Genomic DNA, 230686 nt, shown 5'->3' with positions numbered 1-230686 from the left:
AGATAGCGCGCGGTAAAGCTCAGGCCCGGCACACCAAGCACTGCAGCATCCAGGTCGTAGCGGGCACTCCAGATCTTCTCGTTGGGACTGTTGAAATCACTGCCCTGAGCGGCTGAGTCCAGTTCAATATCGAAACTGTTCCAGACATAGTCGAACGGCTGGTCGCCGTCGATCTGCGTGTAAGCAAGTTCGAACTTGTGTCCTCCCAGGGCGTAACCCACACGGGTGCTCCAGGCATCGTTGCGATTATCACCCAACAAGGCCGCGCCGGTATTGCGCGTGCGGTAGTAGTTGCCCCCGGTATTGATCACGCCGCCGACGTCCAAGGGCAGACGGTAGTCAATCGAGGCGAACTGCTGATTCCAGATATCATCCAGTTCGGAACCGAAGAGTTTGATCTTTACGTTGTTGATGCCGGTGTAGATGCCGCCGTAGTAACTGACAAACTCAGTGTTAGCCTGGCGCCCGCTGTAGGCGGTACCCAGATGCCCGCCATGATTGGGTTGCGCCCGGTCACTGCTGGAGACGAAACGACCGGCGTTCAGGGTCAGGCCATCGAACGAGCGGTCCGTGGCATTCCAGCCCCTTAGGGTTTGTGGCAAGAGACGAATGTCACCGTACTTGAGTACCGGTGAATCAGGGAACAGGTCACCGTAGGCCAGTTCTGTGTGGCCGACACGCATCTTAAGCGCGCCGCCGGCTTTGGAGTAGCCACTCTTCGGATCGCCCTGGTTGTCTCGTGAAACGATCCCGCCATTGCCGATGCCATCGCCGACTCGGCCATTACCGCCATCGAGTTTCAGCGCGCCCATGTAATGCAGGTTCAGTCCGAACCCAACCAATCCCTGTGTATAGCCTGAGTTGAACTTGGCCAGAACGCCTTGCGCCCACTCCTGCCGGTAGCTTTGCTGTTCGCCTTCGGGACTGCGGTAACTGCCGTTGCGGTTGTCGGCATTCCAGTAAAAGTTGCGCAGGCCCACCGAAGTTGTACTCTCTTCAATGAATCCTTTTGCCGACTCTGCCGCGCCCACAACAGCACTGCTCAGGCAGGCACCGGCGCCGGCCATGCCCAGGGTAATAAGTTTGAACCACATAGTGCGCTTCCTCTTTACCAACAGTCAGTACTGTCAGCGTGAAATTTTTATTGTTATCAAGCACGTTTGTCTGGAGCGGATTGCGATATTTGTAACGTGTGCTGCTGGGTAGTGGTGGAGGTCTGTAAGTTTGCAACTTGCGGGTGCATGCGGAGATGATTGACACCATCCCCCTATCGAATGGCTAATTGCGGGTGGCGTCAAGAATAACCAAAGATGCTAACGCAGTGTTGACTGTTTTTGAGGTCTGGCACTTTCCGGTCAGTCAGTGATTTATCACGCACATTCAAAGAATCAAGTTGTTAAATTCGCTTTTTAAAGTGCCCTAGACCGCTACACGCATTTTAGCCATGCCGGCATAGGGCATTGCATCGTAACTTACGTATTCGATGAGATCGCGTATGCTCACTATTCGCAGAGCGTGCTTTTTCGCGAAGTTCATAAGTTCCGGTAATCTGGACATACTTCCATCATCGTTGGCGATTTCACAAATAACGCCGCTGGGCGTCAAACCTGCAAGTCTTGCTAGTTCAACTGATGCTTCAGTATGTCCATTACGACCAAGGACACCTTGCGGATGAGCGATCAACGGGAAGACGTGGCCGGGTCTGCGAAAGTCTTGTGGCCTCGCAGACGTGACCAGCATTTGTCTGATCGTATTCGAGCGGTCGCTTGCCGAGATCCCCGTCGTCACATCTTTTACGCCGTCAATTGAAACGGTGAATGCTGTGGCAAAGCTTTCCGAGTTCTCGGACACCATCAGCGGCAGATTCAATTGGGTAGCCAGTTCCGGCTGAATGGACACACATATCAGCCCTCGTCCCAGACGCATCATGATAGTCTCGGGAGTGACCAGGTCGGAGGCGACGACAAGGTCGCCTTCGTTCTCCCGATCTTCGTCATCGACCATAATGACCATCTCACCTTGGCTGATTGCGTTAATCGCACTGGCGACGCTATCCAATTTCATAGCTATCAAGCCTCTTTTTAATAAAGTTGGGTTTTGTTTGACTGCAATGAGCGGGTCACTGCCATTACAGTATGTAGCCAGGGAGGAGGGCGCCCCGTGGAGGCGCGCCCGTTGACCATTAGTGTCTGAGGTCAATGCCCTTAGTCTCTCGCATGAAAAATACGACCACGAACATAATGACGTTGAGGGCCATCACGTAACCGGAAAACACCCAGGCTTCGCCAATCGAGTGCAACCAGGAATTAAGATAGGGTGCTGTTCCGCCGAAAAGACCAGCGGCCAACGATGTCATTACGCTGACGCCCATGCCCCTCATTCGTGCCGGTACCAATTCGGCCATCAAAGCCGGGTAGTGCCCTACACCGATAGCGTAGATAAACAGACCCAGGCTTTGCGCAATGAATAGGGACGACGGCTCGCTTGACAGAAGCGCCTGGATTGGAAGGCCGCATAGAACGACCAGCGCAGCGAATGTCATTGAATTGATGCGCCGACCAAGCTTGTCCGAAACCCATCCGAAAACAGGAAGGAATGCAATCATGCAAGCTTGTGCACCAAGGCTCGAGAGAAATGCGCTGTTTGGATCCATGCCATGCTGTGTAATAGCCATTGCTGGAGCAAAGGCGACCCACGTGTAATACCAGACGTTCATCGCCGCGTTAATCACCATCACTGTCATGATGATGCGACCGATGCTTACGGGCTTGACTGGTGCTTCGCTTGCCGACGGAACCTTCCCGGCATCAACCGCATTGAAGACCTCCGTTTCATGGGCACTCTTACGTAGATACATTACATACAGGCCGAGCACAGAACCTGCACCGAAGCCTATTCTCCAGCCCCATTCATTCATCACGTCGGCTGTAAAAATCGACGTCAGGCCCGCAGCAACGGCCGTGGCAATCATAATGCCCAGTATGACACTCACGTAGACCGAGCTTGTCCAGAGCCCCCGCCTATCCCTCGGCGCAATTTCCGCCACATACACGTATGAAACCCCTGACTCACCGCCATGAGCGAATCCTTGAAGGATCCGCATTACGAGCAGGGCAAAGGAAGCAAATGCTCCAGCGGTCTCATAGGTGGGGAGAAGGGCGATACCCAAGCTTGCTAATGCAAGCAAGGTCATCGTAACGACTAGGGTAAATTTTCTTCCTCGACGATCGGCAATACGTCCGAAAAACCAACCGCCCAAAGGTCTTGCGACGAAGCCGCCGGCAAAGATGGCCAAGGTGGACAGCAAGGCAGAGGTGGGGTCAGTTTTTTCGAAGAAATTTGCCGCCAAGTAAATAGATAGAGTGCTGTAGATCGTCCAGTCATACCACTCCAGGACGTTCCCTGCCGCCGCCGTTTTCAGTGATTGTCTGCGCTGGGCCATCGTCAGGGAGCAGCCGTCAGACAGGGGGGATTCCTCAGCGTCAATCAGCCGAGCATTCGCTACTGTATCGCTCATTTTCATCCTCCCTTTACTTTCGTAAAGATGTAGAATTTTTATATTTGTTATATCGAAAGAGCGTTCTTATTGTTATAAGCGCGCAACATGATAGTCAGCGTTCTTTACGAACGCTGTAGGCGATGAGATCAATCTCTTATACAGCTCCAACCGTCCAGCGAGCGGGCGGCAGCGTACCATTGACGGCAAACTCCCCAACAATTCGCTGTTTATAGATATGTGGATTGTGCGATGCGATGGTGCGCGCATTTCTCCAATAGCGGTCAAGTCCCAGCCCCTGTTTGGTGCTGGAAGCACTCATTGCATCGAATGCCTGAGTGGCCGTGTTCAAAACGAGATCGATAACAACTGATTGGATCTGAGACGTCTCGATTTCGAGCAGCGGACACGCTCGATCATAAGCGTCTTTATCACCGTCTCTCAGTATATTGACGACATTCTCCATACTGTCCGCAAGGCGCATCACGAGCGCTCCCGCAGAGTAAGCCATCCCTCGTACCGCACCGACTACTTGCAAAAGCTGCGGGTCGTGGGAGGATTTACTTGCGGCGCCATGTGAGTACACGCGGGTTCTTTTCGCCACAAACTCAGCAGTATCATTGGCAATGCCACGCGCAATGCCCGCCAATGTAGCGAGGTGGTACAGTTGAAAGTACGGAAGCGAATGCCCAAACCGTGTTGAGTGCTTGCGCAGATCCCTCTCCGCCACTAGCACATTGCTGAAATGTGCGGTGCCACTGGCAGTGAGCTTTTGTCCAAATCCATCCCAGTCGTCGATGATCTCCACGCCCTCTGCATGCCTGTTAATCATTGCCAGCACTGCATCGTCGGTAGCGTCGGCCGCGTTGACTTCAATCCAGTCGGCGTACATCGCCCCCGTTGAATAATATTTTGATCCCGTGACGAAAAAAATCCCGTCTTGCTCAATCAGTTTCGTCAGCAACGATTTCTGCATCGCCCCCGGACCAATTTCCGCCATGGCGTTAGAAGCTGTTTCATTACGTCCAGCAATGGTCAACCAGCGATCCGCGAAGGGCGTTGCCCCGAAACTCATCAAGTCTTCCACGAAGGCAAAGTGGCCGCGCAATGCTTGTGCGATATTCGAGTCAGCTTCACCCAGTTCGATAATCATCGCGAAGAATTCCGGGAGGGTGACCGCAGAGCCGCCGTAGTCGACAGGTACTCGGATAGCGCCGAAACCTAGCGCTTTGAGTTCATTGATTTGTGGGCCAGGTAAAATTCGATTGGAATCTCGCTCGGCCGCACCCTTCTTGATGTCGGCCAAAACAGGTCTGATCTTTTCAACAAGTGAGGCGTACCGAGGTGAAGGCGGGCAGCCCCAAGTACGGGTATCAAGTTTGTCTGTCGAAAGTTCGCTCGTAGTGCTCAACACATCTATCACCTATTATTATTGGAGCATTGTTCGGCAGTGAAGTGACACGTCCTGTCCAGAAGGTTGGAGGTCCAGTCGTTATGCAGCTCCGACGTGTCGGATTGTTCATGTGCTTCGATACAACATGCGCTGCTGCGCTACGTCATGACTTGAGACTGCGGGCGCAGACTTCAGGCATATCAAGTCATCATTTCGGGCTGGTTGATGTCCATGAATGGGATTTGCAAATCTCTTTCAGTCGCTTGTCACGCCTATCTCCTCCCCGACATTTCCAGGCTGATAATTTGCCAAGTGCGATTGAAATTCAAACGAAAAAACTTTGTCGGGGTGAATCGATAATTTCGATAGGGAGATGTGACGGTGAGGCAACGCGGGGCTGCGGAGCGCATCTCACGTACGCTGGCAGTCAGAGCTCGGGGCCCCACGTCCCCAATCGGATGATATTCTCCTGCCCGGAAACGTTTCCTTCGCAGCGCTCCGGTGAGGGTTGCACACGAGGTGTGTCCTGCTTGACTGGACCGGCATGATGGCGTGTGATGATCCCGACGAATTGCCACATTCGAGATCGATTACAGGGTGGCCAAAAAGCGGTCGCCAGCACTTAGTGTTAAACACTTCAAGTGCAGATTAATCATTGAAGAGAATAAAAATATGAATTTCCGCCAACTCGAGACATTTTTGGTAATCGCCGAACTTGGAAGTTTTTCCGCGGCGGCAGATCGCCTGTGTGTCACACAGTCTACGATTTCGGCTCGCATCATTGAGCTCGAACAAGACCTGGGCGTCGAACTATTTGATCGATCGCAACGTCATGTGCAACTGACGTTCAAAGGGAGAGAGCTTGTTGTCTATGCTCAACAGATGGAGACGTTGTCCGAGCAAATAAAACACACAGTGGGCTCGAAGAGCTCACTCACCGGCATTATTCGAATTGGAGTTGCAGAACTGGTCGCCATGACATGGTTGCCCAAGTTTGCGGCCCTTATCAGAGCCCGTTATTCTGGCCTTCAAGTTGAATATGAGGTTGGATTGAACCCCTTTCTTTCAGAGGGCATCCGGAGTGGTAACCTGGACCTGGCCGTTGTGGCAGGTCTCTCTCCAGAGCCTGGCCTGATTGCACGTGAACTTGGAACGGTTTCGTTTGCCTGGATGGCCAGTAACTCTCTTATCCCCTGCAACGAAATAATGCCTGCGGAGGAACTACGCAAGTGGCCGATTTTGTATCAGGGCACGGAGTCCTACACTAACAACTTGATCGATGATCTTTTGAACCTGCCCATAGGCCGTAAGCAGCGAGCGGCAACTTGTAATTCTCTAGGTGCAATCATTTCGCTCGCCCGTGGCGGGCTGGGCATCAGCTTGCTGCCAATCTCATCCTGTGCCAGTTACATCAAGAGCGGCGAACTCAAGATTTTGAAAACAGACCCCGAATGTTATGAGATGCCCTTTACTGCGGTGTATGACAGACACCCCAACGCTAATTTGTTAGCCGCTATCGCAGACATCAGCTACGAAGCCAGCAGTTTTCATCGGCAGTGATAGAACATTCTGGCACACGTCATTCAAACCCTTTATCGGCATCCCGCACAGCCCTGGAATCATTTTTTATTGACCGATCGGTACAGAGCCGTTATAAATTTGCGAGGAACTCAAACCGTGCACGGTCATGCATCGTCGTCGGCAACATCTGAAAGCCACACGGGCATTGGAGCCAGCAAGAATAATGAACAATCACCTCACGCAGACCGCTATATCACCCGTGTCCGCGAGGCTGATAGGGCTGACCTGTTTTGCCATGGTCGCATTCGCCGCCAACTCGTTGCTGTGTCGCCTGGCGCTGAAACACACCGGCATTGATGCAGCGAGCTTCAGCGTTGTCCGACTGGTGAGTGGCGCTTTGGTGTTGTGGCTGATTTGCGCCCTCAAACGGCCATCAACGCCGGTCAAGGGAAGCTGGTTGGGCGCCGCAGCGCTGTTCATTTATGTGTTCGCTTTTTCCTTTGCTTACCTTCACCTGGAAACGGGAACAGGGGCATTGCTGCTGTTCGGTGCTGTGCAACTGACCATGGTTCTATATGGCGTTTGCAAGGGCGAGCGGATGCGACTACCCGCGATAATCGGACTGTTGTCAGCGCTTGGTGGCCTGATCAGTTTACTGCTCCCCGGCGCCACGGCTCCAGATCCATACAGTGCGCTCATAATGCTGGTATCGGGGCTCGCATGGGGTGGGTACTCGTTGCTAGGCAAAGGCGTATCGGACCCTCTGGCGACCACAGCAGGCAACTTCATTCGCTCGATTCCGCTGGTGCTTATTGCAAGCCTGGGGTTTTTAGCAGGGCTGCGCTGGGATCCGCTGGGGCTACTCTATGCGGTGTTTTCCGGAGCGCTGGCCTCGGGCGTCGGGTACGCGGTCTGGTACAGCGCAGTTCGCCACATGGCATCGTTCCAGGCGGCCACCGTACAATTGAGTGTGCCCATCCTGGCGGCGCTGGCGGGCATTATCTTTCTCGGTGAAAGCCTTTCCCTGCGGCTGGTCGTGGCGTCTGTGGCGGTCCTCGGCGGTGTGGCGTTGGTCCTGGGCAGCAAACAAAAACGCTGATAGCCGCAAGGACAGGATTTGATCCAGTGATCAAGGACCTGTGGATCGGCCCGTCCAGCACCTCGTTACAACAGGCATTCTTGCCATGGCCAAGGACAGCCATGATGGCGAATGCCTACACCGTTACTCGAGCACCTCTGCGCCTACGGCCTGGTCACAGAGTCGGGGTTGAGCTCAACGCCTGCGTCAAATCGACGATCAAGTCTTCGATGGCTTCGATACCCACCGACAGGCGAATCATCTCCGGCTTCACACCGGCCTTGGCTTGCTCCTGCTCATTCATCTGCCGGTGGGTGGTAGAGGCTGGATGGCAGGCCAGGGACTTGGCATCGCCGATGTTTACCAGGCGTTTGAAAATCTGCAGGGCGTCATAGAAGCGCACGCCTGCCTCATAGCCACCCTTCAAGCCAAACGACAGGATCGCCGATGGTTTGCCTTGCATGTATTTCTGCGCCAATGCGTGGTGCGGATGATCCGGGAGCCCGGCGTAGCTGACCCATTCCACTTCAGCATGGCCTTGCAGGAATTGCGCAACCTTCATGGCGTTTTCAGTGTGGCGCTCCATGCGCAGGGCCAGGGTTTCCAAACCTTGCAGCAGCAGGAACGCGTTCATCGGCGCCAGCGCCGCGCCGGTGTTGCGCAGTGGCACAGTGCGGGCGCGCGCGATGAAGGCGGCGGGGCCGAACTTCTCGGTATAGACCACGCCGTGATACGCCGGCTCGGGCTGGTTGAGGCCGGGAAATTTTTCCGGGTATTGGGTCCAGGGGAATGTGCCGCCGTCGACGATCACACCGCCCAGGGAGTTGCCGTGGCCGCCGACATATTTGGTCACTGAGTGCACGACAATATCGGCGCCGAACTGGATCGGCTTGCACAGGATCGGCGTGGCTACGGTGTTGTCGACTATCAGCGGCACGCCACGGGCATGGGCGACCTTGGCCAGGGCTTCGATGTCGATGATATTGCCCGCCGGGTTGCCGATGCTTTCGCAGTACACCAGCTTGGTGTCGTCGTCGATCAGTTCGGCGATGGCCTCGGCGGAGTCGTCCCGGGCAAAACGCACATCCACACCAAAGCTCGGCAGCAGGTGGGCGAACAGGGTGTAGGTGCCGCCATAGAGTTGTGGCGTGGTGACGATGTTGTCACCAGCACGCGTGAGGGTCTGGATCGCATAGTGGATCGCCGCGCTGCCGGCCGAGACGGCCAGGGCTGCGACACCGCCTTCGAGGGCGGCCATGCGTTGCTCCAGCACATCGTTGGTGGGGTTCATGATCCGCGTGTAGATATTGCCTGGCACGTCCAGGTTGAACAGGTCAGCGCCGTGTTGGGCGTTATCGAATTCAAAGGCGACGTTCTGGTAAATCGGCACGGCGACGGCCTTGGTGGTCGGGTCCGATTTGAATCCGTGGTGCAGTGCAATGGTGGCGTCTTTCATGATGGTTATTGACCTCCTATTGTCAAACGTCAAGGAACCCGCCTCGCGGGAATTTCTCCGTGGTTGCCAGCTACAAATCGCTGCTGATGCATTCTAAAATGTTCATCATCGTATCTAGTGAAGTGAATGTCTTGATTCTGCGTGCCTTTTTTCTTGTTTCAGCGCGCCACTGATCTGCAGCTGCCAATGGTTCACTTGAAGCCGTTGGTGGGCAGCTTTCGTGTCTGATCGCAGGCGACAGGCACTGCCAAGACTCTGCCGCCTATAAAGCGGCAGTTTTTTTGCAGCCTTGACGGCGTTACAACGTTCGCTGGAGCATAGTTTCCAGACTTCGTCCATGCACTTAATGCCGATCCAACCACACCGTTTGCGCGTTGCAGAATTCGCGTACCCCGAAGTGCGAAAGCTCACGACCGAATCCGCTCTTTTTCACACCGCCGAAAGTGACACGCGCTCGAAATTTTCAAAGCGGTTGCCGAGCACGGCAGCATCAGCGTCGCCGCCCAGCACATCCATCGTGTGCCGTCGAACCTGACAACGCGGATCAAACAACTGGAACTGGAACTGGAACTGGAACTGGGCGTGGACCTGTTTATCCGCGAGAAAAGCCGCCTGCGGCTGTCGCCGGCCGGTTGGAGTTTTCTCGACTATGCCCGGCGCATTCTCGATCTGGTCCAGGAGGCACGCGCGACGGTTGCCGGGGAAGAGCCGCAAGGATCGTTTCCCCTGGGGTCGCTGGAGAGCACGGCGGCGGTGCGAATCCCTGAATTGTTGGCCGCCTATAACCAGAAGCACGCCAAGGTCGAACTGGCCCTGTCCACCGGTCCTTCTGGGACCATGATCGGCGGCGTGCTATCGGGTCGATTGGCCGCTGCGTTTGTCGACGGGCCGGTGCTGCACGCGGCACTGGAGGGCGTGGCAGCATTCGAGGAGGAGATGGTGCTTATCGCGCCACTCAACCATTCGCCGATCCACCGCGCGCAGGACGTGAACGGCGAAAACATCTACGCCTTTCGCTCCAATTGCTCTTACCGCCATCACTTTGAAAGTTGGTTTGCCAAGGATGCTGCGGTGCCCGGCAAGATTTTTGAAATGGAGTCCTATCACGGCATGCTGGCCTGTGTAAGCTCCGGTGCTGGCCTGGCGCTGATGCCGCGCAGCATGCTCGAAAGCATGCCGGGCTGCACCACGGTGAGTGTGTGGCCGTTGTCGGAATCCTTTCGCTATTTGCGAACCTGGCTGGTGTGGCGCCGGGGGACGGTGTCGCAAAGCCGGACCATGTTCGTGCGTTTGCTCGAAGAGCGATGCGCAGCGTCGGGCCGACTGACTTGAGCGAATCGCACCGCCATCGATTAGCAATACTGCCCGGTCAGGCAGGGTTCTATCAGAGAACTTTCAAGCAGTTAGTCATGCAGGCAACCGCTTTGCTGTCGGGTCTATCATCGACAAAAAAACCATCTCGATTCGGCATTTTTACCGCTGCTAATGTCGATGCATTGACGGTCGTATTGGCTTCAATCAGTTTGTTCATGTGCAGGATGTAGCCGGTGACTGCGTATACCTGTTCATTACTCAATGACTGTGGAGCTTGAAAGGGCATTGCTCTACGGATGTAGTCAAAAAGAGTCGTTGCGTAGGGCCAATAGCTGCCGATTGTTTTGACCGGCTTCTCAGTGGTCAGCGACCGGTCGCCTCCCACTAATGCTGGGCCGACGCCGCCTTCGAGTTTCAATCCATGACAGGCGACACAACTGTTCATGTAAACTTTTTCGCCGTCGGCGACCGTGGCGCTCCCCGGTGGCAATGCCTTCCCGTCGGGGGCCACATCGATGTTCCAACCAGCGATCTGTGTGTCGGAAGCATGCGTGCCCAAGCCATATTTGGGTTGTGCGGCGGCAAAGGTGAACGCGCACGCGCAGAGCAACCCGATGAGCAACGATCCACTTTTAGGCCCTTCCATTGGTCACCTCCCCATTGCTGGACACCCGCCAAGGTTGCACTGAGTTATTGTGATAGAACGACACCTTGCCACGCTCGCCGATCAATTGCTCCAGCATCGGCTGCACGTATCCGGTCTCGTCAATGGCACGGCTCATGATCATCAGTTCCTGGCCGTTCCATTCGAAAGCGGCTCTGAAGGCAGTAAGTGCCTTAGTCAGAACGGGCTCCTGCAGTCTGGCTTGGGTCCAGTTATTGCCACCGTCTACGGAGACGTCGACACGTGTGATTTTGCCGTGGCCACTCCATGCAATGCCACGCATTTCATGCAGCCCCTTACGTGTCAGTTTCTGGGTGCCGGAGGGGTAGGTAACCAGCGATTTGCATTCCATGACAAAGGAGAATTTCCGGGCTTTGCCGTTGGCCATCAAGTCAGTGTATTTAGCGGTTTCCTCCCGGCTGTAGGCAGGTGTGTCGGTGACGTGTAATCGTCGCAGCCATTTGATGTGAGTATTGCCTTCGTAGCCTGGAACAAACAGGCGCAGCGGGTATCCCTGTTCCGGTCTCAGACGCTCGCCATTCTGGCTGTAAACGACCATCACATCATCCAGGCACTTCTCGATGGGAATACTTCGCGTCATAGCGGCGCCATCAGCACCTTCGGCGATGATCCATTCGGCTTCTGGCTTCAGACCGGCTTCATCCAACATTGTTTTCAGGGAAACTCCTGTCCACTCCGCACAACTCACCAAACCACTGACTTCGGCTGCGGTTTTACCCCACGGAGGAAGGAGCGACGGATTTCCCGAGCACTCCATGAAGTGCACCCGCAACACAGCGGGGAACTGGCGAATTTCGTCCATAGTAAATATCAGCGCTGTTTCAGTGAGGCCGTGGATCATCAGCCGATGTTCCTCAGGATTGATCTCCGGTACCCCCGCGTGGTGGCGCTCATAAAACAAACCGTTGGGAGTAATGATGCCATCCAGTTCTTGAAGCGGTGAGGTGCTGTAGGCAGACATCGTGTCCTTCAGACCGGGATATAAATTTCTGATAGCTTTGGTTTCGAATTTTGAGGGTTTTCCGTAAGGGCTTGCCGTCGGGGCGCCAAGGCTGAGAGTCCATTGCGGGACTTCAAGGGGCAGGTTCGGGTCAAGGCTTGCCGTGCTGGTGGTCTCTGCCGTGGCGAGTTTACTGTCAGCCAGAAGAAGTGCCGCAGTGCCAACTAATGCTCCGCTTTTAATCAGAAAATCTCTGCGGGCTATCGGCGTTTCAGACATGCCTTGCTTCGCATGGACTATGGGTATTTTTATCATTGTTTTTCCTCGGGAGCTTAACCAGAGCAGGTAACTGATCAGTAGACCGATCGGTCAGTCTGTTTTTTAAGCGTAGATCGGAAAAGGTGGATGGTCTAGTGGCTACGAACGCCTACAGAGCGTCGATGTAGATATGGGTGTAAGGGGATAAGAGCGGAGACGGCGCATGTGATGCGCCGCTGATGGTCGTCAAGCCTGGGGTTGCGTAGCCTTGAGTCCTGGCAGAATGGTGTCGCAGAAAAACATTGCAATGGAGTCGGAGGAGCGCGGGCCTCCCGGTTTGATCCACAGATAACTGTAGTGGTGAATGCCAAGGATAGCCTTGACGGCCAAAGAGTCAGATGTACGGAAAGTACCCTCACTGACGCCTGTCTTGAGGATCTGTGACCAGAGCCTCTCATATTGGCGGTGCAGGTCGAGTAATTCGGTCTGGCGTGAGCCAATGACGGAATATACTTCACGGAAACAGACAGTCATCTCGGCTAGATGGGTGACGATCGTCCTCATGACGATGGTGGAGAACTGGCGAAATTTGTCCTCCGCAGGTAGATCGCTTTCGCACAGAGGGCTGCCTTCAGCGATCAACACCCGTAGATAGCGGCTGGTGATCTCGAATAGCAACTCTTCCTTGCTTCCAATGTGGTAATACAGCGCTCCCCGACCAAGGCCCGTGGCCTTTTCCAACTCGGCCATACCGGTCGCGTGAAACCCTCGCGTGGAAAACAACTCTGCAGCGATTTTCAGTATCCGCTCCTTGGTGCCATTTTCATTGGGTTCGACAGAGGCGATGTTTTTCTTTCCCATGAGTCAATTCCTGCTGGTTAGGGATGAATCATACCCATGCAGGCGTGTTGAAGGATATCAATGCCAAACGCCCCATCCTCAGTTCCTGTCTAGCGTAGGCAGGAGTGAAGTCGTGCACGCGATATCAGTTTATGCGCAGCTCGACAGTCTTCTTCACAGCGATGGCTCAGAATCGTGAAATTTATCCTGCTAAGAATCGATTCATAGCTTCATTTGGCTCGCAGGCCTCGGGTTCAATTATAAAAACTAATGACTTTGTTTTATTTTCTAATGACCACCGAAGCTCAGTCGGTCGCAGTCTGCGACAAGTTGTCGAGAATCTACGCCCCTATCTTTTGGGCTGGAAAACTGCTTTGGGTTGTCACAAACACCGAAAATCTGGCGAGAGCCTGATGAATGGCTACGACACCGACTGCGTGCGATCCATGCTCTCCATAAAAGGCATATCGAAGAGTGTCACGGTCGGGAACCTGGAGTCGGACCTTACTTGTTGTCACGGATGTTAAATTCCGGAAAGCGCAACAGCTCTATGAGGGAGGCCACGTCTCTGTAGTCGCGAACGCAGGAAAAAGACAGCGTCGACTCGGTTGGCGGATACTCGTAGGTCGAGGACAGCACGGCACTGAGCCTATCACCCAGCAGATTCCAAGCGCGTTTCTTCTCTTCGGCATAGTCATGATGCAGGTAGTGGCGTCTCGCCCGAGAGCCGGCCAGCACATGGTTTTGACACCGATCGATGATGTCTAGGCTGACGCCGAAAGCTTGCATCATGGTCGCGCCCGTGCGGCGTAGGTCATGCGGCGTTCAGTCACCGCTCTGGCCGTCGGCAAGGACCAAGGTGTCGTCATGACGCCGTCTGGAGAGAGCCTTACGGTTTTTGAATCGGGCCTGGCGGTCACCCACCTGCTTGCTCACCACTTTCACGTCAACATGCCCATCATTCTGCTTGTTCGGAAAGCACCCTTGGCTATGTCCAGTCAGAGTTTTCAGATCCTGAAAGAAGTGCAGGGCAAAGGGTGAGAGGAAAACATGATGGTCTTGTTTCTTGCGCCGGCTGCCTTTGACGTTCCCGCTCGGGATGAACCAAGTATGGTTATCCAGATCGACATTCTTCCATTCGGCCTGAAGCAGTTCACCGATCCGGCATAACGTTCCCAAACAGATCCAAAGCTCAAGTTGAGTCTCTAGTTTCAGGGGGCGAATTCCATCGTACTTCTCGCCGTCAGGTAGTGCTGCATAGTCGGCGGTCATTTTCTGAAAGCGTTGGTGTAATTCTTGAAGTTCGGTGGAGGAGAGGATCCGGGTACGTTCCTCCTGGTAGTCACTGGGTACAAGCTTATCGATTTCGACCAAGTCTGCTGGATTTCCGTCGACCAGCAGTGCTCGTCATGGCTGGCGTTTCTGGGCCCATCCAAACATCTGAACGATATCCGAAAAAAGACTGATGGCCTGACGAGTAGCGCCGCGAGCCATGACGGAACGCACCAGGGCTCGCAGGTCATGCTCACTGACTGTACTGATGACTTTTGAGCCAACGGCGGGGTAAAGATCTTTCGCGAATTTTCTCCGTAGCTCGGCATTACCATCCTTTCGTGCCACGCCATCGCGAAACCATTCTCCCGATAGGGTCTAGCAGCGTTAGCTCCATAGATTTTTGCTGATCGGCTTCTGCGAGTTATGCAGCCAGCTCCGCTTTTAGTCTGACCTTTTCTGCGCGCTTGTTCTCATTAGGATTGATCCCTTTGGCTACAAGGTCTCGTGCTTCGCTGCGCTCCTTGCGGATTTCGGTTAACGACTTGCTTGGCCAGGTACCGCACGAGAAGCGGGTGTAAATCCCTCCCCAGCGAAACTGGAAGTAAAAGGGGATGGCGATACCTTTTTTGCGGAGTGAGACCCTGCCCGCGAGGCTGCCTTCGTCGCGTATGATGATTCCGACATCCTGCTCGGTCAGTGCTTCCAATTCCTTGGCAGTGAGCTTGGCCATAATCAACCTCCTGATAGGTTTACTCCCACATTTACTCTCATTGATTCGTCAGCTAAGGGTAGATCAGGATAGAGGTCGCTGGCAGAGTGAATCGCTGAAGGTCCTTGTTTTGATGGGCTTGAGGATTCTATAGGGAATGGCGCGAGCCATGGATGACTAATGCTTAACTGCATTTCACGCAAGAAGGCCATTTCGCCAGTCATATCCGAAAAATGCGGACTGTCTACGCGGCGCGCAGGAGTCTGTTGCAGCAAAACCTGAAACATTACTTTGGTGATGATGTGCAGTTTTCTTCGGGGCAGGCTGGCATCCACCTGGCAGTCACCATCGGCGCCGCTGGTACAGTCCGAAAGATGATTCAGTTAGCCCCTGCCCATGGTTTGACGCTGCGGGGTGCCTATCACATCGATCCAGACAGGCTCGACGATAACCTGTTGGTGCTGGGATACGGCGGAGTGAAAGAAACTGATATCGAAGGTGCTGTGAAGCGCCTGAGAGGGCTGTATAACGTCGTTCGGATGCAAAACTCATGGTGGTCGGGAGCAGGCTGTCGATGGGCATGCCCAGCAACGGCGGCCCGTCGGCCAGTTCAAGGGCGACAAAAGCGGCACGGTTGGCGCCGATGACGCGTCCGCTTTCGTCGAGGGCGAGCAGCTGCTCGTTGGCCAGGTCGGCTATTTCATCGATGGGTTTAAGGGACAGGGTCAGCCGATCGCGGTAGCTCTGACGAAAGTGCGCGTTTTCGATCAGGCGTGCGTACATGATCACCAGTTGCAGCGTGAGGTACTGGCTTTCACGAGGGCCGTCGCTGTTCATGCAGGTCGCGTTCAGGCATCCGCGCAGCAGGCCCTGGGCGTCGAAGATCGGCGCTACCGAGCAGCTCAGGCGGAAATTGGACGCCAGGAAGTGCTCTTCACTGTGGATGATTAGCGGCTGCGCCGCCGCCAGGGTTGTGCCGATGCCGTTGGTGCCCACCACCGACTCGTCACTATAATCTGCAATATCACTACGAATCTAATTACATCAATTACAACATGAAAAATAACCCGTAAAAAACTTGTATTGTGTTTAGAAACTCGATTTCTAGTGGTATAAATTAGTCATCGCAAAACACAGAACAGCCGATAGGGGCGCATCCAATCGCGCCTCCAGAATGTGTGTTTGCATCATACTTTTATAACACCCAAGGTCAAAAACAATGCCCTATGCAATCGGCTACGCGCGTTTCTCCAGTATCAAACAAGGTTCAGGTAGCAGCCTAGAACGGCAGCAAGCCATGATAGCCAAATGGCTTGGTGAAAACCCGGAATACAAAGTTTATCCAAAAACCTTTGAAGATTTAGGACGATCCGCATCAAAAGGCGATCATTTGAAGCACGGGCTCGGAAAGCTGCTCGAAGCCATTGAGGTTAAAGAAATTGGCGACGGCGATATTATTCTAGTTGAAGCCATTGATCGGATTGGACGCCTGACCGCAACAAAGATGTTTTCATTAATAAATCAAATTCTAGAAGCCGGCGTACGGATTATAACATTGCAAGATAATACAATGTATGGTCCAGTTATTAAATCAGATCAGATTTGGCAATTGCTAGGCAAGATAGAGCAGGCTTTCACATACAGCGTTGATCTTGGCAAACGAATTAAACACAGCTATACAATTCGCGAACAAAATGCAAGAGAAGGAGTAATACCAAAAAGAAGAACACCAATCTGGTTGAATACAGACGGAACACTAAAGGAGGACATTGCAGCTGCAATGAAAACCGCCTTTGAAGATGCGTTATCTGGCCTCGGCGAACGTAGAATTCTAAAAAAATTAAAAACAAGTCATCCGACATTTGAAAAACGCCATCCAGCAAGCGTTAGGAAATGGCTAACAAACAAAGCTGCAATTGGATTTTGGCGTGAAATTTTGACCTACCCGCCAATAGTCAGTCCAGAATTATTCTATCAAGTCCAAAAGCGCTTTGAAGATGCCTACATACCAGCGTCAGCACCAACAAAACACTTCCTGTCCGGGCTTGTGAAGTGCGGAAATTGTGGCTCGTCTTTCCAAGTGAAGGTTAACAAGTCGAGTCCAAATAGCATGCACTGTTCGGCACGAGCCATACATGGTATTGACAGGTGTGAAAACGGAACATCTTTTCCCGTGCCTGTATTGCTCCGTATCTGCCACGATACTGCAACACTCGCGATGGAGACTGCTTTGCAAAACATTGAACTTTCAAAGGCTAAGAAAAAAAGCATAATTATCGATTGCAAATTAAATGACATCGGAAAAAAACTGAACAACCTGATAACTTCTTTACAGCAATATGGAACCATGCCGGAGATAGATAGCCAGATAAAACTACTTATTTCCGAAAGAAAAAAGCTGGAAGATGAAAAGCGTTACTTAGTCGAAGACGACGTAGCCAACACAACAAGTTATGAAGAGGCATGGGACTACCAATACGAATTGATCGAAGATGACCCTATGCGTCTAAACGCATTGCTTCAATCTGTAAAATATCAAATTAAATGCTTTGCCAATCGCAGCATATTAGCCAACACCACCGGTAACGAACTGAGCAAATCCGTTTACATGAATTACTGTAGAAAAATTCAAGCGTACCGTCTTCGCGCAAACGGCAACATTTACAATATAGCAAACAGAGAAGGTACTTTTACCCAAGAACGGCTCAGGACTTTCAAAGAAATGCTACAAGCACAAAGAGAGGGAACCACCGCCTTTAAAGAAATTGAAACATCACCAGCAGATTCGGAAATATTGGAATTCTTAGCAGCAATTGATGACTGATTTGCCACCTTCTGCGATCGATCGACTTACAAACCCCGCGACCCCGTTGAAACCGTTATCCATCATGGCCTTGATACCCATTCATAGGCCGGATATTTAATTCTCTGTTCTATCTCTACCCTGCCGAATGTCCGATTATTTGCGCACGAACGAAGGGAACAACATCATATAGACATCAAAACCAACATGAAGAATTTATCTAAAGCACATTACACCCAAGACCAATACATGGGTACATCAATCAATTGCAATCTAACACGCCCAACACTTGAAAACATCCTGGAAGCGCTGTTCGTCCTAATATACGGAGTGACGGAAACTTTAAAGTACCCGCGCGGCTATCATGTGAGAACACGCTTCACCGATCAAATGACTAGCTCAGAATATAGCGCCCACATCAACAATTTCTATAAGAGCAAATCGAAATACTCTCCGCAAAGAATGACGATTATCGAAAATGACGACACAGGCGTTCATCATCACCACGCCATCATTTTAAATGACAAGCTGGATAGAAAATCCAGCCTTCAATATTTACACGCAAAACTCAAAAAAATGGAAAACTGAATGACTATTCAATTATTTGCCCAAAACATGATAGCTACGGTCACAGCCTGACTTCAACGGAAGACCTCGACAGTTACTTCGAGTGGATGACGTATCTTGCCAAAACCAAGTCAAAGCCCGATAGACATCAGCTTTGGAGTGGAAGCCGCCTGCTTACATCAATGTTGAAAGATTGGCGTCGCAATGGCAAACCTGACTTACGTATGTTGCATACAAAGTACCACTCGGCAAACCCCGTAGCGTTCGATTTAAGCCTGTTCGCAGCATAACCCTTTGGGTCTCGAAAACTTCATTACAACCTTCCACGCGACGTACTGGAGGGCTACAGAAGCACCAGAAAGCTTTAACTTAAACCACTACCAGAAAAATCAACAGCAAACTTAAATTTGACCTTTCGACAAGTTTCCTTCCGCCCTATTGAATAATCATCCAATAGACTGAAAAACCCGCAGCACCAACACCCAGTGAAAAAAGATAAAAAGAATATTAAAGAATCATTTACGACTAATTATTCAAATAATATCAAACGGAACGACGCCCTATTTACGACCTAAAAACGCCAATAACCAACATGTAACCTAGGCATTCATTGGGCATTAAGCCACATAGAGCAGACAGAACATTTAATTGCACGATTATTTCTCAAGCCAACTATTCTTACTAAACTTATACTGCACCGTTACGAATAATATCCAGCCTTCACCATCCTACCAACTGGGCGGTATATTTTAAAAGCTATCGAAAACAAAACCACCTACAAAGGCCGGCAGGGTACTACTCCCTTACCACAGAGAGGTTAAAGGGGTATGGGACCCAACGGGAGGGACAATTCACATCAAAAAAAATCGAGCCTTTAAAATTTTTCCAAAAAAAATTTACTAATTTAAAAATTTACACTCCCAAAGAACAAACTCGTTACGCCACGCCTCAAGATTTAGCTTTGTGACATTATTGATGGATGCAGCCAATCTTTGATGCACTGAGGTTGACTGCCCACGTGCCAAAGAGCCAAAGAGCCAAAATGGAATATCGACTCTCGAACCATTTCCTCACCGTTTTCCATCGCATGGGCGTTTGGACTATCAATTGACTCTACTTTATTGGTAGCCCGATAGGATGCGCGTACGTTCTATCAAAAGACATTTGTAGATAGCCATATGATTGGTTTATCATAGATCTATCGAAATAAACTATAAAGGATAATAATCGGATGAAAGCTCATCTTTACCTTCGTGCCAGCACCAGAGATCAAGATGCACTCCGTGCGAAAACGAGCCTGGAATCATTCGCAAAAGACAAAGGCCTTATTGTTGCCAACATCTATGCGGAAAATATCAGTGGTACAAAATTGCACCGTCCTGAACTGATTCGTCTGTTGAATGCGGCTCAGTCTGGTGAATGCATCGTATGTGAAAGCGTTGACCGTCTGAGCCGTTTATCACAACCAGATTGGGAAACGCTGAAAGCAACAATCAAGGCGAAGGGGCTACGACTTGTCATTGCTGACCTGCCAACAAGTCACATGATGGTTGAAGACAAAGGAATCACAGGACAAATAATGGAAGTGATCAACAGCATGCTGTTGGACCTCATGGCGACAATGGCTCGGTTGGACCAAGAAAAACGGGTGGAGCGTATCAAACAGGGTTTGGCAAACAAACGCATTGCAGACCCAAGCTGGGCACCAAAGGGCAAGGGCAAGAATGTCGAAAAATGGGCAAAGGTACAGTCGTTAATTAACAAACATCCCTCAATGTCAGCAGACGACATAGCCAAGCTTGCTGATGTAGGGGTTGCAACGGTTTACCGGATCAAGCGGGGCGCTTAGGTTGTCTTTAATGGCATCGTGCTGATGCAAAAAGCACTTACACTGATAAACGCCGAGCCTACGGTGCTGAAAAACGAGTATTCTACTAGCCACTGACTGGGCTAGCGTGGCCTCATGACCCTGGCTTTCAACGCTTCAAAAGCACGCCTCTCGGCCCATCCTTTTTTGTGTAATTGGACGCCTGCGATCCTAGAACTAGGGGCTATTTTTGTTCAGGTTATTCTTATCAAAGGGAAATTGAATGTCCAACCTCAAGCTGTACCTAGCGTTATCAATCACCATGGTCATTCCGACTATAGTCAGTGCAGCAAATGAAAAAGCCGAAAAGAAGTACTTGCCTGACTGTGTAAGTGTCGAGCTTTCTGGAGCAGGCTTGAGCGAGGAGGATTCTGAGTTCCTCTTCTCCATTCAAAAAAACTTGATGACCTTAGAGATTTTGAGGTTTGCGACAGGTAATGATTCCGTCTTGGGAGACTATTATACCAAAGCGAAAGGAAAGGACTTCAATGTCGACGTCCTGACAATTAGGGAAATGGCCAGGCAACATGGAATTGCGAGCCTTATTCGCCATGACAGTGACATGACGGACGCGGCCTACAAGTCGCAGATCCTGAATCACAAATGGACTAAGGATTCATTGGAAGTTTCTTACTGTCGTGTCAGGAGCATTGGCGACACTACTACCAATGCCCAAAATACATATGCCACAAATTACCTGAAATACCTAAACGATAGACAAGCCAGCATGCATGGTCAAGTTGGCTTCTTCGACGTAACAGTCAATGACTGCACTGTGAGCAGAGCCATCATCACCGGCAACAAATTTGCTGATAGGAAGGAAGATCCTGACTTTCGCTACCTAGTGGTCAATGCTACATTTAAAAACAACGATAAGGAAGGTCGCTTACCGCTGGAAGGTAGTCTAATCATTACCAAGGATGGGCAAGAGTACAAGTATGACACCACCGAGCGCATCACACACGAAAGCTACGGTATCGGCCTTCAATCGCTTAACCCCCTTATAAAACTCAAAACAAAAATCGCCTACAAAGTGCCTAACGAACTGGATGGAGAGGTCTATTGGCAACCTGGCAGAAACGTCAATGACAAGAGACTTTGGTGTACCTATCTTCCTGCAACAAGCTAGCCAGCGAGTAAAATCGAAACTTTTGCGCATCCAGCGAGCGAATTGAGCGACTTGTTATGCATTTCGCAAAGTTCCAGTAGCTATTAAAGCTATTTCGGCTTGCTGCTCGAATTGTTTTGTATAGACATCAAGAATATCAAAAAAACTCATCTGCCTCTGCGGCGCTCGGCCTAACTCAGCAAGCGCGTATTGGATTTTTGAATAATAGAAAGCTGTTGAATTTATAGCGATCTCCATTGAGGGGATCATTGAAATATTTCTGGCCTCTATATGCGCCAGATCTTTATCTCTGTATACCTTAATCTGGCTCCAATATTCTTCCCATTTCTCCTCTGAAATTTCTATGGCAGAAAGCATGTGCGCCTTGAAGTTCTCTGTTCCAGATAACACCTTGCTCCAATGTAACGCATCTTTTCGTTGCCCGAATAAATGACACCACTCAAGGACTGCTAAATCCAGAGCATTCCGTGAAATCTCGAACCAGAAAGAATTTATGATACCTCTCGATTTTTGCCTAGTGGAAAATGAAAGAGCTAATTTTTTTGCTAGGTCTGAGCATGCTCTTTCTGCCCATATAAGTGACTTCTCTCTGCTCACGAATGATTCCTTGCGCATAACGATTAAGCCAAAGGGACAGGCTTCAGCCTGAACCGCTTAAGCATTTCTAATTTGATGCATCTGCTCATAAACTTTTTCCATTAGTGGAAAAGCCCCGTTCATATCAATTTTTGAAAAATTTGTTAGCGCTCTGCTTAGCATGGCAATAGCTTCTTGTCGCTCGTCGAATTCGATATTTTCGTCACTGTCACGGTCCGCATGTTTCAAAGCATTTCTGACCAAGTTGGCATGATTTCTTATCTCTTTTTCGACAAGCTTACTTCCTAATGATTTATGGCTTCGGACTAAAAATTTTACGGCGTTTTCTTTGCCTCCCACTGAGACGATTGTTCCAAATATTTCTTCCGCTGCGCCAGCTAGAGTGATTACTGAAATTAAATCTCCATCAGAGAGAAAAATGTCTACGGCTACGTCAAGTTGGCGACGCGCTATGTCAATTTTGTTTATTTTCATATCATTCCTCTCTGTTGGCAAAGTTACAGAAGGCGCTTAACGATTAAGCTAAAGGCAGGCGTCAGCGTATCCCTAGGAGTTGACATATGTCGGCAATGCTCGGATTACTGAGCCTCGCTCAATATCTACTGAAAGAAGTTTGACATTTAGAGCGTTCGCGATAGCCTCCGAGCGCTTATCTATAAACAATTCATAATTGTCAGCATCAACGCCATATTCCTCCCTATCAAATATTAAGTGACTTCCTAATGTCTGACCTAGCAATTCATTATCATCGGAGAACCCACTTATGTACACGCTCGGAGGCTTCTTGCTTATTTTGTGCTTATTAGAATAACCATCGATTAGTGTGATGTTGGCAATTAGATTCGGCTCGACTCCCGGAGCATTATCGACAAGATATTTAGTTGGAAAGAAGTGATGGTAATTTCGACTCGATGCAATTTTTAAATTACTATTGTCTAGTATAACAACTCCATTTGTATCGAAAGACTTGGGCTGATTAAAAGCCAACATACACAGTATTGACTTACAATATGAATTCCCAGATGAGAAATAAGTTGACGCAATATCTTCCTTGGATATAAGCATGTCTGTTTTTGGATAATCAGGCATATTTTCGGAAATGATTGCATCAATTTTATTAAAGTCCTCGCTTATCTTCGAGTCAGACGAAGAACCATATCGTTCAGTTAGCCCAACCCAGTAGAAAAACTGTTCGAGTAATCGAGACTGTAAAATGTTCGGTTTTTTATTTTTAGTGCGATGGAAATAATAAGTTAACGGAATAAGAAGTGCAGGATAAGGAAGCAACTGAGATACTGGCACTCTTAACTCAGACCGAATAAAGTCTATTGCAGTGAAAAGCGATGACGTCATCGGCTTCCAGCTCAAAATAAAGTCGTCTCTTTTTATGCTCAATATGTCGCGGCCTCGCACTGCTCTTTTACTGATAGCAGCGACGCACTGCATAATCAATGACTCCGGCAGCGTCTCAAATTTTGCAGCTCTAAGGCAGCTTTTCTCATCTTCTGATCCATCACGTAAAATTTCATAGCGCTCGGCCAAATCGAATTCTTTAGCCTCATCGTAGGTTTTTGCTACCATCACCTCGAATACTGTCAGCGCTTTTCCTCCGGTGTTAATTCTGGAGAAAATTTCACAAGCAACTTCGATCGGATAGTCCTTGATAGTTATAGTTGAGAAGTCATAATTGACGAGCCGATTTTTATAGTATTCTATCCGCTCAAGCTGAGGCGCAGAAAACTCTCTCATTATATCTGTAAACTTACACGTAAGTAACCTATGAACCGAGATAAAGGCTTCATCTTCGGCCAAACCCTTTTCAGTTTTTACAATTGAATCATCGCCATCCAGTGCACCGCTAAGATCAATATATATATCTTGATAATTTATCTCTTTCCCATCCTTACTTATTCTAATGCCTTTTCGGATAGCATACAGCGAAGTTATCCGCTGTTGACCATCAAGAATATACTGCACATAATCTCCCTTCGGCGTTTCGGGCAATTTGTGATTGCCTACTTCTTTATAGCTTCTGAGATCCTCTTTTGTCTTCCAGAAAATGAACGTACCAATTGGAAAACCTTTTAAAATCGAATCTATGAGCCTTGCCGATTGCTCCTTCTCCCAGACGAACTCCCGCTGAAACATTGGCAGTTTTATTTGACCGGTATCAATCTCAACGAAAAGCGACTCGTATTTTTTATTGTGGTTATCTGGCTGTAATAAAATCGTATTTACTAACGAGTCAGGCTGATCATTCGTCATACTTCAACTACTCCATGTATTATCTTCGACTATTGTGTTATCGACTAACTTTAAGATGAGATTGTAGCAGTCAGTTTCTAGAAATGACGATAGCATTTGGAGTTTAAGTGTGAAGTTATTTTTTGGACGAGCGAGTCCGGTCGCCACTGAAACGACCCGTATGCTCCCGAGGACATTCGTAATGGAGATGATCTTGGGACAAGAGGGGCACCCGACTACACGCTGTCAGAAAGGCCTAAAGGGGCTTATGGGTCCCCTTTTCATGGGCATGGTCCGATTTTAAAATTCGGAACCCACAATTTCCCAGACTCTGAAGTTTTTGCCGATACACCTTACGTGCAATGCAAGACCGAAAAAGCCCCGCAGAACTTGATCTACGGGGCTTTTGTATGTACGGCGGACTGATAACGGTTCAAAACAAACGTCACGTCAGCGTCGGGATACCGCTATGAAATCTGAATTCACTATCCTGGCTGTCAATCAAACCAGCCTCAACGGTCCTAACCTTCTCGATTACACGATCCACATCGGCTGCATCCCCGTACTGATACGCAAGCTTTAGATAGCCTTGGAAGTGCCGTGCTTCGCTTTTCAGCAAGCCGAAGTAGAATCGCCCCAACTCATCGTCCAAATGCGGCACCAGCGCTTCGAAGCGCTCACAACTACGAGCCTCGATAATGGCTCCCACCACTAACGTATCAACGAGCTTCACTGGCTCATGGCTTCGTACGACAGCTCTTAGCCCAGAGGCATACCGACTAGCCGACAGCGGTCGCCATTCGATTTTACGCTTCTTCATTAACCGCAAAACCTGTTCGTGATGCACAAGCTCTTCACGGGCCAGCCGAGACATCATGATCACGAGATCAGAGTGAGCACCATACTTGGCAATCATGCTCAGAGCAGTGCTAGCAGCCTTGAACTCACAATTCTTGTGATCAATCAGCATCACGTCTTGCTGGCTCAGAGCGGCTTCTACCCACGCATCGGGGGTCCGGCACCCTAAAAACTCATGGACTTCAGGCAGCATGGGCATTTCTCAAAATTCGTAGTTGCATTGCCGATTTCTTCTCCCAGCGCGCGCCCACTACCAGCCCCGATTGGGTGTAGGCATCGTGCTGGCTGGGTAGCCGGGAATCCAGGGTGATGCCGTGTTCGTCGCTCAACAGTACGGCAAAGCCGGCCGGCACCACCGTCGGGCCAGACCGCTGACACCCTGGCTGGCGATGGACAAGTATTGCTGATGCCGTTCCTGATGACGACGGATGTCCTCGACGCTGAGGATGTTCTTGCGGCTCGCCGCACCAGGATCGAGACGGTGCTTCACGATGCTGCGGTACCAGGACTGCGCAATGACCCCGTCCGGCCTGACGCCGCGCCCGGAAAAATGGTCGTTGATGAACGCCGCGAGTTCGCTGGGGGTAGTCTGCGTGCTATGCAGGGTCATGAAATGCTCCCGTCAGGCGTGAAGCCCGCGAAGGGCTATCACGGCGATCTTGTTATTAGAGGCTGGCCGCAGCTGCAACCATCTACCATAGACGCTGACGCGTGAATTTTCAGCCTTGGAACAACAAGTATCTAAAATCAAGAGAGCCACTTTCACAAACCTGGAGGAGGGGCAGTCATGATGAGCTTCCTTTTTGATTAGCAAGGTTATCCGCCATATCATCTTTGCAGGAGATTGATCTGATCTGCCGGCACCAGCGTACGCAAGGTCTTGTAAAACGCGCGGGTTTCCAGCAGGTTCCACACCCGCAACATGGTTTCCAGCGCATTAAGGGGTTTGCTGATGAAGTCCTTGGCTCCCAGCGCCAGGGCGCGCAGACGCGTATCCCGGGTGACGTCGGCGGTGAGCACGAGGATCGGTAGGAATTCACCGCTGGGGATGCGCCGGTTGAGTTGTTCCAGTACCGCAAACCCGTCGAACTCCGGCATGTGCAAATCCCGAATGACCAGATCCGGCTCGATGCTGTTGAATAGATCCAGAGTGCGTAGGGGCTGCGTGCTGCTCAAGACGTTGATCAAACGTTCGCGTGCAAGTAACTGGTCCACCAGGTCCAGATTCGGGCGTTGATCGTCGATGATCAAAATGCGCAGGTCGATGCTCGGGCTCCGGAAAGTATTCGTCGAGGTGGGCGAGAAACGCGGGCACGTTGACTGGCTTAGTTAAGGCCGTCGCACCGGCTTCTTGCAACGCCAGGCGGGTAAGATCGCTGGCGTCGGCGGTAATCATCAGCACCGGTGTATTTTGAGTGATCGCAGATCGGCGCAAGCGCTGCAGAACGTTCAGCCCGTCGATGTCCGGTAGTGACAGATCCAGCAGGATCAGCTGTGGCGCGTGCTGTGCGGCGAGGTCCAGCCCCAGCTGCCCTTGCATGCTCGAGATCAGCTTTATCCTCGGCCGACATTGCAGCAAGGTTTCGATCAGCGCCAGGCTGGAGAGGTTGTCTTCGATGCACAATATGTTGGCCTGAATGTCAGGTGCAGCGAGGGCAGGGACCTGCGACCGGTTGTCGATTGCTGCTGCGGCGAGACTGGGATATTCCTGCAAGCGCACGAACGGCAGTTCCAGTGTGAATCTGGAGCCGAGGCCGGATTGGCTTTGCACCGTCAGGTTGCCCTTCATCATTTTCAGCAGACTTTTACTCAGCGCGAGGCCAAGGCTGCTGCCTTCGACGTTCGGAACGGCGCCCAGTCGCTCAAATGGCTTGAACAGTTGACCCAAGTGATCTGCCGAAATGCCGTTGTCGGTATCGCAGACCGACACGGCGATTCGCTGTTGCTCCACTTTGGCCTCGAGACGCACCTGGCCCTTTCCTGCACGGCATCTTCCAGGTCGACAATGACCCGGTCCACGCCGGTGGTGATGGCTTTGGGGATGAGCTCCGGGCGAGTAGCCGGCACAAGTAGGGCGGAGCGAACAATCGATGGACTCATGGTGTTTCTCCCTCGGTGAATTCGATTTCACCGATTTTGTGCGGTGCCGTCCTGATTGCCAGCGCAAATCTGCGCCTTGCCGCTGCTGGCGATGTGGCTTACGCAAGATTTGATGCTGGCTGCTTGATATCACTCCTCCGAGTGGCTATGGTCAGAACCCGGTAGCGTGCCTTTGGAGTGATTCCTTTTCTTCCTCTTGATACACCAAAAAAAACAAGTCCAGAATCAAGTTTATTCCTGCTTCAGGAATAAAAGGAACCGCTTAAATTTCAATGGGTCGGACGCCAGATGCGAGTCTCGTTTCCACTCCAATCTCCTAATTTTTTTCGCCGTATCGTCAATCTGAGGTCACGCGCGCAGCGTTTTGCCGCAACTGGTCTAAGTAGTTCGCCCATTGTTGCGCCGCCTCCCGGCGTTGCACTAGTAATTGCGCGCGGGCATACACAGCCCCCAGAGCACCTGGCATCCGGTGGGATAACGACAGTTCGAGCACTATTGGATCAATATCTAAGTGCTCATGGGCAATGGTCCGGTAGGTGGCGCGAAAGCCGTGAGCTGTGATGTCGTACTCCGGCCAGATACGCTGAAATGACTTGAGCATGGAGGTTGGATTGATGGGGCGGCCCGGATAGACCGGCGAGACGAACACCCAGCCCTTGCCTTCTGCATCCACCACGCGGGTTTTAAGTAGCTCGCGCAACAGGACCAGGGCTTGCTCGGGCAGCGGCACGATGTGTTTACTCTTGTCCAGATGCTTGGTCTTGCTCACCACATAACGCCAATCGGCGCCCACCAAGTCGACGTCTTCCCAGCGCATCTGCACCAATTCGCCGGGGCGGACTGGCAACAGGACCAGCAGGCGCATTGCGGCGGCAACGCTGCCGTTGTTGCAGTCATCCAGTCGCAGCAAAAACCTGCCCAGGTCCGCTGGCCTTTCGATCGCTGGGTTGCTGGTCACGACATGGCGGATCTTCAACTCCTCAATGTTGCTAAGCGCCACATTGCGTTCCACCCAGCCGCGCCCCTCGGCAAAGCCCAGGACGGCACGGATGATGGTACGCACGCGCCGGGCCATGGCCATGGTGCGCTGGCGGCGCAACTCGGTAATGATCGTGGTGATGTGCTCCAGCTTGATCTCGCTGACCGGTTTTTTACCAATCGCAGGCAAGATGTGGTTGTTCAGCGCTCCGTTAAACCCCGAGATGGATTTGGTCACCAGTTCGGCAGACTTGAATCCCAACCATTGCTTGGCCACGTACTCGAAGGTGCGCACCTCGTTGAGGAGTTGCGCCTCGATTTTGGCGGTCTTGGCCTTGAGCGGGGCGGTGTGGTTGGCCACGTCGCGGCGTGCGCCGCGGGCGATGTCGCGCGCCTCCTTCAGACTGATGTCGGGATAAGCGCCGATGGAAAAGCGGTTTTCCTTGCCATGCAGCCGATACTTCAAGCGCCAGAACTTGGAAGGGGGTTTTCCGACCTTGCTCGACGCCCTCACCTCCAAGTAGAGACCAGGGACTTCGCCGTCGGCGTGTTTACCGGGTTCGGTCAGCGAACGGATCAAGGCATCGCTGAGTTTTCGTTTGAAAACAACCGCATTATCTGGGGGCATCGGTGGGGGCATCCTTTTTAAGGAACCGAACTTTGCCCCCAATTATGCCCCCGCGAGCTCTGGAATCCAGCGGATTTAGACAGACGGAAGTGGACTGATTTAGCCTGTAACGCTATGTTATTAAGAAGTTTTTTGGAATTTTATAGAACTCGATTATAAGCTATCTGGGTCCCCAAAAAACATCTGAATCCGCGACCTCAACCACCGCTCACCCGGATCATTATCCTGCGACCCGCGCCAGGCCATGTGCAATTCAAAGCTGCGCACCGGCAACGGCGGATCTTCCGCCCGAACACCACCGGCGGCGGTCAACGCTTCGGCGGTGTAGTCCGGGACGGTGGCCACGATGTCGGTGCCGCTGATCAGTGTGCTCAGCCCGTTGAACTGCGGCACCGCCAACACCACGTGCCGTTTGCGCCCCAGCTTCTCCAGCTCTTCATCTATAAAGCCGCTCAGGTCGCCCGCGAACGACACCAGCGCGTGGGGGCGGGCGCAGAAGTCATCCAGGCTCAACGGCCCCGGCACGGTGTCGGCCCGCAACAGTTTCGGCATGCTGCGGCGCAATACCTTGCGCTTGGCATTGGCCGGCAGGTCGGCGGTGTAGCTGACGCCAATGGAAATTTCGCCCGAGGCCAACAGGTTCGGCATCAATATGTAGTTGGCCCGACGCACCACCAGCACGATGCCTGGTGCCTCGGCGCGCAGCCGCTTGAGCAGCATCGGCAGCAACGCGAATTCGACATCGTCCGACAGGCCGATGCGGAACACCGCGGTGCTGGTGGCCGGATCGAATTCCGCCGCGCGACTGACTGCGGTGGAAATCGAGTCCAGGGCCGGCGAGAGCAGGGCGAAGATTTCCACCGCTCGGGCGGAAGGTTCCATGCTGCGGCCGGTGCGCACGAACAACGGGTCATCGAACAGCCCGCGCAGGCGCGAGAGCGCCGCACTGATGGCCGGCTGGCCGAGGAACAATTTCTCCGCAGCGCGGGTCACACTGCGCTCGTGCATCAGTGTTTCGAAAACGATCAACAGGTTCAGGTCGACACGACGCAGGTCATTACGATTCATCTGGAGTCCTGGCAGATTCAGCAAACTTGACGTGAGCGACCATATGAGAACAATGGCCGGCGTGAATCTTACGGGGAAAGACTGGTACTCTGCACAGGGTAATTCAGTTTTCCCTGAAAGGCTGCTTCGGTTTTTACGGCATTGGATGATGTCGCCGTCGCTGCGGAATCAATGACAGGCATGTCGACTATTAATAGCCACTGATGGTCTCGGGTAGAAAGCCCAGATAGAGTTCAGGGCATTAGAGGTTACTTTGACGAGGTTTGCGATGTCCCGCACGATCCGTTTTCACAAGTTTGGTCCAGCCGAGGTGCTCAAATGCGAAGAGCATGCGGCCGCTCTGCCTGCACCGGGCGAAGTGCAGGTGCGTGTCGAGGCGATTGGCATCAGCTGGTACGACATTCTCTGGCGCCAGAACCTGGCTTCCTCCCATGCTCGCCTGCCTTCAGGCCTGGGTCATGAAATGGCCGGCGTGGTCACGGCGCTCGGCGAGGGTGTCGATGACCTGGCTGTCGGTGACAAGGTCGCCAGTTTCCCGGCCGAAAGCCCCAACGACTATCCGGTCTACGGCGAACAGATCGTTCTGCCGCGCACGGCGTTGACCCGCTACCCGGATGTGCTCAGTCCGGTCGAAGCCAGCGTGCATTACACGCCGCTACTGGTCGCCTACTTTGGCTACACCGATCTGGCGCGCGTCAAACCCGGGCAATTCGCTCTGGTGACCGACGCCAGTCACTGCGCCGGGCCGTCGTTCGTGCAACTGGGCAAAGCCCTCGGCGTGCGAGTGATCGCTGCGACCAAAACTGCGGATGAGCGTGAATACCTGCTGTCGCTGGGTGCCGAAAAAGTCATCGTCACCGAAGAAGAAGATCTGCTGATGCGGATCAACAAAATCACCGACAACCGCGGCGTCGACGTGGTGTTCGATGGCCTGGGTGGCCCGCAGATGTCACTGCTCGGCGATGTACTCGCGCCTCGCGGCAGCCTGGTGCTCTATGGCCTGCAAGGTGGTAACCAGACGCCATTTCCCGCCTGTGCGGCGTTCCAGAAGAACATTCAGTTCTTCGTGCACTGCATCGGCAACTTCACCGGCAAGCCGGAGCTGGGCATCCTCCAGGATCAGGCCGCACTGCAACGGGCCCTGCGCGACATCAACCAGTTGACAGCAGACCATGTGCTGCTGCCGCTCAAGACTCGGGTATTCCCGTTTTCCCAGTTTGTCGAAGCGCACCGCTACATGGACGAATGCCCATGCCGCGAACGGGTCGCCCTTGAGGTCGAACCTGCCTGAGCTTTTCGTACGAGCCTCTTTGTATAAGCCCCTCTGGAAAGGTCCGTGCAAACACGGACTTTTCCGCTGTCAAAACCTCCAAAATGAGACACCCATCGATCCTTCGGTGGGGCGGTTCAGCAACTGAACTGGTTTTTGCTCTCGATCTGTATCTTCTAATCATTATGTAAGCCCTGATAATTGAACGATTATTTCATCTCAAGGAAAGAGTCATGGCTGGGTATCAGGTTGAAACTTTTCAACGCGCATCGGCAATACATGCTCAACAAATAATTCGACGCCGCTCGGCGGCCATACATTTATTGGCAACTTCTTTCTTTATTTCTTGTATTACATGTCTGTGGGATGTTGTCGGAAATTTCCTAGGAAATCGCTCGGGGCCAAAAAGCACCCGTCCTGCCGGGCGTTGCGGCGGTCCAGTCCTGATTGAGGTTCCCGAGACATGCAACCATTTCAAATAATTACACAATGCTTAAGTGCTAGCATTTGATAACAAACCCGGCACCCCATTCATGACAGGCAATCCGTCGCGCAGTGCATGTAATTGTTTGCGTGGCGTTGAACTTATGAGTAACAGGTAAACAATGATGACCCATACCCATGAACAGGCAATGAATTATGTTTATCAACAAGTACTGCAGCGCTTGCTGAGCTTTTTCTCTCGCGCGGAGCGCACGGCATTGCAACTGATGATTCAGCGCCTGGTGGTGTCGGCTGGAGGTATGGAGCGTATCGGCGATTACAAGGTGTTGGCGATCCAGTCCGGGTCCCGTGACAGCTGCTACACACTGGCGCTGCTGCGCGCCGCGCAACTGAGTATCGCCAGTCGGGCACCGGCGACGTTTCAGTTGCGAGTGGCCACTTTGCGCTTGAATGGTACGGCTTCGACAGCACTGGAAAACATCCATCGCAGCAGCAGTGCATTGTTTCTCTACGACGATCCCCGGGTCGAAATGTTGATGGTCGATAATCGTGAGGTCCTGCCGTTCAATCACTTGGCGCCAATCTCCGAAGCCGGCCGTGAGTCGAATCGGCTTAACCTGCTGATGGTCGGGCACCGTCGCGCCTGGAACGGGCCGCTTGAGTTGTGGGACGACGGGTACCTGGCCACGGGTGAGTTTTATGGACAAATTGCCCGCTGGGACAACGGCGTCGATGTCATGATCAGCAGCGATTCCCCCCGTCGGCAGGCGCAGTTTATCGAGGGTTTGAACCGCGCTGCAGCCAAGGCTGGGCTTGCACCGACGAGCCGCCATGAAACGGGCTACGAGGGATTGTTCGCGCGGCTCGATGAACTGGGCAGCGACTGCTATCGCGAGTTTTATCCCGACTTTTCTCAGGCTGCGTGGCGTCCTGCCGAGCGCTTTGAGGCCTGCCGTCGCACGACCTTCATGGACATTCACGACATGCTGGTCAGCAATCTGGAAGAGCGCTGGCCGCTGCTCACTGACTTCCTCGGGTTTCAACCTGACGAACTGACGGCTCAGCTCAGTGATAACGACTATGTCAGCCTGTCGATATCCGCGCACCTTCGCGGCTTGCAAGCGCGCTTTGTACACGGTCGCACCTACGAAGAGAGTGTCAGCGAATACCTGCAGCAGGCGTTGGTGATGATGCGCCGTAAACAATTGCCCGAGCGTTTTTGCGAGCAGGCAATGGGGACCTTCGGCAATCTGCTGACCATGGCCGATCAGCGCGGATTGGCGACGGCCGAGGCACAAAGGAACCTCGGTTTGAGTGAAGCCCAACTGGTATGCCTGCTGTTCGCCCCGTTCGTCGATAACGGCGCGGCCCTGGAGCATTTTCTTCGTCAATGCCATCCCGGGATGTTGGTGGCGCTGCCGGAATTGCACCGGGCGATGCAGGGCGGTCCGGCACCCGAGCAGGTTCTGCAGTGGATGGTTGATGTCAGCGGGTTGTCGGTCAGCCTGATCGGTACGCTTTACCGCATGGGGCCGGTGGTTCGGGACGAGGGTAGGGTGCCAGGCACGGAAAGCGGCCACGCGGGCGTGCAAGTCGAAGGCATGGACCCTGAGAATGAAACAGCAGTGACTGGCGAATGGTCGATGGGCCAGTGAACGCTCCTGGTTTGGCGGACGCATCGAGAGTGCGTCATGACGTTCGTAGCGTGTTCGGTCATCACCCATGAAAGGATCACGAGATTCCGATTTCGCGTACCAGGCGGTGTACCGCTACCTGAACAATCTGATCAATGAGCCGGGCAGCGACGTGCGAGTGCGCCTGCCCTCATTGCGGCAGTTGGCGGATCGTTTGAGTGTGTCGATTTCGACCATTCAATACGCCTATTCGCTGCTGGAGAAGGAAGGACGCATCTATTCGGTTGCCAAGTCAGGTTATTACGCACTGCCGGTGCCCTCTATCGGCCTGCCCGGCAGCGGCAAAGACCTGCTCGAAACGGTCTATGTCAACGCCAGGCGCCCCGGCATGCTGGTGTTGAGCGCCGATGAACCGGCGTTGTTACAACCCCTGGACAGCCCGTTGTTGTTGCTGGAGAGAGAATTGCTGCGCCAGTATCCGCGCCAGCCGCAACCGTCTTCACAACCCTGCGGCGAGTTGGAACTGCGCACGGCCCTTGCCGCACGCTACACCACTTCACCGACGCGCTGCTGGCATGCCGATGATGTCTATATCGGCGCAGATATGCGCGGCGTACTTGAAATATTGATCGCCGTTCTTGAGCTCAAAGATTCGGTGGTGGTGGTCGAGTCGCCGTGCGATTGGGTGATTCTGCGCTTGTTCCAGGACGCAGACGTGCAGGTTGTCGAGCTGCCGCTGCAAGCCTGTGGTGGCCTGGATCTCGAACAGCTGAGAGAACTGCTCGAGACCGGGCGGGTGCGACTGATGATGCTTTCATCTGGACTGAACATGCCGCGCGGGAGCGTGGCGCCTGACGACAACCGGCAGTCCACTGCGCAACTGCTGGAACGGCATGGCTGTTGGGTGTTGGAAAACGATTGTTACGGCGAGCTCGAATTCGAACCGAGCGGCTTGCGGTTTCGCGACCTGGTGGACCCTGATCGGCTGATCGTGTTTTCCACTTTCGAGAAAATCATTGGCTCGGAGGCACCCTTTGGTTACCTGCTCTCGCGACAACTGCGTGCCGAACTGCAACGGCACTTTCTGCTGCGGGCATTCCGTTTGTCGCTGATTCGTCAGAAAGCCATCGCACGGCTGTACAGCAACGGACGTATCGATCAACACCTGCTGGTGTTGCGTCGACTGCTCAAGGAGCGCATGGTGCTGATGACCCAACTGCTCCAGGAGCGTCTGCCGGAATCGCTGCATTTCGTCGAGCCCCAGGGCGGGGCGACGGTGTGGATTCGCTCGTTGCGCCAGGTCAATGTACATCGAGTGTTCCAGAGACTGCTCAAGCAGCAAGTGGTCATCGCACCGGGGGAGTTGTTCAGTCTGCAGGGCCTGCACGCGCAACACTTGCGCCTGAGTCATACGTTCGGTGGCGACCACGAGCTCGTCGCTGCACTGGGGCTGCTTGGGGATGCCTTGCGTCTGGAGTCGATCGATTGAGCCGAGGCGCCAGAGCTCCTCGGAACCTGACATTCGATAACGTCGCGCGACAGCCAAACTGTCAGTAAACTGCGTTCCTATCCCGAACTACTCTCTCTCAGAGGTTTTGCATGACACTCAGTCCTTTTGCGGGCAAACCGGCACCGGCAGAACTGTTGGTCGACATCCCGCGACTGGTAACGGCCTATTACACCGGCCAGCCCGATGCAGCCATTTCTACCCAGCGCGTCGCCTTCGGCACGTCCGGACACCGAGGTAGCTCGTTCGACTTGAGTTTCAACGAATGGCACGTCCTGGCCATCAGCCAGGCGATCTGCCTGTACCGCGAAGCCCAGGGCATCGATGGCCCGCTGTTCGTCGGGATCGACACCCACGCGCTGTCCACGCCGGCCGGTGCCAGCGCCCTGGAAGTGCTGGCAGCGAACGGTGTGACGGTGATGATCGCCGAAGGCGACGAGTACACTCCGACGCCGGCCATTTCCCATGCGATTCTTTGCTACAACCGCGGGCGCACTTCAGGCCTGGCGGACGGCATCGTCATCACGCCGTCCCACAACCCGCCGCAAAGCGGTGGCTACAAGTACAACCCAACCAACGGCGGCCCGGCCGATACCCACATCACCAAGTGGATCGAAGCCAAGGCCAACGAGTTGCTGGCAGCCAAACTCGCCGGCGTCAAACGCATCAGCTACGAGCAGGCCCTGAAGGCCAGCACTACCCATCGTCATGATTACCTCAACACCTATGTCGCTGACCTGATCAACGTGATCGACTTCGACGCCATCCGCGATGCGAAGCTGCGTCTGGGTGTCGATCCGCTGGGCGGAGCAGGGGTGCGCTACTGGTCGGCAATTGCCGAGCACTACCGCCTGGACCTGGAAGTGGTAAATAAACAGGTTGATGCAACGTTCCGTTTCATGACCGTTGACTGGGACGGGCAGATCCGCATGGACCCATCTTCCAGTCACGCGATGCAAGGCCTGATCGGCCTGAAAGAGCGTTTCGACGTGGCGTTTGCCTGCGACCCGGATCACGACCGCCATGGCATCGTGACCCCGTCCGGTGGTTTGCTGGCGCCGAACAACTACCTCGCGGTGTCGATCGACTACCTGTTCCAGAACCGTCCACAGTGGCGCGCCGATGCGGCCGTGGGTAAAACCGTGGTCAGCAGCGGCTTGATCGATCGCGTCGCCAAACGTCTGGGCCGTCGTTTGTACGAAGTACCGGTCGGTTTCAAATGGTTTGCCGACGGTCTGTTCGACGGCTCCCTGGGTTTTGGCGGTGAAGAAAGTGCCGGTGCGTCGTTCCTGCGTAAGGACGGCGGAGTCTGGAGTACCGATAAGGACGGTTTGATTCCGGCGCTGCTGGCCGCTGAAATGACCGCTCGCACGGGCCGTGATCCAAGCCAGGCCTATCGCGCGTTGACCGATGAACTGGGTGAGCCGTTCTCGGTACGCGTTGACGCCAAGGCCAACCCTGAACAGAAAGCTCTGCTGAGCAAATTGTCGCCGGAGCAGGTCACCTCGACTCAACTGGCGGGCGAAGCGATCCAGAGCATCCTCAGCCATGCACCGGGCAACGACCAGGCCATCGGCGGCCTGAAAGTCATGACCGAGAACGGCTGGTTCGCGGCTCGGCCGTCGGGCACCGAGGACATCTACAAGATTTACGCAGAAAGCTTTGTCAGTGACGACCACCTGAAACAACTGGTGGCCGAGGCTCAGACATTGGTAGATGGCGCAATTTCTGCGAAGTGATTGAAAGTCCTGTGGTGAGGGAGCTTGCCTGTGGCGAGGGGGCTTGCCCCCGTTCGGCTGCGAAGCAGTCGTAAACCATTGCATGCGGTGTACCTGATGCGCCGCGCTTGCTGGTTTTGGGGCTGCTTCGCAACCCAACGGGGGCAAGCCCCCTCGCCACGGTAAATCCCCTCACCAAAATGGCTACACATAAAAAAGGGGCGACCATTAACGGTCGCCCCTTTTTTTGTCGCGCATTTACCTTATCAAGCCAAATCCACCAACACGATTTCACTGTCCTCAATCGCAGTCACCCGCAACACTTGCTCATCGGCTATCGCAACCCCGTCTCGAGCTTGTGCGCGCAAGCCATTGACTTCAATCGCTCCTGTCGCTGGCACCAGATAAGCGCGACGGCCACTGTCCAGACGATATTCAGCCGTTTCCCCGGCTTTCAGGTTGGCCGCCACCAGACGCGCATCGGCGCGAATCCGTAGGCTTTGATCGTCGCCGGCCTTGCCACTGGCCAGGGTCACGAAGCCTTCGCGCTGGCCTTTGGGGAAGGGCTTGGCGCCCCACGACGGTGCCAGACCGGTTTCGTTGGGGATGATCCAGATCTGAAAGATCCGGGTCTCGGTCGCTTCCAGGTTGTATTCACTGTGGGCGATCCCGGTGCCGGCGCTCATGACCTGCACATCACCGGCTTCGGTACGGCCCTTGTTGCCCAGGTTGTCCTGGTGGGTAATCGCGCCTTCACGAACGTAGGTGATGATTTCCATGTCCCGGTGCGGGTGTTGCGGGAACCCGGTGCCGGGGGCAATCACATCATCGTTCCACACCCGCAGGTTGCCCCAGTTCATGCGTTTGGGGTCGTAGTACTCGGCGAACGAAAAGTGGTGATGGGCATCCAGCCAGCCATGGTGCGCGCCGCCCAGGGAGTTGAAAGGTCTGAGTTCAAGCATGATCGTCTCCTGAAAAAGGTTCGTCATGGGGCAGAACGTCTGAGCCACAAACGAGAACCGGTGGTTGATGGTCAGTATCATCCATCAGGTACCCATCGATAAAAAGCGTAAAAAATGCCTCAATACAATCGAATTATTTGATATCGAATAATCTCGAATTTTTCTCATCCAGCCTTCACTTCATCGCATAAGCCAATGACCTGTAAGCATTTCACTAGAACTCAACGGCAAATGCAGACACCATAGCCCTCGACAGCCTCACACACTGGAGTCCGCCTGCGTGCCGCAACACACACCCGATCTTCCGCCCGAACTTCGTCCCTTGGCCGAGATGCCTTTGCTCAAACGTCTGGCCGCCCGGTTCTTTGGCCACGGCCTGACCCGCTTGCGCGCGCAACACCGTGCGTCCTGGCTGCACGGGCAAGCCGACGGTTTTCGCAGCGGTCACAGCGCTGGCGTGGAATACGGCTATAAGGAAGGCAAGCTCGAGGGTCTGGAAGAAGGCCGGCAAGTGCTGCTGATCCGCGACTCGCGCTCCACCGAGCATCGACCGCCCAACGTCGATGACAACCTGTTCGACGATTGGCGCCTGCCATTGAGCGCCGAGCTGAAGAAGCGCATGAAGGCCGACGTGGCGCGACTGCTGCCTGCGCATGCCCAGCCGAGCGCTGCCCAATGGAAAATGATCTTCAGTGACACACCGTCGACTTCGGTGATCGCCGGCGCGGGCGCGGGCAAGTCGACCACCCTGGTGTTGCGTATCCTGCTGCTCAGCCATTACCTGGGGTTTGAGCTGAGCTCGATGACCGTGGTGACCTTCACCCGCGAGTCGCGCAAGGACTTCATCAATAAGCTGATCGAACTGTTTGCCGTGTGGGGCCGGGCGCTCAGCTTCAAAGAAGCGCGGGACCTGGTGCGCACTTTTCATTCGCGGATCCTGCCAATGGTACGCAGCCTGCCGGGTTTCGAACGGCTACAAGCCTTCGAAAACCTCAGCTTTCGCGCGCAGGGCGCCGATGAGGAGGTCGACAGCAGCCCCTTCGACCTGCGAATCAACGACGCCCAGCGTCAGCAACTCAACGCCTGCTATCACAGCCTGCATACCCGCGATGAGCGTTTCCGCGAGTTGATCAAGCCGTTGTCTCGTCACGCCTTGCAGCTCAAGGAACTGGAACGTGATCACCCGGACGTGCAAAAGCGCATGGCGGTGACTGAACTGGCGGCCAAGCGCGATGAAGAGCTGTGCGACACCATCGAGGACCTGTGGTTTCGCGCCGGCGCCTGGCCGATCAAGGGCATCGAGCCGAATCGTCAGACCTTCGACATCAACGGTTCGACCTTTCATTGCCACGGTTACATTCCGGCGCTGGATGCCTGGGTGGTGCTGGGTTTCGATCCTCGGGAAAATCCCCAGGTCAGTCGCCCGAATGCCAAGCTGACCGTGCGTGCGGAATGGGCTGTAAAGCGCACCCTGTTTCAAGCTTTCTGTCGTAAGCCATTGATATGGCTCGATAGTTACGAATCTTCAAAACGTGTTTTGGCGTCGCTTGCCGGTGACGCCAGCGCCGGGCCGGGCTTCGATTACAAGGTCAAGGGCGAGCTGGCTTCCGCGCCGTTGCTGGACTGTTTTGTCGCGGCAGCCGGGTTTATCGAAAACCTCGGCCTGGATGTGCCCAATGCCGTGGGCCAGATGAGTTTCGCCAAAGATGACCCGGACCGATTCTTCTTCGAGGCCTTGAGCCTGTTCTGGCGAGCGCTGGAAGATCATCTGCTGGATCAATCGCCACCCGTGATGACCTACAACCGGATGTTTGCCCTGTTCAGCGAGCATTCACCGGAGAATCTCAAGTTGCTCGGCGATGAACTGCTCAGGCCAATGTCGCACTTGATGATCGATGAGTTCCAGGACGTGTCGCCGCAGATCGTTTCCTGGATTCGCGCCAGCCTGGCCGAGATCCGCAGTCGTGGCCCGGCCATGCACGTAGGGCGCGGGGCGCAACGTTCGTCATTGCTGTGTGTGGGGGACGACTGGCAATCGATCTACGGCTGGCGTGGCAGTTCGCCGAGCTACTTCATGGAGTTCAACAAGGAGTTCCCGTCGCCGAGCACGACCAAGGTGATGCTCAGTGACAATTACCGCAGCCATCAGCACATCATCGACGCGGCGGAGCACATCGTCCGCGCCGCACCGGCAATCGCCGGCAAGAAGGCCAAGGCCAGCGGCGAACCCAAGGCGTTGCTGCCGGTGAACGTCCTCGATCGGGATGACCAGGGCATGGCCCAGCGCCTGATCGAGCACTACAGGAAAGGCGATTCAATCTTGATGCTTTATCGAAAAAGTAGCGATAAGTCATTGATAGAAGAGCATATTCAGTCTGTAGTTAATGTGGATTCTAGCTTGCCGTACGACGCGCGACGGCTCAAGCAACTGACCTATCACAGCGCCAAGGGCCTGCAAGCTGATGCGGTATTCCTGCTGGGCGATTGCCAGCATCTGACCAGTTCGCCTTACAAGAACCAGGTCTATCGCATGGCCGGGCTCGGCAAGGCCGGCGACAGCGAGCCCTACGACAGCGCGCAGAAAGACGAGATCCTGCGTCTGGCCTACGTGGGCATCACTCGCGCGGTGAGTCATTGCTACTGGTATGTCGATGGCCAGGATACCCAGGCGGCGAACACGCCCAAGGCCTCCGACCGGATCGGCAAGGGCAAGGCGTTTTTTGCTGATCACCGTCAGGGAAAAGTGCCTGCATGAAACCGGGAACTCTCAGGTAGCGGCGTTCAGGCGACGACGTTACCGACTGGCTACGAAAAGTTGCGGGGCGCGCAATCCCGGCCTATGGTCCAAGCGAGGCTTTGCTGGCGACTGGCGCGCGATGCTCGCCGCGGGTCGCTGTCCATCCAGTGCGGATTCCGCTGCGAGGTGACGACATGCCGAACAACTCCCGTCCCGCCGTGCTCGAACTGATCGGCAATACGCCGCTGGTGCGTGTCAGCCGCTTCGATACCGGCCCATGCACGCTGTTTCTCAAACTCGAATCGCAGAACCCCGGTGGATCGATCAAGGATCGCATCGGCCTGGCGATGATCGACGCCGCCGAGCGCGATGGTCGCCTGCGCCCCGGCGGCACCATCGTCGAGGCCACGGCCGGCAACACCGGTCTGGGGCTGGCACTGGTTGGCCGCGCCAAGGGTTACCGGGTGGTGCTGGTGGTGCCGGACAAAATGTCCACCGAGAAGGTCCTGCACCTCAAGGCGATGGGCGCCGAAGTGCACATCACCCGTTCCGACGTCGGCAAGGGCCATCCCGATTATTACCAGGATGTCGCGGCGCGATTGACCAAGGATATTCCCGACGCGTTCTTCGCCGATCAATTCAACAACCCGGCCAACCCGCTGGCCCACGAGTGCAGCACCGCGCCGGAGATCTGGGCGCAGACTCAGCATGATGTGGATGCCATTGTCGTCGGCGTCGGTTCGGCCGGCACGCTGACCGGGCTGACTCGTTTCTTTCAGCGCGTACAACCGAATCTGGAAATGGTGCTGGCCGACCCGGTCGGCTCGGTGATGGCCGAGTACAGCCGCAGCGGGATCCTCGGTACGCCGGGCTCTTGGGCGGTGGAGGGCATCGGCGAGGACTTCATTCCGTCGATTGCCGACCTTTCCAGCGTGCGCAAGGCCTATTCGATCAGCGACGAGGAAAGCTTCGATCATGCCCGCCAACTGCTGCGCGCCGAAGGCATTCTCGGCGGCTCTTCGACTGGCACCTTGCTGGCGGCGGCATTGCGCTATTGCCGCGAGCAAACCGAGCCGAAGCGGGTGGTCAGTTTCGTTTGCGACACCGGCACCCGTTATCTGTCGAAGATCTATAACGACCAGTGGATGAACGATCAGGGCCTGCTTGCGCGCAAACGCTACGGCGATTTGCGTGACCTGATCGCCCGGCGTTTCGAGGATGGCCGGGTGGTCAGCGTGGGGCCGGACGATACCTTGCTCACCGCCTTCCAGCGCATGCGCCTGGCGGATGTGTCGCAACTGCCGGTGCTGGTGGATGGGCAGCGGCTGGTCGGGGTCATCGACGAGTCCGATATTCTGTTTGGCGTGCATGAAGACGCTACGCATTTTCGCATGACTGTGACCAGCGCGATGACCGACAAGCTCGAAACCCTGCCTCCCGGCGCCAGTCTTGCTGAGCTGGAGGCGGTGCTCGACCGTGGGCTGGTGGCGATCATTGCCGACACCTCGGGCTTCCATGGCCTGATTACCCGCGTCGACATGCTCAATCATTTGCGGAGGTCCCTGGCATGAGTCAGCACGATGAAAGCACCGCGCCACGGGGCTTTGCCACCCGTGTGATCCACGCGGGACAAACACCGGACCCGACCACCGGGGCGCTGATGCCGCCGATTTACGCCAACTCCACCTATGCGCAGCAGAGTCCCGGTGTGCACAAGGGCTTCGATTACGGGCGTTCGCACAACCCGACGCGCTTTGCGCTGGAGCGTTGCGTGGCGGACCTTGAGGGCGGCACCCAGGCGTTCGCCTTTGCTTCCGGACTGGCGGCGATCGGCACCGTACTCGAACTACTCGACGCAGGCGCGCACATCGTCTCCGGCAATGATCTGTATGGTGGGACTTTCCGCCTGTTCGAGCGGGTACGCCGGCGCAGCGCCGGGCATCGCTTCAGCTTCGTCGATATGACTGATCTGGCGACCTTCGAAGCCGCGCTGCAGGACGACACGCGGATGGTTTGGGTCGAGACGCCGAGCAATCCTTTGTTAAGCCTGACCGACCTCGCCGCCGTCGCGCGGATCTGTCGCGAGCGAGGCATCATCTGCGTGGCGGACAACACCTTCGCCAGTCCGTGGATCCAGCGTCCTCTGGAATTGGGCTTCGATATCGTGCTGCACTCGACGACCAAGTACCTCAATGGTCATTCCGACGTGATCGGCGGCATTGCAGTGGTCGGGCAGAATGCGGAACTGGCCGAGCGCCTGGGCTTTCTGCAGAACGCAGTGGGGGCGATCGCCGGGCCGTTCGACGCGTTCCTCACCTTGCGCGGGGTGAAGACCCTGGCGCTGCGCATGGAACGTCATTGCAGCAACGCGCTGGAGTTGGCGCAATGGCTGGAGCGTCAGCCGCAAGTGGCACGCGTGTATTATCCGGGCCTGCCATCGCACCCGCAGCACGAATTGGCGCGGCGGCAGATGCGCGGGTTCGGCGGGATGATTTCCGTCGAGCTGAACAGCGACCTGACGGGCGCCAGACGTTTTCTCGAGAGTGTGCGGATCTTTGCCTTGGCCGAGAGCCTGGGCGGGGTGGAAAGCCTGATCGAGCACCCGGCAATCATGACTCACGCCACCATTCCCGCAGAAACACGCGCACAGCTAGGCATCAGCGATGCGCTGGTGCGTTTGTCTGTGGGGGTGGAGGATGTCGAAGACCTACGCGCCGATCTGGCCCAGGCGCTGATGCAAGTTGCGGCGACGCATTCCTTGTAGCAGCTGTCGAGCAGCGCGAGGCAGCGTTCGGCGGCGAAGCCGTCGTGAATCCGGTTGACATAGTCTGCCTGATACACCGTGAGCTCTGATTTTACGACGGCTTCGCCGCCGAACGCAGCCTCGCAGGCTCGACAGCTGCTACAAGCCGATCGGGCTCGACAGCTGCTACAAAAAGCCCGCTAAATCGATAAGCGGGCTTTTTGTCGGGTGTTGGCTGTCAGGCATAACTCCTGAGCGTCTGCGGAGGAATGAACGCTTCCAGCTCATCCTCGACCGCTTCGATAATCCGCTCTACATCGGCGGCATTCATGACCGTTGCACAAGGAATGCCGGCAATGGCGATCATGGTTTCGCCGCTGGCTCGGTCGAATAGACGAGCAACCATGCTGCCCGGTGCATCCATGGTCGCTTCGAAACCCATGGGATGAAAATGCCAGCGCATCAGCTGGCAGGCATTTGGAAAAGTGACCTTGCTGAATGAACCTTGATTCATGTGTTGCCCACCTTCTTCATCGAGCGCTTCCTTTAGCTCATGTTAGGAGGGAAGAGCCTTCAATGGCTCAACCGGTGACTGTCTTTAAAAGTAGCACCCGGATGTGAAAATCATGTGGAATTTTTCAGACCGTTCAGCGATTGGTTCAGTTTTTTTTGATGCAGGTCATGAGATACCGGCATCTCGGCCAAGGGCCAGCATTACCGGGCATCCCATTGGTCATTGAAGCCCGGACCGAACTTCGGCAAGCTCGTTTTTTTCTCGTCGAGTCCTCTATGCACGCCGATGATGATGGTCCGTCGCAAACCCAGGCCACGGGCGACACGGTCATGCGTTACCACCTGCGCTGGAAGCACCGGGATCTGGATGGTGTGATGGCGCTTTATCACCCGGACATTCAGTACAACGACTTTTTCCAGAACCGAGTGATGGGGCTGGACGCGTTGCGCGACTACGTGCGTGACAGCATGCCCCGGGATCCGGATGAGGCGCTGGAGCACTCGGACCGTATTCGACTGGATGGCGACACGGCGTTCATTCAATACCGCATCACCCTTCGCGGCGGTGAAGGGCTGGTGTCGTTTCGGACCAGCGAGGCGATCACCGTGCGTGACGGGCTGATCTGGCGGATCAATGAATACGCCACCCTCGTACACGAACAAACGTCCGGCAAAGCCCCCCGCAACCTGCGCCCGGCGGTCAGTCGGCTCGGGCTGTCACCGCGACAGCTGAGCTTCATGGCCGAAGACTTGCAGCAGTATTTCCAGGGGCAGCAGCCGTACCTGGATCCCGAACTCGACCTGCAACGGGTGGCGAAGGAGTGCGGATACAGCCGCAATCAGATTTCCTACTTGTTGAACCAGGTGCTCGGCCAAAGCTTCTACCGTTACGTCAATCAGGCGCGGTTGCAGCATTTGCTCGCGGCACTGGACAGCGCCACTCCACCACTGCGTATCGATGAGCTGGCCTTTGCCGCAGGCTTCAATTCGCTGTCGGCGTTTTACAGCTGTTTCCGCCAGCACACCGGTCTGTCGCCCAAGGCTTACGCCAAACAAATTTCTTTGCGTGCACGCGCGCAAGACAGCCCCTGAACCCACGCACTAGGATCGACGCCATCGAAGTATTGAGTGGCGGAGTCTGGCATGGCAGCGTGGCGCACGATCAGTTTGTGGATGGATCAACTCGACGAGCCGTTACTGGCGCGCCCGGCGCTGGAAAAGGACCTGGACGTCGACGTGGCCATCATCGGCGCCGGGTACACCGGGCTCTGGACCGCGTACTACCTCAAACGCCTGGCGCCGGGACTGAACATCGCCATTGTCGAAGCCCAAACCGCGGGTTTTGGTGCGTCGGGCCGTAACGGCGGCTGGTTGATGGGCAACCTGCTGGGCGAGGATCGCTTGCTCGCCGGTTTACCGGTCGAACAACGTCGCGCCTCTTACGATCTGCTGCACGGCATCCCCGATGAAGTAGAAATCGTCCTCGAACGAGAAGGCATCGACTGTGATTATCGCAAGGGCGGGGCGCTTTACTGTGCGGCCCGTTACCCGGAACAGGAAGCCAGCCTGCGCGATTATCTGGACGCGCTCTACCGCCAAGGGCTGACCGAGGCCGACTACCGCTGGCTCAACCCCGAGCAATTGGCGCAACAGATCAGAATCGCCAAACCTTATGGCGGTATCTATGCACCGCACGTGGCGACCTTTCACCCGGCAAAGTTGGTGCGAGGTCTGGCACGGACGGTGGAGCGCATGGGGGTCAACATCTACGAGAACAGCCCGGTCACCCAATGGCAGTCGGGCAGTCTGCGTACAACCAACGCGCAGGTTCGCAGCCGCTGGATCGTGCCGGCGGTAGAAGGTTACGCGGTCACGTTGCCGCCGCTGGGCCGTTATCAATTGCCCGTGCAGAGTTTACTGGTGGCGACCGAACCGCTGTCCGCCGCGACCTGGGACGACATCGGCCTCAGCCATGGTCAGGCGTTCAGCGAAAGCAGCCGCCAGGTGACCTACGGCCAGCGCACGGCCGACAACCGTCTGGTGTTCGGCGCCCGTGGCGGCTATCAGTTTGCTGGCAAGTTGCGCCATGACTTCGAGCTGAGCGCCAGCGAAGTGCAGTTGCGACGCTACCTGTTCGGTGAACTCTTCCCGCAGCTCAAGAACGTGCGAATCACCCACGCCTGGGGCGGAAACCTGGGGATGTCCCGGCGCTTCAAGCCGCACATGCTCTGCGATCAGGCCAGCGGCATCGCCTTGTCGGGCGGTTATGGCGGGGAGGGCGTCGGTGCCAGCAACCTCGGCGGGCGGACGCTGGCCGATCTGATTCTTCAGCGCGATACCGAGTTGGTGCGCCAGCCGTGGGTGATTGCTCAGGGCGGTCTCGACGCGCTCAAGGCGTGGGAGCCGGAGCCCTGCCGCTGGCTGGGCTACAACGCAATCATCCGCAGCTTCGTTCACGAAGACCAGACCCTGGCCAACCCGTCCACCGCGCCCTGGCGTCGCAAACTGGCCGGCCGGGTTGCCGGGTTCATGGAAGGTTTCATGCACTGAATGGCGTTTTCTCAATCGACAGGTACTCCCCCATGCCAATCACTCACTTCAAGAACACCGCAACCCTGAAGCTGGAAGAGTCAACGCCCGTCGCCGTGCCGCTGGGGATGCCCGTGGCGGTGGCCTCGACCACCAGCGTCGAACGCGACGACGGTGTCGAAACCGGCGTCTGGGAATGCACTCCCGGCCGCTGGCGCCGGCAGATCGTTGCCCAGGAATTCTGTCACTTCATCCAGGGTCGCTGCACCTTCACTCCGGATGACGGTGAAACCCTCTACATAGAAGCCGGCGATGCACTGATGTTGCCAGCCAACAGCCTCGGCATCTGGGACATCCAGGAAACCGTGCGCAAGACCTACGTTTTGATTTTTTGATCTCTGATTGCCTGCCAGTTCTCCAATAAAAAGAAAACAACCCATACAGGAATCGACCCATGATCCGAAAGACACTGACGCTTGCTCCACTTGCGCTCGTCGCGACCCTCAGTCAGGCCGCCGAGACCGTGAAAATCTATAACTGGTCGGACTACATCGCCCCGGACACCACAAAAAACTTCCAGAAAGAAACCGGTATCGCCTTCAGTTACGACGTCTTCGACAGCAACGAAACCCTTGATGGCAAATTGATGACCGGCACATCCGGGTATGACGTGGTATTCCCGTCCAACCACTTCATGGCCCGACAGATTGAGGGCGGGGCCCTGAAGAAACTCGACAAGAGTCAGCTGCCGAACTGGAAAAACCTCAACCCGGTGTTGCTCAAAACGTTACAAGCCAACGACCCGGGCAACGAGCATGGCTTCCCGTATTTATGGGGCAGCACCGGCATCGGCTACAACGTGGCCAAGGTCAAGGCTGTGCTGGGCGACAACGCGCCAGTGGATTCCTGGGACCTGATCTTCAAGCCCGAGAACATGGCAAAACTGCAAAAGTGCGGCGTGGCGATCCTCGACAACGGGCCCGAACTGTTGCCGGCGGCGTTGAATTACCTGGGGCTGCCGCATCACAGCAAGAACCCCGAAGACTATAAAAAGGCCGAGGCGCTGCTGATGAAAGTCCGGCCCTATGTCAGTTATTTCCACTCGTCCAAATACACCAGCGACCTGGCCAACGGCGATATCTGCGTGGCCGTCGGCTTCTCCGGGGACATTCTCCAGGCGGAAAACCGCGCCAAGGAAGCCGGGAACGGTGTGGACATCGGCTATTCGATTCCCAAGGAAGGCGCGGCCATCTGGTTCGACATGGTCGCCATGCCCGCCGACGCCCCGGACGAGAAAGCCGGTTACGCGTTCATGAACTACCTGCTGCGTCCCGACGTCATGGCCGGCATCAGCAACTACGTGCACTACGCCAACGGCAACGAACAGGCCGACCGCCTGATCGATCCTGCGATCAAGAGCGACACCAAGGTGTATCCGAGTCCGGAAATGATGGGCAAATTGTTTGCCCTTGAGGCGATGCCGTTGAACATTGACCGGGTGCGGACGCGGGTGTGGAACAAGATCAGGACCGGTAGCTGATTGGTCATCTTTTGTGGCCAATGGCGACGGTTGGGTTGACTGCAATGGGTTAGATTCCATGCCTCTTTCAGTAAGTAGGAGGCAATGGAATGCCTGTCTGTTCGAAAGCTGGTCATCTACGCATTGGGCGGTACTCGGAGCCTGGGCGCATCTACTTGTTAACAGCTGTGGTTCACGATCGGCAGCCAATTTTTACCGATTGGCGCTTAGGTAGGCTGGTTGCCCAACAATTACATCAGGCTCAGGAGGAGCATTGGGCAGAGTTTTTGACGTGGGTGGTGATGCCAGATCATATGCACTGTTTGGTAGGACTTCGGGATAAAACACTGGCCGAGCTGATGTGCCGAATTAAATCCCGAAGCAGTCTGGCCGTTAATCAGGCGCTAGGGCGAAGCGGACGTTTGTGGCAGAAGGGCTATCACGATCGAGCGGTTCGGAAAGAGGAGGACGTGAAAGGTCTTGCCCGATATGTCGTTGCCAATCCTGTTCGGGCGGGACTGGTGATACGTGTTCATGATTATCCGCTGTGGGATGCGTGTTGGCTGTGATGATTTACGACTGCTGCGCAGCCGAACGCAGGCTGCGCCAGCTGCTACAAAAGCCGTGGCGTGCGCGGACCCGTAGCAGCTGCCGAAGGCTGCGTTCGGCTGCGCAGCAGTCGTGTCCTTCATAGGGTTGGTACCTTTTTTGGAAACGAACAGGTGTCCGGGGGCAACTGGGGCACCCAGAAGCGACCAGGTCAACATCGCTTGCTTCCAGGATCGCCTTACGTAGCGATGGCAAAAGGCGCGTGCGGTATTACCCGACGCGCCAGTCTGTCATTTGCTGGCGTCCAGCACGACGCGATAGCGCGCTTTGCCACTGCGCAGGTGATCGATGGCGTCGTTGATCCGGCTCATGGGAAAGTGCTCGACTTGCGGCAAGATCTGATGGCGGGCGCAGAACTCCAGCATGGTTGCTGTGTTACTGGGCGAGCCAACCGGCGAGGCGGACACGCTCTTTTGTTGGGGCAGCAGGTTGAATACGTGCACTGGAATAGCGCCAGGCACGACGCCGACAAAGTGCAGGCGACCCTTGCCGCGTAGCGTGCCGAGCATGGCCGGCCAGTCGAGGTCGGCGTTGGCGGTGACCAGGAGAAAATCCAGGGTGCCGGCAATGGATTTCAGCGCGTTACTGTCGGTAGAGGCGAGCACGTTGTGTGCCCCCAGGCGCCTGGCTTCGTCCTGCTTGTTCAGCGACGAGGTAAAGGCCGTGACTTCGCAACCCCATGCGTTGAGGAAGCGTAGTGCCAGATGACCGAGGCCGCCGATTCCCACGACACCGACCCGGTCGGTGGGCTTGACGTCGAATTCCACGAGCGGGTTGAACACCGTCGAGCCCGCGCAGAACAGCGGTCCGGCCATGGCCGGGTCAAGTCCGTCCGGTATCGCAAGCGCCCAGGCCCAGTGCGAACGCAGGCGATCGGCGAAGCCGCCGTTGCTGCCGACGATGGTGGGTTGGACTGTGCTGCATAGCTGGTGGGAGCCTTCGATACACGAGGAGCAATGCATGCAACTGCCCTTGTACCAACCGATGCCCACCCGTTGTCCCACTTCGAGACCGCGTACCTGTGCGCCCACTCGCACGATACTGCCGACCACTTCGTGGCCAGGGATAAACGGGTAGTGGCTCAGGCCCCATTCGTTATCGATCATCGACTGGTCGGAGTGGCAGACGCCGCAATACTCCACGGCGACTTCCACCTCCTCGGCGCCCAATGGACCGGGGTCGTAGCTATAGCGCTCCAGTGGAGCGCCTGCCGACGTTGCAGCCCAGCCGGTAAAAGTAGTGAGTTCGGTACTGTTGCTCATGGGATACCTCCAGATCAGGAGACAGGGACTTTGGCCGTTCGGATGCGGTGGCCTGGCAAGCCAGAGCGTAATCAGTCTAGCAGGCCGCAATCACGAGCATGGTCTGAGGGCGGTGCCGGGACTAACGGGTCGTCGGAGCTCTGTCGTCGTCCACTGCGGCAACTAACTGGACGTTTAATTTAGTTGATATCAATACACTGGCACTGATACTAGGAAGTCCAAAAAAAGAGAACCAATCAACAAAAAACAACTTACCAATATTTAATATTTAAATATGAAATTGTCGGACAATCCGGCTGAAACCCTGTACTAAAAACAATCTTTCGACAGCGCAAGCAATGTTTGCTGGAGTTCTGCGAAACAGTTCAATTTGACGTCAAAAAAAATGTAGACGTTTGATTTCGAATTGTGTCAGTTTTCATACGCCTTCATTGGGCGAGTGATAGGACGATCTCGCCAGAGATTGTCGTATCGGACAAAAACTGTTCCATTGCTAAACAAGGAAGTGTGTTTATGTCGAAAGTAAAAGACAACGCTATTGATCTTGCCGAACAGGCCTTTGCACCATTGGCTGCCGCCAGTTCTGCCTACAACCAGATCGATAGTTTCAGCCATCAGTATGATCGGGGTGGCAATCTCACGGTCAATGGCAAACCCTCCTTCTCCGTCGACCAGGCCGCTACCCAGCTGCTGCGTGACGGCGCTGCCTACCAGGACAAGGACGGCAGCGGCAAAATCGAACTTACCTACACGTTCCTGACCTCGGCCTCGTCGAGCACCATGAACAAGCACGGCATTACCGGGTTCAGCCAGTTCAATACGCAACAGAAAGCCCAGGCCGTGCTCGCCATGCAATCCTGGGCCGACGTGGCCAACGTCACCTTCACCGAGAAGTCCTCCGGCGGTGACGGTCACATGACCTTCGGCAACTACAGCGGTGGTCAGGATGGCGCAGCGGCATTCGCCTATCTGCCTGGCACGGGCGCCGGTTATGACGGTACTTCGTGGTACCTGACCAACAGCAGCTACACGCCGAACAAGACGCCGGACCTGAACAACTACGGCCGTCAGACCCTGACCCACGAAATCGGTCATACCCTGGGCCTGGCCCACCCTGGCGATTACAACGCCGGCGAGGGCGCACCGACCTACAATGACGCGACTTACGGGCAAGACACCCGCGGTTACAGCGTCATGAGTTACTGGAGCGAAAGCAATACCGATCAGAACTTCAGCAAGGGCGGCGTGGAAGCTTATTCTTCCGGCCCGCTGATGGACGATATCGCGGCCATCCAGAAACTCTACGGTGCCAACACCACCACCCGTACCGGTGACACCACCTACGGTTTCAACTCCAACGCCGGTCGCGACTTCTTGAGCGCGTCTTCGTCGTCGGACAAAGTCGTGTTCTCGGTGTGGGATGCGGGTGGCAAGGACACCCTGGATTTCTCCGGCTTTACCCAGAACCAGAAGATCAACCTCAATGAAGCCTCGTTCTCCGACGTTGGTGGCCTGGTGGGCAACGTGTCCATCGCCAAAGGCGTCACGATCGAGAACGCGATTGGCGGCTCGGGTAGCGACCTGTTGATCGGTAACAGTGTGTCCAACGAACTGAAGGGCGGTGCCGGCAACGACATCCTCTTCGGCGCGGGCGGTGCAGACAAACTGTGGGGCGGCTCGGGTTCGGACACCTTCGTGTTCGCGGCCAGCAGCGACTCCAAGCCAGGCGCGGTCGACCAGATCCTCGATTTTGTCAGCGGCCTGGACAAGATCGATCTGACCGGCATCACCAAAGGCGCCGGCCTGCATTTCGTGAACTCGTTCACCGGTGCGGCAGGCGATGCAGTGTTGACCACTTCGGGCGGCAACAGCCTGTTGTCGGTGGACTTCTCCGGGCACGGCGTGGCTGATTTCCTGGTCAGCACCGTTGGCCAGGCGGCGTTCTCGGACATCGTGGCCTGATTCAAGGCATAAGAGGGCGGCGCTTTACGCGTCGCTCTCTGCCCCGATCCAGAGTAAAACGCCCTATGACCCAGAACGCTTTTACCTGCAAAACAACCGCGTGGCTGTTAGCGACGCTGATGATGTTTCTTGGAGAAGTAGCCATGGCAAGCAGTCTGAAATTAGCCGACCCGTCGGAGCTCGCCGGCAAATGGCAAGCCATTTTGAATACCGCGCAAGACTCGCCCGAGTCCCAGGCGCTGCAGGACAAACCGTCGAATGTCTGCACGATAGAGCTTAAATCGGACCAGACCCTGGGTGAGGGAGCCGACTGCCTTGGTGCCTGGCTGAACCAGTCGGCGATCGGCTGGTTTCCGGAGCCGGACGGCATTGCCGTGACTGGTAAGGAAGGCTCAAGAATTGTGTTTTTCAGTCGGCAGCGGGAAGGACTTTACAAAAGTAACTTGAAGTCGGGGCTGATTATTACGCTCACGCGCGCAGCGCAATAAGCGAAAAGCGCCGGATCGGCGGCAGGTACTGAATATAAAGACCGTTATTGCAGTTATAAGCAGCAGATCAATAACCAGGACTCTTAAAATTCCACAAAGAGTTGTTATTAATCTGTCAGCGATAACCGGCAAAAGAATGTCTCGACCCGTGTGCGGACAGTTAATTGGAACCTTGCCAAGTGAGGCGAGGCTTAATACCTCAGGAAAAACCAATGAAGATGGCGAAGAGCCCGGCCACCGCACCGTTATTCAAGGCACTGGGCGACTATAAGAGCATCTTGATCAGCGTCGGCTGCTTTACCGCATTGATCAACGTTCTGATGTTGGTCCCGTCGATTTATATGCTCCAGGTTTATGACCGGGTGCTGTCGTCGCAAAACGAAACCACACTGGCGATGTTGTCGCTGATGGTGGTCGGGTTCTTCGCCTTCATCGGGTTGCTGGAGACCGTGCGCAGTTTCATCGTCATCCGTATCGGCAGCCAACTGGAGCGGCGTTTCAACCTGCGGGTGTATCAGGCTGCTTTCGAGCGCAACCTGTTCAAAGGTGAGGGCAACGCCGGGCAATCCCTTGGCGACCTGACCCATATTCGCCAGTTTGTCACCGGCCCAGCGTTGTTTGCCTTCTTCGATGCGCCATGGTTTCCGGTCTATCTGTTTGTGATTTTCCTGTTCAACGTCTGGCTCGGCGTATTGGCCACCGCAGGGGCGGTGCTGCTGATCGGGCTGGCCTGCCTCAACGAGGCCATGACCAAAAAACCTTTGGGCGAAGCCGCGGGGTTTTCCCAGAAGTCCAGCCAACTGGCCACCAGTCACCTGCATAACGCCGAGACCATTCAGGCCATGGGCATGCTCGGCGCCTTGCGCAAACGCTGGTTTGGGGTGCACTCGCGTTTTCTCGGCTTGCAGAATCAGGCCAGCGACACTGGCGCGGTCATCAGTTCCCTGAGTAAAACCCTGCGCCTGTGCCTGCAATCGCTGGTCCTGGGGTTGGGCGCCTTGCTGGTGATCAAGGGCGACATGACCGCCGGGATGATGATCGCCGGCTCCATTTTGATGGGCCGGGTGCTGAGCCCCATCGATCAGTTGATTGCCGTGTGGAAACAGTGGAGCGGCGCCAAACTCGCTTACCGCCGCCTCGACGCCTTGCTGCAAGCCTTTCCTCCGAGTGACGAGGCCATGGCGCTGCCGGCACCGAAAGGCCAGATCACGTTCGAGCAAGTCAGCGCCGGCCCGCCGGGGCAGCGGGCAGCGACCTTGCACATGGTCAATTTCCACCTGGGCGCCGGCGAAGTGTTGGGCGTGCTCGGGGCTTCCGGCTCCGGTAAGTCGACCCTGGCGCGGGTGCTGGTCGGCGTCTGGCCGACGCTGGGCGGCACGGTGCGCCTCGATGGCGCGGACATTCATCGCTGGAACCGCGACGACCTCGGCCCTTACATCGGCTATCTGCCCCAGGACATCGAATTGTTCAGTGGCAGCATCGCCGAAAACATCGCCCGATTCCGTGAGGCAGACCCGCAACAAGTCGTCGAGGCCGCGCAGCAGGCTGGCGTCCATGAATTGATCCTGCGCATGCCCCAAGGCTACGACACCGTGCTCGGCGAAGACGGCAGCGGTTTGTCCGGTGGCCAGAAGCAACGGGTGGCCCTGGCTCGTGCGTTGTACGGCCATCCGAGCCTGGTGGTACTGGATGAACCGAACTCCAACCTCGACACCGTCGGCGAAGCGGCACTGGCCGGCGCCATCGCGCATATGAAGGCCCGGGGCACCAGCGTGATTCTGGTCACCCATCGTTCTTCGGCCCTGGCTCAGGCCGACAAGTTGCTGGTGCTCAACGAAGGTCGCTTGCAAGCCTTCGGCCCAAGCCAGGAAGTGCTCAAGGCGCTTGCCGGCAACCAGTCAGGCGCTCAGGAGCCACAACGTGAAAAAGCCGCGCAGGCATCGGGCGGGCTCAGCATGAGCCGGCAGTATCAGCCCACGACCAGGAATTCGGGTGTATGAGCAGCACACGCATGAACAACGACAGCGAAGCGACGATGGAACACGACTACATTGCCGAACGCCCTGAGCGCGACGCCCGTTTCTTCGCCCGCATGGGCTGGATTCTGGCGATTGTCGGCGCCGGCAGTTTTTTCACCTGGGCGAGCCTCGCGCCGCTCGATCAAGGCATCCCGGTACAGGGCACCGTGGTGGTCTCGGGCAAGCGCAAAGCCGTGCAATCGATGAGCAACGGCGTGATCAGCCAGATTCTGGTGCGTGAAGGCCAAGTGGTGAAACAGGGCCAGCCGCTGTTCCGCCTCGACCAGACCCAGGTCGCGGCCGACGTGCAATCGCTGCAAGCGCAATACCGCATGGCGTGGGCCAGCCTGGCGCGCTGGCAGAGTGAACGGGACAACCTCAAGCAGGTGAATTTCCCCGCGCAACTGAGCAACGATCCTGACCCACGCCTGGCGCTGGTGCTTGAAGGCCAACGGCAATTGTTCAGCAGCCGCCGCGAAGCGTTTTCTCGTGAACAAGCCGCGTTGCGCGCGAACATCGAAGGCGTCGGCGCGCAACTGGCCGGCATGCGCCGCGCGCGCACCGACCTGACCGCCCAGGCCAACTCCCTGCAACAACAATTGAGCAATCTTCAGCCTTTGGCGGACAACGGCTACATCCCGCGCAACCGCTTGATGGAATACCAGCGTCAGCTGTCGCAAGTACAGCAACAACTGGCAGAGAACGCCGGCGAAAGCGGCCGGGTGGAGCAAGGCATCCTCGAATCCCGGCTGAAGCTGCAACAGCACAGCGAGGAATACCAGAAGGAAGTGCGCAGCCAACTGGCCGATGCGCAGCTCAAAAGCGTGACCCTGGAAGAGCAACTGACTTCCGCCGGCTTCGACCTGCAACACAGTGAAATCATTGCCACCGCCGACGGCATTGCGGTCAACCTTGGGGTTCATACCGAAGGCGCGGTGGTGCGCCAGGGCGAAAACCTGTTGGAGATTGTCCCGCAAGGCACCAGCCTGGAAGTGGAAGGACACTTGCCGATCAACCTGATCGACAAGGTCGGCACGCACTTGCCAGTGGACATTCTGTTCACCGCGTTCAACCAGAGCCGTACCCCGCGAGTACCGGGCGAAGTCAGCCTGATTTCCGCCGACCAAATGGTCGATGAGAAAACCGGTGCGCCGTATTACGTGCTGCGCAGCAGCGTCAGCGATCAGGCCATGGAGAAACTCAACGGCCTGGTGATCAAGCCCGGCATGCCGGCAGAAATGTTCGTGCGTACCGGTGAACGTTCACTCCTCAACTATCTGTTCAAACCGCTGCTCGACCGGGCAGGCTCCGCGTTGACCGAGGAATAAGGATGTTCGGTTGTATGAATAAGCTTTCCCTGCTCGCAGCGACCCTGGCGTTGCTGACGTGCAACAGCGCGATGGCCATGGGGCCGTTCGACATCTATGAGCAAGCGTTACGCAATGATCCGGTGTTCCTTGGCGCCATCAAGGAACGCGATGCCGGCCTTGAAAACCGCGCCATCGGCCGCGCCGGGTTATTGCCGAGGCTGGGCTACAACTACAACAAGGGGCGTAACTCCTCCGAGGTCAAATACCTCAACGATCGCGGTAACAGACAAACGGATGATCGCAACTACAGCAGCTACGGCTCGACCCTGACCTTGCAACAGCCATTGCTCGACTACGAGGCTTACGCGGCGTATCGCAAGGGCGTGGCGCAATCGCTGTTCGCTGATGAAAACTTCCGGGGCAAGAGCCAGGAACTGCTGGTTCGCGTGCTGGAGAACTACACCAAGGCGCTGTTCGCCCAGGACCAGATCGACATTGCGCGCGCGAAGAAAAAAGCCTTCGAGGAGCAGTTTCAGCAGAACGAGCAAATGTTCCGCCAAGGGGAAGGCACGCGCACCGACATCCTCGAAGCCGAGTCACGTTACGAACTGGCGACTGCCGAGGAAATCGAGGCGCGTGACGAACAGGATGCGGCTCTGCGCGAGCTCGGCGCATTGATTGGCGTGCAGGCCATCGATATCGGCGACCTGACGCCGCTGGATCAGAACTTCCAGACCTTCACCCTGCAACCGGCCAATTACGACACCTGGCATGAGATGGCAGTGGCCAACAACCCGAACCTGGCCTCCCAGCGCCAGGCGGTGGAAGTGGCGCGCTACGAGGTCGAACGCAACCGCGCCGGGCACCTGCCGAAAGTCAGCGCCTACGCCTCGATGCGCCAGAACGAATCGGAAAGTGGCAACACCTACAACCAGCGCTATGACACCAACACCATCGGTATTGAAGTCAATGTTCCGCTGTATGCAGGTGGCGGCGTCTCGGCCTCGACCCGGCAGGCCAGCCGCACCATGGAACAGGCCGAGTACGAACTGGACGGCAAGACCCGGGAAACCTTGATCCAGCTGCGCCGCCAGTTCAGCGCCTGCCTGTCGGGGGTCAACAAGCTGCGCGCTTATCAGAAGGCGCTGATCTCAGCCGAAGCGCTGGTGATCTCGACCAAACAAAGCATTCTGGGTGGTGAACGGGTCAACCTCGACGCATTGAATGCCGAACAACAACTATTTACCACCCGCCGGGATCTGGCGCAGGCACGCTACGACTACCTGATGGCCTGGACCAAGTTGCATTACTACGCCGGCACCTTGAACGAACAGGACTTGGCCAAGGTGGATGAGGCGTTCGGCCAGGGCCCGGCAATGAAAAAACCGTAACCCTGTGGCGAGGGGGCTTGCCCCCGTTGGACGGCGAAGTCGTCCCAAAACCGGAATGGGTGATTCAACAGATATGCCGCAGCTGTCGGACTCAAGACTGCTACGCAGCCGAACGGGGCGGTGCGGCGTTCCGACAAGCCCCCTCGCCACAGAGGACCTGAGTAAACGACGCAATATCACCCCCTGAACCGGGGCCTAGAACTCTAAAAACGCCAAGAAAGCGAGATTTCATGCACATGGACGTACAGATCAAGCCGATGTCGGTCGGCACGCTGCTGCTCTTGATTTCATCAGCGCCGGGTTCGGCCCAGGCGCAGTACCTGGAAACCGGCACCCTCGGTGACCCGGTCAGTTGGCGTTCGGCGGAGTTCCAGCGCGATTGGGGCCTGGGGCGGATGCAGGCCGATCAAGCCTATGCCGCCGGCATCACCGGCAAGGGCGTGAAAATCGGCGCGCTGGATTCCGGTTTCGATTCCAGCCATCCCGAATTCGCCGCCGACCGTTATCACGCGGTGACGGCCAGCGGTAGCTATGTCGATGGTTCAGCGTTCAACGTCGACGGCACGCTCAACGCTAACAACGATTCCCACGGCACCCACGTCACCGGCACCATGGGCGCGTCCCGCGATGGCAGCGGCATGCACGGCGTGGCGTACAACGCGCAAATCTACGTTGGCAACACCAACAAGAACGACAGCTTCCTGTTCGGTCCCAACCCCGACCCGCGCTACTTCAAAGCGGTCTATAACGCCCTGGCGGATGCCGGGGTACGCGCGATCAACAACAGCTGGGGCAGCCAGCCACCGGACGTCAGCTACCGGACCCTCGACGATCTGCACGCCGCTTACGCCCAGCACTGGAACCAAGGCACCTGGCTCGACGCCGCTGCCGACGTTTCGCACCGTGGTGTGATCAACGTGTTCAGCGCCGGCAACAGCGGTTACCCGAATGCCAGCGTCCGCTCGGCCCTGCCGTATTTTCAGCCAGACCTGGAAGGGCACTGGCTCGCCGTGTCGGGGCTGGATCAAGGCAACCAGCAGAAATACAACCAGTGCGGGATCGCCAAGTATTGGTGCATCACCACGCCGGGAGCGAAGATCGACAGCACCATTCCCGGTGGCGGTTACGCGATCAAATCCGGCACCTCCATGGCCGCGCCGCATGCCACCGGTGCGCTGGCGCTGGTGATGGAGCGCTATCCGTACATGAACAACCAGCAGGCGCTGGAGGTGTTGCTGACCACCGCGACCCAGCTCGACGGTTCGATCACAGATGCGCCAACCACGCGGGTCGGTTGGGGCGTGGCCAATCTCGACCGGGCGATGCGCGGGCCGGGGCAATTGCTCGGTACGTTCGACGCCAATCTGGGGGCAGGGCAGAGCGATGTCTGGAGCAATGACATTTCAGACAAGGCACTGATTCAGCGCCAGGCCGAAGACGCCGCCGAACACAGCGCCTGGCTACAGACGTTGCAGGACAAAGGCTGGGCAAACAGTATCCCGGCCGGCGCCAGTCAGCAGGATCAGACCGACTATGCGGTAGGTATGGCCAGAGATTCCGCCGCCGCCAGCCGAGTCTACGAAGGCAGCCTGATCAAGTCCGGTGCCGGACGCTTGATGCTCACTGGCGACAACACTTATCGCGGCCTGACTACGGTCAACGGCGGCTTACTGGCGGTGAACGGTTCACTGACATCGGCGGTGACGGTCAATGCCAGCGGCACCCTCGGCGGTAACGGACGGATCGCTGCCTTGACCGCCAATGCCGGCGGCACCGTGGCGCCCGGTAATTCCATCGGTACGTTGCAAGTCAGTGGCGATGTGACGTTTGCGCCGGGGTCGACCTATGCCGTCGAACTCTCGCCGAGCAGCAGCGACCAGATTATTGCCAACGGCGTGGCCACGGTCAGCGGCGCCACCGTCAGCCTGTCGCTGGAAAACAGCCCGACCTTGCTCAGCACCCAACAAGTGCAAAGCCTGCTGGGGCATCAGTACAACATCCTGCAAGCGGCGGGCGGAATTCAAGGCCAGTTCGGTGCGGTGCTGCCCAACTATGTGTTCATCGGCGGCAGTCTCGATTACGCAGCGACCGGCATTCAGCTGAGCCTTGAGCGTAATGCAACGACCTTCACCAGCGTCGGCCAGACCCAGAATCAGCGTTCCGTTGCGACTGCGGTGGAAGGGCTTGGCGCGGGCAATGTGGTATACGAAAGCCTGCTGCTGTCGCCGACCGCGAGCTCGGCGCAACAGGCGTTCCGGCAATTGTCGGGGGAAATCTACCCGGCGCTGGGCTCGGTGTTAATCAATGACAGTCGCTATCTGCGCGATGCGGTGGGTGAGCGTCTCAATGAAGCCAACGGTTCGCGCAGCAATGGCTGGATCAAAGCCTTGGGCGCCTGGGGCAAGACCGATGAACGCCACGACACCGTCGGCTACACCACGTCGATTGGTGGTTTGCTCGCCGGTGTCGATGGCGCTGTGGATGACGAAACCCGTGTCGGCCTGGTCGCCGGCTATAGCGACAGCTCCGTCAACTTGGGCTCCGGAACTCATTCGTCAGCGCAGGTCGACAGCTATCACCTGGGCGCCTATGCCGGCCACGAAATGGGCGCTTGGCGCTTGAGTGCCGGCGGTGCCTACAGCTGGCACCGGGCCGACATCAAACGTGACCTGCAATACGCTGACATCAGCGCCAAACAGAAAGCCAAGGTCGATGCCGGGACCACTCAGGTGTTCGGTGAAGCGGCCTATCGCCTGAACCTGCAACCCCTGGCTTTGGAACCGTTCGCCAACCTCGCTTACGTGCACCTCGACACCGAGGGTTTCACCGAGAAAGGCGACGCCGCCGCGCTCAAAAACAGTGGCGACCGACGTGACGCGGTGCTCGGCACGCTGGGCGTTCGCGCGCTGAAAACCCTGACGTTGTCCGGCCAACAACAGCTGGACCTGAGCGGCAGCCTCGGTTGGCAGCACAACCTGAGCAACACCGATTCCGAAGAACACCTGGCGTTTGCCAGCGGTGGCGCACCGTTCGCGGTGGAGAGCTCGCCGCTGGTTCGTGATGCGGCGCTGGTGGGCGCCCATGCCAGCCTGGTCTTGAGTCGGGACATTCGGTTGAACCTCGATTACACCGGCCAACTGGCCAGCCGCGAGAAGAGCCATGGAGTTGGGTTGAGTCTCAATTGGCAGTTTTAGTAGTGCGCCTGTAGCAGCTGCCGAACAGCGCGAGGCTGCGTTCGGCTGCGAAGCAGTCGTGAAGTCAGCTATCGCGGTGTGTCAGGAAAACCTTGCAGGCAGGGTTTGCGACGGCTGCGCCGCCGAACGCAGCCTCGCGCTGCTCGGCAGCTGCTACAGATCGGGTTGATGCGTGGTGTATCAGCAGGACAAGACACGCCTTTGAAGGCCACAAGGATTTTTGCAACACAACTAAGGACGGTAGCTTGATGGATAACAAGTACAACAAACTTGCCTTGCTCTGTGCACTGGCAACCCTGGGCACCGCACACGCGGCGCCCTACGTGGAAAACGGCAGGGTCGGTGACCCGAACAGTTGGCGCAGCGAGGAGTTCAACGCCGATTGGGGGCTGGGGGCGATCAACGCTCAGGAGGCCTATGCGGCCGGTTACACCGGCAAAGGGGTGAAACTGGGGATCTTCGACCAGCCGGTCTACGCCTTGCACCCGGAGTTTTCCGGAGCCAACAAGGTAATAACCCTGGTCACCAGCGGCATCCGCGAGTACACCGATCCGTACATTCCGGTCAAAGCCGGGGACGCCTTTCTCTATGACGGTTCGCCCTCTGTAGGTTCCAACGGCAAACTCGGCGCCCACGGCACACACGTTGGCGGGATCGCCGCGGGCAGTCGCGATGGCGGGCCGATGCATGGCGTCGCCTTTGGCGCGCAAATCATCAGCGCCGACAACGGCGACCCAGGCCCGGAAGACGGCATCATCCGTGGCAACGACGGCGCGGTGTACAAGGCCGGTTGGGACGCCCTGATCGCCAGCGGCGCGCGGATCATCAACAACAGCTGGGGCATCGGCATCACCGACCGCTTCGACCTCGGCGGCCGGGACCCGGCGTACCCGCACTTCACCGTGCAAGACGCGCAACTGCAATTCAACGAAATCCAGACCTTGCTCGGGACCAAACCCGGCGGTGCCTACGACGGCGCCATCGCGGCGGCCCGCAGCGGCATCGTCACGATCTTCGCCGCCGGCAACGACTACAACCTCAACAACCCGGACGCCATCGCCGGCCTCGGTTACTTCGTCCCCCAGATCGCGCCGAACTGGATGACCGTCGCCGCGTTGCAAAAGAACCCGGACATCAACAGTCCCGACCTCTACACCATCAGCACCTTCTCGTCGCGCTGCGGCTACACCGCGAGTTTCTGCGTGTCGGCACCGGGCAGCCGCATCTATAGCTCGATCATCAGCGGCACCAACGCCGCTGACCTGACCACCGGCTACGCCAACTACAACGGCACCTCGATGGCGGCGCCGCATGTTGCCGGCTCGGTGGCGGTGTTGATGGAACGCTTCCCGTACATGACCGGCGCGCAAGTCGCCAGCGTGCTGCGCACCACCGCCACCGACCTCGGCGCACCCGGCGTCGACGCACTGTACGGCTGGGGCATGATCAACCTGCGCAAAGGCATCGATGGCCCGGCGATGTTCGTCACCGAGCAGGACATTCCCGAAGAGTTCCGCATCGATGGCGCCTACGGCTCCAGTCAGTTTGTCGCGGACTTGCCGGGTATTGGCGCGATCATCGACGCTGGCAAACCCACCGAGCGTGTGTGCAATGACGTGCGTTGCGGGCTCGACTATTGGCGCAACGACATTTCCGGCCATGGCGGCCTGACCAAACAGGGCATCGGCACGCTGGTGCTGACCGGCGCCAACACCTACACCGGCCCGACCCTGGTCAATCAGGGCCGATTGGCGATCAACGGTTCGCTGCTGTCGGCCGTCACTGTCAATGACAGCGGCATCCTCGGCGGTAATGGCAGCATCGCGGCGCTGACCGCAAAAAGCGGCGGCACTGTGGCCCCCGGCAACTCCATCGGCACCTTGCAGGTGGCGGGCGACGTGACCTTCGAACCTGGTTCGACCTACGCCGTAGAACTGTCGCCCACCAGCAGCGACCAGATCATCGCCGGCGGCAAGGCGATCATTGAGGGCGCCACGGTCAGCCTGTCGCTGGAAAACAGCCCGACGCTGTTGACCACCGGCGAGGCGAAAACCCTGCTCGGCACTCAGTACAACATTCTGCAAGCGGCCGGTGGAATCGAAGGGCGCTTCGGTGCGGTAGTGCCGGACTACCTGTTCCTCGGCGGCACTCTCGATTATTCGGCGGGCGGCATTCAACTGGCCGTCGTTCGCAACGCAACCTCGTTCACCAGTGCCGGCCAAACCCCGAACCAACGCGCGGTGGCCGCTGCCGCCGAGCAACTGGGCGCAGGCAATCCGCTCTACGAAACCCTGCTGCTGTCGCCGACCGCCGCTGTCGCGCAACAAGCGTTCCAACAGCTGTCTGGCGAGATTCATCCGGCGATCGGCACGCTGCTGATTAACGACAGCCGCTACCTGCGCGATGCCGTCGGCGAACGTCTGCGCGAGCGTGATCTGTTCGACGCCGGGGCACCAACCGATGACCGCAGCAACGCCTGGCTCAAAGTGCTCGGCGCCTGGGGCAAGAGCGATGGCGGGCATGACAACGCCAGTTCCAACAGCTCCATCGGCGGGCTGCTGGCCGGTGTCGATGGCTTGATCACTGAAGATACGCGCTTGGGTTTCGTCACTGGTTACAGCGACAGCTCATTGAGCATGGGCGATGGCACGCATTCGCAAGCCGAGGTCGACAGCTATCACTTGGGTGCCTACCTGGGCCATGAAATCGACGCGCTGCGCCTGAGTGTCGGCGGTGCTTACAGCTGGCATCGCATCGACGTCAAACGCGACCTGCAATTCGGAGACGTCAGCGGCAAGCAGAAATCCAAGCGCGATGCGACCACCGCGCAACTGTTCACCGAAGCGGCCTATCGCCTGGACTTGCAACCGCTGGCGCTGGAGCCGTTCGTCAACCTGGCCTACGTGCACCTGAACAGCGACAGCTTCAGCGAAAAAGGTGACGCCGCCGCACTCAAGGGCGGTGAAAACAACCGCGATGCAGTGCTCTCGACCCTGGGCCTGCGGGCGAGCAAAGCCATTGCGCTGTCCGACCAGCATCAGTTGGAACTGTCCGGCACGCTCGGCTGGCAGCACAACCTGAGCAGCACCCGTTCCGAAGACCACCTGGCCTTCGTCAACGGCAACACCGCGTTCAGCGTGCAAAGCGTGTCGATGGACCGCGATGCCGCGGTGGTCGGCGCTCGTGCCGGACTGGCGCTGGGCCGCGATACCCGTTTGAACCTGGATTACAACGGGCTGCTCGGCTCCCGGGAAAAAGACCACGGTGTGGGCCTGACCCTGGACTGGCAGTTCTGATTTGACGCAAAGGAAGCCACAACATGGGACTGTTTGATTACAAAAATGCTGACGGCAAGACGTTGTACAGCGACGCGATCGCGCTGACGCTCTACGCGTACACGCCCACCGGCCAGCCGTTGCCGGCAACCGCTTGGGCGCCGATTGGCGCGGCAGCCTTGGGCTATCAGGGCAAGGTCGGGCCTCAAGGCACCTTCTATGGCGAGAAAGACGGCTTCACCAGCGCCGAAGCCGAAATCCTCGGTAAATACGACGGGGCAGGGCAGCTGATCGGTCTCGGCATTGCCTTCCGTGGCACCGGCGGCCTGGGCTACAGCGACACCTTCGGCGACATGAAAAACAATCTGCTGGCCGCCGTCGGACCGGTGGATTACGCGAGCAACTACGCGAAAAACGCCTTCGACACCTTGCTCAAAAATGTCGCTGCGTTTGCCATCGCCCACGGCCTGAGCGCCAAGGACGTACTGGTCAGCGGGCACAGCCTTGGCGGGCTGGGGGTCAACAGCCTGGCGGAGTTGAGCGGCAATAACTGGGGCGGTTTCTTCAAGGACGCCAACTACATCGCCTTCGCCTCGCCGACTCAAAGCGCCACTGGCAACAACGTGCTGAACATCGGTTACGAGAACGACCCGGTGTTTCGCGTGCTCGACGGCACCACTTTCAGCAGTGGCTCGCTGGGCAAGCACGACGGTCATCAGGATTCGGCGACCAACAACATCGTCAACTTCAATGACCAGTACGCGTCCACCGCGCAGAACCTGGTGCCGTTCAGCATCCTCAACCCGCTGAACTGGTCGGCCCATGGCTCGTTGGGCTATGCCGACGGCTTGAACCGGGTGATCGACTCGCGCTTCTACGACCTCACTGACAAGGATTCGACACTGATCGTGTCCAACCTGTCGGAGTCGTCCCGAGGCACTACCTGGGTCGAGGACCTGGGCCGCAGCGGCGAGCCCCACACCGGCAGCACCTTCATCATCGGCACCGACAGTAATGACTGGCTCAAGGGCGGCACCGGCAATGACTTCATCGAAGGTCGAGACGGTAACGACCGGTTCCGCGATGACGGCGGCTACAACCTGCTGCTGGGCGGCAAGGGCAGCAACACCTTCGAGCTGCAAAAGCCGTTGCAGAACTTCAGCTTTGCCAACGACGGCGACGGCACTCTGTATGTGCGCGACGCTTACGCCGGCATCAGCATGACCCGCGACATCGGCGCGCTGGTGAGCAAGGAATCGGGCTCGTGGTGGGGCAGCAAGGAGGTGACCTACAACGTCACCGCCAATGGCTTGCTCAATGGCACGGAACTGACCCACTACAACCACTCGCTCAACGGTGATGCCTACAGCAACACGCTGGTGGCCAGCGTCGACGGTGACTGGCTGTTCGGCAACGCCGGCAACGACCTGCTGCGCAGCGACAAAAGCCACGTGACCTTCGTCGGCGGCACGGGCAATGACGTGATGCATGCCTCGGGCGGCGGCAACACCTTTTTGTTCAGCGGCGCCTTCGGCTTTGACGCGATCAATGGCTATCAGGGCAGCGACAAACTGGTGTTCATCGGCGTCCAGGGCGCGGGGCAGGGCTATGACTACACCCAGCACGCTTCACAGGCCGGCAACGACACGGTGCTGAAGATTGGCGATTACGCCGTGACGCTGGTGGGGGTGGGACTGGATAACCTGTCGGCTTCGGGATTTGTATTTGCCTGAAAAAACCGAATGAAAGCATTGCACTAAAGACACTGGGGCGCCCCATAGCGGGGCGTCCCGGCTGTAGCTGTCTCTGATAAATCCAACAAAGAGAGGCAATACCAATGGGTGTGTATGACTACAAAAACTTCGGCGCAGCAGACTCCAAGGCGTTGTTCAGCGATGCCATGGCGATCACGCTGTATTCCTATCACAACCTCGACAACGGTTTCGCCACCGGGTACCAGCAAAACGGCTTCGGCCTGGGCTTGCCGGCAACCCTGGTGACCGCGCTGATCGGCGGCACCGATTCCCAGGGCGTCATCCCCGGTATTCCCTGGAACCCCGATTCGGAAAAGGCCGCACTCGAAGCCGTGCAAAAGGCCGGCTGGACACCAATCACCGCCGCGCAACTGGGCTATGACGGCAAGACCGACGCTCGCGGAACCTTCTTCGGCGAGAAGGCCGGTTACACCAGTGCGCAAGTGGAGATCCTCGGCAAGTACGACGCCCAGGGCCATCTCACGGAAATCGGCATCGCCTTTCGCGGCACCAGCGGTCCACGGGAAATCCAGATCGGCGATTCCATCGGTGATGTGATCAACGATTTGCTGGCGGCGATCGGCCCCAAGGATTACGCGAAAAACTATGCGGGCGAAGCCTTCGGCAATTTGCTCGGCAAAGTCGCGGCGTTTGCCCAGGCCAACGGGCTGTCAGGCAGCGATGTATTGGTCAGCGGTCACAGCCTCGGCGGGTTGGCGGTCAACAGCCTGGCGGACTTGAGCAGCGAAAAGTGGTCCGGGTTCTACCAGGATTCCAACTACATCGCCTACGCCTCGCCGACCCAAAGCAGCAGCGATAAAGTGCTGAACATCGGTTATGAAAACGACCCGGTGTTCCGCGCCCTCGATGGCTCGTCGGCCAACCTGGCCACGGTAGGCGTGCATGACGCTCCCAAGGATTCGGCGACCGATAACATCGTCAGCTTCAACGACCACTACGCTTCGACGGCGTGGAATGTGCTGCCGTATTCGATTCTCAACATTCCTACCTGGATCTCGCACTTACCCACCGGTTACGGCGACGGCATGACCCGGGTGCTGGAGTCCAAGTTCTACGACCTGACCAGCAAGGACTCGACGATCATCGTCGCCAACCTCTCGGACCCGGCGCGAGCCAACACCTGGGTCCAGGACTTGAACCGCAACGCCGAAACCCACAAAGGCAGCACCTTCATCATCGGCAGCGACGGCAATGACCTGATCCAGGGCGGCAAGGGCAATGATTATCTGGAAGGCCGCGACGGTAACGACACCTTCCGCGACGGCGGTGGCTACAACATTCTGTTGGGCGGCAAGGGCAGCAACGTGCTGGACCTGCAACAGTCGGTGAAGAATTTCGTCTTCGCCAATGACGGTGCCGGCAACCTGTACGTGCGCGACGCCAATGGCGGCATCAGCATCACCCGCGACATCGGCAGCATCGTTACCAAGGAGCCGGGGTTTCTCTGGGGCCTGTTCAAGGATGACGTGACCCACAGCGTCACTGCCAATGGTCTCACTGTTGGCAACAACGTTACGCAGTACGCCTCCAGCGTGAAGGGCACCACCGGCGCCGACACCCTCAAGGCGCACGCCACGGGCGACTGGTTGTTTGGCCTGGACGGCAACGACCACTTGATCGGCAGCGCCGGCAACGATGTGTTTGTCGGCGGGGCGGGTAATGACCTGATCGAGTCGGGCGGCGGGGTTGATACTTTCCTGTTCAGCGGCGCGTTTGGCCTGGACCGGGTGGTGGGTTATCAGGCCAACGACAAACTGGTGTTCCTCGGGGTTCAGGGCGTTGCGCCAAACGACGACTTCCGCGCCCATGCCACGGCGGTGGGGCAGGATACGCTGCTGACGTTTGGCAGTGATTCGGTGACCCTGGTGGGTGTCGGGCTGGACAGTTTGTCCAGTAGCGCGATTGTGATCGCCTGAGGGTAATGGGGCGCCGGTAAGGGCCTCTTCACGAGCAAGCTTCGCGCCTACAGGGGAAATACATTCCAATGCAGGAGCGAAGCTTGCCCGCGATGAACGATAACGCGGTAATCCTGCCTGTCCCCGTGACTCACTGGCCACTCCCGGACTCCAATACCTGCACCAACAGGAACTGGCACTAAAGCTTCAGCCCGTACACGCGTTATTCCTATGACGTCGGTGCTGCATGCCGCTATTGAGTACAGGAGATTTAGTAACGTGAGTAACAGCAAGAGGTATACCTTCGGTCTGGCGCTGGCCTTGTTATCGGCAGCCGCCGCCGCAGAACTGCCTCAGAGCTCGATTCTGACCCGTTACGGGGTCACTTCCGATCAGTTGCCGAAACCGGCAGCTACCGAAACCGCCAAGCCCGTCGAAGAAAAAAGCCGCTTCCAGCTCCAGCCGGAACAGCCCTGGGTGACCGTGCGCCTGGGTGACGGCAAACAACCGGAGAAGACCGGCAACATCAGCATCGACCGTTCGATGCAACAGGAACAGGAGCGCTGTCAGCGAATGCAGGAACAACTGCTCCGGCGTGGCGGGCAATACATTTCCTGTGATAACAGTATTCCAGGAACCCACTAAACCTATTAATGCCGGACAATTAAGCCGTAATGCGATCTGTAGCAGCTGTCGAGCTTGCGAGGCTGCGTTCGGCTGCAGAGCAGTCGTAAAACCAGACATTGCGGTGCATCAGGCAGACCGCGTTAGCCGGATTCACGACTGCTTCGCAGCCGAACGCAGCCTCGCAAGCTCGACAGCTGCTACGGCGAACGCACAAAGAGTGCGTTGCGGCTGAACTGACCGGCATTAGCCCCTGAGCGCCCGTTACTGCATCGGCGCTCAATAACCCTGCGCGCGATCGATCTCGCCGAGCATCGGCTCACCCCGTTGATGCCGACGGATGTTCTCCAGCAACACCCCGAACGCGCTTTCCGGCTGGGTCATCGCGGCGATGTGTGGCGTCAGCAGAATCTGCGGGTGGTGCCAGAACGGATGATCCGCCGGTGCCGGTTCCTGCAGCAGCACATCAAGTACCGCGCCGCTCAAATGCCCGCTGCCCAGCGCTTCCAACAGATCCTCTTCGATCAAATGTCCGCCACGGCCCATGTTGATCAGCGCCGCGCCCTTGGGCAGTTGCTCAAACAGGTTGCGATCAAGAATGCCCTGAGTCTGTTCGGTCAGCGGCAATACACACAACAGAATGTCGCACTGGCTGAGGAACGCCGGCAGTTGCGCGTTGCCGGCATAGCAATCGATCCCCGGAATGTGATGGGCACTGCGCGCCCAGCCAGACAAGGCAAAGCCCAGCGGTTGTAAGGTTGCCAGAATCTGCTGCGCCTGGGCGCCGAGCCCCATGACCCCGACCCGATGTTTGGCCGCCGGTTGCAGCAAGTGCGCCTGCCAGCAGCGGGCTATTTGTTGCTGGCGATAGCGCAGCATGTCGCGGTGCAGGCTGAGTACGGCAAAAGTCGCGTATTCGCACATGCCACGGGTGATGCCCGGATCCAGCAGGCGCACCACTGGCAAGCTCGCTGGCAGGCGTCCGAGGTCGAGTTGATCGACGCCGGCGGACAGGGCAAACAGCACTTGCAGATTCGGCAGCACAACGTCGAGATCGTCAGGTGCCTGCCATGCGGCCAGGTATTGAATGTCCTTCGGGTCGCCGATGTCCGGCCAGGCGCGCCATTCGATATCCGGGGCGTGTTCGGCAAACAGCGCTTTCCACTGTTCGCCGCGCACAGGGTCAGCTTTATACAGTAGGGCCATGGGCATTTCCTGAAAGGTGAAGGGGCTGTCCATCATCGCGCAATACCAGCGCAGGATCTGTCGAAAGCAGCGGCTTTAACGGGGTGTGTGATCTTGTATCGACCCGGCATCGGCAGATTCGGCGGGCTGAAGGAATCTGCCGTTTGGCGGGGTGAAAACAGTCGATCCGAATTTCTCAGGGGGCAAGTTCGGCGTAGATCGTTTCGCGCAAGCCTTAACCTGAACACCATCGCAACCACTTCCCGGTTGCCGGACTCACGATGGGAAATGCCATGAATAGCAAAGTCGACGAAACCCCTCATTTGCTCCGTCAGCGCGATCAATTCGTGCCACGTGGCCTGGTTACCGCGCATCCGTTGGTGATCGATCGGGCCCTGGGTTCAGAATTGTGGGACGTGGACGGCAAGCGCTACCTGGACTTTGTCGGCGGTATCGGTGTGCTTAACATCGGTCACAATCACCCGAAGGTGGTCGCGGCGGTGCAGGCGCAGTTGCAAAAAATCTCCCACGCGTGTTTTCAGGTGGTGGCTTACAAGCCTTATCTCGACCTGGCCCAGCGCCTGTGCGAAATGATCGGCGGCCAGGACGCTTATAAAGCAGCGTTCTTCACCTCCGGCGCCGAAGCGGTGGAAAACGCGGTGAAGATTGCCCGCGCCCACACCAACCGCTCGGCGGTGATCGCCTTTCGTGGCGGGTTCCATGGCCGGACCTTGCTCGGCACCACGCTGACCGGCATGAGCCAGCCGTATAAACAGAACTTCGGGCCGTTCGCACCGGAGGTCTTCCACACCCCGTATCCGAATGCCTATCGCGGTGTCACCAGCGACATGGCGCTTAAGGCACTGGACGAGTTGTTGGCGACCCAAGTGGCGCCTGAGCGGGTCGCGGCGATCATCATTGAACCGGTGCAGGGCGATGGCGGTTTCCTTGCGGCACCGGCGGAGTTTCTTCAGGCTCTGCGCGCGCTGACTGAAAAGCACGGCATCGTGCTGATCCTCGATGAGATCCAGACCGGTTTCGGGCGTACCGGCAAATGGTTCGGTTTCCAGCACGCCGGGATTCAGCCGGATCTGGTCACCGTGGCCAAGAGCCTGGCTGGCGGTTTGCCGCTGTCCGGTGTGGTCGGCAAAGCCGAGATCATGGACGCGCCGTTGCCCGGCGGCCTCGGCGGTACTTACGGCGGTAACGCGCTGTCGTGCGCGGCGGCGCTGGCGGTGATCGAAGCCTACGAGCAAGAGCAGTTGCTGGCCCGTGGCGAAGCGTTGGGCGAGCGTCTGCGTCAGGGACTGTTGCGCTTGCAGGCCCGTTACCCTCGGATCGGCGACGTGCGCGGCAGCGGCTTCATGCTGGCGATCGAGCTGATCAAGGATGACGAGGCACGGACCGCGGATGCCGACCTCAACCAACGACTGATCGACGAAGCCCGGGCCGGTGGCCTGTTGGTAATCAAGTGCGGCGTGCAACGCAACGTGTTGCGCTTCCTCGCACCGCTGGTGACCAGCGAAGCACAGATCGATGAAGCGTTGCAGATTCTCGACGCGGCACTGGCACGAGTCTTGAACTGAGCTCACGCCAGCTCACGGGCGCTGCCACACGGCATCGCCCGTGAGCATTTATGGAGCATGGATTGATGGAATGCATCATCGGAGGCTTTACACACCATGGGGCTGACTGATTATCGAGCGTTGCTGATCGATTGCGATGAAGTGCTGGTGGATCGTGATTCCGGAGTCTGGGCGGCGTTGCAGCCGTTGCTCGACAGTCGTGGCGGACATCCGGACAAGGCACAAGTGCTGGCTGAATTCAGCGCGGTAGTGCAGGCGCTGTACCCGCGTTTCGGCGAGTTGGGCTTCAGTGGTTTGCTGTGTTTCGCCCACCGTCAATTGGCCGAGCGCTGGGAGTTGAAAGCCAGTTGGGAGGAGGGCATGAGCTTCGCCCGGTCCGTCGTCGGCTGGTCGTTGTTCGAGGATGCACCCGGCGCCATGCTGTATTTGCGCAAGTTCTATCGCCTGCTGGTGCATGGCGACCGTGACGCCGAAGATCGCGGCCTGTTGTGTGAACGCCTGGGGATCATGCCTGACGATTTTATTTCCCTGGCAAGCGACCCATTGCAGGACCATGACTGGCTGGCGGCCAATGACCTTGATGCCAACGCCATCCTCCAGGTAACCCGGCCTGGTGCCCGACAACCGGGGGCGGGCGCAGTCTGCCTGATCTGTCGCGGCCGGGCCAGACACCCGTCGCCGTGCGCGGCGGATTACTGCATCAACAGCATGGCGGATCTGGTGGCTCAGCATCAGCTGTCTTTACGGCGCTGATTTTGCTAGAAGATTGTCTTACAAACGGCAGTCAAGAGGTACGCAATGGAAGGTTTAGTAAAACTGGACCGAATCGACATCAGCATCCTGGTTGAGCTGCAAAAGGACGGGCGTATGACCAACGTCAGCCTGGCGGATGCCGTGGGCCTGTCGGCCAGCCCCTGCCTGCAACGGGTCAAGCGGCTGGAGTCGGCCGGGTATATTTCCAGCTACAAGGCTCACCTGAACCTGGCCAAGATCACCGACTCGGTCACGGTGTTCACCGAAATCACCTTGAGCGACCACAAGCGCGAGGACTTCGCCAAGTTCGAGTCCAATATCCGTCTGGTCGACGAAGTGCTCGAATGCCACCTGATCAGCGGCGGCTACGATTACCTAGTGCGCTTCATGACCCGCAGCATTCAGCATTATCAGGAAGTGGTCGAAAGCCTGTTGGACAAGAACATCGGCATCTCCAAATACTTCAGCTACATCGTCATCAAGTCACCCGTGCTCAAGGACGGCGTGCCGCTGCGCAAATTATTGCGCCACTGAAGCTGACTCCGCGTACCCCATTCCCTTGCAGCCTGCCGCGCCTTCATAAGAGGCGCGCGACGGGCTGACACCGCTCCCACAGGTTTCTCATGCACCTGGATCGGACATTCGAGCCGCACAACCGCTTAATGCGCTTCATGCTGGCGCAGTCCGCATAAATCGCTGTTTAGGCGGCGAAAACAGTCTTCGTTTGCGTTACGGGCGATGAATTCGGAACAAAGCCTAAAATTGCCTGCGTTGTAATGCGTTCAGAGAGGGGGCAGGTCGTTGCAGGGCTGCAACGATCCGTGGAACAACACCAATCGGAGCGCAAAAAAATGCGAATGAGCCACGCAAAAAAAGCACTGTTGGGTTACGGCGTCTTCATGCTGGCAAGCAGCACCGAGGCGCATCAAATCTGGTACGAGCAGCCACCGGGGCAACCCCTGGCGTTGTACTACGGGGAATATGACAAGAACATGCTGGAAGTCACTCCGGGCGGGATGGACCGGTTCAGGCAACTCAAGGGCTGGTCGATCAGCGACAGGTCCCAGCCGTTGCGCCTGACCTTGCAGCGCCAGGCGTTTGCGGTGGCGCATCAAGCCAACGCGGATGATTCGCTGCTGGCCGAGGATGGGCACTACCCGATCTTCGACCTCCACGAAGGCGATAAAACCCTCAAGGCTTACTGGACGCCCGCCACCCGTTGGGTCGGCGATCTGCGCGCCCGCACCCCGGAATTGACCCTGGACATCGTGCCCACCGGCGTCGCCGATGCGGGCAAGGCGCAGTTCCAGGTGTTTTATGCGCACAAGCCCCTGGTCAATCAGGACGTGGTGCTGGAAACCGGCTCCGGGGAAGTGTTCACCCAGCGCACCGACGCGGCTGGCAAGGTCAGTTTCGAACTGCCCTGGCAGGGCACCTATGTGGTGGCCGTCGAATACAAGGATCACACCGCCGGGCAGCGCTCCAATCCTCAGGGTCAGGCTGAGCCCTATGACGTGAAGAGCTTCAGTTCAACACTGTCGTTCTATCGAAAGGAAGGTCAGGTACCCTTGCCGCGGGCGCCGTCGCAGCTGCCGGCATCGGAAGTTGCCAGGCTGAAGAAACAGGGCTGAGCCAGCGGTAGTCCACTGACCAAGACATGAGTGACTGATATGACCCTATCTACAAGCGTGGCAGGGCAGGCGGGAAGTGTTTCCCCTGCGCTGGCCACCAGCGTTGCCAAAACCAACACCCGGATGTTGGCCATCGATGCCTTGCGCGGCTTCGTCATGCTGTTGATGCTCATCGACCATGTGCGCGAAACCTTTCTGCTGCACCGTCAGGTCACCGACCCGATCGATGCGCTGAGCGTGACCCCGGACCTGTTCTTCACCCGCCTGCTGAGCACCCTTTGCGCCCCGGTGTTCATCTTCCTCACCGGGTTGTCGGCCTGGCTCTACAGCCAGAAACACACGGCCAGTGAAACCTCGGTGTTCCTGCTCAAACGCGGGCTGTTCCTGGTGTTTCTGGAGCTCACGTTCGTGTGCTTTGCCTGGAACGCCGAGTTCCCGCCCAAGACGCTGTGGCTGCAAGTGATCTGGTGCATCGGCATCTGCATGATCGTGCTTGCCGGGTTGCTGCACTTTAAACGCGGTTGGCTGATCGTGCTCGGAGTGGCGATCGTCGCCGGGCACAACCTGCTCGATGGCGTGACCGTGGGGCCGGAGTCGCCGTTCTTCGTGCCCTGGTCGATCCTGCATCAGCGGGTATTCATCGACATCACCGAGTTCACCCGGGCTCGCACCACGTACCCGGTGTTGCCGTGGATCGGCGTAATCCTGCTGGGTTGGGCCATCGGGCCGTGGTTCGGCAAGGACATGGAACCGGCCGCGCGGATTTCCCGCTTGCTCAAAGTCGGCGTCGGCCTGTTGGCGGCGTTCGTGTTCATCCGTTACCTGAACGTTTACGGAGAGAAACCCTGGGTGCAGACCGGCGATTCGCTGCGCACCTTCATGAGTTTCATGAGCGCGAAGAAGTACCCGCCGTCACTGATGTTCCTGATGCCGACCCTCGGCCTGGGGCTGATTCTTCTGGCGTTGTTCGAGAAGGCCCAGGATCGCTGGTCCACCGCGACCCTGGCGGTCTACGGTGGCGCGCCGATGTTCTTCTACTTGTTGCACCTGTATGTGCTCAAGGCCATGTACCTGGTGGCGGTTGCCATCTGGGGCGCCAATCAGGGCACCTATTACGGCTTCGATAACCTGCCCACGGTCTGGCTGTGGAGCGTGATTCTCGGGGTGCTGCTGTTCTTCCCGACACGCTGGTTCGCCAACCTCAAGCAGCGCCGTCGCGATATCGCGATTCTCAAATACCTCTGAGCCGCTCTTCGGTGTCCCCCCATCGGGCGGGACACCTTACGACCCGCTGCGCACGACCGATTTTCCAGGAGAAAACTGTGAAGACGTTAACCACGCACGCCCTGCTTTTGGCCTTGGGAGGGGAAACCCTGCTCGCCCAGGCATCGGAACAAGACAACGCCAACGGTTTTTTGCAGGACAGCCAGTGGAGCCTGCTCAATCGCAGCCTCTATGACCGCCGCGATTATCAACACGGCTCACTGAGTAACGGCGCCCGCAACGCCTATAAACCCAGGGCCCAGCGCAGCGATCTGGCGGAGGAGTGGGCTTACGGTCTGATGGCCGATGTGGCCTCGGGTTTCACCACCGGTACCGTGGGTTTCGGGCTGGACGCGCACCTGTATTCCGGCTGGCAACTGGACAGTGGCGGCGGACGCGCCGGCAAGGCGCGGGTGCTGGGCGTGGACAACGAAGGCCACCCCAAGGATGAATTCAGCCGAGGCGGCGCCGTGGCCAAGCTGCGTTTTTCCTCCACCGAATTGCGCTACGGCGAGCAACGGGTGAAAACCCCGGTATTCGGTTCATCCGACAGCCGCTTGCTGCCCGAGACCGCCACCGGCTGGCTGCTGACCAGCCGCGAACTGCCCGGCACCACGTTGTACGGCGGGCACTTCAACGAGAGCACCGACCGTAACGCCACCAGTCATGACCAAGGTTTTGTGGTCAATTACTCCAACGGCAAGCAGGGCAACAGCTTCGATTTGATCGGTGGGCGCAACACCTCGGTCAAGGGACTCAATGCCAGCCTGTTCAGCGCGCAGTATGACGATACCTGGCGTCAGCACTATCTGGGCGCGGTTTACACGCAGCCGTTGGCCGCTGGCCAGGAGCTGATCTTCGATCTCAATCTGTATCGCACCCAGGACACCGGCAAAGCTTTGTCCGGCCGGATCGACAACACCACCTGGAGTTTGCTGTCCACCTACAAGGTCGGCGCTCACAGCTTCGGCCTGGGTTATCAGAAGGTCGACGGTGACACGCCCTTCGACTACGTGACCCGAGGCGCGATCTACCTGAGCAACTCGGTGGCCCTGTCCGACTTCAACGCACCCGAAGAAGCTTCCTGGCAGGCCCGTTACGATCTGAATATGGCTGGCTACGGCGTCCCCGGCCTGACCTTAGGTGCGTTGTATGCGCGCGGCAGCGGCATCGACGGCAGTCACATGGACCCGAACGGCGGTTACAAGTGGCTGGGTTACGGGCAGGGTGGCAAGCATTGGGAACGTGATCTGCAGGCCAAATATGTGGTGCAGTCGGGCCCGGCGAAAAACCTCGGGTTTACCCTGCGCCATGCGGTCCATCGGGGCAATTCGGCACAGGCTGAGCTGGATGCCGATCAGATTCGTCTGGCGATTGAATATCCGTTGGGCGGGAAATTCTGAGGCTCACGCCTTGTAGCAGCTGCCGAGCGCGCGAGGCTGCGTTCGGCTGCGTAGCAGTCGCGAAATCAGGCGCTGCGATCCGTCAGGCACGCTGCGCATTCAGGGATTACGACTGCTGCGCAGCCGAACGCAGCCTCGCACAGCTCGGCAGCTGCTACGGGATTAGCGTAACCGGGGATTACGCTGATTCAAATCGGCCAGCGCTATTTGACGGCGTAAACCTTGCGCACATACCGCGCACTGTTCCAGGCACAAGGTGCCCCTTGTGGCACGAACACGGTGTCACCGGGATTGACCGTAACGCTGCTCCCGTCAGGTGCCTGCAAAGTCACGCTGCCTTCGAGCAGGTGCATCAGCTCGTTGAGTTTGTGCGCTCGGCCATGGCGGGTGTACGGCGTCGAATCCCACACACCGACGCGCAGATTAGTCGTGTCGTCTTCGAAGGCATTGCGCGAGCGGCACTGCGGCGTGGGCCCGATCAGTATCTGCGGTTCCGGTGCCGCCGAAGGGGACAGCATCGCCAGCGGGTCGAGCGCTGTCAGCCCCGGTTTCTGTTCGGCGCTGGGGCTGGTGACAGCACAGAAGGCCCAGCAAGTATCGGGTTGTGCCTGAAACCTGAGCGCCGTGCCGCGACCGATCACGGCGCTGGCACCGATGCCCAGTTCCAGCACCTGTTCCCCGGATTGCAGCACCACATGCCCGGCATGGACCACGATCACTTCGGTGTGCGGGAAGTGCTCGATATCGACGGTTTTGCTGGTGTGAACAAGGCCCGCCGAGACGCCGTCGGACCCAATGTAGGCGATCTGACGACCGTCCATGAACGGATCGATGGAACTCAAGGGCGCTGCCTTGAAAGACGTAGAAACGCGGCTGCCGTCGGCGCGGGCCAACAGCACAATGGTGGGTTGAGACATGCGGGTGACGCTCCCTGCAAATGGGGGGTAGAAAGTGATGGAAGGCGCTCGCTTCATCGCGCGCCGGGATCAGCCAATGGCTTGGGTGACGAGGGCAAATTGGCGGACGCCGTTGGCCGCTTGCGGCGGTGTGCCCCGTGCCATTTGCGCCACGGTGTCGACCTGTTTGAGACCGGCCAGCGCCAACCACTCGCTCAAACCACTGTCCGCTGGAATGTCGATTCGCACGAAAGCGTCCGGCACCTGGGCCAGCAACACCGCGATCAGGTGTCTGGCCTGTTCAAGGTTTTCGGCGATGACCGGGCCGAGGCAACGACCGCGACCGAACGGGCGCAGCAGGGCGAAGGCACGCAACTGACCGTCGCGCTCGATGCCCACGGAATGCTCGGCCACCGCAAACAGCTCCGTGAGCACCGCTTGCCGGTCCAGCCCGCTGCCGGCGTTGGCCAGTGCCAGTTGAGGAGCCCGATCCGCGGCCTGTAACGGGCGGCATTCTTCACCGTCTGCCAGCGGTTCAAGCGCGGGCGCCTGAGCCAGGCCTTGATGCTGTTGAATCCGCCCGAACTCGACAAACCCCTGGCTGGCGTAAAGCGGTGCGCCGGCGAGGGTTGCATTGAGCATCGGCGTGCGCGACTGGCAGGCTAGCAGCGCGTGTTCCATCAACCGACGGCCGATGCCCTTGCCCTGATAGTCGTCGCTGACAATCACCAGGCCGATGGTGGCGAAGTCGCCTTGCCGGCAGGCGAATGCGGTGCCGATCAGTCGGTCGCCATCGAGCACCACGAAACCTTCGCTGACCCGCTGCAGCATCGCCCAGTCTTCCAGGCGATGGGGCCACTTCAACTCAACAGACAAGGCATGGGCCGAAGGCAAGTCGGCGGCGGTCATCGGCCGATAGGTATAGGCGGAAGGGTGCGAGGCGGACATGGCGAGTCTCCGTTTACAGTGTGCGCGATCAACCGGTTTTCCGGCGCGAGGATGCCTGTATCCCATCTGCGTGAAGGCCTGACAAGGGGGGCGGAAGGATTCGGCAGATTCCTCACCTCAAAGGCCTGCAGACCACACTTACTACTTAATTGCCCCATAAGGTCGGCAGCAAATGCTTGGGCTTTTTTTCTACGATGGAGGCCTGAGTAAACGCCTCGCCGTCCCTTTTTGGAGTGCTCCATGGATAGCTTCGATCCTCGCCTCATCGCTGTGCGCAGCGCTCATTTTATTGCCGGAAAATACCGCGACGCCCAACCGGGGCTGGAGGTGGTTCGCCCTTCAGACGGTCAGGCCTATGCCCAGCTGCCGATCGCCGATGCCGACCTGGTGGATGAGGCGGTCAACGATGCCTGGCAGGCGTTTAACCGCAGCGATTGGGCCAGCCGTCCGCCCCGGGAACGGGCACGGGTCATGCGTCGCTGGGCCGATCTGATCGAAGCCGATGTCGCCGTGCTGGCGCCGCTGGAAGCGGTGGGCTCGACCCGTCCGCATAAAGATGTGATCGCCTGGGACATTCCTTATGTCGCCGAGGGCATTCGTTTCTTTGCCGAACTGGCGGACAAGCACGGCGGCCAAGTCGCGGCGACCCAGACCGATCGCCTGGGCATGCAGATCGCCGAACCGTACGGTGTGATCGCCGCCATCGCGCCGTGGAATTTCCCCTTGAGCATGGCTTCGTGGAAAGTCGCGCCGGCGCTGGCTGCCGGCAATGCCGTGGTGCTCAAACCGTCGGAGCTGACGCCGTTTTCCAGCCTGCGCTTTGCCGAACTGGCGGTGCAGGCGGGCATTCCTGCCGGGATTTTCAACGTGGTTCAGGGCGATGGGCGGATTACCGGCGATGCGTTGTGCCGTCATCCACGGGTGGGCAAGGTAACCTTTACCGGCTCCACGGCAACGGGTTCGAGCATCATGTCCACTTGTGCATTGGTGGGGCCGAAACCGGTGACCCTGGAGCTGGGCGGCAAGAGTCCGCAACTGGTGTTTGCCGACGTGCCGGACATCGCGAAAACCGCACGCACCGTGGCGCTGGCCATCACCGGCAATGCCGGGCAGGTGTGCGTGTCTGGTTCGCGGTTATTGATCGAGCGCTCGATCATGGAGCCGTTCGTTGCACACTTGCAGGCGTATTTCGAGGAATTGCGTCCAGGCCCGACCTGGTCATCCGAGAGCACGCTGTCGCCGATTATTTCCCGGTTGCAGGCCAGCCGTATCGACGGCATCGTCCAGCGTTCACGCCAGGCCGGGGCCGAAGTGCTGACTGGCGGTGGCTTGTTCGAAGGGCTGGGCGGTGCCTATTACCAGCCGACCTTGCTGGCCGGCCTGGACAATCAGAACCCGGCGATCTGTGAAGAAATCTTCGGCCCGGTGCTGACGGTGCAGGCGTTCGATGACGAAGAGCAGGCGTTGAACCTGGCCGCACACGCCACCTACGGCCTGGCGGCGGGCGTGCATACCGCCGACATCAACCGCGCCCTGCGCCTGGTCCGGCGGCTGGAGGCGGGCACGGTGTGGGTCAACCGCTATGGACGCAGCAACGACTACATCCTGCCGACCGGTGGCTACAAACGCTCCGGCATCGGCAAGGACCTGGGTCGCGAAGCCTTCGAAGCCAACTTGCGCTTCAAGAGCGTGCTGATCGATATCGTCCAATAACACGGCCCCCGTAGCAGCTGCCGAGCAGCGCGAGGCGGCGTTCGGCGGCGTTCGGCGGCGAAGCCGTCGTAAACCCGATTTGCAAGGTTTTCATGACACACCGCAATAGCTGATTTCACGACGGCTTCGCCGCCGAACGCAGCCTCGCAGGCTCGGCAGCTGCTACACCGGGTAGTCATCAAGAGAAGGTTCAAACCGCACCCAAACGGGCGCTTCCTCAGGGAAGCGCCCGTTTTCGTTCAGCCCGGCGCAGGTTCTGCCGTGAATGGGGGCGTTCGTCAGGCTCGCATAGTCATGAGGGTCCATAAGAGCGCATAAATACGGGGTTTGCCCAAGGCTGGAGCGAGCCGCAAAGTCTGCTGAGGGGGCAGGCTAAAACGGTGGTTTGTATCAAGCAGAGGTCGCTTTTAACGCCATCTGCTGATTTCACGGTGTTGTAATGACGGTGTGCTGCAGCGTTGCATCGCCGCTCCCGAAACGCAGCGAATACCTGTCGCGCCATGACCTCAACGAACTTCAGGACCGCACTCAATGAGCTTTCTACGCCCCAAATTCATTACGTTCGACTGCTACGGTACGCTGACCAATTTCCACATGGGCACGATGACTCGCGAACTGTTCGCCGACCGCGTGGTGCCCGAGCAGATGGATCAATTCGTCAAGGATTTTTCCGCCTATCGCCTGGATCAGGTCATGGGTGACTGGCGGCCTTATGATGAGATTCTCAAGACCGCACTGGCACGGGTCTGCAAGCGTTGGGGTGTCGAATACCGTGGCGAAGGCCAGCTGTATTACGACGCCGTGCCGACCTGGGGCCCGCACCCGGACGTGCCGGCCGGCCTGTCGAAAATCGCCGACAAGATTCCCCTGGTGATTTTCTCCAACGCCAGCAACAGCCAGATCATGTCCAACGTCGACAAGCTCGGCGCACCGTTTCACAAGGTCTTCACCGCCGAACAGGCCCAGGCCTACAAGCCGCGCCTGGCGGCGTTCGAGTACATGCTCGACAACCTCAACTGCGGCCCGGAAGACATCTTGCATGTGTCTTCCAGTTTCCGTTACGACCTGATGCCGGCCCACGACATGAAGATCAAGAACAAGGCCTTCGTCGCCCGTGGTCACGAGGTTCCGGGCAATGCGTTCTACGGCTACCAGCAGATCACCGACATCGGTGGACTGGCGGCGCTGGTCGGTCTCTGAGTTGAACGGTAACGGCGCTCTTCACGGAATAAGGGGTTAGACATGGGCAGTGAATCCTACTGGCTCGACACCGCACCGGCCTTTTCCGGTGCTCAGCTCGGCGCATTGCCCGGGCAGGTCGACGTGGCCATCGTCGGTGGCGGTTTCACCGGCCTGGCGGCGGCTCGCGCGCTGGCCTTGAAGGGCGCCAGTGTGGTGGTGCTGGAAGCCGGGAGAGTGATCGGCGAAGCCTCCGGGCGCAACGGCGGCCAGTGCAACACCGGCGTTGCCCAGGACTATGCCGGGCTGAGTGCCAGCCTCGGTGCCGACAAGGCGCGGGCCTATTACCAGGCCTATGAAAGCGCGGTACAGAGCGTTGTGTCCCTGGTGGAGCAGGAGCAGATCGCCTGCGACCTCAAGCGCAACGGCAAGCTCAAACTGGCGGCCAAACCGCTGCACTACGAAGGCCTGGCGCGCACTTGCGAATTGATTCGCAAGGAAGTCGATGCCGAGGTCGAGTTGCTGAACGCCGAACAGACCCGCGCCGAAGTGAGTTCGGCCCAGTTCCATGGCGGCTTGCTGCAGCGCAACGGCGTGCAGATGCACGTCGGGCGCTTCGGCGTCGGTCTGGCCGAGGCCGCTGCACGTCATGGCGCGCTGATCTATCAAGGTACACCGGTGACGGACTGGAAGGCCCAGGCCGGCGGTTATCGGGTCAACACCGCCAAGGGTTCTTTGCACGCCGGGCAAGTATTGCTGGCGACCGGCGCTTGTCAGCACGGTGGCCTGGGCTGGTATCGGCGGCGGATCGTGCCAGTCGGCAGTTTCGTGATCGCCACTGAGGTGCTGCCGCAGTTCCTCATCGATCAGTTGCTGCCCGGTCGGCGTGCCTATGTCACCAGTCGCATGATCGGTAACTACTTTCGCCTGACCCCGGACAACCGCTTGCTGTTCGGCGGCCGTGCGCGGTTTGCCATGTCCGACAGCGTGTCCGATGCCAAGAGCGGCAAGGTGCTGCAAGCGGCGATGGTGCAGATGTTCCCGCAGTTGGCCAAGGTGAAAATCGACTACTGCTGGGGCGGGCTGGTGGACATGACCTCCGACCGCTTGCCTCGCGCCGGTCAGCACGGCGGGGTTTATCACTCCATGGGCTACAGCGGCCATGGCGTGCAGATGTCGGTGCACATGGGCCAGGTGATGGCCGAGGTGATGGCCGGCAAAGTCGAGGCCAATCCCTGGCGCGAACTCGACTGGCCGGCGATTCCCGGGCATTTCGGCAAGCCGTGGTTCTTGCCGTTCGTAGGCGCTTACTACCGCCTCCAGGACTATTTGCATTGAGTTGATGTTGTGGCGTCACCGTCGTTTGCGTTTCCAGGACGCTCCGGACATCTGGGGCACTCGAATCTTCTGATTTTCGACAGGTACAACTGATATGACTGACAACAAGATCGACTCGAAACTGATTTCCGGCCAGGACAGCCTGCGGGTATTCGAAGGCCTCAACCGTGGCATGTCGCGCCGCCACGCCTTGCAAATGCTCGGCGTGGCGGGTGTTGCCGCAGCGGGTGCCGGCAGCCTGTTCGGCGCCGCCGGCAAACTGTTCGCCGAAGAAGCGGCAACCCCGGGCAAAGGCAAGCCGGGCGGGCGGATTCGCGTCGCCGGCATGTCCAGTTCCACCGCCGACACCCTGGACCCGGCCAAGGGCGCGCTGTCTACCGACTACGTGCGTCACTTCATGTTCTACAACGGCCTGACCCGTTTCGACAGCCACCTGGTGCCGCAACTGGAGCTGGCCGAGCGCATCGATAACACCGATGCGACGCTGTGGATCATCACCCTGCGCAAGGATGTGACCTTCCACAACGGCAAGACCCTGAGCGCCGCCGACGTGGTGTTCTCGCTGTCGCGCCACAAAGACCCGCTGACCGGTTCCAAGGTCATGCCGCTGATGGCGCAGTTCGAAGAGATCAAGGCCACCGGCACCCACGAAGTGCAGATCCGCCTCAGCGCGCCGAACGCCGAGCTGCCGTCGATCCTCGCCGTGTCGCACTTGTTGATCGTTCCCGAAGGCACCACCGACTTCAACCAGGGCATCGGCACCGGGCCGTTCACGGTCAAGGAATTCAAACCGGGCGTGCGCTCGATTGCCGCGCGCAACACCGGCTACTGGAAACCGGGCCTGCCGTACCTGGACGAGATCGAATTCATCGCGATTGCCGACGAACCGTCACGCGTCAACGCGCTGCTGTCGGGCGACGTGCACATGATCAACGAGGTCAACCCGCGCTCGACCACACGGATCAAGGCCAGCGCCAAACACCGGGTCGTCGATGCGCCGTCGGGCAACTACACCGACTTGATCATCCGTCAGGACCAGTTGCCGGGTAAAAGCGCCGAATTCACTCAGGCGATGAAGTATTTGCTGGACCGTGAACAAGTGAAATCCGCGGTGTTCCGTGGCTTTGCCGTCGTCGGTAACGACCATCCGATTTCCCCTGGCTCGCGCTACTACAACGCCGACCTGCCGCAGCGGGCCTACGACCCGGAAAAAGCCAAATTCCTGCTGAAGAAGGCCGGCATGGAAAGCATCAGCATGCCGCTGGTGGCATCGCCTGCCGCAACCGGTTCGGTGGACATCGCCGTGCTGTTGCAGCAATCGGCGAAACAGGCCGGGCTCAAGCTCGACGTCAACCGCCTGCCCAGCGACGGCTACTGGTCCAACCACTGGATGAAGCACCCGCTGAGCTTCGGCAACATCAACCCACGGCCGAACGCCGACGTGATGTTCTCGCAGTTCTTCCAGTCCAGCGCGCCATGGAACGAATCGGGCTGGAAGAACGATCAGTTCGACCAACTGCTGATGCTCGCCCGCGGTGAAACCGACGACGCCAAGCGCGGCAAGATGTACGGCGACATGCAGGCCCTGGTGCATGAACACAGTGGCATCGGCGTGCCGGTGTTCATCAGCAACATCGACGGTGTCGATCAGCGCATCAAGGGTTACGGCAGCAACCCCCTCGGCGGTTTCATGGGCTACATGTTCGCCGAACAGGTCTGGCTCGATGCCTGATCGGCCGCACACGGGCGTAAGCGGGGCTATTGCATGAGGGTAGGGCGATGAATAGCAACACACTGTGGTTGATCGGCCGGCGCCTGGGCGCGGCGATTGTGACTTTGTTGATCGTGTCTATGGTCGTGTTTGCGATCACGGCGGTATTGCCGGGGGACGCGGCGCAACAGGCACTCGGGCAATTCGCCACGCCGGAACAGGTGGCGGCCTTGCGCCTGAAACTGGGGCTGGATCAACCCGGTGTGGTGCGTTACCTGCATTGGTTGATCAATCTGCTGAGCGGCGACATGGGGCAATCGGTGTCCAATGCCTTGCCGGTCAGCGAGCTGATGGCCGGGCGGGTGCCCAACACACTGATGCTGGCGGCCGTCACGGCGCTGGTGTCGGTGCCGGTGGCGCTGATCATCGGCATCGGCTCGGCCATGGGCCGGGGCGGGCGCATGGACAGTGTCCTCAGCTTCATCACCCTGGCCCTGGTCGCCGTGCCGGAGTTTCTGGTGGCGACCCTGGCGGTGCTGATCTTTGCGGTGAACCTGGGCTGGCTGTCGGCGCTGTCCTATGCCAGCGACATCACCTCACCCTGGCAATTCATGCGCACCTACGCCTTGCCGGTGATGACCCTGTGCTGCGTGATTGTCGCGCAAATGGCGCGCATGACCCGGGCGGCGGTGATCGATCAGCTCGACAGCGCCTATGTGGAAATGGCCCGGCTCAAGGGCGTGAGCCCGGTGCGGATCGTGTTGCGCCATGCCTTGCCCAACGCCATCGGGCCGATTGCCAATGCCATCGCCCTGAGCCTGTCGTACCTGCTGGGCGGGGTGGTGATCGTCGAGACGATCTTCAACTACCCCGGCATCGCCAGCCTGATGGTCGATGCCGTGACCAACCGTGACATGGCGCTGGTTCAGGCCTGCACCATGCTGTTTTGTACGGCGTACCTGGGGTTGGTGCTGATTGCCGACCTGTGCGCGATTCTTTCCAATCCGAGGCTGAGAAACCAATGAACGATCTCATGGCGAAATCGGCGCCTGCAGGGCCCGAGCTGGCATTGGGCAAGGTCGCCCATGGACCGTCGTGGCTTGGCCTGGTCGGGGCGGCGATGTGTGTGATCTGGCTGCTGGTGGCGATCTTCGGTCCGTGGCTGGCGCCGCACCCGGTGGGTGAAGTGGTCTCCGATAACGTGTTCGACAGCCTCAGCGTGGCTTACCCGTTGGGCACCGATTACCTGGGCCGCGACATGCTCAGCCGCATTCTCGTCGGCGCGCGGTTCACCGTGGGCCTGGCGCTGATTTCAGCGGTGTTGGCCAGCACGCTGGGGACCGGATGTGCGCTGCTGTCGGTGGTGTCGCCGAAATGGCTGGACGAAGTGATCAGCCGTTTGATGGATGCCTTTATCTCCATCCCGAGCAAGATGCTGGCGTTGATCATGGTCTCGGCGTTCGGTTCTTCGGTGCTGTTGCTGATCTGCACCGCAGTCTTGAGTTTCACCCCTGGCGCGTTCCGCATCGCCCGCAGCATGGCGGTGAACATCGAAGCGCTGGAATACGTGCAAGTGGCCCGCACCCGTGGCGAGCGTCGGTTGTACATCGCCTGCGTGGAAATCCTGCCGAACATGCTCAACCCGGTGCTGACCGATCTGGGGCTGCGCTTCGGCTTCATCGTGCTGCTGCTCAGTGGCATGAGCTTCCTCGGCCTCGGCGTGCAACCGCCGGATGCCGACCTCGGTTCGCTGGTGCGCGAGAACATCGGCGGCCTCAATCAGGGCGCGCCGGCCATCGTGATTCCGGCGCTGGCCATCGGCACCCTGACCATCGGCGTGAATCTGTTCATCGACCGACTGTCGTCACGGCGTAGTCGACGTACGGGAGGTCATTGAAATGAGTGATTTGATTCGAGTCGAAGACCTGCGCGTGGTCGCTTGCGGCGAGCGTGGCGAGGTGGAAATCGTCAAGGGCGTGAGCTTCTCCCTGGCCAAAGGTGAAGTGCTGGCGTTGATCGGTGAGTCCGGCTCCGGCAAGACCACCATCGCCCTGGCGCTGCTCGGCTATGCCCGACGCGGTTGTCGATTGGCGTCCGGCGTGGTGCAAGTCGGCGAGCACGACATGCTGGCGTTGAGTGAAAGCGAACTGCAAGGCCTGCGCGGCAATCGGGTGTCGTACATTGCCCAGAGCGCCGCCGCTGCGTTCAACCCGGCGAAAAAACTGATCGATCAAGTGGTGGAGGGCGCATTGATTCACGGCCTGGGTAGCCGGGCCGTGCTGGAAGCCAAAGCCATCGAACTGTTCCGCGATCTGGCCTTGCCGGACCCCGATCACATTGGTCAGCGTTACCCGCACCAAGTATCCGGCGGGCAGTTGCAACGGGTAATGGCGGCCATGGCGCTGATCAGCGATCCGCTGCTGGTGGTGCTCGACGAGCCGACCACCGCCCTCGACGTGACGACGCAGATCGACGTGCTGCGCGCTTTCAAGCGGGTGGTGCGCGAGCGAGGCGCGACGGCGGTCTATGTATCCCATGATTTGGCGGTCGTAGCGCAAATGGCCGATCAGATTGTGGTGCTCAACGGTGGACAGATTTTCGAGCAGAGCGCCACCGCGCCGCTGCTCAAGGCCCCGGCCCACGAATACACCCGCAGCCTGCTGCTGGCGGCCCGCCCGGACACGACGATCCGCCCACCTTGTGGCATCGCTGAAGAAACACCGCTGCTGACCATCCAGGGGCTGACCGCCGGTTACGGCAACAAGAACCTGCAAGGCATGCCGTCGATTCGCGTGCTCGAAGACATCGACCTGACCGTACGCCGGGGCCAGGCCATCGGTGTGATCGGTGAGTCGGGCTCCGGCAAGTCGACCCTGGCGCGGGTGGTGGCCGGGTTGCTGACGCCGGCCTTGGGCGGCCTGACCTTCGATGGCCAGCCACTGGGCGGTAGCCTGTCCGAGCGCACCGATGAGCAGTTCCGCCGGATTCAGATGGTGTTCCAGAATGCCGACACTGCACTCAACCCGATGCACAGCGTCAGCACTATTCTGAGCCGTCCGCTGAAAATGTACTTCGGCCTCAAGGGCGCCGCGCTGCGCGAGCGTATCGGCGAACTGCTGGACCTGGTGCGCTTGCCGCGCGCCATGGCCGAACGCCGTCCGAATGAACTCTCCGGCGGGCAAAAGCAGCGGGTCAACCTGGCCCGAGCCCTGGCAGCCAAACCGGACCTGATCCTCTGCGACGAGGTGACCTCGGCGCTGGACACCGTGGTCGGCGCGGCGATTCTCGAACTGCTGCGCGACCTGCGTCAGCAACTGGGCGTGTCCTACCTGTTCATCAGCCATGACATTTCCACGGTGCGCGCGCTGTGCGACGACATTGTGGTGATGTACAGCGGCCACAAGGTTCAGGCCGGCAGCCGGCAGTCGTTTGCCCAGGCACCGTTCCATCCTTACACCGACCTGTTGATCCATTCGGTGCCGGAACTGCGTCAGGGCTGGCTGGAAAACTGCGGCACCACCTGCGGCACGCTGCCGCCGATTGGCGCCAAGGCCAATGTGCCAGAGCTGTGCACCTTTCTCAGTCGCTGCCCGGTGCGGGTCGACGGTCTGTGCAATCGCACCGCGCCGAACCGGCGGATCATCGACGGCGGTAGCGAAATTCTTTGTCATCACGACAGTGCCGAGTTGCTGAAAACACAGCAGGGTTTATCCACCATGAGCCTGGGAGCTTATGCATGAAAGGGCGTTTTGTGAGGCTGGCCGAGCAGGGCCGGCCGACCGTCAAGCTGACGGTGGACGGTTCGCCCATTGAGGCGTTGCAGGGCGACACATTAATGGTCGCGTTGCTGACCCAGGGCTCGGCGCTGCGCCAATCGGAATTCGACTCGGGCCGCCGCGCCGGTTTCTGCCTGATGGGCGCCTGCCAGGATTGTTGGGTCTGGACCCGCAGTGGCGAGCGTTTGCGCGCCTGTTCCAATGAAGTCCGCGAAGGGCTGGACATCGTCACCACACAACCGGAGGCAATATGGCCACTGCACGGCTGAGCGCTCAACGAGTGGTTATTGTCGGCGCCGGGCCGGCCGGCATTCGCTGTGCCGAAACGCTGCTGGCGGCTGGCTTGAAACCGATCCTGATCGATGAGAATCGCCGGGATGGCGGGCAGATCTACCGGCGCCAGCCCGAAGGTTTTACCCGGGACTACGCCACCTTGTATGGCACCGAAGCGGCCAAGGCCAAGAATCTGCACCAGAGTTTCGACCGATTGCGCGGGCAAATCGACTACCGCCCCGACACGCTGGTGTGGAACCTGACGCCGGGGCAATTGTGCTGCGTCAGCCAGGGCAAGCACTCGACGGTGGATTACGATGCGCTGATCCTCTGCACCGGCGCCACCGACCGCTTGATGCCGATCGAAGGCTGGCAGTTGGCAGGCACCTACAGCCTTGGCGGGGCGCAAATCGCGCTCAAGTCCCAGGCGGTTTCCATCGGCCACCGCGTGGTGTTCATGGGCAGCGGGCCGTTGCTGTATCTGGTCGCCAGCCAATACGTTAAAGCAGGCGCGAATGTGGCGGCGGTGCTCGACACTTCGCCGTTGATCAAACGCATGGGCGCCTTGCCGAAATTGCTGGCTCGGCCTGGCGTGCTGTTCACCGGATTGAAACTACTGGCGCAGTTGTACCGGGCAAAAATCCCGGTGCACTTGGGGATCAACCCTCTGCAAGTGCTGGGTGACGCCGCCAGTGGGGTCAGTGGTGTACGGATCAGCACGGCGAAAGGCGAAACCCTGACGGTCGATTGCGACGCCGTGGCCCTGGGTTATCACTTGCGCCCGGAAACCCAACTGGCCGATCTGGCCGGTTGTCGCATGCGCTTCGATGAGGCCTCCAGCCAGTGGTGGCTGGCCGTCGATGAAGAGGGCCGCACCTCGGTCAACGGTGTGTATGCCGCCGGGGACGGCTCAAAGATTCGCGGGGCCGATGCCGCCGAACATGCCGGGCGCTTGGTGGCGATGGCGTTGCTGGAGGATCTGCAGCAACCGGTGAACGCCGGTTTGCGCGACGAACAACGCCACGCGCTGGCGGTGATGGATGAGTTTCGCCTCGGCCTGGCCCAGGCGTTTCCCTGGCCGGCGGCGCAAGCCAAAGCCTTGCCGGACTCAGCCATCGTCTGTCGCTGCGAGATGATCAGCGCCGGCGAGTTGCGCCGTACCGTGAGCGAGAAGGGGGCCTGTGAAGTCAATCGGGCCAAGGCCTTCAGCCGGGTCGGCATGGGCCGCTGCCAGGGGCGTTATTGCTCCCAGGCCGGGGCCGAAGTGATCGCGGCGGCGGCAGGCGTCAGTGTGCAACAGGTCGGTCGGCAGCGTGGACAGGCGCCGGTCAAACCCCTTTCGATGCTCACCGAGGAGGTGTCGCCATGACACTACACAAAGCCGATGTAGTGATTGTCGGCGGCGGCCTGATGGGCTCGGCGGCGGCGTTTTTCCTGCGCCAGCGCGGGCAGTCGGTGATTCTGCTGGAGCGCGACCAGATTGGTCAGTACGCCAGCGGCGTCAATTTCGGCAACGTCCGGCGTCAGGGGCGCTTCCTCGGTCAACTGGAATTGGCCAACCGTTCCTGGGCGCTGTGGAAACGCTTGCCAGAGCTGATCGATGACGACCTCGAATTCATTGCCAGCGGGCACATGCGCGTGTGTTACCGCGAGGATGAGATCCCGGAGCTGGAAGCCTACGCGGCGGCGCCCGAGGCGGCGCAACTGGACTTGAAAATCTATCGTGGCGCCGAACTGCACCAGCGCTTTCCGTTCCTCGGGCCGGACGTGAAGGGCGGCTCTTACGCGCCCCACGACGGCCACGCCAACCCGCGTCTGGCAGCCCCGGCATTTGCCCGGGCGGCACGCCGCCTCGGGGCGCGGATCGAGGAACAGACTGAAGTCGCCGAGGTGCAGAAAACTGCCGGCGAGTTCACGGTGACCACCACCGACGGCCGCCAGTTCGGCGCCGAGCGCTTGCTGATCACCGCCGGCGCCTGGGGCCAGAAACTCTCGGCGCAGTTCGGCGAACCGGTGCCGCTGGATACCAACGGCCCACAAATGGCCGTGACCGAACCGGTGCCGTACGCCTTGCCAACGGTGATCGGCGTGTACACCAAGATCCCCGAAGAAGTGATCTACTTCCGCCAGATCCCGCGCGGCAACATCATCATCGGTGGCGGCTACCGCAGCAAACCGGACATGCTCAACCGCCGCGCCTATGTCGAGCCGCGCAGCATTCTCAATCAGATGGACCAGATGCGTCGCCTGCTGCCGGGCGTCGGCAACCTGAACATCATCCGCGTGTGGAGCGGCATTGAAGGCTACTTGCCCGATTCCCTGCCGGTGATGGGCCCCAGCGGCAACGTTGACGGTTTGTACTATGCGTTCGGCTTCTGCGGTCATGGCTTCCAGCTCGGCCCAGGCGTCGGCGACGTGATGGCCGAACTGATCAGCACCGGCAGCACCAGCACTTCGATTGAGCCGTTCTCGATCCGCCGGTTCACCCCTTCAGCCGAGCAACGGACAACTGAGCAAAGGAGCAGGGCCTCATGAAACCCCGTGTACTGGATATTCTCAAACGCCTGATGGCCTTCGACACCGTGTCTTCGGAGTCGAACATGGCCCTGATCGAGTACGTACGCGACTTGCTGCTGACCAAGGGCATCGAGTCACTGATCGTCAAGGACGAAACGGGTAAAAAGGCCAACCTGTTCGCCAGCACCGGCCCTAAAGAGTTACCGGGCATTCTGTTGTCCGGCCACACCGACGTAGTGCCGGCGGCAGGCCAGGCCTGGACCTTGCCGGCGTTTGAGGCGACGGTGCAGGACGGGCGGATTTACGGGCGCGGCAGTTGCGACATGAAGGGGTTTATCGCGTTGGCCATCGACGCCATGCTCGATGCCGCCGACCATTCGTTGAGCCGACCGCTGCAAATCGCCTTGTCCCATGACGAAGAAACCGGCTGCGTCGGTGTACGACGTTTACTCGACGTGCTGCACCTGGCGCCAGTGCGGCCGTTTTTGTGCCTGATCGGTGAGCCGACCAACATGCAGTTCGTGCTGGGGCACAAGGGCAAGGGGTCTTACCGCACTTACTGCCGTGGCCTGGAAGCGCATTCCTCGTTGGCGCCGCGTTCGGTCAATGCGATTCACGTGGCCTGCGATTTCATCGCGGCTCTGCGTCAGAGCCAGCAGCAACTGCAAGAGCAGGGCGCGCAGGATGCCGATTACGACGTGCCTTACAGCACCGTGCACGTCGGGCAGATTGTCGGCGGCAAGGCGCTGAACATCGTGCCGAACCTGTGCACCCTGGATTTCGAGGTACGTAACTTGCCGGCGGACGATCTGGATCAGTTCCTGGAGCAGATGCGCGAGCGTGCAGAAGCGATCGTGCGCGAGGCGAAAAAGCTGTCCAGCGTGGCAGACATCGAGATCGAAACCCTCAACGTCTATCCGGGCCTCGATACCCACCCGAGCGTTGAAGCGGTGCGCTTCCTGAAAAACTTCGCCGCGCCGGACACCGGCACCGCCAAAGTCTCGTTCGGCACCGAGGGCGGGTTGTTCAAGCAGCGTCTGGATGTACCGGTAGTAGTCTGCGGCCCGGGCTCGATCGAACAGGCGCACAAGCCGGACGAGTTCATCGAGATCAGCCAGATGCAGGCTGGGGAGCGGTTTCTGGAGGGATTGCTGGGCTCCCTGAAACTTTGAGATCGTCAAGATCTTTTGATTTCTGCTTTTCGGTAGAGCCTGCCGTCCCACCGCGAATTTCAGCATCCAACACTGCCCATCAAACGCTTTCAGCATCCTTATCCGTGGCACCTCCCTAGACTGGAAATGTCTCGGATCAGGACTCGACCATGCTCAAGAATCGTTTGAAAGACCCCAGCCTTCTGGCAGAACTCGCTTATGTGGACGGGCAGTGGATCGGCGCCGATAACGCCGCGACCCTGGACGTCATCGACCCGGCCACCGGCCAGTTGCTTGCCCGGGTGCCGGCCATGCAGGGCGCAGAAACCCGACGCGCCATCGAAGCCGCCGAGCGGGCCTGGCCGGCGTGGCGCGCACGGCCTGCGGCAGAACGGGCGGCGCTGTTGGAGCGCTGGTACCAGGCGATGATCGACAACCTCGACGACCTCGCCTTGATCATGACCTGCGAGCAGGGCAAACCGCTGAACGAAGCCAAGGGTGAAATCCGCTACGGTGCCGGGTTCGTCAAATGGTTCGCCGAAGAGGCCCGCCGGGTTTATGGCGAAACCATGCCGGCCCCCAGCGGCGACCGCCGCCTGTTGACCCTCAAGCAACCGGTCGGCGTGTGTGCCGCGATCACCCCCTGGAATTTCCCCAACGCGATGATCACCCGCAAGTGCGCGCCGGCCCTGGCCGCCGGGTGCCCGATCATCGTCAAACCCTCGGACCTGACCCCGCTGTCGGCCCTGGCCCTGGCGGTACTCGCCGAACGCGTCGGCATTCCGGCCGGGGTGTTCAACGTGCTGACCGGCATGCCCGCTGGCATCGGCGAAGAACTGACCGGCAACCCAACGGTGCGCAAGATCTCCTTCACCGGCTCCACTGCGGTCGGTCGACTGCTGATGCGCCAGAGTGCCGAACACATCAAGCGCTTGAGCCTGGAACTGGGCGGCAACGCGCCGTTCATTGTGTTCGACGATGCCGACCTGGAGCAGGCGGTAACCGGGATCATGCTCAGCAAATTCCGCAACGCCGGGCAGACCTGCGTCTGTGCCAACCGCATTCTGGTGCAGGATGGCATCTACGAACGCTTCGCCCAGCGACTGGTGGAGGAGGTGGGCAAACTCAAGGTCGGCAATGGTCTGGACGCCGACGTGACCATCGGCCCGCTGATCAACCCGGCGGCGGTGAGCAAGGTCGCGCGGCACATCGACGATGCCCTGAGCCAGGGTGCGCGTTTGCTCTGTGGCGGCATTCCCGAGGGCGACAACCAGTTCGTTCAGCCGACCGTCCTTGGCGACACCCACGCCGGCATGCTGCTGGCCAACGAAGAAACCTTCGGCCCGGTGGCGCCGTTGATGCGGTTTACCTCTGAGGCCGAAGCGCTGGCCTTGGCCAATGCCACGCCTTTTGGTCTGGGGGCCTACTATTTCACTCAGGATTTACGCCGTTCCTGGCGGTTCGGCGAGGCGCTGGAGTTCGGCATGGTCGGCCTCAACACCGGGCTCATTTCCATGGAAGTCGCGCCGTTCGGCGGCATCAAGCAGTCTGGGCTGGGTCGTGAAGGCAGCAAGTACGGGCTGGATGAATACCTTGAAGTCAAAGCTTTCCATATCGGTGGGCTGTAACCCGGCAACGATTGCACAGCCATTTTGCGAGGCATGATTGATGAGTAAACCATTCAGAATCGCCGCGATTGCCGGCGATGGCATCGGCAAGGAAGTCCTGCCGGAAGGGTTGCGGGTACTGGAGCAAGCCGCGAAGAAGTGGCAGTTGGAGCTGAGCATCGAAGTGCTCGACTGGGCTCACTGCGATTACTACCTGGAACACGGGCAAATGATGCCCGACGATTGGTTCGACCAGCTCAAGGGGTTCGATGCGATCTACTTTGGCGCCGTCGGCTGGCCGGACAAGGTGCCGGACCACATTTCTTTGTGGGGCTCACTGCTGAAGTTTCGTCGCGACTTCGACCAATACGTGAACATTCGCCCGGTACGTCTGTTTCCCGGCGTGCCGTGCCCGCTGGCCGGGCGCAAACCGGGGGACATCGATTTCGTAGTGATCCGCGAGAACACCGAGGGCGAGTATTCCTCGGTCGGCGGCAAGATGTTCGAAGGCACCGAACATGAGTTCGTGCTGCAAGAGTCGGTGTTCACCCGACGCGGCGTGGACCGGATTCTCAAGTTCGCCTTCGACCTGGCCCAGACCCGACCGCGCAAACGCCTGACGGCGGCAACCAAGTCCAACGGGATTTCCATCAGCATGCCGTACTGGGACGAACGCACGGCATTGATGGCCGCGCAGTACCCGGACATCACTTGGGACAAACAGCACATCGACATCCTGTGCGCGCGTTTTGTACTGCAACCGGACCGGTTCGATGTAGTGGTGGCGTCGAACCTGTTCGGCGACATTCTGTCCGACCTGGGACCTGCCTGCGCCGGCACCATCGGCATTGCGCCGTCGGCCAACCTCGATCCCGAGCGGCGTTTTCCATCGCTGTTCGAACCGGTGCACGGTTCGGCCCCGGACATCTACGGGCGCAACATCGCCAACCCGATCGCGATGATCTGGTCCGGCGCGTTAATGCTGGATTTTCTGGGCAACGGCGATGAGCGCTATCGCGCTGCGCACGACGGGATTCTGCAGGCGATCGAACGGGTGATTGCCGAGGGACCGATCACCCCGGACCTGGGCGGGAAGGGCTCGACTCAGGAGGTCGGCAAGGCGATCGCGCAAGCGCTTTAAAGCCTGCGACGCACTCCTTGTGTAGCAGCTGTCGAGCCTGCGAGACTGCGTTCGGCTGCGCAGCAGTCGTGAGATCAGGCACTGCGGTGTTTCAGCTAAACCGTGGGCAGGATTTACGACGACTTCGTCGCCGATCGCAGCCTCGCAGGCTCGACAGCTGCTACGGCCGAACGCAAGGGATCAGTCTTCCTTGCGAATCGTGGCCACGTCATCGGCGCGGACTTTCACTTTCGCCCCGGAAATATCTTCGAACTCGAAGAAGCCATCCTTGCCCTTGGTGTTCGGCATGTCCTTGGTCAAATACTGGGTGCCGTTCTGCAGGGTCACGACTGTTGGCGTCGAGCAACCGGTCAGGGCCAGAAAGGCCGCTACCGCCAGGGGCAAACCCAGAGTCTTGATATTCATACACACCTCCATCACTCAATAAAAACAATGCGAACGCCTCATTCGAGATCAATCCTCACTGTGCTTCTAACGCGGTTGGTGCGATGGAATGGCAGAAAGTTCGATGGTCACCCGAAAATTGCCCGATAGCGTCGCCACTTATCCTTTTCCGTTTGCACCGGGTGGGGCATAGCTGGTATCTGTACGCATAACCAGTATTCGCTTGCCATGGCCCGATTGCCCGTGATTGTAAATCCGCTCGATGACCCGTTCTATTACTTGAACAACTTCATGCAAGTGCTTGATTGGCTTGAGCATCGTTATGCCGATGTACTCAGCATCGAAGAGCAGGATTTCATCCGCGACTTCAATCGACTGCCCCGCGAGTCCCAGGCTTTGTTGGTCAGATTGGTGATGCGCAAGGGCGTGCATTTCAGGGTCGGCAAACTGAGTTACGTCGAAATCGGCGACATCGCCAGCGCCGCTAAGCCGCTACTGGCCCTGGGCTGGATCGACGAGCAGTTGCCGCTGCCTGTCGAGGAGGTGTTCGAGGTGCTGCTCAAGGCCGAGATTCTCCAGTGTTTTGGCGATGCCATCGATCAACCGAAAGGCAAAAAGAGCGATTGGCTGCCGGCCCTGAGCGAGCAGTTTCCTGAAGAGCAAAGTTTTGCCCAGTGGTGCCCGGCACTGGATGACCGGCTGTTCAGCCTGACCGTCATGGGCCTGTGCGATCGGTTGCGCCTGATGTTCTTCGGCAATCTTTACCAGGATTGGTCGGAATTCGTTCTGGCTGACCTGGGCATCTACACCTACGAAAAAGTCGAGTTTTGCGCCGAATCCCGAGGCTTGCGCAGTCGCGAAGACGTCGACGCCTGCCTGTTCCTGCACAGCTGTCAGCAGCATTTTGAGGCCGGTGAAGAGGTGGCGGTGGTTGTCGAGCAGATCAACGGGCTGGAACTCGCCAATCCCTGGCTGCAAAGGCGTCGGGCCAAGCTGTTGTTCCAGATCGCTCAACACTGCGAGCGCATGGCGGATTTTTCCACCGCCCTGGGCCTCTACCGCGATTGCGCCTATCCCGGCGCACGCCTGCGGCTGATTCGCGTGCTGGAGCGCTGTGGTGAATTTCAACTGGCCATGGATTTGGCGAGCCACGCCGAGCAAACCCCGGAAAGCGCCACCGAACATCAGCATTTATTGCGTGTGTTGCCCAGGCTGCGGCGCAAACTGGGCGGGCCGCCGATCAAGCGGCCAGCCCCGCGGGCCATGCAGCGTCTGGACCTGCAATTGCCCAGGCACGACCCGGCATTGTCGGTGGAGTATTACGTTCAGGCGCATCTGGCGGACGAGTCGGCACCGGTGCATTACGTCGAGAACAGCCTGATCAACTCGCTGTTCGGGTTGCTGTGCTGGCCGGCGATCTTCGCCCCGTTGCCGGGGGCATTTTTTCACCCATTCCAGCGCGGGCCGGTGGACCTGCACAACGAAGACTTTCATGCGCGGCGCGCGGAGCTGTTCCAGGCCTGCCTCGCCGAACTCGATGACGGGCGTTACGCCCAGACCATCCGCGAGCGTTACAGCGCCAAGTGGGGCGTGCAGTCGCCGTTCGTATTCTGGGGCGCGCTGAGCGAGGAACTGCTGGAGCAGGCGCTCGACTGTCTGCCCGCCGAACACCTCAAGCACTGGTTCAATCGACTGCTGCTCGACATCAAGGCCAACCGCGCCGGCATGCCGGACTTGATCCAGTTCTGGCCGCAACACAAGACCTACCGAATGATCGAAGTCAAAGGCCCCGGCGATCGCCTGCAAGACAACCAATTGCGGTGGCTGGAGTTCTGTCACGAGCACCAGATGCCGATTGCCGTTTGCTACGTGCAATGGGTGGAGCAGGGCGCTTGAGCTACAGCATCGCGGTGCGGGCGTTGTGTGAATTCACCGCCAAGGTCGGCGACCTCGACCTGCGCTTCACCCCGTCGCCAACCGCGCTGGAAGGCATTGTCGGCCATCGCACCGTGGCGTCACGACGCAGCGAGGGTTACCAGAACGAGGTCACACTTGAGGGCCAGTATCGAACCTTGAGCGTGAAAGGCCGGGCGGACGGCTACGATCCGGGGCAAAACTGCCTCGAAGAAATCAAAACCTACCGGGGCGACCTGAGCAAGCAACCGGCCAACCACCGGCAGTTACACTGGGCGCAGGCGAAAGTCTATGGCTGGTTGATGTGTCAGAAACTGGATTTGGCGCAGATCGACCTGGCTCTGGTGTACTTCGACATCGTCAGCGAGAAGGAAACCTGTCTGGTCGAGACCTTCAGCGCCGCCGACTTGCAGCTGTTCTTCGAGCACCACTGCGGGTTGTTCCTGCACTGGGCCGAGCAGGAAATGGCCCATCGCGAAGGGCGCAATCTGGCGGCTCAACAGCTGAGCTTTCCCCATGCCGATTTTCGCCCCGGCCAACGGCATCTGGCCGAATCGGTGTTCAAGGCGGTCAGCACCGGCCGCTGTCTGATGGCCCAGGCACCGACCGGTATCGGCAAGACGATTGGCACGCTGTTCCCGATGCTCAAGGCCCTGGCGCCGCAGCAACTGGACAAGGTGTTTTTCCTCACGGCGAAAACCCCGGGGCGCAAATTGGCGCTGGACGCCGCTCAGGTGATCCTCGACAGCGCCGATGCGCAGCCGTTGCGAGTCCTCGAGATGATCGCCCGGGACAAGGCTTGCGAGCACCCGGACAAGGCCTGTCATGGCGAATCCTGCCCGTTGGCGCAGGGTTTTTATGATCGTCTGCCGGACGCGCGTCAGGCCGCCAGTCAATTGAGCCTGTTGAACCAGAGTGCCTTGCGTGAGGTTGCCCTGCAGCACGAGGTTTGTCCTTATTACTTGAGCCAGGAAATGGCCCGCTGGGCGGACGTGGTGGTCGCCGACTACAACTACTACTTCGACTTCAGCGCGTTGCTGTTCGGGCTGGCCCAGGCCAATAACTGGAACGTCGCGGTGCTGGTGGACGAGGCCCACAACCTGGTGGAGCGCGGCCGGCAGATGTACAGCGCCAGTCTCGACCAGGCGACTTTGAACGGCGTACGAAAAACCGCGCCCGAGTCGTTAAAGAGATCCTTGCAGCGAGTCAATCGTGAATGGAATGCCTTGCACGATCAGCAACTCGGCCCCTATCAGGCCTACGACAAAGCCCCGGAAAAACTGCTTCAGGCCTTGTCCTTGTGTTGCGCGAGCATCGGCGACTACCTGAATGATCACCCTCAGGGCCTGGACAGCGGGTTGCAGAATTTTTACTTCGACATGCTGCAATTCGGCCGCGTGGCTGAACTGTTCGACGAGCATTTCCTGTTCGACATCAGCAAGCGTGACCTCGAGCGCAAGCGCAATCTGTCGCAGCTGTGCCTGCGCAATGTGGTACCCGCCGGTTTCATCCGCCCGCGCCTGACCGCAGCGCGCAGCACGGTGCTGTTTTCCGCGACCTTGAGCCCTCGGCATTACTACGCCGACCTGCTGGGCACCCCGGCGAACACGGTTTGGATCGATGTAGAATCGCCATTTCACGCCGATCAGCTGCAAGTGCACATCGTCAGCCAGATCTCCACGCGGTTCGTCCACCGTCAAGCGTCCCTTGCGCCCATCGTCGAGCTGATCGCCAAACAGTTCAGCCAACGCCCCGGCAACTACCTGGCGTTTTTCAGCAGTTTCGATTATTTGCAGCAAGTGGCGCAGTTGCTGGCCGAGCGGTATCCGCAGATCACGCTGTGGTCGCAGTCCCGGGGTATGGGGGAAGCGCAGCGTCAGGACTTTCTCGACCAGTTCACCGCCGACGGGCAGGGCATCGGGTTTGCAGTGCTGGGTGGCGCGTTCGGTGAAGGCATCGATTTGCCCGGCGCCCGATTGATTGGCGCCTTCATCGCCACCCTGGGGCTCGCGCAACTCAATCCGGTCAACGAGCAACTGAAACAGCGCATGGCGGCGATTTTCGGTGCCGGTTATGACTACACCTACCTGTTTCCAGGTGTGCAGAAAGTGGTGCAGGCGGCAGGAAGGGTGATCCGTACGCGGGAGGATCAAGGGGTGGTGATGCTGATCGACGACCGGTTTGGCGAGAGTAAGGTCAAGCAATTACTGCCGCGCTGGTGGGCGGTCGAGAAGGCACACAAACCCCCTTGTGGGAGCGAGCCCGAGTAGAGTCAGGCCTTGCGGTTACGCAAACTACGCTCCATCCGCGCAATCCCTTCTTCCAGCAACGCCCGTGGGCAGCCGAAGTTCAGGCGCACGAATTGCTGGGCGTGATCGCCGAAATCCAGCCCGGCGCTCAGCCCGACTTTGGCCTGTTCGAGGAAGAACTGCTGCGGGTTGTCCAGCCCCAGTGCTGTGCAATCAAGCCACGCCAGATAGGTGCCCTGAGGAACGCTCATGGTCACACCCGGCAGCCGCGTGCGAACTGCCTCCACCAGATAGTCCCGATTGCTTTGCAGGTAGGCCATGAGTTCGGTCAGCCAGGGGCGGCCTTCGCTGTAGGCGACGCGGGTGGCTTCCAGGCCCAGCGGGTTGACGCTGTCGACCATGCCGCAGCGGGCATGGTTGACTCGATGGAGCAGCGCTGCGTCTTGAATGATCATGAACGCAGTCTTCAGGCCAGCGATGTTGTAGGCCTTGCTGGCTGACATCAGAGTGATGGTGCGCTTAGCGATCTGCGGGCTGAGCGAGGCGGTCGGAATGTGCACGCGCCCGTCGAAGCACAGCTCGGAGTGGATCTCGTCGGAGATGATCCAGGCATCCTGTTCCAGGCAGATGTCGGCAACCGCTTGCAGTTCTTCCCGGGGGAAGACCTTGCCCAGCGGGTTATGTGGGTTGCTCAGCAACAGCGCGCCGCCTCCTTGCAGTGCCTGGCGCAAGGCATCGAGTGGCGTGGCGTACGTGCCATCGGCCAGCGCGTTGAAGTCCAGTTCGACCTTGTTCAGCTGCCAGTGGCCCGGCGCATGGCGCAACGGCGGGTAGTTGGGTGTTTGCACGACCACGTTTTGTTGCGGCTGAACCAGTGCATGCAGGGCCATGTTGAAGCCTGATTCGATACCCGGCAGGAACACCAGTTCCTGGGGCTGCACACGCCAAGCGTACTTGTCCCACAGGTCGGCGACGATGGCGTCACGCAAGTCATCCTGGGCCACGCTGTAACCGAGCATCGGGTGTTCCAGGCGTTTCTGCATGGCCTGAATGATCGCCGGCGGTGCGGCGAAGTCCATGTCGGCGACCCACATCGGCAATACATCGGCCGGGTAACGGCTCCATTTGGTACTGCCGGTGCCATGGCGGTCGAACACCTGATCAAAATCGAAAGTCATGCTCAGTCTCATAAAAGGCAGAGGGGGGTAATCCGGCGGCCATGATAAGCGCCAACCTTCACCGCTGGCGAGTTGTGCAACAGAGCATGACCGGCAAGCCGCCGACGGTCGGTTTTCAGACCGCGCAGCACAACATTGTCTAAAGTTCTAATTGGCGGTAGTTCCGTTGCCGTCACTGTGATCGTCCAGAAAAACCCGGCCAACGCACCGGGTTTCCACCTGATCAGGAGTGCACGATGGACCTCAACCGTCGTCAGTTCTTCAAGGTCGCTGGTCTCGGCCTTGCAGGATCCACCCTTGGCGCGCTGGGCATGGCCCCGACGCCAGCCTTCGCCGAACAAGTGCGTCATTTCAAGCTCGCCCATACCCATGAAACCCGCAACACCTGCCCGTACTGCTCGGTCGGCTGCGGCTTGATCATGTACAGCCAGGGCGACAATGCGAAGAATGTCGCCCAGAGCATCATTCACATCGAAGGCGATGCCGACCACCCGGTCAATCGCGGCACCCTCTGCCCCAAAGGCGCAGGCCTGCTCGACTTCATTCACAGCCCCAGCCGTCTGCAATACCCGCAGGTGCGCAAGCCCGGCACCAAGGAGTGGACGCGGATCTCCTGGGATGAAGCGCTGGACCGCATCGCCGACCTGATGAAGGCCGACCGTGACGCCAACTTCATCGAGAAGAACGCCCAGGGGCAAACGGTGAACCGCTGGCTGACCACCGGTTTCCTCGCGGCCTCGGCCTCGTCCAACGAAGCGGGTTACATCACCCACAAGGTCATTCGCAGTCTGGGCATGCTGGGGTTCGATAACCAGGCACGTGTCTGACATGGCCCGACGGTGGCAAGTCTTGCCCCGACGTATGGCCGTGGTGCCATGACCAACCACTGGACCGATATCGCCAACGCGAATCTGGTTCTGGTGATGGGCGGCAACGCAGCAGAAGCGCACCCTTGCGGTTTCAAATGGGTGACCGAAGCCAAAGCCCACAACAAGGCGCGGCTGATTGTGGTCGACCCGCGTTTCACCCGTACGGCCTCGGTGGCGGACTATTACGCACCGATCCGCACCGGCACCGACATCGCCTTCATGGGCGGGCTGATCAATTACCTGCTGACCGAAGACAAGATCCAGCACGAATACGTGCGGAGCTATACGGACGTGTCGTTCATCGTCAAGGCCGGCTACGGTTTCGAGGATGGCTTGTTCAGCGGTTACGACGCGAGCAAGCGCAGCTACACCGACAAGTCCGGCTGGGGGTATGAGATCGGCGAGGACGGCTTTGCCAAAGTCGACCCGACCTTGCAGGACCCACACTGCGTCTATCAATTGATGAAGCAGCATTACAGCCGCTACACCCTGGAGCTGGCCAGTCAGGTCTGTGGCATGCCCACCGACGCGATGAAGAAAATCTGGGAAGAGATTGCCACGTGTGCTCAACCGGGCAAGACCATGACGATTCTCTATGCCTTGGGCTGGACCCAGCACTCGATCGGCTCGCAGATGATCCGCAGCGCGGCGATGGTGCAACTGCTGCTGGGCAACATCGGCATGCCCGGCGGGGGCGTCAACGCTTTGCGTGGGCACTCCAACATCCAGGGCCTGACCGACCTCGGCTTGCTGTCTAACCTGTTGCCCGGTTACCTGACCCTGCCGTCCGAAGCCGAACAGGACTACAACGCCTACATCGCCAAGCGCGCACTCAAACCGCTGCGTCCCGGGCAGATGTCCTATTGGCAGAACTACGGCAAGTTCCATGTCAGCCTGATGAAAGCCTGGTACGGCGCCAATGCCACCGCCGAGAATAACTGGGGCTACGACTGGCTGCCGAAACTGGACATTCCCGGCTACGACATCCTGAAAATGTTCGACATGATGGGCAAGGGCCAGGTCAACGGCTACATGTGCCAGGGCTTCAACCCGATCGCCGCCTTGCCGGACAAGAACCGGGTAATGAAGGCGCTCGCCAAGCTCAAGTGGCTGGTGGTGATGGACCCGCTGGCCACCGAGACCTCGGAGTTCTGGCGCAACGTCGGGCCTTACAACGATGTGCAAACGGCCGACATCCAGACCGAAGTCATCCGCCTGCCCACCACCTGTTTTGCCGAAGAAAACGGCTCGCTGGTCAACAGCGGTCGCTGGCTGCAATGGCATTGGAAAGGGGCCGACGGCCCGGGCCAGGCGCGCACTGACGTGAAGATCATGAGCGAGCTGTTCATGCGTCTGCGCCAGCGTTACCAGGCCAACGGTGGTGCCTGGGCCGAGCCGATCCTCAAGCTCGACTGGCCGTACAAGATCCCCGATGACCCGACGCCGGAAGAACTGGCCCGGGAATTCAACGGCTACGCCATCGCCGATGTCACCGATGCTACGGGCGCGGTGGTCAAGGCTGGTCAGCAACTGTCCGGTTTCGCCCAACTCAAGGACGATGGCAGCACGGCATCCGGTTGCTGGATCTTCTGCGGCAGTTGGACCGAGCAGGGCAACAACATGGCCCGTCGTGACAACAGTGATCCTTACGGCATGAAGCAGAACCTCGGCTGGGCCTGGGCCTGGCCGGCGAACCGACGGATTCTCTACAACCGTGCCTCTTGCGACCCTCAAGGCAAACCGTGGGATGCGAAAAAGCGGCTGGTGTGGTGGAACGGCAAGGTCTGGACCGGCACCGACGTGCCCGACTACAAGGTCGATGTGCCGCCGGAAGCCGGGATGAACCCGTTCATCATGAACCCCGAAGGCGTGGCGCGGTTCTTCGCCCTCGACAAGATGAACGAAGGGCCATTCCCCGAACACTATGAACCGTTCGAGACGCCCATCGGCATCAACCCGATGCACCCCAACAACAAACAGGCGACCAGCAACCCGGCCGGACGGATCTTCGATTCGGTCTGGGACACCCTGGGCCAGGCCAAGGACTTTCCTTATGCAGCGACCAGCTACCGGCTGACTGAACACTTCCACTTCTGGACCAAGCATTGCCCGATCAACGCCATAACCCAGCCCGAGCAATTCGTCGAAATCGGCGAGGCGCTGGCCAAGGAGAAGGGGATTGCCGCCGGCGACCGGGTGCGGGTCAGTTCCAAGCGCGGGCATATCGAAGCAGTGGCGGTGGTGACCAAGCGGATTCGTCCGCTGCAGGTCAACAATCAGGTGGTGCACCAGATCGGTATCCCGTTGCACTGGGGTTTCACCGGCGCCACCCGTCACGGTTACCTGACCAACACCTTGGTGCCGTTCCTCGGCGATGGCAACACACAGACCCCGGAATCCAAGTCATTCCTGGTCAACGTGGAGAAAATCTAAATGGCCAGCCAAGACATCATCGCCCGTTCGGCCACCACCACCGTGCCGCCCTCGGTGCGTACCCAAGGGGAAGTGGCCAAGCTGATCGACACCACCAAGTGCATTGGCTGCAAGGCTTGCCAGGTCGCCTGCTCGGAATGGAACGAGCTACGTGACGACGTCGGTCACAACCTGGGCACCTACGACAACCCGCACGACCTCAGCGCAGACACCTGGACCCTGATGCGCTTCACCGAGCATGAAACCGACGCCGGCAACCTCGAATGGTTGATCCGCAAGGACGGCTGCATGCACTGCGCCGAGCCCGGCTGCCTGGCGGCATGCCCGAGCCCCGGCGCGATCATCAAGCACGCCAACGGCATCGTCGACTTCGATCAGGACCATTGCATCGGCTGCGGCTATTGCATCACCGGTTGCCCGTTCAACATTCCGCGCATCTCGCAAAAGGACCACAAGGCCTATAAATGCACGCTGTGTTCGGACCGGGTGGCGGTGGGGCTGGAACCGGCCTGCGTGAAAACCTGTCCGACCGGCGCCATCGTGTTCGGCAGCAAGGAAGACATGAAGGAACACGCCGCCGAACGCATCGTCGACCTCAAGAGCCGCGGCTTCGACAACGCCGGTTTGTATGACCCCGCGGGCGTCGGCGGCACCCACGTGATGTACGTGCTGCACCATGCCGACACGCCCAGGTTGTACGCCGGGTTGCCGGATCACCCGGCGATCAGTCCGCTGGTGGACCTGTGGAAAGGCCTGAGCAAACCCCTGGCGCTGTTGGCCATGGGCGCGGCGGTGCTGGCCGGGTTCTTCCACTACGTGCGCGTCGGGCCACAACTGGTCGAGGAGGACGAACATCCGACCACCGTCGACCCTGCCGTGCATGAGTTCGATCCGTCGGTGCACACCTTCGATCCAAGCAAACCCGGCGGGGAGGACAGGCCATGAACGACAAACCGATCGTGCGCTACACCGTCAACCAGCGCACCAACCACTGGCTAGTGGCGATTGTGTTCCTGATGGCTGCGCTGTCGGGGCTGGCCTTGTTCCATCCGGGCTTGTTCTGGCTCAGCAACCTGTTTGGCGGCGGTCCGTGGACGCGCATTCTGCATCCGTACCTGGGCCTGACGATGTTTGTGCTGTTCCTCGGCCTGGTGTGCAGTTTCTGGCGGGCGAACTACTTCATCACCAACGACCGGCTGTGGCTCAGGCGTGTCGGGCTGGTGATCCGTAACGAGGAGGAGGGCGTGCCGCCGATCGGCAAATACAACCCGGGGCAGAAGCTGCTGTTCTGGGTATTGCTGATCTGCATGCTGGTGCTGCTGTTCAGCGGATTGGTGATCTGGCGTGCCTGGTTCAGTGCGTACTTCGGCATCACCAGCATCCGCTGGGCGATGCTGCTGCATGCGTTGGCGGGATTCATCCTGGTGCTGAGCATCATCGTCCATGTCTACGCGGGTATCTGGATTCGCGGTTCGGTCGACGCCATGGTGCATGGCCGGGTCAGCCGCGCCTGGGCGAGAAAACACCATGGGCTCTGGTACCGGGAAGTGACCGGTGACGAGACGCCTGAGCGACCGATCAGCAAAAAAGGATGATCCCTTGGCCACAATCCTCGAGCCCGGGCAAATAGAAGCGGCGGCGAGTTCACCGCCGTTTCTGTACCTGCCGCCGAACAACCTGTTCACCCTGCGCGCGTTGCGCCTGGAACGTTTGGCCGACGGCCATCCCATGGCGGACTATCTGCGTTTGATCGCGGGGTTGTGTCATGTCCAGCAGCAGCTGATGGACGATCCGCCCGTGGCGACCATGCCCGACCCCGAACGCCTGCGATTGTGCGTAGAACATGGCTTGCCGCCGTTCGCTGCCGACAGCCTGGTGCGCGAAAACGTTTGGCTGCCATACCTCGAGGCCTTGTTGCAGCGCTATCAGCCATTGCCACACTCGGCGGTAGAAAACGCCGTGGCGACGTTGCGCAGCGCGAACCCTGGGTTGCTCAAGGCGTGGGCGATTGCCCTGGTCAGCGGCCAGTACTCGATGCTGCCGGCAGCGCTGGTGCCGTTTCTCGGCGCCGCGCTGCAAGTGGCCTGGAGTTATTGGCTGCTGAGCACGCCCAACCTTGAACTGACGCGCGGCGACAGCCTCAGCCAATGCCCATCCTGCGGTTCACCGGCGATGGCCGGGGTGATTCGTCATCGCGGCAAATACAACGGTTTGCGTTATCTGGTGTGCTCGCTGTGCGCCTGCGAATGGCATGTGGTGCGGGTCAAATGCGTGTATTGCGAACAGAGCAAGGGGCTTGAATACGTCAGCTTCGAGGATGATCGCCACGCCGCCAATCAGGCACCGTTGCGGGCGGAGGTCTGTCCCGGCTGCAACAGCTACCTGAAACTGATCTACCTGGAAAACGACGCCGAAGCCGAAGCCCTGTCGGCGGACCTGTCCAGCCTGATGCTGGACATGCGTCTGGAGCAGGAAGGTTACCAGCGGCCAGCGCCCAATCTGCTGCTGGTAACAGGCGAACAGTAGCTCCAACGCTGCGATGTGTAGCAGCTGGCGAAGCCTGCGTTCGGCGGTAGCAGCTGTCGAGCTTGCGAGGCTGCGTTCGGCTGCGCAGCAGTCGTAAAATCACCATTGTGGTGCGTCAGGTGCACCATGGCTGCCGGACTCACGACTGCTTCGCAGCCGAACGCAGCCTCGCAAGCTCGACAGCTGCTACAAGGAGTGCGTCGCGGCTGAAAGTGAACAGCACTCGAGCGGGGAGCCCAGCGGCTACACTCAGACGCGACGGTCACTCGCTTCCGGGAGCCTCTGATGCCCGCAACCCTCGCCGGCCAAACCTTGCGGCTGCCTTCCATCGACAGCCTGCTACGCCATCCCGCCTGCCAACCGCTGGCCGAGCGTTACGGACACGACGCACTGCTGGCCGGCCTGCGGCAATTGCTCGATGACTTGCGCGAGCCGGTGCACAACGGTGAACTCGCCGCCATTGAAATTGCTCCCGATGTATTGGCGGGCAGGGCGGGCGAGCGTCTGGCGATCCAGCATCGCAGCCAGGTCCGCCGGGTGTTCAACCTCACCGGGACGGTGCTGCACACCAACCTCGGCCGGGCGTTGTTGCCGGAACAAGCCATTGAAGCGGTGCAACTGGCCGCCCGTTATCCGCTCAATCTGGAATTCGACCTGCACAGCGGCAAGCGCGGCGACCGGGACGATTTGATCGAAGGCTTGATCCGCGAACTGACCGGCGCCGAAGCAGTCACCGTGGTCAACAACAATGCCGCCGCTGTGTTGCTGACGCTCAACAGCCTGGGCGCACGCAAGGAAGGGATCATTTCCCGAGGTGAGCTGATCGAAATCGGCGGCGCGTTTCGCATTCCCGACATCATGGCCCGCGCCGGAGTGCGGTTGCATGAAGTGGGCACCACCAACCGCACCCATGCTCGCGATTACGAGGCCGCTATCGGCCCGCGCAGTGGACTGCTGATGCGCGTACACGCGAGCAATTACAGCATCGAAGGCTTCACCGCGAGAGTGCCGACGGCGGAATTGGCGCAGCTGGCTCACCGCCACGGACTGCCCTTGCTCGAAGACCTCGGCAGCGGCAGCCTGCTGGACCTGACTCGCTGGGGCCTGCCCGCCGAACCGACGGTGCGCCAGGCGTTGCTCGACGGCGCGGACATCGTCACCTTCAGCGGCGACAAACTGCTCGGCGGGCCTCAAGCCGGATTGATCGTCGGCCGCAAAGACCTGATCGCCAGGATCAAGAAAAATCCGCTCAAGCGTGCCCTGCGGGTCGACAAACTGACCCTGGCGGCCCTCGAAGCCGTCTTGGCGCTGTACCGCGATCCCGATCGATTGGCCGAACGCCTGCCGAGTCTGCGTCTATTGACCCGGCCCCAAGCCGACATCCTCGCCCAGGCCGAACGCTTGCAACCGTCATTGACGCAGGTGCTGGGCGATGGCTGGAGCGTCAGCGCGGTGCCGGCACTGGGCATGATTGGCAGTGGCAGCCAACCGGTGGCGCGTCTGCCTAGCGCGGCGTTATGCCTGCGGCCCAACGTTTCCAAACGCCTGCGTGGGCGACGGTTGCTAGGGCTGGAGGCAGCGTTGCGGCAACTGCCCATTCCGGTGCTCGGGCGTATCGACGATGACGCCTTGTGGCTCGACGTGCGCCAACTCGATGACGAAGCGGCATGGTTGGCGCAGCTCAATCAGCTGGTGCAGGAGGAGGGCCGGGACGGGTGATTGTCGGCACGGCGGGGCATATCGATCACGGCAAGACTTCCTTGCTCCAGGCACTGACCGGGCAGGCCGGTGATCGTCGCCGCGAAGAACGCGAACGCGGCATGACCATCGACCTGGGCTATCTCTATGCGGCGCTGGAACCGGGCGCCGCCCTGACCGGTTTTATCGACGTGCCCGGCCATGAGCGCTTCACCCACAACATGTTGGCCGGCGCTCAAGGGATTGATCTGGTGTTGTTGGTGGTAGCGGCCGATGACGGCGTCATGCCCCAGACTCGCGAACATCTGGCGATTGTCGAGTTGCTGGGCATTCCTCGGGCACTGATTGCAATCAGCAAGTGCGACCGGGTTGACTCGGCTCGGGTGCAGGCTGTTCGTGAGCAGATCGAAGCATTGCTGGAGCCCGGACCGTATGCCGGCGCGCCGCAGATCGCGCTGTCGAGTGTGACCGGCGAGGGCATCGAGACATTGCGTCAGGCCTTACTGGATGCGCAGCATGAAGTTGTTCAACGCAGCGCCAGTGGCGGTTTTCGTTTGGCGATTGATCGGGCTTTCAGCGTAGCCGGTGCCGGTATCGTAGTGACTGGCACCGCGTTGTCCGGCCAGGTGGCAGTGGGCGATACGCTGATGCTGAGTCCACTGGGTAAACCCGTGCGAGTGCGTGGCCTGCATGCGCAGAACCAGGCCGCTGACAACGCAATGGCCGGGCAGCGCGTCGCGCTGAACCTGAGTGCCGAGCGTCTGGCCCTGGAGCAGATCCACCGTGGCCACTGGCTGGTGGCCGAATGGCTGCATGCGCCGACCCAGCGTCTGGATATCCGGATGAGCGTGTTGACCAGCGAAGCGCGAAGCTTCGAACACTTTCAACCGGTGCATGTGCATCTTGGAACTCAGGACGTGACGGGGCGGGTGGCCTTGCTGGAAGGCGCAAGCCTGGCACCAGGGGAGCAGATGTTCGCGCAACTGCTGGTCAATGCGCCGGTGTTGGCAGTGAAGGGCGACCGCTTGATCCTGCGCGACCAAAGCGCCCAACGCACCCTTGGCGGTGGCCAAGTGCTGGACCCGTTCGCCCCGGCCCGACATCGTCGCAGCCCTGAGCGATTGGCGCAGCTACAAGCGCTGTCCGCCACCAATAGCCTGGAAGCGGCACTGCCGGCGTTGCTGGCCAACAGCGACACCGGGCTCGATCCGCTGCGCCTGGAGCGTCAATTCAATCGTCCGCGCGAGACTTGGGAATTGCCCGATGACGTGCGTCTCATCGATACGCGGCAGGGGCCATTGTTGTTCAGCGCGGTGCGTTGGGAAGCCCAGAAAACGCCGCTGCTGGAACACCTCGCACGCTTTCATCAACTCGAACCGGACCAGATGGGACCGGACCGCGATCGCCTGCGTCGTTTCGCCGGCAGCGTGCTGGAACGGTCGACCTTTATCAGCCTGCTCGACGAATTACTGGCCAGTGGTGCAATGGCGGCCTGCGGCCCGTGGCTGCATTTACCCGATCACCAGGTGCGCTTGAGCGAGGACGACGAAACCCTCTGGCACCAATTGCAGCCATTGTTCGAACAGGCGGGTTTCGATCCGCCGTGGGTGCGTGATCTGGCCAAAGCCACTGGCCATGACGAGGCTGCCGTGCGCCTGCTGCTGCGCAAGATGGCCCGGTTGGGACTGCTGCATCAAATCGTTCGCGACCTGTTTTACACCGACACGCTGCTGCGCCGATTGGCGGCTATGCTGGTGCAACTGGCCAGCGATAACCCGGTGATCCAGGTCGTCGGGTTTCGCGATGCCGTGGGCCTGGGGCGCAAGCGCAGTATTCAGATTCTTGAATACTTCGACCGGCTCGGCCTGACCCGCCGCTTTGGCGATCGACGCCATATCCGGCTCGACAATGCACTGGCCCAACAAGCCGCAGTCTGACTTCAAGGAAGGCAATCGCGCCCGGTGGCGCGGCCGGGCTTCAAACCCGGTTGGGGACGGCATCCGTTCCCGGGCAGGTTCGACTCCGGCTGCCTTCCGCCATTTCCACGGTGACGTCGATCACAGGTGCCCGAAGGTCAGCGGGTACTGGATGACGACGTAAACCCTGTCGATGTCATCGCCCGCCTGAGCGGTGTTGGCCCGATGAGACACATGGGACAGTTGTAGTGACAACCCCTTGGCGGAGCCTGACTGCACGACGTAGCGCAGGTCGATGTCGCGCTCCCAATGCCGCCCGCCATCGCCCTGTTGAGGTACGTACTCGCCGATGGTCGGGTCGAACGGGTTGTAGGCCCCACCCTTGGGCGCACGGGTGCCGTCGATGTCGCTGCCCCGGACATAACGCGTCATGAAACTCAGGCCGGGGATGCCATAAGCGCCGAGGTCGAGGTCGTAGCGCGCCTGCCAGGAGCGTTCATGGGCGCCGTTGAAGTCGGCGTACTTGATCGAGTTGGCCAGGTAAATCGAGTCGCCACCGACGAAGTCGAACGGTGTGTCGCCATTGATGCGTTGCCAGGCCAGGGTAAAGGCATGGGCATCAAGGGTGTATTTGCCCGAGAGGCTGTAGGCGGTGTTGTCGATGGCACCGGCCAGTGCCTTGCCGGTGTCCTGCGTGCGGTACAGGTTGGCGTCGAGGAACACGGCGGACTGTTTCAGGTGCAGGTTGGCGTAATACTGGCGCCAGGTGTCGCTCAGCTCGGAGGCGTACAACGCGCCGCCGACAGGACTGTTTGTGAACAGGTCGGTGCCCAGAAACGTGATGCCACCGGCTTCGGTGTTGGCACCGTAGCCATAAAAGTTGCCCTTGCTTGTTGTGTTGTCCTGATTCTTGAACGCCGTGAAATGACCAGCCACCAGTTTCATGTTGTCGATTTCGTTGCTGTTCAACAGAAAGCCCGTGGCGTATTCCGGTTGCAGGCGTTTGTCGGAGGTGTCGAACACCGGGGTTTCCACGGTCATTTCACCGAAGGCCAGGGTGGTTCGGGAGGCCCTGATTTTCAGCGCGCCACCGGCACTGGAATAGTTGTCTTCGCTGCGACCGTCACTGTCCAGCGGCAGTAACCCGGTTCCCGAATGCCCTTTGCCGCCGTCGAGCTTCAGCCCCATAAAAGCGTGGCTGTCGACGCCGAAACCTAGCGTGCCGGGAGTGAATCCGGATTCAAATGAGCCGATAAAGCCTTGAGCCCACTCTTGTTTGTAGTTCTTGCCCGAAGGCTGGGGTGAGCGGTAGTCGCTGTTGAGGAAGAAATTTCGACTGAGCACTTCAAGCTTCCCGCCTTCGAGAAATCCTTGCGCGGAATCCGGTGCCTCATCCGCCAGGGCTGTTCCGGCAAAAAACACGCAGAGCCAGAAGGACGCCCTGGGTACGTCCTTCTGCCCGGAAATGCGCGGGAGGGTTTGTAAAGAAAACATGACTGATCTCCCGCCTGAAACAGCGACTCCGAAGAGTCGCTATTTATTCTCAATGGCCTTCAGAGGCATGGAACATGGTCTTGGCGTAGATCAGGCCCAGACCATAGGCACCACCGTTGGCGATGGAGGTTTTCACCGTCTCGTCGTAAGTCTCGGTGCGTGCCCAGTCGCGCTGCAGTTCAAGCAGGTATTGCAGCGAAGTCATTGGGCGGGCACCGAGCTGGATCATGCGCTGCACGGCCATTTCATGGGCTTCGATGGAGACATCGCCACAGGCATCGGCGATGAAGTAAACCTCGAAGCCTTGGTCCAGGGCCGACAGTGCCGGGCCAACGATGCACACGGAGGTCCACAGACCGGCCAGGACGATTTTTTGTTTGCCGATGGCGTTGACTTCAACGGCAATGCGCTCGTCTTCCCAGGTGTTCATGCTGGTACGGTCGATCACTTTGTGTTCCGGGAACACCGATTTGATTTCGTCGAAGATCGGGCCGGAGAAGCTTTTCTCGGCAACGGTGGTGAGGATGGTCGACACCTTGAAGCCCCGGGCTGCCTTGGCCACCAGTGCGGCGTTATTGCGCAGGGTGACGGCATCGATCGACTTGGTCGCAAAGGACATTTGCGACTGGTGATCGATCATGATCAGGGTGTGGTCGGTTGGGTTCAGCAGGGTTTTGCCAGGTGCTGCTTTTGCGATGGCCATGATGATGTCCTTGCAAGTGGATTGTGGGTGGTTCACAGGGCCTATGGTTGCGTAGATTTCGATGCGGATATTGAGTCGATGTGCTGTCTTTGATTAACGGCGCATCAGCACAAAGGCCGTCAACAAACACATCTATGACCTACGCTTGTTTCCAGACGCATGCTCACCGAACAGGGGCTCTCCCTGATCGAAAACAACAAGAACGGCTATCCGGAGACGTCTCATGTTTGCACTGGCCCGTCGATTCAGCAGCAACCTCGCCGCTTTCATTACCGCCGCCGCACTCGCATCACCCGTTTTTGCCCTGGACACCGTCAAGTTCATGGCCCCAGGTTCCGTGGGTGGCGGTTATGACCAGACCGCGCGAGTCCTGGGCAAAGCCATGGTCGAGGCCCAAACGGCCAAAGCCGCCACCTTCGAGAACAAGGGTGGCGCCGGCGGGACCCTGGGGTTGGCGCAATTTGCCAACGCCACCAAGGGCGACCCCGATGCGCTGATCGTGGTCGGCGCGATCATGGTCGCGTCCATCGAGCAGAACAAACCGCAAATCACCTTGAAGGACGTAACCCCGATCGCCCGGCTGTTTACCGAATACAACGTGATCGCCGTACGCGACGACTCGCCGTACAAAAACCTGGAGGACTTGCTCAAGGACTTCAAAGCCAACCCGTCCAGCATCAAATGGGGCGGTGGCTCCAAGGGGTCGATCGACCACATAGGCATCGCCGAACTGGCGAGCAAAATGGACATCCCCGTCAACAAGGTCAATTACGTTGCCTTCGCCGGTGGCGGCGAAGTCGTCGCCGCGGTGTTGGGAGGCCACATCACGGTGATCACCGGCGGCTACGCCGAACTGGCCAAATACGTGCAGTCCAAGCAGTTCCGCTTACTGGCCGTCGGCGCGCCCAACCGCGTTGAAGGCATCGACGCACCGACCCTCAAAGAGTCTGGCTACGACGTGACGATCGGCAACTGGCGGGGTGTTTACGGCGCGGCGGGCCTGACGCCTGAACAGCGCAAGGCACTGACGGAAGCCGTCCTGACCGCCACCAAAAGCGCCGTCTGGCAGGAAAACGTAAAAGCCAATGCGTGGTCGCCGAGCATTCTGACCGGGGATGATTTCGGCAAATTCGTCGATGAGGAGCACGGACGCCTGCGCGCGATGCTGGTCAAGGTCGGGCTGCTTTGAGATGGCCGGGCGCTGGAGCGTAAGGCCGGCTCAACTGGCGATTGGCGTCGGCATTGTCGTGATCAGTGCGGTATTGGCGGTCGGCGCCTCGCGGTTTCCCCCTGAGATGGGCTTCGTCATCATGCCGGCCTATGTCTACCCCTATGCCGTCGCGGCATTTCTGGGCGCCGTTGGTCTGTTGATGGGCTATCAGGCGCTCACCGGTGGTTTTCGCAACCTCGCCGATGATCATGAAGTTTCCGGGGCCGAGCCCGGCGGCAAGTCCGGGGCGACCTGGGTTACGGCAGGGCTGGTGGGCGTGGCGTTGCTCATTTCCTACATCGGCTTCGTATTGGCTGCTGCATTGCTGTTTGCCTGTTCGGCGCGGGGCTTTGGCAGTCGCAGCCCGGTGCGAGACCTGGCCATCGGCATTGCCCTGACGCTGCCGATCTACTGGCTTTTCACCGCCGGGCTAGGGGTTTCCCTTCCGCCCTTGATCAACGCCTGGATCTGATTCAGGCCGTAGGAGGTCGACAAGGTGGATATTCTCTCGAATCTGGCCGTCGGCTTCGCTGGCGCGCTGACGCCGATCAATCTGATGTGGGGTTTTATCGGTTGTCTGCTGGGCACTGCAATTGGCGTATTGCCGGGGATCGGCCCGGCGCTGACCGTCGCCTTGCTGCTGCCGATTACCGCCAAGGTCGATCCGACCGGGGCACTGATCATGTTCGCCGGCATCTATTACGGCGCTCAGTTTGGCGGCTCCACCACCTCGATCCTGCTCAACACGCCAGGGGAGTCATCCTCGATGGTCACGGCCCTGGAAGGCAACCTCATGGCCCGCAACGGACGGGCAGGCCCGGCGCTGGCAACGGCCGCCATCGGTTCATTCGTGGCTGGCACCATCGCAACGATCTTGCTGACGTTGTTCGCGCCCCTCGTAGCCACGCTGGCGCTGAAATTCGGGCCGGCGGAGTATTTCGCGATTCTGGTGCTGGCCTTCACCACCGTGTCGGCAGTGCTCGGCGCGTCGATGCTGCGCGGCTTTGCTTCATTGGGCATCGGGCTGACCATCGGTTTGATCGGCCTCGACTCGACGTCAGGCATTGCCCGCTACACCTTGGGAGTTCCCGAACTGGTCGATGGCATCGAAGTGGTGCTGGTCGCGGTGGGGTTGTTTGCCGTCGGTGAGGCCTTGTACGGTGTGCTTTATCAAAAGGAAGAAACGGCCGGCCGACACCGCTTGACCTCGTTATGGATGACTCGCGCCGACTGGAAACGCTCGGTCCCGGCGTGGTTACGGGGCACCTTGATCGGTTTTCCCTTCGGATCGATTCCGGCCGGTGGCGCGGAAATCCCGACGTTCCTGTCCTATTCCACTGAACGCAAACTCAGCAAGTACCCGAAAGAATTCGCCGCCAGCAAGGGCGTAGGCGCCATCGAAGGCGTCGCAGGTCCCGAGGCGGCGAACAACGCGAGCGCCACCGGCTCACTGGTGCCGCTGCTGACCCTGGGCATACCGACCTCCGCCACGGCGGCGATTCTGTTGGCGGCGTTCCAGAACTACAACCTGCAACCGGGGCCGCTGCTGTTCCAGACCTCGGGCGAGTTGGTCTGGACCCTGGTGGCCTCTTTGTATATCGGCAACGTCATCCTGCTGGTGCTGAACCTGCCGCTGGTGGGGCTGTGGGTCAAACTCTTGCAAATCCCTCGGCCGTACCTGAACGCCGGGATCCTGGTATTCGCCACCATTGGCGTGTACGGCATGCGCCACTCATCCTTCGACTTGTTTCTGATGCTGGGTATCGGCTGGGCCGGAGTGTTGATGCGCCGCTTCGACTTCCCCGTCGCCCCGGTGATTGTCGGCATGCTGCTGGGGCCGATGGCGGAAAAACAACTGCGTAACGCCTTATCCATCAGCCAGGGCGACTGGATGATATTTGTGACGCAACCGATTGCAGCGTCGGTGCTGGCGGTGACGTTGTTGGTGCTGTTGGTGCCGTATTTGCTGCATAAACGCGGGATCAAATTGCATGAGGATGATTGACGGCTGATTGCCTGGCTCCCAGCGCGATCTGTAGCAGCTGCCGAAGGCTGCGTTCGGCTGCGAAGCAGTCGTGTATCCGACTGACGCGGTCTGCCTGACATACCGCATTCGCTCCCGGGCAAAGCGTAGGAACGTGGCGCACAAATTTTCCGGAAATTTCTGACAGAGTCTCTCGTTGCTACGCTCCAGTACGCCCCTTATAGTTCCGGCTCGCGGCAAAATTCGCGACGATCTTGGCCGGTCGATAACCCAGGAGAACTCAATTAATCAGGAGCTACCTCAATGTCCGACCAAGTCATGCCGCGTTACCTCCCCATCGACACCTACGACGCCGAATCCCCGGTGCTCTTCATCAACACCCACAAAGAACTCAGCGACCTGGCCGCCTGCGCCATGCATCGCTTCACCGTGGTTCGCGATCTGATGGACACCTTGTCCAGTCTCAACCTCAAAGGTATTTCCGACTGCGACCTGACCCGCGTCACCCGGGCGGTGCATCTGCTGACGCGTGAAGGCTGTGCCTTGCTGGATGTGATTCAGGCTCGGGCGTTGCAGCGGGAGGAGGGGTTCAAGGCTGCTGTTTAGTGGTAGCGACGGACGCCATCGCGAGCAGGCTCCCACATGTGATCGCTGGCGTGCACAAATACTGTGCTCACAGAAAATCCAGTGTGGGAGCGGGCTTGCTCGCGAAGAGACCGGCACATCCAGCATTGCAACTGCCTGACACCCCTCGCCAGGTCAGAGCCGGAACGCTTGTCGTCCTACCAGTAACCATTTTCCTTGCTGCTTTTGCCAGATCTGAAAGTTCTCGATTTCCGTGGGAACAATCTCGGTGCCCTTGATGGCTTGCGCCGAAAAATGATGGCGGACCAACGCCACATCACCCGAGACGGTGATTTTCTGGTTCTGCATCTCCAGCGTTTTGAAAGCGCTTTTTCCGGTTTCGATGTCGGCGATGAATTCTTTCTTGTCCTGGATTTTCCCGCTGGAATGCCCATAGGTCAGGTTTTCAGCGGTGAGCGCATTCAGTTGTGGGACGTTTTTGGTCAGCATCGCTTGAGTCAGATGGTCTACCGCAGCGGCAACATCCGTCTCGCTCGATGCGGGGGAGGCCGCCACGTAGCCACTGAACAGGCATAAAAAACCGATAATCAGTTTCACTTTTTTCATGGGTAATTCCTTGTTGTTATAGATGCGAGGATGACAGATGAATTACGCTAACTCATCTGTCATCGTACAACATATCAGGTTTTTACCAAGTGATGCAGATATGGCATTAGCGAGTGCTAGGCCAGCCGTCCCTCATGAAACAGACGCGCGCCAATGCGCTGAATTTCAGCCTCGCCCTGCGCCAGTGCCGCTCGGCTGGTGTGTACTGAATAACGACCCATCACCAAATCATGTGGGTGCTTCACCGCCGAGCCCAGCACGAAAGACGTGTCGCCGTGCGCCACGAAATCGATGGGTTGGTCTGACTCCTCGAACACCGCCAACTCGCCAGTATTGACCGGGCCACCAACGTCCAGCCGACCGGCATTGACCGCCAGCCACGCCACGTTGTGGCCGGTGGGAGGTGTGTAGCGCCAGCGTTCCCCGTCTTTCAAGCGCACGACGAGGTAGTTCATGTCCGAAGGTGCCGCAATCGCGCTTTGCGCTGCGCCATAGCGTCCGAGCAGCACGCGCGCCGGGCCTGCTTGCGGGATCTGCGACGGCGCCAGGTAGAGACTTTCCGCCGGTGTGTTTTCGTGCGAAACGGGCAGGGCGACCCAGAGCTGGAAGCCCGATATTGAGCTGTCGCCGATTGGTATAGCGTCGTGCCACACGCCATTACCGGCACGCATCCACTCCACACCTTCGGTGGGCAACACGCCCGTCTTGCCCGTGGTGTCTTCGTACTCCACGCCGCCCTCAATCATGTAGGTCAGTGTTGCGATCCCTGAATGCGGGTGCATGCCGAAACCTTTCTGCCCGCCTTGGGGCTTGAAGCCGAAGAGATCAAGAAACACAAAAGGCTTCAACAACTGGCCCAGGTCGCCAGGGCTCATGAGTCGCGTGATCGGCCCGTGAGTGCTGCCGGATGTGCGGTGAACGATGGCGCGCGTTGGTGTGGCGACGATGTTGTTCATAGGTTTTCCTCAAGTCTTGAGCCGATCGCCTTGGGATGGATCAGCGCGCTGCACCGAGCAAGGCCGCGGGCTTCTGCCGCCAGGCCACGAAGGCAGACATCGCCAACAGCACCAGGGCAGGGGCGGGATTGCCGCCAATCACGAACAGATGCGTGACCACTGCGCCGGTCATGGTCGCCGTCAGCAGCAGCCCGGCGAAAAAGCTCGTGGCCGGGATGAGCAGCAACACAGCGCCAGCCACTTCAATGGCACCGGTGAGGTAGCGGAACCATTGCCCAAGGCCGACGGCATCGAACACCTGAACCATCTGCGGAGCGCTGGCCAGCTTGGCGATGCCGGCCGCAGCGAACGCCAAGGCCAGAAAGATGCGAACACCCCAAAGGATGCGGTTTTGAATAGGGGAGAGGGATGAAGTTTGAGTCATGGGGAACGATGTCCTTGCCTGTGGTTTACGCAGTTAGAGGGCTAACTGCCGCGATGCAAGAAGGATAAGCGTGCCCGGATTGGTTGATTAGATGGCACAATTGGATTGAGCTCGTCCATTTTTTGCTGGAATTATCGCCTTATGCTCGACTTGAATGACATTGCCTTGTTTGTCCAAGTGGTCCGCAGCGGCAGCTTTGCCGAAGCGGCGCGGCGACTGGGCATGCCGCCCAACACCGTCAGCCGGCGTGTCCAGCAGCTCGAGGCACAACTCGACACACGACTGCTGCAACGCTCCACGCGCAAGTTGACGCTGACCCATGCCGGGCAGGCTTTTCACGAGCGCTGCGTGGGCGCCGTGGACGGGCTGATCGAGGCGGGGCACGAGTTGATGACGGGCAGCCAGGAACCCAGCGGCTTGGTGCGCATTGCCGCGACGGCGGATTTCTTCGACTTCTTCCCCATGGAATGGGTGGCTGACTTTCTTGCCGCGCATCCGCGGGTGCGGCTTGACTTCGTGCTCAGTGACGCCCGTGCCGACTTGATTGCCGAGCGTATCGACATCGCGTTTCGCGGCGGTCCGCTGCAAGACTCAGGTTACGTCGGGCGCCAGCTCTTCAGTGCAGGCAGCGAGGGCTTGGTGGCGAGTCCGGCTTACATCGCTGCTCGCGGAATGCCCGGTACGCTGCAGGATCTGGTGAACCATGACTGCGTGAGTTTCGCCCATCCCAGCGGCTTCACCACCTGGCGTCTGACCGGACCAGAGGGCGTGGAGGAAGAGGTGCAAATCGCCAGCCGTTTTTCCGGTAACACGGCCCAGGCACTGCGCAAGGCTACGGTGGCCGGCCTGGGCATCGCACTGCTGCCGCCGACGCTCGCCATGCTCGATCTTCAGGCGGGTCGACTTGTACGTGTGTTGCCACACTTCCAGCGTGTGGGCTTTGGCCTGCACGTGCTTTACCCGAGCCGGCAGCATCTGCCGTTGGCGGTATCGGCCTTCATTGAACTGGTGATGGAGAAACTAAGAGTGGAAGCATTCCCGGCGCAGGGCTGACCTATCCATATGCATCAGCAATGCTGGCCAAAAGCCTTCTATAATGCACAGCCTTTAACGCCAGTGTACTCAACAGCCCGGTATTTCCTTGAAACGCGATCTTCGACTTGCCACTTTTCTGATCTTTCTGGTGTGTGTCTCCGTGGTGCTGCTGACGGCCTGGCAGACATGGACAGCCCGACAGAACACCTTGAGCGACATCAATACCGATACATTGAACCTGACTCACGCGCTCAACACTTACACCGAGGGCACCTTCAAGCAAAGTGAAGTGCTGTTGCTGGGCCTGACAGAAAGGATCGAGAAAGACGGCACCGGCCCGGAGCAACTCGAACGGCTGAGCAAGTTGGTTGCCCAGCAGATGGATGCGCTCCCGCAATTAAATAGTGTGGTGCTGTATGACGCCCAAGGGGACTGGCTATTCTCGGCCAACATGCCGATCTCATCCAATAGCAACAACGCAGATCGGGCGTTCTTCCAGTATCACCGCGCCACTCCGGATCGCGGCATCTATATCGGCCCGGCGATTCTCAGCCGGGCCACGTGCGCCTGGGTGATTTCGGTCAGCCGACGCATCGATCACCCTGATGGAAGTTTTGCCGGGGTAATCGCCGCGACTATCAGCCTCGAACACTTCCTCAAACTTTATCGAAGCATCCACGTGGGGCAATTCGGCGCGATCAGCCTGACCTCTGCCGAAGGGCGCCTGCTGGTGCGGTATCCCTTTCAAGTGGAAGACATCGGCCGTGATCTGTCGCGCGCACCGATATTCTCTGAATACTTGCGCAACAGCTCATCGGGCACCGTGGATTTTGCGTCGAATGTCGATGGCATCCATCGCCTCTACGCGTTCAAGAGAAACGATCAATATCCTGTCGTCACGACGGTTGCGGTGGGGCAGGCCGAGGCAATGCAAGCGTGGCTCAGTCAGACAAAGCAATCTGTCGCTGTGGTGCTGCTGTTGTTGGGGCTCCTGGTCGCACTGGGGCGCCGGCTGATTTCCCATATCAGTCGGCGTATTCGGGCGGAGGAAAAATTGCTCGCCACCCAAACCGCACTGATCGAGCTTAACCAGACGCTGGAAGTTCTCGCCAGCGAGGACAAACTCACCGGCCTCGCCAACCGCCGGCATTTCGATCAGTTTCTGGATGTCGAATTCAAACGCGCCAAGCGACTCGCAAGCCCGTTGTCACTGATTCTGATCGATGTGGACTTTTTCAAACGCTACAACGATCACTACGGCCATCTCGCTGGAGACGAATGTCTGCGGATCATAGGTCAGGCGATCAAGCACTGTGTCCGTCGCCCAGGTGACATGACAGCTCGCTATGGCGGGGAAGAAATCGCCGTGGTGATGCCCAATACGGACGAATCAGGAGCGCGAACGGTTGCCGAGGCGATCCTGTCGTGTATTGCGGCCGAGCAACTTGCGCATTTGTCGAGCCCGTTAGGTATCGTGACCGTCAGCCTGGGGTTGGCGACATATGTCGCCGACGGCAGCGACCCTGATGAAAAGGCACTGATCGGTCGTGCAGATCGCGCGCTTTACGCGGCGAAATCGCAGGGGAGAAATCAGCTGAGCGTCGCTTGACCGAAGAGGCACTTGAAGGAAAGCGCAAATAATCGGCACGCGGCGCAACTATCGGTTCAAGTGATAGTGACAATCAAGAAACGCAAGTTCTGCTGGGTCGGGTAAAGGCGGAAAATCGCCTCCATCGAAGACGCAGCTCAAGGAAATTGCGCGATGAAGACATTGACCCGACTGGCAATTGTCGCCCTGTTGATGGGCGGGGTTGCTACTGCTGCAACCGCCTACGCAGACGACGCCCAATCGTGCCATTTTCTGCCCATCGCCGGCGCCAGTACCGGGTTGCAGCATTCGCAAACCGTCGGTGTGCTGTACAGCGAAAACACCCTGGACAACCTGCAATACCTCGAGCGTTACCACGATGTGGCGGTGAACGGCGCGCGCGATGCGCTGGATGCGCGGATTCGCGACGCGTTCATCAACAGCTCCGACCCAGAGTTGGCAATCGACTGGCTGATGAGTTCGTTACAGCAGCAGTTCCTGTCGGTGACCGTCTACGACAACCTCGACGCGTTGTTGCAGGCCCATCCGGATGTGGTGGTGATGCTCGATACCCATAACCGTCTGCTGACCCAACGCAACAGTCAGGTCGAAGCGCGTTTCGCCGCACGGTTCTACGACGCCAACCTGCAATACATCGGCAAGGCCGAAGGCGCCGTCGAGAAACAAATGCCTTCGGTCTGGGCACACCGTAAAGCTGCAGCCGAGATTGCCGCCCAGATCGATCAGCAACGCGACCTGCAACTCAGCGCCTTGAAGCAGTTCGATGACTCGCTCAAAACCCTGGTGACTGCTGGCTGAACACCCGGACCATAACCGCAACGACAGTGACCCGTTGCGCAACGAAACAGATTTTTTACTTCAGGACTGCACCGATGCGCCCTTTATTTGTTCCTGCCATGGCTGTTGCCACCTTGCTGCTGGCCGGTTGTGCCTCTGCGCCGAACGACCCGACGCTGACCTTGCAGACGAAAAAAACGCCTGCCGAGTACGCCGATTGCGTGGTGCCAAAGTTGCAGGGCAACGCACTGAACCCGACGGTCTCGCAAACCCAGCGCAGCTACCGGATCGTGGTGCCGAGCAAAGTCGCCGCGGACAACGTTCTGGAAGCCTACAAAGCGCCAAACGGCGGCAAGGTGTTTTTGTATGAGCGCCACTTGCTGGCGTCGAACTTCATGCCTTCGAGTTTCGAACGTGCCGCGCAGGAATGCCTGTAACCCGTAACCGCTTTGAAAAATGCTCCTTTGGTTGGCCGCAACCAACCAATTTTTTGCCCCGTACCTTATGTGGTTTCGGGGCTTTTTTTTGCGTGCAGGTTTTGGGGTAGGGAGTAGGGCGCCGGACTTGCGCCAGAGACATCAACCGACCGGCTCGGCCTTGCAACTCATTGACCCTGAGCCTGGCTTCTGGAATAGCACCACGTCGCCGTCTTGCCAGAAACTGTAATTTCCCTGGGAGTCCTTGCCTGTGTATCGGGTTCCCGAATCACTCGGCTCCTGGTTCAGGACGATCGAGGTGTTCGCCCATTTCAGGTACACGACACCCGGCTGCGTGGTGAAGAAGGTGGCGGCAACCAGCGGGTTAAGCCCTGTACAACGAAAAGCCAGGGGGCCCTCGGTGAGTCTGTATGGGTCCTTGGTTCTCACAATGGCCGAGCCTTGGCGCAGCTGGTGCGCGCGCTCGGCATAACTGCGGACTGTGCACGTCTTGGGTACAGGTGTGGAGGCGCACTGATTACGGGCATCGATCCAGAACTGCTGGTCGATCATGATTTTGTCCGGACGCGGCACTGAATGTTCATCCGTGAGCGCCAGGCGATAAAGACGCATCAGTTCGATATCCATCTGCGCCAGCTGCGGATCACGACAGATCAGCTTTTCGACGGAGGCCTTTGCCTCGGCACAGTCGAAGCTGGTCTTGTAGGTTGGCGCAGCCATTACACAGGTGCTCGCCGCCGTGCATACGCTGGCAGCGAGCAGACAGCGGAAAAGGCTCGTGACCGTTTTCATATTGGCTTCACCCAGATCATTACGTGATGCCCGGATTGCCGTGGGATGTATCGATGCATTGAACAGTGATTCGTTCGCATTGGTGTATCGCAGTGTAAGTCAGTGCTCAGAACTTGCCATACCGCTCGGCGGTGGTTGGGTTGCAGGAGCGAGTTGGCCGCCACTGATATTTGACGGCCTTCGCCTACTGCTATTCGACCCGCAGGTGCCCCACAAATGCCGCATCACTCAAGGGCGTTGCCCCCAAAGGCTCCAGGTAAAATCAGTTGTACTGACTTATCGATCCAGCTGCGGGTTTGGGCCTCCAGGTGTGGGTCAGCTGATAGGCAATTGCCAACCATATAAACCACCCCGGCATGACCATTAAAGCAATACGGGTGTCAGGTCTTAATGCCAGCAAACAGAGAACAAAGCCCAGGAATGCCAAAGAGAACCAGGCCATCGGCACGCCGCCAGGCATCTTGTAGGTCGATTGCGCATGCAGGTCGGGTCGGCTTCTGCGATAGGCGATGTAAGACGCGAGGATGGTCGACCAAGTGAAAATCACCAGGATCGCCGACACGGTCGAGACGATGGTGAACGCTGTCATGACTTCCGGAACGATGAACAGCAACAGTACACCCACCAGCATCAATAGTGTGGTGAACGCGAGGCTCAGCAGAGGCACGCTATTGCCCGACAAACGCCGAAAAATCCCTGGTGCATTGTCGTGACTGGCCAGCCCAAACAGCATGCGGCTGGATGAAAATACGCCACTGTTGGCCGATGAGGCGGCAGACGTCAGCACCACAAAGTTCACGATACCGGCGGCTGCGGGAAACCCTGCAACCAGAAACAGTTCGACGAAAGGGCTCTTGTTGGGCGAAACCTGTTGCCAGGAAGTCACTGCAATAATGCAGGCCAGTGCCAGCACATAAAACAAGATGATTCTCAGCGGAATCGAGTTGATGGCTTTAGGCAGGGTCTTCTCGGGGGAGCGGGTTTCGGCGGCTGCAGTGCCGATCAGCTCGGTGCCGGCAAAGGAAAAGATGGCCATCTGAAAACCGGCAAAGAAACCGAACAGGCCATTGGGGAAGGCTGCCTGTTTATCCAGCAGGTGGTTCAGGGATGCGGTGACGCCATTGGGCGATACAAATGAACTGGCAATCAGCACCATGCTGACGCCAATCAAGGTGACGACGGCAATGATCTTGATGATCGCGAACCAGAACTCCACCTCACCGAAAAGCCTGACGGTCAGCACGTTCAAGGCGAACAGCGTCAGTAGCATGCCAATGGCCGGTATCCAGGCGGGTACATCAGGGAACCAGTATTGAAAGAAGCCGCCGACCACTACGGAATCGCCCACCACCGCGACGCTCCAACTCAGCCAGTACGACCAGCCGAGGAAGAATGCCGCACGCGGGCCAAGGTAGGCACCGGCAAAATCCGCGAAGCTTTTGAAGTTCAAGTTGGAGAGCAACAGTTCGCCCATGGCGCGCATGACGAAGTAGACGAACAGGCCGATGATCATATAGATGAGGATGATCGACGTGCCGGAAAGGGCGATGATCTTCCCGGAGCCCATGAACAGGCCTGTACCAATGGCGCCTCCCATGGCCATTAACTGAATGTGACGATTGCTGAGGGTGCGCTGCAGCGCGGGCTGTTCAGGCAGCCCGGACGGAGTCGTTTTCATTACAAAACCTCTTGATTTTATGTTTTTGAGTTTTGGCAGAAAGTGGGTGTCTAGCGTTCTTGTTAGAGATGCAACGGCTACTGACGGTGGTGGTTTGCGTGTGGCAGGGTTTCTCGTCCGGTCACACGGTGAGTATCCCCTTGGCACTTTGCTCAGGAGGCCTCACCTATGGCGATCAGCTGACTGTGCGCAGGCGCGAGGGAACTGCTGGCTGCTGATCAAGCAGTTGGTAGAGGTTTTTTATGTTGGCAGGCGTCGGCACCAGATGGATGCGCTCACCGATGGCATGCTTCCGCGCCAGATCGTGCACGTAGCGCAGTGACGAAAAGTCTTCGAGGGCGAAACCCACGGAATCGAAAACCGTGACCTGGGCGTCGTTCTCACGGCCCGCTACTTCACCTTGAACAATCCGGAAGAATTCGACGACGGGAAAGTCGGCCTCCAGTTGTTGAATATCGCCTTCAATCCGGGTTTGAGGTTCAAACTCAACGATGACCCGGGCATTGCGCAGGATGTCGGCGTGCAGTTCGGTTTTCCCCGGGCAGTCACCGCCGACGGCATTGATATGCATGCCGGGCTCGATCATTTCGGGCGTCAGAATCGTTGCATAGGCTTTGTCTGCAGTGACCGTGGTGACGATGTGTGCACCCTTGACCGCGTCCTGTACCGAGCTGGCCAGAATCACCTCAATATCCGGGAATGCGGCTAGGTTGTGCTTCAACTTAAGTGAAGCGTCGCGATCGATATCGAAAATGCGGATTTCCTTGATGGAGAGCATTTCGTAGAAGGCGATGGCTTGAAATTCGCTCTGGGCGCCATTGCCGATGATTGCCATGATGTTTGCATCAGGGCGCGCCAGGGACTTCGCGACCAGGGCGGAGGTCGCGGCGGTGCGCACGGCTGTAGTCAGCGTCAGTTCGCTGAGCAAGGTGGGATAGCCACTGTGGACATCGGCCAGGACACCGAAGGCCATGACCGTCAGCAAATTGCTTTGACCGTTGTCCGGGTGACCGTTCACGTATTTGAACGAGTACTGTTGGCCATCGTCGGTCGGCATCAACTCGATCACACCATCGGCCGAATGATTGGCGGTGCGCGGCGACTTATCAAACTGCGCCCAGCGTGAATAGTCAGCTTCGATGTAAGCCGCCATTTCGCGGATTGCCCGGCGGATTCCCACCTTGGCGAACAGGCGTGCGGCATGATCGACGTCTATAAAAAGAGTCATGTTTTTATTCTCCGATTCAATAGTTGAAACGCTGCGATTCAGGGGATGACTCAGGCGCGTTTGCTCTCGTAACCATGCAGCACGTTGACCGCATTGATCCCGATTTCATCGACCATGTAGCCGCCTTCCATCACGAACAGGGTGGGGCAGCCCACGCCCGCTATCAGCTCACCGATGCCGATGAAGTCTTCGCTTTCCAGCAGAAAATGGCTGATGGGATCGTCCTTGAACGTGTCGACGCCGAGTGAAATAACCAGCACTTCAGGGGCAAATTGCTGGAGTTTTTTGCAGGCGTGGAGCAGGGCGTTACGGTAACTTTCCCAGGTGGTGTTCTTCGGCAACGGGTAGTTGAGGTTGTACCCTTCGCCGTGGCCGGCGCCGACTTCGTGGCTGTAGCCTGAGTAGTACGGATAGGACACCGTCGGTTCGCCGTGCAGCGAGACAAACATGACGTCACTGCGCCCGTAGAAAATGTTCTGGGTGCCGTTGCCGTGATGAAAGTCGACGTCCAGTACCGCGACACGTTTGGCGCCTTGGGTAATGGCGTGCTGTGCGGCAATGGCGGCGTTATTGAGATAGCAATAGCCGCCCATGTATTCACGTGCTGCGTGATGGCCCGGCGGGCGGCACAGGGCAAAGGCACTGTCGTGGCCTTCATCGATCAACGCCAGTCCGGTCAGCGCGATATCGGCGCTGGTTTTTACCGCTTGCCATGTAGTGGCGGTGATGGGGGAGCCAGCGTCCATGGCGTAGAAACCCAACTTGCCGTCGATGTAAGTCGGTACTTGCTCGTTGGCCAGATCGCGCACTGGCCACACCAGCGGCAAGGCATCGTGGGTGCGTCCGGTTGCGCTCCATTCAGACCAGGCGGATTCCAGAAAGGTTACGTAGCGCTCGCTGTGCGCGTTGACATAGCACGACCGGTCAAAGGCTCGCGGTTCGATGATCTGACCAAGCCCGACCTGCTTGACTCGATGATGGACGGTATCGGCCCGACTGGGCTGTTCGAAGGACGGCTTGAGCACGCCGTCTTTCAATTCGGTGCCGTGGTGTAAACGGTGGGAATCACTGAAAACTGTAAACATTGTGCGCATCCGTTGATGTGAACCAGTGCAAATATTTTGTTCTGGTACGGATGCGATTTCTTTGCTTTGTTTTCGGTGTTTGGTAGATATTACGGGAGGTTTTACTCAGGAATGGCGTAATGCAGAAAAAAACATCCAAGCGCATCAGTCTCGACGACACCGACCTGGCGATTCTCGCATTGCTGCAGGAGGATGCGAGTATCTCCAACGCCGAGCTCAGTGAGCGTCTGTCGTTAAGCCTTACGCCTTGCTGGCGGCGGCGTAAGAGAATGGAGGAGGCGGGAGTGATCAAGGGCTATCAGGCTAACCTTGATCGACGAATGCTGGGGCTGGATATCATGGCGTTCGTGCATATCCGTTTTTCCACCCACGCCGATCACGCCCCCGACGACTTCGAGGCGGTGATTGCGCAATTGCCCGAAGTGTTGTCCTGCCACAAGATCACTGGGGATGCCGACTACGTGCTGCAAGTGTTGGCGGAGGATCTTGATAGCTACAGTGACTTTATCGAGCAGGTGCTCAGGCGTCAGGTGGGTATTGCCTCCATCCAGTCCAGCCTGGCATTACGCGAGGTCAAGACCAGTAGCCGTATTGCGATACCGAAATCGAGCAAGGACTGAAGGGCAGGGGTGGATCACCTTTCTAAAACCCACCTTGACCGAGTTTTTTTCTCGCTGGCGAAATTGACGCCTGCCCCCGTACCAGAATGCAAAATGCAGGAGCGGGCAAGCCCGCTCCTGCATTTTGACCTGTGGCTGTCCTCGATTTTTCGAGCACTGCAAATCCCTTTTGGGCGTAATTCAGGCTGTGAAGTCGCTGGCGTGCAACTCCGTGACGCCCACCAGTGTGATTTCGAACTCGGGGGCGGCGTCGGCATCGACACTGCCGTAGAGAATGCCATCGGCAAAGCGCAGTTCGCCGGTAGCGTCGGCAGGGTCGAAGGCGTTGGCACCGATGAAGGTGAAGGCGTCGACAGCGGTGGTCATCGGGTTAGCGTCCAGGCCGGTGAAGTCCAGATGATCACCCTCGGTGCTCTTGAAGCCGTTGATCACATCGCGTAAAGCGCCGGCGCCCATGTCCGACAGCGCATCAAACACGTAGGTATCCGCGCCAGTGCCTCCGGTGAGGTTGTCGGTGCCGGCACCGCCGATCAACCGGTCATCGCCCGAACCGCCCACCAACGTATCGTTGCCCGCGCCACCGTTCAGAACGTTCGCGCCGCTGTTACCCGACAGCGTGTCGGCGTAGGCGCTTCCCGTGAGGTTTTCGAAGAGCTTCACGGTGTCGAGCCCGGAACCCACGGTGTTTTGCTGCGCTGACGTCGAGAGGTTGACGGTAACGCCAGACGCGGCGCGTTCAAAAGACACGGTGTCATTGCCCTCGCGTCCGTCCAGCACGTTGTTGCCGGCTCCGGCGAATAGCGTGTTGTCCAACGCGTTGCCCGTGCCATTGGCGGCGCCAGTGCTATCGATATACAGATGCTCGACGTTGTTGCCGAGGGTATAGGCCGCCAGGCTGCTGTGCACGCTGTCGATCCCACCGGACAGCGCATTGCTGTTGATCTCGATCACGATGTCGTCGGCGTTGTCGACATAGTAAGTGTCGCTGCCATCGCCGCCGCTCATGCTGTCGCCCCCTGCGGCACCATCGAGCACATTATTGCCGGCATTGCCGGTGATGAAGTTGTGCTGCTCATTGCCGGTGCCGTTGATGCCCGACACGCCGGTGAGCACCAGGTTCTCGAGATTGGCGCCCAGGGTCCAACTGACCGAGGCCTGTACCGTATCGATCTGCGAGGTCGAGGTGTTGCTTTCCACCACGCGGTCGAGCACGTTATTGACCACATAGATGTCATTGCCATCGCCACCGGTCATGGTATCGGCGCCCAGTCCGCCATCCAGCGTGTCGTTGCCCGAGCTGCCCACCAGGGTATCCGCCTGGTCGGTGCCGGAAATCAGCTTCCGGTTGTTATCGAAAATGTCCTGCACGCTGTTGTTGTCGTTGGGGTTGCCCTGGAAGCCAAGGTCATTGGCGATGTAATCGGCCAGGCGCTGGCCGACGATTTCCGCCGATTCCTCGTGCAGGTGCCAGACGTCGTCGGGATACGTCAGCGCATCGACTTCGTGGCGCAAGGGGAGATCGGTGTAGTCCACCGCCAGCTTGACGTCGGCGCGCTCGGTGGCGATGGCTTCCTGGGCGGCGCGGACATAACCAACCCCCTCGACGACGGCGGCAATCTTGTCTTCCGAATAGCCACGGGCACGCGCCGCGTCCTGCTCGTAGTGACCAGTTTCCATCATGTACACGTCGAAGTTGCCGAGCTGGGCATGCAGGTAATCAAACACCTTAAGGGTCGCAGCCTTGTAGGCCGCCGCTGCCGCGGCCTTGTCCGTGGCTTGGGCGATCTCCTGAGCGGCTTCCTCACCCTGGCCCCAAATGATGCCCATGGTGACGTTATTGATCGATTGCAGTTCGCTGCGCTGGTCGCTCAGCAGCGTCACTGCGCGCAACAGAGCAGCCCCGGGTTGGTCGGTGTCGGTCAGCCACCAGCACAGCTTGAGTTCCTCGGCGCTGAGCGTCGATAGGCCGGTGACCGTGCTGCCGCCCACCGCGATGTCGATGCCGTTGCCATCGGCATCGGTGAACTGGCTGCGCACGTCATAGGGGGTGTAGCGGTCCAGGTCGTTGACCAGCATCGAGGTGCCGGACTGATTGTCGTCCTCCGTCATGCGCAGCAGGCGTGCATTGGATTGGCCGAGGGTGGGCAGGTAGAGGATGTCCTGCTGGGCGTGCTGGCCAAACACGAAGTCACTGGCGGTCAGGGTGTTGAGGTAGTTGCCGCTGAGGGCGATTTCAAAGCGATTGCCATTGGCATCCGCTTCGGCGGACTTGATGTAGGTCTTGTCGCCGGCCGTGTTGAGGGTGATGTACAACGTGCCATTGTGGCCATCGCCAAGGCCGACAAAGCCCAGGCCCGACACATCGATCTTGTCGACGCCCGCGGTGAAGTCATAGATCGTATCGGTGGCCGTGACACCACCCGTGTCGTAGTCGCGGTAGCTGTCGAGCAGGTTGGTATAGCGGAAGGTGTCGGCACCGTCGCCACCATACAGCGAGTCGCGTCCGGCACCGCCGTCGACGGTGTCGGCGCCAGCGCCGGCCTTGATCGTGTCGTTGCCACCGAGGCCGAGGATTAGGTCGGCACCCGCCGTGCCGTTGAGGGTTTCGGCATTGTTGGTGCCGGTGACGGTGTTGGCCACTACCAGATCGAAGCTATCGCTGGCCGATGCACCGGCCGGGTCCATGGCCTTTATCAGCACGTTGTAATTGCCGGATGCGGTGCTGGTCGGCGTGCCGCTGAAGGTCAGGTTGGTGGAATTGAAGCTCAGCCACGCGGGCAGGGCGCTGCCATCGGACAGGGTGGCGGTGTAGTTGAGGTTGTCATTATCCGCATCGGTGAAGCTGGTGGCTGGCACCACGTAGCTAAACGGGGCGTTTTCGGTTGCGTTCTGATCCAGCAGCGGCGTGGCCAGAACCGGCGCGTGGTTGGTCGGTGACGACGTGGCGAAGACGAAGTTGGCGCTGGTCAGCTTGTCGAGGTAGTTACCGCTCAGTGCCACTTCGAAGCGGTTGCCATCGGCGTCGGCAGTCAGGGACTTGATGTAAGTCTTGGTGCCGGCACTGTTGAGCACCACGTACACGGTGTTGTTCTTGCCATCCCCCAGGCCGGTGAAACCCATGGCCGAGAGGTCGATCTTGTCGGCGGTGATATCAAAATCGGTGATCAGGTCGGCAAGGTTGGCACCGCCGGTGTTGTAATTGCGGTAACTGTCCAGGCGATTGGAGAACACAAAGGTGTCCGCTCCGGCGCCACCGGTGAGGGTGTCCATACCGGCGCCGCCGTCGAGTTTGTCGTCGCCCGCGCCGCCATTGAGGCTATCGTTACCCGCCAGGCCGAGCAGGGTGTCGGCCGAATCACTGCCCAGCAGCGAGTCGTTGCCGTTGGTGCCGGTGAGCACACGATTGAAGATGAAATTGCTCGCGGTCAGAGTGCTGGCGAGGTTGCCCGAGAGTATCAATTCGAAGCGATTGCCACTGGCGTCGGCATCGTAGTCCTTGATGTAGGTGCGGTTAGTGCTGGCGCTGTAGCTGACTTGCAAGGTACTGCCATGGCCATTGCCCAGGCCGGTGAAACCGAGGCCGGCGAGGTCGATCTTGTCCTGGGTGACGTCGAAGTCGGTGATGGTGTCATCGAAGCTTGCGGTTGCGTTGCGATAACTGTCGGACTGAGTGGTGAAACGGAACGTATCGGCGCCGGTACCGCCGGTGAGTTTGTCGATGCCTGCACCACCCACCAGAATGTCGTCACCGGCCCCGCCATTGATGGTGTCGTTGCCGGCCACACCATAGAAAATCTCGCTGCCGGCGCTGCCCAGCAGGATGTCATTGCCAGCTGTGCCTTGCACGGTGATCATCGGCACCGTGTCGCTGACGTAGCTGCCGTCGCCATAGACCAGCGTCGCACCGTTGCTGGTGTGGCTGATGGTGTTGCCGATGATGGCGTTGCGATCGGTGCCGTCTTCATTGCGTTCCGCAACACCGTAGGTCGACAGGTTGCTGCCGGTGATGATGTTGCTCTGGATGGTGTTATCGCTGCCGTTGTAGTACTTGCCGGACACACCCAGGGTGTCGTTGTAGGACTGGATGATGATCTCCGGTACGGGGTTGCCCAGGGAATTGCTGTTGAGCGTGTTGTCGATAAGCTCGACGTGGTTGCTGCCGTAGATGCGGACCCCGGCGCTGATGTTGTCGTGAATGTCGACGCCGCTGACTGTCACCTCGCTGGACATTTTGATCAGCACCCCTTCGGCGCCGTTGCCATACACTTCGCCACCGGTGATGGTGATGTTGCTGGGGGAGGGGATGTTCTCGCTGCCGCGCTGCACCACGATGCCATTGCCGCCGTTGTTGTAGGCAACGTTATTGGTGAGCGTGAAGTCGTGGGTGCTGGTCACGATATTGAAACCGTGCCGGTCGTTGTCGTAGGCGACGTTGTTTTCGAAGGTGCTGTTGCTCAGGAAGTCAGCGACGAAACCGTCCAGGCCGTTGCCGTGGGACACGCTGTTCTTGATGACCATATTGACGGTCTGCTCATGGGGGTCGAAACCGTACCCGGAGCAATCCTTGATCTCGACGCTGTCGAGGGTGACGTTGGAGTCGTAGCCTGCTTGCCCGGGAATGTAGCCGTTGAACCAACCGTCGATCTTGCCCGTGGTGTTGTCACGGTTGCCGTCGATGGTGAGGTTGCTGACGCCAAAATCGTGGGTTTGCTCGCCATAGGCGGAGCGGATGACTCCGGTGATCTTGGTGTCGGAGCCGTCAGCCACCTTGACGGTGGTTGCCCCCATGCCGTCGCCGTACAGGTAGACGTTGCTCTTGAGCATCAGGCAACCGTCGGAAGGTTCCACTCCTCCCGAAACGATATAGGTCCCGGTCGGCACGTAAACCTGCCCCCCGCCTGCGGCGGCCGCCGCATCAATTGCACGTTGTATCGCCGCTGTGTCGTCAGTGATGCCATCTCCTTTGGCGCCAAAATTTTGTACATTGAAAATCATGAGCTTATCTCCGTATCAGGCAAGAACCTCGGAAGATGCCAATATTCCATCGACAGCCAACGGTTATGACCGAGCGGAGAGCAAAAGTGTGTGACCACATATCGGGGATGTGTCAAAAAACCGGACTAACTGATTAGCGGTTGAGAAGGTGTTTCAAAAAAGTAACAGATTGTTGACGCTCACTCCGGTAGCGAGCGATGGCTCTGTGGGAGCGGGTTTTCATCATTGAGGTGTATTACGAGATGCTATCGATAGCCCGCAGGTGCGCTTCAGCAATGTTGTATGCGCGATGCTTGAGCTGGAGGTGTATGAGAGCGGTATGGGTAATGAGGAGCGACCTCACTGGAACGTCGCTCCTCTGAATCCAAAAACGCTTACGTCGTCTTCAATGACTCCCGACGCGCAAGGCTTTCTCTAGAATCGCCAAGCCACCAGCGAGTATCAGCGGCGCGGTGGTGAAGTCCGCCCCGGCGTTACACAGGCTAGCTCCTGTCCTGCAACACGCGCCCATTCAGGTGCTTGCGTTAACCCGCGATCTTTATTGCAAGCTCAGCGACGTGTTTACCCTGGAAACGCGCAATATCCAGTTCATTCTGTGACGGTTGCCGTTTACCGTCAGCGCCTGCCAGGGTGGTCGCGCCATAGGGCGTACCGCCGGTGATCTCGCTCATGTTGGTCAGCCCTGCGCAGGTGTAAGGCACACCCACGATGACCATTCCTTGATGCAGGAGTGTGCTGTGAAACGACGTAATCGTGGTTTCCTGGCCACCGTGCTGGGTGCCGGTCGATGCAAAGACACTGCCGATTTTCCCGACCAGCGCGCCGCTCATCCACAGTCCGCCGGTCTGGTCGAGAAACGTGCGCATCTGTCCCGCCATATTGCCGAAGCGAGTCGGTGTACCAAAGATGATTGCATCGTAATTGCCCAGCTCGTCAGGTGTCGCCACCGGTGCCTTCTGGTCAAGTTTGACGCCGATGGCTGCTGCCTGTTCGGCCGGGATGGTTTCAGCGACACGCTTGAGCGTCACGTCTGCGCCGGGTACGGATCGTGCGCCTTCGGCCACTGCGCCAGCCATCGTTTCGAGGTGACCGTACATTGAGTAATAGAGAACCAGTACCTTCGCCATGATTTTTCTCCTGGATTAAGCGCCATTCGATGGGTTAGGAAGATCTTGGGTTACACCACTGCCAACGAACTGCAGCGGCAGGCGTAGCACTCGGTCACGAACAAAACGGCGGCTCACACCCACCCGACTGCAGGGACTTTGACGGCATGCGGATTAACACTAGCAGCTCCGTATGCTGCCTGCCCGGTACCCAGCCATTAAAAAAAGTACCCCTTACTCCCGGATATCATGATTTTTCACAAGCATGAGCTTTCCATATAGTCCTCCCAAGCCCACTTGGAACACGGTTGTGTTTCCCTTGATGCGAGACAACTTTATGGAAAATAAGAAACACGCCGTTCAAGCTTCAGAGGTTGGGATGGGGACTCGAGCCGTATGGGGAGGTGAGCAAGTTCAACATCCTTACAATGCGACCCAGACACCCATCGTGGTCAGTGCCGCCTATGGCTATGACGATATCGATAAGTGGTACGACGTGGCATTGGGAAAGGAGCCCGGCTTCATTTACAGCCGGATGAGCAATCCCACTGTCTGCGTCTTGGAAGATAAACTCTGTGAGCTAGAAAACGCAGAGTCGGCTGTAGCTTTCAGTACCGGAATGGCTGCAATTAGCGGTGTACTACACACCTTCCTGTCCTGTGGGCAGCGCGTGATATCTACGCGTGACAGCTACGGCGGTACGAACAAGATTTTCGAGGAGTTTCTTCCACGCATGGGTGTGGAGGTAACTCTTTGCGATACGCTCGACACTGTGGCACTTGAGCAGGAGATCGCTAAAGGCTGCAGCGTCCTGTATCTGGAAACACCCTCGAACCCAACGCTGAAAATCGTTGATATTCGGCGCCTTGTGGCAGCAGCGAAGCGAGTGGGCGCTTTGGTTGTTGCAGACAATACATTCGCGACACCTCTGAATCAGAATCCGCTCGCTTTAGGCGTTGATGTGGTTGTGCACAGCGCGACCAAATTCCTGTCCGGTCATGGTGATGTACTTGGCGGCGTGGTTTGCGGTGCCGAGCATTTGATGTCTCAAGTTCGCCACTACCGCGAAATCAATGGTGCCTCGCTGGATCCTTTTTCGGCGTATCTAATCATCCGAGGCATCAAGACACTGGCTCTGCGTCTTCGCCAGCAACAGGCGAGCGCGAAGCTTTTGGCCGAGTACCTCTGTACCGAACCGCTGGTTGAGTCGGTGAACTATCCGGGGTTGCCTCAACATCCAGGTCATGACATCGCTCGTTCGCAAATGAACGGATTCGGGGCCATCGTCAGCTTCGTACTGAAAGGAGGCATGGACACAGTGACTCGTTTGCTACCGCTGCTCAGATATGCGCATCGGGCGGGTAATTTGGGCGCTGTCGAGACCATCTATGGGCCGGCTCGGACGACCAGTCACGTGGAAAATACCTTGGAAGAACGTCAGGCACTTGGAATCTCCGAAGGTTTGGTTCGAATATCCATAGGTATTGAAGATTCAGCAGATTTATTGGCTGACCTAAAACAAGCTTTCGCTTTAGTGCGAGGTAAACATGGTGATACGAGCTTTAACACTGATAGTGCCCAACGTTTCATTGAAGTAGAAACCTGAATACGGGCAGGACGCTCGAGATTCATCTTAAGGCCTTCATGAAGAATGAAAATAATAAAATCCAGCGACGACAAATTTGTACTGCCCAACAGCCAGTTATAAGGCGTTTGTCCGAACATTTCATGAGAATAAAACTATGTCCACGCATATTGAAGATCATCAGTCCGACCCAAACTCGCGTTTCAAAAAGGAAATGCAAACACGCCACATCGTTATGTTGGCACTGGGCGGTGTGATCGGTACGGGGTTATTCCTTACCTCCGGTTACACGGTTAATCAGGCAGGGCCGCTCGGTGCAGTGATTGCTTACATCATCGGGGCAGTGATGGTGTATTTAGTCATGGTCTGTCTCGGTGAATTGGCTGTACAGATGCCAGAAACCGGATCTTTCAGTAGTTATGCAACGCGATACCTGGGACCAGGCACAGGCTATACGGTGGCTTGGCTTTACTGGCTCACTTGGGCAGTAGCTATCGGTTCAGAGTTCACAGCTGCGGGCATACTGATGGTTCGGTGGTTTCCTGATACACCGGTCTGGATTTGGAGCGCGCTGTTTGCCATCGCCGTTTTCTTAAGCAATGTTGTTTCTGTTCGGTGGTTTGCGGAGACTGAATTTTGGCTTTCGCTGATTAAGGTGCTGACCGTTATCACATTCATTGCGATTGGCGGAGCGGCAATTTTCGGTCTTATTCAAGTACAGAGTTTGCAGGGGGCGGGACTTTCCAACTTCACACGTGAGGGGCTTTTTCCTACTGGGTTTTTACCCATTGCAATGACCCTCCTGGCTGTTTCATTCGCATTTTCCGGAACTGAGCTGATCGGGATTGCGGCAGGCGAAGCGCAAGATCCACAAACTAGCGTGCCCAAGGCAATCCGCACGACAGTGGTACGTTTGGCGCTGTTCTTCGTGGGGACCATTTTCGTCCTTGCGACGTTACTGCCACGAGAGCAAGCGGGGCTCGTAGAAAGCCCGTTCGTGATGGTGTTTGAGCTGATTGGCATCCCATACTCTGCCGACATTATGAACTTCGTCATTCTCACGGCACTGATTTCCGCCGCTAACTCGGGGCTGTATGCAGCGTCCCGAATGCTGTGGACATTGAGCGATCAAGGACATATGCCTAAGCGCTACGCCAGGCTCTCCAGTCGGGGTGCACCGGTGAACGCCATCGTTCTTAGTATGGCGGGTGCAGTGGCTTCTCTGCTCAGCAGTGTGTTTGCCCCTGATACGGTCTACTTGGCCTTGGTGTCCATTTCCGGTCTGGCGGTCGTGGTCGTGTGGATGAGCATTGCTGCAAGCCAGATCGCATTCCGTCGTCAATATGTCGCTAATGGCGGACGAGTTGAAGACCTGCATTTCCGTGTACGCGGCTATCCATGGGTGCCTATCGGTGCACTGTTGTGTTGTCTGCTGGCCTGTGTGGGTATCGCTTTTGATCCTGAGCAGCGAGTGGCGCTTTACTTCGGCCTTCCCTTTATCGCGTGGTGTTACTTCGTTTACTGGATCACTCGAAACAAGAGAGCAGAGCGGTTGGCTTTAGCCGCAGCAGTTCATTCCTCTGGCACCGCGTGAGTTTTTCAGGCAATGATCGAGCATAGATAAAGCCCTGATGAGGTTGCGCCGATGAGTCAAAAGTCACTACCACCCTTGAACTGGTTGAGGGCATTCGAAGTATCGGCGCGTTGTTTAAACTTTACCCACGCGGCGCAAGAACTCCATTTGACTCAAGGGGCTGTGAGTCAGCAGATCCGTCAGTTAGAAAGTCACCTCGGTGTGGCGCTGTTCAAGCGCTTACCTCGAGGACTTGGCTTGACCGAGGAAGGGCAGTCGTACCTGCCTGTCGTACAAGACGCGATCAGTCGCCTTGCAGTCGGCACAAACGAGATTTTCGGCCAGCGCAATCGAAGACATTTGAAGGTGCGTGGCAGCCTTTCCTTTCTTCACTATTGGTTGGCCCCCCGACTCGCAGATTTTTGTCGGGAGTATCCCCAGATTGATATTCGATACATCAGCAATATTTGGGTGAAAGAACCGGACGGCGAAGATGACCTGGAGATTCGCTGGGGATGCGGTGAGTGGTCGGGCTTGCACGCTCAGCGATTGACTTGGGACATCCTTCAGCCTGTTTGCTCCCCAACGCTCATGGCCAGTTCACCCATACATGAGCCACGCGATTTGATGAACCATTCACTGCTTCACGTGTTGGGGTACGAAGAAGGTTGGGGTTACTGGTTGAAGCGAGTTGGTGCAGATGACGTCGACTACTCCCGTGGCCCTCAGTTTGACACGCTGATTTCCACGATCCGCATGGCCGAATTGGGGCAGGGCGTTGCGCTGGCACGGTCTTCCGTGGTCGAGGATTTGCTTAAGAGTGGGCAATTGGTTGCGCCATTCAATTACCGAATCGAGGCAAGCGAATCCTTTTATCTGGTGCACGAACAGAACGAAGTGCTATCGCCTGATGCCGCACATTTTTCTACCTGGCTGGTGGCGCAAGCCCATCGCCTTTTGTAAAACTGATTTGGAGTTGCCATGGATTATGTAAGCACTCGCGGCGGCGACATGCGTGCTGATTTTCGCAGTGTGGTTCTGTCGGGGCTCGCCGAAAATGGTGGTCTCTATGTCCCAGCCAGTTTGCCTGTCTTTACCGAGAAACAGATTGCCAGCTGGTCGTGGCTGCCGTTTGATGAGTTGGTTTGGCGAGTGATTTCGCCTTTTGTCGGCTCTTCCATAGACGAAAGCACCCTGCGTGCCTTGCTCAGTGACAGCTATCAACAATTCAAGCACCGCGCTATTACGCCGCTTGAGCAAATCGGGCACAACGAGTGGATACTCCAGCTGTTTCATGGCCCGACCGGTTCTTCCAAGGATTTCGCCGCGCAATTGCAGTCGCGCCTGGTCGACCATTTCCTGAAGGAGATCGGTAAAGAAGCGTTGGTGGTCGGTGCAACTAACGGTGATACCGGCGTCGCGGCGCTTGAAGCCTTTGCTAACTGCCCGGCCGCCCGCATGGCAATACTGTATCCGCGCGACGGGCTTGCGCCTGAGCAACTCAGTGCCTTGCAGGCAGCCGACCCGCAGCGGGTTCAGCTGTTTCCGGTTGACGGTAATTTCGATGATTGCCAGACGCTGGTCTCCCGACTCTTGCGCGAGTGGCCGTTGGACGGAGTATTGCCGGTCTGTTTCAACTCGACCAATTGGATCGGCGTCCTGGCCCAGATCGTTTTTTACTTCCACGCGGCCTTGCAACTGGGCGGTGGCTCGCGTCCCGTTGGCTTTAGCGTTCCAGCTGCCAGCTCGGCCGAAATCTACGCTGGTTACATTGCGCAGAAAATGGGATTACCCATCAATCAGGTGATCATTTCCACCAACAGCAATGATGCCCTGCACCAGTTTTTTCATTGCAATCGGTACTCCACCCGGATGACTAATCGAACAGTGTCGCCGGCGATGGACTTCTCGTTGTTTTCCAACCTGGAGCGGTTTATCTGGGAGATTTACGAGCACGATAGCTGCTCAACAAAGACACTGATGGAGCATTTTGAAAGTTGCGGAGAAATGAGCATCGGCAACCAGCAATGGCTACGTGCTCGAGTACTCTTCGATTCCTATGCCGTACACGAATCCCAAGTGCGCGATGAAGTAGTCGAACTGTTCCGAGAGACAGGCTCGGCCATCGATCCTCACACCGCTGTCGGTGTACTGGCCGGCAGGCTTCATCGACGCAGTCTTGGCGCGCCGATGGTCACCTTCGGGCAAATTGCGCCGGCCAAGTCAGCAGCGCTGTTGGCCGAACTGGGCGTCTGGCAAACAAGCGTTCCGAGCACTGTCGAGGTGCGCGCGCAACCACCGTACCTGGCCAAGGGCGATCTGGACGGTCTGTGCCAGGCTCTTCGTCTGGCGCAGCAGAGGTCTGCATGAAGCGCATTCTAGATCCGTTGGACGAACGCATACTGGCCGAACTTACCGCCAATGCGCGAATAGCCCATATCGAACTGGGTGCCAAGATCAACTTGTCACGCAATGCGGTGCGCCAGCGTATCGAGCGTCTTGAGCGCGACGGTGCGATCCAGGGCTATACGGTACTTCTCGGTGAGTCGCGGCGGCCTACGTCGCTTATCAGCGCGGTGATCTTTGTCTACCGCTACGACCGCATGCGTGGCGAAGAAGTACTGACTGCGCTGCGCTCCATTCCCGAAGTCGTGCAATGTGAAGTACTCAGTGGTGAGTTCGATTTAATGCTGCGTGTGAATGCCGCCACACCTGAACGAGTCCATCTCGTGTGGAAGGAAATCGCGGCCATGCCAGGGGTGGAAAACACCGTGACATCGTTCGTCCTTTCTGCGGTGTTTTGACAACTTCGTGCTTGGGCAAAACGCTCAACTAATACAGCACTCTGCCATATTCAACTGCCAAAGCCCGCCTCTTAGGATGTTCCTATCGAACAACATCAATATAGGAACAGCGGTTATGACTGAGTACAAAATTGCCTTGGTAGGGTTTGGTGGCGTGAACCGTGGCTTCGCCCAATTGGTCGCCGATCGTAATGCCGAGTGGAAAGAGACCCTGGGCTTCACCATTAAAATTGTCGGGGTCACCGATCTGTTCCTCGGCTCAATCGTTGCCAAAGACGGTCTGGATGCAAAGCAGTTGGTGGCACTGCCGGTTGAGAAGGGCGCATTCGCTCAACTGCCCGGCGGCAATGCCGAGGCCTTCAACGAAACCGTGATCAAGCATTCCGGTGCAGACATCATCGCTGAGGCCACTTTCACCAATCCGGTGGATGGCGAGCCCGCCACTACCTTTTGCCGCTGGGCCTTGGAAAGCGGCATTCATGTAGTGACCACCAATAAGGGACCTATTGCGCTGCACGGTGCCGAGCTCAAGGCGTTGGCCCGTCGCAACCAGGTCGCCTTCGAATACGAGGGGGCGGTGATGAGTGGCACCCCCGTGATTCGTCTGGCCAAACAGGCCCTGGCGGGTGCCAACGTGCAAGGCTTCGAAGGCATCCTGAACGGCACTTCCAACTACGTGCTCACCCGGATGAAAGACGGCCTGGCGTTCAACGATGCCGTCGTACAAGCGCAACAACTCGGCTACGCCGAGGCAGATCCTACCGCCGATGTGGAAGGGTTTGACGTACGCCTCAAGGTAGTGATCCTGGCCAACGAACTGCTCAACGCACGACTGAATGTCAGCGATGTAGCGTGCTCGGGTATCAGCAATATCAGCGCGCAAGATATTGCCCAGGCAAGTGCCAATGGCGCGAGCTGGAAACTGATCGGCTCAGCCGATCGTGCAGCAGATGGCTCGGTTCGAGCGAGTGTGGAAGCTCGGTTACTGTCGAACTCACATCCTCTTGCCGGAATCAGCGGTGCTACGAATGCAGTGTCATTCAAGACCGAACTGCTGGGAGCTGTCACGGTGTCCGGGCCTGGGGCAGGGCGCATCGAAACAGCCTTCGCATTGCTGTCGGACATCGTCGCCATCCACACCGCCCACGGCAAATAACAGGAGATAGTCATGAGCGTATCCAGCATGGCCAGTATCCAGCTTGTTGAAGCCAAACAGATTGATGTGTTCAGTCCATTCGATGGTCGCCTGGTGGGCAGTGTCCCTTGCCTCGATGCCGCCGCAGTTCCTGGCTTGCTGGAACGCGCGCGAATCGGCGTGCGCGAGAGTGCGGCAATGCCTCGTCACCTTCGTGCACGCATCCTTGAGGAGGCGGCCCGGCGTGTAGAGCTTGAGGCTGAAGCGTTTGCCAAACTCATTGTTGCAGAGGCGGGGAAGACGCTGCGACAAGCAGAGAAGGAGGTGAAGCGTTGTGTCAACACGCTGAAGCTATCGGCAGAAGAGGCTCGTCGTAACGCCGGGGAAGTGATTCCATTTGAGGCATATGAAGGCTCCGAATCGCGCCAAGGCTGGTTCACTCGAGAACCGTTGGGGCTTATCGTCGCGATCACTCCCTACAACGATCCGCTGAACCTGGTCGCCCATAAACTTGGCCCGGCCATCGCCGGTGGTAATGCTGTGATCCTGAAGCCCTCAGAGCTCGCACCGTTGTCTGCTCTCAAGCTGGTTGAGTGCCTGGTGGAAGCGGGTCTGCCTCCGTCTGTGGTAACCCCGGCGACCGGTGGCGTCGATCTGGGTAAAGCATTGGTGGAGGTTCGTGAAGTTCGGATGATTTCCTTTACGGGCGGTTTTGCCACGGGGGAGGCCATTGCTCGTAGTGCAGGGTTGAAGAAGCTAGCGATGGATCTGGGAGGAAATGCCCCGGTTCTCGTGCTTGAAGATTGCGATATCGAACCGACTGTTGAGTCCTGCGTGTCTGGCGCCTTTTGGGCAGCAGGGCAGAATTGCATCGGCACTCAACGCATCCTTGTACATAGTTCAATTTATGAGGACTTCCGTGAGCGTTTTGTCAGCCAAACGCGTGCCTTGGTAGTGGGTGATCCTGACCAGCGAGCAACGGATGTAGGCCCGATGATTACGGAACAAGCGGCCCGTCGTACCGAACAATTGGTAAATGAAGCACTGGCCGAGGGGGCCGTTCTTCTGTGTGGGCACCATCGCGAAGTGGGAAGCTATGCGCCGACCGTGCTGGAGCGTGTAAGCCATAACAGTCGGATCTGGCAGCAGGAAGTCTTCGCGCCGGTTGTCATCCTGGAGCCTTTTGACCAGTTGGATGATGCTGTTGCTCTGGCCAACGCTCCGGAGTACAGCTTGCATGCGGGACTCTTCACACGTGATCTTTCCAAGGCCTTGAAATTGGCGCGGCAGATTGAAGCGGGTGGCGTGATGATCAATGATTCTTCCGATTATCGTTTCGATGCCATGCCTTTCGGTGGCTTCAAGTACGGAAGTTTGGGGCGCGAAGGTGTTCGATTTGCCTATGAGGACATGACGCAGCCTAAAGTGGTCTGCATCAGCGAGTTGGATTAAACCTACGACGTAAATTCGTCTTCGCAGACAGTCATTTACGAGGTTAACGATGTCCAGACTCGCAGAATTCCGGCAACCTTGAGAAACACTCTGATGCCGTGGAGTCCTGGCTGACCAGTTGATCTTGGTTTGAGTACAAAAGGGGCATTTAGCAGCCCATATGAAAACACTCGAGCGATGGCTCCAACAAGCGCCCCAATATGTTCGGGGCGTTTGTTTTGTGCTGAAAAAAGCCTTACAGCCCATCCATCCGGTGCCCCCCAAATGCCACGTCGCTCAAGGGCGTTTCACTGCATCGGCACCCAAAGGCTCCAGGTAGTACGGACTTATCGATCCAGCTACGGGTTTGGGCCTCCAGGCATTCGCAAGACCGCTGTTAACCGTTAATAGTTCCATTTGTGGGACCTGCAAATGGGAAAAACATGCCTTTTAAGCAATTTGAGGCAAAAAGCACGATCCGTTTCTGGGACGATGTGGGTAATTTATAACTGCACTAAAATTACTCCATGCGGGAACGTTATGCTGCCACTTAATTATTTATGTTGGTTGCCGGATCGTATTTCATTAGAGCCCTTGAGCACGCTTGAGCAATCCCATGATTTAAAATCGGGTGCTTGCAAGGTATTACAGCGTTATTACTCTTTGCACACCATTGGGATGTCTTCCAGAACACACGCAGAGATGCTTGTGGATACGCTGTGCGCGCTGATTATTGCAAACCCTCATGTAAAAGAAGTCAAAGGGTGCCTGGTGTATGCCAAAACACAGACGCATAACACCTTCTTTGATAATCATTGGCTGGAGGATGTTGCCGAGGCGTGCGGGATAGGGCACTGGGAAGTACTCAGCGTCAGCTTGAACCATTGCTCGTCTGCCTTATCGGCGATTCACCTATTAAAAAACAGATTGATTAAGCGCAGAGAGCCAATGCTCCTTCTTACGGGGGAGAAGGCTTTTCATAGTGCTGTTAATCGACTGGATAATAGCGTGTTGGCCGAGATACCGGCGGCGATGCTGCTCAATGCGGGGCCTGCCCAATGGAATTTGAAGCATACAGCCGTAAGGCACCTGTCCTCTTTTTATGACAATCACCGGCATGAGTCTGCTGTGCGCCGGCGCGAGTTATATGCGTCGTTGGAGCGGGAGTATCATGATTTCTATCTGTACGCGCTGGATAGATTCAATGTTCCCGCTGAGAGCATCGACGCAATCGTTCCATGCAATCTGGATCTGCCGATGCTTAAAAGAGTCGCCGATAAATTAAATTTCAAAGGCATCATGTTTGCCGATCATATTGCCGAGTATGGGCACGCTTATTGTTCGGACGTTTTATTTAACTTGTCTGCCCTGTTGAAAAATTTCACAGGCAAAAGAATCCTCTGCCTCACCATGGGCATGGGCGTTACGCTTTCATGCGTATTAATTGAAAAAATAGAAAATAGCGAGGTTGTACATGTCAAGTCTTCTGTCGGCGGTTAATGAAGCGCTCAACGATATTATGTCTTCGGCCGTGTCGGTCAGTCTGGAAACAGATTTCAACGAAGACCTAGATTTGGATTCGGTGTTGTTTGTGCAGTTTTTATTGACACTCGAAGAAAAAGTCCCTGGGTTAATGTTTGAGCCTGATCAAATCGATCAGGATGCATTCACCACGGTCGGTAAGTTGATCAGTTGGATTGAGCAGCACCTGCAGTTGGAGAACTCATATGCCTGATGGCCCGTTTAACAGAATTTATCGGCTGTTTTCGGGCAATGAGCCCGCAGAAGCCGTGCGGCTATTGCGTCTTGAATTGCCCGATCATACCAGGCGGGTGTTCAGCCAAGGTTATCAACTCGTGCCGGACGAGCGAGAGGTCACGGCCGGTCAATCACCGCAGGCGGATCGGGTACTTGCCTCTCTTGGCCTGGATCTCCAATACCTGGGAGGGGAGCAGGCGATAGCCGCCGATGACACCCCACTCATTGTCTCTGTCGCCGCCCGTTTGGGGCTGTTGATGCGCATGTTGGGCATGAGCTGGACGCATTTGTCCGCACGCCGGAGCTTTGGTGTGAAAACTACCCGGCATCAGTTGATTAAAGCCGAGTTTGCGGATGTGACCAGTCAGTGCAGCCAACTGGTGTTGCAATGGGAAATGCGCATCGCGGCGCAGGATTTTCAGGACGCTGAAGAAGACCATTGGCAGATCACCCTGCTGACCAACAGAGCGGAAAAATTGATGGGAGGCCATGGCTATCTGCTTGGCGCGACGCACACGCTGTCTTATCTCTCGATGATGATTTATAGCCTGCATGGCAAAACGACGGGGCATTACGCCATGCCACAGCGCGATAGTGTGGGGGAGGTTGTGTGAACACATCACCGGGCTTGGCTCTGTCGCAACGCCAGGGGGCAGGCCGGGATATTGCGGACCTACTGAAGCTTGCCTGGCCAATGATTGTCGTTGCCGTCGCGGTGTCTTTTTCACAAAACACCCAGACCGCTATTTTGGGACATGGCGCTGAGACAACGTCGATTTACTGGTTGTCGATGATCCAGCCGTTCAGTTTTTTGTTCCTGGCGATTCTCGAATGCCTGGCTATCAGTAACCAGGTATTCAGCGCCAGGTCTTTGAACCTTTGGTCAAAGCAGAAAGTGCTGACGGCAACGACCATTTTATCTGTGCTGGGCGTGATGGTTGTGGCCTCGCTCAGTGGGACGATCGCACTCTCTTCGCCTTGGCTGGAGAAGCTGCTTCCCGTGTCTGGTGAGCGCTTTTATCAAGAGGCACTTCCGCTCTACTTCCTTTCGATGCTGCCGTTCATTCACCTGGAAATGTGTAACAGCGCCCTGCGAGGGCAGGGCAAGAGCGCGTTGAGCATGTTTCTTGTGATTGCCTATATCGTCCTGAACGCAGGTATTTGCTACACCAGCTACCACGTCTACGGTTTGGGCTTCTATTCCATTATCGTGGCAAATGCCTTGGCGTCCGGCCTGCTGATCCCGGTTGCGACATGGCTGGTATGGCGTGTCGGTCGCCAGCAGCAGGACGACCGTCCGCAAGCGTTCATTGCGCGATTAAAAGGCCTTCTCCAGCAGGTTGGCTTACCGATCTTTGCATCTTTTATCGTGGTGTTTTTCAGCTCGCTGCTGGTGTTTCCCTTGATTGGAACGCTGGGTGAACAATATGTCGCCGCGTTCCTGATCATTACCAAGATCAGGATGTTTATCGTTATTCCCGCCGTGGCCTGCGGCTCTGCACTGGCGATATTGATAAACCAACGTTTGACGATCAGTCGCGGTGAGGAATTGAAGCGGCTCCTGCATCGTGGGCTGATGTTTATTGGTGGGCTTTATCTTGCGCTCACCGTTGGGGTCTACTTTAGTGAAGAAGCGCTGATCGGCATTCTTTCAGGTGACGGGACGATCAGGGAAGCCAGTAGACAGATGATGCTGATTTTACTACCGACGTTCTTCCTCACGGCATTTGTAGCGTCTCTGCAAGCTTTACTTGAACAACTTGATCAGGCGCGCCGTGTATTGATTTTGACGGTGATCATCGAGTTGCTCATGGTGATCGTTTTATTGGTCGGCTGGGATCGGTTCTCTAGTGTGAACGCGATCATGAGTATCATCATTATGTTCAGTGCGATTAACTTCTTGGCCTTTGCCAACGAGTACTGGCGGCTCGCGAATAAAATTGGGAGTGAGCATGTTCTTTAGTGTTATCTATCCCCTGTTGCTGATCGTTTCGCTGATCCACCAAAATTACCTTCGCGTGCTGGTGGTGATGCGGCTCCGGCCTACATTGTTAATGAAGGCCAGAGTCAGGCCAACGACTCACTATGTCCGCGCGTGCCGTTTAATAAGGATGTTCGACCTCTATTCGCTGGACATGCTGTCCTCCTATCTTTCAGCGCTGTATGCATTGCACCTGTTTGAAAAAACCCGACCATTACCCTATAAGCCGGCTGAGATGATGCTACTCAGCCAATGCCTGCAGGAAAATTTCACCTGGCGGCACACCTTCGTGAAGATGTTTATTTACTCTCAATCAGCGCAGCAAACAGAGAAAGTATTGCTGCTGCATGGCTGGGATGGGCGAAGTATCATGCTCAGGCACCTTGCCCAGCGTTTGCAGGCAAAGGGCTACACCGTTTTTGCACCTGACCTGCCGGCACATGGTGTGTCCCCGGGTAAGGGCGTGTCTTTTTACGATCTTTCCAGGGCCGTCATCGATATCGAGCGACAATACGGTCCCTTCTCAGTGGTTATCGGGCACTCGTCCGGCGGGTTGGTAGGCTGTATGGCCGCATTACAAGGGCTGTTGTTCAAGAGAATGATCCTGATCAGCAGTCCTTGCAGCTTCGGCGAAGTACTGGATAATTATGTGCTCAGCAATAAACTACCCCGGCATATTGCAACGACGATGAAAAAGCTCTATCAGCTACGTTATGGCGTGCACCCTGATAAAATCGGACCTGAATTAATCTCAAAAATAAAACAGCCAGTACTGATATTGCATGACAAGGGAGACGTGAGTATCGATATGGAAGAGGCCATGGTACTTAACCATGTTCTGGGTAAAAGCAAACTGATTGTAACTGAAGGTAAGGGGCACAATGGTGCATTGCGCGATGCCACTGTGTTCAACCGTATTTCTACTTTTCTGGCCCCTACAGCGCAGGAAGATTATGTCGCTATTGTTGATCCCGCATTGCGCTGGCGCGCCACCATTAACATAGGTGTCAAGCGTTCAAAGTGTTAGTTTTATGTTCGCTGATCGCGAGTGTTAACTAAGATAACTGAGTGTCACCTTTGCACTTTCCTGCCTTCCCCTCAAGCGCTCGTCACTCTTTTTTAGCCGAGTTTGACTGTCGCTTCAACTGTTGTCCCTCTGCTTTTTCCCGGTAATAGGGAGCAGCCGTTGCACAGTGACGCTGATTCTTTCGTGCCTTATCGATTGTACGAGCGACCTGAGGTTCGTGCGTGTTCAGCTGGATTTTATTAATTATAATGAGTTGATGTTGTTGAGCAGCATGTTGCGTGAGAAACCATTTCTTTGCACGCCAAAGATAAAATCATACTCAGAAGATTCTTTCTTTGCTTTCTGCCTGGTCGACTTCATTACATATTGTTTGAGTTTTAGTGGTGTTTCATTATAGGTTTTACTGAAGCTTCGAGAGAAATGCGGCAGGGAGGAAAAACCGCAGGCGTAACTGATATCAGTTAATGACCATTCCGGTGCCAGATGAATAAATTCCTTTGCCAGCGCCAGTCGGACTCTCCACATCCACTTGATCGGTGTTACGTCGTAAAACAGGTTGAACATTCGACAAATATCAAACCGGGTTTTACCACAGATTTTTTCCAGGTCGTCCAAGGTAATCTCCTCTGAAATATTCTCTATGATGTAGTTTATCACTGTGGCAATGCACAGCGCTTTTTCTGTATGTGCATGTTTTCCATAGATCTCAAAATGACGTTTATACAGGTCGTCCATTATTTTTTGTGTAAAGAGGGTCTTTTCAGCATTCGAGATTTTAAGATCCCACATACAGACTCCGTTCTGCAGCGCTCAATGGCGAAGATTTTTTATTGTTGAGGTAGGCTTTTGACTCACTCATGAATAGGCAATTGCTATGCCAGATTTTTAGCGGCTTCAAGTGGCTGTTTGTTAAGTGTTTTTTTAGCGTTTCTCGATTTAGGGAAAATGAAATCCCATTTTCGAAAAGTTTTTTCGCAGACTGTTATCTTGCGTCCCATTATTGGGATTGCTAATTTCGTGCAGTTTGCCCATGGACATCAGCTAATAAGAAATGCACGTTTTCTGTCGTTCCGAAAATGAGATGCCCCGTCACTGACATCAAATAATTCACGTGTTGTCTTTATTTTTATTGCTTAAATATCATGCAGTTATATGTATGTTTTTTGTTTTGGCATGGAATGTGCCTTGGATTATTCAAATTGTTAGCGTTGGTACTATCATGGATATCTCGATCCCGCAGCCGGGAAATAAGCTCCTACTGAAAAAGCACAGTAAAGCGATTGCTGGCGGCGTCTTTCTGCTGGTGCTGTTGCTGATTATTTATAACTATCGGTTCTCGCCTTACCAGGTTGCCCGTAGCAGCGTGACGCTTGCGGAAGTCAAGTATGGTGACTTCGCCGTTGAGGTACGTGGCAATGGAGTGCTTTTACCGTGGAACATCAACTGGGTGGCGGCAAACGTTGACGCTCGGGTGGAGGAAGTCATTTATAAGGCCGGGATGAAAGTCAGCAAAGGAGAGTTGCTGGTTGTCATGAGTAATCCGACGCTCGAACAGCGGCTTCAGGAGAGCCAACTGGAACTTAATGCTCGCCGAGCAGAAACCGAGGCCAAAAATGCCGAACTGCAAAATAAAATTCTCAATCAAGAGGCGTTAATGATGGATGCGAAGAGTCGATTACTTGCATCTACACTGCGTCTTGCTGCTCAGAAAAAATACATTTTGGCCGTGCCAAGGCTGGAATATGAAACCACACGCATTCTGACTGAACAGTATACTCAGCAGGTCGGTTTTGAAGAGCGACGGTTAAGGACGCTTAAGCTCAGCGTCCAGGCGGATATAAAGGCGAACTTTATGCGCCTTAATAAATTGGAGTCTCTGGTTGCTTTGAATCAGCAGGAGGTTGATTCGCTCAAGGTTAAATCACCGATAGATGGCATTTTGCAGGATGTGAAGGTCCAGGTCGGACAGCGGGTAACAGTAGGCAGTGATATCGCGCGACTTGCCAAAGAGAAGGAGCTGTATGCCGAGCTCAAAGTGCCCGAATTGCAGTCACGCGATCTCGCGGTCGGGCAGGCCGTCACGATCAACACAGGGCGCAGCCGGTTTACCGGGGTGTTATCCAGGGTCGATCCCGCGGTGACGAACGGAACGGTCAAGGTGGATGTGACGTTCAATCAGCCTCTGCCACAGGAAGCACGTCCTGATCTGAGTGTCGATGGATTGATCGCGGTGACGAAAATCAATAATTCGTTGTATGTCGAGCGCCCGCCGTTCGCGCAGAATAACTTGCCCTCTATGCTCTACCGGCTGGATGACAAAGACCGTTCAGCGACCAAGATGAAAGTGGAGTTCGGGCAGGGTTCTGCTGACTACATTCAGATCACCCGCGGGCTCAAGGCTGGCGACAAAATAATTCTCAGTGACAGCACCGCTTGGCAGGGGGCCGATCAGATTGAAATTGCCAACTGATGCAGCTCGCGCCGGCTACCGGAACAATGCCCTGGAGACAGTAAAGATGGAACCTTTGGTAGAACTGACTGACGTAAACAAAATTTTTCTGACTGATGAAATCGAAACCCATGCGCTCAGCAAGATCACACTGACCATTTCCAAGGGCGAGTACGTGGCTATATCGGGGCCTTCAGGCTGTGGGAAATCGACTCTGCTCTCAGTTCTGGGGTTGCTGGATACGGCGTCGAGCGGCACTTATCAGTTGGCGGGTCGCAATGTCGACAATATTTCCAAGAAGCAGCGTGCGCAGGTGCGTAATCGGGACATCGGCTTCATCTTTCAGTCGTTCAACCTCATCAGTGATCTAACGATCGAAGAAAATGTCGCGCTGCCACTGACCTACCGCAGCGACATTTCCAAGTCTGAACGGCACAAGAGAGTCGCCGAGGCCTTGGCCAAGGTCAATATGTCCCACCGTAGCCGTCACTATCCTTCACAACTCTCCGGCGGGCAGCAGCAGCGCGTCGCGGTGGCTCGGGCCATCGTGGGTAATCCGTCCATCCTTCTGGCGGACGAACCCACCGGTAACCTGGATTCGCACAACGCAGAAGCGGTATTGAATATCCTCGATAAGTTGCATCAGGAAGGTGCCACGATCTGCATCGTGACCCACGATCCTCGTTCGGCTGAGCGTGCACAGCGCAGTATTGTCCTGTCTGACGGAAAGGTCGTCGGCGATGGGGAGCACGCGCGCCAACTGACCCTGGTGAAGGAAGCATAAGATGCTTTTTGATATTCGCTATGCCTTGCGTTTACTCCTGAAAAGCCCCGGCTTCACTTTTGTTACCGTGCTGATCATGTCCTGTGGACTAGCACTGACCCTGTATATGTTTTCGGTGATCAATACCATCATGTTCGCTCCGCTTCCTTATCCGGACGGAAAAAGCATGGTGCTGGTCAATCCGACCGTGAATGGTGTCAGCCTGAGTGATTCCGGGCTGAACTTCATGGACTACAGCGATATCAAGGCGCGCTCTACCCAGTTTGAGGATATGGGCTATTTCTACGCCGAGCGCGCGGATATCAGTGATGGCAACAAAGCTGTTTCCTATATGGCCATCAGAAACACCTCGGAGCTGTTCTCTTATGCAGCTGTTCAGCCATTTCGAGGGCGTGTGCTGAATCAAGAGGACGTTCAGTCGGGGGCTGAACCTGTCGCGGTGATCAGCTATGCAATGTGGCAAAACTACTTCGCTTCCGATGCGCAACTCATTGGCCGCGATATCAGGATCAACGGCATACATACCCGCATCGTCGGCATCATGCCGCAAAATTTTGCCTTCCCCTTCTTCCATGACCTGTGGCTGCCTTCTCAGCTTGAACCCTCGCAGTACCTGGAGCGTAAAGGCGCTCCGGAAGTGTCGGTGTATGCGCGTTTGAAGCCCGGTGTGACCCTTGCGGATGCCAACCGCGATCTCAATAGAGTGATGCAGTCACTGGCGCTGGAGTACCCGGAAAGTAATAAAGGGCTTTCCGCTCAGGTATTGACGTTCCAGGAAAACTTTATGGGTGAGGAGACCACGCCGATCTTTATCGTCATGCTGTTTGCCGTCAGTTTTGTGCTGCTACTGGCTTGCTGCAATGTCGGAAATTTATTGCTGGCAAGAACAACTGAGCGTTCCAAAGAGATCGCGATCCGGGTCGCGCTGGGATCTCCCGCAGGCCGCCTGGTACTGCAAATGATGCTGGAAAGCTTATTTATCTGTTTTCTGTCCGGTGTCGTGGCGATCCTGCTGGCTGCATGGGGGCTGGAGATAACCAATACGATACTGCCTGGTTTCGTACCCAATAAAATCCCTTTCTGGTGGCAGCTGTCACTCGATAATGTGTTGGTCCTCAACGCCCTTGTCCTGGTGATCATCACGGCTGTGCTCACCAGTGCATTGCCGGCCTGGAAAATCGTCCATGGCAATTTCAATGATGTGCTGCGTGATGGCACCCGTGGTGCGCAGAGCCGTGGTGCAAGTCGGGTTTCACGGATCCTGGTTATCTTTGAAGTGGGGCTCTCCTGCTCAATTCTGTGTATCAGTGCGCTGTTCGCATTATTGGTCTACCAGGCGACCCGCGCTGATTATGGTGTCGACACCAGTAACTACCTGACCGCGCAAATCCACCTCAACGCTAACAATTATCCTGATGATGCAAGCCGTATCCTGTTTTACCAGCGCCTGCAGGACGCTGCCGCTGCGATTCCCGGGGTTGAAAGCGCAGCGTTGACCACCAGTGCCGTGGGACAGTTCACCGTGCCGCACCAGGTGGATGTAGACTCGTCGGCCAACAACAGGAACGAGCGCTGGTCTTACCCGATGGTCAATGATGTGCAGGTCATGCCGGGCAGCCTGTCGGCAATGGGTATTACCCCCATGGCGGGCAGGGAGTTCGTCCACGGCGATACTCAGGACTCACAACAGGTGGTCGTCGTCAGCCAGTCCTTTGCTGAACAGTTCTGGCCGGGAGAGCGGGATGTGATTGGCAAGCGCCTGCGTTTTCGCGATACCGATGACCAACGCTGGTACAACGTAGTAGGCGTGGTGCCCAGCGTTATTCATGGACGGCCTTTCAGCGCATTCCGCCACCGCGCCACGGTGTACCGCTCTCTGGAGCAGCAACCCGCGCCCTCATTGATGCTGGTGCTGCGAGCCTCGCATCCTGAAACGGTCGGCCCCGCCCTGATCAACGCGGTCCGTCAGGTGGACAGCAATCTTTCCGTCAATCAGATCCAGACGTTGAATGAACGCTTGGCCCGTAACACGGCCGGCTTGCATTTTATTGCCAATCTTTTCATGTTGTTCGGCCTGGTGGCGATGATACTGGCTGCGACGGGTATTTATGCGGTGATGTGCAACTTGATTAATCAGCGTACCCAGGAAATTGGCTTACGAATGGCCATGGGAGCCACTGAAAGTAATTTGTTACGTATGCTTATGATCCAGGGCGGCAAGCAGTTATTGATCGGCCTTATCATCGGCTTGCCGCTGGCATTCTTTGTTGCTCCCAAACTGACGCGCGTTCTGGGTAACGGAAACACTCCTTTTGTGCTCCTGTTCTGGATGGTGGCGCTGATGATTACGCTGGTTGTGGCGCTGGCGGTCTGGCTTCCTTCCCGACGGGCAACCAATATGTCGCCCGCCGACGCGATTCGTTATGAATAAACGACCGCCGTGCTCCCCGGGCACGGCGCTCCAAGCTGGATGCTTGAAATGAACGATAAGAAACACATCCTTGTGATAGACGATGACACGGGAATCCTGACCAGCCTCGATATCTTATTGCGCATGCAAGGGTACGACGTGACCCTGGAAACCCAGGCCGATCGCCTGCTTGCACATTTGTCCGCCAAGCCTGTTGATCTGGTATTGATGGACATGAACTTTCAGAAAGACACCACGTCAGGCATGGAAGGGTTGCAGTTGCTGGCCGAGATGAAGAAGTTCGATGATTGCTTGCCGGCTGTCGCGATGACGGGGTGGGGAAGTGTCGACATCATTGTCAACGCCATGCGGGGTGGGGCGGCCGATTTTATTCAAAAGCCTTGGGATAACGAGCGTTTGCTGAGCATCGTTCAGCAGCAGATTGCCATGAGCCAGGCGCGTCGTTCAGGCAATTGCCTGCGCGAAGAAAACAAGCTGCTCAAACTGGCGCTCGAAGATGATATGGACAGCGAATGGGTTGTCCGCTCACCGGCGATGAAACGGCTGATCAGCCTGGTGGAAAAGGTAGCGGTGACCGATACCAGCGTTCTGATCCTGGGAGAAAATGGCACCGGTAAAAGCCTGCTCGCGCGTTATATCCACCAGATTTCCTCGCGCTCCGAACACAGTATCGTCGAAGTGAATATGGGGTGTATTAACGAGCAGTTATTTGAAAGCGAGATGTTTGGCCACGTAAAAGGCGCCTTTACCGATGCGCGGGAGAACCGTATCGGCCGCTTTGAATTGGCGGACAAGGGGACGCTGTTCCTCGATGAAATCGGTAACTTGCCCCTGACGCAGCAAGTGAAACTGTTACGGGTGCTGGAAGAGCGGCAGTTTGAGCGCGTCGGATCTTCGCGTACCCAGACCACTCAATGCAGGATCATCGCAGCCACCAATTCCGACTTGGACAAGGCCGTGGCAGAGGGGCGGTTCCGTCAGGACCTGCTGTACCGCATGAACCTGATTCAAATCCAGCTGCCGCCGCTTCGCGAACGGCTGGAAGATATCGAGCCGCTGACTGAGCGCTTCCTGAAACGTTTTGCGCGTAAATACAACAAACCCCGGCCGGTATTATTGCCGCAGGCACGCCAGGTACTGCTGGATTATTCATGGCCTGGGAATATCCGGGAGCTTAGCCACCTGTTGGAGCGCGCCGTGTTGCTGTGTCGCGCCAATGTGATTGATCCGGAAGACCTCTGCCTGCCGTTTTCGGTGTTATCCCAGAGCGAAGTGCGTCCGGTCAACGAATTGTCTTTAGGATTGACGGACGCGTGCACCCTGGCCGAAGCCGAAGAAACCTTACTGTTACAGCGCCTGCGTCAGTATGACGGCAATGCGGTCAAGGCCGCAGAATCGCTGGGGCTCAGCCGCAGCGCTTTTTATCGCCGGCTCGAAAAACTAAAAATCTGCCATGAGTAATTTTTTTCATTCATTTGAAATACGTCACTTGCTGCTGTGCAGTCTGGCGCCGATAGGCTCAATTATTGCGTACCTGCTGCTTTGGGTTTTTCCGCACCAGTCCATTTACCTTAAGTTTTTCACCCTGTTTGTTCTGTGTGTAGCGATGGTTTATTTCTGCTATCACTTTTTTCAGCAGTTGATTTATAAAATCAACGTCATATCCAATTTGCTGGAAGCGGTAGAGCAGGAAGATTTCAGTCTGCGTGGGGTGACCAACGGGGCGGGGGCTTTTGAGGGCGTCATTGAGCAAATCAATGACATTTCCAGCCAATTGTCGCGCCACCGCCAACAGCAGCGGGAGATGGATTTCCTGCTGCAAAAAGTGATCTCCAATATTACGGTTGCCATCTATGCCCTGGACGGCAGTCATCGGCTGATCTGGTGCAATAACGCAGCCTCGCGCATGTTGGGCACCTCATTGGATAAGTTGATTGGCGATACAGCCAGCGCCTGGCAACTGGATAAACTTTTGCACAATGCCAACACGGAGCACCCTGTGGTGTCCGATCATGAAGGGCGACCGGGCCGGTACAAAGTGACCAGTGACACCTACATGGTGGATGGTGTCCAGAATGTGCTGTTGTTCGTCAGTGATGTTGACGACATGTTGCGTCAGGAAGAGCAGAAAGCCTGGCAAGATTTGTTGCGTGTGATAAGCCACGAAATCAACAACTCCCTCAGCCCCATCGCCTCCATCAGTCAAATGCTGCAGCAACACTACCGGCATCATTCTGACAACCTGCCCCCCGGTTTTACCGAGGGCATCGATCTGATTAACCGGCGGGTACGTGAGCTGATCGCGTTTATCAGCAGCTACCAGCAGTTGAGCAAACTGGCGCCGGCGCTGAAGGAGCGCGTGGATTTGACTGCGCTGGTGGCTGAACTGCCGCTGCTGTTCTCTCACCGTGTGATTACCCTGAACGGGCCGCGTCCGTTGATGGCCAGCCTCGACCGGGTACAGATCCATCAGTTGTTGATCAACCTGATCAAGAATGCCGATGAGTCGATGGGCAGCAGCGCTGACAGTATCGATATCGAGTGGGCTGAAGAGAAGGGGCGCTTACTGATCACCATCCTTGATCGGGGAGTGGGGCTTACTAATCCGAAGAATCTGTTCGTGCCTTTCTATACCACCAAACCCAATGGCACCGGCATCGGCCTGATCCTGTGCCGGCAAATTGCTGAAAGCCACGGCGGTTACTTGTCTCTGGAGAATCGCCATGAGCAGACCGGTTGCAAAGTCACCATCAATTTACCGCTGCAATCCCCTGCCTGAGTTGATCGAAGGCAGGGGTGTCTGCCTGCTGCAGCACTTTAACGATGCGCTGCCGGAAATGACGGTTCGCCAACGTGCGCAACGTTGGTTGCATCAGGTGCTGGCGGCCTACCTGGCGATCCCGGTTGATCAAGTGCGTATCGCCAGAACCTCTACCGGTAAACCTTGGCTGCCGGAGTACACCTGGCTGCGCTTTAACTTGAGCCACAGCGCTCATTCGGCCGCCATCGCCCTGTGCCGGGAGTATGAAGTCGGGGTTGATCTGGAACAAATCAGCGGAAAGGTTGCGGTAAAAAAAGCCATCGCCCAACGCTTTTTCCACGCGGATGAGCAACGCTGGCTAGCGCTTGACGAAGCCAACTACCTCACTCGCTTTACGCAGCTCTGGAGTATGAAGGAAGCCTGGCTGAAAGCCCGGGGCACGGGGCTGACTCAACCGCTTCGCAGTTTTTGTGTCATCCCACAGGCAGGCGCGAGCGGGGTGGCGCAGGTCATGGTCGCGCCCCCCATCAGTATTGGGCAGATTCATTATTGCCAGGTGCAAGGGGAGGGGCGTTTTTGTCTGGCTTATGGTGCGATCCTTGGCGCGCAGCAACCGTCAGTTCAATGGCAGCTAGGCTACCATCAAACTGAGAGTCGCCTGTTCACCCCTGCCGTTTACGAACAATCAGAGGTTGAAATTTCGCTGGCGAAAGAGCCCGTGGCGCCGGTATCGACCTGAGCCGATGGGCTGACAGACATCCGTGCGCCGGCAGACAGGCTGCCGTTGATCCGGGGAATGTGGCACAGGGATGACTCCGCTCCCATGCTCATGCGCACATTCGCCACATCCGCAGTGAAGGGCAGCGGTTTTTTGTTAAAGGTGCCGCCCATTGACAGGTCAAGCGCCAGCTCACCTGTCTTGCCCTCGATCTGGATGTCTGTGCCCATGCTGCCGGCGACCGCCAGTCTGGATTGATCGACGGCACATGCAGGTGCCACGATTTTTACCCCTGCTTTTCCCGTCAGCCCCGTCAGTGGCGCGCTGGTATACAGCGTGATATCCAGCGAACGGGAGACGAAGCGATCATTTTCCGCTGCGTCATTCACGAGCAATAATGCCTTATTGTTTGTCGTCACCTGGAGCTTGCTCAGCGTATCGGCAGAGCCTGAGACCACCATTGATGACGTTGCAGCGCATTTGATCGACAGGTTGATGCCCTGTCGGACTTCAACGCTGCTGAAGGCGGTCAGCGGAAAGGTTTTTTCTGCGGCCAGTGCGGTGTAACTGGTCGTGCTGGCCAGCAGCGCAAGCATCAGCTTCATCGTGTTCATGTTGTTCATACAACCTCCTTTTTTTACAGTAATGTCGCGAGTGTACGTAGCGTTGTTTCAACACTGTCCTGCGGCATGCCAAAGTCCACCAGTCCCGCCACTTCGTCGATGCCCTCACGCTTGAGCTGTTTCAGCTGCTCCAGGCATTCTGCGGCGGAGCCAAACAAACCGTAGTGGTTGAGGTACTTTTCCACTCCCCATTTGAGTGCGTAGGCCTGCTTTTTGTCAGTGGCCTCCTGATCAAGCGCAGAAGGTTCATTGAGGTTGTCAGACAGCTGCATAAACGCGCGCAAATAGCCCGTGAGGGCCGGTCGCAGACGTGGCAACAGCGCTTCCCGATCCTCTCCGGCCTGGGTATGCATCATCAGCGTGACCTTGCCGGCCGCAGGGTCCAGCCCGGCGTCTTGGCGTGCAAGGCGATAGCTGGCGCAGTTTTCCTGCAGCTGTTCACGGGTTTGTGCAATCAGGTGCGTCAGCACATTCAGGCCGCGTTTTCCGGCCTCGCTGAATAACAAGGGATTGCTCCCCGTCGTGACCCAAACCGGAATGGCGGCTTGATAGGCGGGCGGCCAGGTTTGCAAGGTGACCGGTTCCGGATGTCCCGGCAGGGACAGTTCGTGGCGCGTCACGGATTCGCCGCGCCACAGCGACTGAATCTGCTCCAAAGAGGAGAAGAGGACCTCATGACGCTCACGGTAATTTTGCGCCTTGAGCACAAAATCATTACGTTGCCAGCCCGCAGAAAACGCTACGCCGACCCGGCCGCGAGAGAGGTTATCCACCAGCGCCCACTCTTCAGCAACGCGCAGCGGATCATGCAGGGGGAGCACCACGCTACCAGCGCGTATCGCGATACGCTGTGTACTGGCGGCCAGCGCGGCGCTGACGACGGAGGGATTAGGAAACATCCCTCCGAAAGTGTGGAAGTGTCGTTCAGGCGTCCAGATAGCATGGAAGTTGAGCTCATCCGCCAGCCTGGCGGTGCTCAGCAACTGCTCATACTTTTCCGCAAAGCTGTCCCGGGCCACGTCCGAAAAACAGAATACGCTGAGTTGCGGGATGGCATCTCCCGCCAGGTTAGGCGATGCATTCATGCTGAGTGACCCTGTCCACGGATTCGATGGTGAAACAGATAGCGCCTCTGGGCATCACATTCAGCCCATAAAACGGCGTGAGCGCGGCGGGCGGGGTCGATGGTGCCAGGGCGAAGTGGCAATGGCTGCAAAGTGTTTCAATGGCCGTGGTGAGTTGGTCCAGTGCGAGCGCCATGCCTACGCAGTTGCGTTTACCCACGCTGAAGGGCACAAAGTGCTCCCGCGCAATTTTCCGGCCTTCAAGAAAACGTTCTGGCCTGAAACTCAGGGGGTCGGACCAATAAGCCGCATTGCGATGGACCAGCCAGGGTGAAAACAGCACTTTGGTTCCGGCCGGCACGCTGACGCCGTCGATCTCCAGCGGGGCCAGGGTGCCGCGCTCGAAAAAAGCCGTAACCGGGGTCATGCGCAGCGATTCCTTGACGATGGCGCTGGCCATGTCGCGCGTCCCGTGGCGGGCCTCTTCACGCACCTGGTTCTGGTAATGCGGGTGTTGCGACAGGTGGGTCAGGCACCACAGCAGCGCGATACCGGTGTTATCCACGCTAGCGACCAAATTGCCCAGCAACATGCTGATCGCCCGTTCCCGTTCCTGCGGATTGGCCTTGATATCGAGCGCTTGGCAAAAGCGTTGCAGCATGTCGACGTTGCCGCCGCCGTCGCCAGTAATCAACGGCCCGATCATTGTCTCAAGTTCCTCGCGGAACGCGGTCAGGGCCGGGTGCTGGCATAACGCGGCATAATCCTCGGTCGGCTCATCGACAATCAGTTGCAGGTAGATCCTGCGAAAGTGATTGATCAGGCTATCGAGCTGCAGAGGACTGAGCGTGGAGCCGACGAACCCTTGCGCGACGCACATCAGCGCCCATTGCAGGCAGATCTCCTGCATGGAGTCTTTCTCAGGGTCCTGGAGAGTGTCCACCAGCCACTGAGCGGAGTGTTGGGTGCCTTGTTTGAGCAACGCTGATTTGGGATTGACCAGCGGAGCGGTCAGCTTTCTGGCCAGGTGCCATTCTTCACCTTCCCTTGCCGTGATCAGCGACTGGCCCAGCAGTACCCGCCTGACTGAATGGCCATTGCCGAGCTCCTTGTGAAAGCTGCTTTCGTTCTCAAGGAAAAAACGGATATGTCGAGCGCCCGCCAGCAGCAGCACTTCATCCTTTTCCTCACCGATCCAGACCTTGTCCCCGTGCTGGCGAACGGCACTTTCAGCAATTTTCAGAAAGCCCAGCTGCGCAAACTTGGCCGCGGACGGCTTGACGATCGCAATAGCATTGGAGTTATTGAGCATGGACTGCCTCCGGCAAGGCGTCTGAGGTAATGGCGGCGCAACCTACCCAGCCGCCCAGGCCCACCGACAGCAGCAGGGCGGGGCGGCCAGTATCCTGAGGGGCGTAGCGGTCGAGCAGTAACAGAGGGTCTGCGGTATAACAGTGCCCGCATTGGCTGAGCAGGTCGGTGGCGACCAATCGGTCGCGGTTTTCTGTATGGCGCAGCCAGGTTTGCCAACTGAGGCGGTTGATATTGTGTGGCAGCAGCCAGGCACGCTTGCGCACGTCTTCGGGGTAGGACGACAGGGCATGCTCCACCAGATGGTTGTGGGACTGATAGAAGCGTTTGGTGTCCTCGCGAGTACCGTCCAAGCCTTGCCAGAATCCGGGGTGATAAAAGCACTGGATGCCCGACACCCTGCGTTGACCGCCACCTGGTTTGAGCAAGGCGGCCACGAAGCCATCGGCAATCATTGTGCAGCCCGGGATATAGCGTTCAGCCAGGTCAAAGTCGGCGAGCGTGTCGCCTGCCAGTAGCGCCACGCCGCGGTGCTTGCCGCTTGCCAACAACCGTTCGGCCAGCCGCAACCCCCAGAACAAGGTGGCGCAGTTTTGCTGGTTGAGGGTCAGCAGCGGTGCATCCGCGGCGATAAAGTTTGACCGCCGCCGCAGGGATGGCAGGTTGACGCTTTGGCGCAAGGAGGGAGAGGGCAAGCCCTGGATCAGGATGACCGCATCAATCTTCTCACCTTCGTCCAGGCTGTCACCCAGTTGCTGCAGCAAGGCATGAAAACAGCCTTCGGCGCTTTCTTCATTCGCCAGGGTTGATGCCTCCCGCATGCCGAACAGTTGGCCAAATGTTCGGGCTTCTGACGGACTGCCGCCGCGATGCGCGACGACCTCGTCGAGGGACACGCGGGCAGATGGAATATATGTGGCCAGGGAAGCAATGTTCATCGTGGACCCTCTTCGGCTGCGAGCCCGCACAGGCTGATCCCGTTATCATTTTCGCTGATCAGCAGATAGTCACGTTGCGGCTCCCAGAAGGTGCGCAGCGCAACGAAAGGGGCCGCGCACAGCAACTTCGGGTTGACGGCAAACGAGCGAGCGCCGGCATGCGCAGCCTCCAGTAGCCGGGCAGGGCCGATCAGAGTCAGGCGTTCCTTGGTCAACCCCAACTGCTCAACAGCATGCGAAAGGTACCCGCTGGACCATTGCGCAAGGCGCGCGCGCCTGAACCCCCGGTAGCGCAATCCGCGTTGCTGCTTGTTGAACAGGCAAACGCAGGCATTGTTTTCCGGTTGCAAGGCCTCCATCAGCGGCGAGAAATACATCAGGTTTTTCTGCTCGGCAATCAGCAAAAGTCCATCTTCGTCCTTGCCAGCCAGGCAGTCATTGAGGCCGTCCAGCGCATACAGACCCGCGTCCGGTCCGCGATCGCTGATCGCCAACGCAAGGCAGGCGGAAAGTCCCAATTGATGGATGGCGGCATTCACCACCGAACTGCCCATGTGCAGGTCTGGTGTCCAATGCGCCATCAGCACGGTTTTCACCCGCGCAGGCTGGATGACGGTGGCCAGTTGGGGCAGCAGCACGGCGATCATATCGCTGAAGGAGGCGCGCTCCGTGCTGGTGACCCACGCCAGCGCCCGATCGTCCTGCGGGCTGAGCGTCTCACCGTTGGCCCGAAAGAAATGCTGCGTATAAGAACGCCAGTGCGGGATATGGGGGTCCGACTCGGGCATGGCCGGATCAGTATGGTGAAACGACTGGAACACGATATCGGCAGGATCGAGGCAGAGTGTCACAGGCTGGTCCCTTGGGTTGCGGGCGGACGGAAGCTATTGAGCAGGTGGATGTTGCTGGTGCCCTCCATGTACTCGAACGCAAAGCTGTCGCGATAGCGCTTGCGCAGCAAGCGATCTTCCAGCCAGTCGTCGTGGCTGAGCCAGTGGGGCAGGTGGCACGCGGCTTCCTCGACCAGGCGGGTGGCATTACGTTTGAGCTGACTGGTGAGGGCATGCTGATGCTGGCCGTTGCTATAGCCTTCTGCCACGGTCAGCATTTGTTGGTAGATCGCATGATATTTTCGCCACAGCCGCGCGACCGAGCGCCGTGCCATGGTTGGCAAGGGACGGGTGTCGAGGGCGGTAAGCAGGCCAAATGTGGTGCCCAGCGCCATGGCTGCCACCATTGGCCGATGACGCTCGAATACCAGGCTCAGGGAGTTGAGCCCCTGCAGGAGTTCGCGGCGCTCGTGCCCCAGGATGTCGTCTTCCTGGACGCGATAATCCTTGAACGTCAGGCGCGTTAAGCCGGCGCCCGCCAAACCGACGGCGCCCAGTGGCTCACGCAACAAGGCAGGCTCGGCTTCATCGGGGAAGACCATGACCAATCGCTGGCTATGTTGATAGCGCGCAAACACAAGGCCGGCGCTTGCCAGCATGGCGCCCCCGATCAGCTTTTTGGTGCCGTTGAGCCGCCAGCCCTGTTCACTATGCGTGAGCTCAGTGGCGATAGCCCCGGCATCTGAACCTATTTCGGGTTCCGTGACGGCAAAAAATGTCCAGGCCGGGCGTTCGGCAAAGCAGGCAAAAAAACGCGTCTGCTGCTGTTCATTGCCCAGGGTCAGGATGGCCCGGGTACTGAGTGACGCGCCCGGCAACAGCATCATGGCGCTGGCGTCCGTTCGGCTCAGGTACTCAATGATTTGCAAGTGCCGGGGATAGCTGACATTGGAAAATGCCGGCGTTTCCCAGGGATTGAACCGTGAAGGTATGCCGATACAGGCGAGGCTTCTGAGCTCCGGGTCATCCAGATAGGCGATCGCCAGTTGAAGGTTGTTTTCCTCGAGCTGTCCGACGGCAAGAAGTCGCTCTGACAGCGCGTAAAGTTGTGGATAGTGGCGGGTGATATCGCTCATAGATGGTTGCGTTCGCGTAGAGGAAGAACTAGGCAATAACTTAATTCGGCCTCATATCCGGGTATTGCTTGAGGTTGCAAAAGACAGGGATTTCATTGCCTGCTGGTAACTCAAGTAACAGCGAGGAAAAGGTGGCACCCATTCCGACGCTGACCAGCATCACTTTGGCGCCGGGAGCGAGCTGTTGCCCACGAACGAGTGCGGCCAGATTGAGGTAGGGGTCCGCACCGAAACAATGGCCATAGCGGGGAACATTCTGCAAAAAAACCTTTGTGCGGGGGATGGTGAGTGCGTCGGCGATTTTCTGCCAGGACGACAGGTTGACATTGTGCGGGGCTATCCAGTCCAGAGCGTCCAGGGCGCAGTCGAAATGCCGCGCTGCACGGCGCATGGCATTGCTGAGGAACGCGAAATAGGCATCGGCGAATTCCGGGTTGGTTCTTGGTTCATTTCCCTTGTGTTGACTGAACTGGCCGGCCTGCTCGCTGTGCCGGGCAATGACCCTGGCGCGGTCTCCCGACCGGCCGAGCAGCACGGCGCAGCCGGCTTCGCCCATGATGGTGGTGTCATCCAGCAACTCTACCTTCGGGTGGAAGGCTTTTTCGCCGATCAGCAGCAGGGCGTATTCCCCGTCATTGAGGCTGCTGCACAGATACTCCACGCCCGACAACGAGGTTGCACAGTGGCCCATCGTCAGGCTGCCGTATTCGGTGTCATGGGCAAACCCGCATGCGTCGAGCACGGCCCTGCCGGTCTTGTGAAACGGGCGCAGGGTCGGCACGGTGTGCGCATGCACCACATGCCGAACGCGCGCGACGACGTCAGGATGAGTGACGACGAATTGTTCCAGGAGCTGGCGTATCAGGTCATCCACCGTGCCGGGATGACGCGGGAAGCTGTCCAGGCCGTAGAAGCGTGAAAACATCCTGACATCCAGCGCGGTCAACCCAAGAGTGAGGCCAACCTCGGCCAGTGACTTGCGCTGCTCGGGAATGTGAATGGTGATGGATTCAATATGCCCCAACATGGGTGTTCCCTTTTTCATGGTCGGCGTTTTTTGCGCCGAGAAACCCGGCCAGCACCTGCTGGGTACGGTGATGCGAGAGAATCCCCAGGTGGCCTGTATTTTCGATGATATGCAGCTGGCTACCCGGCAATTGAGCATGGATTTGCCTGGCGTCGGCAGGGTTGATTCTTTGGTCTTGCGTGCCGTGCAAGATGAGTGCGCGCACCCCGCGAAAGGTGTATGGCTGTGCGGTCTGCAAGTCGGCGGATATGGGGTACCGGCTTTGGTAATAGCTACCGAGCAGTGGCAGGTAATGTTCGTCTGCCTTGAGCAACGCCAGGTAATGCTGCAACAGGCTGGACAGTGACGCCGGGGCTGAAAGCAGCGCCACGCGGTTGAGGGTAAAGCCCAGCCAGTGGGCCATCGCCGTGATGATCCCGCCGGCCGAATGGGCAACCACGGTATCGAACGGGCCGTATTTGGTCTGCATTGCCAACAGTAACGAGCACTGACCGGGCAAATCGCAGTTGGCCGGCGCGTGGGGGTCATGGCCCAGCAGGAAGGGTGTGTAGACCCTGTATCCCTGGGCCTGCAGCACTGCTTGCAGGTCAGACATCATCATCGGATGACCACCCCAGCCGTGCAGCAACAGCGCGCTTTTGGCCTGTGGGTCGTGGTTTTCCTCTATCAGCACCCGGCTGCGGTATTCGCCGCAGGTGACCACCTCGGTCTTCATGGTCGCCAGCTGTCGCGACTCAGCCGGACGCATCGGCAGCGGGGTGGGTTTGGCCAGGCGCTCGATCAGTGAGGCAAACTGGGTATCCATTGTTTCCCCCTATGCTTGTGCAGAAAAGATCAGATAGTGCAGCGTTGCCAGCTGGGGCGCGGAATCACCACTCAGGCGCTGCAGCGGGTCATACAGATACAGCAGGCGTTGCCCGGGTTGAAGCAGGGTGCTTGCCAGCGAACCGGCGTATTGCGGATCAAATTGCCCACTGCATATGCCCCAGATTTCGATGAAGCCCGGGCATTGGGAAATCAGGCTTTGCAGCAGGGGAGTCGCACCGCGCGCCGCCGGGTGAAGGCTGTCGTAAACCAACTGTGTCGGATACGGCTCACTGATGACGCTGCGGCACAGGTCCACAGCGGCCTTTGAGTGCAGGCGTTCGCCGCAATCGATGTGTGGCCAGTGTTGATACCAGCGCGCCCGGGTCGGTAGCTCCCGGGTGGCAATAAAGTGCCGGCTGTCCGGCGTGATGGCTTCACAGGTACTGACGATATTCAGTTGACCCTGCACGAGAGGGGCGATAGTCATCGGCACTCCTGGCTGGCTTGTCGGGGTGAAAAACTCTGGTTCAGTCGGTGGATCTGTCGTGTGCCTTCGGTGTACTCAAAGGCTTTTACATCACGAAATGCCTGCCACAGGGTTGCCGGTACAGGCTGAGTGTCTGCGGGGAAAGCATGGATCAGTTGGCTGACAATTTCATCGGCTAGGATCACACAGGCGGTTTTCACCATGCCGGGGCTTTTCCCCGGGCTTTGTTGTGCATCTGCTTGCTGACAGACCATCGACGCTTCACGGTAAGCGGCATACCAGCGACGCTTCATTTGCGACAGCCGTTGTGACTGTGCCGGGGTCGGCGTGACGCAGGCTTGCCACTCGTGCAATGCGCGTCGCGCCACACCCAGCGCCAGGGCACCGACACAGGGGCGTAGCGCATCGAACGTAGCCATCGCCGACTGCGCAAAACGCTGGGTCGGTTTCAAGTGCTGCCCGAGCAAATCCTCTGCCGGGATAAACAGATTGTCGAACTGCATCAACGCCAGGTTTGCACCGTCAAGCCCGGTCAACGCAAGGCGATGGCGGGTGATGGCCGGGTCTTGTGGCGAAAACAGAAAAGCATTGATCCCCAATTGCCCCGGTGCGGTACGCGCAAACAACACACCGGTTTCAGCGATGACTCCATTACCGATAAACATCTTGCGCCCGGAGATAAGGTACCCGCCGTCAACCGGTGTCGCCGTGGTCTGCATGGCCCCGGCATCGCTTCCCTGCGTGGGTTCGGTCATCGCAAAGCAGGACCAGCACAATGCCTGTTGGAACTGGCCGAAAAAGGCATCCTGCTGCTGTTCGTTGCCCAGCCCGGCAACGACATAGGCCGCCATGCTCGGCCCGGGCGCGCTGAATATCAGTGCTGGGGAGACGAAGCCGATCTGTTCGTAGAGTTCATAGCGTTCGGCCAGGCTGATCACCTGACGGCTTGGCGGTACCTGATACCGTTGAGGCAGGCCGAGAGAGTTCAGCGTCGGGGCGAACGACCACTGCCCCATGATCTGCCGTGTGTCGCCGAAGTTGCGCAGTTGGTCAGCAATCTGCTGGGCGTCTGCGCCCAACGGGCAGGATTGCCCGGCGAACGTGTCATCGTAGAGTCGACTCATAGCGGGCCTGACATGATTTCAATAACCCCGGCATCTGGGTGATAGAGGTGGCTGGAGCGGTGGTTGCTGTCAAAGGCGTTGAACGGGCGTGTCAGTACGATCCAGCCGGCGCTCTTCATGACTTTGAATTGCTCGTCAAAGTCATCGACCTCAAAGCAGATGTGGTAGGGCAGCGACGACTTGCCGGATTTGGCCAACAACTCGCGCAAGGGGAGATTGTTTTCCAGCGGTTCGACCAACTCTATCTGGCTGCGCCCTTCAACAGTTTCCAGCAGGGTGATGAGCACTTTTTGTGCGGCAACATATTCTTTGTATCGGACGATAACCGGGAAAAACGGTTTAACCGCGACAGCCGTTGCGTCGCTGTCGCCAACCACATAACCGATATGACTAAAACGCATCGCGACGCCCTTATCCTTGGGGAAAACGATTTACGCCGGCGCCTGTCCGGCGCCGGTGCATGGAGTGATGTGCATTTTCGCCGTGGTGGCGGGAAGTTTTTTATATGTGCTTGCAGGTGGCCATCAGCTTACGGCCAGCGGCTCTTTGTGCTGATCCACCAATTGTTGGCGGTCGATCTTTCCATGCAGTGTCACGGGGAAGGTCTGACAAAAGAACATGGATTTGGGGATCATGTAAGCCGGTAGCTGTTCTGCCAGGAACTGACGCAGTGCGGCGCGGTGGGTTGCACTGTCCTCGCGTAATTGAATAAAAACTTGCAGGTCGATGACCTTGCCTTCTTCCTTGATCGGCACTGCGCAACACTGGGTGACCCCCACATAGCGGCACACACTGCTTTCAATTTCGGCCAGCTCGATACGGTTGCCGTTCAGTTTAAGTTGGCCGTCATCCCGGCCGTGGATAAACAGGGATTGTTCTTGATCCACAAACCCCCGGTCACCGGTGGCGTAGTAACGTCCGAACTCGTCATGGCTGAATGCACTGTTACGCGGGTCATCCTCAGGCAGGTAGCCCAGTGCGACTTGCGGGCCGTACAAACGCACCTCGCCCATTTCGCCTGGGGGCAAACTTTGACCCTCGGCATCCACGATCCTGATCTCGGTCAACCCGCAGGCTGTGCCAAGGGATAGCAGGCCTGAGTTGTGCTCGGGCGGCTGGCCAAGCTCGAAGGTATGGGTCATGCCGGTGGTCTCGGTCGGGCCATAACCGTGCATCACCTCCAGGCCCGGGAAGCGCGCCTGCAACTGGGTCACCAACCCCAGCGAGGCGCGCTCGCCGGCCATAAAGAACCGCTTCAGATCCGGAAACTGCTCCCCGTTGAACAAGGGGTCCTTCAACATCAAATCGACAAAGCTCGGCGTGGAAAACCAACTGGTGACCGGGCTCTGCGGGTAGCGCGACATCAGGCGGATATTTTGCCGCGGCAACATGTTGTGGCGGTGATCCAGCATCAGCAAGGCTCTGCCCTCGCACAGCACCGGGAAAAGATCCAGCAAGCCCATGTCGAAGGAGAAGCAGGCATGGCTCACATGGCATCCGTGTGCGATACCGTCGCGGATCATCGGACTGTACCAAGTCGAGAATGCGGCGAAGTTCTCATAGCTGACGACGACGCCCTTCGGTTCACCGGTACTGCCCGAGGTGGGGAGAATATAAAGGGCTGGCTGGGTCAATTCAGGTTCGAGTGGCAGTGATCCCGGGTCGCCATTTTCCAGGGTCGATGTCACCCATTGTGGCCAGCGATCCAGACCCTCCAGCCTCTGTGGCGTCGCAGTGAGGATCAGCTCGGCTCGGGTCAGCCTGGCAATCTTTTCAATCCGCGGGACGGGGTTGGACTGGTCGGTAAAGCTAAAGCAGCAACCCTGGCTGATACACGCCAGCATGGCTGCCACGGCATCCAGTTGTTTATGGCCGTGAACCAGCACGTTACGGCCAGCCCACGGTGCGAGCACCTGGGCAATCGCGGCGGTGCGCACACCAAGTTCGGCAAAGCTGTAGGTGCCCTGCTCGTTGATCAAAGCGGTCGCGGTGCTCTGATCTTTCAGCCGCTCAAACAGCGGTTTGATTTGCGATGAAAACATATTTTTCTCCGTTTTCCAAAGCCAGTTGGCGGGCAGCTGAACGATCCAGTTTGCCGTTGTGATTGAGTACGGTGCGGGGGGTGCTGTACCAGTAACGCGGGATTGCCCACGGGGGGAAATGGGCTTGCATGGCGTGGCCAAGTTGTGACAGTTCGCAGGTTGCATTGAGGATCACGCAGGCCTGGATTGCCTCTGCGTTGCCCTTGCGCCAATGCGGCTCTACCACCACATCGGCGACCAGGTTGCGGTCGCGCAGGAAGCGTTCGATTTCATGCAGGTCAATACGGTGTCCCTGTATTTTGACCTCGCCATCTTTACGCCCCAGGAAGTAATACCAAGTGCCATCAAACAGGCCGATATCACCGGTGGCGTAAGTGGCTTGCCCATCCTGCCGGCTGAAACTGGCCTGACGCGCAGGTGCAGCATTGAGATAGCCTGGGCCGACACACTCGCCACTGATCAACAGTTGCCCCCGGCCCGAAGCGTCAAGAGGTTGGGTAAGGTGCAGCGCCGCGCCCGGTCTGGCGCGGCCGATCGGCAGGGGCAATGACGAAGCCACCATGTCCGGGGTAATCAACACTTGCGAAGCCGCCACGGTACATTCGGTGGGACCGTACGTATTGAACACCTCACAGCCTGGAAAACGCGCCCACAACTGGGTGACAATCTCTTTGGGCAACGTCTCGCCGCAGAAGATAAACCGGCGTAACTGCGCCAGTGTTTGCGTATTGAAGGTTGGGTCCAACAAGTACAGACGCGTCATCGACGGCGTCGATACCCAGCAGCTCAGCGCCATGTGTGCATGCTGGGCAATCATCTTGCGGGTGTTGATCAAGTCTCGATGGTCGAGCACGGACAGTGGTTGCAGAAACTGCCAGGCGAGCCAGATTTCAAACAGGGAGACATCGAAGCAATACCGCACATTTCCTGTGATAGCCCCATCAAGTGGAAAGTCGCTGCGTATCCAGGCCACGAAATCGACCAGATTGGACAGGCTGATCCGAATGCCCTTGGGTTCCCCGGTTGTCCCCGAGGAAAACATGATGTAGGCCAGCGGGGTGTCGGTCGCGCTGTCGAACTGCCTGCGGGTGTCGTCCAGTAAATGCAGCAGCGCTGCATGGTCATGGTGCTGCCAGGGCAAGGCGGCGAGGGCAATCACCTTGGCATTGGCGGCGCACAGGGGGAGGGCGTCGGTGTTCAGGATCAAGCTTGCCCCGACCGTACGGGCAATCCGTTCCAGTCGCTCGGGAGTGTTGTCTGACTCCACCGGCACAATCGGACAACCACACAGCAGGCAGGCCCACCAAGCCGCCAGAAAATCGAAGGACTTGTGGCCATAAACCAATACCGGCGCCAGAGGTGTCTCGCTTCGAGGCTGCTGGCGGACTATTTCAATGGCGATATCCTGCGCGCGCTGAGCAAGCGCCGCATAGCTGTACGTCAGTGAGTGGTGGCGCCAGGCAGTATGCGGTTGATCCTCAAAGCGCATAAACACCGTTATGAGCTCAGACCAGGCGTCCATTTATGCTGCCCGGCTGGCGAGTTGGAGTTCAATGAAGTTCGACAGGCTGCCCACGGTTTCGAAGTGCTGGAATTCCAGTGTGGCAGGGTCGAGCACCAAGTCCTCGATGCGCTCCTCAAGGTACATGATGAGTTCGATATATAAACCGCTCTCAAACCCCAAGTCGCGCTCCAGGTGAGTCCGGGCACTCAGCTCCGAGAGGTTTGACGTTTCCAGAACCAGCCCGATGGCTTCAATGATGGTTGGCGTATACATGTTGGCTCCCTGTTTGTTGTGTGCTCCCGACGTTCAGGTTGTTTTCCCGGCGCGGTAGAAGGGTGGATAGCTGGCCGCGGTCAACTTTCCCGTTGTTGTTTTTGGGCAAAGCTTCACTGAAGTAATAGCGGTGGGGCCGTTTATAGGCTTCGAGATGGGTCTGGCAAAAGGCTTTGAGCAGCGCAGTGTCCAGGGGAGCAACGCATTCGATACAGGCCACGATTTCATCGCCGTAAACAGGGTGGGCGACACCGATCACTGCGACCTGCAGCACCCCCGGCATGCGCTTGAGTACGCCCTCGACTTCCCTGGGGGCGACTTTTTCGCCATTGGTTTTCAGAATGTCATCGTTGCGCGACAGGAAATAAAGCAAACCATGCTCATCCAGCCGGCACACATCACCGGTATAAAGGACCGATTCGCCGGGCAAGGGGCCTGGCCGCAACTTCTTCGCGGTCTGCTCAGGGTTGCGCCAGTAGCCGCGCATCACGGTTGCCCCACGGATCACCAGTTCACCGGTGGCATTGCTGCGGTGTGCAACGCCTTCATCATCCACGACCCAGAGTTCAGTGTTCGGGATGGCATAGCCCACGCTGTCTTTGTGCTGGGACAACAAGGCAGGGGGAAGCCAAGTACAGCGATGGCACTCGGTCAGCCCGTACATGGAAAAAATCTCGGTTTGCGGGAAGAGCGAGGTCAGCAGATCGATATCACTGGGGTGCAGGGCCGCCGCGGTGTTGGTAATTTTGCGCAGGGAGGAGAAGTCATAGCGTTTGGCCAATGGTGCAATGATCGCCAGCAGCGTGGGAACAATCGGCAGGACGGTGGCTTTGTGCTTGACCAGCTGTTTAAGGGCAAAGAGCGGACGGCTGAAATCCTTTTCGACAATCAGCGTTGCGCCCACCTTGGCCGCCATAATCGCTTGATACAGCCCGTAGTCGAAGCTCATGGGGATCGTGCAGAATATCCGGTCGCTGGCCGCCAATTGCAGATAGCTAGCGACAGAGTCCGCCGCGCTCAGCATATTGCGCTGGGTCAACATCACCCCTTTGGGATCGCCCGTAGAACCCGAGGTGTAGATCAGGCAGGCCAGGTCAATATCCAGCGCACCTTGCACGGGCAACGGCATTGCCGGTGAGAGTTCCGCCATTTGTTGCAGGGACAGCAGTGACGAACCGCTCTCTTGCACGCCGGGCGCTTGATCAAACAGCACTTGCAGATCAGGGTTGCCGGGTGCCGATGCCAGCGCAGTAGCCTGCTCGGCCTGGGCGATCAATAGGTGTGACGCTGCGTTGTCGAGTAACCAGCGGACCCGTGCCAGCGGTGTATCCGGATTCACCGGAACAAACACGGCCTGCAAATATTGCACAGCCCAGAAGCAGACGACGAAATCCACCCCATTGGGCAGCCATACCAATACCCTGTCGCCGCGTTCAACCTGCTGCTGACGCAAGTAGGCGGCGGTATTGATCACGCGTTGATGGAGTGCGGCCCAGGTTACTGCATGCTCACCCTCGATCAGCGCCGTTTTCTCAGGGAACTGGTGTGCAGCCAGCACCAGCCATTGGGTCAAATGGGTTGTGCTCATGTCTCATCCTCATTATTCAATTCAAGAACCATGGCTGCAAAAGTGCCGGCGATGCCGGACGCCACGGCCAGAATGGGGTGAACGGCGATAGCGTTATCGCGGTGCGCCAGCAGGCTTTTCAGGTTGAGGAACGCATCACTGCAAAAGCAATGTCCCAGTTCGTAGAGATGACGACGGTAGATGATGCCCCGGGCAAAACCTGCGCCGTCGGCAATCCTGTCGAAGGTGGGCGGGCTGATGTGGTAAGGGATCAGCGTACGCAGCTCTTGAGGGCGCCGTCCTGCGTACTGCAGTGCGGTGTGTACAGTCTCAAGCATGGTGGGGATAAAGGCGTGATCGTAGGCGTTTTCACTTTCACGATCCGTCGAACGCGTACGTGTGCCGTAGGCAGCCAATTGCTGGACGTGCACGGCGCCCACGCGCAAGGTGCCGGGCGAGGGATTTACGCTGAGCAAGGTCGCGCAAAATGCTTCGCCGAAATAGCCATTTTGATCGACGTATTGCACGGTTTCGTGGAAGCATTTTTCCCCGGTGATCAATAAGCCACAGACGTCATCCTGCCTGGCATGAGCCGCAGTGAGTTTAGCGTTGAGAAATTTCAGCCCGACCAGCGCCGATGCACACGACGCCTGAGAAACAGAGAAAAACTCAAGCTCCGGGCGACCCAAGAATGTACGCAAGTCGCTGGCCAGGACGGGGACCAAGTCAAAAGGACTGGGACAATTCAGAGAGTGCGCCCAGGCCACATAGCCAATGCGCCCAAACAGTACCGGGTCACACTCGGCCTTGAACTGTTGCAACAGCCGCATGATCAGGTCAGACAACGCCTCCCGCTCAAACAGGCTGGCCGACTCCATCCGATGAAAGCGGCCAAAGATCTTGGTGTTGCGCTCACCCCAGGCATATTTCTCCGCCAGGGCGGGCAGGGCGGTGAGATTCGCAGCGACCAGGCTGGTTATCGTGTGGATGTACATATCAGGCCTCCGCCACGAAGCCCGCGCAGACTAGAGACTTACCCTCCGGCAGCACCCATAAAATACGGTAGTTGTCCGTCGCAAGTTCTTTTAACCGGACCCAGGGGGCTGAAGAGAGTAGCGTCTCATCCCAGCTCTCGATGCGGTTAGTTGCCAACTGTGCATGCTGGCGCAACTGTCCGGCAAAACACGGCGTGGTCAGGATCAGCAGGGGCAGAAGGTTTTCCCTGGACGTGAACATATCCAACGTGACGAGCAGGGCATCCAGTGCCTGGTGCGTGGCCGGAAAAGGGACTTTTCGATAGTGTTTAAACGCGATGCTTCCGGGTTGGTCGTCGGTCTGTTCGCCTGGCAGGCCGCTCAACATCACGACGCAGGCGCTGGCCACAGGATTGAAACGGGCCAGGCTTGAGCTGTCATACATGATGGCATCCTGGTCGGCGATCATCAGCAGAGCCTTTTTCCCATGGCCGCCACGGTCCATATCGTCGAGGTAATCCTCAATGACTTGCAACGCCAGAAACGTACTGCTCAGGCCATGATCGCTGATGGCAATGCCAAAGGCGTCGTGGGAACCCGTTTCATGAATAATGGCGTTGGTCACCGAGCATCCGACCTCAACGTCCGGCGTCCAGTGGGCCAGCACCACCAGATCCAGGTCATTGAGCAGGGCCTGGTTCTCCAGCTCCCCGACCAACTGCTTCAGCATCGTCCTGAACGTCAAGTTTTGTGCGGCGCACCAACGCAAGGCATGAAAGTCCTGGGCCTGACCCGTATGGCCATGTGAATGAAAAAAGCCATTGACGAAGCCCTTCACTATGTTCAATTGCCCGTCGTCTACGGGGGGCGCATCGTTTTGCCTTTCAAATTGGCGCCACAGGATATGAGAAGCCGCAAACTTCAGAGACATGGCGATTCCTTCAGGCGTTGGCCAAAGACAAGCGCTGGCACACCTGGGGGGCCAACATGGTGTCTACGCTATCCGCCGTGCGGATCAAAAAAGCCTGGTCATTTTCGACAAGCACTTCTGCCGGGTGACCGAAGCTTAAAAAGCCCACTGGCGATGCACTGGCACCATAGGCACCGGAATGCCCGATACCGATCAGATCCCCCGAACGAAGCTCGGCGAGCATGATGTTTTCGCCCAGCAAGTCAGTGGGCGTACATAGGGGGCCGGTCACTTGATAGCGATGCTGATCGCTGTGCCGGGATGGGCCAAGACGCGCCATCGGGAAATTTCGACGGATCAACGAGTTGATGCCAGCGGCACTGCCGTGGCAGTTGGCGCCGCCGTCACACACGGCAAACCACTCATCACGGGAAGGTTTGAGGTAGTTGACCCGCGTGACAAAGATGCCTGCGCGCGCAATCAGGAAACGGCCCAACTCAATAACGATCTTGCAGCGTGGAAAACACTGACGGTAGTTGTTCACCACAGGTAGAAGTGCCTCTCCCAGGGCGGGCAGGTCGAGTGCTTTTTCTTTGTCGAAATAGCGCACGCCAAAGCCACCACCGACATCCACAAAGTCGAGGTCTATTTCATAGGTCTGCTGAAGCGTTGCGGCCAGTGTCAGAATGTTTTGCGTGTTGTTGGCAAGGGCCTGCCAGTCAAGAATACGGGTGCCAAGATAAATATGGATCCCTGCCATACGCAGTTGCGCAAGCTGCCCGAGAGCAGCAAATGCCTGCGGCAGCAGTTGTTCATCGATACCAAATTGCCGGGGCTTGCCGCTCATCACCAACTTGGCTTTTTCGCCGGAGAAGTCGGGGTTGATACGCAGGGCAATGCTCTGGATTACCCCCAGGCCAGCGGCAATATCATTGAGTAGAACCATTTCTTCGATGGATTCGACCACCACGGCTTTAATGCCGGCAAGGCAACACTGCGTCAACTCATTAATATGCTTACCGGGCCCGACGAAAATAATATCGCCCGGCGCCACGCCTTGGCGTAAAGCAATTTCCAACTCCACCAGAGAACAGACTTCGCAGCCCGTCCCGGCCTGATGCAATAGCGCAACCAGCGTTTTATTCGGGTTGGCCTTAAGGGAGTAGAAATAATCTATGCCTTGGGGAAGGGTGCGTTTAAGTTCTGCAAAGTCTGTTTTTATCTGTGTGGCACTGTACGCATAAAAAGGCGTGGGTACTTTATCGGCCAGCAACTGATAGGGGATGTCTTCAATTCTGTCGGTGTTGATACATTGACTATCAGGAGCAAAAGCTGACATGGCTGAATTTTCCGTTTAATAACGATTCGATTCGTTTGATATCTTTAAAGTTATCGAACAAATCGTCGTCGAGAATATCGAAGAAACTCTCGGAATTACCTGCAGTGTCGTCGACCCGCTCACCAATTGCTGTGATAAGGCCGACCAGATGTATGGAGTCCAACAACCCCTGCGGGCCGTAGATTTCGGCACCGTGGTCGATGGCCTGTAACTTATCGTGGGCAACGCCCAAGTTCTCCAGCGATGAGAGAATGAATGTCCGTGCCGTTTTTGATGAAAAGCTCATGAATGTGACACCCCTTTAAACGTCGTAAGAGTGATCATATCCGTGGCGGACACTGAGATTTGCTTGAGATTGCAGCAGGAATTGCCGCAGAATTTATTGGTCCCCCCCATTTTTTCAATACTGATTAACGAGCGATGTGATTGAACTTGCTCAAATCTATTCGGCGTTTATTTGGAGCACGACCCAGCGCCACTGCTCCAGTCGCGAAATGACCGGAAATTAATAACTATATGATTTTATTAATTAAAAATGCTTTCTGTGAAAAATCACCGCACTTTTTCCGGGAATGTCCGGTGAAGAAAGCAAATGTTACGGGAATGTCCGCTCATTAATTTTCCTGTTTTCGGGAATGTCCGCTGATTAATTCAGAGAGTTCTACAGCCACGCTTAAAGTGGTATGAACAATAGAAACAGCGCAGCGCTCTAGGCATGGAAAATAGAGCGCTCGCTTTGGTAGCCGTCTTGATCAGGCCGCTGCTGCGGGTATAGATAGCTTTTTGTAGGTCTCGATTTTCTCGAACTCCAACTCCCTCAAGATGGTTTCTTTCGCGTCATTCTTATCCATCCCTTTGCCGATGTGCTCGAAATTGATCTTCTTGATCTTGAGTTCGATTTCGCTCTCGGTGTTCGACGCTGATGAATACTCCGGAAAACCAAATGAAATGATGCAGTCACCGTCTAAGCCCGAGGTGCTGAACCGAAACTTGGCATCAAGGCGATACAGATGCAGGCTCGGATGGTAGGTCGCATCCGAAAGGAATTCGGATCCTTCAAGGGCCACACCTCTTAGATCCAGATTACGGATACGCTCTTTCATCCAATCCAGGCTTGAAGGGAGCGTTTTTTCCTCGTCTGGTGCGAGTCCAAGGTCAACGATTTCCACGAACGAAAGGGTCGCAAGGCGGCTGTGCTGCGTCAGGCCTAGCAGATACGCGAATCTGTTCTCATTGGTGAAATCTGCGAAACGGATGGGCCGTATTTTTTCAGCCTCTTCGATCTGCTTCTTGGCCTTCAAATGCCCGATCAGATGCTTGGAGATCGCCGTATTCGTAAATTTGGTTTCTGGTGCGGTGTAGGTGCTGATGATGATCAGCTCATCCTTTCCCTTGTTTTTCTTGAATTCAATGGACGCCTTGAATTGACGGCGAGTGTCAGCCCAGCTCTTGGATCGGTCGAGACGTTCTATCGTGAAATCCATTCTCACCGTGTCAGGATCACGGTCCACTGGATAAAAATTGGGCGCGCCAATGACTTTAAAATTTTCGAAATCGAGATCCAGAATCCTGTTCACGTTTATGTCATCGGGGAAGCTTTCCAGCAGCGTGTCAGCACCCTTCCATTTGATGGTTTGGGTGGTGATCTTGGGGTTGTCTTCTTTGGTCGTATAGGCTTGTTGTAGCTCCGAAAACTCGCTTGGCCTGATCAGTGAGAGGGTCAGCGCCGGGATGCTCTGCTCTTTGTCCTGTGCGCAGGTAAAGACGCCCCGTTCACGCAAGACGTTTTTGATGTCGCCTTTTGAGATATGGGGCTGAATCAGGTAGGTGCGAAGCGCCTCACCTTGGGGGAGGACGGCTGCGAAATTCTCTGTCGTCATTGAGAAATACTCCGGAAATCCTGAGAGTAACGAGTGACCTCAACCGTCTGTGCGACCTCCTTGTTGCTGATCATTGCTTTGACCATTCCGACATCCTGTTCATGTTTGGCAAAGCTGTAATCCGCGAAGGAAATTTCGATTTTTCCTGGAAACTCCGACCCTATGGAAATGCTGAAGCCAACGAGACGGCTCAGGGCTTCTGAGCTGAAGTTGTCCTGGCAACAAATGGTGAGGCTTTTCACTCCGTTCTGTTGAACGACGAACGGGACGATGCCGCTGTTCAGGTACTCAGGTGGCAAAACCGTGCCTGAAGTCATGCGGGTGGAGGGGCTGATATTTCTTCCCGTTGAGGGGTAAAGAAACCTTACGTTCTCACTGCCGTACCGAGACCGCGTGTAGGTGATGCTCTCGTAGAGAAAGCTCGCCCGGTAATTGTCCACCACATAGATCGTGTTGTAATTGAGATCGTCGATACCTTTGCTAGCCGCAATTTTTCTTACTACATCCATGTCAGAGGGATCTTTGTCATTGATCCAGAACAGCACGCCGGCAATCTGCTCGGCGCTTATGCCCTGATAGCCTGAGTTGATCATCTTCTTCTGAGCGGAGCGTCGGTAGCACTCCAACGCCATTGCGAGGTCTAGAAAATAGTCTTTGAATTTATTCGCAGGCGAGGCCGGGTACGCATTGCTGCTGTACTTCGAGGACACGAGCAGGTGTTTCAGCACCTCGTCTTCCAAAGGTGATACACAGGGAAACAGGAAGTCCACGCCGTGAGATCGTCGAGGAGCGGTTCCTTGACTGTGTTCGTGCCCTCGGTAGCAATCAAGGTCGATGCCCGTCAGAGGTGCTTTCCAGCCAATCATGTTCATGAAAGCGGCAACGACGTCTTCACCGTGCTCACCGAGTTTTTTTGACCATTCGCCCATCACTGACTCCTATAAAAAATTTGAGCTTCCATGCAACAGATGGATACCTCGAATAGTTTTGCCAAGCTTAAAGATGGTCAGCGATCGTTGCGGCATGCCGCATGATTCGCGCTGACAAACTAAAAACGTCTCCCGCAGTGATTTTGTGCTGTTCTGCCAGATCGAAAACCTTTTCAGTGTCAGCTTCCCTTCCGGAGCCGGGATCAGGGTACCGACCGGCCCAGGTTACGAAATGGGTAAGTCCAATCAATATGGCGTTATCTTTTTTCGACAGATCAGGCACGAATGCCGCCAGGTCATGGAGTCGGTGGTGACGAGTTTTTTTCTCGATCGCAACATAGCCCTCAATACCTTCCCTCATGATGATCATCCCTTTGAGACAGATCTCCAGGCTGTAACCCACCAGCATGAGAGCGATGGCGCAATATTGGCTTTCTGAAGATGCGCGTATCGAAAATGGCATCGACTCAAACCCTTGCTCAGTCATGAGTACCGCATAAGCCGCTTCCGACATCGCGTTGGCCTGCGACAACCAGAGAATTGGATTCTTAAGGTGTTCGCTGGTCGCCGGCACTGCTGGATCTATCGAGTAACCGGCACGCTCACATGCGACAGCCCATTTGATGTGCGCCAATGAGCTGTAACCCAATGGATCTTTCGCAAAGTCTTCTCGCCCGGGTGGAAAGACGCGCTTGGATGTCTTCATATCTTTGAAAGAAGTCCTGGGAAGTCGGATGGCATTAGGCGTGGTTAATCCTGTAAAGACGCTTACCTAGGTTGCGAAACCTGTCTCACTATTGGCCTGTTGGCGAACAGACACATAGCGATCCATCGAAACTCATTGGTAGGCAATATTTCGTCAAACCGCTCTGCGCTTTAACGCAGCAAGCCTGCTAAACGCGCCCTGATATCGCGCCCACGGCAACCTTGACGGCCCCTGTTTGGCGATGACACATTGCCATCAATTTATCACGTGTTTGGTTTTCCGTCCGGGGTATACGAGACGCGTATGGCCAAAAAACGGATGTAGAAATCCATCAAAGGTGGGGCAGGTGGAGGGGCTTACTGTCCACTCGAGTTTGATGAAAGTCAGCTCAACGTGAGAGCTCTCTACGGATAGCTGAGGAGAAAAGGATGTTCTGGCTCGGGCATTTTGGGTACAAATCAAAGCAGGACTTGCTGGACAAGCTCAAGGCGTTTCTACAGGACGCCCCCAAGGACGCGTCAGCCATGAGGGAGCGGATCGCAAACTTCGCTTGCTCATTGCGATGCATCCAAATGCAGACAGAAAAATTGGTCTTGGTATCGATCATTTTAAAATTGTCCGCAATGCGCGCGGTGCAGGCCAAGGCATTCATATTGTTCGAACGGATGGAAGTGAGGAGCCGTTTTCTTACAAGCGGTGCATTTCGGGCGTCATGCAGTCTGCGCATGGAAAGGTCTGTGAGGCATTACGATTCGCTGTCCAGCCTCAGCTCAAGCAATACAGAGAGTCCATTACACTGCCTGTGGAGTGCAAGCTCAGTGGTCTGCGTGTTGAGCGCCGCCGAGACTTACATATCGATCACGCTCGTCCTTTCTGGCGCTTACTGAAAGACTTCTGTACGGAGCATGGGGTTGATCTATCGACGTTGGAAACCACCGGTAGCGGAGAGTCTCTGCAGTTGGTGGATGAAGACGTCGCACTGGCATTTGAGCGTTATCACCGCGAGCATGCAGTGCTGCAGCCGTCCCTCAAGAGTGCGAATGCAGCCAAGGGCGGTTGAAATTCAGTGCAACTTGATCCAGGCCCAGGTTCCTTTCTATCGTGCTGAGCTTGAAACTGCTACCCAGCTCGACTGCGATTGCAGCAGTAACCGTCCTTCGAGGCATTGAGAGGCTGATGTCCGCAGATTCATTGGGCTTCAGCAGCTCCTAATGTGTTTATCTGTCCCGCCGCAGGCACGCATAGCCCCACCCCAGGGGAGATCGTCTCTTCGGCGGCAACGCCGTCGCCTGCTCTGTGACTCCAAAGAATACTTTCAGCAGGTAAGTGGCCTCAGTTCGGTGGTACGCCAGGTAGCGTGCCTCCGAGGCGCGTGGTTCAATTCCGTTTGGTGTTGTACCAATATAACTATAATTCGATACTTCAGAATCACTGCAAACATCAATATATATATTATTCAAACATCTCGCCCGACAAGTCCGGTTTCAAAACGAAATTTCAAGTTTTTTTATCGAAAATATTGATTGTTTCAAGTCGAGTTTGAATGTGATGCTTCAATCAGGCAAATCGGAAGTTGTAATCGTAAGCGATTAAGCCAAAAATTGAAGCCTGAATAAAATTAGAAATAAAGTGCCTCCGAATTTCTAGAAGCCGCGATCTAGACTGTTTTCTGTTTAAAAATAATCTAACTCCAAATCAGATTTACTATTTATTTCTTCGGCTGTTAGTGCTTTTGGCCGGCCAGTTGCGAACTTGGATCGGATGAGATTTACTGATTTTGCTTCGATGCAATCGAAGCGAAGAACAACCGCTCTTTAACAGCCTAATGCAATAGATCAAAGTCCAGCATGACGGCGTCGTGCGGGAAACAAACGCGCCGCGCAGGAGGGACTTCATTCTTTACGGACAATCATCAATGAAAAACATCACTGAGGAACACATTTCGCGGGCCAAGGCGACATTGAGCTCAAAGAGTACCGTTAGCGAAGTAGGGCGGCACAAGTTGGCCGCAACACGGTATGCAATCTTAAAGGACTATAAATCTGGCCATCTGAATGCCAAGAAAGCAATGAGCATGCTTGGTGTACAGAAAACAGTGTTTTACCAGCTGCTTAGACGCATGGAAGGTTCTACCAGCTACCGGACAATCGTAACCGACAGCCCGGGACGTAAAGACGGCCTGATGGTGGCAAATTCAGAGGTGCTAAAACTCATCGAAGAGATGTTTTTAGAGCACTGGCCGGATTCGAAGAAGATCTCAGTTGTTTGGAAAGCTTGTCAGACGCAGGCGGACAACAGGAGGATGCTGCGACCCAGCTACCACACTGTCAAACGTTGGATTTATTCCAAAGGCGAGGCTTTGCTTTACGCCATGTCGCACTCCACTGACCAGACCAAGCAACGGTACGAGGCCAGGGCAGGGTACAAGGTCACTACCAGACCTCTGGAGTGGGTGCAGTTCGACCATACCGTTGTTGATCTACTCGTCGTGGATGAAAACGATCGTAGCGTCATCATCGGGCGACCATGGATCAGCCTCGCTGTGGATCTACACACCCGTGTGGTTCTGGGGTTTTATCTGTCGTTCCTGCCGCCAAGTGCCGTCTCGGTGGCCATGCTGATGGAAAGCTGCGTTTTGCCCAAGGATCAGTTTCTCGCGAAGCTGGGACTCCCTGCGCATTTGCTGCCGATGTACGGCTTACCCGAAGTCATTCATACCGACAACGCGAAGGAGTTTATCTCCGATGTCTTTGTTCTGAACGCCAAGGAGTTTGAAATCGACGTTCAGCACCGTGATATCCCCAAAAAGCATCAAGGGGGTCACATTGAAAGTCTGATTGGGAAGCTGATGCTGAATACGATTCACGGGCTGCCTGGCAGTACGGGATCGAACACTGTCCAGCGCAAACATCTTAGGAGCGCGAAGCGCGCAGGCATCACGCTGACAGGCCTGCGGGAGATCCTTTGTTATCAATTCCATGCCTATCACCACACCAAGCATTCGGCGTTAGGCAAAACCCCGGATGAAGCGTTTACCGGGTATTTCGCGAAACATGCTGGTCCCAGGTTGCTTGATGTGGCGCAGCACGAGGAGTTCAAGTACCGGTTTTATCCCGAGATCCATGACAAACAGATTGTTCCTGAAGGCATTGAGCTGTTTCGCAGGTTCTACTTCAGCTCAGCGATCAAGAGTCGAGTCCGTGAAAAGGTGCAGGTCAAGTACGATCCGTACGACATCAGCTTCATCTATGTAAAGCTGGATGGCATCTGGACGAAGATTCCGTGTTTGAGGAACAACTTTAATAAAAGCGCCGATTTTGAAACATACCGTTGGCAACGGCAGCAAAAAAGGGACCGAGACGGCACGATGACCAAGGCAGGAGCGCAGTCATTCGGTGAAACGCACAAGGTCAAAAAAGCAGAGGTGAAACTTACCACTCAGGAGAAACGCAAAAGGAAAGCGGAAAAGGGTAAGGAGGACTACAAAGAACAAGCGTCTACTCATAAAAAAGCTCCCATTCACAAAGACCTCAATACGTCCCTGAAACCAGGAGCGACCACAACGACAAAATCAAATCCGAAAGGCCAAAAAAAAGAGGCGTCCAACGTGTACAACATTAGCAAATTGTTTCCATCCGAAACCACTGTTGATTTCGATGATGCACCACTGGTTATCTATGACAGTAACACCCGTTAGTCGCACTATTCGCCCTTCATCCATCAAGCGATGGGGCGGCATCCTCTCATTCGATCTGTTGCATGAATCTAATTAGCATTAGATACACGCGGTGCATCACCCACGTGCATACACGTTTGCATAGATTGAAAGCCCTGTTCGTCTGAACAGATTCTTAACGTTAAAACATGAGGCATTTTTATGTCAAAGTACCCGCACGTCCACATTTCGGCATTACAGCACTTTGATAAGTCTGATGAAGATAGACTCTTGGCGTGTGCCAATGATTTCTGGGTTCATCATCCGAATGCACAAAAAATCCTCTTGAGGGTGCAGATGGCCATGAAAACAAGGAACAAGATTAATGCGCCCAGCATGTTGATCATTGCGCCTCCAGGCGGAGGGAAATCGGCTTTGATCGATAAAATGAAAATGGATAATCAAACTTCCGAAAACAAGATGATCTTCGTCACCATGCACCAAAGCCCGAATGGATACTCGCTTCGCGATCTTATTCTGAGTGAGATGGGGCTTGGAGTCGGGCGAAGGGCTCGACAAGGCGACAACATCACCCCTGAGATGCAGTACAAAATTCGTACGGAGAACATCAGAGGTATTGTGATCGACGAAGTCCATGATGCGTTGACACTGACTGAAGTCCAGCAACGAATCAACTTGTCGCTGCTGAAAAATCTTTCGGGCTCGACCTACGGCTTATCAGTTTTTGCCTTTGGGATTCCGGATGCTGCAAAGGTGCTTCGCCGCGATCCGCAATTGGAGCGGCGTTATCCGGTGGTGTCGCTGTCTGGCTGGGACAACGGCCCCGAGTTTCGCAGCTTTGTGGCGACTTATATCCTTCATTTGCCGTTGAAGAAACCGACGAATTTCAATGATCAAATGCTGTTTTTGAAGATCATGGAGAAGGGTGGTGGCCTTATGGACAATGTCGTCAAGATTATCCAGGCCTCCGCTATGGCCAGCATCCTGGATGGCTCAGAGCACATCAATCATCGCCATCTCGATAACATCGAAGAGATCATGGCCAACTTCAACTACGCGCTTTCGATCTCTGGTCCGGAAGACGCAGACGAGGCTGGCGCAGCGTGAATTCGGATGCACGTCGCGATATCGCTCGCAGCGTACTGGAAGGCCGTCATGGCTTCCAGTTTCGCTGGGACTCATGGAATCAAGCGCATGACGCGCTTGATTCCATATCCAAGTCAACAGCAGGCGCTGTCGTTATGGTGCGAGGTCCGACTGGAGCTGGCATCACCAGTTTATTGGACGCGTTTGTCGCCACTCACTCAACGACGGTGATTGTTGTTCGGCACGACATATTCTTAAGCCGTGTGAATCTGGTAGATCGGGTTCAACAGATGGTTTTTCCTACCAGCGAATATGGATGGCTTAAACAGGTTCCGAAGAGTCTGGTTGAATACGTAAAGCTGACCAACCGCAGGACAATTGTTATTGATGACGCAGAAATCATCATTAACGAAAGAGATTCACTGGGAAATCTAATTGACGACATGTGCAAATTCGCCATGAGTGCCGCTGGGATGCAGGTCATATTTTCAACGCGCCGGGTCCCTCTACAAAACCTGTTCTGCAAAATTAAAGCCGTTCAAACGGCTGATATTTCTCTAAGCGGCACGCTGACGACCCAAAACTGGGTCGACCTGAAAGATCAGTTTTGTCACTGGGCCGATTCTCGATACGGTCTGAACATCCGGGGACAGGGCGAGGATCTAATCACGACAGCAATTGCTCCACTTGAAATTGCACTAGCGATGTCAATGCTCGAATTGCTCTATTGCGCAGCGCTTCTTCGCGACCATTTGCCGACTAAGAGGCTTGGGGCGCTGGCCATGGAAGATTTGAAATGGGAGGTGCAACGTGTCGTGTACGGTTGAGTCAATGCAAAATGACAATGCAGCCATCCTGCTTCAAGGCGCGCGACGTCTGGAGCGGTTGGGAATCAGCAAACCCATTGCTGGAGAAAGCCTGTCGTCCTGGAGTTATCGGTTTAATCTGCAAATCAATGGGCCCATATTCGATCATCCAATGTATGTTTCGGATGCTCGCGGAATTGAACAGCGTGATGCCCCTGATTCATCCGGGATCAGATTTTTTGACCCCGACGAAGTGGCCCCCAACGATTGGGTAGACAACTGCACCCAAATCCTAGGCGTTCCTCGCCAATGGTTCGAAAACCAATTTCCTGCTTTTGAGCGCCCCTACACGCCTTTGCGGTATCGACGAGCCTTCTGTTACCAATGCCTTGCGCAGAGCGTGCAAGCGACAGGGTTGCCTGCATGGAAGTCAGACTGGCGGCATCTTGCGCAACCCATGTGTAGCGTGCATGCCGTTCCACTACTAGACGCGCCCGTTTCAATCGCGCTGGCGTTTGATCACCCAGTGCGCGCGTTTACCTGGTATTGGGATTCATCATATGCCAAGGATCGCCACTCACTCATTTGCAATGCCTGGCCGCTTCGTAATGCCTTCGCTTTTGACGTGCAACGACGCATTGATGCTCTTCGTGCAAGCGCACCTGATCGTACGGAGCGAGCTCTGATTGATGGATTCATGTTGTCTCTCATGCGAGCGGTCATGATGCCTTGCTTGCATTATGCCTTTCCTAAAATTGCGCTTTTAGATTGGGGCGGACCGAACGTCTATCACCGTGATGCTTTCTATCTGAATTTTTACCAAGAGATTTATCGCGCAACGTCTATTGCAAGAGTTTGCGCACTTTACCTCAGTGGGCTGCTGCTGGGATGGATTACAGAAGAAGAGGGGAGATCGACCAGTTCCGAAGGGTTTTTTACACCAGCTCGAGCGCGGGTGATCTGGGAGCTGATGGAGAGGCATTTCAACCTACTCACGTTGCTCGGCGACGAGCTTCGTCGTTATGAAAGTAGAAGCCTTAACATTTCAATGCTTGCTGATATTCCTCGCTGCTGGAGGCCAAAATAATGAAATATGTGTTTGCGTGGTACTGGCGCCCGACATTTCGTGTCCATTTGCCCGGCGAATATGCGAACTACGCCATGATCGTGTGTTTGCAAGTGAACGGAGTCACTGGTGAAATATTGTCCTACTCGATTACCTTTGGAGATCAGGTTACAAATGTCCATCGGATACCGTTCGTGAAACATGACAGTGGCGAGCTATTCGCCAAGACCAATGCTTTACGGATGGACTATAAAAAACATCTTTTCAAGCTTGACACTGACTCCCTCAGAAGTTCGTTATGCCCTGTTCGTTTCAGTAGGACGGATTTTAATGGCGATTTTGAAAGGAGGTGGTTGCGAACTTTCTATGATTGGCAGCGACATGAACTGGAGCAGGTGGCTGACCCCTACAACATCATGCTGGGTACGCTGAAGCAGATGTTGGAATGCGCTATCCGTCGAATGAATAGTGAGACGTTTGCCCAGGCCCTTTAGAGCTTTTCATCAATGCTAAATAGGCCTTGAACATTCCTGCAGCATGGTGACGAACAACCACCGTCGGACGTGTTTTGGCTCAATGGAGCCGATGGAATGTCGGGCGACTCTGGCGGCTCAATTTGCATCAGCGCCATCAACGACCGTGATCTAAGCACCGACTGCTTCAATGTCTTTAAAATTGGTTTCAAGGTTCCTGCACAACTGAACATCCCAGCAGGACCCAAGCGTGGAATCCGCTATTGGCCTCAAGCACTGTCGACGGCCAAAAAAAGCAGCCCCTTGAATCAGAGGGCTGCTAGAGATTGCTGATTGGCAGTTGAAGAAAGTCATCCATCAGGACCCTTAGCGTGCGCTAAAGGCTGCAAAACGTTTGTTGAAGCCCGCAATTCGCCCCTCGCTGGTCGCTTTGCGTTGCTGATGTGTGTACGCGGGATGCGAAGCTCGACACATCCGATGCGACATAAGGGTAAGTGTTGCCGTCGCTGTGCTTAGGCGTGCTGCTGATGTGTGGGGTAGAACCAATGAGAAAAATGCTTCCGCAGCGATGTCGTGAAACAGCACTGGACGATAGGTGTTTTCCACAAGCCGTCGTTACCTGGGGACGGACGCAGGATCAGTGCGCTGATGCGTCGCTAGGCTACTGCTGGAAGTCGGATATTTAAACGAGAGCGCCTACAGACATTCAACAAAGTTTTCTAGCCTGGGTGAGTGCTGAGTCCAACAGGGAGCAGGATCCATCACAAGGGGTTGAGCAAACCTGTGCGTTTTGTTTACACATGAATGCCCAACGGCAGCGATGCGTCACTCGATGCTTTTCGTTGATCACAGCAATTTTTTCTCAAGTTTTACCAGCCCGAAGCCCTGGCTACGCCGACTAATACAACCAGGGCTGAAGCTCTTCGAGGTTGGCCACGACCAGTTGCTGTGCACTCGGCTTGGCATGCACCTTGGTCGCATCGATCTGGTATCTCTGTAACACGTACTGCACCAAAGCACCGCGTGTTCGAATCTCGAGCTGGCCGTTCTGCATGCCGTAATCCGCGGCCAGAATTTCTCGCTGCTCAGGCTTGAGGCGAGAGTCAGGTTCAAGGATGACGGTCATTGACGTATTCCAACCTCCATCCAGCTCGCGGCTGTGTTCTGACGGCTCATTCATGAGTTCAGGGACACCCCGAAAGCGGCTGAGCACAAAATCACGATATTCGCGGTTTTTTTCGCAGTAAGCCCTCACATGCCAGCGCATCCCGGTGTAGATCAGCGTGTGAGGCGCGATCAGGCGTGTTTCGCCAGCTGGTGTCCTGAAAGACACGTAATCGACCTCAAATCTCAATCGCTCGCGACAAGCCTTGAGCAGTGGACGTAGCACTTCTGGCCTGATTGACCGATCCGGTACATCCAAGACTTCTATGTGCGCGTACGCAAGGCTCAATCCCTCGATATGCGGAGCACGTTCGTGGTTTTGGTTCAGCAGTTGCAGATAAGCATTAGCGCTGTCGGAAATGAACAGCGGGACGAAGCTGCGCGTAGGTACATAGCCTTTCAGGCGCTTATCGTATGACAGGTTTTTGGGCGCATGCTCGTTGATGTAGGTGTTGATGTCCTTGGACGCCTGTTGCCGACTAATACCGAAACTCTGCATGAGATGGTTCGTGGTCAAACGACCTTCCCACCATGCCACCGTTTCAATCAATCGGTAGCGCAGCGCTAAATCCCAACGTACAGATTCGATTGTTTGCCTACGCTTCATTGAAACCTCATCTGCATGAAAAGTTTACCTGTACAGGTAAACACTCTAGATATGTCGATTGACTTTACATACCGTTGATTTCAGGCGCAAGCATGCGAAAGGCGGTGTAAGGCCTCGACGTCTGCTGCGAGATCAAGCCTCTGATAACGAAACGTGTACTGAGTTAGGTGCGAACTTGGTGATTACCCATCGACGGTAGAGCGGATTCAGGTTCAGAAGTCATTTCAATTTTGGGGAAAACAATGTCTCAGCTCACAAGAATCATTTTGATTGACTCGCTTTGTGCAGGCGCCAAGGCTGAGCTCGCCATGAACGGTAATACCAGCGTCACTGGCACAAACGGTATCGGCAAATCTTCGTTCATGAAGCTGATTCCGGTGTTCTACGGCGCAGCACCGGGTCGATTGGTGAAAGCGAGCAGCAACCGGGAGAGCTTTGCCAACTGGTACCTACCCAATCTCTCCAGCTTCATCGTGTTTGAATACACCAATTACATGAACGCTGCTCGTTGCGCGATCATGCATCGCAGTGGGGAAGGTTACGCATACAGGCTGATCGACGCGGCCTGGCGTCCTGAGCTGCTTTATCGCGATTACGACGCCGGAGAGCTGGTGCTGCCTGGCGAGCTGAATCGTCATCTTGCCGCCCAAGGCGCGCAGTGCTCACCCGAACTGCAGCCGATTCATTACCGGCGGATCATTCAGTTCAACAGCGGGACTGCTCACCTAGAGGATGTGAAGGACCCCGCGCGGCGCAAGATGATCACCGCGCTTCGTCCACAGTACTCACTGGCGCCCCGACGCAAGGATTTCAATGGGATCGACAACGTGACGCTCGCACTTCTGGAGAGCGGCGGCACATTCGATACGATGAAGGCGACAATGGCGGAAATCCTTCAGCAAGAGAATGCTGATCCGAGCCGCACCTTGTTGATGCTCAATGCCCAGCCTTTCAAAAATGTCATCGACAACCGCGCGGGCTATCTGTTGATGGACGCTCTTAAGCCGACTATTCAACAAATGAATCAGGTTCGTCTGGAAATCAATGCAGCTGTCCGGCAGCTTTGTCTGCAAAAACGCAAAGCCATGCACTTGGAAGATCATTTAAAAAAACGCGAGATAGAGCGCGATGAAGCCTTGACGGCTATTAGTCTCGAGCAAACCGCACTGGAGGAGGTCAGTCGTGGAAAACGTTCCACGCTCGTTCATAAGCGGATCGATATAGAGGGTTCGCTGGAAACCGAACATAAGTGGATTTTGAAGGTTGAAACCCAGCGGGATGAATTTGCTGGTAAACGCATGGCCACCTTGTTGGAGCGTCTTGATCGCTTACCGGAAATGCAAAGTCAGCGCGATCTGAAGCAAAACCATCTCGATCAGCTCAGTCGCGACGGACTCGATATACGTCGAGTTTATGAGCAATCGGCCAAGCTGGCTGAAGAAGCTGCCCAAGCTCAGCGGGAGACGACGCGCTCACAAAGTGAGGCCTCCATTAACCTTCTTCAACTGCGCAAAGATGAGTTTGATGCGCGTCAATCTGATCTTTACGAAAAGGCACGAGATCAGCAGTCGTCCGAAATGGACAAACAGCAGCTCCAGCTGCAAGCCGCTCTCACGCAACGCGTGCAGGAGATGAGCACTCTGACCCATCTGCAGTCGATCTCGGTGTTGCCGGCAGATCAGGCGCTGCTGAACCAGGCAAGGCAGGAGATTGATGAGCAGCTCGCGATATTGAACGAACACCAGCGCGGAATCGGTTCGCTCGAAGATGCTGAGCAAGCGCTGCACGCAGAGCAAGAGAAACTGGCCACTGAATTTCAAGGCATTCAGAACCAGATCGGACTCTTGCAGGAAGACCGGGAGAAGTTCAAGACCCAGCTAAATGCCAGCGCCGAAACCCTCCTCGGGTTTCTACGCCGACATCATCCAGATTGGTCGAGCAATATTGCGCGCCTGGTACCGGCCGACATCTTGATGCGTACCGACCTCAATCCTGCGCTGCTCAACGTCGTACAAAACAGCCTGTATGGTGTTGAGCTGTCCCTTAATGTGCTTCCCGCTACGACCATCGCGAGCGTGAGCGAGATTGAAAATGAAATTGCATCGTTAAGTTCGCGGATCGACTCCTTAAATAATGAAATTGAAAGCGTACGCAGGCGGACACGCAATCTGGAAGAGCGCATCAGAGCCCAGTCAGCAACGCTGACATTGGCCCGAAACGATGAGCGACATGCTCATGCCGAACTGGTTTCTCGCCAGAGCGTTTATGAAGGACTGCAGTCGCGCGCACTGGAAAACCACTCACTTCAAGTCGAGTTGCAGACCCAACTGGTGCAAGAAGCCAGCGAACGATTCGGCGTCATTAATGAGCGGCTTGATGCACTCAAGAATGAGCACAAACGTTATCTGGAGGAATTGACATCAGCGTCTGAGCAGGCGAAGCACAATTTAAAACTGGAGATCAGCAGAGTGCAGGCTGCACGCGATGCATCGCTTGCCCGGATCTCCGAAACTTTGACAGTACAGTTGCGTGAGATCAACGATGAATTGGCCGCTCGATTGCAGGACGCCGGTATCGACGACCGTGTGAACCAGCGGCTGGCGGCAGAAATCGAGACGTTGAAATCGGAAATCAATGAAATAGCGGCCCAACGTTCGGTCATTGAAAGTTATCGACATTGGGCGTCAGAGATTTATCCGCAACTCACGCAACGCATCGAACAGAAAAATCTCCTGCAAGGTGATCTGGATCGCCAAAACCGGCTCATCAACGAACATGACCTGGAAATCAAAGAGGCGCAGGGCAAGCTCATTAGTCGCCGCAGCAAGCTGGTAAAGGAAGGTGGGGACGATACTGACCAACTGCGGACTTTGCGTAATATCCTTCATCTACTGATGTCCTATGAGCCTGCAGAAACGAGCGCATGGAACCCCAATCTCATTGCGGCGGACATCGAGGTCGAGGTCAATGGGCTAATACGTCGGCGTAACGATTTCCAGCGACAAGGGAGCAATCTTTATCGGGTTGTGCGTGCGCGATTCCGTGAAGATTCGTTGCTGCACACTCCACAAGGCGCCGCCATCGAACAGATCGTCGCCCAGGCGAGCAATTCGGCGCACGAACCTGAATTCGCCTGGCTGGACGCGGCGCCTCATTTGTATGAGTACATCGAGGTGTCGCACCCCGATCAGAAACTCAAGTTGATCATCCAGGCCAAGAATCTTTCCGACGAGCTCTGCGACAGTCGTGCCAAGCTTCAGCAACTGCACAAAAGCATTCAAAAGCTCGGGCGCGATGCGACCGAAAAAGCTGGTGAGGTTCTCGGTTCCTTCGAGCAAATCCGTCAGTTTGAATTCAAGGTCACCTCGCGAATTCACAGCCTGACATTCTGGGATGATCTGTCCAACTACGAAACGCAGTATCGCCGCTGGACAGGCGTGAACGACACACAGTTGCCTACAGATGCCTTCATGGACGCACTACGCAGCATCGCTCGACAGATCACGGAGGGCGCCTTCTCTTCGAACCTTTCAGATTGCTTTGACGTCAGCGTCTCTTGCAACGATCAAGGTCGGCTCAAGGTCGCGACCAACAACGCTGACCTCATCGGTCTGAGCAGCACCGGGCTGACAAAAATCATCGTAGCGATGATCTATGTCTCCTTGTTTGAGCTGTTGCGCCAGGATGCAGACTTTCACATGTCCATTCCCATCGATGAAGCATTGGAGCTGTCCGCTGAAAACTACGTCGCATTGGTCAATTACTTCAATGAACGTGGTCTTTCCATGCTGGCTTGCTTTCCGGGCGGCGCGCCGGAGCTGCTGCGTCAGTTTGCCAACCGATACACCCTGGAACGCCGTGCTGATACCGGCGCCATTATCGTCAAGGAGTACGCTGAGGAGGGGGATGACGAACTGGATGATCTGAACGAGGCGCTGGCGCCAGACGAAGAGGAGTTTGCATTGTGACGCCCATCAGAGAAGTTTTAGAGGTACTGCTTGGCGGCGGGTTCATATGCCAGTACGCCTATCCTGAATTGCATCGGCAAATGAGAGTGCCGGAGTTTTCGCAAGAAATAGCTGCCGCTCTTGCGCCTCTGGGGCGCGCATTAGGCACAATTGGCGAGGTCGAGACGCCTGACACCTATTTTGCCCGGTACGCCGATCTGAAAGAGCCCACAGACCGTAATGCCGCATCCTATCAGCTGGTAGTCATACGCGATCAACTGCGACCGTGCCTTGAGTTTATTCGACTGATCAGCCGGGCAGGGCGTAGCGATATTTGTCTTGCTCCTGGGGACGTCGTGTCTTTCGCAGACCTGCTGGACGCCATAGAAGGCCACATCACCTATCGGGATCAGTTGTGGGATCTCAGTGCACACGAATTTTTCAGCAAGTCGAAGAATGCAAAAACCATCAAGGATCGCCTGACGCTTGTTCTTCGCGCGTTGGAAGATACTGGGTATCTCGTGAAACGCAGCAGCGAATCTGCGAATTTCGTGGCTACCGGCAAAATGGGGTACATCTACATGTTGCTGACCTGGCTGATCGAGTTCAATCAAATTGATCTGGACATCAATGCGAATACGGACGTGGGTGTCGATCAACAAGGGGGCCTGAATCTGTGAAAGCAGCGGATTGGGAAGAGCTGGGTAAGCATCTGCAGGCGAACGCAGCGTTCCTCGAAGAGCTTGCATCCGCGGACGAGACAGGAGTGCCTACACCGGACCGGATGACCAAAGGCATCTCCTGGATGATGTCCAAGGGGTTGGTAGAAGAAGACGGTGAATTATTTCATCTGAGCAGCCTACTGCTGGATGTGGGCGCGCAGATTTCCATACAGGGATTCGAGCGGGTGTCGCCGGATCTGGAAGAAAGCCTCATCGTCATGGAACAGTTGTGCGAGGCATATCACGATGCTAAGTCCGCCAACCGCGTCAGCGAGACCGAGCAGCATCTGAAAAGGCTGATGCACACCTCCCGGCAAGTGATCAACCACCTGCGCAATGAGCACAGCCAAACCCGCGCGTTCATCGAAGGCGGGTATGGATATTCGCCACGACTGTCCGATCGGTTGAGAGAGATCAAAAACGCAATCAACCGCTTGAAGCGGCTGGACGACAAGCTGAGACTTTTCTCCCATGTCGGCTTGGGGAAGCTCACCCGTAGCGATCGTGTGCTGCGTCGCGTGCTCATCGAGGGCCTTCTCTCGGCGGTGTCGAGGAATCGGCTGGCGCTTGATGAAATGATCGGCCGACTGGATCGATTGAGTCTCGCGGTACGAAAACGCAACAAGATGCGCCAGGTGGCACATGCGATGGACACGTTCCTGCAGGCAGGCAATGCGATTGACCTGGAACCGTTGCTTGACAGACCTGACGGAGCCCAATGGGCCGGTGCGTCCTGTATGCCTCTCTATGGTCATGTCTATTGCGATCTTCAGGCTGGTGAAAGCCTCGAAGAGCTGGAACTGCTGATCGGTGCACTACCTGCGCCGAAAACAAGACTGCCCGCACCCCAGCCTTCCCCAGCGCGCGGTTCCCGAGCAGTCCCGCCCCAAGTCAGCGAAACGCTGGAAATGGAGAAGCCTTTTGCTCGCGATTATTTGAAAGCCATGTTGAAGATGCTGGGCGAGACAAAAGAACCTCAATCCGCTGTCGAGTTCTGGAAAACCCATGGCGATCCCCGGGTGAGCATGGGTATTTGGCTGTACGCATTGGATGGTTATGTGCAGCTACAGGTCGCCTTGAGCAAAACTCTGGGAAAGAAACTTTTCTTCCGACTCAACCCCATCTTTGAGCCCTTCTCGCGGACGTCGGCGAACCGACGAGTGCTTGATCTAATACTGGAGCAGGCTAAACGGCCTAATTGACGCATGTTGACCAACAAACGATCCATCGAGACTGTGACTGTTGCATTGAGGCGGCACAGCAGCAAAGTCCAGCTTAATGCTACGTGGAAGCAGCTGAACGCAGAACACGGCATTGGCACACTCATCGGCAGCAGTGCATTGCAACTGAGCGACGCCGATCATGTTGAATTAAGAGCGATGTTGAAAAGAGACATGACGTTCGACCCCTTGGATGAGGGTATGGACGCTTTTGAAGGTGACCGACTCAAGCGCGCTCAAAACACCAGAGATGAAAAAGTCGGTGGCGGAACGATTGCGGACCACGTTGTGATGGTGGCGAGCTTATCGGGCGAATTGGATCTTGCGTCAGGAACGTACCGGCACCCTGTAGGCGGCACACTGAGCGTGCCAGCCGCCGAGCTCCATGGGCTTAAACAAGTACTCCTGATCGAAAACCTCCATGTCATGTTTGCGCTACACCATTACCGCTGGCCACAAGAGGTCATGTGCCTACCCATGCTTTTTCGTGGCAGTCCCCAAATAACCCCGAAAGCGGTAAAGATTGCATTAAGCGGAATTGAGCAAATGATCAGTTTTCCGGACTACGACCCCCAAGGCTGGATGAACACCCTTACTGCAAAAGCTAAAGCAATCATCGTTCCTTCACCTGAAACGGTGAGTCGCATTGTGGGTGCAAAGCTCGACAAACCTAAAGATTTTGAGACACAAATTGATGCGCGTTTATGGCTTGGAAAATCTGAGATAGAGCACGTGAAGAGAATGTTGCGCGACGAGGTGGCGATTTCGCAGGAATCGATAGCGGGCATGCCGTTGGAAATCCTGCAACTGGTGCCCGGCGCTTGATACAGGGATATGCCGTTTTAGAGGATCTTGCAGGCGGTGATACAGCCGCTTTTTTCCACACACGAGCAGCCCCAATATCAGCATCGAAGTCATGCGAGAACAAGACCAGACTCACTACGCTAAACAATGCCTTTATGTTTAGTGGCTATTCGATGAGAAAACAAAGTAGGGCTACATAACGATTGAGGCCCAACGCTACCAGGGGCGGATGCGCCACCCCTGGACGTTTGCACCGCCCCCACCAAACCTTATGAAAACTGCATTGGTCTGCTGTACTGGCGCTGCTTTACCTGCCGGCAGCACCCGCTGCATTGGATTGGAGGTGCTCGTCTTGCGCGAGAACCTTGGGCTTATCCGGCATCAGGTAGGTAAAGCATGCCGAGATCAAGAAGAACGCCGCACAAACCATCAAGCCTGCAGCCAAACTGTAATAGGTCGCAATGCCACTCAGCAGCAGTGGGGCGAGCGCCGCGAGACCGCGTCCAGCGTTGAAGCAAAACCCTGCTCCCAGCGTACGAACGTGAGTTGGATACAGTTCGCTAAAGAACGCGCCGAACAGGCTGGCAAATGCAATGTTGAAGGCATAGAGGGCGCCCAGCCAAAGCAGTGAGTCTGCATTAGAGGCGTAGACGTATACCGGCAACATACTGGCGGTCAAAACGAGCGAAATGATGATGACCTTTCGCTTGCCAATAACGTCCGCCAGGTACCCAAAGAAATTCATGCCGATAAAATTACCAATGTTCAATATCGCCATGAAGGTCGCCATTGAACTCAAGCTCAATCCGCGCTCTTGAACAAGGTAGGTAGGAAGCCATGTGTTAGCCCCCCAGTAGCCAAGCAATGCAAAACTCGCCGCGGTGGTGCCCAAAAGGGTCGACTTGATTAACGTTGGAGAGAAAATTTCAGCAATCGAGCCGCTTTTCTTCAACGAGGTGTTTTGCGCTTTCGCTTCTTTCCACGCAGGTGTTTCGGGTACCAAGAAATAGATATATACCACCGGGATGAGCACCATGCCGCCAGCATACATAAACATAGTCCGCCACTCAGGTAGCATGTACTTGGCGACTAATGCTGCAACAATCGCGCCTATCGCAAATGCACTGATCACCATTGAAGTGGCCCTAGCCCTCTGATGAGGTGGCCAGCTTTCAACGATGTAGACAGAAACAATACCCCAGAGGCCTCCCAGCCCCAGCCCCGAAAGAAAACGTAGACCCAGGAACAGGTAGAAATTTTCTACGAAGGAAAGGACGGCAGTGAGCGAGCCGAAAACCAATAGGCAAGTGAGCATCGCCTTCCTCCGCCCAAAGGAGTCCGCATACCAACCAGCGATGACGCTACTGACGCCAATACCCAAAAGGGTCGCAGTCGCCAAAAGCCCACCCTGGTTGATGCTCAACCCCATGTCTTGCCGAATAACCGGCAGCGACAACGACAGCATAACGATTTCAATTGCATCAAAAAAATAAGCGATAAAGCATCCTACTAATACATGCCACTTCGATATTTTATTCATTGTTATATCCTATCTTATAAGTCGACTACGGGCCCTTTGGGCGTGACTTGGCATTGCTGTGAGCAAAATATGGCCGAAGCCCTTGTATGCTTGTTCTTGGCTTTGCACTTCCTTAATCCGGGTATTCACCGGAAATTGTTAAAACACACATTGATGTTCGCTGCAAAGCAGCCATAAGCCCATTCGGCAATGGCTGTTCTGGTCATCTAAATTATTAGCGGTGGCAGATTTTGCGCGTAGCCAAACGCTGGAATGGCCCACTGGTATCGGTGCTTACTGCGATTTATTAGAGGACGCACACTGCGTTATTGGGTGCCCGTTTCATGTCCAAAGTAACGGTAACCGAATACGCGAAAATTTACTGAGTGAGGAGGAGGGGGTGACTGGAAGACAGACGTGGCTTTTTTGAATTTCGATGGAGAGCGCAGCCATTGTTAACCTCATTTTGTAATTATTTTGGCAGGGGCAAATCTGCTTCGGGAACAAGCTAGAGGCTATGGGGGGTGGGTACAAATAGTGCGGTTTATGAATATGAATCAATTCAAGTAATACAGGTACGCTGACCTGTAAGTTTTGAAGCGTTGGGTGGCCGCCTTGGGCGTATGGGACGGCCTTTCTGGTGATTTGCATGGGCATTGATGAGCTAGTGGCTCTCGCAAAAGGCCTTTCAGTAATTGGGTAACAAAATGTTTTCTGCCGGTGAGGGCATGGCCTAGGCATATCGGTTAAGCGAGCTGTGCTGTGACGCCTCGTGCTCTGGACTGGCCGTGGTCTTGTTGGTGGCGCCCACTGAAACCAGGCTATTGGAAAAGGTCAACAACAGCGCAGCGGCTAAACGGCTGATTCCTACCATTCCCAAAGCGCCTACAGCAAGTGTGATCAGGGCACAAACAACGAATGCGACCAGAAGTTTGATCGAGAATTTTGACTGACTGAAAATGTTCATACGGCTAACTTAATGGATGAGAAGTAATGAGCTTAAGATTTTAGCGGTTCGTCCTTTTGTAGGTGAACTCGCATGATATCAAAGTAACATCACTTCATTCTTCTGAGTTATATTCTTGCTAATACAATGGTATTTATAATATTCATAGTAAGTTGGCACGTTCAGACTAATCTGAGCTTTAACCGATTTTTCTTATGATGCTTTAGGTTGTAGCGGCTCTGGCTGCTCAGCATCAAAAGCCAGATCATTTATTCCTTAGAAATAGGCCCCTCCAGAAACGAGGGGTTTTCGGCGTCCCACTAGCTTTTAAGGAAGTAAAAGCGGTGGTGACAAGGAAATAGTGGCGACGATGAACTCAGGAGGCGAGCAGGCGAGTGGTATAGGCGCGCAAGATTTTTTCGTGCAAACCCTGGAGCAGGTTATCGATGCGGTGATCGTGGTGGATGATCGCAATCTCGTTGTGTTTTTCAATGCGGCTGCCGAACAGTTTTTGGGCTGCCTGCGTAATGAGGCGATCGGCACGGATGCCCGTGCTCTGGTTCCTGAGGTCCTGGGCAAGCATTACGTCGATGGCGTTGGTGACAATGGGCAGGGTGGCGCTAAAAGGGTCGGGGAAATCCATCGGGATGTGCGGATTGTTCGCAAGGATGGCCAAGAGCGGTGGGCTGTCATGTCAGTCTCAAAAATTGATATTCAGGGTCGAACGCTGTATGCGGCTGTGCTGAAGGATGTGACCCAAACACGTGCGCAAGACATCGAGCACCGGTTTTTGTCGATGCTGATCAACACCGCCAGTTCTTCGATTTGTATCGTCGATTCCCATGCAATCCTTATCTATGTAAATGATGGGTTGGTCCGGTTGCTGGACTACCCTCGTGAGGAGGTTTTAGGGCGCTCTCCTTTGATGTTTTTTGTAAAGGACGGTGGCTCAGAGTCACTCACGGATTCGGCACTTCAAAGAGTGCTCAGTGGCGAGCCCTATGAGTCCAGCGCGCTTGTTAGCAAACGCAATGGTCAACGGCTTTGGGTGCATGTCTCGTCGACACCTTTGTTCGACGCTCAAGGCCACATCGAAAATATTGTGATCGTGCTGACCGACATTACCCAATCAAAGCTGCATGAGGTGCTACAAAGCAAAGTCATAAGCGCATTGCTCAAAGAGGAATCTCTGGAGGGTGTTCTGACCCTGTTGTGCCATGAGATTGAGCGCCTAGCCCCCGAAGTCATTGTTTCGGTTCTGAGTGTGGATCAGGACGGGATTCTGCATCCCCTGGCGAGCCCTGGTCTGCCCTCGGAGTACACCAGAGCCATTGAGGGGTTATCAATCGGCCCCGGGGCCGGTTCCTGTGGAACGGCAGCCTACCGAGGCGAGCCGGTTTTGGTGATGGACATCAACACTGACCCACTTTGGGCTGACTACCGACACCTGGCACAACAGTCGGGATTGCGTGCTTGTTGGTCATTGCCTGTTCGCAACGGCTCAGGTCGAATCGCTGCGACGTTTGCTCTCTATTTCCGCGAAAGCCGTGGGCCGGACCCTCTGCACATTCACTTGGTCACCGCGGGTATGCATCTTTGTATGCTGGCTCTTGAGCGCGAGGAAGCGCGCCAGTCCCTTCGAATAATGGCTTTTTACGATGCGTTGACCGGTTTGCCAAACCGCAGCTTTTTGCTTGCCCAAGCACAACGCAGCATCTTCGAAGTAGCTCGTGAGCAGGCCGAGCTCGCCGTCTTGTTCATCAATCTGGATCGCTTCAAGCAAATCAATGATGCGCTGGGGCATGCTTCGGGGGACGAATTACTCAGAATTACTGCGCTTCGACTGCGTAGCGCGCTTTCTGATTCTGATCTGGTGGGGCGGCTCTCCGGTGATGAGTTTGTGCTGGTACTGCCACGAATGAATGCCACGCAGGTGACGACGTATCTCAAGGGGCTGATGACGATGTTGAGTTGGCCGGTCACAATCGCGGGCACCTCTATCGTCGTCACTGCGAGCGTTGGTGTCAGCCTGTTTCCTGCTGATGGTGACGATATGGAGGCTCTGCTGCAATGTGCTGACATCGCTATGTGCCAGGCCAAGCGCAAGAGTGGTAGTTTCAGTTTTTTTGTTGAAGAGATGAATCGGGTCGCTCAAGACCGGTTGATGCTGGAAACAGCATTACGCAACGCGATAGTCAGCGATAGCCTTCAATTATTTTATCAACCGCAGATTGATCTCAATAGCGGGCGGCTGGTCGGTGTAGAAGCACTGGCACGTTGGACGCATTCTGTTCTAGGCGACATCTCACCAACGCAATTCGTCCCCGTCGCCGAAGAGTGCGGCCTCATCAATGAGCTGAGCCAGTGGGTTTTGCAGAAGGCCTGTGGGCAGCTAGCCAAATGGCGTGAACAAGGAATGGCAATCCCTTCTCTGTCAATTAACTTGTCGCCTATCGACTTTCGCAACCTCAACCTTGCAGAGCTGATTGCTAACCAGCTACAGCTCTACGGTTTGCAGCCCAGCGACCTATGCGTGGAAGTTACCGAAGGCGTGATGCTGTCTAATAGCTCGGGCACCGAAAAAGCGATCCGGGATCTACATGCCTTGGGCGTGCGCCTGGCCATTGATGATTTTGGCACGGGCTATTCCAGCTTGGGGTATTTGCGGCATCTGCCTATTAGTGAGTTGAAGCTGGACAAAAGTTTTGTCGATGACCTGGAGCGCGATACGTCCTGCCGGGCCTTGAGCGAATCGGTCATTGGAATTGGTAGGGGGCTTTCCTTGCAGGTGGTGGCTGAAGGCATCGAATACGCCATCCAGCGGGACATTCTCAAGGACCAGGGGTACGAGGTTGGCCAGGGCAATTTTTTCTCGCCTCCGCTAACGAGCGAAGCGTTCATGCAACTCTTTGATCGATGCGATGAACCGTAGCGAATCTCCGAAAATTCTTGTTAACGAGAAACCCTATTGATCGTTGCCATGACGAGGTTGCCGCCAATCATTGTGGCTTAACCTCAAACTGTCATGCCGGGTTAGACGCGCCACCACCGCTTGCCTTAGGGCATGCGGCTGGCGCAGGCGATTTCGATTGTCCGTCACGGTACCAAGGTTGGGTTAGGGCAATTTAGGCGACCGTAGGGTTGTGGGGTCAAGCGGCGACACCTTGTCCGCGATGGGTACAGCTGCGAAGAAAAAGCTGGCTGAGGATCGATTTGCAAACGCTACCCATGGACATTTCATTCGAATTCGAAAAGTGTGGCAGAGCTATGACTACAAGGCTCAGCTTCTTGAGCTGTATGAACTCCATAAGCAAGATCCTGCCGGCTTTCAAACACTCGCGAACGAGCTTCCAGGCCCCTTTTACGCAGTTGCCGATCTGCGTCAACGTGGGCTGTTCACACCGAGCCTTATAAGTCGCAGGTCAGGGGCATTTTGCGTGATTTCAGGATTGGGCGATTAGGCTGGTCCAAGTACGACTCATGATTTCTCGGCGAGATCTAGACGACGCGCAAGAATTCCAGCAGCTATCTCCAACTCCTCGGGTGCGCTTGATGCGCAAGCGGATCAGCGGATTTAGCTGTGGAAATGAATGAGGTATTCGACACCCAAAGAAGGGCTGTTGGAATTCACCCTCAGGGTGTTACATCGACAGTGCGGCGAGACAACGAATTACTCCCGAGTACGCCACCAGATTCTGTTAACCGTGGAGGTCGGAATACCGACAGTGTCCGAAGCCTCCTTTTGAGTCATTCCTTCGGCTCGGCATCGAAGCACCGCCTCTACCTTCTCCTTGGAAGTGCGCTTGCCTGGTTTGCGGGGGATCAGGACTCCGTCTTTAAACTGCGTAGGCAATTCTTCCACGATACCAAGGTCTTTGAGCTTCTTCGTTTCCTTGTTGAGGTACTTCAGAAAGTCTTCGGGTGATTGGTGATTTTCAAAGCTGGCGGCGACGACCAGGAGCGCCAACGGATCAACATCAAGGGTAGTGGCCAGCATTTCCAAGGTGTCGAGGGTTACGCTGGACCTGGAGTTTTCCAATTTGAAGACGTGCTTTGCGTCCAACTGACCTTGAAAGTCTTCTCGTGTGAGGCCGCGGGCTAACCTGACGAGGTGGATAACTGCTGCCAACGGATCTCTCAACGGCATGACGAATCCCCAAAGCTGAGGATAAAGCCATATTGATCAATCCCGTTCCATGGACTATAGTCCCTGTTGTGGGATTTATGTTGAGCCATACCGCTGTCGCAGATTCACGTTTGCCAGGTTGAGACTGATCTGTAGGTGCATGCCGTCCACGCTGCCCCCCCCTTTTTTCTTTCGATACACGGGGAACCAGAAGTCGGGGGTCGATGAGCTGGTTATCAATATAACGCCAAATCGAAGTTGTTAAGCCTGCCATGAAGCTCCAGATTTATTCGGATTTGCACACTGATTTTTCCTCCTTCGAGGCGCCCTCTACCGGTGCGGACATCGTCATTCTCGCGGGTGACATCAACAGTAAATCCAGAGGTGTGATTTGGGCTGGTAAACATTTCTTGTGCCCAGTGATTTACGTGCCAGGAAATCATGAATTCTATGGCGGTCATCTTGATCACACGCTTCGCAAGATGCGTGACGTAGCCAGTGCACACGTCCGTGTAATGGATAACCAGACTTGGGTTTGTGGGCGCACGCGGTTTCTGTGCGCGACGGCCTGGACTGATTTTTCGGCGAGCGGAAACGTCGTTGCTGCGGCGAAAACCGCAAGTGATTGGATGAACGATTTTCGTCTTATCCGCATTGGTGACAACTTCCGTCGGCTGCGTCCCTCCGATCTGATTAGCCGAAACCATGCCACGCACGACTGGCTTGCTCAGGAGTTGGATAAAGCCTTTGAAGGCAACACGGTTGTTGTAACGCATCACGCGCCTACGCCCGAGGTATCGGGAGACAAGCACGACGGTCATCTCAGTGCTGCGTACACAAATCGTTGGCATGCGCTTGTTGAAAAGGCAGATCTTTGGATTTTCGGTCACACGCACCGTGCGGTTGACGTAACTCTGGGCCGTTGCCGTGTGGTCTCAAATCCAAGGGGTTACCCCAATGAACAAACGGGTTTCGACCCAGCGCTAGTGCTAAGTCTTTCGTGAGTGCGTTTGCGGGAAGTCGCGGGGTGGTCGAAGGCCGTACTGAGCAGCAACGCACGTGGGGTGTGCACTGGCTTGGCACCTTTTGATTTTGATGAGTGTGGGGGCGCTGAATGAAGAGTGGAGTAGGGAAAAAACAACGTACGTCGGACACTAGAACTTATCTTTCAGGCGTATTACGGCATGAGTGAGCTTGAGCATCCACCAACCATTCCGACTGTTGTCGCAACCGCTATGGAGAAGGATTTCGGTGTACCCGTGACCGGTTATTTGCTGGCCGCTGTTGATAGTCCTCCAGTTCTGATGGGCACAATTTTTGGAGATGCTGCCGGTCGATTTCGAGACGGCATCAACATGCGAACGTCCAGAGTAAAACAGATGCTCTTTGTCGACGGCTACGCGTTGTTCCGGACGCGGACGGGAAGTGTGTACGTGGTGGTCACTTGGGCTCCGGGCGGAGGCAACATTTACATGAATCGCATCTATCACTGACTGACCAGGGAATGGTGGGTTTGCAGCCAAAGAAGCTCATTGGGCCTATCGTGCTGCCTTAGCAATGGACATCGTGAAAACAGCTCCTGCCTGGCAATCACAGGAGGAGCGCGGGTTAGAGTGGCAATGAAAAAAACGACCGTAACGGACACTCAGCTACTGGGTGATCTACTTTTTGGGCCAGCGCGCACCCTGGGAGGCTCGACTCTCGGTGACGACGAGTTGGTGAGGCTCGCTAGAGAAACATTCAAAGAGAATAATTTTTGCGTTGTCCGAAATTGGATGTTGTTGGATGTGATGGTTCCACCGTCTATAGAGCAAAAAATTCAGGCACAGGGTCTTGAGCCAACCCTCTTGTATGCCCAAGTGACCGTATTTGACAGTACGGGCTCATTCCACGCTGGCGCCAGCGTCGTTAGTGGTTATCAGCGTGACTTTGATGGCTGCATCTTCGAAAGCCAAAATACGATCTTCATCCTGGGCGGCCGAGGCTCGAGAAAGCATGCAGGTTGGCCGGCCGTTCAGGCACTGGCGGCGTATGAAAATGAGCAAAGAATCCTATGACTGAAAATCTATTCCCGATCTTGCGTGATCGTTACCCGGAGTTTTTTTCCAGTGCTTCTCTTCGCGAAATTAGGTGCTTGCCAGGCTGGCTGGATTTGATAGACGAGCTATGCCGCACGCTGAAAAATCATTTGGATACCCACCACGAACTGCCACCCATAGAGGTGCGACAGGTGAAGGAAAAATTTGGGGGGTTGCGCTTTTACTATTCGGGCGGCGATGCAGTTTGTCGAGACGCGGTAAACCTGGCGCAGGAACGATCGCTATCGACATGCGAAGTTTGTGGTCAGATCGGCACTTTAGGAGGGGAGGAATGGGCGCGCGTACGATGTGCTGATCACATCAATTGGTCACCCTCAGTCGATCGTTAATGATCTGCGTGGAGACAGGCCATTGAATCCATGAAAACGGACATTTGGGCCACATTGTATCTGCCGTCGCCAGGTTGCGACCTTCACGACTCCATTCGCAGCAAGATGCCTTATGGTGCATTCAGTTTTCTAGCAGACATGCTGTCTATGGATGGACAAATGCTAGGTAAATGCATGGGTATCTCTCCCAACACGTTGTCGATGAGGGCGAGAACAGGGCATTTCTCTTCACGTGAGAGCGAGCGCCTATACGCGTTGGTCCCCGTTTGGCAGGAATCCTGTGAGCTGTTTGAAGGCGACGTTCCGGCGGCAAGCAGATTCCTGAGTTCGCCGTTGCGGGGTTTGAACTCTCAGGCCCCTTTGGAGATACTCGGTATGGGTGGTGATTCCGGGGCGGTCCTTGAGCTGATCGGCCGACTTGACAATGGAATACCCCTCTGATGGTTCGCAACCCACAGGTTACATGGGGCAGCGCCAAACCATCCGAAGGGGATCTAGCGGTATCTCGGGTTCTGCATTTTTTGGCGATGGACATCCATCACCGTGCGGATCGATTGAGGGGCGTGGATTCCCTCCTTCTCGCCCGCATCAACTCGTTAGTCGACCAGCTGGAAGTTGATCTCAATCTAGCGCTTTCAGAAGATGACGAGTGAGAAGGGCAGCGGCGCAAAACTGTTATTGCGGCTGGCGCCTCGATAGATATCCAGAGGCCAAGCCCCGGAGCTTACAGATTTGTGTAGGTGAGCCTCTTACGCACAATGCCTTTCAAAGATTGGCGTTTAGTGATGCGTTAGCTGACTTGCCAGGGCAACTTAAGACTCATGAGGGTTTAGGAAAACGTAAAGGGATTGGATGCGACCTTTCTCGAAGTGAGCGATATCCAAACCTGTGATCGCGGCAGGGCCATGGGACGGGCCGGAGCGCCAATTCAAGCGTCCGACGTTATGGTGACCGTCAGCCGGACGAATCGAGCTAAAGCGAAAGTGCGGTGGCAAGCTGGAGTGCAGCTTGCTCACGGCATCGGAGATGCCAGCATGACCGCTGATCGCCGCGTGAGGCTCGTACAGCACAGGCGCTTCAGTATAAAGCTCGCGAATCGCCTCGATGCGCCGTTGTGGATCGCGCTCATTGAAAACCCGTGAGAGATTTGCTTGCATGAGGCGGTCATAGTTGATTGGCGTTTCTGTTGTCGAATCTGGGGGTAACTCGCTCATGGACACTTGCCCTTTGTAAGGATAGTTTCGTAACTTAAGGCAATATTTAATAGCTGTGTCTTCAGCGTCAAGAGGGCACATAAAAGTAACCAGGGAACATTAATGTGACTGCAGAAAATTCATATCACGACACCGTTGAGTGTCATCAAGATACAGCCGAGTGCCAGCGTGTCAGAGAAACTCTGGCGCGCGTTGGCGACAAATGGAGTGTTTTGATCATTATGCGATTGGCCGATGCACCCCATCGCTTCAATGAACTGAAGCGAGTGATCGGAGGTATATCGCAGCGTATTCTAACGCTTACCTTACGCGGGCTTGAGCGTGACGGCCTAATAACACGCACGGCCTACGACACCGTGCCGCCTAGCGTCGAATACAGGATCACCGAACTTGGGCTTTCTCTCAAGCAAGCAGTCATGCTGTTGGGCAAATGGGCCATTGATAATCAGGAGCCTGTTCACAAAGCAAGGGAGCTTTTTTATAAGCGCGATCCTGCTAACAAGGCCGAATGACATCAAATAGCATTTACGTTCATTGCTTTATGAGTGAACAGGTGCACAGGAGGAGGCTTTATTGGTATCCCAAGATTGCCATCAGCTTTTGACCATTCGGACTTGTCCAGTCAATTGCCAACTCCGAAATGATCTGGTCTACCGTTGTAATAATAGCGCCTGCGTTCTCCATTCGGCGCAGTGCGAGTTTATTGCCATATTTAGTGTAAGAAGACGATGCATCTGCCGATACTTGCACTTCATATCCTTCTTCCAGCATTTGTAGCACGGGAAAGGTTACGCAGATTTCAGTGGTGATCCCCGCCACGAATAACTTTTTGCGACCAGTCGCTTTGACCGCGTCGTTGAAGCCCTTGTGGTGCATAGCGTTAACAATTCCTGGTCGTTTGATGCGGGCAGCAAACGCCTCAGGCAATAGCTGTTCGAGTTCGGGTATCAGAGGCCCCTGCACATTTTCTTCCATGCTCGACGTCAGTACCGTAGGAAGGCCTAGGGCTTGAGCGATTCTTGCGAGTTTCAGGGCATTCTGTTTCACAAGGTTAATGTCGTGCGAATGCGTCCAAGCCATTGTCCCTGTTTGATGATCAATCAACAGCATGGCTGAGTTTTCGGGAGTAAAAGCGGCTGCGTGCATTATATATCTCCAGTAAGACTAAAAATCGAGCTCCAGCTTGTAACTGGCGCCGAATTTCTATGATGTGATTGTTTCCGGTCTTGAACGGCTCAGGTCTGATATGAACGACTCGATGCTCATTAGAAGATGTGGGAGGGTGGTGTGTAGTTAAAACAAAACTCGAGATGTGGCCGCTGGCGGGTTTGCTACCCGTCAACGCTCTGTCACTTCTATGCAGGGACGATAATGTTCTGAACTCCCATAGGTGTCGATGTCATTACTCACTGGCGAAAGTTTGGTGGGTGTCGTCCCATAATGATGGCGCTTGATATCACTAGGCTACTGCGCCATAGGCAATGCATGAGCGGTAACATATACAACTACCCAGGGTTGTCACAAGTAGGCACATTGATGTGACTTGGAAGAAGCAGTTCTGTCTTTGGTCGCTTTTGATTTGGTTTTGGTCGTTTGATAGATGCACTTTTCAAACTAACCTTGTCGCAAAAAAAACATCGAATGCTGCGTGGCTGGAGGCCACGGCTGCTGCGTTTGATGGCAAACAACGATCTCGGTTTAATCTACGCTTATACCAGATAGTTTCCGAGGGGGGCGTAGGGTAGTTGGGGGTTGAATACACCGCGGGCTCGTAACTCACGGGTGCCTCATTGAGTCGTCCCAGATTTTCTAGACACTCTACAAGCACCCACTGTGTACTCGATAATGCAAAAAACAAACTACACATTAAAGCCTCAATTTCCCGGAGAGCAAGACTCAAATCTGCCGCCCCTTGCTCCCACGAAACCCAGCAAATTCTGGCCTCAACCAGATTTACGTTTTTCATTTTTTCATACCTGACCTACGCTCTGGCCGTCGCTTGTGCAGCGTTTCGCTCCACGCTCATACTGATTAAAAGATCGGAAATGCGTGCGATCCGGGGGCTGTCGGTCGGGGTGCGCGAAGGTGGGGGATAGGTATGAACACGGTGGAGTTGAAGGCGCTGAATGAGTTACTGGAAAACGAATGCGGCTGGCGAGTCGAGATCGGCGTATCTCCTGCCGGCGGGGAGGAATTTTTTCGCATCTATGAGGGCCTGCCAGATGAAGCCAAACCGAACCCTGAGCGGTCACCGGGTACCTTCGTGGGCGTGATGCCTATATGCACAACGTTTGGGGCGTTCGTAAGTAGTGGCGCGCTGTGCCAGTACTATTACCAGAAGGGTCTTAACGCCCATGACGACGCGAAATCTGAATTGTCAGGTTCTGCCTGAGCAGGATCCGGCTGGCTCAAGCGATTTACTCCAGAGGAACCAAGCCCAAATGATCAGTCTTGGCCCTTCGGGCTACGGCTTGGGAGTGTTCCCGGTAGTATGCCGAACGAGCTGTAACTTCCCGCCCGGCCAAATACGCTTTTCAGCGTTTCAGCAACTCGATAGTCCGGTCAGACAGGGCGCCATGAAGGCTTTTCAACGCCGCCTCCAGCTTGCTGCCTTCCTTCGCGTCAAATCGCTCAATAGTTTCCATCGAACTTTTGAGGGCTGCGTTAGCATTCACAATCACTTCCTTACCCGCAATCGTAGTTAGCAGGTCGTCGCACAGCTTCCGCCCCTGAGGGGTGATCCCTCGATACAGAGTGATGCTGTGATCATTGGTCTGCACCCGGATGAAGCGCACATGGTCGTCGAATCGGTGAAACCTCGGATGGAACATTTCTGTGAATGCGCTCGGTGACGGATAGGCTTCCTGGTTGTGCTTGGTCGGGCTGGCCCAATCCTTATCGCTCTTCAGGCTGTTGCAGTCCACGCATGCGACGGACAAATTCCAGAAATGAAACGAGTACTGCTCGTAGCGTTCGCGAGGCAGGATGTGCTCAATCGGCTTCGAGTAGCCGCTGTTGCTCAACCATCGCCGGCAATAGCAGCAGCGGTTCTTTTGATCTTCCTCGATATATCTTCTGAACGCGCCTTTTATATCGCTGACGATAGGCTTTGCAGGACCCCGTTTGCGTTTGGTCTTCACCGCCGCTGACTCGCTATCTTGGGTTGCAGCCTCGTCCTCAGATTTTTTCTTGCCTTTGGGGTTTGAGAACTCACCCCACAGATTTCGCTTCTTGAGTTTTCCCCCCGCCTGTTTAGCCCTGAAACGCTTGAGCGCCAGCGCATGAAACCGCAGCAGGTTAAACATCACCACTTTGTGAAAGCGCTCTTCCGCGTGACACTGTGCCTTGTAATCATCGTACGTAGGCTTGAGTTCAGCGTCTTCCAGAACAAAATACTCAGTCATTTCTGACCTCGACTTCCTCGCTCGCAGTGTCGTCTGCCGCTTCCTCGTCAAGCAAAAGCAGCTGTACTGCCGAGTAGGCTTTCTTGATCAAATCGATGTCTTCTTGTTGGCCAGGCGCGGCGTAAGCGCCACTGGGAATCTTCATTTTCTCGAGTAACCCATCGAGCTCTGCCAGCGGAGAAAAGTGTTGGGCTCGATATGTGCCTTTAGATTCCATGGCCTTTGCCACAATACGCGCACAGGTTTCGTGTACCGCGCGGTTATGAGGGGTGTAAGTGCCGAACCCTCCCAGGATGATCGATTCGACTGAATAACGTTCACTTTCGCTCAGCTCCGGCAACCTTCCCAGATTCAGCATGAAGCTGTGGCTGCCTCTATCGTTGGCATTGGTGATGAGGGTGGGCGCGTGGGTGGCTACCACGAAAGAGCACCCAAACCGCCGAGAAAGTAGATGAAAAACCCTTGGTAGCGTTTGCTGCCATTTCAGGTGCAGGCTGATCTCCGGCTCGTCTACCAGAAATACTGTGCCTCGTTCAGCTGTGGTGATAATACTCAGCAGCAGCTGGTTGATGTTTTGTTCACCCGAGCTCAAGGACGAGTAGGAGACAATGCGCTCCTGCTGATCTTCAGTGGCCGGGCGCACAACACCGAACTCATAATTCGCGAGTTTGCTAGGAACCTGGTTATCTGCGGCGGTATCCGACATCTTCATGAGTCGAATCTCGTTTGGGTGGTTTTCGAGCGCCATTTCTGGTCGGAGCATGAAGTAGAAGCGCGTTGCAAATCCCAAGCACTGCTGACATTCCTTGAACGCTTCCAGCATGTGTTGGTCGACGAGCACCTGGGCCGCCAAGGCTGTGATGTTCTTCGTCAGCTTCGACGGCGATATCGAGTCCGCGCTTGTCCGGGCACCTCGGTACTCGAATTTGCTGTTCTGCTTGGTGCGCCCGAGCGGGAAGCGATCATGCACCCCTGTCGAGATCCCAACCGTTCTGCGATCCAATTCACCGACGTGTTGGATAAGCTCACACAGTAGCTGAGTCTTGCCTGCACCGTTGTTGCCGATGATGTAAATGCAGGCTGGTTCAGCGGGGTTGCTCAGTAGCTTAAGAATATCCTTCGGGTTTGCCGTTACGTTGAACGCACTTCCTTCGAGCTGATGGTTACGAATGAAGAGTTTGGGGGACGATATTTTCAAAGGGCCTCGAGGATCTCCAATTCTCTCAATGCACAGCGTCTTGACGTTCTGGTAGCCACTTGAAAACTGGGCATTCAAGATGGTGGCAACCTTCGAGGGGATAGTCCTGGACACGCTGTCGATATCACGTGCTTCGTGAATGTTGAAAATGTGTCCTGCCAAGATTGCACGTTCCTGGAGATCCAGTCGCTCCAGCGATTTATTGGAATTTGATACATCAATGTAGAGATGTGGCTTGCGCATCACATGAATGCGTTGGCTGAAAATCAGGAGTACTTGGTCGTTCGAGGCGCTTCTGTCTTCACTTGAGCTGAAGCAAATCGATGCATCTAACCGAAGGCCAGCATTCGCTGCGGGGGCAATATTTTTGAGGAGCTGGCTGTATTTGGCTTTGTTGGCAGGGAGTACCAGCATAAAGCGGGCAGCCTGCGGATACTCCAAGGCAAATTCAGCGAGGTTGGCCAACCCCGTCACGGCTGTAAAGCTGAATTGCGGGCCTGAATCAATAAGATAACTTGGTCCACTATCGTTGATGCGGTCGGGTATACGGCCGCCAAAGAAATCGGGATAGATCTGGTTGATAGTCAACTTGAGGGAGATGAGGTTTCTCAGGGTCTTGGAGGTCGGGTACACCATCGGGAAGGAGCTATCATCAATCCTGTTTTTGCCAATGGATAGTTCCGCAGTCGTTGGCGCGAGTTCGACAACTGGCGAGTAAAGGGTCGAATGGATGCTTCCGACTAACGCGGCCACAGCCAGCGGATGGCTATACGGGATGCTGTTCGTGTCCATGATGTAGAGATCAATGAGGTATGTGGCCGTTTTAACCCTGACCTCTCGATCCATTGGCCCGGGACCGAGGTCCTTTATTTGCTTCAGCTTTTGATTGAACGCCGCCCTGATGTCAGTATCGTCGAAATCTTTCAAGGCCAGTTCCGCCACTGCCGCACATGAATCTTCGAAGATATGGATGTACGGGCCCTGTAGAATCAGGCCTTTAGTCAGGTGTAACACTGCCAGGAGGCTGATTTTCTCCGGTGAAATATTGGGGAAGTTACTGCCGACGGTGAGCATTTCTTCTGCGATCAGTCGAGTGATTTCTCGGCCTTCATCGTATTCCATGTGACGTTCTCAATTCTGCGGGTTAGAGGCTGATGGCACGTCGGCATGTTCCGTTAGTGCCAAAGGGTAAGCAAGCTGTTCAAACGCCAGCAGAAAGGGGCGACCCGGAGTGGTTAGAACTCGCCATGCGAAGGTAGATAAGGATGGCCGGATCGTAAGAGGGCGCTGGACTTAGCCCAACGCCCAGCCCAGCTTTTGGGTTGCCAGCGCGGGCAATACGCGGCAATGGTATGACCAAGCTTGCTGGTCGAGCGGTTGCTCGGCGGGTTGAGGGATCTTCGTTGTCTGGCGACCCGCTATTGCAAGCTAGCAAAAATAGCTATGCCGCGATGGTCACATTGGCCTGCTGGCAGCGGTGACTACGAGACCACTGTTCGTATAGTGCCTAGGCGCAGATGCCATGCTCGCTTCGCATCGGAACCCAGCCGAACCGTTAGGACGCAGGGAATCCTGGCCTTTTGTGGGGAACAGACCAGAACTCATCCGGTAGAATTTGCCTGGCGGATCCCGTGTAATGGTCACCATTTACGTACTGAGTCACCGTTTTCCAAGAAGGAGCTTGTTTTGATTGATGTTGCGGTTGTTGAGCGCATTCTCTGTGTGGTGGACAGGTGCCTGAGAAGCCAGTTTCCTGATGACTACCACAAGCGGTGTATGTACGCGTCTTTCGGTATTCATAGACTCCTGCAAGCAATGGGGCACAACCCAGTTGTCGTGGGTGGGAAGTTTTTAGCCTTTGTTGTATCGCGACATGAACGTAAGGGCTCGATGCAGGGGTATGCATCTGACACTGGCGAGCACTCTCATTATTGGGTTGAGCTCAATGGCGTCATCATCGACCTGGGCACCTACTACTTGCCTGTTGAATCGAGCTTCCCTGCCTGTGAGGTGCCCGCGGTATTCTGGGATACGAGCTACGCATTACCTCGAGGGCTGAGGTACGACCCGGAGGCCCGCTATGAGTCGACGGAAGTCATGCATCTAGCGCCGCATATCATCGAAAAAATGGAGCCCTTCCTTGTCGCATGCCACGCACGAATGGCTAAGCCGCTGGTCAAGCCGAAGATTGGAAAGTGGCTAATTACTACACCTTCATCCATTGACCGGGCGGCCAGCAAAGGCGACTTGTGGGCACGTGGCATGGTTCGATTTGAGTCTTTGCCGGCTGGCTGAACGTCTTGGGCGCTCCGCTTTCGCTTACTTGCTCTAATCGTGTCAACAAAAAATATTTTTTCAGATGACCCCTAGAAAAAATTTTTTCGCGACGGATTTTTATATTTGAGGACAACAAAAAAGCAACGATCTCGAAGACCCTTGTTTCGGCGATCTGACTCGGGAAAATGATGTTGGTTTCCGCTTTTGCTGTGGCTGTTGCTGTTGGCTTTTTCTGCGATCTATCAGATTCAACGCTGGTTGAAGGCGGCCCGTAGGGCATAGCAAAATCGTTATCTCTGCGGCTGAAAGCCGCTGCTTACCCGTTTGATTTCAAAAAACTAGCCTTTTTTTTTGAAAAAAATACCTGTGTCGGACAACATCCAGCTGGAAGGGGCGAGTGGACGGGAAAGGAGTGTGAATGCACAGCGAACTCGAATCACAAGTGTGGCTAACGGTTCAGCAAGTCTGTGATGCCGTAACGTTTGAAGCGCTCCTCCTGCGGGCAGTGGACAGTTTCAAACGATCTCCTGGATATGACCCCGTTCAGCGGCTGCATGCATCGGACATCGGCCAGTCAGGCGTCCAGATCTTGCGTGATGTGCTTCACCGTCGGGGGATTCGTTTAGAACACGGCGCTGATCTTCCTGGTTACCTTGAAATAAGGTCTCGACTCAAACACCACATACGTTGCCAGTTGCAGCAGTATCTGATGAGCGGCGGACATTCAACAGAAGAGATTCTCCAAGATCAACTGGCTAGAGATTTAGGTCTATAAAACGGTATATTATGTTTATCTGCATTCCGCACTATCAAAACACTAAGGAAACTGCATATGTCTCGTCTCGCTGAGTTCCGCAAACTTGAACAACAATTGGCCGCCCAGCTGGCTGAGCTTGAGTCCATGAAGCATGATTCCGGCCTCAAAAAAGAAATGGAGTTTGAGGACAAGCTGCGCACTTTGCTTGGCGAGTATGGCTTTAGCCTGAAGGATGTCATCAATCTGCTTGATCCACAGGCCGGGCGTCGCGCTCCTGCTTCTGAGTCTAAAGCGGGCACCCGTAAGCCGCGGCAGGTGAAGATCTACAAGAACCCGCACAATGGCGAAATCGTCGAGACCAAAGGCGGCAACCACAAGACTTTGAAAGAGTGGAAGACGAAGTTTGGTTCGGACACTGTCGAGTCTTGGGTGACCAAGTAATTCCGTATTGATGCAAACGAAGGCCCTGTACAGCAAGCCGTTCGCTTAGGGTGTTGAAATTTTGGAGCGCATAGCCTTGTCTGAGGCTGTGCGCTTCATCATTTTGGGTATGCACCTTGCGGAAAATATCTTCTGATGGCCATGAAGCTTCCCCACTCAAGCAGGTGGCTAGCGCACCTAAATCGGCTTGCTTGGAGAAGGGAAGGGAGGCCGGGCAGGAGTAACTGTGGGAATGCCAAAGCTAGCCTTGCTTTTCTTGGCGGCTGCGGCGTTGAGATCTATAGGGTTAAGGTGAGCTAGGCTTATCTTAAGGCCGAATTTCTTGAATACAGCTTCTAGGGTCGCGAGAGTCGGATTGCCGCTATCGACCTCCAGTTGCGACAGGGCCCGCTTTGAGATTTTGCTGGCCATCGCAAACCGCTCTTGGCTCACGCCCAGAAGATTTTCACGAAGACGCTTAACTGCGCCACCGAGTGTCAGTTTCCCCTGCGCGACCTCATCGGCCACTGCTTGAATGTAAGCTTTGCGCTCTTTTAGGGTCATCTCTTTCACATCAATCCCCATTCCTTCATTCGAGTGCTCAGATGGTTGAGCGGAATGCTCTTCGCGTTGCGAACGCTATCCGGCGGGTTCACGAGTAGATCGGGCAAGGTCCGCAAGCACTGGACCTTGCAACGCTGGACATCGAAACTCACCTCACTGCTTGCCTTACCCACCAAGGAGTCGCATGCCCGCCTCCAGTCTGGCGCTCAAGCCTTCCCGTGCCCCACTTTATACCCTGGATAACCAGTAATGCAGGCTCCCTCACTAGGATTCAAGGGGCTCTCGAATCTTCGGCTGTCGGCATCTTGCCAGGCACCATCAGCGAACACTCAGACTGTGAGATCTATGGCCATAATGAAGCCGGTGATCAGCGCATTATAATACCTGTAAGTGTCGGTCAAGCAGGATGGTGGCGCACTTTAATGCGCTAATACATGGTGAATGATGGGGGACAGCGCATTGAAATGCGCTGATCGAATGCATCATCTTCTTAGTGCTTTTAAAAAATTGAGGAGCGCACGCGGACAAAGGGGGCCGATGAAGAAAATGACCGACAGCACGACGAGACCCATGCCGAGGCGAAAGGCCCATTGAACCACTGTGCCGAGCAGGTCGAGACTGGAACTCAAGGCCTCTATTTTGTGCTGTGCTATTTCACGGTCGGTTTTGTAAGTCGTTAAAGAAGGGGCTCCATCTCGGGTGGAGGGGCCATGTACCGAACTGCGCTTTCCGAAATTTTGGGCTGGAAATTAATAAAAAAATTGCGCAGTGTGCGATTATAACTATCAAACCCTGGCCAGTAGTTATCCCAGAGATCGTAGTCAAGGGTGATGGCTTCTTCGCGTTCAAGATCACTTAGCGTCTGCCACGCCGCTTCAAAGCGCCTTCTCCAGTCGCGAGCTGCCAAAAGGTTAGCTGCAGACTCAGGATCCATCTTTGCATAATCAATCAGGGCGTTTAATGCATAATCATCGTCGGAGACGTCGCTCGGGTCGACTTTCCTGTTGACTCTATCAACAATACTTAAAATCCAGCCGATAGTCTGGAATCGGCAACGACTGGCTGATCGCGATTCCGTGCTTAAGCCCTTTATTTCAACCCATGCTAGGGTTTGCTCTTCTCTGTGTTCTATATGGATGATGTAGCCGGACATGTAATTACACCGCTTTTGTGACTGATAATTTATCGTGGCATGCTGTTTTTTATACCAATAAACGGTTTTGACTTGACGCGTTTGGTAAAATTGGGTATATCGCGAATAAAGCGATTGTTAAATAAAATCAATAATGTTTAGCGAATAGTTATGTATCATTTTGGTGGGCTTGCGTTGGGGATTTAGTTATTGTTTGGGTGACTGTTGTGACAAACACATTTGTCGATTGACTTTATTAAGAAGTGTGACTCTGCTGGAATGGCTCTTTTATAGTGCGCGCTGACGCTGGCGCACTAAGTTGTAGCATGCGTTTTTTGTACCCCCAGTCTATGTCCACTAAGGCAAGCAAGACGAACCCAGGTTTTACCCAATTTCCGCGGTAAAACTGCATTGCTTAGCGTGCTTGTGAATTGGCCTGTTACTTGCTTTTGGTTCTTCAACTGAATGTCGCGGTTGGAGAGGTAAATGTCGCTATCCAGTAACTCTATGCGGTTGTCCACTGACGAAAAAAATTGGTTACCTTGGTTTGGCAAAACAGGAAAAATTGCGATGGGTTGGTCGTGCCGGCTCAATCGGCCCGCCTACCCAGTGATCGAACAAACTTTTGAGGCCATCGCACAGACACGTGTGGCCCTGTTGACCAGTTGGACGCGCGAACAATGGGAGCACCTGGCAGAGCTGGCGGAAAGTCTCGGTCGGGATTATCACCATATCGATAGCACTTCGCTGATAGGCAAGCTGAGTCAGGCCGAAGATTTTTCCGAGCTTTTTGTCATCGGTGCTGACGGTGTCGTCATCGCCTCCACTTGGAGCGGACGCAGCAAGCATCGGCCAGAGAGAACACCTGCTTTGGTCGAGGGATTGAAGGCACCGTTTCTTCATGGCCCATATTGTGATTCGTTGACGTTGCAAATCGGTCCATCGTCCTCACGCTTTCACGATGAAGTCACGTTGATGTTCTATCAGCCACTGAAGGTCGATGGAAAAGTCCTTGGCTGTCTCTGCGCTCGAGTACCCAACGACGTGTTGGGTGATCTCATTCAGCGCGAGGCTGGGCACATCTATGCCGAATCGGGCGACAATTACCTGTTTATGGCGCAATCGCGCTTTGACCCGGCGATTGCGCCGGGTACGGCATTGTCCCGTTCACGTTTCGAGGACGGTACGTTCAGCCACGGGGAAAATCTAAAAAGCGGTGTGCATACCCGCTGGAATACGGTGCAGATCAAGCGGCACACTGAACTGGAACTGCGCTTCACTGACCCAGCAACCCAAGAGTTGCACCCAGGTGTGCGAGAAACCATTCGCATGGGCTCCAACCTGTTCGTGACATATCCTGGCTATTCGGACTATCGACACATTCCGGTGGTTGGCAAGGGAGTTACCTTCCAGGTTCCTGGATCACCTGATCGCTGGGGAATGATGTGTGAAGCCGATTTGGAGGAGGTATACCGTCGACGCTCGCTCAGCTATGGCCTGATGAAACCCTATCTGACAACCATGGCAGGCCTATTTGCATGTAACTTCATGGTTCAGCATTTCAGCGGTCTCGCACAGGGACTGATTGATATCCTCGAAGTCTCTAGTATGGCCTGCGCCGCTGTGCTGTTCAGCGTACTCGGGCCTAGAAGGCTTGCGACAAGGTTGAGTGAGATGACGGGGGTGATCAGGACCATCGCCGAAGGTGAAGGCAACCTTCGCCAGCGTCTGGACACCACGCGAATGGCCAATGATGAGACCGGAGACATGGGGCGCTGGATCAACAGCTTCATCGATAATCTGGACTCGGTTGTCGGGCAAGTGGTGAAGGCCAGTCGCAATGTCGGCACGACCAATCAGATGATGCTTGGGTGCAGCCAGGAAGCCAGCCTGACGTCCACCGAGGTTGCTGAGGCGGTGCATCGCATGATGATCATCGTTGAAGATCAATTAGGTGAAATTCAGCAAGCTTCTGCCAGTGCCGAGCAAATGAAGCAGGCGATGGATGAAGTCGTCACTCGCGCTCGCGAGCAGTTTCTTGCGGTGCAAGAAGGGACTCAGTCCATTCGGGATGTGGTCGAACGCTCTTCTGCGAGCGTGCAGTTGCTCGACAGCAAGATGGCTCAGATCGGCAACATTACTGGTTTGATTAGCGACATCACCAATCAGACCAATCTGCTGGCACTCAATGCAGCTATCGAGGCCGCCCGGGCGGGTCAACACGGCCGAGGTTTTGCTGTGGTTGCCGATGAAGTTCGTAGCCTGGCCTCACGCACATCACGTGCTGCCGAGGATATTCGGCAAATGATTGAGGGGCTGCAGAACGAAACGCAAAAGGCCGTCAGCTTCATGGAGGAGGGGGTTACGGACGTCGATAACAGCCTGCGCCTGGCCGAAGATGCCTCTTCGGAAAACGTGCAGTTGCATCAAGCGGTGGAAAGTATGTTTGCGATCATTCAGCAGCTCAACAAGCGCAGTCTTGACTATGGCAAGACGATCAAGCAGGTCGACCACTCTTCTGCGCAGATGCGTCAGACGGTGGTGGTGTTGCAAGGCAGTGCCGAAACCGTGCGGCTCAATGCCAACAAACTTCAAAAACTGGTGGGGCAGTTTGAAGTAAGTAGCAGCCACGAAAGAATCGCGGCTGCTTAGATCGTAGAGATGCTCGGCTGCAGCGCTTTGACTTTTGGTTGATGTCCTGTCCGTGATTGCGGCGTTGCAGCGAAATATCCTGTTGGATGCATTATTCGTCACGCTGATGACTAACCATTCGGCTGGCCTGCTCAATCATGTGAATCAGGGGGGCACTTGTGGTGCCCCTTTTTTCTGAAGGTGAAGCTCTATGGATGGAGAGGCTGGTGCTTGTGGCACCTGGGCGTGGCGCAATGGCTCAGTGCAATAGGCAGCGTGCTTGAGTGAAGCACTAGCCTGGCATCTGAGACCATTGAGACACTGTCGCCCCGTGCGCCGAACCCCCTGCGTTAAGGCGACATACAGAGCGTTTTAAGCCCCATCATTGACGCCTATGCTAGGTACCTTGGCGAGCGGAACAAGTTTTCGTGCACGTGAAGCATCCGACACAAATGGAGGAGGCTGCCTTCAAAAGTCGCGAAGGCAAACTCCTGCATGTCTGTCACACGCTAAGGCACAGGTATTTGATTTCCAGGTAATCTTCGATGCCGTACTTGGAGCCTTCACGGCCCAGGCCCGAAGCCTTGATGCCGCCGAACGGCGCGACTTCGTTGGAGATCAACCCGGTGTTGACGCCGACCATGCCGTATTCCAGGGCTTCAGCCACACGGAACACACGACCCAGGTCGCGGGCATAGAAGTACGAGGCCAGACCGAACTCGGTATCGTTGGACATCGCGATCACGTCGGCTTCGTCTTTGAAGCGGAACAGTGGAGCCAGTGGGCCGAAGGTTTCTTCCTTGGCCACAGCAGCGTTGTTCGGCACGTTGGTCAGGATGGTCGGCTCGAAGAAGTTGCCTTCCATCGGCTTGCCACCGGCCAGCACGGTCGCGCCTTTGCTCAAGGCATCGGCGATGTGTTCTTGCACCTTGGCCACGGCTTTTTCGTCGATCAGCGGGCCAGTGGTAGTGCCGGCCTCCAGACCGTTGCCGATCTTCAGTGTGGCGACAGCCACTTTCAGCTTTTCGGCGAATGCGTCGTAAACACCGTCCTGAATGTACAGGCGGTTGGCGCAGACGCAGGTCTGGCCGTTGTTGCGGTATTTGGAAATGATCGCGCCTTCGACAGCCTTATCCAGGTCGGCGTCGTCGAACACGATGAACGGCGCGTTACCGCCCAGTTCCAGGGACACTTTCTTGATGTCCTTGGCGCATTCGGCCATCAGTTGACGACCGATTTCGGTCGAACCGGTGAAGGACAGCTTGCGCACGATCGGGTTGCTGGTCAGTTCGGTACCGATGTCGCCGGCGCTGCCGGAAACAACGCTGAACACGCCAGCCGGGATGCCGGCACGCTGGGCCAGCTCGGCCAGGGCGAAAGCGGAGTACGGGGTTTGCGAAGCAGGCTTGAGCACCATGGTGCAACCGGCGGCCAGGGCCGGGCCGGCTTTACGGGTGATCATTGCAGCCGGGAAGTTCCACGGGGTGATTGCAGCGGTCACGCCGATTGGCTGCTTGATCACGATCAGGCGCTTGTCTGGCTGGTGGCCCGGAATCACGTCACCGTAGATACGCTTGGCCTCTTCGGCGAACCATTCGATGAAGGAAGCGGCGTAAACGATTTCGCCCTTGGCTTCGGCCAATGGCTTGCCTTGTTCCATGGTCATCAGACGAGCCAGGTCGTCCTGGTTCTCGATCATCAGTTCGAACCAGCGACGCAGTTTGCCCGCACGTTCTTTGGCGGTCAGTGCACGCCAGGCCGGCAGCGCCTTGTCAGCAGCTTCGATCGCACGGCGGGTTTCGGCAGCGCCCATTTTCGGCACGGTGCCCAGAATTTCGCCCGTTGCCGGGTTGTTGACCTTGATCGTCTGACCATTGTCCGCATCAACCCACGCGCCATCGATAAAGGCTTGTTGGCGGAACAACTGGGTGTCTTTGAGTTGCATCATGAACTCCGGTGTTGTTATGGAACACAGGCAGTACCGCGTCGAAGTACCGCCTCTGGGGACAACCTGAAACCGATTAGTCAGACCAGAGCGCTTCTTCGCTTGAGCTCACTGTTGAGAATGAAATCATTCTCCGAATAGTCCACGGGGCAATCGATCACGTGCACACCTGGCTCGCTGATGCAGCGCTCCAGAAGTGGTAGGAAGCCTTCGGCGCTTTCCACCCGGTGGCCCTTGGCGCCGTAGCTCTGTGCATACATGACGAAATCCGGGTTGCCATAGTCCAGACCGAAATCGGTGAAGCCCATGTTTGACTGTTTCCAGCGGATCATTCCGTAGCCATCGTCACGCAGGATGATGACGGTCAGATTCATCTTCAGGCGTACGGCAGTTTCCAGTTCCTGGCTGTTCATCATGAAACCACCATCACCGCACACCGCGACCACCGGGCGATCAGGGTAGACCAGGTGCGAAGCCATGGCTGACGGCAGTCCTGCGCCCATGGTCGCCAGGGCGTTGTCCAGCAGCACGGTATTGGGCTTATGAGCTTTGTAGTTACGGGCAAACCAGATCTTGTAGATACCATTGTCCAGCGCAACGATGCCTTCGGACGGCAAGGCACGTCGCACGTCAGCGACGAAGCGCTGCGGGTAGATGGGGAAGCGGTTGTCGTCCGCGCCCTCAATGATCTGCGCTTCGTTGGCTTCGCGGATTGCCAGCAGGCGGCTGAAATCCCAGTGTGGTTGGACCTGCAACGCTTCACCGATCTGCCACACGGCGTTGGCAATGTCGCCGACCACTTCGATTTGCGGAAAATACACAGGATCGACTTCGGCAGAGCGGAAGTTGATGTGGATGACTTCAGTGCCGCCACGCACCATGAAGAACGGCGGCTTCTCGATCACATCGTGACCGATGTTGACGATCAGGTCTGCAGACTCAACGGCGCGGTGCACAAAGTCGCCGGCGGAGAGGGCGGCGTTGCCGAGAAAGCGCGGATGACGTTCGTCGACCACACCCTTGCCCATTTGCGTGGTGACAAAAGGGATGCCGGTATTGTCGATCAGTTGCTTGAGTACCTTGGCGGTCATTTTGCGGTTCGCACCGGCTCCGATCACCAGGATCGGACTACGGGCGGCCTGGAGTTTCTGTACCGCAGCGTCGATGGATTTGTGCTCGGCCAGAGGACGGCGATGCAAGCTCGGCGGGACGGGCAGGCTCTCGGTTTGCTCGGCGGCGATGTCTTCAGGTAGTTCCAGGTGCACGGCGCCAGGCTTTTCTTCCTCGGCCAAACGGAATGCTTCGCGCACGCGGGAAGGGATGTTGTCAGCGGAAGCCAACTGGTGAGTGTACTTGGTCAGTGGTTGCATCATGCCGACCACGTCGAGGATCTGGAATCGACCCTGCTTGGACTTCTTGATCGGTTTCTGACCGGTAATCATCAGCATCGGCATGCCGCCCAGGTAGGCGTAGGCGCCAGCGGTGACCAGGTTGGTAGCGCCAGGGCCGAGCGTCGACAGACTGACGCCAGTCTTGCCTGTCAGTCGTCCATAAGTAGCGGCCATGAAGCCGGCGGATTGCTCGTGACGGGTCAACACCAGTTTGATCTTTGACTTGCGCAGTGATTCAAGCAGGTCGAGGTTTTCCTCGCCTGGAATACCGAAGACAAACTCAACACCCTCGTTTTCCAGACATTGCACAACGACATCCGCGGCTTTGGCCATTTTGCTTGGTACCTTATTTTTTTTTGTGGGGGGACAGATATCCAGCGAAGCTATTTTTAGACCACCGACGTCAACTCAGGAAGCGCCTCGAACAGATCTGCCACCAGGCCGTAATCAGCCACCTGGAAGATCGGTGCTTCTTCGTCCTTGTTGATCGCGACGATCACTTTGGAGTCTTTCATGCCGGCCAGGTGCTGGATCGCGCCGGAGATACCGACGGCGATGTACAGCTGAGGAGCAACGATCTTGCCGGTCTGACCGACCTGCATGTCGTTCGGTACAAAACCTGCGTCGACCGCGGCGCGCGAAGCACCCACGGCAGCGCCCAGCTTGTCGGCCAGGGCGTATAGGTGTTTGAAGTTGTCGCCGTTCTGCATGCCGCGGCCGCCGGAAACGACGATCTTGGCAGCGGTCAGTTCCGGACGATCGGACTTGGCCAGCTCTTCGCCAACGAAGCTGGAGATACCAGCGTCGTGAGCAGCGCCAACGGCTTCAACGGCAGCCGAACCACCTTCAGCGGCAACCGGGTCGAAACCGGTGGCACGCACGGTGATCACTTTCACCGCAGCGTTCGATTGAACGGTAGCGATGGCGTTACCGGCATAGATCGGACGCTTGAAGGTGTCAGCGCTTTCGACCGAAATGATCTCGGAGATCTGGTCAACGTCCAGTGCAGCGGCAACGCGCGGCAGGATGTTTTTGCCGTTGGAAGTGGCGGCAGCCAGGATGTGGCTGTAGCCCTTGCCCAACTCTGCAACCAGGGGAGCAACGTTTTCCGGCAGCTGGTGAGCGTAGGCGGCGTTGTCGGCCACCAGCACTTTAGCCACGCCAGCCACTTTCGCAGCGGCTTCAGCCACGGCACCAACGCCCTGGCCGGCAACCAGAACGTGGATGTCGCCACCGATTTTGGCGGCAGCAGCAACGGTGTTCAGCGTGGCCGGGGCCAGCACTTTGTTGTCGTGCTCAGCGATTACCAAGATAGTCATGATTAGATTACCTTCGCTTCGTTTTTCAGTTTCTCGACCAATTCAGCCACCGACTTGACCTTGATACCCGCGCTGCGTGCAGCCGGCGCTTCGACTTTCAAGGTTGTGTTGGTGGAGGCGGTGGAAACGCCCAAAGCATCCGGAGTCAGCGTCTCGAGAGGCTTCTTCTTGGCTTTCATGATATTTGGCAGGGACGCGTAGCGCGGCTCGTTCAAACGCAGGTCGGTGGTGACGATGGCCGGCAGTTTCAGGGAAACCGTCTGCGCGCCGCCGTCGATTTCGCGGGTTACAGCTACGCTGTCGCCGCTGATTTCGACTTTCGAAGCGAACGTGCCCTGACCGTAGCCGCTCAATGCAGCGAGCATCTGGCCGGTCTGGTTGTTGTCGCTGTCGATGGCCTGTTTGCCAAGGATCACCAGCTGAGGCTGTTCCTTGTCGACAACGGCCTTGAGCAGCTTGGCAACAGCCAGGGAAGTCAGATCTTCATTGGACTCGACGAGGATGGCGCGGTCGGCACCCAGAGCCAGCGCGGTGCGCAGTTGCTCTTGAGCGGTGGACGGGCCCACGGAGACGACGACGATTTCAGTCGCAACGCCTTTCTCTTTCAGGCGTACAGCTTCTTCCACGGCGATTTCGCAGAATGGGTTCATCGACATCTTGACGTTGGCAAGATCGACGCCGGAATTGTCCGCTTTCACACGAACCTTGACGTTGAAGTCGACCACCCGTTTTATCGATACCAAAACTCTCATAATTTCTTGTGTGCTCCAAAAGATCAAAACAGGTCAAAAGCAGCAGGCCATATCGGCTATTGCGTACGTGATAAGCACTACGGCACACCCAAAAACTCTTCAAACAACCTCCTGAGCTGCTCCCGCCGGTGGGCGTCGTGGGCGTTCCGACGGAAGCAGCTCCCAATGGGTGTCATTCAAATTTGCTGTTGAGACGGATCAGCTTTCACCATCAATCTTCGACGGCGTAGTCCATGCACTCAGGGACAGAAATTGTTTGGCACGAGCCATCACCGGAGCGTCGATCATCTCTCCATCCAGTTTGAATGCGCCTCTGCCATCTGCCGCCTTGAGTACGCGGCGGGCCCAAACCAATTCTTCCTCAGTTGGCGCCAGTGCAGTGTGCACAACGGCGATCTGCTTCGGATGGATGCACAGCATGCCAGCGAAACCCATGTTTCCGGCAGTGCGGGCGTAATGCTGTAGACGATCGCTGTCTTCGATGTTCGGAAACACGCTTTCCAGCGGTGCGGCCAAACCTGCCAAGCGCGTCTGTAGCAGCAAGGCGTATCTGACGTGGTCAAACATGCGCTCCGCGCCAAAACTGGTGACGGTCAGGCCAAGATCCAGCCCTAGGTCCAGTCGGCCATAGGTCAATCGAACAACTCCTGGTACACGGGCTATGGACGGTAATACATCGAGACCTCGCGCACTCTCGATGATGGGGATCACCTGCTTGCCCGTCGCCGTTACTCGAAGCACCTGTTCAGCGCTCTCGGCCTTGGGCAGAAAGATCCCGTCGACCCCCGGGTGGCGGCACATTTCCAGGTCGGCTTCATGCTCGGCATGCCCGGCCGTGTTCACGCGTACCCAGACGCGAGCAATGGTACTTTCGTTGAGGAAGGCGCTCAGGTTAGCGCGCGCCTTGGCCTTTTGTACTTCTTCGACGGCATCTTCAAAGTCAACGATAACGATGTCAGCGCCGCTAACTAATGCCTTTGCGAAGCGCTCCGGGCGATTGCCCGGAACAAAGAGGGCAGAACGCATCGTGGGGTTTGGCATCTGTTTCCCCTTAGAACGAGCGTGGTAGTTCGAGCAAATGCTCGGCAACGTAAGAAAGAATCAGGTTGGTGGAGATAGGCGCCACCTGATACAGACGGGTCTCGCGGAATTTGCGCTCGACATCGTATTCACAGGCGAAACCGAAGCCACCGTGGGTCTGCATGCAAGCGTTGGCCGCTTCCCAGGAGGCCTTGGCCGCCAGGTATTTGGCCATGTTCGCGCTGGCCCCTGCGTTGATCCCGCTGTCGTATTCTTCGCAGGCACGCCAGCGCATCAAGTCGGCCGCTTCGACCTCAATGTGCGCCTCCGCGATAGGGAATTGCACACCTTGGTTTTGCCCAATCGGGCGGCCGAACACCACGCGATCACGGGCATACGCACTGGATTTTTCGATAAACCAGCGACCATCGCCGATGCACTCAGCCGCGATCAACGTGCGTTCGGCATTAAGTCCGTCGAGGATGTATCTGAAACCTTTACCCTCTTCACCGATCAGGCTGTCGGCAGGCAGTTCAAGGTTGTCGAAGAACAGCTCGTTGGTTTCGTGATTGACCATATTGGCGATAGGCTGAACGGTTAAGCCTTTACCGATGGTCTCACGCAGATCTACGAGGAAGATGGACATCCCTTCGGATTTTTTCTTTACCTCAGCCAGTGGCGTAGTACGGGCAAGGAGGATCATCAAGTCCGAATGCTGAACCCTAGAGATCCATACTTTCTGCCCGTTGATGATGTATTTGTCACCCTGCTTCACGGCCGTTGTCTTGATCTTGGTGGTGTCGGTGCCAGTGGTCGGTTCGGTCACCGCCATCGATTGCAGACGCAGTTCTCCACTCGCAAGCTTGGGCAGGTAGTAACTTTTTTGCTTTTCACTGCCATGACGCAGCAGGGTGAACATGTTGTACATCTGGCCATGGATAGTGCCGGAGTTGCCGCCGCAATAATTTACTTCCTCCAAGATCACCGAGGCTTCAGCCAAACCCAAGCCGGAACCACCATATTCCTCGGGGATCATTGCCGACAACCAACCGGCTTCCGTCATGGCGCTGACGAAGCGTTCCGGGAAACCTTTCTCTTCGTCAATCTTGCGCCAGTAGGCAGCGTCGAATTCGGCGCACAGGGCGCGTACGCCTTCACGGATGGATTTAATGTCTTCGCTGTTGCGGTGGGTCATCGGGTGTTCCTCGAAATAAGCGTGCGCGGCAATGGCGAACGCAATTTTTTATTGGGGTCAGTCGAAATGCACTACGGCGCTCTGACATAGGCCGCTGGCGTTGCTTGCCCACAGTTCGGCGCTGCCCAGGCCTGTATGGCGGCCGGCAACCAGAAAATCGCCCGGCGCTATCAGCGGGCGCACACCGCGGAAAGCAAATCGGTATACGCGGGCCAATGGGTTGGCGCGGACAAAAGCAGCCATGCTCAAGGCGGCAGTCAGTGGGCCTTGCACTACCAGGTTGGGGTAGCCCTCGGTCTCGGTGACATAAGGCCAATCGAAGTGAATTCGATGAGCGTTGAATGTCAGCGCGGAGTAGCGGAACAACAGCACCGGGCTGGGGCTGACGCTTTCTTGCCAGTCCCATCCTGGTACGGGATCACCAGTGCCCAATTTGGGAGGGGTCGGCTCGCGGTAAACGATGTCCTGTTCTTCCAGGATGCACAGCCGCCCGTCTTGCCAGTACTCGTGCACCAGAGTGACAAACAGCAACGAACCAGTATTCCCGGTTTTCTCCGTAATCTTCTCGATACGCGACTTGCGTGTGGCTTCTCCGCCTACACGTAGGGGCTCCAGAAAATCCAGGCGCCCGCCTGCCCACATACGATTGCGTCCGTGTGCAGGCGGCATGAAGGTACCCAGGGTCGGATGCCCATCGACTCCAAGATCGCTGGTATCGAACGACTCACTGAAGAAACACCAGTGCCAAAGCCATGGAAGTTCTTCGCCGTGACCGGGGGCAGCTACGTTGAAGGTCGCCGCAATACGCTGAATCAGATTACGGCTGATCTGGTCATGTACCTCCTGGGTACGTCCCAGCCATTGGGATGGATCGAAACTGAGCATATCTAGCATCCGCTGAAGTTGTGCGACGCATGATGCAAGCAGCTCTGGAGTGGAGGGAATTAGCTTTTCCGGAAGACGGGGTCAACAAATGGCTAATAAGGTGGATGATCAGCATGACGGGATATATCCAGTAGGGCTCCGTATGCCCCGTTTTGGCCGTGTGCGGAAGGCATGCGTTCCGAGTTGCACCATTGTGAGCTTCCTTTGGCGGTGATTTGAATTCGGCAAAAAATGTGTCCGGGGTAGGGCAGATGGCATGGGTTACTTAAGCCACACAAAAGGCAGGCTTTCGCGATACAAAATTGCCGTGACGTTATCCGACCGCCCATGCTGAACGAATTGGTCCCCCCATCGAGGTTTAGCTGTAATGAACGACGCGTTGATTGTTTCGCCCCTTCGCACACCTATTGGCAAGTTCGGCGGCGCATTGGCGCCACTAAGTGCCGATCAGTTGGCGGCCTTCATGATTCAGCAACTGATGGCGCGGACAGGGATACCGGCGCATACGCTGGGTGAAGTGATCGTGGCGCAGTCCTATTCGTCCAGTGAGGCGCCCTGTATGGGGCGCTACGCAGCTTTGTCCGCTGGGCTGCCCGTTGAAGTGCCTGGATATACCCTCGACCGACGCTGTGGCTCTGGCCTTCAGGCAGTCATCGACGCCTCCATGCAGGTGCAGACAGGTCGTGCCGAAGCAGTGTTGGTGGTAGGTGTAGAGAGCATGAGCAATATTGAGTACTACAGCACCGATATGCGCTGGGGTGCGCGTGCTGGTAGTGTGAGCTTCCACGATCGTCTGGAGCGTGGTCGTGTACGATCGCAGCCGGTAGAACGCTTCGGGCACATTTCCGGTATGCCGGAAACAGCTGACAATTTGGCTCATGACTATGGAATCAGTCGCGAGCAAGCAGATAGCTTTGCTGTACGTAGCCATCAGAATGCAGCCGCCGCGTGGCGAGAGGGTCGCTTTGACGATGAGGTGATTGCACTCGATGTACCGGGCAAGCGCAACAGTGCAACCCGCGTAGCGATGGATGAAGGCATTCGTGAGGACGCCAGTCTTGAGAGCATGAGCGCGCTGCGTCTGATTCGCGCTGATGGCATCTGTACTGCAGGTAATTCGAGTCAGCAGAATGACGCTGCCGCTGGTTGTTTGGTGGTGTCAGCGGAGTATGCTGCCCGCCACGGATTAACCCCATTGGCTCGGTTGGTTGATTGGGCTGCGGCTGGGTGCGAGCCGTCCCGTATGGGGATCGGGCCGGTGCCAGCGACCGCAAAGCTGCTTGCGCGTACCGGTCTGAGCCTTGCCGACATGGACCTTATTGAAGTCAATGAAGCGTTCGCAGCCCAAGCGCTGGCCGTGCTTAAGGCTTGGGACCTGGACGACTTCTCCCGCGTCAATGTCAATGGATCTGGCATATCACTGGGTCACCCAATCGGTGCTACAGGTGTGCGCATCATGACCACTCTGCTGCATGAAATGCGCCGTCGTGATGCACGCTATGGCCTTGAAACCATGTGTATCGGCGGTGGCCAGGGGCTGGCGGCGGTGTTTGAGCGCGTTCGATAAGACGCGAGTTAAGCGCTGCTTAAGGTGCACTTAACGAGATACGAACTGCGCGGCATGCGCGAGCAGAAGATAATCCGTGAAAACTTGCGGCGTAGCCGCTACTAACAAAAAACGTTGAGGTGCAGTGCCATGATGCAGTCCCGCATGATCGGAGATATTAAAGTTACCCGTATTCTTGAGTACGCGGGTCCGACTCATGATCCAGCGTTCCTGTTCCCGACCATGGAAGATGGCGTGCTGCAACAGTATCGGGATCTAATGGCGCCGAATCACTGGATTGAGCACATGAACAAGCTGCTGGTCACCATTCAGTTCTGGGTGGTGCATGCAGGGAGCAACATTATTGTAATCGATACGGGTGTAGGCAATCTCAAACCTCGTCCAGGTATCGCACGTATGAATATGCTTAATACCTTGGTACGCGAATGGATGATTGCTGCGGGTGCGCCCCCTGAAAAAGTCACTCACGTGGTGATCACCCACCTGCATGCTGATCATGTGGGTTGGAACACCACCTGGCAGGATGGTCGCTGGGTGCCAACCTTCCCCAATGCGCGATACCACCTGCCCAAGGATGACTTTGATTTCTGCGATCAGGGCAAGAACAAGGAGTCGGGTGTGATCGACGTATTTGGCGAATCATTCTTCGACAGCGTAATGCCGATCATCAACGAGGGCCTCGGACAGATGATGGTGCCAGGGGAGGAAATTGCTGACTGCCTGGTCGTAGAAGCTGCACCCGGGCACAGTCCTGGCCAAGTGGCATTCCGCGTGCGTTCGCAAGGTGAGGAGGGGATCTTCTGCGGCGATATCCTGCACAGCCCGATCCAAATCGTGCGACCAGACATCAACTCCGGATATTGCATCTGGGAGGATATTGCGCGTCGTACGCGTCTAGAGTTCCTTAATACAGCGGCCGATCGAGAGGCGCTGATCATGCCCGTACATTTCGGTGAGCCGCATTGCGGGTACATCCGCCGGCAGGGTGAGGGGTTTGTCTTTGAGCCTTCGCACTGGCATTAATCCGTACTGATTCCTGTGCTTGAAAAGTAGCCACGGCTGATCAGGTCGTGGCTATGATGAGCGCCACTAGGCTGACTTAATGTACCCTGAGTGCAGTTGGTCTCACTTGGCAGGAACAATCCGACCATGGCGATGCATTTCGATATCACTGATTTCCGATTGTTCATCAATATTTCGGAAACCAACAGCTTAACCCGTGGCGCCGAACGCTCTTTTCTTTCGGTGCCCGCTACCAGTAACCGCATCAAAAATCTTGAGGAAAACCTGGGTATGCGCTTGTTGGAGCGCTCGCCACAGGGGGTGACCCTGACGAATGCTGGCAAGACGTATTTGCAGCATGCGCGAATCATCCTGGCTCAGTTGGAGATGCTTACCGGTGATCTTCAGCAGTACACCGAGGGGCTGAAGGGGCAATTGCGTCTTCAGGCCAACACCACAGCGATCACTGAGTACCTGCCGCCGGTAGTGGGCGACTATCTGATTAGCCATCCTGATGTGCACATCGATATGCGCGAGCGACTCAGTGACGACATTGTGCGTGCTGTGCGTGAGGGTAGTACCGATCTTGGGATTGTCTCCGGCAGTGTTGTCACTGACGGGTTGCAAAGCGTACCGCTGGTGTCCAGTCGGTTAATGGTCATCGCCCCATTGGATCACCCGGTTCTTCAGGGCGGGAAGGTATTCTTCAAGGAAACGCTGCAATATGCGTTTGTCTCGCTGCTTGAGGGGAGTGCGATCAACGTTTTCCTGAGTCGCGCTGCGGCAGCGTTGCATTTGCCGCTGACTATCCGGGTGCAAGTCGCCAGCTCTGACGCCATCTTCAGGATGGTTGAGGCGGGGGCCGGGATTGCTATTGTGCCGCAGGCCAGTTACGACCGACTGAAGGGGCGGCAAGAGATTGGTGCCTGCCAATTACTCGATCCCTGGGCCGTGCGTACATTTCAACTGTGCGCTCAAGATTTTGATGGTCTCTCAACATTTGCCCGCGAGTTCGCCGATTGTCTGATTGAGCGCTACCGTAACGCCTAGAGCACTTCAGCGAGACATCGCTGCATTCGTTTTATTCCTCCCTATCCAATGCCCCCGCGTTAGCGTGCGGGCACGCTCGCGGCTGCTTGGTATATACGGTATTCCTGTCGTGCGATGGGTGCCTTGTGTGCTCGCGTCCGTGTCATTCGGCTGCGCTTTCTTGGTCCCACATGGGGCCTTTAATAGATCATTAATCCGCCCTTCCGAAGTCTGAAATTGTGGCCCTTAGAGGGCACTGGCAAGCTGACTCTAACGCGGGGTAGCGCCTTGCACTGCTCGCCAGACTTCCGCCTGGCCACAAGAACTAGAAAGGATGTATAGCGATGATCAACAAGCTGTTGCCTAGCGCCGCTGACGCGCTGGCGAACATTCCTGACGGAGCCGTGGTCGCCGTTGGCGGTTTCGGTGGGGCAGGCATGCCTGACGACTTGATTCAGGCATTGATTGCCCAAGGGGCACGCGACCTGACACTCGTCAGTAACAATGCGGGTCAAGGTGACTCCGGCTTGGCCGCACTGCTCAAGGCCGGTCGAGTGCGCCGGATCCTCTGCTCTTATCCGCGGATGGTCGGTTCCTACGTGTTCGAGGAGCTGTATCGGGCCGGTAAAATTGAGCTGGAAATCGTTCCCCAAGGCAACCTCGCTGAGCGTTTGCGTGCGGCAGGGTGCGGTATTGGCGCTTTGTACACGCCAACCGGCTACGGCACGCTGCTGGCTGAAGGGAAGGAAACCCGAGTTATCGATGGTCGTAATTACGTGTTGGAGTACCCCATCAACGTGGACTACGCACTGATCAACGCAGAGGAGGGCGATCGCTGGGGCAATCTCGTATACCGCAAAACTGCACGGAACTTCAGTCCGATCATGGCCATGGCCGCGAGCAACACGATTGCTTCTGTAGGTCGTGTGGTGGAGCTAGGGGGGCTGGACCCGGAGCGGGTGATCACCCCTGGTATCTTCGTAAAACACATTGTCCTGCGCACCGATGTTGCGTCAGCACAGCAACAGGTAGGGTGAGGCAATGGACAAAGATATTCGTAATGCAATGGCTGCCCGCGTGGCTCGCGATATTCCCGAAGGTGCCTACGTCAACCTTGGTATAGGTCTGCCGACGTTGGTGGCAAACCACCTGCCGGAAGACAAGGATATTTTCCTTCATAGCGAAAATGGCGTGCTGGGTAGATGGGTCGCAGCGCCTCCTGGCGAAGAAGATTGGGACATGATCAACGCCGGAAAGGAGCCGATCAAACCGCTCCCGGGCGTAGTGTTTTTCCATCACGCCGATTCGTTCGGAATGATGCGTGGCGGGCATCTGGATGTCTGTGTGCTCGGTGCCTTTCAGGTTGCTGCCAACGGTGATTTGGCCAACTGGCACACAGGGGCCCCGGACGCCATTCCCGCAGTGGGTGGGGCGATGGATTTGGCTATTGGTGCCAAACGCATATTCGTGATGATGGACCACCTTGGAAAGGACGGGCAGAGCAAGTTCTTGGCTCATTGCACGTATCCATTAACCGGGCTGGGATGCGTAAGTAGGGTGTACACCGATCTTGCCACGTTGGAGTTGACGCCTGAGGGTGTGAAGGTGCTGGAGCTGGTTGGCGGAACAACAGCTAAGCGCCTTCAAGAACTGACTCCGGTGCCGTTGGACTTTTCCTTCGTCTCTGCCGCGTCGGCTGCCGGGTTTTAGGGCGCCGACCATGATGCTGTACAACTCCAGACAATATTGGGACCAGCGCGACCTGATCGAGTTGCTAGCTCTGGATTCGGATGGGCAGAACCGATACCGCAGCCATGTCTGCGATATCGACGTAAACGGCGGCGTCTATGGTGGGCAGCTGATTGCCCAAGCGCTTTGGGCCGCAGCGCAGAGCGTAAGCGGGCGTAGCCCGAGCATGCTGCAGATGACGTTCTTGCAGGAAGCTCACCCGCTCGATTCCATTGAGTACAGCGTGGAGTTGCTGCAAGACGACCGGCATGTGTCCAGCAGGCATGTGTACGGCGTGCAAGGTACTGGGCTGATCTTCAGTGCCAACGTGTCGTTCCAGCGCTCCGAAGCGAGCAGTGTCCGACCCCGTCCGCTCGAACGACGCTTGCCAGAACCAGAAAGTCTACCAACGCTCGCCGAGCTGGCGGTGAGTCATCCGCGTCGCTGTGAGGCGTTCCAATTGCGGTTTACTGATTGTTCGGTTCTGGACGTGCGGCCGATTCATGACGAGATAAGCATTGATCAGCCGCAGGTAAATAGTGAGATTGGCTACTGGGTGCGCCTCAAGCAGCCGCTGCCGAATGAGGGGTGCCTGCACCACGCTGCCCTGGCGTACATCTCCGCCTGCTGGCTCAACCGAGGTTTAGCGCAATCGTTGTCCCTGCCTGACACAAGGCGGCAGTACAACGTCTGCAGCCTCAATCAGAGTCTTTGGTTTCACAATCCTCAAATCGACGCCAATGACTGGTTGTTATTTCTCAATGATCCGGATCGAGTTCTGTCCGGTCATGGTCTGGCGACTACACGCATTTATCAGCGTAATGGGTTACCTGTCGCGAGCATGGTGCGAGACGTGCTGGTGTCGCACTCTGAATGAAAGGCGTGATGTTTGGCAATGTGAAAGAGGGCCTTCCACAACCAAAAATGGGCGACCAGGGAAATCTCCCTCATGCTGCAAATGCAGGTTCTGAAATGCATCCGTCAGTGTGAAGTCGACTGAGGTTTTTTTGAACTTGGCAACAATCACATCGTGGCCAGCCGAGCCATGAGCAGAAATCCAATAACAATAAGGAACGTCAATATGTTCGATTGGTACAGGAAAGGCTCGCCTCGCGAACGCAAGACATTCTGGGCCTGCTACTCCGGCTGGGCACTTGATTCCTACGACATGCAGATGTTCAGTTTTCTGCTGCCTACTATTATCGCCTTGTGGGGGCTCACCAAGGCCGAGGCCGGCATGGTGGGTACTGCAGCGCTGCTATCAGCCGCAATCGGCGGATGGGTCGCAGGCATTCTCAGCGACCGACACGGCCGCGTACGTATCCTGATCTTCTCTATTGTTTGGTTCACCTTCTTTGGGGTGGTTGCCGGCTTTGCACAGAACTATGAACAGCTTCTGATAGCTAGAACCCTGCAAGGTGTGGGCTTCGGTGGTGAATGGGCGGTGGGTGCCGCACTGATGGCGGAGGTCATTAACCCTAGCAATCGTGGTCGTGCGATGGGTTTTGTGCAGTCGGGCTTCGCCCTCGGCTGGGCCGGGGCGGTCATCATCATTACTGTGATTCTCAGCATTTTTCCGGCCGACCTCGCTTGGCGTGCAGCTTTTTGGTTCGGTGTCATTCCGGCGCTGGTGGTGCTCTTCATCCGTCGGCATGTCAAAGACTCCGATGCCTTTGTGCTGGCTGCCGCAAGCAAGGCGCCCAAAGCCTCGATCTGGACCGTGTTCAAACCGCAGTATCTTAAGTTGACCATTTTATCCAGTCTGTTGGTGATCGGCCTTCAGGCGGGCTGCTACGTGATCCTGGTGTGGATTCCTTCGCTACTCAAGGACAGGGGCGTGGAGTCAGCCTCGTTGATCGCTACTATCCTCGTCATGGCGGTGGGCTGTTTTGCTGGGTTCGCAAGCACCGCTTACCTGTCTGACAAACTGGGTCGGCGTCCGACGCTTATCCTCTTGTCGCTGATCTCCTGGATTGTCACCGTTACCTACATGCTAATCCCGCTCAACCCGCTGATCACTCATATCATGGGCTTTCTGGTCGGGTTCGCGGCCATCGGGATGTATGCAGCGCTTGGCCCATTTCTTAGCGAGCTGTTCCCAACTCATGTGCGCACTACCTGCATGGGCTTCTCTTACAATGTCGGCAAATCGGTTGGCGCCACCGCCATCACCGGTGTTGGCCTACTATCAACCCATGTTGGCCTAGCTCAGGCCATCGGCATGTTCTGTCTAGGCGCTTACGCTATCTCCGTCGTAGCCTTGCTGCTGCTCCCGGAAACCAAGGGCCTCAGAATCGAAGAACTGGATGCCCAAGTCTCGGCAGAGCCGGGTACCCCCCCTACAACTCCCCCAAACCCGAAGATCGCTTGATTGCGAATCTTCAGCCAAGCATCGAGGTCGTGATGATCCGTATTCTTTATCTGTTGGTTAAACCAGAAGGCATGAGTGACGAGCAGTTCCGTAAGGAGTGCATCGTGCATTTCCAGATGTCTGCCGGAATGCCGGGCCTTCACAAATATGAAGTGCGTTTGGTTGCTGGCAACCCTACTGACACCCATGTTCCCTATCTGGACGTGGGCCGTATCGACGCTATCGGTGAGTGCTGGTTTGCCAGCGAAGCGGAATATCAGGTCTACATCGAATCCGATATCCGCAAAGCCTGGTTCGAACATGGCAAGGCGTTCATCGGGCAACTCAAGCCCTTCGTGACCGAAGAGCTCGTCTGAGTTATCGCGCCCCCGGCAGCGGAGGCGCGTTTTCAACAACAATACTTAGGAGCACCATATGCTGTATTGCGTAGAAATGACTGTAAATATTCCTCGCGACATTCCACTTGAACAGGTCGAGCAGATCAAGGCATCCGAGAAGGCCCGCGCTATCGAGATTCAGAATTCGGGCAAGTGGCCGCATCTCTGGCGCGTAGTGGGCAAGTACTCGAACATCAGTATCTTTGACGTGGAGAGTAACGACGAACTGCATAACCTGCTGTCGAGCCTGCCGCTCTTCCCGTAC

At 56.6% G+C, this 230686-nt stretch carries 192 protein-coding genes, 1 tRNA gene and 7 pseudogenes (2 of these 200 running past the window's edge); 117 read left to right on the top strand and 83 right to left on the bottom strand.

Annotated elements, in window-relative coordinates:
• The 4 genes from JUI81_RS02195 to JUI81_RS02180 all read right to left on the bottom strand — a co-directional run.
• Window positions 1-1094, bottom strand: the 5' portion of a protein-coding gene (locus JUI81_RS02195) for an OprD family porin (RefSeq protein ID WP_239077648.1). The gene continues 253 nt to the left of window position 1, outside the view; only the first 1094 of its 1347 coding nucleotides appear in the window; the start codon lies at window positions 1092-1094; the stop codon falls past the left edge of the window.
• Window positions 1095-1419: 325 nt separating this feature from the next.
• Window positions 1420-2064, bottom strand: coding sequence for a 3,4-dihydroxy-2-butanone-4-phosphate synthase (ribB, locus tag JUI81_RS02190; RefSeq protein ID WP_204123577.1), 645 nt, complete (start codon window positions 2062-2064; stop codon window positions 1420-1422).
• Between the two features lie 118 nt (window positions 2065-2182).
• Window positions 2183-3517 (bottom strand): MFS transporter, encoded by a 1335-nt coding sequence (locus JUI81_RS02185; protein WP_204123576.1) that lies wholly within the window; start codon window positions 3515-3517, stop codon window positions 2183-2185.
• Between the two features lie 136 nt (window positions 3518-3653).
• Window positions 3654-4802, bottom strand: coding sequence for an acyl-CoA dehydrogenase family protein (locus tag JUI81_RS02180; RefSeq protein ID WP_204123575.1), 1149 nt, complete (start codon window positions 4800-4802; stop codon window positions 3654-3656).
• A gap of 759 nt (window positions 4803-5561) precedes the next feature.
• Here JUI81_RS02180 and JUI81_RS02175 point away from each other — a divergent pair.
• Together JUI81_RS02175 and JUI81_RS02170 are read left to right on the top strand one after the other, a co-directional pair.
• Window positions 5562-6449: a LysR family transcriptional regulator gene (locus tag JUI81_RS02175; protein WP_204123574.1), complete on the top strand. Its 888-nt coding sequence runs from the start codon at window positions 5562-5564 to the stop codon at window positions 6447-6449.
• 220 nt (window positions 6450-6669) lie between these two features.
• Complete coding sequence (locus tag JUI81_RS02170; RefSeq protein ID WP_204123842.1) at window positions 6670-7509, top strand: DMT family transporter; 840 nt, start codon at window positions 6670-6672, stop codon at window positions 7507-7509.
• Between the two features lie 154 nt (window positions 7510-7663).
• On the opposite strand, the gene JUI81_RS02165 is transcribed toward JUI81_RS02170, so the two are convergent.
• Window positions 7664-8944 carry an O-acetylhomoserine aminocarboxypropyltransferase/cysteine synthase family protein gene (locus JUI81_RS02165; protein WP_204123573.1) on the bottom strand — a complete coding sequence of 427 codons (1281 nt, stop codon included), beginning with the start codon at window positions 8942-8944 and terminating at the stop codon, window positions 7664-7666.
• Window positions 8945-9287: 343 nt separating this feature from the next.
• Window positions 9288-9395, bottom strand: a pseudogene (locus tag JUI81_RS32105) (hypothetical protein); the annotation flags it as partial.
• Between the two features lie 8 nt (window positions 9396-9403).
• Here JUI81_RS32105 and JUI81_RS02160 point away from each other — a divergent pair.
• On the top strand, window positions 9404-10276 hold the full coding sequence (locus JUI81_RS02160; RefSeq protein ID WP_204123841.1) for a LysR substrate-binding domain-containing protein: 873 nt from the start codon (window positions 9404-9406) through the stop codon (window positions 10274-10276).
• 52 nt (window positions 10277-10328) lie between these two features.
• Here the strand turns inward: JUI81_RS02160 and JUI81_RS02155 are convergent, their stop codons facing one another.
• From JUI81_RS02155 to JUI81_RS02145, 3 genes are all read right to left on the bottom strand, one after another.
• On the bottom strand, window positions 10329-10904 hold the full coding sequence (locus tag JUI81_RS02155; RefSeq protein WP_204123572.1) for a c-type cytochrome: 576 nt from the start codon (window positions 10902-10904) through the stop codon (window positions 10329-10331).
• Window positions 10891-12198, bottom strand: a complete 1308-nt coding sequence (soxC, locus tag JUI81_RS02150) for a sulfite dehydrogenase (protein ID WP_239077647.1) — start codon at window positions 12196-12198, stop codon at window positions 10891-10893. Before soxC ends, JUI81_RS02155 begins: the two co-directional genes overlap by 14 nt.
• A 189-nt stretch (window positions 12199-12387) precedes the next feature.
• Complete coding sequence (locus JUI81_RS02145; protein WP_204123571.1) at window positions 12388-13002, bottom strand: TetR/AcrR family transcriptional regulator; 615 nt, start codon at window positions 13000-13002, stop codon at window positions 12388-12390.
• A gap of 278 nt (window positions 13003-13280) precedes the next feature.
• On the opposite strand from JUI81_RS02145, the pseudogene JUI81_RS31975 reads away from it, so the two are divergent.
• Window positions 13281-13426 (top strand): annotated as a pseudogene (locus JUI81_RS31975) (group II intron maturase-specific domain-containing protein); the annotation flags it as partial.
• Between the two features lie 103 nt (window positions 13427-13529).
• On the opposite strand, the pseudogene JUI81_RS02140 reads toward JUI81_RS31975, so the two are convergent.
• From JUI81_RS02140 to JUI81_RS02130, 3 genes and pseudogenes are all read right to left on the bottom strand, one after another.
• Window positions 13530-14986 (bottom strand): annotated as a pseudogene (locus JUI81_RS02140) (tyrosine-type recombinase/integrase).
• Between the two features lie 2 nt (window positions 14987-14988).
• Window positions 14989-15300 carry a hypothetical protein gene (locus JUI81_RS02135; protein WP_204123570.1) on the bottom strand — a complete coding sequence of 104 codons (312 nt, stop codon included), beginning with the start codon at window positions 15298-15300 and terminating at the stop codon, window positions 14989-14991.
• 214 nt (window positions 15301-15514) lie between these two features.
• Window positions 15515-15973: pseudogene (locus JUI81_RS02130) on the bottom strand (GAF domain-containing protein); the annotation flags it as partial.
• A 211-nt stretch (window positions 15974-16184) separates the two neighbouring features.
• On the opposite strand from JUI81_RS02130, the gene JUI81_RS02125 reads away from it, so the two are divergent.
• The 4 genes from JUI81_RS02125 to JUI81_RS02110 all read left to right on the top strand — a co-directional run bounded on the left by JUI81_RS02125 (window position 16185) and on the right by JUI81_RS02110 (window position 21331).
• Window positions 16185-17789, top strand: a complete 1605-nt coding sequence (locus JUI81_RS02125; protein WP_204123569.1) for a recombinase family protein — start codon at window positions 16185-16187, stop codon at window positions 17787-17789.
• Window positions 17790-18017: 228 nt separating this feature from the next.
• Window positions 18018-18356 carry a hypothetical protein gene (locus tag JUI81_RS02120; protein WP_204123568.1) on the top strand — a complete coding sequence of 113 codons (339 nt, stop codon included), beginning with the start codon at window positions 18018-18020 and terminating at the stop codon, window positions 18354-18356.
• 1210 nt (window positions 18357-19566) lie between these two features.
• Entirely contained in the window at window positions 19567-20184 is a 618-nt protein-coding gene (locus JUI81_RS02115; RefSeq protein WP_204123567.1) for a recombinase family protein, read from the top strand.
• Window positions 20185-20425: 241 nt separating this feature from the next.
• Window positions 20426-21331: a hypothetical protein gene (locus tag JUI81_RS02110; protein ID WP_204123566.1), complete on the top strand. Its 906-nt coding sequence runs from the start codon at window positions 20426-20428 to the stop codon at window positions 21329-21331.
• A gap of 54 nt (window positions 21332-21385) precedes the next feature.
• On the opposite strand, the gene JUI81_RS02105 is transcribed toward JUI81_RS02110, so the two are convergent.
• The 10 genes and pseudogenes from JUI81_RS02105 to JUI81_RS02065 form a co-directional block, all read right to left on the bottom strand.
• Entirely contained in the window at window positions 21386-21928 is a 543-nt protein-coding gene (locus JUI81_RS02105) for a hypothetical protein (protein ID WP_204123565.1), read from the bottom strand.
• Window positions 21929-21985: 57 nt separating this feature from the next.
• Entirely contained in the window at window positions 21986-22402 is a 417-nt protein-coding gene (locus JUI81_RS02100; protein WP_204123564.1) for a hypothetical protein, read from the bottom strand.
• 72 nt (window positions 22403-22474) lie between these two features.
• Entirely contained in the window at window positions 22475-24193 is a 1719-nt protein-coding gene (locus JUI81_RS02095) for a DUF262 domain-containing protein (RefSeq protein ID WP_239077646.1), read from the bottom strand.
• A gap of 424 nt (window positions 24194-24617) precedes the next feature.
• On the bottom strand, window positions 24618-25223 hold the full coding sequence (locus JUI81_RS02090; RefSeq protein WP_204123563.1) for a tRNA-(ms[2]io[6]A)-hydroxylase: 606 nt from the start codon (window positions 25221-25223) through the stop codon (window positions 24618-24620).
• Between the two features lie 132 nt (window positions 25224-25355).
• Window positions 25356-25640 carry a hypothetical protein gene (locus tag JUI81_RS02085; protein ID WP_239077645.1) on the bottom strand — a complete coding sequence of 95 codons (285 nt, stop codon included), beginning with the start codon at window positions 25638-25640 and terminating at the stop codon, window positions 25356-25358.
• Window positions 25641-25858: 218 nt separating this feature from the next.
• Window positions 25859-26296, bottom strand: coding sequence for a response regulator (locus JUI81_RS02080; RefSeq protein ID WP_204123838.1), 438 nt, complete (start codon window positions 26294-26296; stop codon window positions 25859-25861).
• Window positions 26297-26300: 4 nt separating this feature from the next.
• Window positions 26301-27008 (bottom strand): annotated as a pseudogene (locus JUI81_RS02075) (response regulator); the annotation flags it as partial.
• A pseudogene (locus JUI81_RS31725) lies at window positions 27007-27130 on the bottom strand (CoA ester lyase); the annotation flags it as partial. The pseudogenes JUI81_RS31725 and JUI81_RS02075, both read right to left, overlap by 2 nt.
• Before the next feature lie 337 nt (window positions 27131-27467).
• A complete protein-coding gene (locus JUI81_RS02070) occupies window positions 27468-28736 on the bottom strand; it encodes a site-specific integrase (RefSeq protein WP_204123562.1) in 1269 nt (422 codons plus the stop codon).
• 153 nt (window positions 28737-28889) lie between these two features.
• Window positions 28890-29804 carry a LysR family transcriptional regulator gene (locus JUI81_RS02065; protein ID WP_239077644.1) on the bottom strand — a complete coding sequence of 305 codons (915 nt, stop codon included), beginning with the start codon at window positions 29802-29804 and terminating at the stop codon, window positions 28890-28892.
• A 268-nt stretch (window positions 29805-30072) separates the two neighbouring features.
• Here JUI81_RS02065 and JUI81_RS02060 point away from each other — a divergent pair, with 268 nt between their 5' ends.
• The 4 genes from JUI81_RS02060 (at window position 30073) to pgm (ending at window position 36398) form a co-directional block, all read left to right on the top strand.
• Window positions 30073-31095, top strand: coding sequence for a zinc-dependent alcohol dehydrogenase family protein (locus tag JUI81_RS02060; protein WP_019579026.1), 1023 nt, complete (start codon window positions 30073-30075; stop codon window positions 31093-31095).
• A gap of 587 nt (window positions 31096-31682) precedes the next feature.
• Entirely contained in the window at window positions 31683-33173 is a 1491-nt protein-coding gene (locus JUI81_RS02055; protein ID WP_019579025.1) for a hypothetical protein, read from the top strand.
• Window positions 33174-33240: 67 nt separating this feature from the next.
• The gene (locus tag JUI81_RS02050; RefSeq protein ID WP_019579024.1) at window positions 33241-34641 is read left to right on the top strand and encodes a PLP-dependent aminotransferase family protein; all 1401 of its coding nucleotides are present in this window, start codon (window positions 33241-33243) and stop codon (window positions 34639-34641) included.
• A 110-nt stretch (window positions 34642-34751) separates the two neighbouring features.
• Window positions 34752-36398, top strand: coding sequence for a phosphoglucomutase (alpha-D-glucose-1,6-bisphosphate-dependent) (gene pgm, locus JUI81_RS02045; RefSeq protein ID WP_019579023.1), 1647 nt, complete (start codon window positions 34752-34754; stop codon window positions 36396-36398).
• A 245-nt stretch (window positions 36399-36643) separates the two neighbouring features.
• Here the strand turns inward: pgm and JUI81_RS02040 are convergent, their stop codons facing one another.
• Window positions 36644-37339: a pirin family protein gene (locus tag JUI81_RS02040; protein ID WP_019579022.1), complete on the bottom strand. Its 696-nt coding sequence runs from the start codon at window positions 37337-37339 to the stop codon at window positions 36644-36646.
• A gap of 280 nt (window positions 37340-37619) precedes the next feature.
• Between JUI81_RS02040 and JUI81_RS02035 the strand changes: the two genes are divergently transcribed.
• From JUI81_RS02035 to JUI81_RS02025, 3 genes are all read left to right on the top strand, one after another.
• Window positions 37620-40094, top strand: coding sequence for a UvrD-helicase domain-containing protein (locus tag JUI81_RS02035; RefSeq protein ID WP_204123561.1), 2475 nt, complete (start codon window positions 37620-37622; stop codon window positions 40092-40094).
• Between the two features lie 176 nt (window positions 40095-40270).
• The gene (locus tag JUI81_RS02030) at window positions 40271-41647 is read left to right on the top strand and encodes a pyridoxal-phosphate dependent enzyme (RefSeq protein WP_019579020.1); all 1377 of its coding nucleotides are present in this window, start codon (window positions 40271-40273) and stop codon (window positions 41645-41647) included.
• Window positions 41644-42840 (top strand): cystathionine gamma-synthase, encoded by a 1197-nt coding sequence (locus JUI81_RS02025; RefSeq protein ID WP_028940547.1) that lies wholly within the window; start codon window positions 41644-41646, stop codon window positions 42838-42840. Before JUI81_RS02030 ends, JUI81_RS02025 begins: the two co-directional genes overlap by 4 nt.
• Window positions 42841-43057: 217 nt before the next feature.
• Here the strand turns inward: JUI81_RS02025 and JUI81_RS02020 are convergent, their stop codons facing one another.
• Window positions 43058-43333: a DUF1652 domain-containing protein gene (locus tag JUI81_RS02020; RefSeq protein ID WP_018926009.1), complete on the bottom strand. Its 276-nt coding sequence runs from the start codon at window positions 43331-43333 to the stop codon at window positions 43058-43060.
• 275 nt (window positions 43334-43608) lie between these two features.
• On the opposite strand from JUI81_RS02020, the gene JUI81_RS02015 reads away from it, so the two are divergent.
• The 5 genes from JUI81_RS02015 to JUI81_RS01995 all read left to right on the top strand — a co-directional run bounded on the left by JUI81_RS02015 (window position 43609) and on the right by JUI81_RS01995 (window position 47949).
• Window positions 43609-44424, top strand: coding sequence for an AraC family transcriptional regulator (locus JUI81_RS02015; protein WP_096480183.1), 816 nt, complete (start codon window positions 43609-43611; stop codon window positions 44422-44424).
• Between the two features lie 51 nt (window positions 44425-44475).
• Entirely contained in the window at window positions 44476-45882 is a 1407-nt protein-coding gene (locus JUI81_RS02010) for an FAD-binding oxidoreductase (RefSeq protein WP_204123560.1), read from the top strand.
• 32 nt (window positions 45883-45914) lie between these two features.
• The gene (locus JUI81_RS02005) at window positions 45915-46256 is read left to right on the top strand and encodes a cupin domain-containing protein (protein ID WP_019579016.1); all 342 of its coding nucleotides are present in this window, start codon (window positions 45915-45917) and stop codon (window positions 46254-46256) included.
• A 59-nt stretch (window positions 46257-46315) separates the two neighbouring features.
• The gene (locus JUI81_RS02000; RefSeq protein WP_204123559.1) at window positions 46316-47401 is read left to right on the top strand and encodes a polyamine ABC transporter substrate-binding protein; all 1086 of its coding nucleotides are present in this window, start codon (window positions 46316-46318) and stop codon (window positions 47399-47401) included.
• 89 nt (window positions 47402-47490) lie between these two features.
• Window positions 47491-47949 (top strand): transposase, encoded by a 459-nt coding sequence (locus JUI81_RS01995; RefSeq protein WP_204123558.1) that lies wholly within the window; start codon window positions 47491-47493, stop codon window positions 47947-47949.
• A gap of 270 nt (window positions 47950-48219) precedes the next feature.
• Here the strand turns inward: JUI81_RS01995 and JUI81_RS01990 are convergent, their stop codons facing one another.
• Entirely contained in the window at window positions 48220-49251 is a 1032-nt protein-coding gene (locus JUI81_RS01990; RefSeq protein WP_028940548.1) for an NAD(P)-dependent alcohol dehydrogenase, read from the bottom strand.
• Between the two features lie 513 nt (window positions 49252-49764).
• Here JUI81_RS01990 and JUI81_RS01985 point away from each other — a divergent pair.
• The 10 genes from JUI81_RS01985 to JUI81_RS01940 all read left to right on the top strand — a co-directional run bounded on the left by JUI81_RS01985 (window position 49765) and on the right by JUI81_RS01940 (window position 67204).
• Window positions 49765-51213 (top strand): serralysin family metalloprotease, encoded by a 1449-nt coding sequence (locus JUI81_RS01985; RefSeq protein WP_018926004.1) that lies wholly within the window; start codon window positions 49765-49767, stop codon window positions 51211-51213.
• A 65-nt stretch (window positions 51214-51278) separates the two neighbouring features.
• Window positions 51279-51701, top strand: coding sequence for an AprI/Inh family metalloprotease inhibitor (locus JUI81_RS01980; RefSeq protein WP_019579013.1), 423 nt, complete (start codon window positions 51279-51281; stop codon window positions 51699-51701).
• A gap of 212 nt (window positions 51702-51913) precedes the next feature.
• A complete protein-coding gene (locus tag JUI81_RS01975) occupies window positions 51914-53701 on the top strand; it encodes a type I secretion system permease/ATPase (RefSeq protein WP_204123557.1) in 1788 nt (595 codons plus the stop codon).
• Window positions 53698-55047, top strand: a complete 1350-nt coding sequence (locus JUI81_RS01970) for an HlyD family type I secretion periplasmic adaptor subunit (RefSeq protein ID WP_204123556.1) — start codon at window positions 53698-53700, stop codon at window positions 55045-55047. The genes JUI81_RS01975 and JUI81_RS01970 overlap by 4 nt, the downstream gene beginning before the upstream one ends.
• Window positions 55048-55049: 2 nt before the next feature.
• Window positions 55050-56420 carry a TolC family outer membrane protein gene (locus JUI81_RS01965; RefSeq protein WP_026331659.1) on the top strand — a complete coding sequence of 457 codons (1371 nt, stop codon included), beginning with the start codon at window positions 55050-55052 and terminating at the stop codon, window positions 56418-56420.
• Between the two features lie 236 nt (window positions 56421-56656).
• Window positions 56657-59614, top strand: coding sequence for an autotransporter serine protease (locus JUI81_RS01960; RefSeq protein WP_204123837.1), 2958 nt, complete (start codon window positions 56657-56659; stop codon window positions 59612-59614).
• A 248-nt stretch (window positions 59615-59862) separates the two neighbouring features.
• A complete protein-coding gene (locus JUI81_RS01955) occupies window positions 59863-62910 on the top strand; it encodes an autotransporter serine protease (RefSeq protein ID WP_204123555.1) in 3048 nt (1015 codons plus the stop codon).
• Between the two features lie 23 nt (window positions 62911-62933).
• Window positions 62934-64622, top strand: a complete 1689-nt coding sequence (locus tag JUI81_RS01950; RefSeq protein ID WP_096480190.1) for a polyurethanase — start codon at window positions 62934-62936, stop codon at window positions 64620-64622.
• 104 nt (window positions 64623-64726) lie between these two features.
• On the top strand, window positions 64727-66580 hold the full coding sequence (locus JUI81_RS01945) for a polyurethanase (RefSeq protein ID WP_204123554.1): 1854 nt from the start codon (window positions 64727-64729) through the stop codon (window positions 66578-66580).
• A gap of 258 nt (window positions 66581-66838) precedes the next feature.
• Window positions 66839-67204 carry a hypothetical protein gene (locus JUI81_RS01940; protein ID WP_028940555.1) on the top strand — a complete coding sequence of 122 codons (366 nt, stop codon included), beginning with the start codon at window positions 66839-66841 and terminating at the stop codon, window positions 67202-67204.
• Window positions 67205-67462: 258 nt separating this feature from the next.
• Here the strand turns inward: JUI81_RS01940 and JUI81_RS01935 are convergent, their stop codons facing one another.
• Window positions 67463-68389, bottom strand: coding sequence for a glyoxylate/hydroxypyruvate reductase A (locus JUI81_RS01935; protein ID WP_204123553.1), 927 nt, complete (start codon window positions 68387-68389; stop codon window positions 67463-67465).
• A 272-nt stretch (window positions 68390-68661) separates the two neighbouring features.
• On the opposite strand from JUI81_RS01935, the gene gabT reads away from it, so the two are divergent.
• The 6 genes from gabT to JUI81_RS01905 all read left to right on the top strand — a co-directional run bounded on the left by gabT (window position 68662) and on the right by JUI81_RS01905 (window position 75004).
• Complete coding sequence (gabT, locus tag JUI81_RS01930) at window positions 68662-69954, top strand: 4-aminobutyrate--2-oxoglutarate transaminase (RefSeq protein ID WP_204123552.1); 1293 nt, start codon at window positions 68662-68664, stop codon at window positions 69952-69954.
• Between the two features lie 96 nt (window positions 69955-70050).
• Window positions 70051-70707 (top strand): 2-haloalkanoic acid dehalogenase, encoded by a 657-nt coding sequence (locus tag JUI81_RS01925; RefSeq protein WP_028940558.1) that lies wholly within the window; start codon window positions 70051-70053, stop codon window positions 70705-70707.
• A 45-nt stretch (window positions 70708-70752) separates the two neighbouring features.
• Window positions 70753-71241: an Lrp/AsnC family transcriptional regulator gene (locus tag JUI81_RS01920; protein ID WP_003174918.1), complete on the top strand. Its 489-nt coding sequence runs from the start codon at window positions 70753-70755 to the stop codon at window positions 71239-71241.
• A gap of 323 nt (window positions 71242-71564) precedes the next feature.
• Complete coding sequence (locus JUI81_RS01915; protein WP_239077643.1) at window positions 71565-72338, top strand: DUF4198 domain-containing protein; 774 nt, start codon at window positions 71565-71567, stop codon at window positions 72336-72338.
• Between the two features lie 39 nt (window positions 72339-72377).
• Window positions 72378-73583, top strand: coding sequence for a DUF1624 domain-containing protein (locus tag JUI81_RS01910; protein ID WP_204123550.1), 1206 nt, complete (start codon window positions 72378-72380; stop codon window positions 73581-73583).
• A 77-nt stretch (window positions 73584-73660) separates the two neighbouring features.
• A complete protein-coding gene (locus JUI81_RS01905; protein WP_019578999.1) occupies window positions 73661-75004 on the top strand; it encodes an OprD family porin in 1344 nt (447 codons plus the stop codon).
• Between the two features lie 203 nt (window positions 75005-75207).
• Here the strand turns inward: JUI81_RS01905 and JUI81_RS01900 are convergent, their stop codons facing one another.
• Window positions 75208-75921 (bottom strand): cupin domain-containing protein, encoded by a 714-nt coding sequence (locus JUI81_RS01900; protein WP_204123549.1) that lies wholly within the window; start codon window positions 75919-75921, stop codon window positions 75208-75210.
• A 69-nt stretch (window positions 75922-75990) separates the two neighbouring features.
• Window positions 75991-76848, bottom strand: a complete 858-nt coding sequence (locus JUI81_RS01895) for a GNAT family N-acetyltransferase (protein WP_204123548.1) — start codon at window positions 76846-76848, stop codon at window positions 75991-75993.
• A 240-nt stretch (window positions 76849-77088) separates the two neighbouring features.
• Between JUI81_RS01895 and JUI81_RS01890 the strand changes: the two genes are divergently transcribed.
• The 13 genes from JUI81_RS01890 to JUI81_RS01830 all read left to right on the top strand — a co-directional run bounded on the left by JUI81_RS01890 (window position 77089) and on the right by JUI81_RS01830 (window position 93254).
• On the top strand, window positions 77089-78561 hold the full coding sequence (locus JUI81_RS01890) for an aldehyde dehydrogenase (protein ID WP_096480197.1): 1473 nt from the start codon (window positions 77089-77091) through the stop codon (window positions 78559-78561).
• Window positions 78562-79092: 531 nt separating this feature from the next.
• Window positions 79093-79761, top strand: a complete 669-nt coding sequence (locus JUI81_RS01885; RefSeq protein WP_028940564.1) for a haloacid dehalogenase type II — start codon at window positions 79093-79095, stop codon at window positions 79759-79761.
• A gap of 42 nt (window positions 79762-79803) precedes the next feature.
• Window positions 79804-81078 (top strand): FAD-binding oxidoreductase, encoded by a 1275-nt coding sequence (locus JUI81_RS01880; RefSeq protein ID WP_028940565.1) that lies wholly within the window; start codon window positions 79804-79806, stop codon window positions 81076-81078.
• A 94-nt stretch (window positions 81079-81172) separates the two neighbouring features.
• A complete protein-coding gene (locus JUI81_RS01875) occupies window positions 81173-82810 on the top strand; it encodes an ABC transporter substrate-binding protein (protein WP_204123547.1) in 1638 nt (545 codons plus the stop codon).
• Window positions 82811-82857: 47 nt separating this feature from the next.
• A complete protein-coding gene (locus JUI81_RS01870) occupies window positions 82858-83814 on the top strand; it encodes an ABC transporter permease (protein WP_204123546.1) in 957 nt (318 codons plus the stop codon).
• Entirely contained in the window at window positions 83811-84686 is an 876-nt protein-coding gene (locus tag JUI81_RS01865) for an ABC transporter permease (RefSeq protein ID WP_019578991.1), read from the top strand. Before JUI81_RS01870 ends, JUI81_RS01865 begins: the two co-directional genes overlap by 4 nt.
• A gap of 1 nt (window position 84687) precedes the next feature.
• Window positions 84688-86529: an ABC transporter ATP-binding protein gene (locus JUI81_RS01860; RefSeq protein WP_204123545.1), complete on the top strand. Its 1842-nt coding sequence runs from the start codon at window positions 84688-84690 to the stop codon at window positions 86527-86529.
• Entirely contained in the window at window positions 86526-86834 is a 309-nt protein-coding gene (locus JUI81_RS01855; RefSeq protein ID WP_018925981.1) for a (2Fe-2S)-binding protein, read from the top strand. Before JUI81_RS01860 ends, JUI81_RS01855 begins: the two co-directional genes overlap by 4 nt.
• Window positions 86816-88207, top strand: a complete 1392-nt coding sequence (locus JUI81_RS01850) for an NAD(P)/FAD-dependent oxidoreductase (RefSeq protein ID WP_204123544.1) — start codon at window positions 86816-86818, stop codon at window positions 88205-88207. Before JUI81_RS01855 ends, JUI81_RS01850 begins: the two co-directional genes overlap by 19 nt.
• Window positions 88204-89373 (top strand): FAD-binding oxidoreductase, encoded by a 1170-nt coding sequence (locus tag JUI81_RS01845; protein WP_204123543.1) that lies wholly within the window; start codon window positions 88204-88206, stop codon window positions 89371-89373. The genes JUI81_RS01850 and JUI81_RS01845 overlap by 4 nt, the downstream gene beginning before the upstream one ends.
• Window positions 89370-90527, top strand: a complete 1158-nt coding sequence (gene argE, locus JUI81_RS01840; protein WP_204123542.1) for an acetylornithine deacetylase — start codon at window positions 89370-89372, stop codon at window positions 90525-90527. The genes JUI81_RS01845 and argE overlap by 4 nt, the downstream gene beginning before the upstream one ends.
• Window positions 90528-90676: 149 nt before the next feature.
• Entirely contained in the window at window positions 90677-92134 is a 1458-nt protein-coding gene (locus JUI81_RS01835; protein WP_019578986.1) for an NAD-dependent succinate-semialdehyde dehydrogenase, read from the top strand.
• 40 nt (window positions 92135-92174) lie between these two features.
• Window positions 92175-93254 carry a tartrate dehydrogenase gene (locus tag JUI81_RS01830; RefSeq protein WP_019578985.1) on the top strand — a complete coding sequence of 360 codons (1080 nt, stop codon included), beginning with the start codon at window positions 92175-92177 and terminating at the stop codon, window positions 93252-93254.
• Between the two features lie 180 nt (window positions 93255-93434).
• Here the strand turns inward: JUI81_RS01830 and JUI81_RS01825 are convergent, their stop codons facing one another.
• Window positions 93435-93659 (bottom strand): YgdI/YgdR family lipoprotein, encoded by a 225-nt coding sequence (locus JUI81_RS01825; protein WP_019578984.1) that lies wholly within the window; start codon window positions 93657-93659, stop codon window positions 93435-93437.
• A 207-nt stretch (window positions 93660-93866) separates the two neighbouring features.
• Here JUI81_RS01825 and JUI81_RS01820 point away from each other — a divergent pair, with 207 nt between their 5' ends.
• Complete coding sequence (locus JUI81_RS01820) at window positions 93867-95534, top strand: VRR-NUC domain-containing protein (RefSeq protein ID WP_204123541.1); 1668 nt, start codon at window positions 93867-93869, stop codon at window positions 95532-95534.
• Window positions 95531-97822, top strand: a complete 2292-nt coding sequence (locus JUI81_RS01815; RefSeq protein WP_019578982.1) for an ATP-dependent DNA helicase — start codon at window positions 95531-95533, stop codon at window positions 97820-97822. Before JUI81_RS01820 ends, JUI81_RS01815 begins: the two co-directional genes overlap by 4 nt.
• 2 nt (window positions 97823-97824) lie before the next feature.
• Here JUI81_RS01815 and JUI81_RS01810 read toward each other — a convergent pair whose 3' ends face one another.
• Complete coding sequence (locus JUI81_RS01810; RefSeq protein ID WP_204123540.1) at window positions 97825-98979, bottom strand: MalY/PatB family protein; 1155 nt, start codon at window positions 98977-98979, stop codon at window positions 97825-97827.
• A gap of 236 nt (window positions 98980-99215) precedes the next feature.
• On the opposite strand from JUI81_RS01810, the gene fdnG reads away from it, so the two are divergent.
• The 7 genes from fdnG to JUI81_RS01775 all read left to right on the top strand — a co-directional run bounded on the left by fdnG (window position 99216) and on the right by JUI81_RS01775 (window position 108544).
• Complete coding sequence (gene fdnG, locus JUI81_RS01805) at window positions 99216-102281, top strand: formate dehydrogenase-N subunit alpha (protein WP_204123539.1); 3066 nt, start codon at window positions 99216-99218, stop codon at window positions 102279-102281.
• Window positions 102282-103226: a formate dehydrogenase subunit beta gene (gene fdxH / locus JUI81_RS01800; RefSeq protein WP_019578978.1), complete on the top strand. Its 945-nt coding sequence runs from the start codon at window positions 102282-102284 to the stop codon at window positions 103224-103226.
• Window positions 103223-103876, top strand: coding sequence for a formate dehydrogenase subunit gamma (locus tag JUI81_RS01795; RefSeq protein ID WP_019578977.1), 654 nt, complete (start codon window positions 103223-103225; stop codon window positions 103874-103876). Before fdxH ends, JUI81_RS01795 begins: the two co-directional genes overlap by 4 nt.
• 4 nt (window positions 103877-103880) lie before the next feature.
• Window positions 103881-104807 carry a formate dehydrogenase accessory protein FdhE gene (gene fdhE / locus JUI81_RS01790; RefSeq protein ID WP_019578976.1) on the top strand — a complete coding sequence of 309 codons (927 nt, stop codon included), beginning with the start codon at window positions 103881-103883 and terminating at the stop codon, window positions 104805-104807.
• A 285-nt stretch (window positions 104808-105092) separates the two neighbouring features.
• Window positions 105093-106526: an L-seryl-tRNA(Sec) selenium transferase gene (gene selA / locus JUI81_RS01785; protein WP_204123538.1), complete on the top strand. Its 1434-nt coding sequence runs from the start codon at window positions 105093-105095 to the stop codon at window positions 106524-106526.
• On the top strand, window positions 106523-108442 hold the full coding sequence (gene selB, locus JUI81_RS01780; protein ID WP_204123537.1) for a selenocysteine-specific translation elongation factor: 1920 nt from the start codon (window positions 106523-106525) through the stop codon (window positions 108440-108442). Before selA ends, selB begins: the two co-directional genes overlap by 4 nt.
• A gap of 6 nt (window positions 108443-108448) precedes the next feature.
• Window positions 108449-108544: transfer RNA gene (locus tag JUI81_RS01775), tRNA-Sec, on the top strand.
• 18 nt (window positions 108545-108562) lie between these two features.
• Here JUI81_RS01775 and JUI81_RS01770 read toward each other — a convergent pair.
• Together JUI81_RS01770 and JUI81_RS01765 are read right to left on the bottom strand one after the other, a co-directional pair.
• Window positions 108563-109915 carry an OprD family porin gene (locus tag JUI81_RS01770; RefSeq protein WP_204123536.1) on the bottom strand — a complete coding sequence of 451 codons (1353 nt, stop codon included), beginning with the start codon at window positions 109913-109915 and terminating at the stop codon, window positions 108563-108565.
• Between the two features lie 49 nt (window positions 109916-109964).
• The gene (locus JUI81_RS01765; protein WP_028940578.1) at window positions 109965-110618 is read right to left on the bottom strand and encodes a hydrolase; all 654 of its coding nucleotides are present in this window, start codon (window positions 110616-110618) and stop codon (window positions 109965-109967) included.
• A gap of 223 nt (window positions 110619-110841) precedes the next feature.
• On the opposite strand from JUI81_RS01765, the gene JUI81_RS01760 reads away from it, so the two are divergent.
• The 4 genes from JUI81_RS01760 to JUI81_RS01745 all read left to right on the top strand — a co-directional run bounded on the left by JUI81_RS01760 (window position 110842) and on the right by JUI81_RS01745 (window position 114418).
• Window positions 110842-111807, top strand: a complete 966-nt coding sequence (locus JUI81_RS01760) for a tripartite tricarboxylate transporter substrate binding protein (RefSeq protein WP_028940579.1) — start codon at window positions 110842-110844, stop codon at window positions 111805-111807.
• 1 nt (window position 111808) lies between these two features.
• Window positions 111809-112300, top strand: a complete 492-nt coding sequence (locus JUI81_RS01755; protein WP_018925960.1) for a tripartite tricarboxylate transporter TctB family protein — start codon at window positions 111809-111811, stop codon at window positions 112298-112300.
• A gap of 24 nt (window positions 112301-112324) precedes the next feature.
• Window positions 112325-113833 carry a tripartite tricarboxylate transporter permease gene (locus JUI81_RS01750; RefSeq protein WP_204123535.1) on the top strand — a complete coding sequence of 503 codons (1509 nt, stop codon included), beginning with the start codon at window positions 112325-112327 and terminating at the stop codon, window positions 113831-113833.
• 282 nt (window positions 113834-114115) lie between these two features.
• On the top strand, window positions 114116-114418 hold the full coding sequence (locus JUI81_RS01745) for a hypothetical protein (RefSeq protein ID WP_018925958.1): 303 nt from the start codon (window positions 114116-114118) through the stop codon (window positions 114416-114418).
• Window positions 114419-114571: 153 nt separating this feature from the next.
• Here JUI81_RS01745 and JUI81_RS01740 read toward each other — a convergent pair whose 3' ends face one another.
• The 3 genes from JUI81_RS01740 to JUI81_RS01730 form a co-directional block, all read right to left on the bottom strand.
• Window positions 114572-115003: a nuclear transport factor 2 family protein gene (locus tag JUI81_RS01740; RefSeq protein ID WP_019578968.1), complete on the bottom strand. Its 432-nt coding sequence runs from the start codon at window positions 115001-115003 to the stop codon at window positions 114572-114574.
• Between the two features lie 116 nt (window positions 115004-115119).
• On the bottom strand, window positions 115120-115959 hold the full coding sequence (locus JUI81_RS01735) for a pirin family protein (RefSeq protein WP_204123534.1): 840 nt from the start codon (window positions 115957-115959) through the stop codon (window positions 115120-115122).
• 40 nt (window positions 115960-115999) lie between these two features.
• Window positions 116000-116383 (bottom strand): DoxX family protein, encoded by a 384-nt coding sequence (locus JUI81_RS01730; RefSeq protein WP_204123533.1) that lies wholly within the window; start codon window positions 116381-116383, stop codon window positions 116000-116002.
• 141 nt (window positions 116384-116524) lie between these two features.
• Here JUI81_RS01730 and JUI81_RS01725 point away from each other — a divergent pair, with 141 nt between their 5' ends.
• The 4 genes from JUI81_RS01725 (at window position 116525) to JUI81_RS01710 (ending at window position 120241) form a co-directional block, all read left to right on the top strand.
• The gene (locus tag JUI81_RS01725; protein WP_204123532.1) at window positions 116525-117436 is read left to right on the top strand and encodes a LysR family transcriptional regulator; all 912 of its coding nucleotides are present in this window, start codon (window positions 116525-116527) and stop codon (window positions 117434-117436) included.
• Window positions 117437-117524: 88 nt separating this feature from the next.
• Window positions 117525-119027 carry a sensor domain-containing diguanylate cyclase gene (locus JUI81_RS01720; RefSeq protein WP_239077642.1) on the top strand — a complete coding sequence of 501 codons (1503 nt, stop codon included), beginning with the start codon at window positions 117525-117527 and terminating at the stop codon, window positions 119025-119027.
• 153 nt (window positions 119028-119180) lie between these two features.
• Complete coding sequence (locus tag JUI81_RS01715) at window positions 119181-119825, top strand: ATPase (RefSeq protein ID WP_204123531.1); 645 nt, start codon at window positions 119181-119183, stop codon at window positions 119823-119825.
• Window positions 119826-119899: 74 nt separating this feature from the next.
• A complete protein-coding gene (locus JUI81_RS01710; protein WP_204123530.1) occupies window positions 119900-120241 on the top strand; it encodes a hypothetical protein in 342 nt (113 codons plus the stop codon).
• A 141-nt stretch (window positions 120242-120382) separates the two neighbouring features.
• Here JUI81_RS01710 and JUI81_RS01705 read toward each other — a convergent pair whose 3' ends face one another.
• From JUI81_RS01705 to JUI81_RS01690, 4 genes are all read right to left on the bottom strand, one after another.
• Entirely contained in the window at window positions 120383-121033 is a 651-nt protein-coding gene (locus JUI81_RS01705) for an MliC family protein (RefSeq protein ID WP_204123529.1), read from the bottom strand.
• A gap of 262 nt (window positions 121034-121295) precedes the next feature.
• The gene (locus tag JUI81_RS01700; RefSeq protein WP_204123528.1) at window positions 121296-122711 is read right to left on the bottom strand and encodes an amino acid permease; all 1416 of its coding nucleotides are present in this window, start codon (window positions 122709-122711) and stop codon (window positions 121296-121298) included.
• A gap of 175 nt (window positions 122712-122886) precedes the next feature.
• On the bottom strand, window positions 122887-123939 hold the full coding sequence (locus JUI81_RS01695; RefSeq protein ID WP_204123527.1) for an ornithine cyclodeaminase: 1053 nt from the start codon (window positions 123937-123939) through the stop codon (window positions 122887-122889).
• A 50-nt stretch (window positions 123940-123989) separates the two neighbouring features.
• Window positions 123990-125024, bottom strand: coding sequence for a histone deacetylase family protein (locus tag JUI81_RS01690; protein WP_204123526.1), 1035 nt, complete (start codon window positions 125022-125024; stop codon window positions 123990-123992).
• A gap of 119 nt (window positions 125025-125143) precedes the next feature.
• Here JUI81_RS01690 and JUI81_RS01685 point away from each other — a divergent pair, with 119 nt between their 5' ends.
• Entirely contained in the window at window positions 125144-125644 is a 501-nt protein-coding gene (locus JUI81_RS01685) for an Lrp/AsnC family transcriptional regulator (protein ID WP_018925946.1), read from the top strand.
• Between the two features lie 180 nt (window positions 125645-125824).
• Here the strand turns inward: JUI81_RS01685 and JUI81_RS01680 are convergent, their stop codons facing one another.
• Window positions 125825-130639, bottom strand: coding sequence for a M10 family metallopeptidase C-terminal domain-containing protein (locus JUI81_RS01680; RefSeq protein WP_204123525.1), 4815 nt, complete (start codon window positions 130637-130639; stop codon window positions 125825-125827).
• Between the two features lie 524 nt (window positions 130640-131163).
• Window positions 131164-131766, bottom strand: a complete 603-nt coding sequence (wrbA, locus tag JUI81_RS01675; RefSeq protein WP_007938311.1) for an NAD(P)H:quinone oxidoreductase — start codon at window positions 131764-131766, stop codon at window positions 131164-131166.
• A 316-nt stretch (window positions 131767-132082) separates the two neighbouring features.
• Between wrbA and JUI81_RS01670 the strand changes: the two genes are divergently transcribed.
• The 12 genes from JUI81_RS01670 (at window position 132083) to JUI81_RS01615 (ending at window position 145039) form a co-directional block, all read left to right on the top strand.
• Window positions 132083-133351 carry a cystathionine gamma-synthase family protein gene (locus JUI81_RS01670; protein ID WP_204123524.1) on the top strand — a complete coding sequence of 423 codons (1269 nt, stop codon included), beginning with the start codon at window positions 132083-132085 and terminating at the stop codon, window positions 133349-133351.
• A gap of 136 nt (window positions 133352-133487) precedes the next feature.
• Entirely contained in the window at window positions 133488-134924 is a 1437-nt protein-coding gene (locus tag JUI81_RS01665) for an amino acid permease (RefSeq protein WP_019578958.1), read from the top strand.
• 51 nt (window positions 134925-134975) lie between these two features.
• Window positions 134976-135866 carry a LysR substrate-binding domain-containing protein gene (locus tag JUI81_RS01660; RefSeq protein ID WP_204123523.1) on the top strand — a complete coding sequence of 297 codons (891 nt, stop codon included), beginning with the start codon at window positions 134976-134978 and terminating at the stop codon, window positions 135864-135866.
• Window positions 135867-135884: 18 nt separating this feature from the next.
• Window positions 135885-137273, top strand: coding sequence for a threonine synthase (gene thrC / locus JUI81_RS01655; RefSeq protein WP_204123522.1), 1389 nt, complete (start codon window positions 135885-135887; stop codon window positions 137271-137273).
• Window positions 137270-137707: an Lrp/AsnC family transcriptional regulator gene (locus JUI81_RS01650; protein ID WP_018925939.1), complete on the top strand. Its 438-nt coding sequence runs from the start codon at window positions 137270-137272 to the stop codon at window positions 137705-137707. Before thrC ends, JUI81_RS01650 begins: the two co-directional genes overlap by 4 nt.
• 115 nt (window positions 137708-137822) lie before the next feature.
• Complete coding sequence (locus JUI81_RS01645; protein ID WP_019578955.1) at window positions 137823-138863, top strand: homoserine dehydrogenase; 1041 nt, start codon at window positions 137823-137825, stop codon at window positions 138861-138863.
• 12 nt (window positions 138864-138875) lie between these two features.
• On the top strand, window positions 138876-140294 hold the full coding sequence (locus JUI81_RS01640) for an aldehyde dehydrogenase family protein (protein ID WP_204123521.1): 1419 nt from the start codon (window positions 138876-138878) through the stop codon (window positions 140292-140294).
• 519 nt (window positions 140295-140813) lie between these two features.
• Complete coding sequence (locus JUI81_RS01635) at window positions 140814-141773, top strand: 3-oxoacyl-[acyl-carrier-protein] synthase III C-terminal domain-containing protein (RefSeq protein ID WP_239077641.1); 960 nt, start codon at window positions 140814-140816, stop codon at window positions 141771-141773.
• Window positions 141748-142008, top strand: a complete 261-nt coding sequence (locus tag JUI81_RS01630) for an acyl carrier protein (protein ID WP_026331654.1) — start codon at window positions 141748-141750, stop codon at window positions 142006-142008. Before JUI81_RS01635 ends, JUI81_RS01630 begins: the two co-directional genes overlap by 26 nt.
• Complete coding sequence (locus JUI81_RS01625; RefSeq protein WP_019578951.1) at window positions 142001-142645, top strand: hypothetical protein; 645 nt, start codon at window positions 142001-142003, stop codon at window positions 142643-142645. Before JUI81_RS01630 ends, JUI81_RS01625 begins: the two co-directional genes overlap by 8 nt.
• The gene (locus JUI81_RS01620; protein ID WP_028940588.1) at window positions 142642-143994 is read left to right on the top strand and encodes an MATE family efflux transporter; all 1353 of its coding nucleotides are present in this window, start codon (window positions 142642-142644) and stop codon (window positions 143992-143994) included. The genes JUI81_RS01625 and JUI81_RS01620 overlap by 4 nt, the downstream gene beginning before the upstream one ends.
• Window positions 143984-145039 carry an alpha/beta fold hydrolase gene (locus JUI81_RS01615; protein ID WP_204123520.1) on the top strand — a complete coding sequence of 352 codons (1056 nt, stop codon included), beginning with the start codon at window positions 143984-143986 and terminating at the stop codon, window positions 145037-145039. The genes JUI81_RS01620 and JUI81_RS01615 overlap by 11 nt, the downstream gene beginning before the upstream one ends.
• Before the next feature lie 243 nt (window positions 145040-145282).
• Here JUI81_RS01615 and JUI81_RS01610 read toward each other — a convergent pair whose 3' ends face one another.
• Window positions 145283-145828: a helix-turn-helix transcriptional regulator gene (locus JUI81_RS01610; RefSeq protein ID WP_019578948.1), complete on the bottom strand. Its 546-nt coding sequence runs from the start codon at window positions 145826-145828 to the stop codon at window positions 145283-145285.
• Between the two features lie 430 nt (window positions 145829-146258).
• Here JUI81_RS01610 and JUI81_RS01605 point away from each other — a divergent pair, with 430 nt between their 5' ends.
• The 4 genes from JUI81_RS01605 to JUI81_RS01590 are packed head-to-tail and all read left to right on the top strand — an operon-like array spanning window position 146259 to window position 152164.
• Window positions 146259-147509, top strand: a complete 1251-nt coding sequence (locus JUI81_RS01605) for an efflux RND transporter periplasmic adaptor subunit (RefSeq protein WP_204123519.1) — start codon at window positions 146259-146261, stop codon at window positions 147507-147509.
• Window positions 147493-148272: an ABC transporter ATP-binding protein gene (locus JUI81_RS01600; RefSeq protein WP_230173726.1), complete on the top strand. Its 780-nt coding sequence runs from the start codon at window positions 147493-147495 to the stop codon at window positions 148270-148272. The genes JUI81_RS01605 and JUI81_RS01600 overlap by 17 nt, the downstream gene beginning before the upstream one ends.
• Before the next feature lies 1 nt (window position 148273).
• Window positions 148274-150703 carry an ABC transporter permease gene (locus JUI81_RS01595; protein ID WP_096480220.1) on the top strand — a complete coding sequence of 810 codons (2430 nt, stop codon included), beginning with the start codon at window positions 148274-148276 and terminating at the stop codon, window positions 150701-150703.
• 48 nt (window positions 150704-150751) lie between these two features.
• Entirely contained in the window at window positions 150752-152164 is a 1413-nt protein-coding gene (locus JUI81_RS01590) for a sigma-54 dependent transcriptional regulator (protein ID WP_028940592.1), read from the top strand.
• A gap of 58 nt (window positions 152165-152222) precedes the next feature.
• Here the strand turns inward: JUI81_RS01590 and JUI81_RS31720 are convergent, their stop codons facing one another.
• A complete protein-coding gene (locus JUI81_RS31720) occupies window positions 152223-152576 on the bottom strand; it encodes a hypothetical protein (RefSeq protein WP_239077659.1) in 354 nt (117 codons plus the stop codon).
• A gap of 129 nt (window positions 152577-152705) precedes the next feature.
• On the opposite strand from JUI81_RS31720, the gene JUI81_RS31710 reads away from it, so the two are divergent.
• Together JUI81_RS31710 and JUI81_RS01580 are read left to right on the top strand one after the other, a co-directional pair.
• Window positions 152706-153482 (top strand): PAS domain-containing sensor histidine kinase, encoded by a 777-nt coding sequence (locus tag JUI81_RS31710; protein WP_239077657.1) that lies wholly within the window; start codon window positions 152706-152708, stop codon window positions 153480-153482.
• Complete coding sequence (locus JUI81_RS01580; protein ID WP_239077640.1) at window positions 153385-154203, top strand: 4'-phosphopantetheinyl transferase superfamily protein; 819 nt, start codon at window positions 153385-153387, stop codon at window positions 154201-154203. The genes JUI81_RS31710 and JUI81_RS01580 overlap by 98 nt, the downstream gene beginning before the upstream one ends.
• Here the strand turns inward: JUI81_RS01580 and JUI81_RS01575 are convergent.
• From JUI81_RS01575 to JUI81_RS01470, 22 genes are all read right to left on the bottom strand, one after another.
• Window positions 154140-154805 (bottom strand): GIN domain-containing protein, encoded by a 666-nt coding sequence (locus JUI81_RS01575; protein WP_204123517.1) that lies wholly within the window; start codon window positions 154803-154805, stop codon window positions 154140-154142. The two genes, JUI81_RS01580 and JUI81_RS01575, sit on opposite strands and share 64 nt — an antisense overlap.
• A 14-nt stretch (window positions 154806-154819) precedes the next feature.
• Complete coding sequence (locus JUI81_RS01570; protein ID WP_019578940.1) at window positions 154820-155890, bottom strand: MupA/Atu3671 family FMN-dependent luciferase-like monooxygenase; 1071 nt, start codon at window positions 155888-155890, stop codon at window positions 154820-154822.
• A complete protein-coding gene (locus JUI81_RS01565; protein WP_019578939.1) occupies window positions 155874-157181 on the bottom strand; it encodes a cytochrome P450 in 1308 nt (435 codons plus the stop codon). Before JUI81_RS01565 ends, JUI81_RS01570 begins: the two co-directional genes overlap by 17 nt.
• Complete coding sequence (locus JUI81_RS01560; protein WP_019578938.1) at window positions 157171-158118, bottom strand: 3-oxoacyl-ACP synthase; 948 nt, start codon at window positions 158116-158118, stop codon at window positions 157171-157173. Before JUI81_RS01560 ends, JUI81_RS01565 begins: the two co-directional genes overlap by 11 nt.
• Window positions 158115-158906, bottom strand: coding sequence for a hypothetical protein (locus tag JUI81_RS01555; protein WP_230173721.1), 792 nt, complete (start codon window positions 158904-158906; stop codon window positions 158115-158117). The genes JUI81_RS01560 and JUI81_RS01555 overlap by 4 nt, the downstream gene beginning before the upstream one ends.
• Window positions 158907-158965: 59 nt before the next feature.
• Window positions 158966-160084 carry an acyl-CoA dehydrogenase family protein gene (locus tag JUI81_RS01550; RefSeq protein ID WP_019578936.1) on the bottom strand — a complete coding sequence of 373 codons (1119 nt, stop codon included), beginning with the start codon at window positions 160082-160084 and terminating at the stop codon, window positions 158966-158968.
• A gap of 40 nt (window positions 160085-160124) precedes the next feature.
• Window positions 160125-161111, bottom strand: coding sequence for a 3-oxoacyl-[acyl-carrier-protein] synthase III C-terminal domain-containing protein (locus JUI81_RS01545; protein WP_204123516.1), 987 nt, complete (start codon window positions 161109-161111; stop codon window positions 160125-160127).
• Window positions 161095-161916 (bottom strand): alpha/beta fold hydrolase, encoded by an 822-nt coding sequence (locus JUI81_RS01540; RefSeq protein WP_019578934.1) that lies wholly within the window; start codon window positions 161914-161916, stop codon window positions 161095-161097. The genes JUI81_RS01545 and JUI81_RS01540 overlap by 17 nt, the downstream gene beginning before the upstream one ends.
• A gap of 9 nt (window positions 161917-161925) precedes the next feature.
• Window positions 161926-162405 (bottom strand): hypothetical protein, encoded by a 480-nt coding sequence (locus tag JUI81_RS01535; protein WP_019578933.1) that lies wholly within the window; start codon window positions 162403-162405, stop codon window positions 161926-161928.
• On the bottom strand, window positions 162402-163529 hold the full coding sequence (locus JUI81_RS01530; protein ID WP_019578932.1) for an acyl-CoA dehydrogenase family protein: 1128 nt from the start codon (window positions 163527-163529) through the stop codon (window positions 162402-162404). Before JUI81_RS01530 ends, JUI81_RS01535 begins: the two co-directional genes overlap by 4 nt.
• Window positions 163526-163930, bottom strand: a complete 405-nt coding sequence (locus JUI81_RS01525; protein WP_028940602.1) for a VOC family protein — start codon at window positions 163928-163930, stop codon at window positions 163526-163528. Before JUI81_RS01525 ends, JUI81_RS01530 begins: the two co-directional genes overlap by 4 nt.
• Window positions 163931-164053: 123 nt before the next feature.
• Entirely contained in the window at window positions 164054-165571 is a 1518-nt protein-coding gene (locus JUI81_RS01520) for an AMP-binding protein (RefSeq protein WP_019578930.1), read from the bottom strand.
• Entirely contained in the window at window positions 165540-167093 is a 1554-nt protein-coding gene (locus tag JUI81_RS01515) for an AMP-binding protein (RefSeq protein WP_019578929.1), read from the bottom strand. The genes JUI81_RS01520 and JUI81_RS01515 overlap by 32 nt, the downstream gene beginning before the upstream one ends.
• Complete coding sequence (locus tag JUI81_RS01510; RefSeq protein ID WP_008010488.1) at window positions 167094-167348, bottom strand: phosphopantetheine-binding protein; 255 nt, start codon at window positions 167346-167348, stop codon at window positions 167094-167096.
• Window positions 167326-168936, bottom strand: coding sequence for a class I adenylate-forming enzyme family protein (locus tag JUI81_RS01505; RefSeq protein WP_204123515.1), 1611 nt, complete (start codon window positions 168934-168936; stop codon window positions 167326-167328). The genes JUI81_RS01510 and JUI81_RS01505 overlap by 23 nt, the downstream gene beginning before the upstream one ends.
• Window positions 168933-169910 (bottom strand): 3-oxoacyl-ACP synthase, encoded by a 978-nt coding sequence (locus JUI81_RS01500; RefSeq protein WP_204123514.1) that lies wholly within the window; start codon window positions 169908-169910, stop codon window positions 168933-168935. Before JUI81_RS01500 ends, JUI81_RS01505 begins: the two co-directional genes overlap by 4 nt.
• A 1-nt stretch (window position 169911) precedes the next feature.
• Window positions 169912-170820 carry a hypothetical protein gene (locus JUI81_RS01495; protein WP_204123513.1) on the bottom strand — a complete coding sequence of 303 codons (909 nt, stop codon included), beginning with the start codon at window positions 170818-170820 and terminating at the stop codon, window positions 169912-169914.
• Window positions 170821-170830: 10 nt separating this feature from the next.
• The gene (locus JUI81_RS01490) at window positions 170831-172138 is read right to left on the bottom strand and encodes a diaminopimelate decarboxylase (protein ID WP_204123512.1); all 1308 of its coding nucleotides are present in this window, start codon (window positions 172136-172138) and stop codon (window positions 170831-170833) included.
• Window positions 172119-172424 carry a hypothetical protein gene (locus tag JUI81_RS01485; RefSeq protein ID WP_019578924.1) on the bottom strand — a complete coding sequence of 102 codons (306 nt, stop codon included), beginning with the start codon at window positions 172422-172424 and terminating at the stop codon, window positions 172119-172121. The genes JUI81_RS01490 and JUI81_RS01485 overlap by 20 nt, the downstream gene beginning before the upstream one ends.
• A 466-nt stretch (window positions 172425-172890) precedes the next feature.
• Window positions 172891-174018 carry a hypothetical protein gene (locus tag JUI81_RS01480; protein WP_124299478.1) on the bottom strand — a complete coding sequence of 376 codons (1128 nt, stop codon included), beginning with the start codon at window positions 174016-174018 and terminating at the stop codon, window positions 172891-172893.
• Window positions 174015-174947 carry a hypothetical protein gene (locus JUI81_RS01475; protein WP_204123511.1) on the bottom strand — a complete coding sequence of 311 codons (933 nt, stop codon included), beginning with the start codon at window positions 174945-174947 and terminating at the stop codon, window positions 174015-174017. The genes JUI81_RS01480 and JUI81_RS01475 overlap by 4 nt, the downstream gene beginning before the upstream one ends.
• 67 nt (window positions 174948-175014) lie before the next feature.
• A complete protein-coding gene (locus tag JUI81_RS01470; RefSeq protein ID WP_204123510.1) occupies window positions 175015-175653 on the bottom strand; it encodes a hypothetical protein in 639 nt (212 codons plus the stop codon).
• Window positions 175654-176086: 433 nt separating this feature from the next.
• Between JUI81_RS01470 and JUI81_RS01465 the strand changes: the two genes are divergently transcribed.
• The 6 genes from JUI81_RS01465 to JUI81_RS01440 all read left to right on the top strand — a co-directional run bounded on the left by JUI81_RS01465 (window position 176087) and on the right by JUI81_RS01440 (window position 182781).
• Window positions 176087-176713, top strand: a complete 627-nt coding sequence (locus JUI81_RS01465) for a DCL family protein (protein WP_374707256.1) — start codon at window positions 176087-176089, stop codon at window positions 176711-176713.
• Window positions 176714-177568: 855 nt separating this feature from the next.
• On the top strand, window positions 177569-179350 hold the full coding sequence (locus JUI81_RS01460; protein WP_204123508.1) for a Mu transposase C-terminal domain-containing protein: 1782 nt from the start codon (window positions 177569-177571) through the stop codon (window positions 179348-179350).
• Between the two features lie 180 nt (window positions 179351-179530).
• On the top strand, window positions 179531-180436 hold the full coding sequence (locus JUI81_RS01455; protein WP_239077639.1) for a TniB family NTP-binding protein: 906 nt from the start codon (window positions 179531-179533) through the stop codon (window positions 180434-180436).
• Entirely contained in the window at window positions 180433-181242 is an 810-nt protein-coding gene (locus JUI81_RS01450; protein WP_204123507.1) for a hypothetical protein, read from the top strand. Before JUI81_RS01455 ends, JUI81_RS01450 begins: the two co-directional genes overlap by 4 nt.
• 4 nt (window positions 181243-181246) lie before the next feature.
• A complete protein-coding gene (locus JUI81_RS01445) occupies window positions 181247-182308 on the top strand; it encodes a hypothetical protein (RefSeq protein ID WP_204123506.1) in 1062 nt (353 codons plus the stop codon).
• Entirely contained in the window at window positions 182308-182781 is a 474-nt protein-coding gene (locus JUI81_RS01440; RefSeq protein ID WP_204123505.1) for a hypothetical protein, read from the top strand. The genes JUI81_RS01445 and JUI81_RS01440 overlap by 1 nt, the downstream gene beginning before the upstream one ends.
• Window positions 182782-183126: 345 nt before the next feature.
• On the opposite strand, the gene JUI81_RS01435 is transcribed toward JUI81_RS01440, so the two are convergent.
• Both JUI81_RS01435 and JUI81_RS01430 read right to left on the bottom strand, forming a co-directional pair.
• Window positions 183127-183306, bottom strand: coding sequence for a 50S ribosomal protein L31 (locus JUI81_RS01435; protein ID WP_374707255.1), 180 nt, complete (start codon window positions 183304-183306; stop codon window positions 183127-183129).
• A 352-nt stretch (window positions 183307-183658) separates the two neighbouring features.
• Entirely contained in the window at window positions 183659-184531 is an 873-nt protein-coding gene (locus tag JUI81_RS01430; protein ID WP_204123504.1) for a WYL domain-containing protein, read from the bottom strand.
• Window positions 184532-184773: 242 nt separating this feature from the next.
• Here JUI81_RS01430 and JUI81_RS01425 point away from each other — a divergent pair, with 242 nt between their 5' ends.
• Genes JUI81_RS01425 through JUI81_RS01410 form a run of 4 tightly spaced genes read left to right on the top strand, consistent with a single transcriptional unit; the run spans window position 184774 to window position 191245 of the window.
• A complete protein-coding gene (locus JUI81_RS01425) occupies window positions 184774-188499 on the top strand; it encodes an ATP-binding protein (protein ID WP_204123503.1) in 3726 nt (1241 codons plus the stop codon).
• Window positions 188496-189158, top strand: a complete 663-nt coding sequence (locus JUI81_RS01420) for a hypothetical protein (RefSeq protein WP_204123502.1) — start codon at window positions 188496-188498, stop codon at window positions 189156-189158. Before JUI81_RS01425 ends, JUI81_RS01420 begins: the two co-directional genes overlap by 4 nt.
• The gene (locus tag JUI81_RS01415; RefSeq protein WP_204123501.1) at window positions 189155-190402 is read left to right on the top strand and encodes a hypothetical protein; all 1248 of its coding nucleotides are present in this window, start codon (window positions 189155-189157) and stop codon (window positions 190400-190402) included. The genes JUI81_RS01420 and JUI81_RS01415 overlap by 4 nt, the downstream gene beginning before the upstream one ends.
• 3 nt (window positions 190403-190405) lie before the next feature.
• Complete coding sequence (locus JUI81_RS01410; RefSeq protein ID WP_204123500.1) at window positions 190406-191245, top strand: hypothetical protein; 840 nt, start codon at window positions 190406-190408, stop codon at window positions 191243-191245.
• A gap of 286 nt (window positions 191246-191531) precedes the next feature.
• Here JUI81_RS01410 and JUI81_RS01405 read toward each other — a convergent pair whose 3' ends face one another.
• Window positions 191532-192764, bottom strand: a complete 1233-nt coding sequence (locus tag JUI81_RS01405) for an MFS transporter (RefSeq protein WP_204123499.1) — start codon at window positions 192762-192764, stop codon at window positions 191532-191534.
• Between the two features lie 760 nt (window positions 192765-193524).
• Window positions 193525-193710 (bottom strand): annotated as a pseudogene (locus tag JUI81_RS01400) (methyl-accepting chemotaxis protein); the annotation flags it as partial.
• 349 nt (window positions 193711-194059) lie between these two features.
• Here JUI81_RS01400 and JUI81_RS01395 point away from each other — a divergent pair.
• On the top strand, window positions 194060-196621 hold the full coding sequence (locus JUI81_RS01395) for an EAL domain-containing protein (protein ID WP_204123833.1): 2562 nt from the start codon (window positions 194060-194062) through the stop codon (window positions 196619-196621).
• 738 nt (window positions 196622-197359) lie between these two features.
• Here the strand turns inward: JUI81_RS01395 and JUI81_RS01390 are convergent.
• Window positions 197360-197836, bottom strand: a complete 477-nt coding sequence (locus JUI81_RS01390; protein WP_204123498.1) for a helix-turn-helix transcriptional regulator — start codon at window positions 197834-197836, stop codon at window positions 197360-197362.
• Between the two features lie 251 nt (window positions 197837-198087).
• Between JUI81_RS01390 and JUI81_RS01385 the strand changes: the two genes are divergently transcribed.
• The 6 genes from JUI81_RS01385 (at window position 198088) to JUI81_RS32095 (ending at window position 200896) form a co-directional block, all read left to right on the top strand.
• Entirely contained in the window at window positions 198088-198819 is a 732-nt protein-coding gene (locus JUI81_RS01385) for a metallophosphoesterase (protein WP_204123497.1), read from the top strand.
• 180 nt (window positions 198820-198999) lie between these two features.
• Window positions 199000-199308: a hypothetical protein gene (locus JUI81_RS01380; protein ID WP_239077638.1), complete on the top strand. Its 309-nt coding sequence runs from the start codon at window positions 199000-199002 to the stop codon at window positions 199306-199308.
• Window positions 199309-199434: 126 nt separating this feature from the next.
• On the top strand, window positions 199435-199872 hold the full coding sequence (locus JUI81_RS01375) for a hypothetical protein (RefSeq protein WP_204123496.1): 438 nt from the start codon (window positions 199435-199437) through the stop codon (window positions 199870-199872).
• Window positions 199869-200243: a hypothetical protein gene (locus JUI81_RS01370; RefSeq protein WP_204123495.1), complete on the top strand. Its 375-nt coding sequence runs from the start codon at window positions 199869-199871 to the stop codon at window positions 200241-200243. Before JUI81_RS01375 ends, JUI81_RS01370 begins: the two co-directional genes overlap by 4 nt.
• Window positions 200244-200273: 30 nt before the next feature.
• Window positions 200274-200684, top strand: a complete 411-nt coding sequence (locus JUI81_RS32100) for an antitoxin Xre/MbcA/ParS toxin-binding domain-containing protein (RefSeq protein WP_204123494.1) — start codon at window positions 200274-200276, stop codon at window positions 200682-200684.
• On the top strand, window positions 200684-200896 hold the full coding sequence (locus JUI81_RS32095) for a type II toxin-antitoxin system PrlF family antitoxin (protein WP_204123493.1): 213 nt from the start codon (window positions 200684-200686) through the stop codon (window positions 200894-200896). The genes JUI81_RS32100 and JUI81_RS32095 overlap by 1 nt, the downstream gene beginning before the upstream one ends.
• Window positions 200897-201055: 159 nt before the next feature.
• Here JUI81_RS32095 and JUI81_RS01355 read toward each other — a convergent pair whose 3' ends face one another.
• Window positions 201056-201457, bottom strand: a complete 402-nt coding sequence (locus tag JUI81_RS01355; RefSeq protein ID WP_204123492.1) for a nuclear transport factor 2 family protein — start codon at window positions 201455-201457, stop codon at window positions 201056-201058.
• Between the two features lie 104 nt (window positions 201458-201561).
• Here JUI81_RS01355 and JUI81_RS01350 point away from each other — a divergent pair, with 104 nt between their 5' ends.
• A complete protein-coding gene (locus JUI81_RS01350) occupies window positions 201562-201969 on the top strand; it encodes a helix-turn-helix domain-containing protein (protein WP_239077637.1) in 408 nt (135 codons plus the stop codon).
• Between the two features lie 58 nt (window positions 201970-202027).
• On the opposite strand, the gene JUI81_RS01345 is transcribed toward JUI81_RS01350, so the two are convergent.
• Window positions 202028-202603 (bottom strand): isochorismatase family protein, encoded by a 576-nt coding sequence (locus tag JUI81_RS01345; RefSeq protein ID WP_204123491.1) that lies wholly within the window; start codon window positions 202601-202603, stop codon window positions 202028-202030.
• 952 nt (window positions 202604-203555) lie between these two features.
• Here JUI81_RS01345 and JUI81_RS01340 point away from each other — a divergent pair.
• Entirely contained in the window at window positions 203556-203849 is a 294-nt protein-coding gene (locus JUI81_RS01340; RefSeq protein ID WP_204123490.1) for a hypothetical protein, read from the top strand.
• A gap of 142 nt (window positions 203850-203991) precedes the next feature.
• On the opposite strand, the gene JUI81_RS01335 is transcribed toward JUI81_RS01340, so the two are convergent.
• Both JUI81_RS01335 and JUI81_RS01330 read right to left on the bottom strand, forming a co-directional pair.
• Window positions 203992-204861 (bottom strand): HNH endonuclease, encoded by an 870-nt coding sequence (locus tag JUI81_RS01335; protein ID WP_204123489.1) that lies wholly within the window; start codon window positions 204859-204861, stop codon window positions 203992-203994.
• Complete coding sequence (locus tag JUI81_RS01330; protein ID WP_204123488.1) at window positions 204854-207181, bottom strand: AAA family ATPase; 2328 nt, start codon at window positions 207179-207181, stop codon at window positions 204854-204856. Before JUI81_RS01330 ends, JUI81_RS01335 begins: the two co-directional genes overlap by 8 nt.
• A 564-nt stretch (window positions 207182-207745) precedes the next feature.
• Between JUI81_RS01330 and JUI81_RS01325 the strand changes: the two genes are divergently transcribed.
• The 3 genes from JUI81_RS01325 to JUI81_RS01315 all read left to right on the top strand — a co-directional run bounded on the left by JUI81_RS01325 (window position 207746) and on the right by JUI81_RS01315 (window position 209534).
• Window positions 207746-208354 carry a hypothetical protein gene (locus JUI81_RS01325; protein ID WP_204123487.1) on the top strand — a complete coding sequence of 203 codons (609 nt, stop codon included), beginning with the start codon at window positions 207746-207748 and terminating at the stop codon, window positions 208352-208354.
• A 400-nt stretch (window positions 208355-208754) separates the two neighbouring features.
• The gene (locus tag JUI81_RS01320) at window positions 208755-209111 is read left to right on the top strand and encodes a hypothetical protein (protein WP_204123486.1); all 357 of its coding nucleotides are present in this window, start codon (window positions 208755-208757) and stop codon (window positions 209109-209111) included.
• A gap of 57 nt (window positions 209112-209168) precedes the next feature.
• On the top strand, window positions 209169-209534 hold the full coding sequence (locus JUI81_RS01315; protein ID WP_204123485.1) for a histone-like nucleoid-structuring protein, MvaT/MvaU family: 366 nt from the start codon (window positions 209169-209171) through the stop codon (window positions 209532-209534).
• 177 nt (window positions 209535-209711) lie between these two features.
• On the opposite strand, the gene JUI81_RS01310 is transcribed toward JUI81_RS01315, so the two are convergent.
• Together JUI81_RS01310 and JUI81_RS01305 are read right to left on the bottom strand one after the other, a co-directional pair.
• Window positions 209712-210077, bottom strand: coding sequence for a helix-turn-helix domain-containing protein (locus tag JUI81_RS01310; protein WP_239077656.1), 366 nt, complete (start codon window positions 210075-210077; stop codon window positions 209712-209714).
• A gap of 676 nt (window positions 210078-210753) precedes the next feature.
• Window positions 210754-211230, bottom strand: a complete 477-nt coding sequence (locus JUI81_RS01305; RefSeq protein WP_204123483.1) for a hypothetical protein — start codon at window positions 211228-211230, stop codon at window positions 210754-210756.
• A 465-nt stretch (window positions 211231-211695) separates the two neighbouring features.
• Here JUI81_RS01305 and JUI81_RS01300 point away from each other — a divergent pair, with 465 nt between their 5' ends.
• Window positions 211696-213861 carry a methyl-accepting chemotaxis protein gene (locus JUI81_RS01300; RefSeq protein ID WP_204123482.1) on the top strand — a complete coding sequence of 722 codons (2166 nt, stop codon included), beginning with the start codon at window positions 211696-211698 and terminating at the stop codon, window positions 213859-213861.
• A 481-nt stretch (window positions 213862-214342) separates the two neighbouring features.
• On the opposite strand, the gene gabD is transcribed toward JUI81_RS01300, so the two are convergent.
• From gabD to JUI81_RS01265, 7 genes are all read right to left on the bottom strand, one after another.
• Complete coding sequence (gabD, locus tag JUI81_RS01295; protein ID WP_204123481.1) at window positions 214343-215785, bottom strand: NADP-dependent succinate-semialdehyde dehydrogenase; 1443 nt, start codon at window positions 215783-215785, stop codon at window positions 214343-214345.
• 80 nt (window positions 215786-215865) lie between these two features.
• Window positions 215866-217509 carry an acetolactate synthase large subunit gene (locus tag JUI81_RS01290; protein WP_204123480.1) on the bottom strand — a complete coding sequence of 548 codons (1644 nt, stop codon included), beginning with the start codon at window positions 217507-217509 and terminating at the stop codon, window positions 215866-215868.
• A 56-nt stretch (window positions 217510-217565) separates the two neighbouring features.
• Window positions 217566-218495, bottom strand: coding sequence for an electron transfer flavoprotein subunit alpha/FixB family protein (locus JUI81_RS01285; protein WP_204123479.1), 930 nt, complete (start codon window positions 218493-218495; stop codon window positions 217566-217568).
• Window positions 218496-218497: 2 nt separating this feature from the next.
• On the bottom strand, window positions 218498-219247 hold the full coding sequence (locus tag JUI81_RS01280; protein WP_204123478.1) for an electron transfer flavoprotein subunit beta/FixA family protein: 750 nt from the start codon (window positions 219245-219247) through the stop codon (window positions 218498-218500).
• A gap of 198 nt (window positions 219248-219445) precedes the next feature.
• Window positions 219446-220288: a CoA ester lyase gene (locus tag JUI81_RS01275; protein WP_204123477.1), complete on the bottom strand. Its 843-nt coding sequence runs from the start codon at window positions 220286-220288 to the stop codon at window positions 219446-219448.
• Window positions 220289-220298: 10 nt separating this feature from the next.
• Window positions 220299-221462, bottom strand: a complete 1164-nt coding sequence (locus JUI81_RS01270; RefSeq protein WP_204123476.1) for an acyl-CoA dehydrogenase family protein — start codon at window positions 221460-221462, stop codon at window positions 220299-220301.
• 57 nt (window positions 221463-221519) lie between these two features.
• On the bottom strand, window positions 221520-222347 hold the full coding sequence (locus JUI81_RS01265; RefSeq protein ID WP_204123475.1) for a MaoC family dehydratase N-terminal domain-containing protein: 828 nt from the start codon (window positions 222345-222347) through the stop codon (window positions 221520-221522).
• A 367-nt stretch (window positions 222348-222714) separates the two neighbouring features.
• Here JUI81_RS01265 and JUI81_RS01260 point away from each other — a divergent pair, with 367 nt between their 5' ends.
• From JUI81_RS01260 to catC, 9 genes are all read left to right on the top strand, one after another.
• Window positions 222715-223914 (top strand): acetyl-CoA C-acetyltransferase, encoded by a 1200-nt coding sequence (locus JUI81_RS01260; protein ID WP_204123474.1) that lies wholly within the window; start codon window positions 222715-222717, stop codon window positions 223912-223914.
• A gap of 129 nt (window positions 223915-224043) precedes the next feature.
• Entirely contained in the window at window positions 224044-224937 is an 894-nt protein-coding gene (locus tag JUI81_RS01255) for an MBL fold metallo-hydrolase (protein WP_204123473.1), read from the top strand.
• Between the two features lie 126 nt (window positions 224938-225063).
• Complete coding sequence (locus JUI81_RS01250; protein ID WP_204123472.1) at window positions 225064-225966, top strand: LysR substrate-binding domain-containing protein; 903 nt, start codon at window positions 225064-225066, stop codon at window positions 225964-225966.
• Window positions 225967-226289: 323 nt separating this feature from the next.
• Complete coding sequence (locus tag JUI81_RS01245; protein WP_204123471.1) at window positions 226290-226982, top strand: 3-oxoacid CoA-transferase subunit A; 693 nt, start codon at window positions 226290-226292, stop codon at window positions 226980-226982.
• Window positions 226983-226986: 4 nt separating this feature from the next.
• Window positions 226987-227655, top strand: a complete 669-nt coding sequence (locus tag JUI81_RS01240) for a 3-oxoacid CoA-transferase subunit B (protein WP_204123470.1) — start codon at window positions 226987-226989, stop codon at window positions 227653-227655.
• A 10-nt stretch (window positions 227656-227665) separates the two neighbouring features.
• Window positions 227666-228550, top strand: coding sequence for an acyl-CoA thioesterase II (locus JUI81_RS01235; protein WP_204123469.1), 885 nt, complete (start codon window positions 227666-227668; stop codon window positions 228548-228550).
• A 204-nt stretch (window positions 228551-228754) separates the two neighbouring features.
• Window positions 228755-230044, top strand: coding sequence for an MFS transporter (locus tag JUI81_RS01230; protein ID WP_204123468.1), 1290 nt, complete (start codon window positions 228755-228757; stop codon window positions 230042-230044).
• A 32-nt stretch (window positions 230045-230076) separates the two neighbouring features.
• Complete coding sequence (locus tag JUI81_RS01225; protein ID WP_204123467.1) at window positions 230077-230400, top strand: 4-methylmuconolactone methylisomerase; 324 nt, start codon at window positions 230077-230079, stop codon at window positions 230398-230400.
• A gap of 58 nt (window positions 230401-230458) precedes the next feature.
• Window positions 230459-230686 carry the 5' portion of a muconolactone Delta-isomerase gene (gene catC, locus JUI81_RS01220; protein ID WP_204123466.1) on the top strand. The gene runs 51 nt beyond the window's last position, so 228 of the gene's 279 nt are visible here — the first part of the coding sequence; the start codon lies at window positions 230459-230461; its stop codon lies beyond the right edge, outside the window.

Source organism: Pseudomonas sp. 008, assembly GCF_016861935.1.
Classification (GTDB): domain Bacteria; phylum Pseudomonadota; class Gammaproteobacteria; order Pseudomonadales; family Pseudomonadaceae; genus Aquipseudomonas.
This window is presented reverse-complemented; position numbering and strand designations above follow the sequence as displayed.

Excerpts from the sequence above, each read along its gene's own strand:
- ribB (WP_204123577.1), bottom strand. The coding sequence starts at position 2,064 with ATGAAATTGGATAGCGTCGCCAGTGCGATTAACGCAATCAGCCAAGGT.
- JUI81_RS02185 (WP_204123576.1), bottom strand. The coding sequence starts at position 3,517 with ATGAGCGATACAGTAGCGAATGCTCGGCTGATTGACGCTGAGGAATCC.
- JUI81_RS02175 (WP_204123574.1), top strand. The coding sequence starts at position 5,562 with ATGAATTTCCGCCAACTCGAGACATTTTTGGTAATCGCCGAACTTGGA.
- JUI81_RS02165 (WP_204123573.1), bottom strand. The coding sequence starts at position 8,944 with ATGAAAGACGCCACCATTGCACTGCACCACGGATTCAAATCGGACCCG.
- JUI81_RS02155 (WP_204123572.1), bottom strand. The coding sequence starts at position 10,904 with ATGGAAGGGCCTAAAAGTGGATCGTTGCTCATCGGGTTGCTCTGCGCG.
- soxC (WP_239077647.1), bottom strand. The coding sequence starts at position 12,198 with ATGATAAAAATACCCATAGTCCATGCGAAGCAAGGCATGTCTGAAACG.
- JUI81_RS02145 (WP_204123571.1), bottom strand. The coding sequence starts at position 13,002 with ATGGGAAAGAAAAACATCGCCTCTGTCGAACCCAATGAAAATGGCACC.
- JUI81_RS02125 (WP_204123569.1), top strand. The coding sequence starts at position 16,185 with ATGCCCTATGCAATCGGCTACGCGCGTTTCTCCAGTATCAAACAAGGT.
- JUI81_RS02120 (WP_204123568.1), top strand. The coding sequence starts at position 18,018 with ATGGGTACATCAATCAATTGCAATCTAACACGCCCAACACTTGAAAAC.
- JUI81_RS02115 (WP_204123567.1), top strand. The coding sequence starts at position 19,567 with ATGAAAGCTCATCTTTACCTTCGTGCCAGCACCAGAGATCAAGATGCA.
- JUI81_RS02110 (WP_204123566.1), top strand. The coding sequence starts at position 20,426 with ATGTCCAACCTCAAGCTGTACCTAGCGTTATCAATCACCATGGTCATT.
- JUI81_RS02100 (WP_204123564.1), bottom strand. The coding sequence starts at position 22,402 with ATGAAAATAAACAAAATTGACATAGCGCGTCGCCAACTTGACGTAGCC.
- JUI81_RS02095 (WP_239077646.1), bottom strand. The coding sequence starts at position 24,193 with ATGACGAATGATCAGCCTGACTCGTTAGTAAATACGATTTTATTACAG.
- JUI81_RS02090 (WP_204123563.1), bottom strand. The coding sequence starts at position 25,223 with ATGCTGCCTGAAGTCCATGAGTTTTTAGGGTGCCGGACCCCCGATGCG.
- JUI81_RS02085 (WP_239077645.1), bottom strand. The coding sequence starts at position 25,640 with ATGACCCTGCATAGCACGCAGACTACCCCCAGCGAACTCGCGGCGTTC.
- JUI81_RS02070 (WP_204123562.1), bottom strand. The coding sequence starts at position 28,736 with ATGCCCCCAGATAATGCGGTTGTTTTCAAACGAAAACTCAGCGATGCC.
- JUI81_RS02065 (WP_239077644.1), bottom strand. The coding sequence starts at position 29,804 with ATGAATCGTAATGACCTGCGTCGTGTCGACCTGAACCTGTTGATCGTT.
- JUI81_RS02060 (WP_019579026.1), top strand. The coding sequence starts at position 30,073 with ATGTCCCGCACGATCCGTTTTCACAAGTTTGGTCCAGCCGAGGTGCTC.
- JUI81_RS02055 (WP_019579025.1), top strand. The coding sequence starts at position 31,683 with ATGACCCATACCCATGAACAGGCAATGAATTATGTTTATCAACAAGTA.
- JUI81_RS02050 (WP_019579024.1), top strand. The coding sequence starts at position 33,241 with ATGAAAGGATCACGAGATTCCGATTTCGCGTACCAGGCGGTGTACCGC.
- pgm (WP_019579023.1), top strand. The coding sequence starts at position 34,752 with ATGACACTCAGTCCTTTTGCGGGCAAACCGGCACCGGCAGAACTGTTG.
- JUI81_RS02040 (WP_019579022.1), bottom strand. The coding sequence starts at position 37,339 with ATGCTTGAACTCAGACCTTTCAACTCCCTGGGCGGCGCGCACCATGGC.
- JUI81_RS02030 (WP_019579020.1), top strand. The coding sequence starts at position 40,271 with ATGCCGAACAACTCCCGTCCCGCCGTGCTCGAACTGATCGGCAATACG.
- JUI81_RS02025 (WP_028940547.1), top strand. The coding sequence starts at position 41,644 with ATGAGTCAGCACGATGAAAGCACCGCGCCACGGGGCTTTGCCACCCGT.
- JUI81_RS02020 (WP_018926009.1), bottom strand. The coding sequence starts at position 43,333 with ATGAATCAAGGTTCATTCAGCAAGGTCACTTTTCCAAATGCCTGCCAG.
- JUI81_RS02015 (WP_096480183.1), top strand. The coding sequence starts at position 43,609 with ATGCACGCCGATGATGATGGTCCGTCGCAAACCCAGGCCACGGGCGAC.
- JUI81_RS02010 (WP_204123560.1), top strand. The coding sequence starts at position 44,476 with ATGGCAGCGTGGCGCACGATCAGTTTGTGGATGGATCAACTCGACGAG.
- JUI81_RS02005 (WP_019579016.1), top strand. The coding sequence starts at position 45,915 with ATGCCAATCACTCACTTCAAGAACACCGCAACCCTGAAGCTGGAAGAG.
- JUI81_RS02000 (WP_204123559.1), top strand. The coding sequence starts at position 46,316 with ATGATCCGAAAGACACTGACGCTTGCTCCACTTGCGCTCGTCGCGACC.
- JUI81_RS01995 (WP_204123558.1), top strand. The coding sequence starts at position 47,491 with ATGCCTGTCTGTTCGAAAGCTGGTCATCTACGCATTGGGCGGTACTCG.
- JUI81_RS01990 (WP_028940548.1), bottom strand. The coding sequence starts at position 49,251 with ATGAGCAACAGTACCGAACTCACTACTTTTACCGGCTGGGCTGCAACG.
- JUI81_RS01985 (WP_018926004.1), top strand. The coding sequence starts at position 49,765 with ATGTCGAAAGTAAAAGACAACGCTATTGATCTTGCCGAACAGGCCTTT.
- JUI81_RS01980 (WP_019579013.1), top strand. The coding sequence starts at position 51,279 with ATGACCCAGAACGCTTTTACCTGCAAAACAACCGCGTGGCTGTTAGCG.
- JUI81_RS01975 (WP_204123557.1), top strand. The coding sequence starts at position 51,914 with ATGAAGATGGCGAAGAGCCCGGCCACCGCACCGTTATTCAAGGCACTG.
- JUI81_RS01970 (WP_204123556.1), top strand. The coding sequence starts at position 53,698 with ATGAGCAGCACACGCATGAACAACGACAGCGAAGCGACGATGGAACAC.
- JUI81_RS01965 (WP_026331659.1), top strand. The coding sequence starts at position 55,050 with ATGTTCGGTTGTATGAATAAGCTTTCCCTGCTCGCAGCGACCCTGGCG.
- JUI81_RS01960 (WP_204123837.1), top strand. The coding sequence starts at position 56,657 with ATGGACGTACAGATCAAGCCGATGTCGGTCGGCACGCTGCTGCTCTTG.
- JUI81_RS01955 (WP_204123555.1), top strand. The coding sequence starts at position 59,863 with ATGGATAACAAGTACAACAAACTTGCCTTGCTCTGTGCACTGGCAACC.
- JUI81_RS01950 (WP_096480190.1), top strand. The coding sequence starts at position 62,934 with ATGGGACTGTTTGATTACAAAAATGCTGACGGCAAGACGTTGTACAGC.
- JUI81_RS01945 (WP_204123554.1), top strand. The coding sequence starts at position 64,727 with ATGGGTGTGTATGACTACAAAAACTTCGGCGCAGCAGACTCCAAGGCG.
- JUI81_RS01935 (WP_204123553.1), bottom strand. The coding sequence starts at position 68,389 with ATGGCCCTACTGTATAAAGCTGACCCTGTGCGCGGCGAACAGTGGAAA.
- gabT (WP_204123552.1), top strand. The coding sequence starts at position 68,662 with ATGAATAGCAAAGTCGACGAAACCCCTCATTTGCTCCGTCAGCGCGAT.
- JUI81_RS01925 (WP_028940558.1), top strand. The coding sequence starts at position 70,051 with ATGGGGCTGACTGATTATCGAGCGTTGCTGATCGATTGCGATGAAGTG.
- JUI81_RS01920 (WP_003174918.1), top strand. The coding sequence starts at position 70,753 with ATGGAAGGTTTAGTAAAACTGGACCGAATCGACATCAGCATCCTGGTT.
- JUI81_RS01915 (WP_239077643.1), top strand. The coding sequence starts at position 71,565 with ATGAGCCACGCAAAAAAAGCACTGTTGGGTTACGGCGTCTTCATGCTG.
- JUI81_RS01910 (WP_204123550.1), top strand. The coding sequence starts at position 72,378 with ATGACCCTATCTACAAGCGTGGCAGGGCAGGCGGGAAGTGTTTCCCCT.
- JUI81_RS01900 (WP_204123549.1), bottom strand. The coding sequence starts at position 75,921 with ATGTCTCAACCCACCATTGTGCTGTTGGCCCGCGCCGACGGCAGCCGC.
- JUI81_RS01895 (WP_204123548.1), bottom strand. The coding sequence starts at position 76,848 with ATGTCCGCCTCGCACCCTTCCGCCTATACCTATCGGCCGATGACCGCC.
- JUI81_RS01890 (WP_096480197.1), top strand. The coding sequence starts at position 77,089 with ATGGATAGCTTCGATCCTCGCCTCATCGCTGTGCGCAGCGCTCATTTT.
- JUI81_RS01885 (WP_028940564.1), top strand. The coding sequence starts at position 79,093 with ATGAGCTTTCTACGCCCCAAATTCATTACGTTCGACTGCTACGGTACG.
- JUI81_RS01880 (WP_028940565.1), top strand. The coding sequence starts at position 79,804 with ATGGGCAGTGAATCCTACTGGCTCGACACCGCACCGGCCTTTTCCGGT.
- JUI81_RS01875 (WP_204123547.1), top strand. The coding sequence starts at position 81,173 with ATGACTGACAACAAGATCGACTCGAAACTGATTTCCGGCCAGGACAGC.
- JUI81_RS01870 (WP_204123546.1), top strand. The coding sequence starts at position 82,858 with ATGAATAGCAACACACTGTGGTTGATCGGCCGGCGCCTGGGCGCGGCG.
- JUI81_RS01865 (WP_019578991.1), top strand. The coding sequence starts at position 83,811 with ATGAACGATCTCATGGCGAAATCGGCGCCTGCAGGGCCCGAGCTGGCA.
- JUI81_RS01860 (WP_204123545.1), top strand. The coding sequence starts at position 84,688 with ATGAGTGATTTGATTCGAGTCGAAGACCTGCGCGTGGTCGCTTGCGGC.
- JUI81_RS01855 (WP_018925981.1), top strand. The coding sequence starts at position 86,526 with ATGAAAGGGCGTTTTGTGAGGCTGGCCGAGCAGGGCCGGCCGACCGTC.
- JUI81_RS01850 (WP_204123544.1), top strand. The coding sequence starts at position 86,816 with ATGGCCACTGCACGGCTGAGCGCTCAACGAGTGGTTATTGTCGGCGCC.
- JUI81_RS01845 (WP_204123543.1), top strand. The coding sequence starts at position 88,204 with ATGACACTACACAAAGCCGATGTAGTGATTGTCGGCGGCGGCCTGATG.
- argE (WP_204123542.1), top strand. The coding sequence starts at position 89,370 with ATGAAACCCCGTGTACTGGATATTCTCAAACGCCTGATGGCCTTCGAC.
- JUI81_RS01835 (WP_019578986.1), top strand. The coding sequence starts at position 90,677 with ATGCTCAAGAATCGTTTGAAAGACCCCAGCCTTCTGGCAGAACTCGCT.
- JUI81_RS01830 (WP_019578985.1), top strand. The coding sequence starts at position 92,175 with ATGAGTAAACCATTCAGAATCGCCGCGATTGCCGGCGATGGCATCGGC.
- JUI81_RS01825 (WP_019578984.1), bottom strand. The coding sequence starts at position 93,659 with ATGAATATCAAGACTCTGGGTTTGCCCCTGGCGGTAGCGGCCTTTCTG.
- JUI81_RS01820 (WP_204123541.1), top strand. The coding sequence starts at position 93,867 with ATGGCCCGATTGCCCGTGATTGTAAATCCGCTCGATGACCCGTTCTAT.
- JUI81_RS01810 (WP_204123540.1), bottom strand. The coding sequence starts at position 98,979 with ATGACTTTCGATTTTGATCAGGTGTTCGACCGCCATGGCACCGGCAGT.
- fdxH (WP_019578978.1), top strand. The coding sequence starts at position 102,282 with ATGGCCAGCCAAGACATCATCGCCCGTTCGGCCACCACCACCGTGCCG.
- JUI81_RS01795 (WP_019578977.1), top strand. The coding sequence starts at position 103,223 with ATGAACGACAAACCGATCGTGCGCTACACCGTCAACCAGCGCACCAAC.
- selA (WP_204123538.1), top strand. The coding sequence starts at position 105,093 with ATGCCCGCAACCCTCGCCGGCCAAACCTTGCGGCTGCCTTCCATCGAC.
- JUI81_RS01770 (WP_204123536.1), bottom strand. The coding sequence starts at position 109,915 with ATGTTTTCTTTACAAACCCTCCCGCGCATTTCCGGGCAGAAGGACGTA.
- JUI81_RS01765 (WP_028940578.1), bottom strand. The coding sequence starts at position 110,618 with ATGGCCATCGCAAAAGCAGCACCTGGCAAAACCCTGCTGAACCCAACC.
- JUI81_RS01760 (WP_028940579.1), top strand. The coding sequence starts at position 110,842 with ATGTTTGCACTGGCCCGTCGATTCAGCAGCAACCTCGCCGCTTTCATT.
- JUI81_RS01755 (WP_018925960.1), top strand. The coding sequence starts at position 111,809 with ATGGCCGGGCGCTGGAGCGTAAGGCCGGCTCAACTGGCGATTGGCGTC.
- JUI81_RS01745 (WP_018925958.1), top strand. The coding sequence starts at position 114,116 with ATGTCCGACCAAGTCATGCCGCGTTACCTCCCCATCGACACCTACGAC.
- JUI81_RS01740 (WP_019578968.1), bottom strand. The coding sequence starts at position 115,003 with ATGAAAAAAGTGAAACTGATTATCGGTTTTTTATGCCTGTTCAGTGGC.
- JUI81_RS01735 (WP_204123534.1), bottom strand. The coding sequence starts at position 115,959 with ATGAACAACATCGTCGCCACACCAACGCGCGCCATCGTTCACCGCACA.
- JUI81_RS01730 (WP_204123533.1), bottom strand. The coding sequence starts at position 116,383 with ATGACTCAAACTTCATCCCTCTCCCCTATTCAAAACCGCATCCTTTGG.
- JUI81_RS01725 (WP_204123532.1), top strand. The coding sequence starts at position 116,525 with ATGCTCGACTTGAATGACATTGCCTTGTTTGTCCAAGTGGTCCGCAGC.
- JUI81_RS01715 (WP_204123531.1), top strand. The coding sequence starts at position 119,181 with ATGAAGACATTGACCCGACTGGCAATTGTCGCCCTGTTGATGGGCGGG.
- JUI81_RS01710 (WP_204123530.1), top strand. The coding sequence starts at position 119,900 with ATGCGCCCTTTATTTGTTCCTGCCATGGCTGTTGCCACCTTGCTGCTG.
- JUI81_RS01705 (WP_204123529.1), bottom strand. The coding sequence starts at position 121,033 with ATGAAAACGGTCACGAGCCTTTTCCGCTGTCTGCTCGCTGCCAGCGTA.
- JUI81_RS01700 (WP_204123528.1), bottom strand. The coding sequence starts at position 122,711 with ATGAAAACGACTCCGTCCGGGCTGCCTGAACAGCCCGCGCTGCAGCGC.
- JUI81_RS01695 (WP_204123527.1), bottom strand. The coding sequence starts at position 123,939 with ATGACTCTTTTTATAGACGTCGATCATGCCGCACGCCTGTTCGCCAAG.
- JUI81_RS01690 (WP_204123526.1), bottom strand. The coding sequence starts at position 125,024 with ATGTTTACAGTTTTCAGTGATTCCCACCGTTTACACCACGGCACCGAA.
- JUI81_RS01685 (WP_018925946.1), top strand. The coding sequence starts at position 125,144 with ATGCAGAAAAAAACATCCAAGCGCATCAGTCTCGACGACACCGACCTG.
- JUI81_RS01680 (WP_204123525.1), bottom strand. The coding sequence starts at position 130,639 with ATGATTTTCAATGTACAAAATTTTGGCGCCAAAGGAGATGGCATCACT.
- wrbA (WP_007938311.1), bottom strand. The coding sequence starts at position 131,766 with ATGGCGAAGGTACTGGTTCTCTATTACTCAATGTACGGTCACCTCGAA.
- JUI81_RS01670 (WP_204123524.1), top strand. The coding sequence starts at position 132,083 with ATGGAAAATAAGAAACACGCCGTTCAAGCTTCAGAGGTTGGGATGGGG.
- JUI81_RS01665 (WP_019578958.1), top strand. The coding sequence starts at position 133,488 with ATGTCCACGCATATTGAAGATCATCAGTCCGACCCAAACTCGCGTTTC.
- JUI81_RS01660 (WP_204123523.1), top strand. The coding sequence starts at position 134,976 with ATGAGTCAAAAGTCACTACCACCCTTGAACTGGTTGAGGGCATTCGAA.
- thrC (WP_204123522.1), top strand. The coding sequence starts at position 135,885 with ATGGATTATGTAAGCACTCGCGGCGGCGACATGCGTGCTGATTTTCGC.
- JUI81_RS01650 (WP_018925939.1), top strand. The coding sequence starts at position 137,270 with ATGAAGCGCATTCTAGATCCGTTGGACGAACGCATACTGGCCGAACTT.
- JUI81_RS01645 (WP_019578955.1), top strand. The coding sequence starts at position 137,823 with ATGACTGAGTACAAAATTGCCTTGGTAGGGTTTGGTGGCGTGAACCGT.
- JUI81_RS01640 (WP_204123521.1), top strand. The coding sequence starts at position 138,876 with ATGAGCGTATCCAGCATGGCCAGTATCCAGCTTGTTGAAGCCAAACAG.
- JUI81_RS01635 (WP_239077641.1), top strand. The coding sequence starts at position 140,814 with ATGCTGCCACTTAATTATTTATGTTGGTTGCCGGATCGTATTTCATTA.
- JUI81_RS01630 (WP_026331654.1), top strand. The coding sequence starts at position 141,748 with ATGTCAAGTCTTCTGTCGGCGGTTAATGAAGCGCTCAACGATATTATG.
- JUI81_RS01625 (WP_019578951.1), top strand. The coding sequence starts at position 142,001 with ATGCCTGATGGCCCGTTTAACAGAATTTATCGGCTGTTTTCGGGCAAT.
- JUI81_RS01615 (WP_204123520.1), top strand. The coding sequence starts at position 143,984 with ATGTTCTTTAGTGTTATCTATCCCCTGTTGCTGATCGTTTCGCTGATC.
- JUI81_RS01610 (WP_019578948.1), bottom strand. The coding sequence starts at position 145,828 with ATGTGGGATCTTAAAATCTCGAATGCTGAAAAGACCCTCTTTACACAA.
- JUI81_RS01605 (WP_204123519.1), top strand. The coding sequence starts at position 146,259 with ATGGATATCTCGATCCCGCAGCCGGGAAATAAGCTCCTACTGAAAAAG.
- JUI81_RS01595 (WP_096480220.1), top strand. The coding sequence starts at position 148,274 with ATGCTTTTTGATATTCGCTATGCCTTGCGTTTACTCCTGAAAAGCCCC.
- JUI81_RS01590 (WP_028940592.1), top strand. The coding sequence starts at position 150,752 with ATGAACGATAAGAAACACATCCTTGTGATAGACGATGACACGGGAATC.
- JUI81_RS31720 (WP_239077659.1), bottom strand. The coding sequence starts at position 152,576 with ATGACTGCCGTCCAGGGCATAGATGGCAACCGTAATATTGGAGATCAC.
- JUI81_RS01575 (WP_204123517.1), bottom strand. The coding sequence starts at position 154,805 with ATGAACAACATGAACACGATGAAGCTGATGCTTGCGCTGCTGGCCAGC.
- JUI81_RS01570 (WP_019578940.1), bottom strand. The coding sequence starts at position 155,890 with ATGAATGCATCGCCTAACCTGGCGGGAGATGCCATCCCGCAACTCAGC.
- JUI81_RS01565 (WP_019578939.1), bottom strand. The coding sequence starts at position 157,181 with ATGCTCAATAACTCCAATGCTATTGCGATCGTCAAGCCGTCCGCGGCC.
- JUI81_RS01560 (WP_019578938.1), bottom strand. The coding sequence starts at position 158,118 with ATGAACATTGCTTCCCTGGCCACATATATTCCATCTGCCCGCGTGTCC.
- JUI81_RS01555 (WP_230173721.1), bottom strand. The coding sequence starts at position 158,906 with ATGCCCGAGTCGGACCCCCATATCCCGCACTGGCGTTCTTATACGCAG.
- JUI81_RS01550 (WP_019578936.1), bottom strand. The coding sequence starts at position 160,084 with ATGAGCGATATCACCCGCCACTATCCACAACTTTACGCGCTGTCAGAG.
- JUI81_RS01545 (WP_204123516.1), bottom strand. The coding sequence starts at position 161,111 with ATGTTGGGGCATATTGAATCCATCACCATTCACATTCCCGAGCAGCGC.
- JUI81_RS01540 (WP_019578934.1), bottom strand. The coding sequence starts at position 161,916 with ATGGATACCCAGTTTGCCTCACTGATCGAGCGCCTGGCCAAACCCACC.
- JUI81_RS01535 (WP_019578933.1), bottom strand. The coding sequence starts at position 162,405 with ATGACTATCGCCCCTCTCGTGCAGGGTCAACTGAATATCGTCAGTACC.
- JUI81_RS01530 (WP_019578932.1), bottom strand. The coding sequence starts at position 163,529 with ATGAGTCGACTCTACGATGACACGTTCGCCGGGCAATCCTGCCCGTTG.
- JUI81_RS01525 (WP_028940602.1), bottom strand. The coding sequence starts at position 163,930 with ATGCGTTTTAGTCATATCGGTTATGTGGTTGGCGACAGCGACGCAACG.
- JUI81_RS01520 (WP_019578930.1), bottom strand. The coding sequence starts at position 165,571 with ATGTTTTCATCGCAAATCAAACCGCTGTTTGAGCGGCTGAAAGATCAG.
- JUI81_RS01515 (WP_019578929.1), bottom strand. The coding sequence starts at position 167,093 with ATGGACGCCTGGTCTGAGCTCATAACGGTGTTTATGCGCTTTGAGGAT.
- JUI81_RS01510 (WP_008010488.1), bottom strand. The coding sequence starts at position 167,348 with ATGTATACGCCAACCATCATTGAAGCCATCGGGCTGGTTCTGGAAACG.
- JUI81_RS01505 (WP_204123515.1), bottom strand. The coding sequence starts at position 168,936 with ATGAGCACAACCCATTTGACCCAATGGCTGGTGCTGGCTGCACACCAG.
- JUI81_RS01500 (WP_204123514.1), bottom strand. The coding sequence starts at position 169,910 with ATGTACATCCACACGATAACCAGCCTGGTCGCTGCGAATCTCACCGCC.
- JUI81_RS01495 (WP_204123513.1), bottom strand. The coding sequence starts at position 170,820 with ATGTCTCTGAAGTTTGCGGCTTCTCATATCCTGTGGCGCCAATTTGAA.
- JUI81_RS01490 (WP_204123512.1), bottom strand. The coding sequence starts at position 172,138 with ATGTCAGCTTTTGCTCCTGATAGTCAATGTATCAACACCGACAGAATT.
- JUI81_RS01485 (WP_019578924.1), bottom strand. The coding sequence starts at position 172,424 with ATGAGCTTTTCATCAAAAACGGCACGGACATTCATTCTCTCATCGCTG.
- JUI81_RS01480 (WP_124299478.1), bottom strand. The coding sequence starts at position 174,018 with ATGACGACAGAGAATTTCGCAGCCGTCCTCCCCCAAGGTGAGGCGCTT.
- JUI81_RS01475 (WP_204123511.1), bottom strand. The coding sequence starts at position 174,947 with ATGGGCGAATGGTCAAAAAAACTCGGTGAGCACGGTGAAGACGTCGTT.
- JUI81_RS01470 (WP_204123510.1), bottom strand. The coding sequence starts at position 175,653 with ATGAAGACATCCAAGCGCGTCTTTCCACCCGGGCGAGAAGACTTTGCG.
- JUI81_RS01460 (WP_204123508.1), top strand. The coding sequence starts at position 177,569 with ATGAAAAACATCACTGAGGAACACATTTCGCGGGCCAAGGCGACATTG.
- JUI81_RS01455 (WP_239077639.1), top strand. The coding sequence starts at position 179,531 with ATGTCAAAGTACCCGCACGTCCACATTTCGGCATTACAGCACTTTGAT.
- JUI81_RS01445 (WP_204123506.1), top strand. The coding sequence starts at position 181,247 with ATGCAAAATGACAATGCAGCCATCCTGCTTCAAGGCGCGCGACGTCTG.
- JUI81_RS01440 (WP_204123505.1), top strand. The coding sequence starts at position 182,308 with ATGAAATATGTGTTTGCGTGGTACTGGCGCCCGACATTTCGTGTCCAT.
- JUI81_RS01430 (WP_204123504.1), bottom strand. The coding sequence starts at position 184,531 with ATGAAGCGTAGGCAAACAATCGAATCTGTACGTTGGGATTTAGCGCTG.
- JUI81_RS01425 (WP_204123503.1), top strand. The coding sequence starts at position 184,774 with ATGTCTCAGCTCACAAGAATCATTTTGATTGACTCGCTTTGTGCAGGC.
- JUI81_RS01410 (WP_204123500.1), top strand. The coding sequence starts at position 190,406 with ATGTTGACCAACAAACGATCCATCGAGACTGTGACTGTTGCATTGAGG.
- JUI81_RS01405 (WP_204123499.1), bottom strand. The coding sequence starts at position 192,764 with ATGAATAAAATATCGAAGTGGCATGTATTAGTAGGATGCTTTATCGCT.
- JUI81_RS01395 (WP_204123833.1), top strand. The coding sequence starts at position 194,060 with ATGAACTCAGGAGGCGAGCAGGCGAGTGGTATAGGCGCGCAAGATTTT.
- JUI81_RS01390 (WP_204123498.1), bottom strand. The coding sequence starts at position 197,836 with ATGCCGTTGAGAGATCCGTTGGCAGCAGTTATCCACCTCGTCAGGTTA.
- JUI81_RS01385 (WP_204123497.1), top strand. The coding sequence starts at position 198,088 with ATGAAGCTCCAGATTTATTCGGATTTGCACACTGATTTTTCCTCCTTC.
- JUI81_RS01380 (WP_239077638.1), top strand. The coding sequence starts at position 199,000 with ATGAGTGAGCTTGAGCATCCACCAACCATTCCGACTGTTGTCGCAACC.
- JUI81_RS01375 (WP_204123496.1), top strand. The coding sequence starts at position 199,435 with ATGAAAAAAACGACCGTAACGGACACTCAGCTACTGGGTGATCTACTT.
- JUI81_RS01370 (WP_204123495.1), top strand. The coding sequence starts at position 199,869 with ATGACTGAAAATCTATTCCCGATCTTGCGTGATCGTTACCCGGAGTTT.
- JUI81_RS32100 (WP_204123494.1), top strand. The coding sequence starts at position 200,274 with ATGAAAACGGACATTTGGGCCACATTGTATCTGCCGTCGCCAGGTTGC.
- JUI81_RS32095 (WP_204123493.1), top strand. The coding sequence starts at position 200,684 with ATGGTTCGCAACCCACAGGTTACATGGGGCAGCGCCAAACCATCCGAA.
- JUI81_RS01355 (WP_204123492.1), bottom strand. The coding sequence starts at position 201,457 with ATGAGCGAGTTACCCCCAGATTCGACAACAGAAACGCCAATCAACTAT.
- JUI81_RS01345 (WP_204123491.1), bottom strand. The coding sequence starts at position 202,603 with ATGCACGCAGCCGCTTTTACTCCCGAAAACTCAGCCATGCTGTTGATT.
- JUI81_RS01340 (WP_204123490.1), top strand. The coding sequence starts at position 203,556 with ATGAACACGGTGGAGTTGAAGGCGCTGAATGAGTTACTGGAAAACGAA.
- JUI81_RS01335 (WP_204123489.1), bottom strand. The coding sequence starts at position 204,861 with ATGACTGAGTATTTTGTTCTGGAAGACGCTGAACTCAAGCCTACGTAC.
- JUI81_RS01330 (WP_204123488.1), bottom strand. The coding sequence starts at position 207,181 with ATGGAATACGATGAAGGCCGAGAAATCACTCGACTGATCGCAGAAGAA.
- JUI81_RS01320 (WP_204123486.1), top strand. The coding sequence starts at position 208,755 with ATGCACAGCGAACTCGAATCACAAGTGTGGCTAACGGTTCAGCAAGTC.
- JUI81_RS01315 (WP_204123485.1), top strand. The coding sequence starts at position 209,169 with ATGTCTCGTCTCGCTGAGTTCCGCAAACTTGAACAACAATTGGCCGCC.
- JUI81_RS01310 (WP_239077656.1), bottom strand. The coding sequence starts at position 210,077 with ATGACCCTAAAAGAGCGCAAAGCTTACATTCAAGCAGTGGCCGATGAG.
- JUI81_RS01305 (WP_204123483.1), bottom strand. The coding sequence starts at position 211,230 with ATGTCCGGCTACATCATCCATATAGAACACAGAGAAGAGCAAACCCTA.
- JUI81_RS01300 (WP_204123482.1), top strand. The coding sequence starts at position 211,696 with ATGTCGCTATCCAGTAACTCTATGCGGTTGTCCACTGACGAAAAAAAT.
- gabD (WP_204123481.1), bottom strand. The coding sequence starts at position 215,785 with ATGCAACTCAAAGACACCCAGTTGTTCCGCCAACAAGCCTTTATCGAT.
- JUI81_RS01290 (WP_204123480.1), bottom strand. The coding sequence starts at position 217,509 with ATGGCCAAAGCCGCGGATGTCGTTGTGCAATGTCTGGAAAACGAGGGT.
- JUI81_RS01285 (WP_204123479.1), bottom strand. The coding sequence starts at position 218,495 with ATGACTATCTTGGTAATCGCTGAGCACGACAACAAAGTGCTGGCCCCG.
- JUI81_RS01280 (WP_204123478.1), bottom strand. The coding sequence starts at position 219,247 with ATGAGAGTTTTGGTATCGATAAAACGGGTGGTCGACTTCAACGTCAAG.
- JUI81_RS01275 (WP_204123477.1), bottom strand. The coding sequence starts at position 220,288 with ATGCCAAACCCCACGATGCGTTCTGCCCTCTTTGTTCCGGGCAATCGC.
- JUI81_RS01270 (WP_204123476.1), bottom strand. The coding sequence starts at position 221,462 with ATGACCCACCGCAACAGCGAAGACATTAAATCCATCCGTGAAGGCGTA.
- JUI81_RS01265 (WP_204123475.1), bottom strand. The coding sequence starts at position 222,347 with ATGCTCAGTTTCGATCCATCCCAATGGCTGGGACGTACCCAGGAGGTA.
- JUI81_RS01260 (WP_204123474.1), top strand. The coding sequence starts at position 222,715 with ATGAACGACGCGTTGATTGTTTCGCCCCTTCGCACACCTATTGGCAAG.
- JUI81_RS01255 (WP_204123473.1), top strand. The coding sequence starts at position 224,044 with ATGATGCAGTCCCGCATGATCGGAGATATTAAAGTTACCCGTATTCTT.
- JUI81_RS01250 (WP_204123472.1), top strand. The coding sequence starts at position 225,064 with ATGGCGATGCATTTCGATATCACTGATTTCCGATTGTTCATCAATATT.
- JUI81_RS01245 (WP_204123471.1), top strand. The coding sequence starts at position 226,290 with ATGATCAACAAGCTGTTGCCTAGCGCCGCTGACGCGCTGGCGAACATT.
- JUI81_RS01240 (WP_204123470.1), top strand. The coding sequence starts at position 226,987 with ATGGACAAAGATATTCGTAATGCAATGGCTGCCCGCGTGGCTCGCGAT.
- JUI81_RS01235 (WP_204123469.1), top strand. The coding sequence starts at position 227,666 with ATGATGCTGTACAACTCCAGACAATATTGGGACCAGCGCGACCTGATC.
- JUI81_RS01230 (WP_204123468.1), top strand. The coding sequence starts at position 228,755 with ATGTTCGATTGGTACAGGAAAGGCTCGCCTCGCGAACGCAAGACATTC.
- JUI81_RS01225 (WP_204123467.1), top strand. The coding sequence starts at position 230,077 with ATGATCCGTATTCTTTATCTGTTGGTTAAACCAGAAGGCATGAGTGAC.